The following is a 223,316-nucleotide window of genomic DNA, read 5'->3' on the forward strand; positions in this document are numbered from 1 at the left end:
GGTGTGGGCGCCATAGGCGTCAGCCAGCACCAGCACATGACGACCCCGCTCATGGCGGAAGAAGTAGTAGATGCCTTCCTGCTCCATCAAGCGGCTGACGAAATCGAAGCTGGTCTCGCGATACTGCACGCAGTATTCCCACTCGCGATAGGTTTGGCTCAAGGCGTCTTCGAAATCGGAAAAGCCCAGGTCGCGGAACACCTGCTTGATGATCTGCGGGATGGTCAGGTTCTGGAAAATCCGGCAATCGGAGGTGCGGGTCAACAGCCACAACCATGGGCGCAGGGTGGCGTGGTAGCTGGCGAATTGGCCCTGATCGACGTTCTGGCTGCACCGGGCGACGATGCCGTGGAAGTAGCGTTCGCCACCGCCATCGAGCTGCAGGCTCACGCACATGGGCTTGCCGAGCAGTTGATTCAAGTCGATGGCGTTGTCCAGCGAATGCAACTGCAACTCGTAGTTGAACAGCCGCCCTAGTTCTTCACCGCCGCTCATGTCCTTGAGCAACAACACCTCGGGTCCCAGGGGGCTGGTGATCTTGGCCAGGCGTGAGGCTTGGTTGAATAACATCGGTCATCTCATCGTTGTAATGGCTGCGTCGCTGATTGGAACAACTGTGGGAGCGAGCTTGCTCGCGATGGCGGTATGTCAGTCAACACGGATGTTGAATGTGACTGCGCTATCGCGAGCAAGCTCGCTCCCACAGGGTTTTGCAGTGTTCCTTACCGTCAGGCCGCGTCGCTGAAATCGTACTGCAATTCGTTATCCACGGCGCTGATCCGCACCCCGGCCAGGGCCTTGCCTTCGAGCATGCGGGTCAGGAACTCGCGGCTCATGTCCGGCAGCAGGCTGTTGGTCAGGATGGTGTCGATCATACGTCCACCGCTTTCGGTTTCGGTGCAACGCGAGACGATTAAATCGATCACCGCGTCGTCGTAGTCGAAGGCCACTTTGTGGGTGCTCTCCACGCGCTTCTTGATGCGGTTGAGCTGCAGGCGGGTGATGGCCTTGAGCATCTCGTCGCTGAGCGGGTAGTACGGGATCGTCACCAGGCGGCCGAGCAAGGCCGGCGGGAAAATCTCCAACAGCGGCTGGCGCAGGGCCTTGGCGATCTCTTCCGGCTCGGGCACGTTCTGCGGGTCTTTGCAGACGTCGGCGATCAGCTCGGTGCCGGCGTTGGTGGTCAGCAGGATCAAGGTGTTCTTGAAGTCAATCACCCGTCCTTCGCCGTCCTCCATCACGCCTTTGTCGAACACCTGGAAGAAAATTTCATGCACGTCGGGGTGGGCTTTTTCCACCTCGTCCAGCAGCACCACACTGTACGGTTTGCGCCGCACGGCTTCGGTCAGCACGCCGCCTTCGCCGTAGCCGATGTAGCCCGGTGGCGCGCCCTTGAGGGTGGACACGGTGTGGGCTTCCTGGAACTCGCTCATGTTGATGGTGATGACGTTCTGCTCGCCGCCGTACATGGCTTCGGCCAGGGCCAGGGCGGTTTCGGTCTTGCCCACGCCGGAGGTGCCGGCGAGCATGAACACGCCAATCGGCTTGCTCGGGTTGTCGAGGCCGGCGCGGGAGGTCTGGATGCGCTTGGCGATCATCTGCAAGGCATGGTCCTGGCCGATGATGCGTTTTTTCAGGTGCTGGTCGAGGTTGAGCACGGTTTCCAGTTCGTTGCGGGCCATGCGGCCCACCGGGATACCGGTCCAGTCGGCGACCACCGAGGCCACGGCCTGGTAATCCACGGTCGGCAGGATCAGCGGGGTTTCGCCTTGCAGGGCGGTCAGGCGCTGTTGCAGGTCCACCAGTTTCTCGCGCAGGGCGTGGCTTTCGTTGTCGGCAACTTCGCTGGCGTCTTCGCTGTCCACCACGCCGACGCGCTCGCGCAAGGTGGCGCGGGTGGCGAGCAGCTCGTCCACCAGGGTTTTCTCTTCGGCCCAGCGGCTTTCCAGCTCGGCCAGGCGCTCGCGTTCGGCGCTCAGCAGGCTTTCGCTGTGGCTCTGGCGAGTGCCGATGACCACGCCAATCGCGTGCTCACGGGCAATGATTTGCAGCTCGGTTTCCAGCGCTTCGATGCGCCGACGGCTGTCGTCCACTTCGGCGGGCACGGCGTGCAGACTGATGGCGACGCGGGCGCAGGCGGTGTCCAGCAGGCTCACGGATTTGTCCGGCAACTGGCGCGCGGGAATGTAGCGGTGGGACAGCTTGACCGAGGCTTCCAGGGCTTCGTCGAGGATCTGCACCTGGTGGTGCTGTTCCATGGTCGAGGCCACGCCGCGCATCATCAGCAGGGCCTTGTCTTCCGACGGCTCTGCCACTTGCACCACTTGGAAACGGCGGGTCAGGGCCGGGTCTTTTTCGATGTGTTTCTTGTACTCGGCCCAGGTCGTGGCCGCCACGGTGCGCAAGGTGCCGCGGGCCAGGGCCGGCTTGAGCAGGTTGGCCGCGTCGCCCGTGCCGGCGGCGCCACCGGCACCCACCAGGGTGTGGGCTTCGTCGATGAACAGAATGATCGGCTTGGGCGAGGCCTGGACGTCTTCGATGACCTGGCGCAGGCGCTGTTCGAATTCGCCTTTCATGCTCGCGCCGGCCTGCAACAGACCCACGTCGAGGCTGCGCAGTTCCACGTCCTTGAGGGCCGGCGGCACGTCGCCGGCGACGATGCGCAGGGCGAAGCCTTCGACCACGGCGGTCTTGCCCACGCCGGCTTCACCGGTGAGGATCGGGTTGTTCTGCCGGCGGCGCATGAGGATGTCCACCAGTTGGCGGATCTCTTCGTCACGGCCGACGATGGGGTCGAGCTTGCCGCTGCGGGCCTGCTCGGTGAGGTCGACGGTGAAGCGCTTGAGGGCCTCCTGCTTGCCCATGGCGCTGGGGGCCATGGCGCCGCTGGCTTCGCCCGGCACGGCGCCGGCATTGAAGCCGTCGCTGGCGGTCAGGGCGTTTTCCGGCGAGTCGCCGACGTATTCGTCAAAGCGCTCGCTCAGGGCTTCGACCTTGACCTTGTCGAACTCCGACGACAGCCCCAGCAGGGCGTGGCGCAGGCTCGGCGTCTTGAGGATGCCCAGCACCAGGTAACCGGTGCGCACCTGGCTTTCGCCGAACATCAGGCTGCCGTAGACCCAGCCGCGTTCCACGGCTTCTTCGACGTGGGACGACAGGTCGGTGATTGACGTCGACCCCCGTGGCAGACGGTCGAGGGCTTCGGTGAGATCACGGGCCAGGCGCGCCGGCTCGATGTTGAACTGGCGGATGATGCGATGCAGGTCCGAGTCCTGCAGTTGCAGCAACTGGTGAAACCAGTGGGCCAGTTCCACATAAGGGTTACCGCGCAACTTGCAGAACACGGTGGCGGCTTCGATGGCTTTGTAGGCCACGCTGTTGAGTTTGCCGAACAACGCGGCGCGACTGATTTCACCCATGCTCATGGCTCCTTGAGGTCTGTGAGGTGTTGGCCTGTTCGGCGTAATGCCGGGCCAGTATTAAATCGTTGGCATCTGTTTCGGGGCGACCCAGCCAGGTATTGAACCCCAGGCGGAAACGACCATTGAGTTGCAGTGCCGGGACTTCGGGCTGTTCCAGGACCAGGTTCAGGTCCCAATCCAACTCATGGCCCAGGTATTCGGCGACCCAGGCCACCAGCTCGTTGAACGGTTGGCTGCCGGGCAGCATGCCCATGTAGTCGACGAGCTTGAGTGGCCCCAGGCGAATGCGGAATTTGTGCTGGCGATCCCACACGAAGCGGCCCAGGCAGAAGTCCACGCCCAGTCGGGCGTTGACACCGACGCGGCTGCGTTCGGGCAGTTCCAGCCATTGGCCGACGTATTCTTCGATCTCCACCGGTAGGCCGAAGTACTCGCTGAGAATCGCCTTCAAACCGTCCGGGTAGCGGGTTTGCGCCGACAGGTGGCCGCTGTAGTGCAGCTTCGCCGTGTCGGGGATCAGCCCCTGGTTGAGCAGGCTTGGCATGCCCCGGCCGCTGAGCGCCGCCAGGCGTGCCGACCAATAGTCATCGTCCGGGCGGTCATGGCTGACGGTCGGCCGCGCTTCGGCCCAGGCCCGGTAGAACAGGCTGAGCAGGCGATGGTGAAACACATCGAGGAAGCGCTTGCTGGTGCTGTCGGCGTTGTTGCGCTGGCGTTCGCGCACGTATTCGGTGATGTGCAGCGGCATCGGGCCGTTGGGGCCGCCGAGGCCGAAGAAGAATTGCTCCAGGCGCGCCGGCGTACCGTCGCCGCCCGGCTGCACCGAGGCGAGGGTGGCCGGGGCGAAGGTGCAGTCGGCCTGTTGCCCGAGGCGCAACGGGTCATCGGCCAGGCGCAGGGAATGGCCCAGGCGCGGCAGCTCGGGGGATTCGCACTCGATGCGCCGCAACGCCTGGAAGAAGTCGTATTCCCAGGGCTCCTGGTGCATCGCCTCCAGGGTACTCACAGGGTCGGACGACGTCCGGGCTTGGCTTTCCATCGCATGATCTCGCCGCGTTCGGTGGTACGGATCACCGTCTCGGTAAAACTGTTGATCGACACGTAGCGTGCCAGGAAGCGCTCGAACACCGCACCGAGCAGGAACACCCCGGTGCCGCGAAACGCGTTTTCATCGAATTCCAGGGTGATCTCCAGGCCCCGACCGAACACGATCGGGCCGGGCATCGGCAAGCGCCGGGTGCAGGCCTTGCTGCTGACTTCCCGCAGGCCTTCGATCTGCAATTGCAACGCCGCGTCGTTGCTGTCGCCATACAGGCGCAGCAGTTCCCGCAGGGCGGCGGCGCCTTGGCCTTGTTCGCTCAACGACAAGTAGTTCAGCGACAACTGGCTGATCAGCCGCCAGGCCTTGGCATCGTGGGCATGGCTGGCCCGTGGGCGACTGGGACCTGCCACGCACCGCACGGCGCCAACCGGCGCACTGTCGGCCAGGGTGAAGTCGGTCTTACCGTTGCCCACGCTCATGAACAGCGGCAGGTCGCGGTTGGTGCACAACGCCGTCACGCCCAGCTGGCGCAGGTCGTGGCGGTAGGGCGCTTGCTGGCTGTCCACCAGGCTGACGAAGGTTTCGCTGCCGATGTAGGTCGAGCGCGGGCCGTTGCGTCGCTGGTCGCTGGACAGCACGCGCGGTTCGCGGCGCACGGTGTAGTAGGCCAGGTCGCGGCCATAGCGGGACGGGTCGCGCACGGCGTAGAACGGCAAGAACGGTTGCTCCGGCCCGGTGCCGTGGCCGGTGAGGCCGCTGAGCGAATGCACTTCGAAATCCATCGGCCGGGTGCGGTCGGCGATCACGTGGTGTTCGTTGACCCGCTCCGACAAGTGAATGCGGTCCAGGCGCTTGGGGAACAGGTTGATGGCCGGGGTGCAGAACGGCAGGAATTGCGAAGCGCCGACGCTGCCTTCCAGGCTTGGATCGTGACGGTCGAACAGCACGATCAACTCCAGTTCCTGGCCGTCGCAGCGTTTGACCGCGCGGCTCAACTGGGTGAAGTCGACGAACAGGAAGCGGTGGGGCAGGGCGAAGTATTCCTGCAGCAGGCGATAGCCCTGGAAGGCCCGGGACACCACCGGCAGCGCGGCGTCGGCATCGTCGAAACCGCGCGAGCGCAATGCATCCTGGGGCAGGCGCTCCACCCAGTCGCCGCCGGGCTTGCGGGCGAACACCGCGCAGGCATTGCCCAGCAGTTGTTCGTAGAGGCGGAAGGGCTGTTCGTCGGCGCCGCTCAAGTACAGGGGCAGGTTGTCCAGGGCCAGGCTGTTGAACGGCAGTTCGGCACCGGTGCGCAGGGTGATGCGCAGCCCGGCCTTGGCCTTGGGCTCGCTGGCGGCCAGGCGCCCGAGCACCACGGATGGGTTGCCGAAGTATTCAGCCTGGCTGACCTGCAACGGCCACAACGTCACCGCGTGGGCGGTGCGGTACTCGCAGCAGGTCTGGGTTTCGCGACCCAGGGCGGCGCGCAGGACGGTATCGCGGGGCAGCGGGAAGCCGCTGCTCAGCGAGCCTTCGTCCGGGTCGGCCTGCATCTGCACCACGGTCATCGACGGTGTCGGCGCCAGGTAATGGGGGTAGGCGATTTCCAGCAGGTTGTGGGTGAAGGTCGGGTACTCGGCGTCGAGCTTGAGCTGCACTCGCGCCGTCAGGTAGGCGAAGCCTTCCAGCAGGCGCTCGACATACGGGTCGGCGCAGTCCATGCCGGACAACGTCAGCCGACTGGCGATCTTGGGGTATTCCTTGGCGAACTCCGCCGCGCTTTCGCGCACGTGGTGCAGTTCCTGGTTGTACAGCTCCAGCAGGCGCGGGTTCATGAGCGTCTCCGCTGGTCGGCGTTGACCACGCGCACATGGCCGGTTTCCAGGTCCAGGTCGGTCTGCAGCATCAGGCGCAGGGGCACCGGCTGGGCCCAGAGGTCGCCCTCGATTTCGAAACTCAAGGCGTTGTGGTTCATCTCGGCGGTCGCCCGGGCGCGCACCCGCAGGGTGTGGCGCAGGATGCGCGGTTCGAAGGTGGCGATGGCCTGGTGGATCAAGGTTTCCAGGGCCGAGACATCGACGTTCGACGCGCTGTTGCCGGCCAGCGCCGGCAGGCCGAAATTCACCACCGAGGTGCCCGCGGGGGTGTGCAGCGTGGCATCGGCGTCGAGCAATGAGGTGGTGTTGAGCAGCCACGCCAGGTCACGCAGCACCGAGGCTTTCAATTGGGTCAGGGACAACACGCGTTTGTCGGCGCTTTCCTTGGGGTTGGTCGGATCGTCGTCGGTCAACCGGTCCAATAGGGAGGGCTGGAGGCGATCGCGGGTGGCGATTTCGGTTACCACGTAAAGGGTGCCACGTACATTTTCTGGTCTCCGCCGGCGCCGCAAGCTGCATACAGGCTGACCGTTCCCGCCTCGAAGCCTTCTGGCATCTGACGGATAGCCTGCATTTTGCTCAGACAATCGCGGCTGGGGGCGGGCATGTGTTCGCTGCGCCAGACCGCAAAAATCGGGATGTTGTTGAACATTTCCACGCGCAGTTTCTGCTGTTTGTCCAGGCTGAAGCCGCACGGCCATTCCATGTCCAGCTTCATGCGACTCTGGTCGGGTCTGACCAGCGTGCATTGGCCCTGATCGTCAACCAGGCTGAGTGGCTGGCCCACGAAAACCGCCTGGGTCGTCGGCGTACCCGCATGCTCGGCGCATGCGCTCAGGCTGACCAGGCTAGTCGTCAGGCATAGGGCGAACAGGGCCTTGTTCATTAAGTGAGCTCCCAGAACCAGATCTCCTTGGATCGATAGAAAAGGTCGCTGGTTTGGGTCAGGCCACGGTTCCACAGATCGATATGGTCGCCGCTACGACCTTCGGCAGTCTCGCCTGATTGCTGGAAGCAGTCCTTGAAGAAAATCAGGCCAGTCTTGCCCATCAACGTGCGTCGGTTTTCGGTGCTGTTACTGAGTCTGGTTGGAGCGCCCAGGTGGTGCTTCCACAACCAGTTCGCCAATGATTCGGCGCCCCTGGCGTGTTCATGCTTGCACAAGGGGTCTTTGGTGTAGGTGGATTTGTTGACCTTGATGGTTTTCTCCGCATTGAGCGTCAGGCTCATGCGGATGGCGCATTGGTTTGCCCAGGGACCGTCACAGGGTTTTGCGTCAGGATGGGCAACCAGCAGGTCGGAATAGGCTTTCCACAAATTGATAAACGAAGGCTTGGCCATGACTCAGACACCGAAAGGGAACAGATTGGATTCGAGCAAGCACCAAACACCCCCGGCGCGTGGCACCGGGGGTATTTTCGATTACACCTTGACGTTCTGACGGATGTTCCAGCCGAACTTGACCGGACCGCCTTCCTTGGTGCCGTCGGCTTTCTGTGGCTGGTAGTCCACCAGCACCTTGGCGAAGTTCAGGGTGACGTTTTCAGTCAGGCGATCATCGCCCCCCGAGCCGCCGGTGCTCAGGGACGTGACCAGCACTTCTTCCAGGTTGATGATCATGTACTCGACCTGGCTTTCACCGCCGGCCTTGCGCACGGTCAGCTTGACCTTGTCGATGTGCTTGCCGCTGGCGCAGTGCATCATCAGGTTCGGCGAAGCCTTGTCGACGAACTTGGTCAGCGACAGGTCCTGGACGTTGACCTTGCCCGCACCGCCGCCGCTGCCCACGTGCATGTTGCCGGACTGGGACATGCCCCAGCTCCAGTTCAGGACGTCGATCTCGTCCTTGTGGGCCTTGTCCATGGACTCGCCCTTGATGTCGCCGATCTTGATGAAAATATCAACAGCCATGTTTTCTCCCTGTGTGGTTTCTAACCACATTGTTTGGTTGACGCTGACCTTGCGAAATTACTGCCATTGAACACTACGAAGACGATCCCCAACCCACTGAAGATCCCTGTGGGAGCGAGCAAGCTCGCTCCCACATCGGTCCTGTACCGTCCAGTAAGGCTTTACGCGCCCTTGGCCGACGGCAGTTTCGATACCAGGCGCAGCGACACGGTCAGCCCTTCGAGCTGGTAGTGCGGGCGCAGGTAGAACTTGGAGTTGTAGTACCCCGGGTTGCCTTCGACTTCTTCGACGATCACTTCGGCCGCTGCCAGTGGGTGCTGGGCCTTGGTGGTCTCGGTGGAGTGCGCCGGGTCACCGTCGACGTAGTTGAGGATCCAGTCCTGCAACCAGCGCTGCATCTCGTCCTTCTCTTTGAAGGAACCGATCTTGTCGCGCACGATGCACTTCAGGTAATGGGCGAACCGGCAGGTGGCGAACAGGTACGGCAGGCGCGCGGCCAGGTTGGCGTTGGCGGTGGCGTCCGGGTCGTCGTATTCGGCCGGTTTCTGCAACGACTGGGCGCCGATGAACGCGGCGAAGTCGGTGTTTTTCTTGTGCAGCAGCGGCATGAAACCGTTCTTCGCCAGTTCCGCTTCACGGCGGTCCGAGATGGCGATTTCGGTCGGGCACTTCATGTCCACGCCACCGTCGTCGGTCGGGAACGTGTGGGCTGGCAGGTTTTCCACTTCGCCGCCCGATTCGACGCCACGGATGCGCGAGCACCAGCCGAAGTGTTTGAACGAACGGTTGATGTTCACCGCCATCGCGTAGGCGGCGTTGGCCCAGGTGTACTTGGAGCTGTCGGCGCCGTCGGTGTTTTCTTCGAAGGCGAAGGCTTCCACCGGGTCGGTCTTAGCGCCGTAAGGCAGGCGCGCCAGGAAACGCGGCATGGTCAGGCCGATGTAGCGCGAGTCCTCCGACTCACGCAGCGAGCGCCAGCCGGCGTATTCCGGGGTGGTGAAGATCTTGGTCAGGTCGCGGGGGTTCGACAGTTCCTGCCACGAGCCCATGCCCATCACGGTCGGCGATGCCGCGGCGATGAACGGGGAGTGCATGGCCGCGCAGACTTTCGACAGCTCGCCCAGCAGCTCGACATCCGGTGGCGACTGGTCGAAGTAGTAGTCGCCCACCAGGCAGCCGTAAGGCTCGCCGCCGAACTGGCCGTATTCTTCTTCGTACATCTTCTTGAAGATCGGACTCTGGTCCCACGCGGTGCCCTTGAATTTCTTCAGGGTCTTGTGCAGGTCGGTCTTGGAGATGTTGAGCACACGGATCTTGAGCTGCTCATCGGTCTCGGTGTTGTTGACCAGGTAATGCAGGCCACGCCAGGCGCTTTCCAGTTGCTGGAAATCGGGGTGGTGGATGACCTGGTTGACCTGGGCGGTGAGCTTGGCGTCGATGGCGGCGATGATCGATTCGATCGACTTGATGGCGTCGTTGGACACTAGGTCGGTCTGCGCCAGGGCCTGCTCGGCCAGGGTGCGCACGGCCGTTTCAACGGCTTCGCGGGCACGCTCGGTCTTGGGTTTGAATTCTTGCAGCAGCAGGGACGCGAACTCGCTGGTTTCTTGGGTTGCGCCCAGGTTCTGTGCGCCTTCGCGGGCTGTATTGTCAGTCATGATCATTGGTCCTGTGCTGGCTTCGGCGCGCTCGCCAGGGCCTGCAACAGCGCTGGGTCCTTGATCGCCTTCATGATGATTTCTTCGGCGCCGGTCTTGCCGTCCATGTAGGTCAGCAGGTTGGCCAACTGGGTGCGCGCTTCGAGCAGCTTGTTCAGCGAGTCGACCTTGCGGGCCACGGCCGCCGGGCTGAAGTCGTCCATGCTTTCGAACGTCAGGTCCAGGCTCAGGTTGCCTTCGCCGGTCAGTTCGTTAGGCACATGGAACGCCACGCGCGGCTGCATGGCCTTGAGGCGCGAGTCGAAGTTGTCGACGTCGATCTCGAGGAACTTGCGATCGGCCACCGGGGCCAGAGGCTTGGCGGGCTTGCCGGCGAGGTCGGCCATTACCCCCATGACGAAGGGCAATTGGACCTTCTTCTCGGCGCCGTAGAGCTCGACGTCGTACTCGATCTGCACTCGAGGCGCGCGGTTGCGCGCGATGAATTTCTGAGAACTTTGCTTCGCCACGTTGCTGCTCCTGGTCGCTTGAGCGACGGTGTTGGCGTCATCGGGGGTGCCGGTGACGTGACTGCGTGATCCGCTCGCTTTTTATTCGCTGTCTGGGCCGCGCAGGTTTTCAAATTGACTCATGCCGTCGGGAATCAGGTTGCGCACAATGGCCGCGAAATCGGCGTGCACCAGATGCTTGGCCCGGTTCAACAGCACCGGCAACGGGCTGGAGGGCTCATGACGGGTGTAGTAAGCGAGAATCCGGTCCAGGCTGCGCAGCACGTCGTCGCGGTTGTTGATGTCGCCGCTGACGGTGTTGGTGCTGTTATTGGTGTTGCGCGGTGAGCTTGTGACATTTGCATGCTCACTGGGCGCTGCGCTGTTATCGCTGACGGCATCGGCCTGGACGTCGTCGCCACTCTGCGGGGCGAACTGGCCGAGGATCTGCAGGGCCATCTTCAAAGGTTGCTTCAACGGGCCGAGGTCCACGCCTTGGGCGGAACCGACCTGGTCGCTGACCTGCTGTTCAATGGCTTCGGCGGCGCTACGGGCTTCGAGCAGGGCGGCGCGGGTGATTTCCAGTTGTTCGGGGTCGCTGTCGAGCAGGGCTCCGGCGAGCTGTTCGGCCCCGAGGTTTTCATCCGGGAAACTTTGCAGGCCACTGGCGTTGGCGGCGGCGCGCAGGCTGACGGCACCGAAGGTCCGCGAACGGGTCAGGATGCTTTCACGCAGCAGGCGGATGGTGAGATCGGAGGTGAGACCGGCGAGGGCATTGATGCGCACGGTGGGGTCGTTGTCGTCGTCGGCGTCCAGGCGCGGATGCAGTTCGGCCCAGTATTGCTTGAGCAGTTCGCTGATCAGCGTCAGCACACGGGCCATGCCCGGCAGGCCTTCGAGGGCCAGGGAGCTTTGCATCAGGAAATGGGTGATGCGCAGGTCTTTGCTGCGCTGCAGCAAGTCCAGGCTCTGCTGCTGGATACTGCGCCATTCAGGGGGTTCGGCAGGCAGGATCGAATCGCCCATGCTGCGTTCGGGCTGGCCCCGGGAGTCGCGTTCCAGGCGCAGGAAATCCGCGTCATATTCCAGATCTTCACCACACGGCGAAGTCGCGGAAACGGCGGCGAGCAGCAAAGGCACATCCACTTGGATCGATCTCCCTATCACCCGCTTGATAGAAGTCGGGCAGTTCACACGCAAGTTTCGGATGAAACTTCACATGTTCCTTGACGGTAATGGCCCTTTAGACTCGTGATGATCTTAAAGTGCCATCATGTATATTCAAGAAGTTGTGCATTTTTGGTGTAGTACTTATCGCTTGTCAAGGTAAGCTATTTCGCCTGTGTATGCCCTATGTAACAGTTGTGATGCGCTTAACAGCCTGCCCGACCTGCCGGGCGAAGCGACAACTGACGTGGGGTTTTTGTCACGCAAGGCGGTTATGATCAGCAATCATGCTGGCAAAAAGCCGTTGTTACGGTTGCTGGCAGGTTGCCGGCGGGTCGTCAGGGCCTGAACCCTCTCACCCCCCGCCCGCGCGCGAAGTATTCAGCAAGGAGGCAAGATGCCGCTGTGTTTGACTATCACTAGTTATCACAAAATTACCCCAGGCCAGTGTTCTGAAAAGTCCATGAACCAGGGGGTGATGGCAATTGGCCGTAATTCCGATAATGACTGGGTATTACCGGACCCCGAGCGCCTGGTTTCCGGTAAACATTGCGTTATCCAATACAAAGACGGGCGTTATTATTTGACCGATCACAGCACCAATGGTGTGGAATTGGTCAAGGCCGGCGTTCGCTTGCGCAAGGGCAACAGCGAGCCCCTGCAAGACGGCGAAGTGATCCGCATTGGTGATTATGAAATCCAGGCCCGCGTCGATTTCAACCTGCCGGTCACCGACAGCAATCCGTTCGCCGAATCGCCCAGCAGCTTCGAGGCCTTGATGGGGCAGCAGAGCGCCGCCGCGCGTACGCCGTCGCCGATCCAGGTGGCCTCGCCTGCGCATTTCCAGGGCGTGTCGGCCATGGACACCTTGCCGGACCTGTTCGACTTCTTGACCCCGAGCAGTGTCCCGCCGGCCACCCAGCCTGACCATGTCCCGGCCGAGCAACACAACTTCCGCCCGCCGACGCCAATTGCCCGGCCGAACCCGCCACCGGTGGTCGAGCCGGTTGTACCGCCGTCTGTCTCGGTGATTCCGGATGACTGGGACCCGTTCAGCGACAAGCCTGCACCGGTGGCGGTTGCCCCGCTGCCCGTGACCCCGCCGCCGGTGCCGCTACCGCCGGTGGTTGAGCCGGTCGCGACCCCTGTTCCGCAGCCTCCGCTCGTCGACATCTTTGCTGAAATCAGTGCACCGCCGCCGGCGCCCGTGCATGAAGCGCCGGTGACCCGCGTCGAGGCCCCGGTCGCACCTCCAGTTGCTCCAGTTGCTCCAGTTGCTCCAGTTGCTCCGGTTGCCCCGGCCGCCCCGGTCGAGGCCGCCCAACCCGACTTGCTGCAAGCCTTCCTGCGCGGTGCCGGGCTGGACCAGTTGCGCCTGGACAAGGCCAATGCCGAAGCACAGATGGAAAACATCGGGCGCAGCTATCGCTTGATGGTCGAAGGCCTGATCGATGTCTTGCGCGCCCGCAGCAGCCTCAAGGGTGAGTTCCGCATCCAGCAGACGATGATCCAGCCGGTGGAAAACAACCCGCTGAAGTTCGCCCCCAATGTCGATGAAGCCTTGCTGTTGCTGTTGCGCCACGGCAACCAGGCGTTCATGGCCCCGGACGCGGCGGTGCGTGACAGCTTTGACGATTTGCGCGCCCACCAACTGGCGGTAATGGCCGGTGTGGAAGCGGCCATCAAGCATTTGCTGGGGCGCTTCGAGCCGGCGCAACTGGAAGAACGCATGGCCAAGCCCGGTGGGCTTTCGGGTATTTTCAGCGGTTCGCGGCAGGCCCAGTACTGGCAGCAATTCACCGAGCTCTACAGCAACATTTCCCGGGAAGCCCAGGAGGATTTCCAGGACCTGTTCGGTCGCGAGTTCAGTCGCGCCTACGAAGAACACAGCACACGACAGCGACGCCGTTGAGCGGCGCCGTCCCATAACAATATTGATCAGCCAACAACGGATAGCTCAAACGTCATTGAGGACGCAGGATGATTCCCAGGTTTTTACTCGCAGTCGCCACCGCGCTTCTGCTGACGGCGTGCGCCAAGGATGCGGCCAACCCCCAGCCCGAAGAAGCTGAGGCCGACACCGCCGCCGTCGAGTTGCACTTTCATGCCATCTCCGGGCTCAACCCCGGTGCCACCGGCCAGCCAGCCCCGGTCCGGGTGCGCATTTTCGAACTGAAAAATGCCGCGACCTTTGGCCGTTCCGATTATTTCGCCCTGGCCGAGCGGGCCCAGGCCACGCTGGGCGCCGACCTGATCGACCAGGACGAGGTGCTGATCCAGCCCGGCCAGCAACTGAGCCTGCAGCGCGACCTCGACCCGGCCACGCGGCACATCGGAATACTGGTGGGCTATCGCGAGCTGGACCAGTCGTTGTGGCGCACGGTGATGAATGTCCCGGCGCGCGAATACACCGAATACCAGATCAGCCTCGATGTGCGCGCCGTGCGCAGCGCCGTCGTCGTTCCCCCATCCAGCCCTGCCCAATAAGCAATCGGAGCCCCCATGTCCTGGAACAATCGCGTGGTCTGGTCGGAAGGCATGTTCATTGGAACGCAGCACTTCCAACAGCATGACCGTTACCTGGAAAACCTCATCGACGCACGCAGCCGCCCATTGTCGGCCGGCGCCTGGGGTTTTTCCGAATTGCTGATCGACCAGGGCCTGCTGGCCCAGGGCAAGCTGGCGATCATCTCGGCGCGGGGCCTGTTGCCGGACGGTACGCCCTTTAACATTCCCCAGGATGACCTGGCGCCCACACCGCTGAACGTCGATGACAACCTGCGCGACGGCCTGGTGTACCTGGCCTTGCCGCTCAAGCGCGCCGGCGCCCGTGACACCGTGGACGAAGGCGAGGACCTCGGCGCCGCGCGTTATGTGAGCCAGGTGTGCGAAGTGCGCGACGACAACGCACCGTTTGAAAACCGCGCGCCGGTGGCCCTTGGCTCCCGGGCCCTGCGGTTGTTGACCGAGCAGGATGGCATCGGTGACTACGCCGCCATCGGTGTGGTACGCATCAAGGAAAAACGTGCCGACCGTGCCTTGGTGCTCGACGACACCTACATCCCGCCACTGCTGGATGTCATCGCCTCCAAACCGCTGGCGGCGTTTCGCAGCGAACTGCTGGGCCTGCTGCATCAACGCGGCGAAGCCTTGGCCGGGCGGGTGGTGGCGTCCGGTGCCGGTGGCGCCTCGGAGATTGCCGACTTCATGCTGCTGCAACTGGTCAACCGCGCCCAGCCGCTGATCCAGCACCTGAGCCAATTGAGCCCGCTGCACCCCGAGCGCTTCTACAGCGAACTGGTGAGCCTGGCCGGGGAGTTCTCCACGTTTACCGCGTCCGGGCGACGACCGCAGCAATACCCGCCGTACCAGCACGATGACCTGGCCCTCAGCTACGCGCCGGTGATGCAGGCCCTGCGCGAAGCCCTGTCGATGCTGATCGACAGCAAGGCGACGCCGATTCCGATTGTCGAGAAAGCCTACGGCATCCACGTGGCGATGCTGGCCGACAAGACCCTGCTCGACAGCGCCAGCTTCATCCTGGTGGTGCGTGCCGATGTGCCGGCCGAAACCCTGCGCAGCCGCTTCGGCCAGCAGAGCAAGGTCGGCTCGGTGGAGCACATCCGCGACCTGGTCAACCTGCAACTGCCGGGCATCGGCCTGCTGCCGTTGCCGGTGGCGCCACGGCAACTGCCGTACCACGCCGGCTCCACCTACTACGAACTCGACCGGGGCAGCGACCACTGGCAGCAGTTGAGCAACTCCGGCGGCTTTGCGTTCCACATCGCCGGCCAGTTCCCGGGGCTGAACCTGGCTTTCTGGGCGATCCGAGGATAAACCGCGATGAGCAACGACGATCGTACCCAATTCATGCCGACGCCCGGTGGCCGTGGCGCCGATCCATTCCGCCCGGACCCTGGCCGTCCGGACCCGGGTCGTCCACAGCCGGCGCCGCTGTCGATGCCGGCCGCGCCGGTCCTGACCGGCAAGGCCGAGGGCCTCAACCCGTTGGAAAGCGCCGCCGGCCCGCTGTTGGCCCTGCTGACGCGCCTGCGCAACACCATCGCCCACCCGGCGCCGGCCAGTTTGCGCGCGCAACTGCTGGCCTACCTGCGCCAGTTCGAAGAGCGCGCCGAGGCCGCCGGTGTGGTGCGCAACGATGTGTTGCTGGCCCGCTACGCCTTGTGCACCGCGCTGGACGAGGCGGTGTTGAGCACGCCGTGGGGTGGCACCAGTGACTGGGGCAAGCAAAGCCTGTTGATCACCGTGCACAACGAAGCCTGGGGCGGCGAGAAGGTGTTCCAGCTGCTGGAGCATTGCCTGCAAAGTCCCCGCGAGCGCCTGTACCTGCTGGAGCTGTTGTACCTGTGCATGTGCCTGGGTTTCGAGGGGCGCTACCGGGTGATGAACGACGGTCGCAGCCAACTGGAAGCGTTGCGTGAGCGCACCAGTGCGGTGATCCGCAGCGCCCGGGGCGACTACGAGCGCGAGCTGTCGCCGCACTGGCGCGGTGTCACCGTGGCCCGTGACCGACTGGCGCAGTTCATGCCGCCGTGGATCGCCGTGGCCATCGGCGCGGCCTTGCTGCTGGCGCTGCTGTTCGGCCTGCGCATGAAACTGGCCTCCGATGCCGAGCCGGTGTTCAAGAACATTCACTTTCTGGGCGAAATCCCGGTGCAGACCATCGACCGCCCCGTGGTGCAGCCGAAAGTGGTCGAGCGCCCACGCCTGGCCGGTTTTTTGGCCGATGAAATCCGCGCCAACCGGATTGCCGTGGAAGACGCCGTCGACCGCTCGGTGGTGACCATCCGCGGCGACGAACTGTTCGCCTCGGGCAGCGCCAGCATCAAGGACGATTTCCAGCCGCTGATGCTGCGCATCGCCGATGCGGTGCGCAAGGTCAAGGGCCAGGTCCTGGTCACCGGCCACAGCGACAATCGGCCGATCGCCACCCTCCGGTTCCCGTCCAACTGGGCGTTGTCCGAAGCGCGGGCCCAATCGGTGCTGCAAATCCTTTCGGCCAAGACCGGCCAGCCCGAGCGCTTCAGCGCCGAAGGCCGCAGCGACACCGAGCCGTTGGCGTCCAACGCCACCCCAGAGGGGCGTGCGCGCAATCGTCGGGTTGAAATCACAGTATTGGCGGAGGGGGTCGAGTGAAGGCGTTTTTCAGTTTTATGACCCGCTGGGTCATCCCGTTGCTGGGGCTGATCGCCCTGAGCCTGATCATCTGGTTCGTCGGCCCGCTGCTGGAGTGGCTGGTGCCCGAAGGCCGCCGCTGGGCCTTGATCATCCTGGTGTTCGCGGTGTGGATCGCCTACCGGGTATTTCGCATCATCCAGGCGCGCCGTCAGGCCGCCGAAGTGATGCGCAGCCTGGCCGCGCAAACCCCGCCCGACCCCACCAGCATCGCCACCTTTGAGGAGCTCGAAACCCTGCGCCAGCGCATGGACGAAGCCTTGGCCCTGCTCAAGAAAGCCAAGCTGGGCGGGGACGAGCGCCGCAACCTCTACGAGCTGCCGTGGTACGTGATCATCGGCCCGCCGGGTTCGGGCAAGACCACCGCGCTGGTCAACTCCGGGCTGCATTTCCCCCTGGCCGCGCAACTGGGCGCCGGTGCCGTGCGCGGTGTCGGCGGCACGCGCAATTGCGATTGGTGGTTCACCGACCAGGCGGTCCTGCTCGACACCGCCGGCCGCTACACCACCCAGGACAGCGACGCGACCATCGACAAGGCCGCCTGGCTGGGTTTCCTGGGACTGTTGAAAAAGCAACGGGCCCGACGCCCGATTGACGGTGCGTTCATCGCCATCAGCCTGTCCGACCTGCTGCTGGGCAGCGACGCCGAGCGCGCCGCCCATGCCGCGGCGATTCGCTTGCGGATCCAGGAGCTGTACACCCAGCTGGGCGTGCGCTTCCCGATCTACCTGATGCTGACCAAGCTCGATCTGGTGCCCGGGTTCATGGAGTATTTCGATACCCTGAGCAAGGAAGAGCGCGCCCAGGTCTGGGGCATGACCTTCGCCCTGGACGATGGCAAGAGCAACGACAGCCCGCTGGCGCACCTGCAAAGCGAATTCACCGGCCTTGAGCAACGCCTCAACGACCGTCTGGTGGAGCGCCTGCAACAAGAGCGCGACCCGGCGCGGCGCGACCTGATCTACGGCTTCCCGCAGCAGTTCGGCGCCCTGAAGGATTGCCTGCAAAGCTTCCTCGAAGGCGTGTTCAAACCCAACGCCTTCGAAGAGCGCGTGTTGCTGCGCGGTGTGTATTTCACCAGCGGCACCCAGGAAGGCAGCCCGATCGACCGCCTGATCGGCTCCATGGCCCAGAGCATGAACCTGGACCGCCAGCACCTGGCACGCCAGACCGGCACCGGGCGCAGCTACTTCATCGAAAAACTCTTCACCGCTGTAGCGTTTGCCGAGCGTGGGTTGGTGGGCGTAGACCCCAAGGTCGAGCGTCGACGCAAGTGGATCGCCCGCGGTGTTCTGGCCTCCACGGTGCTGCTGGTGCTGGTGGTCAGCACGTTGTGGTGGGTCAGCTACCGTGCCAACCAGGCCTACATCGCCCAGGTCGATCAGAAGGTCGCGCCATTGGGCCAGGCCGTGCAGAACCTCAGCCCGGCGCAACGGGATGTGCTCGCGGTGTTGCCCTTGCTCAACGCCGTGAAACACCTGGCCGACGACGCCCCGAGCTGGGCCGAAGGCCTGGGCCTGTACCAGGGCGACATGCTCGAAGCCGAGTCCGGCAGCGTCTACCGCAAGCTGCTGATCGCGGTGTTCGCGCCACGCCTGCTGACGCGCATCGAAGAGCAACTGCACAGCGGCGGCAATTCGGATTTCCTCTACGAAGGCTTGAAGGCCTACCTGATGCTCGCCGACACCGAGCATTACGACGCCGACTTCATCAAGGCCTGGATCGCCCTGGATTGGGACCGCAGCCTGCCGCGGGACTTGCCGACCGAGCAGCGCCAGGCCCTGACCGCGCATTTGCAGGCGTTGTTCGAGCGGCGTCCGCCCCTCGCGCGCCTGGACCCGCGCCTGGTCGAAGACCTGCGCCGCCAGTTGCAGCAATTGCCGGTGGCCCAGCGGGTCTATGACCGGATCAAGCGCCAGAAACTGCCCGAAGGCATCCCGGATTTCCGCATCAACGAAGCCGCCGGGCGTGACGCGGCGCTGGTGTTCAGCCGCAAGAGCGGCAAGCCGCTGGGCGAACCACTGAGCGGGTTCTTCACCGTCAAGGGCTACCGCCAGGGCTTCTTGCTCACCAGCATGAGCCAGACCGGCACCCTGGCCGAAGAGCAGTGGGTGCTGGGCTTTGAGCAAGCCGATCAGCAGAACGTCGCCAGCCTGGCCGCCGATGTGCGTCGCTTGTACTTCCAGGACTACCTGCGCCAATGGGACGCCTTGCTGGCCGACATCGACTTCGTGCCGATCACCAGCGTGGCCCAGGCCGCCGATGTGCTGCGGGTGATTTCCGGCCCGACCTCGCCGCTGAAAAAACTGCTGGTGGCGGTGGCGAAGGAAACCGACCTGCAACAGGATGAACGCCTGCTGGCCGCCCAAGGTGCGTCGGTGGAAGGCAGCGTGGACAAGCTCAAGGAACACCTGGGCAGCTTGCTCGGCCAGGAGCAGGCGACGCCAAACGCGCCGGCGGCGAGCGATGACCCGATCACCGCGCACTTCGCCGAGCTCAACAGCATCGTCAGCAAAAGCGAAGGCGAGCCGGCGGCCATCGACGGTCTGTTGGCCGACATGAACGCTCTGTACGTACAGGTCAGCGCCATGGTCGGGGCCAGCGGCGACGCCTTGCTCGGCGAAGCCAAGAACCAGGCCACGGCCGCCGCCACCCGGGTCAGCCTTAATGCCGAACGCCAGCCGCCGCTGGTGCAGGGCCTGGTCAAGTCGGTGGTCAACTCCACCACCAACAGCATGATGGGCGGGGTGCGCAACCAACTGAACGCCGCCTGGACCAGCGAAGTGGTGAACATCTATCGCCAGTCCCTGGCCGGGCGCTATCCGATGTCGCCGGGCAGTGCGCGGGACGCGACCCTGGACGATTTCGGCCAGTTCTTCGGCGTCGGCGGGGTGATGGACAACTACTTCCGCAAGTACCTGCAACCCTACGTCGACACCTCGACGCCGACCTGGCGCTGGCAGCCGGGCGCGGCGCAGAAGCTCGGCATCTCCCCCGGCGCGCTGCAGACCTTCCAGCGTGCGGCGACCATCCGCGATGCGTTCTTCCGTTCCGGCGGCACCCAGCCGATGGTGCGCTTCGAACTCAAGCCGGTGGCGATGGACTCGACCATCACCCAATTCCTGCTCGACCTCGACGGCCAGCAGTTGAGCTACGACCACGGCCCGAGCCGTCCGACCGCCATGCAGTGGCCGAACCCGGGCAGCATCGGCGTGGTGCGGATCTCCATCATGCCGCCGTCGTCCAGCGGGCGTTCCGGCATCACCCTGGATGGGCCGTGGGCCTGGTTCCGCTTGCTGGAGCAATCGGACCTGACCGCCGGCAACTCGCCGGATCGCTTCAACCTGCGGTTGCGGGTCGATGGTGCCAGCGCCTCTTACGAGCTGCGGGCCAACAGCGCCTTCAACCCGTTCAAGAGCCGGGTGCTCAGCGGCTTCAGCCTGCCGGAGCGGCTATGAGTACGCCGGGCTTTTACGGAAAGTTGGCCAGCCGCGGCGACTTCGTCAGCCGTGGCTTGCCCCAGGGGTTTATCGGCCCGTGGGATTCGTGGTTGGCGGCGGGTTTGCTCGCCAGCCAGAGCAGCCTCGGCGAGCGCTGGCTGGATGCTTATCTGGTCAGCCCGTTGTGGCGCTTCATGGTCGCGCCGGGGGTGTGTGGCCCGGACGCCGCTTGTGGGGTGGTGATGCCGAGCATCGACCGGGTCGGCCGTTATTTCCCGCTGACCGTCGCGGTGCTGCTGGAGCCCGACGCGGACCCGGCGTCCGTGGTGGGCGGTGCGGACGAGTGGTTCGAGCGGGTCGAGAACCTGTTGCTGAGCACGTTGAGCGTGGAGGCCAGTTTCGAGGCGTTCAACGAACAGCTGGAAACCCTCGGTAGCCCGATGTACCTGCCGCGCACGTCGAGCAGCCGTTTCGCCAGCCTGCATCGCTTCGATGCCACCGACCCGCAGCGGCGCATGAGCGCCCTGGCCGAGGCGGCCTGCGAAGGCGCGAGCCTGTGGTGGGGCCAGGGATCGGAGCGCATTGCCCCGGGTTTGATGCGCTGCCAGGGATTGCCGGCAGCCGCTGATTTTGCGCAATTTTTGCTCGGCCAAGAAGGTGTTGTGTAGATGCGTCCAAGTGCCGGAAAAGCAATCAAGTCTGCAAGCAAGAGCCATGTCGGGATGGTTCGCCAGGTCAACGAAGACGCCTGCCTGGACCTGCCGGAAAACGGCCTCTGGGTGGTGGCCGACGGCATGGGCGGGCACGCGGCGGGCGATTACGTCAGCAGCCTGATCGTCGACAGCCTGCGCGGCATCGCCGTGGGGCGTTCGCTGGACGAATACGTCGCGGCGCTGCAGAGCGACCTGCTACGGGTCAACGCCGCCGTGCGGGAAGAAACCGCCAACCGTGGCGTGACCATGATGGGCAGCACCGTGGTGGTCCTGGCCGCCCGCGACCTGCGGGGCATGTGCCTGTGGGCCGGTGACAGCCGCCTGTATCGCCTGCGCGACGGCGTGCTCGAAGGCATCTCCCGGGACCACAGCTACGTCCAGGATCTGCAGGACAGCGGCCTGCTCAGCGAAGCCGAGGCGCGGGTGCACCCGCGGGCCAACATCGTCACCCGGGCCATTGGCGTCGAGGCGCAACTGAACCTGGCGCTGACCGAACTGCTGCTGGTGCCTGGCGACAGCTACCTGTTGTGCAGCGACGGGCTGACCAAGACCGTCGAGGACGAGGAGATCCGCGAGGTACTGAGCCACGACGAGCCCGGCGAAATCGCCAGCAGCCTGGTGTCCCTGGGCCTGATGCGCGGCGCGCCGGACAACATCACCGTGGTGGTCGTGAAGGTGCCGTCATGAGCTTGACCCTGAACATTGTCATCCCCGGCTACGACATCGAAGGGCCGATCGGCGAAGGCGCGATGGCCAGCGTGTACCTGGCGACCCAGCGTTCGCTGGAGCGCAAGGTGGCGTTGAAAGTGATGGCGGCAGCCCTGGCCGCCGACCCGACGTTCTGCGAGCGTTTTTTGCGCGAAGGCAAGACCCTGGCGCGCTTGTCGCACCCGCACACCGTCACCATCCATGACATCGGCAACGTCGGTGAACTGTATTACATGGCGATGGAATACCTGCCCAACGGCACGCTCAAGGAACGCATCGCCGCGGGCCTGACGCCGGAGCAGGGCCTGACCTACATCCGCCAGATCGCCTCGGCCCTGGGGTATGCCCATGGCTTGGGCCTGGTCCACCGGGACGTCAAGCCGGCCAACATCCTGTTCCGCGCCGATGGCACGGCGGTGCTCTCGGACTTCGGCATCGCCAAGTCCTTGGACGACCGCACCCAGTTCACCCAGGCCGGCTTTGCCGTCGGTACGCCCAGCTACATGAGCCCGGAACAGGCCCGTGGGCAAGACATCGACGGTCGCGCCGACCTGTACGCCCTGGGCGTGGTGCTCTACGAAATCCTCGTCGGCAAACTGCCGTATATCGGCAACGACGCACTGTCCACGGCCCTGGCGCACCTGACCGAACCGTTGCCGGAGTTGCCGGTGCACCACGGCCGTTACCAGGACGTGTTGCGCAAACTATTGGCGAAGGACCCGGCGGAGCGTTTTCCGGACGCGGCGGCGTTGCTGCGGGCGCTGGATAACCTGCCTGAGGAGTCGGAAGCGACGCTGATCCGGCCGTTATCGTTGCAACTGCCGACCACGCCGCCTGCGGTGGATGACTTGGCGGGCTTGACGCCCATGTCCATCGACATTCCCAGCGGCCCGGCTTATTCACCGCCGCAGCCACAGTCCAAGCCCGTTCCACCGCCGATAAAACCGACGGCTCAATCCTCGGTGTCGGAGCAACGCAAGGGCCCGGTGTTCGCCCTGGCCGCCGTTGCGGTCGCCGTGGCGCTGGCGTTGGGTGGCGCGGGTTATTGGTGGTTGGCCGGTGACGATGGCAAGGAGGTGAAGACGCCAGTGGCCACGACCACCTCGGTCAAGCCACCGGAAGTGAAGCCGCCGAAAGCCCCGGAAGTGCCGGCGGTCAAGCCCCCCGTCGCCCCGCCGGCCCAGCCCCCCGTGGCGACCGAGGCCGACGGCGGCCAGCGGCCGCTGTTGATGGCCGGCAAGAAGACCCTGTTCCAGCGCGTGCTCAGCAAGCCGGGGGCGAAACTCGCCGAGGCGCCGGGTGCCGCACCGGGCAAGGCACTGCCGGCGTTTTCGGTGTTGTACGTGTATCAGCGCAAAGACGTCGATGGCGGCTCGTGGGTGCGGGTCGGCGCGGCCACCGACGGGCGCAGCGACGGCTGGCTACCCGCCGCCCAGGTCAGCGACTGGAAGCAAAGCCTGGTGCTCAAATTCACCGAACGTTCCGGCCGTGCGCCCGTGATGTTCCTGCGTCAGCCTGGCGAAGTGGAAAAGCTCCTGGCTAACCCATCGGCCGCCAAGAACGTATTGCTCAAGGCCCAGCAGAGCCCCCAGGACGACCAGCAAGTGCTGGCCCTTGAACCGGCCGCCAGCGCGGTGCCGCAGAGCCAGTTCTATCTGTTGCCGATCTTCGATTCCCGCGAAAGCCTCGATGAAAACGGCCAGCCGGTGCAGTTGCTGAACGTGGCGTCCATCGACCCGGGCAACACCCCCAAGGCGGCGGGCAACACGCCGATCACCACCGCCAACGCCGACGCGTTCCGCACCGCCGTGGTGCTGGTGGTGGACACCACTGTGTCGATGCAGCCCTACATCGACCAGGTGCGCGACGTGGTCCACGAACTGCAAACCCGCATCGCCGAGCGCGGCGAGTTGGACAGCGTCAGCTTCGGCATGGTGGGTTTCCGCAACAGCACCAAGAAAACCCCAGGCCTGGAATACGTCGCCAAGACCTTGATCACCCTCGAACAGGGCCGCGACCCGCAGCGCTTCATGGAGCTGGCGCGGCAGGTCAAGGCATCGACGGTGTCGAGCCATTCGTTCAACGAAGATGCGTTCGCCGGGGTCATGGAAGCCGTCGAAGGCATGGACTGGTCCGGTTACGGTGGGCGCTTGATCCTGTTGGTCACCGACGCCGGTGCACTGCGCAAGAACGACCCATTTGCCGCCACGCAAATGAACGAGGCCGAAGTGCGCCAGGCGGCGCTGGGCAAGCAGATCAAGATCTATGCCTTGCACCTGCTCAGCGACGCGGGCAAGAAAACCCATGCCGGCGCCCAGAGCCAGTACCGCACCCTGACCGCCGACGCTAACCCGCAGATCGGCGACCTGTACATTCCGGTGCCGGGCGCCGACGTGCGCAAGTTCGGCGAGCGGGTCGACGAGATCGGTTCGGTGTTCGCCGACCTGGTGCACCAGGTACGCAGCAACAAACCGCAAGCCGTGCCGCTGTTGAGCGCCGCGCCGAGCCTGGCCGACAAGTCGGCCGCGGTCGGCTACGCGATGCACATGGATTTCCTGGGGCGCAAATCCGCCAGCCAGGCGCCGCAATTGGTCAGCGCCTGGACCGCCGACCGCGACCTGACCAACCCGGCGCTGCCGGCGTTCCAGGTCTGCGTGATGCTGACCAAGCTGCAACTCAACGACCTGCAGCAGTCGCTGAAACTGATCGTCGACGCGGCCCGCAAGACCCAGAGCTCACCCAAGGATTTCTTCCAGGAAATCGCCAGCGCCAGTGCCTACATGAGCCGCGACCCGTCGGCCCTGCGCAAGGGCGGCAACCTGGCCGACGGCGGGATTCTGGGCGAGTACCTGGAAGGGCTGCCGTACCGCAGCAAGTCGCTGAACATGACCCAGGACTTGTGGCTGTCCTTGAGCGTGGCCGAGCAGGAAGATTTCATCGACGAGCTGGATTCGAAAATCCGCCTCTACGAAACCTTCCACAACGACCTCGCCAACTGGGTGCGCTTCGGCGACGCCGAGCCGGGCGATGCCTTGTACCGCGTTCCGTTGTCGACGCTGCCGTGATGCTGACCCTGAGCGCCGTGCACAAAAGCCGGGGCGCCGGCAGCCAGCGCTACAGCCTGGTGATTCCACGGCTGCAATTGCGCGGCGGTGAACAACTGGCGGTGGTCGGCCCCAGCGGTTGTGGCAAGAGTACGTTGCTGGACCTGTTGGCGCTGGTGTCGGCGCCGGATCAGGCTGGGCAGTTCGACTTCACGCCCGTCGATACGCCGCTGGACATCGCCAAATTGTGGCGTGCGTCGCAACAGGGCACCTTGGCCGAGCTGCGCAGCCGTTACCTGGGTTATGTTCTGCAAACCGGCGGCCTGTTGGGCTTCCTGGATGTGCGCGGCAACATCGCGTTGTCGCGCAAATTGCTGGGCTTGAAGGATGACGCAAGCGTGACGCGCCTGGCTGGGCAGTTGGACATCGCCGATCAACTGGACAAGAAGCCGGCGGACTTATCCGTCGGTCAGCGCCAGCGGGTCAGCTGTGCCCGGGCGTTGGCCCATGGGCCGCGCCTGCTGCTGGCCGATGAGCCGACCGCCGCCCTCGACCCGCTGAACGCCGAGCGCGTCATGCAGTTGCTGGTGGCCCAGGCTCGCGAACACGGCGTGTGCTGTGTGGTCGCCACCCACGACGAGGCGCTGGCCCGCGCCAGCGGTTTGCAGGTGCGCCGCATCAGTTGCCGTCGCGATGCCGACGGCGGTGTCACCGCCACCCTCGGGGAGGCTTGCTGATGCGCGGCGCGCTGGTGGCTTCCCTGGCCTGGCAGGATTACCGCAACGATGCCTGGCTGTCGGCCTGCTCGGTGCTCGCGCTGGTGGCCGTTGTCGCGCCGCTGCTGGTGTTGTTCGGCCTGAAGTTCGGCCTGGTCAGCAGCCTGACCGAGCGCTTGCAGAACGACCCGGCCACCCGGGAAATCATCCCCTTGGGCGGCGGTCGCTTCAGTGCCGAATTCATCGAACAATTGAGCCAGCGCGGCGACGTGGCCTTTGCCTTGCCGCGCACCCGCCAGATCGCCGCCACGGCGGATCTGAGCAGCGAGGCTTCGGCCGTTACGGTCGAGATGATTCCCACTGCGGCCAACGATCCCTTGTTCGAGCATTTGCCGGTGCCTCAAGGCCTGGATCAAGTGGTGCTCAGCCAGACCGCCGCTGAAAAGCTCGGCGCCAAGGCTGGCGATTGGGTGCAGGCCAGTTTCGGCCGGCAGGTGGCCGGTCGCAGCGAGGCGCAGCGCACCCGCGTTCAGGTCTTGCACGTGCTGCCCTTGGAAGCCTTCGCCCGGGACGGTCTGTTTGCACCGCTGGCCTTGCTGGAGGCCGCCGAGGATTACCGCGATGGCCGCGCCGTGCCCGCGTTCGGCTGGCCGGGCGATGCGGTGAGTGTGGCCGGGCAACGGGTCTACCCGGCGTTTCGTTTGTATGCCCGCAGCCTCGGCGACGTCGAGCCGCTGCGTCAGTATTTCGCCGGACAGAACCTGCTGGTCTCGACCCAGGCCCAGACCATCGCACAAGTGCAATCGCTGAGCCGCAATCTGTCGATCGTGTTCTGGATCATCGCCGGGTTGGCCTTGGCCGGCGCCTTCGCGGCGATCTTTGCCGGCGCCCTGGCGGCGGTCGAGCGTAAGCGTCGGGAGCTGTCGGTGTTGCGCCTGCTGGGGGTTTCCACCGCGGCACTGTTGCTGTTCGTGGTGTTGCAGGCGCTCTACAGCGCAACGTTCGCGGCCCTGCTGAGTGCCGGCCTGTATGGCCTGGCGCAGTCGGGCCTGAATTATTTATTTGCACAGATGCCCGGCGAATACGCCAGTCATCTGTTGGTGCGTCACTACACCTTGGCCCTGGTGGCCGTGCTCGGCGTCAGCGCCGTCGCGGCGGCTTGTGGTGGCTGGCGGGTGGCGCGCATCCAGGCGTGTGAAGGAATTCGCGATGTATAAGTTATTGGGCGCCGCCGTGGCGCTGAGCCTGGCCAGCATGGTCTGGGCAGATGAAGGCACGGACAAGCTGGACAACCCCAAGCCGTTGCCCGACGACGTCAGCCTGCCGCTGCCGTGCGAAGGCCAGATGGTGTTCCGCTACGTCTACATCCTCGCCCAGGGCACCCTGGATGACCGCGAGATCAGCCTCGGTTACCCGTTCAGCGAAGGCGAGGCGGGTTATCAACAGTCGTTCATTTCCGGCTACCGGCGCGACTTCATCAACGGCCAGTTCACCCTCAAGGACCTGCCCACGGACTGGAACAAGACCATCACGCCGTTGATGCCCAAGACCGACGCCAAGACGCCGCTCAAGCCGATGCTGTACTTCATCGGCAAGTACGAGGTCACGGCCCGCCAATACGCCCAGGTCATGGCCCAGGCGCAATCGCTGGCCAGTGGCGAAGCGGCGCCGGCCTGCGAAACCCTGCAAGCCGATTTGCCCCAAGGCGTGGCGGGGCGTTTGCCCAAGGTGAAACTGTCGAAGTTCGAGGCCGAGCGCTTCTCGGCGGTGTACAGCGCCTGGTTGATGAAATACCACAAGGACCTGCTGCCGGTGAGCGGTCGCGGCACCTCTGCCGAAGACGGCGGGTTGGGTTTCGTGCGCTTGCCGACGGAAGTCGAATGGGAATTCGCCGCCCGTGGCGGGCAAGCCGTCAGCCGTCAAGACCTGGAAGGGCGCCTGTTTCCCCGGCGCCTGGAAGGCAGTGAGAGCGACGGGCCGCTGGCCGATTGGGCGGTGTTCAACCAGGTCGCCGGTGGCACCGGCCAGGCAGCGCGGCTGATGCCCATCGGCACCAAGCTGCCGAACCCCATCGGTCTGTTCGACGTGGTGGGCAACGCGGCCGAGATGGTCCAGGAATCCTTCCAGTTGGTGCACGCCGGTCGCCGCCAGGGCGCCTATGGCGGCTTCGTGGTCAAGGGCGGCAACTACCTGGAAGGCGAGGGCACGTTGTTCACCGGGATGCGTCGCGAGTACCCGCTGTTCGCCGCCGACGGTACCGAGCAGAGCAACGAAACCACCGGCTTCCGCGTGGCCGTTGGGGCGTTGTCGGCGCCGCGTTCACGCTACAAGGAGTTGTTCGCCCAATGGCAGAAAGAAGGCCGCCTCGCGTCCCTGACCGACGCCATCGATGACGCCGACGACCCGACCAAACGCCTGGACAGCATCATCGCCGCCAGCGCCGACCCGCGCCTGCAAGCCGAACTGGGCCTGGTCAACGAAGAGCTCAAACGCAACGTCTCACTCATCGCCCAGCAACGCGAAGAAGCGGCGGGCAACCTGATCCAGTCGTCGGCCCTGGTGGCCGAGACCGTCAACAACTACAACATCCGCCTGACCAATCTGCAGAACAGCCGGCAGGCCGCGCTGGATGCCAAGGATGAGGCCAGCGCGCAACTGTTCGCCACGGCCATCGACAACGGCCGCAGCGCGCTGGATGGCGCGGTGGCGATCTACATCGACAACCTGGCCACCGGCACCCGCTACACCGATGCCGTGATCCAGGCGCAGTTCCAGCGCATCAAGGAAGAGTTGGAACGCAAGCCGGTACTGGGCAAGAGCCTGGTGGCGCGCGCAACGTTATTCGTTCGTCATGTCGGGGATTATCGTCAGCAAAAACGAGCCGACCCGGCGGCGATATTGAAGGAATTGCTCGCATCGAGCGCTCAGCGGTCTTGAGCGTTCGTTGTCAGCGAGCTTGGAAGGGACTCAGGCGGCGATAGCGCCGCGCTGAGCTTGGTCAACACTTAAACGAGAACACAACTATGCTTTTCTCCCGTAAACCATTTGCTTCGGTTTCCAAGCGTCACTTGCTGATGGTCGCTGTCGGCTTCAGCACCGTACTGACGGGCTGCGCCACGTCGCCGACCTCCAAGGTCGCGTCGAGCACCAAGGTCGAGTACTACCCTAACTGCTACGAGCCGGTGCAGCACCTGCGCTCCACCGAAGGCAACATGACCAAGTCGGTCGTCACCGGTGCCGCTGTCGGTGCCGTCGGTGGTGCGCTGCTGGGCGCCCTGACCGCCGACAAGGAAGACCGTGGCCGCAACGCCGCCATCGGTGCCGCGGGCGGTGCATTGGCCGGTGGTGCCGCCGGTTACTACACCGAGCGCCAGAAGCAGATCGCCGACGACAACCAGCGCATCGCCTCCTACGCTGCCGACGTCAACAAAAGCGTCTCCGACATCGACCGCAGCACCGCTTACGCCAAGACCTCGCAGCAGTGCTACCAGAGCGCGTTCAGCAAACTGGTTGCCGACCGCAAGGCCAAGACCGTCAACGACACCGAAGGCCGCAAGCGCCTGGCGGAAATCGTCGCTGGCCTGAAAGAGTCGAACGACTTGATCGTCGCGGTCAATGGCAAAGCCTCCGAAGACCTGAACAACTACACCCAGGCCTACGAGAAAGACCTGCAGCAAGTGGGTGTGCAGCGTACTGACGTGGTGACTGTGGCCACTGCTGATACCACGCCGGTCGTGTCTCAGACCACCAACAAGAAAAAGAACAAGAACGTACAACCGGCCAAGAAGAAAGACCTGCCGACCGTGCCGAAAGAAGCGGTGACCACCGAGAAAACCCTGCTGACCGCCAAGGCCAAGCAGGATGAAAGCAAGCAGGTTGCCAGCGCCGGTACCACTCAGGTCAACAGCATGTGCAAAAACCCGGACCTGGGCGACTGGGCACCGGTTCCTTGCCCGAATGTTTGATTGAGTGAGGGCTGCTGATCGTTGGTCAGCAGCCAAAACCTGTGGGAGCGAGCTTGCTCGCGATAGCGTCCGTTCAGTTGGCATCCCTGTTGACTGACCCGCCGCCATCGCGAGCAAGCTCGCTCCCACAGTTGTTTTGTGTTGCCGGTGATATCTGCGACACCTCCAATCCCCTGTGGGAGCGGGCTTCTAGCCGGCCTGTCTCTTGCGGTTGTACCCCGATCCAATTGTGGGAGCGGGCTTGCCCGCGAAGGCGGCCTTCTAGCCGGCCTGTCTCTTGCGGTTGTACCCCGATCCAATTGTGGGAGCGAGCTTGCTCGCGAAGGCGGCCTAGCAGCCGGCCAGGAGGTTGTTGACTGAGTACATATCCGTTGCTGCGGTAACGGCGGCTGGCGGTTCCGCTCTTACAGCGGGTCACTTTTGGCAAACGCCCCAAAAGTAACCAAAAGGTCTTTGCCCCACCACTCGGCACCTCGCCTAGGCTCGGTGTGCCCTCACTCCGGCATTGCTCCGTGGGCCGCCGCGAAGGGCCATCCATGGCCCAGCGCGGCTACCTCGGCATCCATGCCGAGGTGCCCACTGCGCAATACCTGCGTTCGGCCAGCGTGGTCAACGGGGCCCCCAGATCAAAAGCCCGCCGAGGCGGCCTTATAGCCGACCTGGCTCTTTGGCCGTCCCCCCGATCCAACTGTGGAAGCAAAGCTTGCTCGCGAGGCGGCCTTATAGCCGACCTGGCTCTTTGGCTGTCCCCGATCCAATTGTGGGAGCGGGCTTGCCCGCGAAGGCGGCCTAATAGCCGGCCTATCTCTTGCGGTTGCACCCGATCCAATGTGGGAGCGAGCTTGCTCGCGATGGCGTCGGCTCAGCCTGCATCAATGCAAGCGCTATCCCTTGGCATCAGGCGCCGCTATCTCCCTGGTTTCCAGATGATCCAACGCCCGCTCCACCAACAATTGCACCCCATCGGCCATGCGGCTGATTGCCAGGGCGATGCAGCGGCGTGAGTCATCCACGTCGTCAGCCAGGTCGGCGGCGATGGTGCTGATGGACAGCAGGTCTTCGGAGGCGTTGGCGAGCAGGGTTTCGGTGTCGATGTGGGGAGCGACGATGAAGAGCTGGCTTTTATCGATTTCGGGTGGGTCAGAGGGTTTGGGGTTGAGGTAGTAATCGAGGGCGCGAGTGGCGGCGTCTTCGAGCTTTTTTTCTTCTTGCGCTTCGACGCGGGATTTGTGACCGCTTTGTGGCGGATTTGGAGTGACCTTGAACATAAATGCATTACCCGATATGTAATTGAATGGAGGCTGACACCTTTCGTTGCACCGAAAGAGGTGGCAGCTACGCGCGGGTGTGCAAGACCGGGCATATCGGACCCCGGCAGACCTCGAGAGTCTCCCGCGCGCAGCCGCCATAAACACACCAATACGAGCATGAGCCGTTTGGCGGTAGCAGTTGCGCGCCGATATGTACCGGACTTGCACGTCCGTGTCACCGTTTTTTGCGATGACGAACAAAGGTTAGCGGTGCCCTAGAACCCTGCCTAGTTCATGAACAGCCCGGCGTGTTGAAGGAAATGTCCGAGGGTTTGGCAGGGGAAAGGGATCAAAAGATCGCAGCCTTCGGCAGCTCCTACAGAAACCGATGTAGGAGCTGCCCAAGGCTGCGATCTTTTGATTTTAGGTTTTGTGACTTGGTAGTCATCTTTCGCGAAAACCAGCTTATCTTCCGACAAAGCGATCCGATGATGGCGTTGCGCCGAAGAATCGCTAAACTGCCAGCCATTCATCTTTCTTCACGAGGCTGTGCCCATGAAATTTCGTTTTCTGCTGTGGATGCTGGGGTTGTTGATGGGCAAGGCCAGCCGGACCAATCCGGCGTTCCAGCAGCAGTTGGGTGACAAGGAGCTGGTGTTCCAGCTGCAAACCCTGGACGGTAAGGTCGCCCGACATTTCACCGTGAAGAACCAGCGCATCACCAGTCAGTCCGGCGTTTATCCAACCCCGGCCTTCGCCATCGCCTTCAAGGACGCCGCCTATGGCTTCGCCACGATGCAAGCCAAGAACAAGCAGTTGGCGTTCATGACAGGGATTCAGGACAAGTCGATCCAGATCAAGGGCAACCCGGCGCTGGTGATCTGGTTCCAGGGGCTGACCAAGTACTTGAAGCCGAAGAAGGCCAAGCCGAAGGCTTGATCGGGCTTGGCCTGAAAGGCCAATGATTTGGCCGCCAGGGATCATGGCGACTGTCAGCTCTGACAGGTGTGCGGATCGATGTTTGGGCGCTCCATTGTGATGAAACCAGCGTGGTTTCATACACCTCGATGGAGTGACAATCATGGCCCAGGCACCAAGCACCATTCAGGCTGGCACGCTCGACCCGACCTTTGCCGAAGAGGGGGTGCTGACACTACCGACCCCCGAATTAATAGGCCCCCGCACGCTAGCCCTCCTGCCACTGGCTGAAAACAAACTACTGATAACCGTGCTCTTGCCGGAAAAGCCCGGCTCTTTCGGACTGGCGAAAGTGAATGAGGATGGATCGATCGATATGGAGTTTGGAGGCGGGACGGGCGTGGTGGAGTTCTCCAAAGCAGACACAAATTTGGAAACGATCTCCCACCTCAGCGGCCTTAGCGATGGTGGGTGGCTGGTGATCGGAGAATATGGATCGCCCAGTGGTTCCGGCTCCTATGTCGTGCGGTTCTTGCAAAGTGGGCAGCCGGATACGCGCTTTGGCGAGGACGGTGTTCGCTTGCTTCCGTTTCGTCCTGAGTCAAGGGGGGGAGAAGATGGGCCAGTGACGTTTAGTCGGCGGGACCGAGAAGCCTCCGCACAAACGCCACTATCTTCGGGCAATAATGGTCCTTCTGCGGTTGTGCAGCCGGATGGAAAGATCGTTCTGCGCAGTGCGGTATTTATCGGCACCGACGTGCGTTGGGTGGTGCTTCGTCTTAACCCGGATGGCTCTACTGACTACACGTTTAACGGGACTGGATCCGTGGACATCGTGTTCCCGGGCATTCCCCGTGTCGCTAGAAGTGCCAAAGGTATTGTCCTTCAAGCAGATGGCAAGGTGTTGGTATTCGGGGAATATAGCCAAACGACTCCGGATTCCAGGGGTATTTATGTGATACGTCTGGATGCGACGGGACATTTCGATACCGATTTCAATGCCGGCACCGGCTTTGTGACCGTTCCGAATCTCAGTAATGCGAATGCGGTGGCGCTGAGAGAAAGCGATGGCGCGATTCTTGTCGCAGGGGATACTTGGCCCAACCCAGACCAAGGCTACGACAGGCACGGCCTGATATTCGTGTTAAGTCGCGATGGATTCTTCGATTTTGCTTTCAATAGCGGGCAGCCACTGTTTTCTAAGTTAGTGGACAAGGGTCATGACTGGCATCGCTGCGCATGGCAGGCCGACGGTTCCATTGTCGTTGCGGGTACTACCGGCAGGGGGCTTGTTGAAAAAGGTGTGTCAGCGCTGACGGCGCGTTTTCGCTCTGATGGTTCGCTGGACTTGACCTTCAATGGCAGTGGTTTTGTGCTGTTTGACGAGGAAGTCTATGACGAGACTGTCGAGGTTATGGCGCTAATGCCAGACGGGCGGATTGTCGTTGGCGGTTTTAGGCAGCTACCCGGCCCAGTTTGGGGTCGCTTCTTTGGAAGCTGGATCGTCCGCTATCTGGTTTGAGTGCTCAGGGACATGGGGAGGGCCAAGCCCGAGGCCTGAAAGGCCAGTGGTTTGGCTCCTGGGAATAGCAGGACTGTTATTTCTCGCAGGTGCGGGGCGGCGGATTAAGGCGCCTTATCAGGTGGTGGATATCCAGCTTGGACTTCATACACTGATGGAGCAAAAATCATGACTCACTCACCAGGCAATCTTAAGGCAGGCGCGCTTGACCCATCCTTCGGGGATGGAGGCAAGGTGCAACTTCCCATACCCGAAGTTTCCGCGGCCGGAGCCTCCGGTATTTTGGCACTCCCTAATGGCAAATTGCTTACGGTCATGCCATTACTGGGAGTGGAGGCTCCCATGGTGGTCTTGCGTTTGAACGAGGATGGGACACTCGATACCACATTTGGTAACTCGGGAACGGGTTATATTGAATTGCCAGAAAAAGGGATCGAACCAATTTTAGTGGGTATTAATTCATTGTCTGACGGCGGATCGATTATAGGTGCTCGATTTGGTAACGCCGAGGGTTTTGGCACAATTATCATAAAGTTGCGGGAGAATGGCGAATTCAATAGCGAGTTTGGAAATAATGGTGTGGTCCGTCTGGCTATTTGGGGGCGGGAGCAACAGCGTGAGCAGGGTTCAGAAGATGAAAGTGATTCAGGCAAAGCGGAGGGAAACTGGAGATATTCGGCGATAGAGGACGCAAACGGTAAAATTGTATTAGTAGATCAAACCCTTCTTGAGCAAGGTATCAGAGCCATTGCTATTCGTTTGAATGTAGATGGCTCGTTGGATGACACATTCGACAGAAGCAGCTCAAGGGTGGAATTGCCTGGCGTCGAGTACACATGGACTACTGCTTCAGGCGTCGCCGTTCAGTCGGATACAAAAGTGCTGGTCTGCGGTCGTTACGGGGATGACCTAGAAGGCGGGATTTATGTTGTGCGTTTCGATAGTGAGGGCCGTGCGGATCCGACGTTCAATAACAACCGTCCCTTTATAATGCCTTTGGTCAACGCAGCGTTTCGTGCGATAGCTATAGGCAACAGTGCTGGCGCTGAGAAAATTCTTGTTGTCGGTGACGCTGAAGAAGGTGATGAAAAAAAAGGGTTGATTGTTGTTCTAAATGAGCAAGGTTCCTACGATTCCGCTTTTAATAATGGAGCTCCCTTGTTTGCCACGTTGTATGCCAAGGATCTTGTTTGGAGAAAATGCGATTGGCGACCTGATGGCCGGATAGTTATTACAGGTACCGCGGGGAATCTCAACACCTCTCATAATGGAGTGCTGGCGGCGCGATACCGCCCTGATGGCTCTTTAGACCCGCAATTCAACGATGGCGTAGGCTATGTTGTTTATGAGGGGATCGATGGGCCAAACATGCTCAGAGATATGGTTGTCATGGCAGATGAACGGATCGTGATCAGTTGTTTTGAAGTCGTCGGTGGCTCCGGATATGAGTGGATACTACGTTACTTGGGTTAAACCGCCTGCGGTATCTGCTAGGTAATGAGGCTAGCGAGCCCCGGACCCACTGAATACCACACAAGCTATCCTGGCCGCTCGCTGGAAACAAACTGCTGATCGCCATGCGTTTATCGAAAGAGTAGTCGAGGGCGCAAGTGGCGTCCTGGTATAAAACGTCGGCGTTTTATCGCCAAAAGATCGTTGCAACTGTCATCGCTGACAGGTGCAAAGCCATTTGCTCAAGCGCTCCATGAAGGTCGGTATCCAAACCGGATTGTGTACGACCTTAATGGAGCAATAACCATGGCTCAGTCAGCAGCGCTCGTAAAAGCAGGCACACTCGACCCGACCTTCGCCGACGGCGGCGTCCAGAGACTGCGCTTTCCTGAAATATCCGGCGACTCCGCATCTGCGGTCCTGGCTTTACCCGATAACAAACTGATGATTGCCATTCTGTTGTCGGGATTCCGCGCCCCTGTCGCAATGGCGCGACTTCACGAGGATGGGACGCTCGACACCGAGTTTGGTGGGGCTGGCGCCGGCTACGTGGAGGTGGCTTTGGACGAGGCTCACGTTGATCAGGTTTTTGGCCTCAGCGGGCTAAGCGACGGTGGATGGCTGCTGTTGGGTCAGTATCAAGCAAACGACTTAACGGACGGAGGGCTGGTTCTAGTACGGCAACACAAGGACGGTCAACTGGATAAGTCTTTCGGCGAAAAAGGGGTGCGTTTGATTTCCTATTTCGACATGGGCTGGCCCGAGGATGTGGGTGTGCGGGCCGAGATCGCCGCAGGGGCTGGGAAAGCGAGCACTATCACAGCCCCGCGAAGCTCCAGCCGTGCCGGTACGTCTGCCGTTCAGCAACTGGACGGCAAGATCGTCCTGACCGCGCATGTCAGCCATTTGGGAGACGACGCCAGGATGAAGGGGATCGTTCTTCGTCTCAATTCGGATGGTTCGACCGACACAATGTTCAACGGAACCGGTTTTGCGATCATTGAACTCGAAGGCTTGACGTATGACTGGAATAGCGTCCAGGGCGTTGCGGTTCAGAACGACGGCAAGGTGCTGGTTTGCGGCATGTATGTACGGCTTGCCACGAACTTCGCGGGTGCTTATGTGACGCGCTTCGATGCCACGGGACGTGTCGATACCCAATTCAATGGCGGGACCGTGACGGTTCGGGACTCGGAGCCGGTTGGTCTGTCGGCAATCCGGGTGAGAGACACGGATGGCAGCATCGTGGCGGTGGGCAAGGCCATTCGCGAGGGCGCTTCCAATGGTCTGATCATTGTTTTAACCGCCGATGGTTTCTTCGATTTCAATTTCAATCGTGGGCAGCCGCTGTTCTCCCAGCTGGTGCCCCAAGGGTTGCTATGGGAGCATTGCCAGTGGCAGGAAGATGGTTCGATTCTCGTCGCCGGCATTACGGGAAAGGGCTTTGTCACTGAAGAACTTACGGTGTTAACTGCGCGCTACCGTTGCGATGGCTCCCTCGATCCGACATTCAACGGCAGTGGCTTCACGGTTTTTAACGAAGACGAAGGCTATGAAGATCTGCGGGATATGACCGTCATGGCCGATGGCCGGATTGTCCTCTGTGGTTTTGTATGGAAGGAGGCTGATCCGTTGCCTTACATCGCCGGCGGCTGGGTGATTCGCTATCTGGCCTGAGGCGGCTGTGGCAAGGAGTGAGCTCCCGGCCACAGAGCCATCAGTGGCCGAACTGCGCAGCCAACTCCCGCAACAACACTTCAGCTTCCAGCACCTTGCTGACCACGTCATTGGCCTTTTCCCGGGTCAGGCCCACGCGTTCGAGCAGGGCATCCGGGATGTCTTCATCCGGGCCCGAGCCGATGCTGCGGGCGCGCAGCAGGCGTACGGCCAGGCACACCAGGTTCGGGTAGGCGGCGAATTCGCCGTCGTAGTTGGGGTCGTGTTGGAAGCGCAGGGCGGTGGCCAGTTCGTCGGGCATATCCCAGTAGCGCATCAGCCATGAGCCGATCTGTTCACGACTGATGCCCAGCAGGTGCTGTTCCACGTAGCTGTGGCACAGGTGCGGGTTGACCTCCAGGTGCCGGCAGATCAGCGAGAAGTGCGGCGGGAACACGTGGGCCAGCAACAGGTAACCGAAGTTGTGCAGCAGGCCGGACAGGTAGGTCAGGCCTCCCTCGGGACGCTGTGCGCGCGGCATGGCGCGGGTCAGGCCTTCGATGACGGCGGCGGTGTAGATCGACTGGTGCCAGTACGGCGTGGTGTGTTGCGGGTGGTCCTTGGGCAGGCTCAAGGTCTTGCCCAGGGCCAGGCCCAGTGCCAGGTTGATCACCAGATCGAAGCCCAGTACCCGCACGATGGCGTCTTCCACCGAACGAATCTTGCCCGGCGACGCGTAGTAGGGCGAGGCGGCCCAGCTCACCACTTGCGCGGCCAGGGCCGGGTCGGTTTCCACCACGCCGGTGATGTCGTCGATGGTGGCGTCGGGGTCGACCCGCAGCTTGATGATTTTTTGCGCGGTTTCAGCCAGCGGCGGGATCTCGATGGTTTCTTCCAGCCGTTGCTGGATACGCCGGGCGGTGAACGCCTGCACAGCCTGGGTGATTTCCGCGCGGTCGTCGTGGGGGCGGTCCAGGTTGGGGGTGATGTTGCTCACGGCTTCGCCGAACGTCGCGGCGCTGGCCTTGGTGAGCATGGTCTTGAACGCTTCGCTGGTCACTTCCAGCAGCAGCCCCGGCTCGCCGGAGTTGATCAGCAGCTTCGGTTCGCGCAGCAGGCTTTCTTCGTACAGGCACGGTGAGCTGGTCAGTGCCGGCAGCCCGGGCAGCAGGCTCAGGCTGTGTTTGCCGAGCATGCGCTCCAGGCGCTCGGTTGGCACCGCCGTAAGCTTGCGGCCGGTGAGTTCGGCCAGGCGGTTGAGGTCCAACAGCTGGCTTTGCGGAAACAGCACCATGAGCGCGCCAACGGCATCGTGCAGCAACACCGCCTGCACTTTGCGGGCGGGGTTCAGGCCCGGTCGTTCGAGTACTTCGTCATAGCCGATGCCCAATTTCTCGAGCAACAGCCGAATAACAGACGGAGCGTGCGGGGCTTCGGGGACGAGGGCAGCTTCTGTCATGGTCTGTATCCGTTTTCCTACAAGTTGGTCAGTATAACCAGCTTGTCCTGCACGCGGGTCTGGAAAACTGAGCGCGTGCTCACACTTGGCCGTATTGCTGCCCATGACGCAGCCAGCGATCCAGCAGCGGGCTGACGTGGTCGGGCCAGCGTTCCAGCAGGGCCTGGGCGGCGTCGCGTACGGCGGGGAGCAGATCGGCGTCGCGCATCAGGTCGGCTACCTTGAATTGAAGCAGACCGGTCTGGCGTGTGCCGAGCATTTCACCGGGGCCGCGCAATTCGAGGTCTTTTTCGGCGATGACGAAACCGTCGTTGGTTTCGCGCATGATCCCCAGCCGTTGGCGGCCGATCTGCGACAGCGGCGGGTGATAGAGCAAGACGCAATGGCTGGCGGCGCTGCCCCGGCCCACCCGGCCGCGCAGCTGGTGCAACTGCGCCAGGCCCAGGCGCTCGGGGTTTTCGATGATCATCAAGCTGGCATTGGGCACGTCGACGCCCACCTCGATCACGGTGGTGGCGACCAGCAATTGCAGGGCGCCGGCCTTGAATTCAGCCATCACCGCGGCTTTCTCGGCGGGCTTCATGCGGCCGTGGATCAACCCGACCTTCAACTCGCCGAGGGCGGCGGTGAGGTCCTCGAAGGTGGTTTCGGCCGCCTGGCAGGTCAGTTCTTCCGACTCTTCGATCAACGTGCACACCCAATAGGCCTGCCGCCCCTCGGCACAGGCGCTGCGCACGCGTTCGATCACTTCCACCCGTCGGGTATCGGTGACCAACACGGTATTGACCGGCGTGCGGCCGGGAGGCAGTTCGTCGAGGATCGAGGTGTCGAGGTCGGCGTAGGCGCTCATCGCCAGGGTCCGCGGGATCGGCGTGGCGGTCATGATCAATTGATGAGGGCACATCCGCCCACCGACGCCTTTCTGCCGCAGGGCCAGGCGCTGTTGCACGCCGAAGCGGTGCTGTTCGTCGATGATCACCAGGGCCAGGTTCTTGAACTGCACTTCGTCCTGGAACAGCGCATGGGTGCCGACCACCATCGGTGCGCCCTCGGCGATCTGCGCCAGGGCGGCGGTGCGGTTCTTGCCTTTGAGCTTGCCGGCCAGCCAGGCGACTTCGATGCCCAGCGGTTCGAGCCAGCGCTGGAAGGTGATGAAGTGTTGTTCGGCGAGGATCTCGGTGGGCGCCATCAGCGCCACCTGATAACCCGCCTCCAACGCCTGCAGCGCGGCGAGGGCGGCGACCACGGTCTTGCCGGCGCCGACATCGCCCTGGATCAGCCGCAGCATTGGCTCGGGCTGGCTCAGGTCGTAGGCGATTTCGTTGCCCACTCGTTGCTGGGCGCCGGTGGGGGTGAAGCCGAGGTTGGCCAGGTAACGGGCCGGCAGGTCCCTGGCCTTGGGCATGGCCGGGGCGCGCAGGGAACGCAGGCTCTCGCGCAGGCGTTGCTGGGACAGTTGATGGGTCAGTAGCTCTTCGAACGCCAGGCGGTGCTGGGCCCAGTGATGGCCGAGGGCAAGTTCGTCCACATCGGCATCGGCCGGCGGATGGTGCAGGTAGCGGATCGCGTCGGCCAGCGGCGCCAAGTGGTAATCCCGGGCCAGTTCCGTGGGCAGCCAGTCGGGCAGGCTGCTGGGGCCGAGCAAGGTCAGGGTTTGCTGGCAGAGTTGGCGCAGGCGTTGCTGGGTCAGGCCTTCGGTGAGCGGATAGACCGGGGTCAGGGTTTCATCCACGGGCGGCGGTTCGTCGCCGGTAATGCTGCGGTATTCCGGGTGGTAGATTTCCAGCCCCGACGCGCCGGGCCGCGCCTCACCGTAGCAGCGCACGCGGGTGCCACGCTTGAGGCCTTCCTTTTGCGCATTGCTGAAGTGATAGAAGCGCAGGCTGAGCCCGCCGGTGCCGTCCTGCAGGCGCACCACCAGGCTGCGGCGGCGGCCCATGACCACGTCGGCGCCGCTGACGGTGCCTTCGATCACCGCGTCCTGGCCGGGCCGCAAATGGCCGATCGGTACCACGCGGGTGCGGTCCTGGTAGCGCAACGGCAGGTGGAACAGCAGGTCCTGGAGGGTTTCCAGGCCGACCTTGGCCAATTTCTCGGCCATGGCTTCACCGACACCCTTGAGTGTCGTGACCGGCACCTTCGACAGCTCAGTCATGACAGCGGCTTACTTGCCAGCGGGCGGCTTGGCCACGGAGCACAGGCGGATCGAGTCGGCGAGGATTTCGATGGCCTTGGGCCGCGGGAAACTGGCGCGCCAGGCGATGGCGACGGTACGGAACGGCACGGGCGGCGTCAGCGGGCGGACTTCGATCACACCGGGGGAGTAATGGTGGCTGTCCACCGCCGACAGCGGCAGGATCGAGATGCCCAGGCCGGATGCGACCATGTGGCGAATGGTTTCCAGGGAGCTGGATTCCACCGTGGTGTGCTTGGCCCCTTCGCTGCCCTTGGTCAGGGTCGGGCAGGCTTCGAGCACCTGGTCGCGGAAGCAATGGCCTTCGCCGAGCAGCAGCAGGCTCTTGTCGTTGAGCAGGGCCGCGTCGATGGTTTTTTTCTGGGTCCAGGGGTGCTCTGCCGGCATCAGGACATAGAAGGGTTCGTCGTAGAGCGGCAGGGTCAGGACATCGGCTTCGTTGAACGGCAAGGCGATGATGATCGCGTCCAGCTCGCCGTTGCGCAGCTTGTCGCGCAGCACGTGGGTGAAGTTTTCTTCGATGTACAACGGCATCTGCGGGGCGACCCGGTGCAGTTGTGGAATCAGGTGCGGGAACAGGTATGGGCCGACGGTATAGATCGCGCCGACTTTCAGCGGGGCGGTCAGTTGGTTCTTGCCGGCCTGAGCCAGTTCGCGAATGCCTTGGGCCTGCTCCAGGACCTTTTGTGCCTGGGCGACGATGCCTTCACCCACCGGGGTCAGGCGCACGGCGCTTTTGCTGCGCTCGAAAATCAGCACACCGAGTTCGTCTTCAAGTTTTTTCACGCCCACCGACAGCGTCGGCTGGCTGACGTGGCAGCGCTCGGCCGCATGGCCGAAATGCTGTTCTTGGGCGAGGGTCACGATGTAGCGTAATTCTGTGAGGGTCATGGCGAGCGTCCGTGAAGTTGCGAGCCAAGCATACCGGCTGCAATCGATAGACGCACGTTATCAGACTGGGGGCGCGGTGTGACACTGTCGAATGTCTGTGTGGCGAGGGGATTTATCCCCGTTGGGCTGCGCAGCAGCCCCAAAAACACGACTGTCGTCGGGAAGTCAGGAAGATGAGGTCATCTATTTTTAGGGGCGCTGCGCGCCCCAGCGGGGATAAATCCCCTCGCCACAGATAAAGCCCCCACCCGGATAAACCCCCACAAAAATAAAAAGCCCCTGTACAGGGGCTTGCACATTTGCGATCAGCGTCGGCGCTTGTCGATGGAGTACACAAACGGTGCCGTCAGTTCGATGGTGCCGTTGGTCAGCAACTCCGCCGGTGGCTTGGGCAGCGGTTGGGCGCGGCGGATCATTTCCAGGGTGGCCCGGTCCAGCAATTCGGTGCCGGAACTGCCCACCAACTCGAATGACAGCACGTTGCCGTCGGCATCCACCACGAAACGCAAGCGGTTGGTGCCTTCCTTGTTCATTTGCTGGGCCCTGGGCGGGTACTTCTTGTACTTGCCCAAGTGCGCCAGCAATGTGCCCTGCCAATTGGCCTTGGCGGCCATTTGCGCCGGTGACGGGCCGGGCGCCGGTTGCGCGGACTTCTCGGTCGGTGCCTGGGTCGGCTGAGTGTCGCTCGGTTTCGGCTCCGACGGCTGTTCCTTCGGCGGCTCCGGCTTTTTCTCGACCACGGGCTTGGGTTTGGGCGGTTGAGGCTTGGGCTTGGGCTTGACCGGCTTGGGCACGGCGATTTCCGGCTTCGGCGCTTCGGCAAGCTTGGGCAGCGGCAGCTCTTCGACCGGCTCGGGCGGTTGCGGCGGCGTGACGACTTTTGGCGGTGCCGGCGGTGGCGGGGCTGGCACTGGCGCCAGTTCGACCATCATCGCCTGGGGAGGCAATTCGATGGGCGCGCGCGAGGTCCAGTTCAGCGCCAGGGCGATGGCGAGCGCATGCACGCCCAATACCACCACCAGGCTACCGCTGTAACGCGTCAGCTTTTGGCGCGTCGTGATCATTTCTTGGGCGCCGTCTCGAGTCCGACCAGGCCGACCTTCAGGTAGCCGGCGCTTCGCAGGGCGTCCATCACGCTCATCAGGTCGCCGTAGTCCACGCCTTTGTCGGCCTGGAAGAAGATCGTCGTGTCTTTCTTGCCCTGGGTCTTGGCGTCGAGGGTCGCGCCGAGGGTGTCGGCCTTGACCTCGTCTTCACCCAGGAACAGGCGCTGGTCGGCCTTGACGCTGAGGAACACCGGTTTTTCCGGCCGCGGTGAAGGCTTGGCCGTCGACGCCGGCAGGTCGACCTTGATGTCCACGGTGGCCAGCGGGGCGGCCACCATGAAGATGATCAACAGCACCAGCATCACGTCGATGAACGGCGTGACGTTGATTTCGTGGTTCTCGGCCAGATCGTCGTCTGCGCCTTCTTTCAAATGCAGGCCCATGGCCGATTACCCCACTTTCACCATGTGCGGTTGCGAGCTGCGCTCGGACGGCAGGTGGTCGAGGTCACGGCTGACCAGCAGCAGGACTTGCGCCGAAGCGTCGGAGACCTGGGCCTTGTAGCCGGCAATGGAGCGGGCGAAAACGTTGTAGATCACCACGGCTGGAATGGCCGCGACCAGGCCCAGTGCCGTTGCCAGCAGGGCTTCGGCGATGCCCGGAGCGACGACGGCGAGGTTGGTGGTCTGGGTCTTGGCGATGCCGATGAAGCTGTTCATGATGCCCCACACGGTGCCGAACAGGCCGACGAAGGGGGCGGTGGAACCGATGGTGGCGAGCACGCCGGTGCCGCTGCTCATGTTGCGACCGCAGGCGGCGACCAGGCGCTCCAGGCGGAAACTCACGCGCTCCTTGATGCCTTCTTTCTCGCGGCTGTTGGCCGACAGGCGCATCTCTTCGAGCGCGTCATGCACCAGCAGGTTGGCGAGGGTGCCTTCCTTCGCGGCGGTGGCGCTGGCTTCCTTGAGGGTGGCGGCTTTTTTCAGGGCGACGATTTCACCGCGCAAGCGACGCTTGGCACCCAATAGCTCGAAGCCTTTGGCAATCCAGATGGTCCAGGTGATGATCGAGGCGATGGCCAGGCCGATCATCACGATTTTCACGATGATGTCGGCGTTCTTGTACATGCCCCAAGGCGACAGGTCGTGGGCCATGCCCAGGGTATTGTCGGCTTCGAGCATTTCAGGTGCCTGGGCCTCGACGGCTTGGGCCGGATCGGTGGCGACCGGCGTCGCAACGGGAGCGGCCGGGTCAGCAGGCGCCTGGGCAGCTGCAGGTGCGGCGGCCGGTGTCGTGGCGGGCGCCTGCGCATCAGCGAGCGCGGCGGCAGGTGCCAGCAGCAGGCTGAACAGCAGGGCGGCTACCGTGCTCCAGGCACGAGGTCGGTTGGTTGGCGAAGCGGGGGATAGAGAGCGTTTCATGCTGGCCGGACCTGAGAAAAAAAAAGAAGGTTGATGTTCTTCCAGGCCTCGTGGGCCGAGAACAAAAGTGGCAGGCATTATTGCAAGTAATTCTTGTTAACAAAAGTAATACAGTTACTTTTTTTGTCCGATGGCTAGCCGCTCGTCCATCTCGGAGGCTAGTCTGCGGCTTTGCCAGAGGAGTTCTTGATGTCCGCGCCTTCTGTTTTGATCGCCGGCTGCGGTGATATCGGCGGCCGCCTGGCCCGCCAGTTATTGGCCGCACAGTGGCAGGTCCATGGCTTGCGGCGTACGGTTTCGAGCCTGCCGGCCGGCGTCATCGGGGTGGCGGGGGATTTGTTCAGCGAGCAATGCCCTGCCGATTGGCCCACCGGGTCGCTGGATTACCTGGTGTACAGCGCTGCGGCCACCGACCATGACGAAGCGGGCTATCGAACGGCTTATGTCGAAGGGTTGCAGCATGTGTTGGGCTGGTTGCAGCAGCACGGGCAACGGCCCAAGCGTCTGCTGTTCGTGTCCAGCAGCAGTGTGTATGGGCAGCAAGCAGGGGAATGGGTCGATGAAACCTCGCCCACCGTGGCCGGTGGTTACTCCGGCCGGCTGATGCTCGAAGCCGAACAAGTGGCCTTGGACAGTGGCATCCCCGCCAGCCGCGTGCGCCTGACCGGCATCTACGGCCCGGGTCGCGAATGGCTGCTGAGCCAGGTGCGCCAGGGCTACAGCGTGGTGGAGGATCCGCCTCTGTATGCCAACCGCATCCACGCCGACGACGCGGCTGGCTTGCTGGCGTTTCTGTTGGAGGCTGATCGCCAGGGCAAGGCGCTGGACGATTGTTACATCGGCGTCGACGATGCTCCCGCGCCTCTGGCAGAGGTGGTGGCCTGGCTGCGCGACTACATGGGCGTCACCCAATGGGCCGAAGACGCCAGGGTGCGTCGCGCCGGCAGTAAGCGTTGCAGCAATGCGCGGGCGAAAGCCTTGGGCTGGGTGCCACGGTATCCGAGTTTTCGTGAGGGTTACGCGGCGATTCTGGAAGGGCGTTGCTGATTTCCCAGGCACCCCAAACCAGCTGTGGGAGCGAGCTTGCTCGCGATGAGGCCATAACATTTAGCATCAATGGTGACTGTTGTACCGTTATCGCGAGCAAGCTCGCTCCCACATTGCCGTAGTGGCAGCATTTGTGCGCAATACCGGAGCCTGTGGTCGGGGCTTGCCCGCGATGGCGGTGGAAATACAGCCTGATTCGCCACCTTCGTGAGCACGCTCGCCCATGAGATCCGTGCAACCGCTGGGCGCATGAGCCGCAGCGCACGGGCAAGCTTGTGTTCTTCACCGCAAGGCTATACTGAGTGCTCGGGTATTATGTGTCAGCCAGTTGTTGGTGAACGCTCTCGGTCCTTCGCCATTGCTGTATCCATTGCGGTTACCCTCCAGTAAGCAATGGAGAACGGTAATGAAAAAGAGTACCCATGTCCCCAAACTCGTCCCTATTACAGAAGCTTCATACGGCCCATACGCTATATTCTCGGCTGCAAATCCCAATAGTTGTCTCTATTTTCTCAACGATTCCTCTCCCGCAATTAAAATTACTCGTTCGGCTCCCGGGTCGACACCAGGATATTGGACATTCCATAATTCGGATGGCCGGGTCACTATTCGATCCTATTTTGTTGAACATCTGTGTTGGACTCGGGAGGGAAATAAGATCTTCGCTAGGCGTTACAGTGGAAATGCTGATCAAGAATGGGAGCTTTATTTAGCAGGAGTCGATCTTTGTTGCATAAGAAGTGCATCAGCTCCTACGGATTCCGATTTTCTATATGTCGGCCGGGATTTCAGTGAAGGCGAAGCAGTCATCTTAGCGAGCTTAACAAATGAGGAAGAATTAAAATTTAGGCTTGTAGCGAGGCCTTAACGGCAGGAGTTGAGCCCGCTCTGCTCCGCAAGGAAAGTAATTGACTTTTCCTAAACGGTAGTGGGGCTTGTCCGCCTCCAAAAAACAGATCAGATGTGTGAATGCTGAGTTTGCTCCCGGTGATAGCGTGGCGCCCGCCGCTGAAGCGGGCGGGCTAGTACAGATAGAGCGGCTTACTGCTTTTCAAGCACCCATTGCCGAGGCCCCGGCGTGAACGACGGCATTTCATCCGCCAGCGCCGCATTCACGGTCTGGAAGATTTCCAGCTTCTTGCCGTCACGGGCAAAGATCCAGGTGTTACCCTGGCCGTTCTGTTGCAGCCAGATGTTGTCGTTGCCGCCGCTCATCGAGGCGCAGTCGCCTGCCAGGCACAGGGCGTAACGGTCGGCGCCCGGCAGACCGCTGACCTGGCCGTCGGGCTGGAATTGCACGGTGGTGCCCTGGCCGGGGCCGCTGGCGATGTTCCAGGTGCCGCCCAGGTAGGCAGCATACAGCGCGCGTTCGAAACTGGCGCCGATGGGAGCGCCTTCCGGTACTTGGACTTGCGCGCGGTCGAACACCTGCTGCGGCTCGTTCTCGGTGGCGGCCTGGCTCAATTGTTTGCCGTCGCGCTTGAGTTCGCTGGCGGAGCTGCCGTAGAAATCGACTTTCCACGTGCCATCTTCTTCGCCCAGCAGCTTGCCTTCGACGTTTTCAAAACCATTGGTGTAGCGCGCCTGGCCGGCCCGGGTATTGATGTCCCATTCCAGGTTCGGGCCATAGCCTTGCAGCGCTTCGCGCAGCGGGCCGCCCTTGGCGGCAGCGTCGATGGCCGCCTGGTTGATCCAGGTGCCGCTGATGTCACGGTCGGCAGGGTCGCTGGCGCAACCGCCCAGAAAAAGGGCAAACAGCGAGAAAGCAAGCGCTTTGCGCATGGTGGAATCCTTTCAAGACGAAAACGGCGCAGCGGGGGAGGCTGCGCCGACCTTATTACTCGATGACCAGGATGGCATCCATCTCAACCTGCGCGCCCTTTGGCAGGGCCGCCACGCCAATGGCGGCGCGGGCAGGGTAAGGCTGGTCGAAGTACTTGCCCATGATTTCGTTGACCTTGGCGAAGTGGCTCAGGTCGGTGAGGAAAATGTTCAGCTTGACGATGTCCTTGAAGGAACCACCGGCGGCCTCGGCCACGGCCTTGAGGTTTTCGAACACCTGCACGGTCTGGGCTTCGAAGCCTTCCACCAGCTCCATGGTCTTCGGGTCCAGCGGGATCTGGCCCGACATGTACACGGTGTTGCCGGCCTTGATCGCCTGGGAGTAGGTGCCGATGGCGGCTGGGGCCTTGTCGCTGGTGATAACGGTCTTGGTCATTGAGGACTCCTTGTAAGAAATAGGGCTATTGAGGCGCTATGCGCGCATGCGGGTGATGCGGATAACGCCGGTCAGGGCGCGCAGCTTCTTGATCACGCGGGCCAGGTGCACACGGTCGTGCACGCTGACCACCAATTGGACGACGCTGATGCGGCCATCGCGCTCGTCCATGCTGATTTTTTCGATATTGCCGTCGGCGGCGTTGACGCTGCTGGCCAGCAGCGCGATCAGGCCGCGCTGGTGCTCCAGCTCGACCCGCAGCTCGACGTTGAATTCGCCGGTGACATCCTTGGCCCAGGAGAGCTGGATGCATTTTTCCGGGTTATGGCGGATTTCGCTGATGTTGCGGCAGTTGTCCAGGTGCACCACCATCCCCTTGCCGGCGGACAGGTGGCCGACAATCGGGTCGCCCGGGATCGGCGTGCAGCACTTGGCATAGCTGAGCACCAGGCCTTCGGTGCCGCGAATCGCCAGCGGACCTTCGGGGCTTGGCAGTTGTTCGCCTTCGCCGAGCAGGCGGCGGGCGACGACATAGGCCATGCGATTGCCCAGGCCGATGTCTTCGAGCAGGTCTTCGATCAATTCGAGGCGGTATTCGTGGAGCATCATCTGCACACGCTCGCCCGGGATCTTGTCCAGGGAGCTGTCGAAACCGTTCAGGACCTTGTTCAGCAGGCGTTCGCCGAGGCTGATGGATTCGGAGCGGCGTTGCAGTTTCAGTGCATGCCGGATGTGCGTACGGGCCTTGCCGGTGACCACGAAATTGAGCCATGCCGGGTTGGGCCGTGCGCCAGGGGCACTGACGATTTCCACCGTGGAGCCGCTTTGCAGAGGCTCGGACAGCGGTGCCAGGCGCCGGTTGATGCGACAGGCGATGCAACTGTTGCCGACGTCGGTGTGCACCGCGTAGGCAAAGTCCACGGCCGTGGAGCCTTTGGGCAGCTCCATGATCCGGCCTTTGGGGGTGAAGACATAGACCTCGTCCGGGAACAGGTCGATCTTCACGCTCTCGATGAATTCCAGGGAATTGCCAGCGCGCTGCTGCATTTCCAGCACACCCTTGACCCACTGCCGGGCGCGGGCATGGGTGCTCTTGGGTTGTTCGTCACCGCTGGATTTGTAGAGCCAATGGGCGGCGATGCCGTTGTTGGCCATCTCTTCCATTTCGCGGGTGCGGATCTGGATTTCGATCGGGACGCCGTGCATGCCGAACAACGTGGTGTGCAGCGACTGGTAGCCGTTGGCCTTGGGGATCGCAATGTAATCCTTGAAGCGCCCCGGCAACGGTTTGTACAAATTATGTACAGCGCCCAGCACGCGATAGCAGGTGTCGACCTTGTCGACGATGATCCGGAACGCGTAGACGTCCATGATCTCGTTGAAGGCCCGCCGCTTGCCGCGCATTTTCTTGTAGATGCCGTAGAGGTGTTTCTGGCGCCCGCTGACTTCGCCTTCGATGCCGTCGATGGCCAGGCAGTGGCTCAGGGACTCTTCGATCTTGTTGACGATTTCCTTGCGGTTGCCCCGGGCGCGCTTGACGGCCTGGTTGATCCGCGCCGAACGCATCGGGTGCATGGCCTTGAAGCCGAGGTCTTCGAACTCGATGCGGATCGCGTGCATGCCCAGGCGATTGGCGATGGGGGCATAGATTTCCAGGGTTTCCTTGGCGATGCGCCGGCGTTTTTCGCCGGACAGCACTTCCAGGGTGCGCATGTTGTGCAGGCGGTCGGCGAGCTTGACCAGGATCACGCGGATATCGCGGGCCATGGCCATGGCCATTTTCTGGAAGTTCTCGGCCTGGGCCTCGGCCTTGGTCTCGAAGTTCATCTGGGTCAGCTTGCTGACCCCGTCGACCAGTTCGGCCACGGTTTCGCCGAACTGCGCTTGCAGCGCTTCCTTGGCAATGCCGGTGTCTTCGATCACGTCATGCAGCATCGCCGCCATCAGGCTCTGATGGTCCATGTGCATGTCGGCAAGAATGTTCGCCACGGCAAGCGGGTGCGTGACGTACGCCTCGCCGCTGCGGCGGCGTTGGCCGTCGTGGGCTTGTTCGGCGTAGAAATAGGCTCGGCGGACCAGGTTGACCTGGTCCGTGCCGAGGTAGGTCGATAAGCGATCGGCGAGGGCGTCTATGCTCGGCATGATGATGACTCCTGCCGTTCGCTGTGACCCCGCGCCGTGCTACGTCGACCAGGCATAGGCTTAGACCGCCTCGTTGGACTCGTCCTCGAACGCTGCGAACAGCGGTTCGTCTTCGACGATTTCAGCGTTGGCGATGAACTCGTAGCTCATCAGGCCTTCGGCGATTTCACGCAGCGCTACCACGGTAGGCTTGTCGTTTTCCCACTGGACCAATGGCTCTTTGCCGCCGGTGGCCAGTTGACGGGCACGCTTGGTAGAGAGCATGACCAGCTCAAAGCGGTTTTCCACGTGTTCTAGGCAGTCTTCAACGGTTACGCGGGCCATGGTATTCCTCGGAGCGAATGCAATATGCGCGCTGCCCGGTTGGGCGAGCGGACTCGACAGTTTAAAAAAACACCAGCGTTTAGGGAAGCGCTGATTTTTTAACCAAACCCCTCGGCGCGCTGCGAGTACCAATGTAAAGCCGTCGCAGCGGTTTTGGGAAGGGCTGTTCAGCCCAGCAGTTCGGCCAATAATTTACCGAAACGTTGCTGCTGGCGTTTCTGCTGCAGCTGGCTGGCGCGGAAAATCGCCTTCAGATCGTCCAGCGCGTGGGCGAAATCGTCGTTGATGATCAGGTAATCGTAGTCGACGTAGTGGCTCATTTCGCTGACCGCTTCACGCATCCGGCCTTCGATGATTTCGTCGCTGTCCTGGCCACGGTTGGTCAGGCGCTGGCGCAACGCCTGCTGGCTCGGCGGCAGGATGAAGATCGAACGGGCCTGGGGCATCAGCTTGCGTACCTGCTCGGCGCCTTGCCAGTCGATTTCCAGGATCAGGTCATGGCCTTCGTCGAGGGTCTGCTGCAGATAGCTTTGCGAGGTGCCGTAGAGGTTGCCGAAGACTTCGGCGCGCTCCAGGAAGTCGCCGTGTTCGGCCATCCTCACGAATTCTTCGCGGTCGACGAAGTGATAGTTCACGCCGTTCACTTCGCCCGGGCGCATGGCACGGGTAGTGTGCGAGACCGAGACGCGGATCTGCGGCTGGGCGTCGATCAGGGCCTTGACCAGGCTGGTCTTGCCGGCGCCCGAGGGCGCGGAAATGATGTAGAGAGTGCCGGTGCTGTGGGTCATGTCGGGTTAGCCTTACTCAATGTTCTGCACTTGTTCGCGCATTTGTTCGATCAACACCTTGAGGTTGACCGCCGCCTGGGTGCTGCGCGGGTCGAAGGCTTTGGAGCCCAGTGTATTGGCTTCGCGGTTGAGCTCCTGCATCAGGAAGTCCAGGCGGCGACCGGCCGCACCGCCGGACTTGAGCACCCGGCGAACTTCGATGATGTGGGTGCTCAGGCGATCCAGTTCTTCGGCCACGTCGCTCTTTTGCGCGAGCATGACCATTTCCTGTTCCAGTCGTTGCGGGTCCAGCTCGGCCTTCATGTCGGCGAAGCGGTCGAGGACTTTCTGGCGCTGGGTGGCGAGCATCTGCGGGACCAGCTCGCGCAGGGTGCCGACGTCTTCTTCAATGGAGGCCAGGCGCTCGTTGATCAGCCGGGCCAGCTCCGCGCCTTCTCGCTCGCGACCGGCCTTGAGTTCTTGCAAGCCTTGGTTGAACAGCGCCAGCGCCTCGGCGTTCAGCGCTTGCGGGTCGCTCGCGTCACCCACCAGCACGCCGGGCCAGGCCAGGACTTCCAGCGGGTTCAGGGCGGCGGGGTTCTTGATCAGGCTGGCGACGGTTTCGGCGGCGGCGACCAATTGCGCGGCGCGCTCGCGGTCCACCTGCAGGGTCTTGCCGGTGTTTTCTTCGGTGAAACGCAGGGTGCATTCCAGCTTGCCCCGGGACAGGCCCTGGCGCAGCGCTTCGCGCACACCGCCTTCCAGGTCGCGGAAGGACTCGGGCAAGCGCAGGTGCGGCTCCAGGTAACGGCTGTTGACCGAGCGCAGTTCCCAGCTCAGCGTGCCTTGGGCCCCGGCTTTTTCGACGCGGGCAAAGGCGGTCATGCTGTGCACCATGGGGGTTCCTCGCAATGCAGGCCACCCGACGGTGGTCGTGGGCCTGGGATCTGTAGATAAAAGCCCGAGGGCAGCAAAGGCGCAGGATTGTAGCGCAGTGGGGCGCAAGCGCCCAAACAGCTCCGGTAACAAAGCGCCGCAGCCCGTCGGCCGGGGCTTCGAGGGCGCTCACCCGCGCCGGCTTTTAGCGCTGTGCGACGTTTTAACTGCCCTCTGACGGTTCACGGCTCTATAATGCCAGGCAGTTTTCCGTCCTCTGTACAGGTGTTCCCTATGAAACGTCCAAGTGGTCGCGCTGCCGATCAGCTTCGCTCGATCCGCATTACCCGCAACTACACCAAACACGCCGAGGGATCTGTACTGGTCGAGTTCGGTGATACCAAGGTCATCTGCACCGTCAGCGTCGAAAACGGTGTGCCACGGTTCCTCAAGGGCCAGGGCCAGGGCTGGCTGACCGCCGAATACGGCATGCTGCCGCGCGCCACCGGTGAGCGGAACCAGCGTGAGGCCAGCCGTGGCAAGCAGGGCGGTCGTACCCTGGAAATCCAACGGCTGATCGGCCGTTCGCTGCGCGCTGCGCTGGACATGTCCAAGCTGGGCGACGTGACGCTGTATGTCGATTGCGACGTGATCCAGGCCGATGGCGGCACCCGTACGGCCTCCATCACCGGGGCCATGGTTGCGCTGGTCGATGCCTTGAAAGTGATCAAGAAGCGCGGCGGCCTCAAGGGCGGCGACCCGCTCAAGCAAATGATCGCCGCTGTGTCCGTGGGCATGTACCAAGGCGAGCCGGTGCTGGACCTGGATTACCTCGAAGATTCCGCCGCCGAGACCGACCTGAACGTGGTCATGACCAGCGCCGGCGGTTTCATCGAAGTCCAGGGTACCGCCGAAGGCGCGCCGTTCCAGCCGGAAGATTTGAACGCTATGCTGGCGTTGGCGAAGAAAGGCATGAACGAGATCTTCGAATTGCAAAAGGCCGCGTTGGCCGACTGATCGATTCCCGCTTCAAGACAACAAGGAGAGCGTCATGAGTGATGAGCAAATCCTGCTGCCCCAGCCGAGCAAAGAGGCGCGTCAATGGGCAATGTTTTGTCACCTGTCCGCTTTGCTGGGGATCTGGATTCCGTTTGGCACGCTGATCGGGCCGTTGGTACTGTGGCAGCTCAAGCGTGAATCCGACCCGTTCATCGATGCCCAGGGCAAGGAAGCGCTGAATTTCCAGATCACCGTGGCGATTGCTTCGGCCATCTGTCTGCTGCTGATGATCGTGGTGATTGGCTTCTTCCTGTTCGGCCTGGTGGCCATCGGTGCGCTGGTGCTGACCATCATTGCTGGCGTAAAGGCCAATGAAGGGCAGCCGTATCGGTATCCGTTCACCTGGCGGTTGGTCAAATAACGATCAATGCTGTGATTCAAAAAAATGCCCCGATCTATCGGGGCATTCTTTTTTAAATAAAGATGTTTCTCTCCCTGTAGGGCATCCAATTGCCTGGCGCGTTATCGTGCGCATACATGTAGCGCTCTTAAATTTTTAGTCACAACTCATGAAGTTTCAAGGTGGTCTATGTCCTTGGCAATAACACGCGTCGATTGATAGAGTTGCCCCACGTTATATTCCTTTAGAAATATTTCGATATATTCAGACCATTGAAGGTCCTTGAATTCAAAGCCGATCAGTGTTGAGGCAATCAACCTGTTCAAGCGGCGAGCCCAGGTAAAAAGTTCGCCCTGAATAGATATATTCAAAGAATAAACACTTATGTTTCAGCTCGACTTCTACGGAACCCTTGTCGCCGCCTCTTTAGTGCTTTTGCTGGGGCGCGGTCTTGTTACACGTGTCGGTTTTCTACGCGCCTACAATATTCCCGAACCCGTGGCGGGAGGGTTGGTAGTTGCCCTGATTCTCCTGGCTTTACGGGGGCTTGAAGTTGAAGTCCGTTTCGATACTTCATTGCAAACACCCTTGATGCTGGCGTTTTTTGCCACGATTGGCCTGAGTGCGGATTTCGCCAGCTTGAAGAAAGGCGGGCGCGTGGTGGGGATTTTCCTGTTGGCGGTCACCGGCCTGCTGGTGGTCCAGAATGCCATGGGCATCGGACTCGCAAAGGCACTGGGGCTCGATCCGTTGATGGGATTGCTGACCGGTTCGATTACCTTGGCGGGCGGTCACGGCACCGGCGCGGCGTGGGGAACGGTGTTCAGCGAGAAGTTCGGTCTGGCTTCCGCCTCCGAGCTTGCGATGGCTTCTGCGACGTTTGGTTTGGTGTTGGGGGGCTTGATCGGTGGGCCGGTTGCGCGCCTGCTCATCAAACGTGTGCAATCGCCCGGCAGCCTCGAGCCAGAAAAGCCCCGCGTACCCAAGGGCTTCGAACAGCCAAACAAGGAACGCTCGATTACGCCATTTTCGTTTATCGAAACGCTCGCCCTGATCGCGGTCAGCCTGTTGGCCGGCACGCTTCTGAATGGACAGCTCCACGACACCGCATTCGAGTTGCCGACGTTCGTTTGTGTCCTTTTCGTGGGCGTGATCCTGCGCAACGGGCTTTCGGCACTCGGCCTGTATCAAGTATTCGAGCGAGAAGTGTCCGTGCTCGGCAACGTCAGCTTGTCACTGTTCCTGGCGATCGCCTTGATGTCACTCAAGTTGTGGGACCTGGCGTCACTGGCCTTGCCGATCTTCATCATTCTGGCGGCCCAGACATTGGTCATGGCCCTGTTTGCGATTTTCGTGACGTTCAGGCTCATGGGCAGTCACTACGATGCCGCGGTATTGGCGGCGGGGCATTGCGGTTTTGGACTGGGCGCCACGCCAACGGCCATCGCCAACATGCAAGCCGTGACGCAGCGTTACGGACCTTCGCAGATAGCGTTTCTGGTGGTGCCAATGGTGGGGGCGTTCTTCATCGACATCATTAACGTCATCGTCATCAAGCTGTACCTGGCCCTACCGTTTTTTGCCGTGGCTTGACGATCGAGGCGCTAGCGCGCCCCATGAAAAATGCCCGTATCTTGCGATACGGGCATTTTTTTGGGTCGGCCGACCTGAAGGCTGTCGCCGATACGCTTAGATGGTCAGCGTCCAGTCGTAATCCACGATCAGCGGCGCATGCTGCGAGAACCGTGGCTGGCGCGGCAGGCGGGCGCTGCGTACGAAGCGGCGCAGCCCGGGCGTCAGCAACTGGTAGTCGAAACGCCAACCGAGGTTGAGCATTTCGGCCTGCTCGTTGTCCGGCCACCAGCTGTACTGGTCGCCTTCGCGGCTGACTTCGCGCAGGGCATCGACATAGCCCATGTTGCCAATGATCTCGTCCATCCAGGCCCGTTCCGGCGCCAGGAAACCCGGGGATTGTTGGCTGTCGCGCCAGTTCTTGATATCCAGCTTCTGTTGCGCCACGTACAGCGAGCCACAATAGATGTACTCGCGACGTTTGCGCCGCTGTTTATCCAGGTAACGGGCGAAGTCGTCCATCAACTTGAATTTCTGATTCAAATCTTCATCGCCGTTCTGCCCCGAAGGGAGCAGTAAGGTCGCGATGCTGACCTTGTCGAAATCGGCTTGCAGGTAGCGCCCGTAGCGGTCCGCCGTCTCGAAACCGAGACCGTTGATGACAGCCTTCGGTTGCAGCCGCGAGTACAAAGCCACGCCACCCTGGGCGGGGACTTCGGCATCGCAGGCATAAAGGAAGTAACCATCCAGTTGGAAGGCTGCATCGTCCAGTTCAAAGGCGGAGGCGCGGGTGTCCTGCAGGCAGATGACGTCGGCATTCTGTGCTTGCAGCCAACTGAGCAAACCTCGCTCCACTGCAGCCTGAATACCATTGACGTTCACACTGATGATCCGCATAAATGGCCCCAAAAATCACGTGCGTGTATGATACACGCCGTGTACCTATTTAGCTAAATCCGCGGTATTTGAGGCTTTTTTCATGCAGGCGTATCAGCGCGATTTCATTCGCTTTGCCATCGATCGCGGGGTTTTGCGCTTCGGTGAATTCACCCTCAAGTCCGGGCGCACCAGCCCGTACTTCTTCAATGCGGGCCTGTTCAACAGCGGAACCGCCCTGGCGCAGTTGGGCCGTTTCTATGCGGCGGCCATCGTCGAGAGCGGCATCCCGTTCGATGTATTGTTCGGCCCGGCCTACAAAGGCATCCCGCTGGCCGCCACCACCGCCGTCGCCCTGGCCGAACACCACGGCCGCGACCTGCCCTGGTGTTTCAACCGCAAGGAAGCCAAGGCCCACGGCGAAGGCGGCAGCCTGGTCGGCGCGCCGCTGACCGGCGATGTGTTGATCATCGACGACGTGATCACCGCTGGCACCGCCATTCGCGAAGTGATGCAGATCATCGCTTCTCAGGAAGGCGCCAAGGCGGCCGGTGTACTGATCGCCCTGAACCGTCAGGAGCGTGGTAACGGTGAGTTGTCGGCGATCCAGGAAGTGGAGCGCGATTTCGGCATTCCGGTGATCAGCATCGTGTCGCTGAACCAGGTGCTGGAGTTTTTGGCCGACGACCCGCAGCTCAAGCAACATTTGCCGGCGGTTGAGGCTTATCGGGCGCAGTTTGGCGTTTGATTGGCTTGCGTTAAACCCCTGTGGGAGCGGGCTTGCTCGCGAATGCGGCGGCACATCCGACATTGTGTTTGTCTGACCCACCGCTTTCGCGAGCAAGCCCGCTCCCACATAAGTCTGCCCCTTCACTGGTAATCAGTGCCAAAAAAAGACCCCGCTCAACCAGGTTGAGCGGGGTCTTTTTTACCGGTATCGCTTAAGGACGCTTGCGATTGCTGATCAACGTACCCACACCCGTATCGGTGAAGATCTCCAGCAGAATCGCATTCGGCACCCGGCCGTCGATGATCAGCGAGCTGCCGACGCCGCCCTGCACCGCTTCCAGCGCGCAACGAATCTTCGGCAGCATGCCGCCGTAGATGGTGCCATCGGCGATCAGGTCATCGACCTGCTGGGTCGACAACCCGGTCAGGACCTTGCCGGTCTTGTCCATCAGGCCGGCGATGTTGGTCAGCAGCATCAGCTTTTCAGCCTTCAGTGCCTCGGCAACCTTGCCCGCCACCAGGTCGGCGTTGATGTTGTACGACTCGCCGTTGGCGCCCACGCCGATGGGCGCGATCACCGGGATGAAGTCGCCCTTGACCAGCAGGTTCAGCAGGTCGGTGTTGATGCCGACCACTTCGCCCACATGACCGATGTCGATGATTTCCGGCTGGGTCATCTCCGGCGTCTGGCGGGTGACGGTGAGTTTCTTCGCCCGGATCAGCTCGGCGTCCTTGCCTGTCAGGCCAATGGCGCTGCCGCCATGGCGGTTGATCAGGTTGACGATGTCCTTGTTGACCTGGCCGCCGAGGACCATTTCCACCACATCCATGGTCTGTGCATCTGTCACGCGCATGCCGTCGATGAAGTGGCTCTCGATCGACAGGCGCTTGAGCAGGTCGCCGATTTGCGGGCCGCCGCCGTGGACCACCACCGGGTTGATGCCCACGGCCTTCATCAGCACGATGTCGCGGGCGAAGCCGGTTTTCAGCTCCTCGCTTTCCATCGCGTTGCCGCCGTATTTGATCACCAGGGTCTTGCCGACGTAGCGTCGGATATAAGGCAACGCTTCGGACAGGACCTTGGCGGTGTTGGCGGCGGCTTCGCGTTCGAGGGTCATTCAGGGCTCCGGTAGTGCTTCAAAAAATCAAAACGGTAGTTGGAGATCAGGTGCAACACGTTTGAGTTGGGTGTGGAACACGTCCTTGATGCGCTGCAGTTCGGCCTCGTTGTCGGCCTCGAAACGCAGCACCAGCACCGGGGTGGTGTTGGACGCGCGAACCAGGCCCCAGCCTTGTGGGTAGTCGACCCGTACACCGTCGATGGTGGTCAGTTCGGCGCCTTCGCCCCACTGGGCGTCGTGCAGTGCATCAATGATGCTGAATTTGCTCTCTTCGGTCACATGGATATTGATTTCCGGCGTAGAAATATCGTTCGGGAAGGTCGCGAACAGTGCTTCGGCCGTGGATTTTTCCTTGCTGAGGATCTCCAGCAGGCGCGCGGCGCTGTAGATACCGTCGTCGAAGCCGAACCAGCGCTCCTTGAAGAAGATGTGGCCGCTCATTTCACCGGCCAGCAGGGCGCCGCTCTGTTTCATTTTCTTCTTGATCAACGAATGACCGGTTTTCCACATCAGCGGGCGACCGCCATATTCCTTGATCAGCGGGACCAGGCGACGGGTGCACTTAACGTCGAAGATGATTTCGGCGTTCGGATTGCGCGCCACCACGTCGCGAGCGAACAGCATCAACAGGCGGTCGGGGAACACCACGCTGCCGGTATTGGTCACCACGCCGACGCGATCGCCGTCGCCGTCGAAGGCCAGGCCCAGGTCGGCGTTGGTTTCCTTGACCTTGGTGATCAGGTCTTGCAGGTTTTCCAGTTTGCCCGGGTCCGGGTGGTGGTTAGGGAAGTTGCCGTCCACGTCGCAGAACAGCGGGATGACTTCGCAGTTCAGGGCTTCGATCAGTTGCGGAGCGATCACGCCGGCCGCACCGTTGCCGCAGTCGACCACCACTTTCAGGCGTCGGGCGAGCTTCACGTCCTTGACGATCTCGTCGTTGTAGCGCTCGAGGATGTTGACCTTGGTCACACTGCCCTGGCCGCTGCTCAGGTCGTTGGTCTTGAGGCGGGTGTGCAGGGCCTGGATCTGCTCGTTGGCGAGGGTGTCGCCGGCGATGACGATCTTGAAGCCGTTGTAGTTCGACGGGTTGTGGCTGCCGGTGAGCATGACCCCGGACTTGCCGGCCAGCACGTTGGCGGCGTAGTACAGCGCTGGCGTCGGCACCAGGCCCACGTCACTGACGTGGCAGCCGCTGTCGGCAACGCCCTTGATCAATTGTTCGACCAGCTCGGGGCCCGACAAGCGGCCGTCGCGGCCGACGCACACGTTCGGTTCACCCTGGGCCAGGCTCTGGGAGCCAATGGCGCGACCGATCCAGTAGGCGGTTTCGGCGGTGAGGGTTTCCGGTACCACACCACGGATGTCGTAGGCGCGGAAGATGCTATCAGGGAAGATCGGGGCGATTGCGGCTGGGGTGTTCATGGGCGGGGCGCTCTATCAGGAAAGTGACTGGACAGGCCGACACTGGGCGTCGGCAGGCTCAAGCTGAAGGGTATGACGGCGTTTTTGACAGAGAGTTCGTGGTGGGAAATTGCCATGAGACAGCGTTACCCCGGTCTTCCTCGCCTAATACATTGATTCCGGATGGGAAACCTAGCAGAAAGCCATTGCGCATTTTTTGTCCTGAAACGGAAGCTTCACAAACGGGCCGGGCAGGACGCCCAGCCCGGCCCGCGCGGTCAATGGCTGCCGGAATGCCCGAAACCACCGGCGCCGCGTTGGCTCTCGTCGAATTCCTCGACCAGTTCGAAGTGGGCCTGGACCACCGGCACCAGCACCAACTGCGCGATGCGCTCGCCCACGGCGATGTTGAAGGCCGTTTGGCCGCGATTCCAGCACGAGACCATCAATTCGCCCTGGTAGTCGGAATCGATCAGGCCCACCAGGTTGCCCAGCACGATGCCGTGCTTATGGCCCAGGCCCGAGCGCGGCAGGATCAGCGCGGCCAGGCCCGGGTCGCCGATGTACACCGACAGGCCGGTAGGGATCAGCAGGGTCTGGCCTGGTTCCAGGATCGTGTCCTGCTTGAGCATCGCCCGCAGGTCGAGGCCGGCGGAGCCCGGTGTGGCGTATTGCGGCAGCGGGAATTCGCTACCGATGCGTGGGTCGAGGATCTTGGCTTGTAGGGCGTGCATGACATTAAACCTGGTTCAGACGTTCGGCGATAAAAGTGATCAGCTGGCGGGCAATCTTGCTCTTGCTGGTCTGGGCGAAAAGTGTGGCGTGCAACTGGCGGTCGATCACGCTGCAGGCGTTTTCTTCGCTGTTGAAGCCGATGCTCGGATTGGCGACGTCGTTGGCGACGATCAAGTCGAGGTTCTTGTCCTTGAGCTTGCGGGCGGCGTAATCGAGCAGGTGTTCGGTCTCGGCGGCGAAGCCGACACTGAACGGACGGTCGGGGCGGGTGGCGATGCTGGCCAGGATGTCCGGGTTGCGCACCATTTGCAGTAGCAGGCCGTCGCCGCTTGCAGGGTCTTTCTTCAATTTTTGAGGGGCAACGACTTCGGGGCGGTAGTCCGCTACCGCAGCCGAGGCGATGAACAGGTCGCAGGGGATGGCCGCTTCACAGGCCGCGAGCATGTCCCGGGCACTGACCACGTCGATGCGCGTGACCCGGTCCGGGGTTGGCAAGTGCACGGGACCGGTGATCAGCGTGACCCGGGCGCCGGCTTCCACGGCGGCTTCGGCCAGGGCGAAGCCCATTTTCCCGGAGCTGTGGTTGGTGATGTAGCGCACCGGGTCGATGTTTTCCTGGGTCGGCCCGGCGGTGATCAGCACGTGCTTGCCGGTCAGGGCCTGACGCTGGAAGCAGTCTGCGGCGCACTGGGCCAGGTCCGTGGCCTCGAGCATGCGGCCCATGCCGACATCGCCGCAGGCCTGGCTGCCGGAGGCCGGGCCAAAGACTTTCAGGGCGCGGCTTTCCAGCAATTGCAGGTTGGCCTGGGTGGCCGGGTCGCGCCACATGGCCTGGTTCATGGCGGGTGCGACGGCGACCACGGCGTCGGTGGCGAGCACCAGGGTGGTCAACAGGTCGTCGGCAATGCCTTGGGCCAGGCGGGCGATCAGGTCAGCCGTGGCCGGGGCGATCAGCACCAGGTCGGCCCACTTGGCCAGTTCGATATGGCCCATGGCGGCTTCGGCCGCCGGGTCGAGCAAGTCCAGGTGGACCGGGTGTCCGGACAGGGCTTGCATGGTCAGCGGGGTAATGAACTCGCTGCCGCCACGGGTCATGACGACCCGTACTTCCGCGCCCTGGTCGATGAGTCGGCGAACCAGCTCGGCGCTCTTGTAGGCGGCAATGCCGCCGCCGACGCCCAGAACGATGCGTTTCCGATACAGCCGCTGCATAGGCCTGCCTTTCGATTTCAGTGGTCAGTGCAAGGCGAACCCCTTGGCAGCAGCTGCCAGGGTGCAAATCGCCTGCAAAAAAGATGGGCTACGATATCACAGCGACCGCTACGGAACAGCGGCGCCCACAATCAGGGAGATGCCATGAGTATTCGCGATTGGCCTGCGGCCGAGCGGCCGCGGGAGAGGTTATTGGCGCTGGGGGCGGGGAGTCTTTCGGACGCCGAGCTGCTGGCGATTTTTTTACGAACCGGCGTGTCCGGCAAAAGCGCGGTGGATCTGGCGCGACAACTGTTGATTCAATTTGGCAGCCTGCGCGCGCTGCTTGAAGCGGATCAGATCACATTCAGTAATCACATGGGGCTCGGGCCGGCGAAGTTTGCCCAACTGCAGGCGGCTCAGGAAATGAGTCGGCGGCATTTGGCTGAACGGGCGCGGGAAAAGACCATGCTGGAAAGCCCGTTCGCGGTTCGTGAATACCTCAAGTCCATGCTGCGTCACGAACCCCACGAGGTGTTCGGTTGCCTGTTTCTCAACGCCAAGCACCAGGTGCTGACCTTCGAGGCGCTGTTCCGCGGTTCTATCGACAGCGCCAGTGTCCATCCCCGGCAGGTGGTCAAGCGCGCGCTGGCCCACAACGCCGCTGCGTTGATCCTGTGCCACAACCACCCCTCCGGCAACACCGAGCCCAGCCAGGCCGACCGGGTGCTCACCGAGCGGCTCCAGGAGGCCCTGGAGCTGATCGACGTGCGGGTGCTCGATCACTTCATTGTTGGCGACGGGGAGCCGCTGTCGATGGCGGAGTATGGGTGGATGTAGGCACGGTCTGACGATACGGGGCCCTTTGTGGGAGCGAGCTTGCTCGCGATAGCGGTCGGTCAGTCGACATCGATGCTATCTGATGCGCCGCCATCGCGAGCAAGCTCGCTCCCACAGGGTTTGCTGTGGGCCGGGTTACTTGAGGCTCACCTTGGAGTAGTCCTGCCGCCCAAACGGGCTCACCGCGTAACCCTGCACATCCTTGCGGGTCAGTGCGAAGGCGGTGGGGTGCGCCAGGGGCAGCCACAGGGCCTGCTGCTGGATCTGGGTCTGGGCCTGCTCGTAGAGCTTGGCGCGCACACCTTGTTCGCCGGTGGTCTTGCCGGCGCTGATCAGTTTGTCCAGGTCCGGGTTGCAGTAGCGGGCGAAGTTGGTGCCGGACTTGAGCGCCGCGCAGGAAAACTGCGGTGTGAGGAAGTTGTCCGGGTCGCCGTTGTCGCCGGCCCAGCCCATGAACAGCAGGTCATGTTCGCCGGCCTTGGCGCGGCGGATCAGTTCGCCCCATTCGATCACGCGGATTTCCGCCTGGATGCCGATCTGCGCCAGGTCGGATTGCAGCAGCTGTGCGCCAACGCTGGGGTTGGGGTTGAGCAGGCTGCCGGAAGGGCGGGTCCAGATGGTGGTCTGGAAGCCTTCCTTCAAGCCGGCCTTGGCCAGCAGGTCACGGGCCTTCGCCGGGTCATGGGCGTAGCCGGGCAGGTTTTTGGCGTAGCTCCAGGTGTTGGGCGGGTAGGGGCCGTTGGCGGCTTCGGCGGTGCCTTCGAAGACGGTCTTGAGGTAGCTGGCCTTGTCGAAGGCCAGGTTGATGGCTTGTCGCACCTCAGGCTTGTCCAGTGGCGGATGCTGGCTGTTGATCGCCACGAACGCGGTCATGAAGGCGTCGGTCTGGGCCACGCTCAGGGTCGGTTCCTGCCGGGCGGCCTGCACGTCCAGCGGCTTGGGCGACAAGGCGATCTGGCATTCGTTGCGGCGCAGTTTCTGCAGGCGCACATTGGCATCCGGCGTGATGGCGAAGACCAGCGGGTCCACTTTGGGCTTGCCGCCGAAATAGGCGTCGTTGGCCTTGTAGCGGATCGAGGCGTCCTTCTGGAACCGGCTGAAGATGAACGGGCCGGTGCCGATCGGCTGGTTGTTGAGTTTTTCCGGCGTGCCGGCCTGCATCAGTTGATCGGCGTATTCGGCCGAATAGATGGAGGCAAAGCCCATGCTCAACGTTGCCAGGAAGGTCGAATCGGCGTGATCGAGGGTGAACCGCACGGTCAGCGGGTCCAGGGCGTCGATTTTCTTGATCAGCGCCGGCAATTGCATGGACTGGGCGTGGGGGAAGCCGCTTTGCGCAACCTTGTGCCACGGGTTCGCCGGGTCGAGCATGCGCTCGAAGCTGAACTTCACGTCCTCGGCGGTCAGGTCGCGGCGCGGCGTGAAGTACTCGGTGTGATGGAACTTGACCTGTGGCCGCAGCTTGAACACGTAGGTCAGGCCATCGGTAGAGACTTCCCAGCGCTCGGCCAGGCTGGGGACCACTTTGCCGCTGGCGGTATCGAAATCCACCAGGCGGTTCATCAGCACGTCGGCGGAGGCGTTGGTGGTGGTCAGGGAGTTGTACTGGACGACATCGAACCCTTCCGGGCTGGCTTCGGTGCAGACGCTCAGGGCGGCGGCCCAGGCCTGCGGGGTGATCAGCAGAGGGGCGAGCAACAACGGTAGGGCAGCGAGGCGCATGGTCGGTTTCCTGTGCAAGTCGAAGGCCCATCTGCGAGTGCAGTCTGGAAAAGGCCTACCCTAGTGGGCTCGCTGCCAAATGACTATCCCCTTTTTGCATTTTCCGGCACGCTGCGGCGACGGTATGGGTGGCCGGAACCTGGCGCACGTGAAAAAAACCTGCGTGCAGCGACGAGCGGTCAGGGGCCGTGCCAGCCTCTGCCCCAGCCGTCCGGGGCGGTGAGTCGATGTTTCTCCAGGAAGACAAATCACATCGACTGTTGTTGCACTGTGGTCTTTCTGGTATAAAGCAGCGCTCTTTTCTAGGGGCCCGGTTCCTTCACTGTAGGTGTAGCCGGTAAGACCCTTAAAGAAACGCGGCGCCTGGCGCCAAATGACTGAGAGATTAAGCGGCCAACCCATGCCGGGTTGGGCATGTGGTTTTAGAGGGCTGAGGCATGTCGAGAGTCTGTCAAGTTACCGGTAAGGGTCCGGTGACTGGGAATAACATTTCCCACGCAAACAACAAAACCCGTCGTCGTTTCCTGCCGAACCTGCAGCATCACCGCTTCTGGGTTGAAGAAGAGAAACGTTTTGTGCGTCTGCGCGTATCTGCCAAGGGCATGCGCATCATCGACAAGCGTGGCATCAGTGTCGTGCTGGCCGAACTTCGTCGCGATGGCAAGGTTTAAGGGAGCTAATCATGCGTGAATTGATTCGTTTGATCTCGAGCGCCGGTACTGGTCACTTCTACACTACCGACAAGAACAAGCGTACTACCCCGGACAAAATCGAGATCAAGAAATATGATCCGGTTGTTCGCAAGCACGTGATCTACAAGGAAGGCAAAATCAAGTAATTGATTTTTCCCTCTTACGAAAAAGGCCCGTATCGCGAGATACGGGCCTTTTTTGTTGTTCAGGTTTCGTGGTCAGCAACGAGAGGGATCAACCGCAGTGGATGCTGACAATGATCCTGTTGGCATCGGTGTGCAGGTTGATGCGTCGCGGACGCAGGTCCCAGCTTGAAGGATACTTCGGCCCCGTGGCGCGTACGGGAGCCCCGTTAGCCAGGGCGCGAACCTCTTCAAGCAGCTCGGGGGTGCATTTTTGGCCGATGGTGTATTGGGCGATGGCCAGGTCGCATTGATCGGGTAAGACGGGCATGTTTGCCTCCTTGCAAATGATAGGTCGGGGCGCTCACTCGTCGGGCTGACCGCACGTCCTGTGCGTAGCCGTCGCGACGATAAAATGTGTGACGCCCGCCAGCAGTCTCATCTGTTTCGCGGGTGATTGACCAGCGCTAGAGTGTCAGCTGCTTTTTCAGTCGGGCTCAGGCCTTCTGCTCGAACACCACGTAGATCTTGCGGCACGGCTCCAGCACTTCCCAGGTGCCCTTGAACCCGGCCGGGATCACGAAGCGGTCGCCGGCCCTCAGGGTCTTGGCGTTGCCATCGTTGTCCCGCAGCACGGAAACGCCTTGGACGATCTCGCAGTATTCATGTTCGGTGTAATTGACCGTCCATTGGCCGACGGCGCCTTCCCATACGCCAGCGTTCATTTGTCCACAGGGGCTGCTGTAGTGGTTGAACACGGTTTGCTCTGGATCGCCCTTGAACACCTTGGCCGGGTCCGGGCGATAACGTTCGGCGGTGGTATTGGCCTGACTGAAGTCGACGATGTCCTGAATGCTCATGCGGTTGATCCCCAATGATCGCTTGGAAGGCTTTGAGTCTATGTTTATTAAAACGAACATCGCAAGGTCGATTGCCGTCGTTGTGTCAAATATATTGAAACATGACCAGCCGCTGGTTTAGGGTGGCGGGTGCCCTATGCCGAAAATAGCGCCGAAAACAGGCTGGCCGGGCAGAATTCTTTTGAGCGCTGCGCATTGCGCGGCGTTCGTACTCAATAAGAGGAGGACACACGCATGACCACCCTGACTCGTACCGATTGGGAACAACGCGCCCGCGACCTGAAGATCGAAGGCCGGGCCTTCATCAACGGTGAGTACACCGATGCGGTGTCCGGCGAAACGTTCGAATGCCTCAGCCCGGTCGATGGCCGCCTGCTGGGCAAGATCGCCAGCTGCGACGTGGCCGACGCCCAGCGTGCCGTCGAAAATGCCCGTGCCACCTTCAACTCCGGCGTCTGGTCGCGCCTGGCGCCAAGCAAACGCAAAACCACCATGATCCGTTTCGCCGGCTTGCTCAAGCAGCATGCCGAGGAGTTGGCGCTGCTGGAAACCCTGGACATGGGCAAGCCGATCAGCGATTCGCTGAACATCGACGTGCCTGGCGCGGCCCAGGCCTTGAGCTGGAGCGGTGAAGCCATCGACAAGCTCTACGACGAAGTGGCAGCCACCCCGCACGATCAACTGGGCCTGGTGACCCGTGAGCCGGTGGGGGTCGTGGGGGCTATCGTGCCCTGGAACTTCCCGTTGATGATGGCCTGCTGGAAGCTCGGCCCGGCGCTGTCCACCGGTAACTCGGTGGTGCTCAAGCCGTCGGAAAAATCCCCGCTGACCGCCATCCGTATCGCTGCGCTGGCGATCGAGGCCGGCATTCCGAAAGGCGTGCTGAACGTGTTGCCAGGCTACGGCCACACCGTCGGCAAGGCCCTGGCCCTGCATATGGACGTCGATACGCTGGTGTTCACCGGTTCCACCAAGATCGCCAAACAACTGATGATCTATTCCGGTGAATCCAACATGAAGCGCATCTGGCTGGAAGCCGGCGGCAAGAGCCCGAATATCGTGTTCGCCGATGCCCCGGACCTGCAAGCCGCCGCCGAATCCGCAGCCAGCGCCATCGCCTTCAACCAGGGCGAAGTCTGCACTGCCGGCTCGCGGCTGTTGGTGGAGCGCTCCATCAAGGACACCTTCCTGCCGCTGGTGATCGAAGCCCTCAAGGGCTGGAAGCCGGGCAACCCCCTGGACCCGGCCACCAACGTCGGCGCCCTGGTCGATACCCAGCAGATGAACACCGTGCTGTCCTACATCGAGGCTGGCCATAGCGACGGCGCCAAACTGGTGGCCGGTGGCAAGCGCATCCTTGAGGAAACCGGCGGCACGTACGTCGAGCCGACGATTTTCGATGGTGTGAGCAACGCCATGAAAATCGCCCAGGAAGAGATTTTCGGCCCGGTATTGTCTGTTATCGCCTTCGACACCGCCGAACAGGCCATCGAGATCGCCAACGACACGCCATATGGCCTGGCCGCGGCGGTATGGACCAAGGACATCTCCAAGGCTCACCTGACCGCCAAGGCCCTGCGTGCCGGCAGCGTATGGGTCAACCAGTACGATGGCGGCGACATGACCGCACCGTTCGGTGGCTTCAAGCAGTCGGGCAACGGTCGCGACAAGTCGCTGCATGCGTTCGACAAATACACCGAGCTGAAGTCGACCTGGATCAAGCTCTGACAGTGACGGCCCCGGACTCTGTCCAGGGCTTTCATACCACACAGGTCATTTGTGGGAGCGGGCTTGCTCGCGAAAGCGGAGTGTCAGTCTACTTAGCTGTTGAGTGTGAAACCGCCTTCGCGAGCAAGCCCGCTCCCACATTGGTCGGGGATGGGCGCAAGATTGGCGGTCAACGCAAATCCCCTGTGGGAGCGAGCTTGCTCGCGATAGCGGTACGACAATCGACGACGTTGTTGAATGTTGCGCCGTCATCGCGAGCAAGCTCGCTCCCACAATGTTTTGGGTGATGGTTGGGATTGATAACTGTCCACAGGAGCGTGGAAATGCGTTGGGCAACCTATTTCGCCGTGCTGGCGTCTGTCCTGAGCGTCGGCTTGGCCCTGGGCGTGAGCATGCCGTTGGTGTCGCTGCGCCTGGAGGGCTGGGGTTATGGCTCGTTCGCTATTGGTGTGATGGCGGCCATGCCGGCCGCGGGGGTGTTGCTCGGGGCCAAGGTGTCGAGCCGACTGGCGGCGCGGTTCGGCACGGCGGCGTTGATGCGCCTGTGCCTGTGGGGCGGTGCGGTGTCCATCGGGTTGCTGGCGCTGCTGCCCAGCTATCCGGTCTGGTTGCTGCTGCGCCTGATGATTGGCGTGGTCCTGACTTTGGTGTTCATTCTGGGTGAGAGCTGGATCAACCAACTGGTCATTGAACGATGGCGTGGGCGGTTGGTGGCGCTGTACGGCAGCAGCTACGCCCTGAGCCAGTTGTCCGGCCCGCTGCTGCTGGGCGCGCTGGGGACCGATCATGACTACGGGTTCTGGGTGGGCGTCGGCCTGCTGTTGGTCGCACCCTTGCTGTTGCTGGGCCGTAGCGGTGCGCCGAGCAGCGAGGCCGGCAACGTCACGTTCGGCGATTTGTGGACGTTTTGCCGTGGCTTGCCGGCGATTGCCTGGGCGGTCTCGTTGTTCGCTGCGTTCGAGGCAATGATCCTCACGTTGTTGCCGGTGTATTGCCTGCGCCAGGGTTTCACGGCCGACATTGCGCTGGCGATGGTCAGCACCGTGGTGGTCGGTGATGCCTTGCTGCAATTGCCCATCGGCGCCCTGGCCGATCGCGTGTCTCGCCGGGCCCTGTTGACGGGGTGCGCGGTGGCGTTGATGTTATCGAGCCTGGCGGTTCCGCTGTTGATCGATACCCTGTTGATCTGGCCGCTGTGGGTGCTGTTCGGTGCCAGCGCGGGCGGCTTGTTCACGCTGTCGCTGATCCTGATCGGCGAGCGTTACCGCGACGATGCGCTGGTGCGGGCCAACGCCCATGTCGCGCAGCTGTGGGGGCTCGGTTGCCTGATTGGCCCATTGGTGGCGGGGGCGGGCAGCCAATGGGTCAGCGGACATGCACTGCCTTTGTTCATGGCGGCCGGGGCGTTCGGGTTGGTGATCCTGCTGTTGCGCCAGGGGGCGTTCGGGGCAACCCAAACGGCCTGAGCCCCCTGTCTGTTTGACTGGGTACATAGATCCCCCCGCCACAGGTTTGTGCAGGCCTACAGCATCCGCTCCAACCCGACAGTCGTGGCGAACCAGGCGTTGAACCGGCGCCACCAACTGCCCGGTTCGCGGTCCAGGTCGTGGATCTTGCCGTTGTCTTCGGTGGTCCATACAAGCGTTCCATCTTCCAGCCTGGCCTGATAACTCAGGGCCGGCGCCATGCCTTGCAAGGCCAGCTCACGCACTTGGCCGGCGAGTTCCGGGCTGTCCACCAGCACGCCGACCTCGGTGTTCCACAGCACGGAGCGCGGGTCGAAATTGAACGAGCCGATGAAGGATTTCTGCTGGTCGAAGATGATCGCCTTGCTGTGCAGGCTGGAATCCGATTCGCCGTAGGATTTGCTGTAGAACAGATGCGGGCTGGCGCCGGTGTCGCCCGGTTGTCGTCGCAGTTCGAACAGGCGCACGCCATGTTGCAGCAGGGCCTTGCGGTACGGTGCATAGCCGCCGTGCACGGCGGGCACGTCGGTGGCTTCCAGGGAGTTGGTCAGCAGGCTCACCGACACGCCGGCGTCGGCGCGACTGGTCAGGTACACCAAGCCTGGCTGGCCGGGGACGAAGTAGGCGGAAATCATGATCAGTTCTTTGCTGACGCCCGTCAGCTCGGGGGCCAGTTGGGTAGTCAGCAATAGCTGAGGGTCCGGTTCGTCCTTGGCCAGCACTTTACTGGGCGCGTCCCATAGCGCCTGGTTCCAGGCCCAGATCAACTGGTCTCGCCAGGTGTCCAGGCGCGGTTGGGTCTTGTAGGCGGTCAGCTGCTGGTAGAGCGCGTGGTTTTCCTTGTGGGTCTGCTCCAGGGACTCTTGCAGGCGCAGGCGGCTGTTGGCCAGATCCTTGGGCGTGGGGCGATGGGACAGGAACTGTTCGATGGGTTTGCTCAGGGCGCTGTTCCAGTACTGGTCGAAGCTGTGGCCCAATTGTTCGGCCACCGGACCGACACTGAGCAGGTCGATGTCGGTGAAGTTCAGGTTGGGTTCGGCGTCGAAGTACTCATCGCCCAGGTTGCGGCCGCCGACGATGGCCATGCTGTTGTCCGCCAGCCACAGCTTGTTGTGCATCCGGCGGTGTTGCAACGACAGGTCGAACAGGCGCCCGAGGCTGCGAGTCACGCCGGTGGCGCGTCCCAGGTGCAGCGGATTGAACAGGCGGATCTGGATTTGCGGATGGGCGGCGAGGGTGGCGATGATCTGATCCTGGCCATCGCTGGTGGTGTCGTCCAGCAGGATCCGCACGCGCACACCCCGGTCGGCGGCCTTGAGCAGTTCATCCACCAGCATGCGTGTGCTGATGCCGTCATGGACGATGTAGTACTGCAAATCCAGGCTGCCTTGGGCATGGCGAATCAGCTCGGCCCGGGCGGTGAAGGCCTCGGTGCTGTCCGACAGCAGTCGAAAGCCCGAGCGCCCTTCATGGGCGGCGGCCTGGGCCTGGACCGAGCGGCCGAACGAGGATTCGGTGGCCGGCAGGGCCTGGGAGGGCTCGCGGGTGATATCAAGACCGGCGCAGCCGCTCAGCAGTGAGGCGACTAACAGTAGCGCAGGCAGGATCGGTCTGGATCTCACGTAGGATCGTTCCGCTTGTTCACATTGATCGGCTGTTGGGTGCTGCTTCTCTGGGTAAAGTTCAGACGACGTCGCGCTGGGTTTCGTTCAACAGCGCGATAGCGGCGGCTCCGACCTTGCGCACGGCCTCTTCGATCTGGGCCGTTGGCTTGGCAGCGTAGTTCATCCGCAGGCAATTGCGGTACTTGCCCGAGGCCGAAAAAATACTGCCGACGGCGACCTGCACGCCTTGGTCCAGCAGCGCCCGATTGAGCTTCAGCGTGTCGAAGCCGTCGGGCAATTCGATCCACAGCATGAAACTGCCCCGTGGGCGACTGGCACGGGTGCCCGTAGGAAAATAGCGGCTGACCCAGTCGATCATCACGTCGCGATTGCGCTGGTATTGCGTACGCATCCGCCGCAAATGGGGTTCGAAATGCCCGCCCTTGAGAAATTCGGCAATGGCGATCTGCGGCTGTGGCGCGGTAGAGCCGGTGCTGATGTATTTCATGTGCAGCACCCGCTCCAGGTAACGGCCTGGCGCGACCCAGCCAATGCGCAGGCCGGGCGCCAGGGTCTTGGAAAACGAACTGCAGAGCAGGACGCGACCGTCTTCATCGAAAGACTTGATGGTGCGTGGGCGGGGGTATGTGTAGGCCAATTCCCCATACACATCATCTTCGATGATCGCCACGTCGAAGCGCTGTGCCAGGTTCAGCAGCGCGCGTTTATTGGCGTCGGGCATGATGTAGCCCAGCGGGTTATTGCAACTGGGGGTCAACTGTATGGCCTTGATGGGCCATTGTTCCAGGGCCAGCTCCAGTGCATCGAGGCTGATGCCGGTGAGCGGGTCGGTGGGGATTTCCAAGGCCTTCATGCCCAGGCCCTTGAGGGTTTGCATGGCCCCGTGAAAGCTGGGTGAGTCCACTGCGACGATATCGCCTTGTTCGCAGGTGGCGCGGATGCTGACCGACAGGGCTTCATGACAGCCGGTGGTGACGATCAGGTCGTTGGGGCCCAGTTGGCAGCCGGAGTCCAACGACAGTCGGGCGATCTGCTCACGCAGCGCGAGGTTGCCGTAGATGTTGTCGTAATACAGGCCGGGCATGTCTTGCCGGCGGCTGATCTGCGCCAGGCTGCGCAGCAGCGGTTTCATGGTCGGCGAGTTGATGTCCGGCATGCCGCGTCCCAGTTGCACCACATCCGGGCGCGGTACGGCGCGTATCAGCTCCAGCACCTGGTCCCACTGGGAAATATCCACGGGGCGCTGGGCCGGACGGCCTACGACCGGCAGGTCCGGCAATTCGCGACCCACGGGTACGAAGTAACCGGACTTGGGTCTCGGCATCGCCAGCCCACTGTCCTCCAGCACGCGATAGGCCTGTTGCACCGTACTCAAGCTGACCCCGTGTTCCGTGCTCAATGCCCGCACAGACGGCAGCCGGTCGCCGGGGCGGTAGAAGCCCTGTTCGATACGGGTGCCAAGCAGTTCGGCGAGGTTCACGTAGAGGGTCATGGTGCACTCCCGATGAGATGGACAACTGCAACCGATACAGTTGGATTGGAAAATGACAATTCAGTGAGGAAAATACCGAATCTGTATGCTTATAAAAGAAATTGGTTGAATCTGTATTGATTTTGGCCGTCCGCGCATCATGAAACCTCTGGCTACCCAAGTAAACAGGAGCGATCAAAATGAACGGCTTGAGCGATGTGCGGCTGACGTTACACAGTCAGGAACTGGCGGCAGGGCAGGAGAAGGAGCTGCGCAGCGCGACATTGCGCAATGCGCCGTCCGGCCTGAGCCGCTGGGCCCTGTTCTGGCATCGTCTGCATACACGCAAGGCCTTGTTGGAACTTACACCCGAACAGTTGCGTGACGTCGGGCTGAGTCGGGAGCAGGCGCGGGAGGAGGGGCTCAAACCGTTCTGGCGGCTTTGAAGCAATAAGAGCCCGGTGGCGAGGGAGCTTGCTCCCGCTGGGCTGCGTAGCAGACCTTCTTTTTGCGGTCCGCTGCGCAACCGAGCGGGAGCAAGCTCCCTCGCCACAGATCCGGGACTAAACCAACTCTTTCAACCGATGCCACAACATCCCCAACGCCAACAGCGGAGAGCGCAAATGCTTGCCCCCCGGGAAGGTCATGTGCGGGACCTGGGCGAACAGGTCGAAACCGCTGCTGTGCTGCCCGCTGATGGCTTCAGCCAACAGTTTGCCGGCCAGGTGCGTGGCATTCACCCCATGGCCGGAATAGGCCTGGGCGTAATACACATTGGGCTGGTCCTTGAGCCGGCCGATTTGCGGCAAACGGTTGGCACCAATGCCAATCATCCCGCCCCATTGATAATCGATTTTCACATCCGCCAATTGCGGGAACACCTTGAGCATTTTCGGACGCATATAGGCGCCAATGTCCTGCGGGTCGCGGCCGGAATAGTGACAGGCCCCACCGAACAGCAAGCGGCGATCCGCCGAAAGCCGGTAGTAATCCAGTGCGACCCGTTGGTCGCAGACGGCCATGTTCTGCGGCAACAGCGCCTGTGCCTGGGCCTGGCTCAAGGGTTCGGTGGCGATGATGTAGCTGCCGGCCGGCAGGACCTTGCCGCCGAGTTGCGGATTGAGTCCATTGAGGTAGGCATTGCAGCCCAGCACCAGCGTCTTGGCCCGGACCGAGCCCTGTTGGGTGTGCACGTTCACTTCAGGGCCATAGTCGATGCGCGTGACCGCCGATTGTTCGAACAGCCGGACCCCCAATTGCTGCGCCGCGGCGGCTTCGCCCAGGGCCAGGTTCAACGGATGCAAATGGCCCGAGCCCATGTCGATCAGTCCGCCGACGTAGCGATCCGAACCCACGACGCTGTGCATTTCGTCGGCTTGCAACAGTCGGGTCGGGTGGCGATAACCCAGGCTGCGCAATTCTTCGGCGTCTTCGGCGAAGCCTTCCAGGTCGCTGGGTTTGTTGGCGAGGTCGCAGTAACCCCAGGTGAGGTCGCACGGGATTTGAAAACGCTCGATGCGCTGTCGAACGATTTCCACGGCCTCAAGCCCCATGAGTTTCATCTGGCGCACGCCGTCGGTGCCGATGATCGGCGCGAACTGGTCGAGGCCATGACCGACGCCACGGATCAATTGGCCGCCGTTGCGCCCGCTGGCCCCCCAGCCGATCCTGTGCGCTTCCAGCAGCACCACGCTCATGCCGCGTTCGGCCAGTTCGATCGCCGTGTTCAACCCGGAGAACCCGCCGCCGACGACGCAGACATCCGCCCGCAACTCACCCTGCAGCAGCGGATGGTCCGGTTGCGGCAGGCTGCTGGCGGCGTAGTAAGAGGCGGCGTGCGCGTGGTTCGGGACAGGTTGCTGAACACGGGCGTTCATGTGCGTAATCCTGATTGTTGTGTTTGAGAAATTTTACGGAGCATAAGCCGGGGATTCCTTCCTGGGCAACATCGGTCGGTTGGCTCTGTCTGGGATGCGGCCTTTAAGGCAGAATCCCGGTTTGTCCCTCTCGGTAACCACCTCGATGAGCTGCAACAGTCAAAAAATCCGCACGCTACGCCAGCAGATTCCCTCGTTCGAGTGCGTACCGGGATGCCATGACTGCTGCGGTCCGGTCACCACCTCGCCCGAGGAAATGGCCCGCTTGCCCCGCAAGACCCGCGCCGAACAGGACGCGGCCATGGAAGCCTTGGACTGCGTGCACCTGGGGTCCGACGGTTGCACCGTCTACGACGAGCGGCCGCTGATCTGCCGGCTGTTCGGCACCACGGCGACCTTGCCGTGTCCCAATGGCCGGCGACCGGTGGAGCTGATTCATCCGCGGGTCGAGAAACAGATTCATGAGTACATGGCCAGCACCCGGCAGGTGTTGGTCTAGCCGCCATGGGGAGCGAGTCGCGGCCTTCGCGAGCAAGCTCGCTCCCACAATGGATCTCGGTTCGTTCGCAAGAACGTGCTCATCCCTTAGCTGGTTGGGAGCGAGCCTGCTCGCGAAAGCAGTCTGGAGCCAGGCTCAATCCGGAATCGGCAGGTTCAAGCTTTCCTTCACTTCTTCCATCACGATGTAGCTCTTGGATTCGCGTACGTGGGGCAGCTTGAGCAGGATGTCCCCCAGCAGCTTGCGGTACGACGCCATCTCGGAAATCCGTGCTTTCACCAGGTAGTCGAAATCCCCTGACACCAGATGACATTCCAGCACGTGAGGCAGTTTCAGCACGGCGCGTCGGAACTCTTCGAAGGTGTCGCCGGATTTGTAGTCGAGGCTGATCTCGACAAACACCAGCAGGCTGCCCTTCAAGTGCTGCGGATTGAGCCGGGCGTTGTAGCCCATGATGATGCCCTCGCGCTCCAGGCGCCGGACCCGCTCGGTACAGGGCGTGGTGGACAGGCCGACCTTTTCCCCCAGCTCGGTGAAGGAGATCCGCCCGTCCGCCTGGAGAATGCGCAGGATGTTGCGGTCGATCTTGTCCAGCTCGCGTTTGGTCTGGGTGTTGGTACGCACAGGTGATGCGCCTCCATGAAAAGGGGTTTTGCCGAGAATTCTCGCCAAATATAGGTGTTTATATAGTGAAAAGCACTGGCTGATCTTTTTTACACTGCGCCCATCTAAGCTGTGTACAACAAACGTCAGCGGTTCATCCGCGATGAGGGCATCAACATGCGCGTTCTGGTCTTGGGTAGCGGCGTCATCGGTACCGTCAGTGCTTATTATCTGGCTCGTGCCGGGTTTGAAGTGGTGGTGGTCGACCGTCAGCCAGCACCTGCCATGGAAACCAGTTTCGCCAACGCCGGCCAAGTGTCGCCGGGTTATGCCTCGCCATGGGCCGCGCCGGGCGTGCCGCTCAAGGCCATCAAGTGGCTGCTGCAACGGCATGCGCCACTGGCGATCAAGGCCACTGCCGACATCGACCAATACCTGTGGATGGCGCAGATGCTGCGCAACTGCACCGCCAGCCGCTATGCCATCAACAAGGAACGCATGGTGCGCCTGTCCGAGTACAGCCGTGACTGCCTCGACGAGCTGCGCGCCGAAACCGGCATTGCCTACGAGGGCCGTAGTCTGGGGACTACACAGTTGTTCCGCACCCAGGCCCAGCTCGATGGCGCGGCAAAAGACATCGCCGTGCTGAAAGAGTCCGGCGTACCCTTCGAAGTGCTCGACCGCGAAGGCATCGCCCGGGTCGAACCGGCACTGGCCAATGTCACTGACATCCTGGCCGGTGCCTTGCGCCTGCCTAACGACCAGACCGGCGACTGTCAGATGTTTACCACGCGCCTGGCGGAAATGGCCGTGAAGCTGGGTGTGCAATTTCGCTTTGGCCAGGATATCCAGCGCCTGGACTTCGCTGGCGACCGCATCAACGGTGTCTGGATCGACGGCAAGCTGGAAACCGCCGACCGCTACGTGCTCGCCCTGGGCAGCTATTCGCCGCAATTGCTCAAGCCTCTCGGGATCCGTGCGCCGGTGTATCCGCTCAAGGGTTACTCCCTGACCGTGCCGATCACCAACCCGGCGATGGCCCCGACCTCGACCATTCTCGACGAAACCTACAAGGTCGCGATCACCCGCTTCGACAATCGCATCCGGGTGGGCGGCATGGCGGAGATCGCCGGTTTTGACCTGTCCCTCAACCCGCGTCGGCGTGAAACCCTGGAGATGATCGTCAACGACCTTTATCCTCAGGGCGGCAATCTGGCCGAGGCGAGTTTCTGGACCGGCTTGCGTCCGACCACCCCGGACGGCACGCCCATCGTCGGTGCCACGCCCTTCAAGAATCTGTTCCTGAACACCGGCCACGGTACCCTCGGATGGACCATGGCCTGTGGTTCCGGTCGCCTGTTGGCCGACCTGATGGCGAAGAAAAAGCCGCAGATCAGCGCCGAAGGCCTCGATATTTCCCGTTATGGCAGCAAACCCCAGGAGTCTGCAAAACATGTCAATCCAGCGCCAGCTCACCAATGACCGCATGAGCCAAGTTGTCGTGCACAACGGCACCGTTTACCTGGCCGGGCAGGTCGGCGACGACATGAACGCCGGTATTGAACAGCAGACCCGCGAGTGCCTGGCCAATATCGAGCGTTTGCTGGAGTTGTCGGGGACCGACAAGACGCGGCTGCTATCGGTGACGATCTACCTGAAGGACATCGAGGCCCATTTCGCAGGCATGAACGCCGTCTGGGATAAGTGGCTGCCCAAAGGCGTCGCCCCGGCCCGGGCCACGGTCGAGGCCAAGCTGTGTGAACCGCAGATCCTGGTGGAGCTGTCCGTCGTGGCTGCGCTGCCTTAATACCGGCCCAAACGATCCCTCTCCCGGCGCTGGGTGGTCTACCCTGCCAGCCCGCGCCGGTTTTTTCTTCATGACCGCCTAGAAGCCTGCCGCCATGCGTCCTGCCCGTGCCCTGATCGACCTCCAAGCCCTGCGTCACAACTACCAATTGGCCCGTGAGGTCACGGGGGCCAAGGCCCTTGCGGTGATCAAGGCCGACGCCTACGGGCACGGCGCGGTGCGGTGCGCCGAGGCGCTGCAGGCCACGGCGGACGGGTTCGCCGTGGCCTGCATCGAAGAAGCCCTGGAGCTGCGGGCCGGTGGGATCCGTGGGCCGATCCTGTTGTTGGAGGGTTTTTTCGAAGCCGATGAGCTGCCCTTGATCGTCGAACACGACTTCTGGTGCGTGGTGCATTCGTTGTGGCAGCTCGAAGCGATTGAAAAAGCCGCACTGAGCCAGCCGATCACGGTCTGGCTCAAGCTCGATTCCGGCATGCACCGGGTCGGCCTGCATCCGGCGGATTACCAGGCGGCCTATCGTCGCCTGCTCGCCAGCGGCAAAGTGGCGAAGATTGTCCTGATGAGCCACTTCGCCCGCGCCGATGAACTGCACGATCCCAGCAGCACCGAGCAACTGGCCGTGTTCGAGGCGGCCCGTCAGGGGCTGGCGGCAGAGGTCAGCCTGCGCAACTCCCCAGCGGTGCTGGGCTGGCCGCAGATGCCGAGCGACTGGGTGCGACCAGGCATCATGCTCTACGGCGCGACCCCCTTCGACGAACCCAACACGGTCGCCTCGCGCCTGCAACCGGTGATGACCCTGGAATCGAAGATCATCTGTGTGCGTGAATTGCCCGCCGGTGAGCCGGTGGGCTACGGTGCTCGCTTCGTGACCACGCAACCGACCCGGGTCGGGGTGGTCGCCATGGGCTATGCCGACGGCTACCCGCGCCAGGCGCCTAACGGCACCCCGGTGCTGGTGGATGGGCAGCGTAGCCAACTGGTCGGGCGGGTGTCGATGGACATGCTGTGTGTCGACTTGACTCATGTTCCCCAGGCCGGACTCGGCTCGACCGTGGAATTGTGGGGCAAGCACATCCTCGCCAGCGACGTCGCCAAGGCTGCAGACACGATTCCTTACCAGATTTTCTGCAACCTGCGGCGGGTGCCACGGCTCTATTCCGGGGGCTGAGACGAAGCGCCACCTACCGAAAGTCGCTTCACCGCACAGGATTCGGGTCAAAGTGTTGTAAATACTGAACGCTGTCGCCATGATAACGCTCACTTTCCTCACAACCTGATTCCCTGGAGGCTCCAGCATTGGACGTCGGTGAACGACTGCAATCCATTCGTAAACTCAAAGGCCTTTCCCAGCGTGAACTCGCCAAGCGCGCGGGCGTCACCAACAGCACTATTTCGATGATCGAGAAGAACAGCGTCAGCCCCTCGATCAGCTCGCTGCGTAAGGTCCTTGGCGGGATTCCCATGTCCATGGTCGAGTTTTTCTCCGAAGAGATCCTTCAGGAGAAACCGACCCAGATCGTCTACAAAGCCAACGAACTGATCGACATCTCCGATGGTGCCGTGACCATGAAGCTGGTGGGCCGGGCACACCCGAGCCGGGCGATTGCCTTCCTCAACGAGATCTATCCGCCGGGTGCCGATACCGGTGAAGAGATGCTCACCCATGAGGGCGAGGAGACCGGGATCCTGGTGGAAGGACGGCTGGAACTGGTGGTAGGCCTCGAAACCTTCGTGCTCGAGGCGGGCGACAGCTACTATTTCGAAAGCACCAAGCCCCACCGTTTCCGCAATCCGTTCGACGTGCCGGCGCGACTGATCAGCGCAGCCACGCCGGCCAATTTCTAGACCGAGAGGCGCCAGGCCCGCGTGGCAAAGGCGCCCACCTGTTGGGCTGTCATGACAAACAAGACCCTTGCGACTTTGGGGTTGTTTCAGAGTGACAGGCTTACCGCTATACTTGCGCCCGCCTGCAAACCGTGGCCGCAGGCGTGACTAGCCACCATTGAGGGTGTACGCGTGAACCTAATTATGAAAATGCTGGCTGCACCAGCAACCGTATTGGCCCTATGGGCTGCGACCGCTCAAGCTGCGCCAAACGACGAAATCGCCAAGCGCCTTGAACCCGTCGGCCAGGTCTGCGTCCAGGGCAAGGAATGCAAGGGTATGGAAGTTGCCACTGCCGCTGGCGGCGCTGGCGGCGCCAAGAAACCGGCTGATGTGATTGCAAAGCATTGCAACGCATGCCACGGCACGGGCCTGCTGGGCGCGCCGAAAATCGGTGACAAGGCCGCCTGGAAAGAGCGCGCCGATCACCAGGGCGGTCTCGACGGCATCCTGGCCAAGGCCATTACCGGCATCAACTCCATGCCGCCTAAAGGCACCTGCGCCGATTGCTCGGATGACGACCTCAAGGGCGCTATCAAAGAGATGTCTGGTCTGTAACTCGCCGGCATCCTTCACAAAAAAGCCGCTTACGAGCGGCTTTTTTGCGTCTCGGATTTTTCGGGACTGTTCATCGCAACCAAGACCCGGCAAGCTCGGTCCAACCCACATTCATGGAATGTCCCGGAGGGTCCGATGGTGCAGTTGTGTTCAATCGAACAAGCGGTGGATGACGTGCTCGAGCGCCTGCCCGCGCATATTCACCTCGGCATGCCCCTGGGGCTGGGCAAGCCCAACCTGTTCGCCAACGCGTTGTACCGGCGCATCGCACAGCTGCCCGAGCGACAGCTGACGATCTACACCGCCCTGAGCCTGGGCCGGCCAAACCTGGGCGATGGTTTGCAGAAGCGCTTCCTCGAACCCTTTGTCGAACGGGTCTTCGGCGACTATCCCGAACTGGATTACCTGGTCGACCTGCACCAGGACAGTCTGCCGGCCAACATCCGCGTCCAGCAGTTCTTCATGCAGCCCGGCAGCCTGTTGCACAGCACATCGGCCCAGCAGAGCTACGTCAGCAGCAACTACAGCCACGCCGCCCGGGACATCAACGCCGCCGGCTTGAACCTGGTGGCGCAACTGGTGGCGAGCGCCCCGGAACACCCGGATCGCCTGAGCCTGAGCTGCAACCCGGACATCACCCTCGACCTGCTGCCGATGATCGCCAAGCGCCGGGCGGCCGGGGAAACCATTCTCCTGGTCGGCCAGGTGCACAACGATTTGCCCTACATGCCGGGCGACGCGGAAGTCGGCATCGACGCTTTCGACCTGTTGATCGACGAGAAGGACAGCCACACGCTGTTTTCCACGCCGAACATGCCGGTGGGTTTCCAGGATCATCTGATTGGTCTACATGCCAGTACCCTGGTGCGCGACGGCGGGACGCTGCAGATCGGCATCGGCGCCATGGGCGACGCGTTGACGGCGGCGCTGCTGGCGCGTCAGGCCGATAACGCCGGTTACCAGGCGTTGCTGGCGGACCTGAACCTTAGCCAGTGGGCGCAACTGATCGAGCGCGAGGGCGGGGTCGAGCCGTTTGCCAAAGGGCTGTACGGTTGCAGTGAAATGTTCGTCAACGGTTTGCTGGTGCTGGCCGAGGCCGGGATCATCCGGCGCAAGGTCTACCCCGACGAGCCGACCCAGGAACGGGCCAACGCCGGGACCCTCGACGAGGCGGCACAACCCGACGGCATCTGCATACACGGCGGCTTTTTCCTCGGCCCGCGCAGTTTTTACGAGCGCCTGCGTGAGTTGCCGCAGAGCCGTCTTCTCGAATTCAACATGACGCGCATCAGTTACATCAACGAGCTGTACGGCCAGGAGCCGCTCAAGCGCCTGCAGCGCCTCGATGCCCGTTTCATCAATACCGTCTTCACCATGACCCTGATGGGGGCCGGGGTGGCCGATCAGTTGGAAGACGGGCGGGTGCTCAGCGGCGTGGGCGGGCAATACAACTTCGTTGCCCAGGGCCATGCGCTGGAGGGCGGACGCTCGATCCTGCTGCTGCGCAGTTGGCGCGAGGCCGGGGGCGAGATCAGCTCGAACATCGTCTGGGAGTACGGCCATTGCACGATCCCCCGGCACCTGCGCGACATCGTGGTGACCGAATACGGCATCGCCGACCTGCGCGGCAAGACCGACGCCGCGGTGATCGAGGCGTTGCTGAACATCAGCGACTCACGCTTCCAGCCCGGGCTGATCGAGCAGGCGCAAAAGGCCGGCAAGTTGCCGAAGGATTTCCGTCTCGATCCACGGTTCGCCGACAACACGTCGGAGCGGTTGCAGGCGATCCAGGCTCGGCATCCGAATCTGTTTCCCGAATACCCGCTGGGCTGTGATTTCGATGGGGTCGAGCGGGACCTGTTGCGGGCGCTGAATTGGCTTAAAAGCAAGTTCAAGCTCACCGAGATCCTGGAGTTGGGCAAAGCCGCGCTGGATGCGCCAGAGCCCTGGGAATTTGCCGGGCATCTGGAGCGGATGCAGCTGACCAGTCCCGAAGGGCTGAAGGAAGAGTTGTTTCAGCGGTTGTTGCTGGCGGGGCTCAAGGCCACGACTATTTAATGATCGACATAGATCGATTGTGGGAGCGGGCTTGCTCGCGAATGCGATGTGTCAGCCGATAGAACTCTGACTGACACATCGCATTCGCGAGCAAGCCCGCTCCCACAGGAAGATTGGCTGTGGCCAGTCAATCGAGGAAGGTCACGACCCCACCCGCCAGCGACTTCACTCGGGCCAGAGATTCAACGCGATAGCCCTGGGCGTCCAGTTCCGCGCGGCCGCCCTGGAATGACTTCTCGATCACGATCCCCAGCCCGGCGACAGTGGCGCCGGCTTGCTTGATGATGGAAATCAGCGCCTGGGAGGCTTTGCCGTTGGCCAGGAAGTCATCGATGATCAGTACCCGATCGCTGCTGGTCAGGTGACGTGGGCTGATGGCGACGGTGCTTTCGGTTTTCTTGGTAAACGAATACACGGTGGCCGACAGCAGGTTCTCCGTCAGGGTCAGGGATTGTTGCTTGCGGGCGAAGATCACCGGTACGCCAAGGTTCAGCCCGGTCATGATCGCCGGGGCGATGCCCGAGGCTTCGATGGTGACGATCTTGGTGATGCCCGAATCCTTGAACAGCGCGGCGAATTCGTCGCCGATCAGCTTCATCAATTGCGGGTCGATCTGGTGGTTCAGGAAAGCGTCGACTTTCAGGACCTGATCGGAAAGCACGATGCCTTGTTCACGAATTTTCTGGTGCAGGGCTTCCATGAAGCCTCCTCTGATGACGCCTTCAGCGCCTGAAGTCGTTGAAAAAAAGTAGTCGATTCTAGCGCTTTAGCATCGCGCGTATATCCGCCAGGGCACTGTTGCCGCGAACGACTTTGACTTCCGTCGGCGTGTCGTCGTTGCCTTCCCAGGCCAGGTCGTCCGGTGGCAGTTCATCGAGAAAGCGGCTGGGGGCGCAGTCGATCACTTCGCCGTACTGCTTGCGCTTGGCGGCGAAGGTGAAGGCCAACGTCTGGCGTGCCCGGGTAATGCCGACATAGGCCAGGCGCCGTTCTTCCTCGATGGTGTCGGCTTCGATGCTGGAGCGGTGCGGCAGGATTTCTTCTTCCATGCCCATGATGAACACGTAGGGGAATTCCAGGCCCTTGGAGGCGTGAAGCGTCATCATCTGCACGCCTTCGGCGCCTTCTTCCTCTTCCTGCTGGCGCTCGAGCATGTCCCGCAGCACGAGTTTGCCGATGGCGTCCTCGACCGTCATGTCGCCGTCTTCGTCCTTTTCCAGGGTGTTCTTCAACGCCTCGATCAGGAACCAGACATTGCCCATGCGGTAATCGGCGGCCTTGTCACTGGAGCTGTTGGTGCGCAGCCAGTTCTCGTAATCGATGTCCATGACCATGCTGCGCAGCGCCGAGATCGGATCTTCCCCGGCGCACTGTTCGCGGACCTTGTCCATGAAGCGCTTGAAGCGCGCCAGGCGATCGGTGAAGCGGCTGTCCAGGTGTTCGCCCAGGCCGATTTCATCGGTGGCGGCGTACATCGAGATCTTGCGTTCGGTGGCGTAGTTGCCGAGTTTTTCCAGGGTGGTCGAACCGATTTCCCGGCGCGGCACGTTGATCACCCGCAGGAAGGCGTTGTCGTCGTCCGGGTTCACGATCAGGCGGAAGTAGGCCATCAGATCCTTTACTTCCTGGCGCCCGAAGAAGCTGTTGCCCCCCGACAGGCGATAGGGGATCTGGTGATGCTGCAATTTCAGCTCGATCAGCTTGGCCTGGTAGTTGCCGCGGTACAGGATCGCAAAGTCGCTGTACGGGCGGTCGGTGCGCAGGTGCAGGCTGAGGATTTCCATGGCCACGCGCTCGGCTTCGGCGTCTTCGTTGCGGCAACGGATCACGCGGATCTCGTCGCCGTGGCCCATCTCGCTCCACAGTTGTTTTTCGAACTCGTGGGGGTTGTTGGAAATCAGCACGTTGGCGCAGCGCAGGATGCGGCTGGTGGAGCGGTAGTTCTGCTCCAGCATCACCACTTTGAGCGACGGATAGTCGTCCTTGAGCAGCATCAGGTTTTCCGGCCGCGCGCCGCGCCAGGCATAGATCGACTGGTCATCGTCGCCCACCACGGTGAACTGGTTGCGTTTGCCGATCAGCAGCTTCACCAGCAAATACTGGCTGGCGTTGGTGTCCTGGTATTCGTCCACCAGCAGGTAGCGGACCTTGTTCTGCCATTTTTCGAGAATGTCGACGTGGTCCTGGAACAGCTTGACCGGCAGCAGGATCAGGTCGTCGAAGTCCACCGCATTGAACGCCTTGAGGGTGCGCTGGTAGTGGGTGTAGACGATGGCGGCAGTCTGTTCCTTGGGGTTGCGGGCGTTCTCCAGGGCTTCGGCGGGCAGGATCAGGTCGTTTTTCCAGGAACCGATCATGTTCTTGATCTCGTCCACGCCGTCGTCGCCCGAATATTCCTTTTGCATGATGTCGGTCATCAGGGCCTTGACGTCGGTCTCGTCGAAAATCGAGAAGCCCGGTTTGTAGCCCAGCCGCGCGTGCTCCTTGCGGATGATGTTCAGGCCCAGGTTGTGAAAGGTACAGACCGTCAGGCCGCGGCCTTCGCCGGCGCGCAACAGGCCGCCGACCCGCTCTTTCATTTCTCGGGCGGCCTTGTTGGTGAACGTCATGGCGACGATGTATTGGGCGCGGATACCGCAATTCTGGATCAGGTGCGCGATCTTGCGGGTGATTACGCTGGTCTTGCCGGAGCCTGCACCGGCGAGCACCAAAAGAGGGCCGCCGACATAGTTCACGGCTTCTTGCTGCCGGGGATTGAGTCGGGACATGACAGAGTCAGGGAGTCGTTTGCGAAATGGGCCGGCATTTTAACAGGCTCTGAGAATTGTGCTGCTCTGTCCGACTTGTGACGCACGCAGGATTGTCATTTGCCGCTTCTGCCACTTTCACGCAGGATGGGGAACCAATTGGGTCCCGCGCAGCATTTCGAGCGGGAAAAACCACCGAAAGCGCGTGTTTGAGAACCGTTGGCATTGGTCATTGCCCATCGGCAGGTCATAATGCCCGGCGCCTACCACCTTGCAGAGTCTAGGGAGTCAGCTTGTCAACGCCTGTCGAACCCTTGCGTTTGCTGTTATTGGCCCAAGAGCCAGAGTGGTCAGCGATACTGCGCGAGTGCCTGGTGCCCTTGGGGTCCTCGGTCGTGTTGATCAGCGCCCCGAGCTGGGAGTCCGTCAGCAGCCTGTTCGAAGACAATCGCAACGCGGTGTTGCTGACCGTTGCGGCATTGCAACCGGCGCCGGGCCGTTGCAGCCTGCCGACCATCCTGCTGCTCGAGCACGAGCCGGCGGTTGCCCCCGACGGCGCCAGCGACTGGTTGGTGCGTGACGTTCTCGACAGCGCGACCCTGCGTCGTTGCCTGCGCCATGTGCGCGAGCGCGGCGTGCTGGAAAACACCCTGCAGCGCCTCGCCGAGCAGGATCCATTGACAGGCATCGCCAATCGCCAGGGTTTCCAGACATTGCTGGCGGCGCGCCTGGCGGAAAACGACGGCCGAGGCTTGGCCCTCGGTCACCTGGACCTGGACAACTTTCGCCACGCCAACGACGCCCTCGGCCACCAGGCCGGCGACCGCTTGATCCTGCAAGTGGTGGCGCGGCTCAAGGGTTCGCTCGAAGCCGGCGATCAATTGGCACGGCTGGGCAGTGATGAATTTGCCCTGCTGATCGACACCCGCCGCGCACCGCAGCGGGCCGAGTGGATGGCTGAGCGTATTACCGAAGCCTTGGCCGAACCCTATTGGGTGGACGGCGAAAGCCTGCTGATCGGTTGCAGCCTGGGCGTCGCCCATGCTCGCGCCCAGGCCGGTGCCGATCCGCTGATGTGGCATGCCCACATCGCCATGCAGCAGGCCAAGGGCACCCAGGGCTGCACCTTTCATATCTTCAACGAACGCATCAATCGCAATGCCCGCAGCCTTGCCGACCTGGAGAGCGAACTGCGCCGGGCACTGCGCCGCGACGAGCTGGAATTGCATTACCAGCCGCGGCTGGACCTCGATGGCGGCCAGATCGTCGGCCTCGAAGCCCTGGTGCGTTGGCGCCATGGCGAACGCGGCTTGCTACCACCCAGTGAGTTCGTGCCGCTGGCCGAACAGAGCGGCCTGATCGTGCCGTTGGGCTACTGGGTGATTTCCCGGGCGTTGCGGGACATGCAGGCCCTGCGCGAACGAGGGCTGGCGCCGTTGCACATGGCGGTCAACCTGTCGTTCCGGCAGTTCCAGGACAGCCAGTTGCTGCCGACCTTGAGCCGGCTGATTGCCGAGCGGGGTGTCGAGGCGCAATGGCTGGAGTTCGAACTCACCGAAACCGCCGTCATGCGCCGCAGCGAACTGGTCAAGCAGACCATGGATGCCCTGGGCCGCCTGGGGGTACGCTTCTCCCTGGACGACTTCGGCACCGGGTTCTCCTCGTTCGTGCACCTCAACAGCCTGCCGATCGCCTTGCTCAAGATCGACAAGAGCTTCGTCGGCGGCATGGAGCAGCGCGAAGAGAACCGCAAACTGGTACACGCCATGATCAACCTGGCCCATAACCTCAACCTGGAGGTGGTGGCCGAAGGTGTGGAAACCCAGGAACAACTGGACCTGCTACGCGGTTTCGGTTGCGACCAGGTGCAGGGCTTCCTGATCAGCAAACCGTTGCCGTTGCCGGAACTGGTTGAGTACTTGATGTTCGAGGGTGATCAGCAGTCCACGCTGGAAATGAGCTGACACAAACCCATGTGGGAGAATCTCACTCGGCTTGGATGCTCTCGAAGCGCCGCAGTCCAGCCTCACTGCGAATCATCCGCTTCATCTTCCATTCAAACGCCAGGGTCAGGCTCACCGCCGCGCAGGCCAGCCCCAGGGCCAGGCCCCACCAGACACCGGTCGGTCCCCAGTTCAGGTGGAACGCCATCCACCACGCCGACGGTGCGCCGATCAGCCAATAGCAACCCAGGCCCACCAAGAAGGTGGTCTTGGCGTCCTTGAGCCCGCGAATGCAGCCCATGGCGATGGTTTGCGTGCCGTCGAACAGCTCGAACCACGCCGCCACCGCCAACAGGCTCACGGCCAGATTGATCACGTCGCGGAACGCCGGGTCATCGTGGTCCAGGAACAAGCCGATCAATTGATGGGGCAACAACCAGAACACCATGGCGAACGCCAGCATCGCGGCCGCTCCAAAACCAATGCCGACCCGACCGGCCAGGCGCGCCCTCCACAGCTGTCCGGCGCCGTAGTGCTGGCCGATGCGCATGGTGATGGCGTAGGACATTCCGGCCGGCACCATGAACGCCACCGAGACGATTTGCAGGGCGATCTGGTGGGCCGCCAACGGCGTGCTGCCCATGGTGCCCATGCACAGCGCGGCGAACGCGAACAGCCCGACTTCCACCGCATAGGTGCCACCGATCGGCAGGCCCAGGCGCCACAGCTCCTTGAGGTATTGGCGATTGGGCCGCGACAGCCCATCCAGCAGCGGATAGGCACGGTAGGCCGGGTGCCGATGGATGTGCCAGGCCAGTGCCAGGGCCATGCAGTTGGCGACAACGGCCGTGACCAGGCCGATGCCCATCAAGCCGAGTTTTGGCAGGCCGAACATGCCGGTGATGAGCGCGTAGTTGAGCAGGAAGTTGGCCACCGTGCCGCCGAGGCTGATCACCATGACCGGCGTGGCCCGGCCGATGGCGCTGGTAAAGCCGCGCAGGGCCATGAAGCTCAGGTAGCCGGGCAGGGCGAACGGCAGCGCCAGCAGGAACTGGCCAGCGGACAACACGTTGGTTTCGGTCTGGCCGAACATCAGCAGTACGGGCTTGAGGTTCCACAGCAGCAACCCGGCCATCAGCGCCATCAACCAGGCCAGCCAAAGCCCGGCCTGGGTCAGCCGGGTGGCGCCTTCGACATCGCCCGCGCCCTGGCGGATCGCGACCAAGGTACCCACCGCAGCGATCACGCCGATGCAGAAGATCGACACGAACGAATAGGTGGCCGCCCCGAGCCCGCCTCCGGCGAGGGCTTCAGGGCTCAGGCGCGCCATCATCACGGTGTCGGTGAGCACCATGAGCATGTGCGCCAACTGCGAGGCAATCAACGGCCCCGCCAGCCGCAGGATGGCCCAGAGTTCGGTACGCACCGGATGCCGCATGATCATCACGCTCCATGTTCAAACAAGGCAGTAAAACGACGATTCTCGGCGCTCTTGGCGGATTGCACAAAAGGATAAAAAAGATCGCTGGCATGATTAAAACTCATGCTGGATGGGTTTCTGGTAGGGTTTGCAGACCACGCCATGGAGCTTTTGCGATGTCCCGTCGTCTTCCTCCTCTTTATGCGTTGCGAGCATTCGAAGCCGCGGCGCGCTATAGCTCGTTCACCCGGGCCGCCGAAGAGCTGTCGATCACCCAGAGCGCGGTCAGCCGGCACATCCGCACGCTGGAAGATCACTTTGCCTGCCGGCTGTTCCAGCGCAGCGGCCGCAACCTGCAGTTGACCGAGGCGGCGCGGTTGCTGCTGCCGGGTGTGCGCGAGGGGTTCATGGCGCTGGAGCGGGCCTGCCACACCTTGCATGGCGAAGACGGCATCCTGCGCATGAAAGCGCCTTCCACGCTGACCATGCGTTGGTTGTTGGCGCGCCTGAGTCGCTTCCGGCATTTGCAGCCCGGCAACGAGGTGCAACTGACCAGTGCCTGGATGGACATCGATTCGGTGGACTTCAACGTCGAGCCCTTCGATTGCGCCGTATTGCTGGGCAACGGGCATTTTCCGGCGGATTGGGAGGCCAGTTTGCTGTTTCCCGAGGAATTGATTCCGGTGGGCGCGCCGAACCTGTTGAACGATCAGCCCTGGGATGTGGCGCGACTGGCCAGTGCTGAACTGCTGCACCCGACGCCGGATCGCCGGGACTGGCGCAACTGGCTGCAACGCATGGGCCTGGCCGACAAGGTCTCGCTCAAGGGCGGACAGGTGTTCGATACCCTGGAGCTGGGCATGATCGCGGCCGCGCGTGGCTATGGGGTCTCCATGGGCGACCTGCTGATGGTGGCCGAGGACGTTGCCCAAGGGCGCCTGAGCCTGCCATGGCCGACGGCTGTTGCCAGCGGCGAACACTATTACCTGGTCTGGCCGAAAACCCGGCCGGGAGGTGAACGTTTGCGCCGGCTCAGCGACTTCCTCCAAGGCGAGGTCAAGGCCATGCAACTGCCCGATGTAGAGCGTCTGAGCTGAAACGTTGAAGTTGGCGTGCTAGCCACGTGGCACTAATCCGTGCAAACCGCTCAAGTATTCGGCTTTGCCGCCGAATCCGTGAACATGGAACCCTCGTTCAGAAAGGGCCTACATACACCTCACCCGAATAAAATGCCGAGCGTGCGACGTGATCAGAATGATCCGGTCTCTCGGCCAGGAGCCGTCATGTCTCAACCCCGCGCCCGGATCGCCTCACAGCTAGGCCTTGCCCTCGCCGTGATACTGGCGATCGTGATCTCCGGCAGTACCGTCTTCGCCTTGCGTTCGCTGGACGCTGCCAACCTTGCCACCCGTGAAGAGCACTTGGCCAGCGAAGCGCGCCTGATGGCCGACCAGCTCAATACGTTCCACAGCACCCTGCGCGAGAGCACCCAGCGCTTGGCCGGTCTGTTCGAAAAGCGCTTCAGCGCGGGCCTGAGCGTGCATCCGGACCAGCCGGTGACGGTGGCGGGCGTACAAACCCCAGGCTTGAGCCTGGGTAGCGAAGTGTTGAACAACAACTTCAAGGAAGTGGATGACTTCAAAGCGATGACCGCCGGGGTCGCCACGATATTCGTGCGCAGCGGCGACGATTTCATCCGCGTCAGTACCTCGGTCAGCAAACAGGACGGTACGCGGGCCATCGGCACCGTGCTCGACCGCGCCGGCCCCGCCTACGGTCCGGTGATCAGCGGGCAGAGCTACATTGGTCGGGCCCTGCTTTTCGGGCGCTTCTACATGTCGCAGTACACGCCTGTGCGCGACAGCAGCGGCAAGATCATTGCCGTGTTGTATGTAGGCTTCGATTACACCGATGCGCAGAACGCACAGTTCGAAAACCTCAAGCGCTTCCGTATCGGCCAGACTGGCTCCCTGGCGCTGTTGGACGAACAAAACAAATGGCTGGTGCCGCCCGCCGGCGTGCAGGCGCTGGACAACGCCACCACGACCATCACCGGCTTGATCAAAAAGCCGGGCAAGGGCGCGTTCTGGGCCGATACCGCCGAAGATTTCTACAGCGTTGCCGTACCGTTCGAGGGCGGGCCGTGGGCGGTGGTGGCGAGCATGCCGAAAACCGAGATCCGCGCCGTGACCTGGAGCGTCGGCATTCAACTGGCCATTGGCAGCCTGCTGGCGATGCTGTTGGCGGTCGGTTCGGCAATGTGGTTGTTGCGTAGCAAACTGGCGCCGCTGGGGGACCTGGTGCGCCAGGCCGAAGCGTTGGGCGCCGGCGACCTGAGCGTGCGCCTGAACGTGTCGAGCCATGATGAAATCGGTCAGTTGGCCCGTGCCTTCAACCAGATGAGCGAGGCCCTGTCGACCATGGTCGAGCACATCCGCAAGGCCTCCCAGGAGGTCAACAGCCGCGCCCAGGCCCTGTCCGGGTTGTCCAGCGGGGCGTACGAAGGCATGGAGCAGCAATCCGGCGAAATCACCAGCATGGCGGGTGCGGTGGAGGAGTTCAGTGCGACCTCCCTGAACATTGCCGACAACATGGGCAACACCGAGCGCCTGGCTCAGGAAAACGCCCAGCAAACCCGCATCGGCCGGACCTCGATGGATGAAGCGTCGTCGTCCCTGGAGCAAATCGCCGGCGCGCTGAACAGCACGGCCACGGTCATCAATACCCTGGGCCAACGTTCCCAGGAAATCGGCGGCATCGTGGGGGTCATCACCTCGATTGCCGAGCAGACCAACCTGCTGGCTTTGAACGCGGCCATCGAAGCTGCCCGCGCCGGCGAGCAGGGCCGTGGTTTCGCCGTGGTGGCCGATGAAGTCCGCAGCCTGGCGTCCCGCACCCGCCAGGCCACTGACGAAATCTCCAGCATGATCAACAGCATCCAGCAGGAAACCGGCAATGCCATCAGCACGATGGAACAGGGCAACCTGTTGATGCAGGAAGGCCTGTCGCGCAACGCCAATGTGGCCGCGGCCCTGGCGCGAATCGACGAGCAGAGCCGTTCGGCTGGCCAGCAATTCGCGGCGATCACCACCGCCACCCAGGAACAAAGCAGCACCGCGACCCTGCTCAGCAGCAACCTGCAAAGCATCGCCATGGCCAACAGTGAACAGCGCCAGGTGGTCTCGAACCTGGCGGTCACCGCCAAGGAACTGGAAAAGCTGGCCCAGGACCTGCGCCAAGAGGTTGATCGGTTCCGCTGAAACCTCCTGTCACAAGCCCGCTTCCAGAGATTTGCGGTGGAAGCGGGCTTGCTCACAATTGGGGCTGCCCAGCCAACATCGTCTCAATCTGACCCACCGCTATCGCGAGCGAGCTCCCACAGTTTGATTCCCAGTGAATACGAAACCCGGGCACCCTCGATCCCCTGTGGGAGCGAGCTTGCTCGCGATTGAGGCTGCCCAGCCAACATCATTGCAATCTGATCCACCGCTATCGCGAGCGAGCTCGCTCCCACAAATCGCTGTCGATCATGTAGCCGCGCTTTTTTAAGGTAATAGCTGTTTTTAAGCTTGCTGAAACGTTTCTTCAAGTCTATAAAAACCGCACAACTCCAATAAAAGGTCGCGTCCATGACTCCGCTCAAACTCCTCGTTACCCTTGGCGCCTTGGGCGCTGCCTCCCAGGCGATGGCTTGGGATTACGTCCTGCTGGATACCGATAAAGCCGCCCAACCCTGGCAAATCACCAGCCAGCAGCTCGGCGTGAAAACCGACAAACCCTTCTCCGTGACGATGCGCACCCTGCACGGTGGCCGGCAAGAAGGCGTCAGCATCGTTGATATCGACAACGGCACCCTGAAGCTTTCAGTCGTCCCGACCCGTGGCATGAATGTGCTGCAGGCGTCGGTCGGAAATGTGCGCATGGGGTGGGATTCGCCGGTCAAGGAAGTGGTCAATCCGGCGTTCATCGAGCTCAACGGTCGCGGTGGGTTGGGTTGGCTCGAAGGTTTCAATGAATTGGTGACCCGCTGTGGCTACGAATGGGTCGGCCATCCCGGCATGGACAATGGCGAGCTGCTGACCCTGCATGGTCGCGCCGCCAATATTCCGGCCAACACAGTCACCTTGCACATCGATGAAAAACCACCCTACGCCATCACCCTGCGGGGCGAGTTGAAGGAGCAGGCGTTCAAGAAGGTCGATTTCTCGGTGCAGACCGAACTGGTCACCGAGCCCGGCAGCGTGACGTTCGCGCTCAGCGACACACTGACCAACAACGGCGATTACCCGAAGGAATACCAAGCGCTCTACCACAGCAATTTCAGCACGCCTTTCCTGGAGCAGGGCGCTCGTTTCGCGGCACCGGTCAAGCAGGTCTCGCCGTTCAACGACAAGGCCAAGGGCGACCTGCCGGATTGGCAAACCTACCGGGGCCCGACCAAGGATTACGACGAAACCGTCTATAACGTCGTGCCCTACGCTGACGCCAAGGGCGATACGCTCACGGTCCTGCACAACAAGGCCGGCAGTCTTGGTGTGTCGGTAGGCTTCAACACCAGCACGCTGCCCGTATTCTCCCTGTGGAAGAACACCGATACCCAAGGCCAGGGCTACGTGACCGGGTTGGAACCAGGCACCAGTTTTTCCTATAACCGCCGGTATCAGCGGCCACTGGGCCTGGTGCCCACGATCGGACCGAAAGAGCACAAGCAATTCCAGATTCACTACAGCCTGTTGGCAGACAAGGGTGCAGTGGATAAGGCGCTCAAGCGCATCGATGCGATCCAGAACGGTCAAAAAACCGAGGTCCGGGAAACACCGTTGGTAGACCTGAGCAAACCATAAAAGCGGTTCAAGCCGTAGCCGGCCGATACTGCAACGCTTCGGCCAGGTGCTCGCGGCGAATGTTCCCCGCTTGCTCCAGGTCCGCCAGTGTCCGGGCGACTTTGAGCAAGCGGTGGGCGGCGCGCAGCGACAGGGTCAGCCGTTCGCAGGCGGTTTCCAGCCAGGTTTCATCGGTTGTGGATAACTTGCAATGCCGGCGCAACCCCGGTAGATCGAGGAAGGCGTTGGCGCAGCCCTGGCGGCGGTGCTGGCGTTCCCGAGCTTCGGCTACGCGCTCGGCGACCGTCGCCGTATCGTCCCCGGCTTCGAGCCTGGGGTTCAATGCCGTGGCTTCCCGGGCGACGGTCAGGTGCAGGTCGATACGGTCCAGCAACGGGCCGGAGAGTTTGTTGCGGTAGCGCTGCACCATCTCCGGTGTACAGGCACAGCGGCCGCTGGGCTCGCCGAGATAGCCACAGGGGCAGGGGTTCATCGCCGCCACCAGCTGGAAACGGGCAGGGAAGCGCACTCGATCCCGGGCGCGAGAAACCACGATGTGGCCGGACTCCAGCGGTTCTCTCAAGACCTCCAGCACCTTGCGGTCGAATTCCGGCAACTCATCCAGAAACAGCACGCCATGATGGGCGAGGGTAATCTCCCCTGGCTGGGGTTTCGACCCGCCACCCACCAGCGCCGGACCGGAAGCCGAGTGATGCGGCTGGCGGAACGGACGTTGCGGCCAGTGGCTCAACGGCACGCAACTGGCCACCGACTGGATGGCCGCGACCTCCAGGGCTTCGCTCTCGGCCAGTGGCGGCAGCAGCCCTGGCAAGCGGCTCGCCAGCAAGGTCTTGCCGGTACCCGGTGGCCCGCTGAACAACAGGTTGTGGGCTCCCGCGGCAGCAATCAGCAAGGCCCGCTTGGCCCCGGCCTGGCCTTGTACTTCATTCAGGTCGGGGTAGGGCTTGCTGGCCGAGAGCAGCCCATTGGACACGAACGGCTCGACCGGCGTGTGGCCGTTGAAGTGCGCCACCGCTTCGAGCAGATGATCCACGGCGATCACCTTCAGCCCCGAGGCCAGGCAGGCTTCCTCGGCATTGGCCCGTGGCACCACCAGCATGCGCCCGGCCTTGCGCGCCGCCAGCGCCGCGGGCAATACGCCACGCACCGGACGCACCGCGCCGGACAAGGCCAGTTCACCAAGGCATTCCACGTCGTCCAGCGTCAGGGTTGGCACCTGCACGCTGGCCGACAGGATTCCCAAGGCGATGGCCAGGTCGAAGCGGCCGCCGTCTTTCGGCAGGTCCGCCGGCGCCAGGTTCAGGGTGATGCGCCGCGCTGGAAAATTCAGCCCCGAGTTGATGATCGCGCTGCGCACCCGATCCTTGCTTTCCTTCACCGCCGCCTCCGGCAGGCCAACCATCGTCAGCGACGGCAAGCCATTGGCCAGGTGGACTTCAACGGTAACGGCAGGAGCCTCGACCCCCACTTGGGCGCGGCTGTGGACAATGGCGAGCGACATGAATCGTTCCTTGAGTGAATGGGGTGCCGCGTCCTGCGACTTTTGAAGGGTAGTCGTGGGGAAGAACTTGGGCGCAGCAATCGAGGGGAGAAAATTTGGCAGGATGTTTCGACTGCCAGTGACAGCCGAGGCGGCAAGCGCGATACGGTTCAGCCGATGCCGTCCTTCACCCGCCCAGGCGAAATGCCCGGGACCGGCCTAGACTCCGATTTGCCCAGTCGGCACTTGGCGGTATCAACGGCACAGGGAGAAAGTGGCCATGAACGATCTGCTGGCTCTGTTAACCGACAAGCGCTTCATGCCCCATGGGCACTGCTACATGTGGCGGCCGGATCTGCTGTGGACCAATGTCATTGCCGATGGTTTGATCACCCTGTCCTACGTCACCATTCCCTTCACGCTCCTGTACTTTATCCACAAGCGCAAGGACGTGCCGTTCGACTGGATGCTGGCGGCCTTTGGCGCCTTTATCCTGGCCTGCGGGACCAGCCACGTGATGGAAATCCTGACCATTTGGCAGCCTTATTACTGGTTGTCGGCGCTGGTCAAGGTGATCACCGCGATTGCTTCGGTGATTACCGCCATCCTGCTGGTCCGCCTGGTGCCGGCGGCTCTGAAGATCCCCAGCCCGCAGCAATTGGCCAAGGTCAACGAAGAGTTGCGCGAGGCGCAGGCCGAACTGGTGACCACTGCGCGCCGGGCCGGCATGGCGGAAATCGCCACCAATGTGCTGCACAACGTGGGCAATGTGCTCAATAGCGTCAATGTCTCAGCCCAGGTTCTGTATGAGAAGGTGAACACCTCCAAGGGGCCCGGGGTGGCCAAGGTCGCCCAGTTGATGAAGGAGCATCCTGACGACCTCGGCGACTTCATCAGCAGCGATCCGAAAGGGCGCGCCCTACCGGACTATCTCGACAAGCTGGCCGATGCGCTGGCCGTCGAGCAGCAAGGCATGATCGCCGAGTTGGCGCAGTTGACCCGCCGAATCGACCACATCAAGGAAATCGTCGCCACCCAGCAATCCTATGCCGGCAATGCCAGCGTCCTGGAGCCGGGCTCGTTGCGAGAGCTGGTCGAGGATGTCGTGCGCATTTGCGATGTGTCCCTGGCCCGCCACCACATCACGCTGCTCAAGGAGTTCAGCGATATCCCGCAGATGCCGCTGGACAAGCACCGCGTGCTGCAGATCCTGGTCAATCTGATCAACAACGCCAAGCAGGCGCTGGACGCGGGTGTGAACCGGCCCCCGCGGATCATCCTGCGCCTGAAGGTCGTTGACGAGGGGCGCGTGCGGGTCGAGGTCGAGGACAATGGTGAGGGGATAGCGCAGGACAATCTTGCGCGGGTGTTCGAGCACGGCTTCACCACGCGTGTCGACGGTCACGGCTTTGGTTTGCACAGCTGCATTCTGGCGGCGCACGAGATGGGTGGCGATCTGACGGCGCAGAGCGCGGGGCCGGGCAAGGGCGCGCTCTTTATCCTGGAACTGCCGCTCGCGCTTGTGCAAGGCGCATCGCAGCGGGCCGCGAGTGGTTGAGGCGCCTATTCCTGGGCCGGAGCCAACCGCGCTTCCAGCTCAGCGACCTTGGCCTCCAGGCTTTCGAGCCGTGCCCGGGTCCGGGCCAGCACGACCATCTGGCTGTCGAATTCTTCCCGACTGACCAGGTCCAGCTTGCTGAAGCCGCTTTGCAGCAGGGCCTTGAACTGGCTTTCGATTTCGCTTTTGGGCAGCGGCGTGTCGCCACTCAAGATACGGGAGGCGTGGCCGCTCAGGGCGTCGAGGAGGTCTTTGGGCGCAAGCATGTGCAGGTGTCCTGGAAACAATGGCGGGCAGTGTACCACGCAGTGTCTATAGTCAATTCGCCAGCCAGGGATGCACGCTTTTCGCGCATGGGGCCGGGCGGCGCTGCACTGTTGTTGTGCGTATCGCTGCGGTTCGTGGTGCGGTGCACGTCGAGCCGGTGGCCAAGGGACTGAAATCAGTGGGTTTGGGTGCAGATGGCAAGGTTTCTGCTTAGAGGCTGATGACCCATGCACTGATGCAGTCGCTGTGACGAATGCAGTGCAGCAGGCGGAACGGGGAGTTTCGTCAGGATCGGTTAACTGGCACCTGTCGGGCAACTTGGGCCGACGACGCGTTACAAAGCCAGGCACTGCGCTTAGACTTGAGTCGGGTTTGTTTTCCTGGGGCAAGTCCACCAATTCGGGAGAAAGTTTCATGAAGCTAGTCACTGCCATCATCAAGCCGTTCAAGTTGGACGACGTGCGCGAGTCGTTGTCCGAGATCGGCGTGCAGGGCATTACCGTTACTGAGGTCAAAGGCTTTGGTCGGCAGAAAGGTCACACCGAGCTGTATCGCGGCGCGGAATACGTGGTCGATTTCCTGCCCAAGGTGAAGATCGATGTCGCTATTGACGACAAGGATCTGGACCGGGTGATCGAGGCAATCACCAAGGCCGCCAACACCGGCAAGATCGGTGACGGGAAGATCTTTGTGGTCAATCTGGAACAGGCTATCCGCATCCGTACCGGCGAAACCGATACCGACGCTATCTAAGCCGCCAAACCCAACGCCCCAGGAGAAAACAATATGACTCTGCGTAAATTCGCAGGGCTAGGAGCCCTGTTGTCCTTCGCAATGCCTGGCCTGGCCATGGCAGAAGAAGCGGCAGCCCCCGTCTTGAACTCCGGCGACACCGCCTGGATGCTCACGGCCACGATTCTTGTACTGTTCATGACCATTCCAGGCCTGGCACTGTTCTACGGTGGCATGGTCCGGTCGAAAAACATTCTTTCCGTGATGATGCAGTGCTTTGCCATTACCGGTCTGATCAGCATCCTGTGGGTCATCTATGGCTACAGCATCGCGTTCGACACCACCGGCATGGAGCAGGGCGTCGTCAACTTCAATTCCTTCATTGGCGGTTTCGGCAAGGCGTTCCTGGCGGGTGTCACGCCAGCCAGCCTGACCGGCCCGGCGGCCCTGTTCCCTGAAGCGGTGTTCATCACCTTCCAGATGACCTTCGCCATCATCACCCCGGCCCTGATCGTCGGTGCATTTGCCGAGCGGATGAAGTTCTCCGCCATGCTGATCTTCATGGGCGTGTGGTTCACCCTGGTGTATGCACCGATTGCGCACATGGTCTGGTCCGGCAACGGCGGCCTGCTGTGGGACTGGGGCGTGCTGGACTTCGCTGGCGGCACCGTGGTGCACATCAACGCCGGTATCGCCGGTCTGGTGGCGTGCCTGGTACTGGGCAAGCGCAAAGGCTTCCCGACCACGCCAATGGCACCGCATAACCTGGGTTACACCCTGGTGGGCGCGGCCATGCTGTGGGTCGGCTGGTTCGGCTTCAACGCCGGTTCCGCTGTCGCTGCCAACGGCACTGCCGGCATGGCGATGCTGGTGACCCAGATCGCTACCGCTGCGGCGGCGCTGGGCTGGATGTTTGCCGAGTGGATCACCCACGGCAAGCCAAGCGCGCTGGGCATTGCCTCGGGCGTGGTGGCCGGCCTGGTTGCAATCACCCCGGCTGCCGGCACCGTGGGCCCGATGGGCGCCCTGGTCATCGGCCTGGCGGCGGGTGTGGTGTGCTTCTTCTGCGCCACCACCCTCAAACGCAAGCTCGGTTATGACGACTCCCTGGATGCCTTCGGCGTGCATGGCATCGGCGGTATTCTCGGCGCGATCCTGACCGGTGTGTTTGCCGCACCGGCCTTGGGTGGCTTCGGCACCGTGACCGATATCGGCGCGCAAGTGTGGATTCAATTCAAGGGCGTGGGTTTCACGGTGGTCTACACCGCGATCGTCACCTTCATCATCCTCAAGGTCCTGGACGCCGTCATGGGTCTGCGTGTCACCGAGGAAGAAGAAGCTGTGGGCCTGGATCTGGCCCAGCACAACGAGCGTGGCTACAACCTGTAAGCACACGCAATAAAAAATGCCCGGTTCGCCGGGCATTTTTTTGTCTGGAATTTGTCATTGCTCACAAGGTGTGGCGGTTTTTCCGACGCCTTTTGTTGTGGATGCGACATGGGTTTTTATACCGCCAAAGGCTTACATCGAAGCAAGAGTATTAGGGCCTTTGTTTTTTCCCAGAGCGCGCTAGAATGCGCGCCGAACGTGCGGAGATCTGTATGTGGCAACAGACGCTGATAACCCTGCGGGCAAGGCCCCGGGGCTTTCATCTGGTGACGGACGAGTTGCTGGCCGGCCTGCCTGAACTCCAGGCGTGTCGTGTCGGTCTGTTGCATCTGTGGCTGCAGCATACCTCGGCCTCGTTGACCATCAACGAGAACGCCGATCCGGCGGTACGTCGAGACTTCGAACGATTTTTCAATCGGCTGATCCCACAAGGAACCGCCGGTTATGAGCACAACGACGAAGGCCTGGACGACCTCCCGGCGCACTTCAAGGCCAGTGTGCTCGGTTGCCAGCTCAGCCTGCCGGTTACGGCGGGACGGCTGGCATTGGGTACCTGGCAAGGTGTTTATCTGGGCGAGCACCGTGATCATGGCGGTGCTCGTAAGGTCCTCGCCACCTTGTACGGTGAAGGGGCATAACCGCTGATTGCCAGCGGATGTTGAATTTTTTCCGGCAGCCTTCGAACAGATGGCGAAGCTGGGCTATAACTAATCTGCTTTTCGCAAGTCATGAGGTAGAACATGAGCGACGATGATCTGGAAAACGACGACCTTGAAGTAGGCGACGAAGACGAGACCGAAGAAGGCCTTGAAGCGGTGGCTGAGGACGTTGCCGACGACGATGGGGCCGATGTTCCGGCACCTACCGCCAAGGGCAAGGCCAAGGCCGCGGTGTCGGTCGACGAGTTGCCGAGCGTAGAGGCCAAGAACAAGGAGCGTGATGCGCTCGCCAAGGCCATGGAGGAGTTCCTGGCCAGGGGCGGTAAGGTGCAGGAAGTGGAAGCCAATGTGGTCGCTGATCCGCCCAAGAAGCCTGACAACAAGTACGGCAGTCGCCCTATCTGAATATCGGCTTCTTGCTTGCTGAAAAAGCCCGCCGTCGCTGCGGGCTTTTTCATGGGCGCGATTCTATGCCGGGCCAGGCCCAGTTCCTGTGGGAGCGAGCTTGCTCGCGATAGCGGTGGGTCTGTTGGCATTGAGTTGGCTGTGCCGCCGTCATCGCGAGCAAGCTCGCTCCCACAGGGGCTTTGGCGGCTGTGAAGCAGGGTTCAGGGTTGGCTATGCCACCCAGCCAGCAGCCCCGGCAGTTCGGTCAGGCTGCGAATTTCCGCGTCCGGTACATGATCGGCATTCCAGGGTTTGCCTGCCGGGTTGAACCACACCGCGCGCAGGCCGGCCTGTTGGGCGCCGGCGATGTCGTCGCCCGGGTGATCGCCAACGTGCACGGCGGTCTGTGCCGTGGCGCCGCCGCGCTGCAGGGCTTCGTGGAACAACCGGGCGTCAGGCTTGGCGATGCCGATGTCTTCGGCGCACAAGGCGAACTTGAAGTAGTCCGCCAGCCCCAGGCGTCGCACGTCGGCGTTGCCATTGGTGACCACGCCGAGGGCGAAATGATTGGCCAGGATTTCCAGGGTGGGCTGCACGTCGGGAAAAATCTCCAGCTGATGACGGGCGTGCAGGAACGTCTCGAAGGCCTGGTCCGCCAGTTCAGAGGCTTGCCACTGGTCGTAGCCGGCTTCCTGCAAGGCACGGAACAGCACCCGCCGGCGCAACGCACTGATGCGATGCTTGAGGTTGGGTTCTTCGCGCAACACTTGCTCGCGAATCGAAAAAAGCTGCTCCACCGGCAGCCCGCCCAGGTTCGGTGCGTTGTCGGTCAGCCATTGGCGGAGTATGGCTTCGGCGCTGGCGATCACCGGGGCGGTGTCCCACAGGGTGTCGTCCAGGTCGAAAGTGATGAGTTCGATGGTCATGATTCGTCGCCCTTGATGCGTTTGGCCCTGGGGTGGGCACTGTCATAGACCGTCGCCAGGTGCTGGAAGTCCAGGTGGGTGTAGATCTGTGTCGTCTTGATGTCCGAGTGGCCCAGCAGCTCTTGAACGGCGCGCAGGTCCTGGGAGGATTCCAGCAGATGGCTGGCGAAGGAGTGCCTGAGCATGTGTGGGTGCAGGTTCTGCCCCAGCTCGCGTTCGCCGGCGGCCTTGACCCGTAACTGAATCGCCCGCGGGCCGAGGCGCCGACCGCGTTGGCTGACGAATACCGCGTCATCGGCGGGGTTGGCCAGGGCCCGCAGGGGCAACCACAGTTCCAAGGCTTCACGGGCCTTGCGGCCGACGGGCAGCAGGCGGGTCTTGCTGCCCTTGCCGAGCACCTGGACCATGCCGTCGGCCAGGTCCAGTTGATCCAGGTTAAGCCCCGTCAGCTCTGAAAGCCGAAGGCCGGACGAATAGAACAGCTCGAGAATCGCCTGGTCGCGGCGGGCCAGGAAGTCATCTTCGACGGCGCCTTCAAGCAATTGCAGGGCGCGGTCGGTGTCGAGGGTCTTCGGCAGCCGGCGTTCGCCCTTGGGCGGTGCCAGGCCGGTGGCCGGATCGTGATCGCACAGGCCTTCGCGATTGAGGTAGTGATACAGGCCACGCACCGCCGACAACAGTCGCGCCAGGCTGCGGGAGGACTGTCCCTGTTGATGCAGGCGGGCGATCAGGCTGCGCAAGCGCTGGATGTCCAGGGCCGACCAACTGCCGATGTTCTGCTTCTGGCACCAGCCCAGCACTTTTTCCAGGTCGCGGCGATAGGCCAATAACGTATGGGGCGACACCTGACGCTCACTGCGCAGGTGTTCGCAGTAGGCGTCCAGTTGCCGCTCCATCATCAGCGTACCGAGCGCAGCGAACCGGCGACTCTTGGCAGCACCCGGCCGGTGACTTCGGCGATGTAGCTCAAGAACAGCGTGCCCACCGAACTCTTGTAGTGCTGCGGATCGCGGCTGGCGATGGCCAGTACGCCGTGCACGCCCTGGTGGGCGATGGCGACGACGGCGGTGGAGCCGATCTGCTTGCGCTGTTCTTCGCCGAACAGGAAGTCCAACTCATGTTCGCGCAGGCTGCCGCTGACGCTTTTGTTTTCCGTGAGCAGGCCGCCGATGGCCGTCTGCGCTTCGGCGTGGGTCACCCAGCGGCCCACCGGCATGGCGTTGTCGCCAAACAGGATCAGGCTGACAAAGGGCACCTGGAAATCCTGGCGCAGGCTGTCTTCGACGCTCATGACCAGGTCTTCGAGGGTGCTGGCGTCCATCAGGGCCAGGATCAGCCGACGGGTCTTGTCGAAGAGCCGGTCGTTGTCCCGGGCCACGTCCATCAAGTGCGAAAGACGATGGCGCATTTCGATGTTGCGCTCGCGCAGGATTTTCATCTGGTGCTCCACCAGCGACACGGTGTCGCCGCGCCGGTGGGGAATGCGCATCGTCGCAAGCAGTTCTTCATGCTCGACGAAGAAGTCCGGATGGGCCTCCAGGTAAGCGGTCACGGCCGCGACGTCTGGAAGGCTGGGCGATTCGTCGGGCTGTGGGGCTGGAACCTGCGGCTGATCGGTCATGGGTTTGGCTCACTCAAAGACGAACTTGTCCTTCGTATACGCGCACTGCCGGGCCGGTCATCATCACCGGTTGGCCAGGGCCTGCCCATTCGATGGACAGGCGCCCGCCGGGCAGGTCGATCAACAATGGCGAATCCATCCACCCCTGGCTGATCGCAGCGACGGCAGCGGCACAGGCGCCGGTACCGCAGGCCTGGGTTTCCCCGGCACCGCGTTCCCAGACGCGCAATTGTGCGCGGTGACGGTCGATGACTTGCAGGAAACCGACATTCACCCGCGCGGGGAAGCGCGGATGGTGTTCGATTTTCGGCCCCAGCTCATGCACCGGGGCACTGTTGATATCGGCCACTCGCAGCACGGCATGGGGGTTGCCCATGGAGACCGCCGCCAATTCCACCGTGTTGCCATCGACTTCCAATGGATAGCTCAGGGCCTGGGCCGGCGCTTCGAATGGAATGTCCGCCGGTACCAGGCGCGGAGCGCCCATGTTGACGCCGATCTGGCCGTCGCTGCGCACATCCAGTTCGATGATGCCGCTCTTGGTCTCGACGCGGATCTGCCGCTTGGCGGTCAGGCGCTTGTCCAGCACGAAGCGGGCGAAGCAGCGCGCGCCGTTGCCGCATTGCTCCACTTCCGAACCGTCGGCGTTGAAGATCCGATAACGGAAATCCACGTCCGGGTTGTTGGGCGCCTCGACGATCAGCAACTGGTCGAAACCGATACCGGTGTGCCGGTCTCCCCATTGCTTGGCATGCTTGGGCAGGATATGCGCGTGCTGGCTGACCAGGTCGAGGACCATGAAGTCATTGCCCAGGCCGTGCATCTTGGTAAAACGCAGCAGCATGGTTTTACTCCGGCAGCAGGCTTTCGCCGGCAAACAACTCGGCTACCGTCTCGCGGCGACGCACTTCGAATGCCTGATCACCGTCCACCAGCACCTCGGCGCAACGGCCGCGGGTGTTGTAGTTGGAACTCATGACAAACCCGTAGGCACCGGCCGAATGCACGGCCAGCAAGTCGCCTTCTTCCAGCGCCAGCTCCCGGCCCTTGGCCAGGAAGTCACCGGTTTCGCAGATCGGCCCGACGATGTCGTAGGGGCGGGCCGCGGTGTCGCGAGGGCGCACGGCGGTGACGTCCATCCACGCCTGGTACAGCGCCGGGCGGATCAGGTCGTTCATCGCCGCATCGACGATGGCGAAATCCTTGTGCTCGGTGTGCTTGAGGTATTCGACCTGGGTCAGCAGCACGCCGGCATTGGCCACGATATAGCGACCGGGCTCGAACATCAGCGCCAGGTCACGGCCTTCGAGGCGCTCGCGCACCGTCTTGATGTAGTCGGCCACCAGGGGGGGCTCTTCATCGCGATAGCGCACGCCGACACCGCCACCCAGGTCGATGTGGCGCAGGTAGATGCCGCAGTCGCCGAGGCGGTCGACCAGCGCCAGCAGGCGGTCGAGGGCATCGATGAACGGTTCGAGGGTGGTCAGTTGCGAGCCGATGTGGCAATCGACACCCAGCACTTCCAGGTTTGGCAGTTGGGCGGCGCGTACGTACACGTCCTCGGCGTCGGCAATGGCGATGCCGAACTTGTTTTCCTTGAGGCCGGTGGAAATGTACGGGTGGGTGCCCGCGTCGACGTCCGGGTTCACGCGCAGGGAAACCGGCGCGCGAACGCCCAGCTCGGCGGCGACGACCTGCAGGCGCTCCAGCTCATCGGTGGATTCGATGTTGAAGCAGTGCACGCCGACTTCCAGGGCACGGCGCATGTCTTCGCGGGTCTTGCCGACGCCGGAGAACACGATCTTGTCGGCGCTGCCACCGGCGGCCAGCACACGCTCGAGCTCGCCACCGGAGACGATGTCGAAACCGGCACCCAGGCGCGCCAGGACATTGAGCACGCCCAGGTTGGAGTTGGCCTTGACGGCGAAACACACCAGGTGCGGCATGCCGTCGAGCGCATCGGCGAACGTCCGGTACTGGGCTTCGATGTGGGCCCGGGAATAGACATAGGTCGGCGTGCCGAAACGTTCGGCGATCGCGGACAGGGCGATCCCTTCCGCGAACAGCTCCCCGCCACGGTAGTTAAAAGCGTCCATGGCGTTCCCTTAGTAGGTGGTATGGGTGTCGTGCGAGTGTGTCTTGGATTGCGACGACTTGGCCTGTTCTTCAGGGGACTTGCTGTCATCAGGCAGGTACAGCGGACCTTTTTGACCACAGGCAGTCACGAGGCAGGCAACCGCGACGAGCGCAGCAAGGGAAGAGATCAGGCGCTTCATGGCGAAATCCTTGAAAATGCATTAATTGCGCCGGAGTATACCGGCCACCCGTCAGCTTGCCTATGCAACGGGGCGCCCGTCCGGCGGCACTGTTGTCGTTGATCGGTATATCCTTTGCAATCGCCGGGCGGCGTCCGTATCTTGCGGCGCTTGAGCATGAGCAGACATTTTCGAGGTTGCCGCAAATGAGTTTGAGTGAAGCCCGTTTCCACGATCTGGTCGATGCGACCCAGCAAACGCTGGAAGATGTGTTCGATGACAGTGACCTGGACATCGATCTGGAAATCTCCGCCGGTGTACTCACCGTCAAGTTCGAAAACGGCAGCCAACTGATCTTCAGTCGCCAGGAGCCGTTGCGGCAGTTGTGGCTGGCGGCGGTCTCCGGTGGCTTTCATTTCGACTACGACGAGGAAAGCGAGCGCTGGATGTGTGACAAGAGCGAAGAGCAACTGGGTGAGATGCTCGAGCGCATCGTCAAGCAGCAGGCGGGCGTGGAACTCGAGTTCGAAGGCCTGTGACGGCGTGAGCCAGACCGCCCCGCCACGGCCCCCCAAGCCGCTCTACAGCAACGTCAGCCCCGCCGTGCCGTCGCCGTGCACCAGCGTGTGCAAGCTGGATGAACAGAAGGTCTGCCTCGGCTGTTTCCGCCATGTGGAAGATATCCGCGAATGGCGCTCGGCCAATGATGAGCGCCGGCGGGTCATCTGTGCCGAGGCGCTCAAGCGCAAATCTCTGAGGTAACCATTGGCCTTGGAAGCTTTTGTGGCGAGGGCGCTCACATTCGTTTGTTCGTGAGCGCCCCATTGGTACGGCTAGACCCCGCCCGTCTTGTTTATTTATTGAGCTGTGATAGTGTCCGGTTACGCCTCAATTCGTCGAGGCCCGTGAAAACCCCGCCTTTTTGTGGCGGGGTTTTGCTTTTTTTGTGCAGAAGAAAGGAGTCTGCCTGGATCATGACCGCACCTTCCATCACCCTTACCCGCCTGGACGTACAGCGTCTGGAACGCCTGATCGACAGTCTTGATGAAACGCTGCCAGGCGTGATTGCGTTGCAAACCGAACTGGATCGCGCCGAGAACGTGGTGGGCCACGAAGAAGTGCCTGCCGATGTCGTGACCATGAACTCGCGTGTGCACTGCCGCGAAGAAAGCAGCGGCAAGGACTATCACCTGACGTTGGTTTATCCACAGGACGCCAATGCCGACGAAGGCCGGATCTCGATCCTGGCACCGGTGGGCAGTGCCTTGCTGGGCCTGAAGGTCGGCCAGCACATCGACTGGCCGGCCCCGGGCGGCAAGACGTTGAAGCTGACCTTGCTGGACGTCGAATACCAGCCCGAAGCAGGCGGCGATTTCCACCTCTGAGTGCCCGGGGGCTTCAGACCAGGGCCAGCGCCTCGTTCAGGGCGCGTTCCAGGTCGGCCTTGTAGCGCAGGTACAAATTGGTTGAGCAGGCCCCGTCGCCCACCAGCCCCGAGAGATCCAGGTCGGTGATGTAGCAGCGATAGCGCTGGGCTTCGCGGCGCTGTTCGACGATCTCCCTGGCGACCACGCGGAACAGTTGGTCGCCATGTTCCAGTTCGGAAAACTCCTGCTGATCGCAGTACAGGGTGACGTGCACCTGCCCGTGCGCCGCTTTGCCGATGATCGCCTGCACGTCATAGAACGGCTTGTCGACCGGTGTCTGTGGGGCTTGCCGTGCTTCGATCCGGCGCGCCCGGCCACCTGAAGGCAGCAGCTGGTAGTACAGGGTTTCCAGGGTCAGCGGCTGGGCGGCGTCCAGCGGCAGCAGGGCGTCGCGACGGTACAGCACCGATTGCAGAAAGCGCTGCAGCGGCACCAGCAGGCTTTGCTCGTCGTGATAGGGCACGTGTTGTTGCCACAGCGCGTTGAATTCATCGAGCACGTACAGATCGGCTTCGTCCTCGCTGGTCCGGTAGAACACCTGGATGCACTCGGGCTGGCCCATGGGCAGGATCAGCGCCAGGTCGTGGTCTTCCAGGGCCATCGGGTCCAGGTGCAAGGGGCTGTAGGCCGTCAGTTCCTCGCCCAGGTAATCCATCAGCGCCGACAAGCTGCCCAGGGCCACGTGATTGACCTGGCCGGGCACCAGTTCCAGCACGTGGTAATGCTGCTGGACCTGAAGCAGGTAGCGGTGATTGAGCCTGCTCAACAGCAGGGTCTGCGCCGTTTCGATGACTTCCTCGACACGCCGCGCAATGAATTGGGCGCGGTTGTGACAGAAGCAGCGCACCTGCAAGCGCGGTTGGCGCTGGGTGACGGGCAGGTCGTTGAGGTAGTCGCGCAGGCAGTCGAGCAGGGCGTGTTCGCCATCGAAACGGTTGACCAGCACTTCATTCCAACTGTTGAGCGTGATCTGGTCGAGGGTCAGTACCAGGTTTTCCCGGACCCCGGCATAGCTCAGGGAGTCGGTACGCTCGGTGGTCATCAGGATATTCAGGTCGCGATGGTGCTTGAGCGGGTCGACGCCGACGTTCACCAGGATCAGCACTTCGCTGGGCACGCTGGCGCGCAGCAACTGCGCTTCGTCCACCGTGACCAGGGGCAGGGCGATGGACTGTTGCAGGCTGCCCAGCAGGTTGAACAGTTCGAATTCGCTCAGGTCACTGTCACCTGGGTGCAGCGCCAGGCGCGTGCTGCTGTCGATCACGCCGTTGCGATGACACCAGGTCAACAGCTCCAGCAACTCGCGGCAACGCTTGATCGGCGCGAAGTTCTCCCACTCCAGGGCGTTGAGGCTGCCGTTGTACAGGCCCCACTGGTTCTGCCCCGGTTCCTTCTTGTTGGGTGACTGGACCAGCGTCAGGGTGTCTTCGGCCAGGTCCGGCGCGATACCGGGGTTGATGAACTCGACCTTGTCGGCCTTGCGCTCGAAGGCGGCATACAAGCGCCGGCCAAGCACGTTGAGATCGCGCTTGTTGATCAGGCTGACGGTTTTCTCGGTGCGGGCGAACTGGGTCAGGAAGCGGTAGCTGTGGGTGAGTTCGTTGACCAGTGCGCGCCGCTCGTGGCTGACCTGGCGGACTTTCCACTGGCTGCGGCTGTCCAGCAATGCCAGTTGACGCTGGTCCCAGCCCCATTCCCGGGCCAGTCGCTCGAGCAGTACTCGTTGCCAGCCACTGCTGCGCGCCTGGCCGGTGAGTTTGCGATTGACCTTCAGGTACAGCGCGCGGCGGATCAACTCCAGGCGTTCGGGTTCGCCACGGGCATTGAGGTATTCCTCGATGCGGCGGTAAACCAGCATGTACGGGTCCAGCTCTTCCAGGTCCAGGCGATTGGCGAATACGGCCTGTTTGAAGCGCAGGCTCAGGCAGCGCACGTTCGGGTGTTCGCTGGCATAGACCTCGGTCAGCAGCAGCTTGAGCACGGACTTGTAGGGCGATTCGATACCCTTGAACAGCTGCCAGAGCCCGGCGCCGACGAATTCGCCCGGCGGAATGTAGGCCAGGTGTCCCAGGTCCAGGGTTTCATCCGCGCGAATGAAGCGCTTGGACATCAGCGTATGGGTGTACTGCTCGTAGTTCTCTTCTTCATAGACCGGCACCAGCCACCAGATCGGCGTGCGCCCGGCCAGCCAGATCGCGGTGCGGTAAAACTCGTCCAGCAGCAGGTAATGCTGGGTGGTACCGCAATCGTCGGAACTGAGCTGGTTGTCCCGCTCGCCCCGCACGAAACGCTCCGGGTCGATCAGGAAAAAGTGGGCTTCGGCGCCCTGGGTCGCGGCCCAGGTCTCCAGCAGCTGGCATTTCTTGCGCAGCTCGGCCAGTTCATCGTCGCTCAGGTCCGGTCCGTGGCACACCCACACGTCCATGTCGCTCTGGTCGGCCTGGGCCAGGGTGCCGAGGCTGCCCATCAGGAACAGGCCAAGGATCGGCCGCGGCGGGTTGCTGCCGTGCCGGGGCTTGTAGGAAAACGAACGGGTCAGCCGTTGGGCTTCGGCAAGGACGTTGGCGTCAGGCTCGTAGTTCGACAGCCCGGCGGGCGTGCTGCCGGAGACGTAGCCGGGCAGCAGCGGATGGTTGACGTGGAAAAACAGTGGCAGCAGCGTCAGTACGCCTTGCTGGCGGGGCGACAGGCCTTCGACGGCGCGCTCCAGCCGCACGGTGTTGAGCTTGAGAAAACGTGCGCGCAACTGGCTCAGGACCTTGCGGTCGATTCCCTCGTCCAGATCGGGGCGGATTTCATGGTTGCGGGTCATGTCTGCTCAAACCGGCTCGCGGCGTCGAACGTGGGGTGATGGCAGGTTAGCGCCCGATCTCGGGAATACTTAAGCTGAAAACAGGATTTTTAATGCCGGTTCTTTATGCCGGGCGACAGTGCGCCTGCGGAAATCCCGTAGAGGAGATTTCCGTGGGCGGCAGGAGGATCAGGCGGCTTCTTGTTGAACGCTGAGTATCGTCAGGACGGTTTGGACATTTTGGGCGGCATCCCGTCCCAGGCTGGTCAGGTAACCACCGTCGGGCTGGGTGATCAGGTCTTTCTCGTACAAGCGTTGGGCAGCGGCAATCGCTTTAGGGGCAGCGGTCTGATGAATTTTCAGGCCTTCCTGGGAACTGTCCAGGTTGAAGAGTGCAAGGATTTCCAGTTCGGCAACCAACTCAGGGGTAAGCGACATAAGGACTCCAGACTTTCTAGGAATTTGGACGACAGCGTCACTAAGGTGAGCGCACTCGGCCGGGCTGTCCAGTATCAGAGTAGTGGTTTTTTCGTTTTAGGGGACGGAGCACCGCTGTACTACCAGGCGGAGCCCCCTGTGGCGAGGGGATAAATCCCCTCGCCACAGGGGCAACTTTGCCTCACGGTTCATTTCTTTTCCGGCGGCAACTCGGGGAGGGCGCGCAGCGCCGCTTCGTACCATTGGGTGTCGAACGGACGGTCTTCTTCGAGAATGGCGTCGATCTCATACGCCAGTACATGAGCCATGAGGTTGAGGATTTCTTCGCGCTCGTAACCGACCAGGGTCAGCTTGTTGAACGTGGCCTTGGCCGCTGGCGGGTTGTCGCTTTCGATCTGGTTTTCGATGGCTTCGATCAGCGTGTCCTCGACGAATTCTTCTTCGTCGCTGTCGATATCGGTTGGCTCGCTCATGGCAGGCTCCTGTAGGAAAGGCCGCCAGTTTACCTGCATTCAGCGGCGTGATGCGCCTGGCAAGAACCCCCTCGACGGTCTATAACGCAAGGCTGCCAACCCCGCACGGCCTGGAGGCTTTGTAATGCTCAAGCTTTATGGTTTCTCTGTCAGTAATTATTACAACATGGTCAAGCTGGCATTGTTGGAGAAGGGCGTGCCCTTCGAAGAGGTTCCGTTCTTTGGCAACCAGACCCCGGAAGCGCTGGCCATCAGCCCGCGCGGCAAGGTGCCGGTGCTGAAGACCGAGCAGGGTTTTATCAACGAGACCAGCGTCATCCTCGAATACATCGAACAAACCCAACCGGGTAAAACCCTGCTGCCGACCGAACCGTTCGAGCGCGCCCAGGTGTTGGCCTTGTGCCGGGAAATCGAGCTGTACATCGAGCTGCCGGGGCGGGCCTGCTATAGCGAGGCGTTTTTCGGCATGACGGTGGCCGATGCCATCAAGGAAAAGTCCAAGTCCGAATTGTTGCTGGGGTTCGCCTCGCTCGGCCGGCACGGCAAATTCTCGCCCTATGTGGCGGGCGATAGCCTGAGCATTGCCGACCTGTATTTCTACTACAGCCTTGCGCTGACCTTGCAAGTAGGCAGGAAGGTCTTCGATATCGATTGGCTGGCGAACATGCCGGCGGCCAAGGCATTGATGGAGCGCTTGGAGCAGAACCCGAACGTGCAACGGATCGCTGCGGACAGGGAGGCGGAGATGCCGACGTTTTTGGCGATGGTTGCTGCCAAGAAGTGAGTTTTTCGATGATTTAAAGTCAGCTATCGCGAGCAAGCTCGCTCCCACATTTGAATCTCTGAATGTTCACAAGAGTTGTGTGCACGGGAGATCTATTGTGGGAGCGGGCTTGCTCGCGAGGCTTTTAGCGGCTGGCGAGTAACGCCTGGCCGCGCACAACCGCTGCCTTGACTTGCGCCGGCGCGGTGCCGCCGATGTGGTCACGGGCATTGACCGAGCCTTCGAGGGTCAACACGGCAAACACGTCCTGCTCGATCTGGTCGCTGAACTGGCGCAGTTCGTCCAGGCTCATTTCCGCCAGGTCCTTGCCGGTGTCCACGCCGTATTTCACGGCATGGCCGACAATCTCATGGCAATCACGGAATGGCAGGCCACGGCGCACCAGGTAGTCGGCCAGGTCGGTGGCGGTGGAGAAGCCGCGCAGGGCCGCTTCGCGCATCACCGCGTGCTTGGGCTTGATGGCCGGGATCATGTCGGCGAAGGCCCGCAGCGAGTCGCGCAAGGTGTCGGCGGCGTCGAACAGCGGCTCCTTGTCTTCCTGGTTATCCTTGTTGTAGGCCAGCGGCTGGCCTTTCATCAGGGTCAACAGGCCCATCAGTGCGCCGAACACCCGGCCGCTCTTGCCGCGCACCAGTTCCGGCACGTCGGGGTTTTTCTTTTGCGGCATGATCGAGCTGCCGGTGCAGAAACGGTCGGGCAAATCGATGAATTGGAACTGCGCGCTGGTCCACAGCACCAGCTCTTCGGAGAAGCGCGACAGGTGCATCATCGCGATGCTCGCGGCGGCGCAGAATTCGATGGCGAAATCGCGGTCCGAGACGTTATCCAGCGAGTTGCCGCCCACGGCGTCGAAGCCCAGCAACTGCGCGGTGTATTCACGATCGATCGGGTACGTGGTGCCGGCCAGCGCAGCGCTGCCCAGGGGCATGCGGTTGGTGCGCTTGCGGCAGTCCACCAGGCGTTCGTAGTCGCGGCTGAGCATTTCGAACCAGGCCAGCATGTGATGCCCAAACGTTACAGGTTGAGCGGTTTGCAGGTGCGTGAAGCCCGGCATGATGCTCTCGGCCTCGCGCTCGGCCTGTTCCAGCAGGCCTTTTTGCAGGCGCGTGATTTCGCCCAGGATCAGGTCGATTTCATCCCGCAGCCACAGGCGGATGTCGGTGGCGACCTGGTCGTTGCGGCTGCGGCCGGTGTGCAGCTTCTTGCCGGTCACGCCAATGCGGTCGGTCAGGCGTGCTTCGATGTTCATGTGCACGTCTTCAAGGTCGACGCGCCAGTCGAACTGACCGGCCTCGATTTCCGTCTCGATGGTCTTCAGGCCATCGATGATGCTGTCGCGCTCGGCATCGGTCAGCACGCCGACCTTGGCCAGCATGGTGGCGTGGGCGATCGAACCCATGATGTCGTGGCGATACAGGCGCTGGTCAAAGTTGACGGAGGCGGTGAAGCGGGCGACGAAGGCGTCGACGGGTTCACTGAAGCGGCCGCCCCAGGACTGATTGGTCTTGTCAGTGCTCATGAATTCGCTCGTGATCGGCTGTGGAGAAAGTAGCGGTTAAAGGCTGCGGCGGATGATAGCAGGGTTGCCCGGACTGGCGCTGGCACTGGTCGGCAGGTTTTTTCGATCGAGACCCGGGATCCAACCGGGTTTCGCACAACGATATTTTTCAATTGAGCAATATCGTCGTGGCAACCGTCTACAGTGGACGGTAGGACTTTTGCTTTTTCCATCCATGGCGCACCGGACACATAGAAAAAGGGGGAGCTCATATTGGTCAGATCGACAGTTAATAATCCCTACGGCAACGCCGTGCGACAACGGGCCTCAGGCATCGGTCGGCAAGCGCTGGTAAAGATAGGCACCCGCCTCGCGGCACTTTTTGGCCCTCGAACGAGTCTTAGCGTGGATCGCGGTGACGGATGTCACTTCCCCTGTCTACGCTATCCTTGTGCGAGACTCACGCAGGAATCCAGCGCAATATGAATGTCCTGATCGTTGATGACGAACCACTGGCCCGCGAGCGCCTGAGCCGAATGGTTGGCGAGCTCGAGGGTTACAGTGTCCTGGAGCCGAGCGCCACCAATGGCGACGAGGCATTGGCCCTTATTGACAGCCACAAGCCGGATATCGTGCTGCTCGACATTCGCATGCCGGGCCTGGACGGCCTGCAGGTGGCGGCGAAGTTGTGCGAACGAGAGTCGCCGCCCGCCGTGGTGTTCTGTACCACCCGGGACGACTTTCCACCCGAGGTGTTGCAGGCCGGTGCCGTGGGCTACCTGGTCAAACCGGTGACGTCCGAGGCGTTGCTCGAAGCCTTGCGCAAGGCCGAGCGACCCAACCGCGTGCAACTGGCGGCGCTGACCCGTCCGGCCGCCGAAAGCGGCAGTGGCCCACGCAGCCACATCAGTGCCCGCACCCGCAAAGGCATCGAGCTGATCCCCTTGAACCAGGTGGTCTATTTCATTGCCGACCATAAATACGTGACCTTGCGCCATGAGAGTGGCGAGGTGTTGCTGGACGAACCCCTCAAGGCCCTTGAAGACGAGTTCGGCGAACGCTTCGTACGCATCCACCGCAACGCCCTTGTGGCCCGCGAGCGCATCGAGCGTTTGCAACGCACCCCCCTTGGGCATTTCCAGCTGTTCCTCAAAGGCCTCAATGGCGACGCGCTGATTGTCAGCCGGCGGCACGTGGCCGGCGTGCGCAAGATGATGCAGCAGCTTTAAACCAGGCGGTCCAAGGCGTTCAATGCGTTTCATTTCCAGGATCTGGCGGCCAGGGAGGCCTTGGGGTCGTGATTCAAATCAAAGCGGTTTTGACTGAGCTGTTATTATCTGCCGTATCTTTTAAGTACGGATTGATTCATGTCCCCTCGCGAGATCCGCATCGCCACCCGTAAAAGTGCCTTGGCCCTCTGGCAGGCCGAATACGTCAAAGCCCGCCTGGAAGCGGCCCATCCCGGCCTGATCGTGACCCTGGTGCCCATGGTCAGTCGCGGTGACAAGCTGCTGGACTCGCCGCTGTCGAAAATCGGCGGCAAGGGCCTGTTCGTCAAAGAGCTGGAAACCGCGCTGCTGGACAACGAAGCCGACATCGCCGTGCATTCGATGAAAGACGTGCCCATGGACTTTCCCGAAGGCCTGGGCCTGTTTTGCATCTGCGAGCGGGAAGACCCGCGCGACGCGTTCGTCTCCAACACCTTTGCCAGCCTTGAGGCCTTACCTGCCGGGAGCGTGGTCGGCACGTCCAGCCTGCGTCGTCAGGCCCAATTGCTGACGCGTCGTCCGGACCTGCAAATCCGTTTCCTGCGCGGCAATGTCAACACGCGCCTGGCCAAGCTCGATGCCGGTGAGTACGACGCCATCATCCTTGCCGCCGCCGGCCTGATCCGCCTGGGCTTCGAAGACCGCATCACCTCGGCCATCAGCGTCGACGACAGCCTGCCGGCCGGTGGGCAAGGGGCGGTGGGTATCGAGTGCCGTAGCGCCGACAGCGACATCCACGCCCTGTTGGCGCCGCTGCACCATGCAGACACCGCCACGCGAGTATTCGCCGAACGCGCGCTGAACAAACACCTCAATGGCGGCTGCCAAGTACCGATTGCCTGTTACGCCGTGCTGGAAGGCGAACAGGTCTGGTTGCGCGGCCTGGTGGGGGAACCCAACGGGGGCCGCCTGCTCAGCGCCGAAGCCCGGGCACCGCGCCAGGATGCCGAGGCGTTGGGCGTGCGGGTGGCTGAAGACTTGTTGAGCCAGGGCGCCGCCGACATTCTCAAGGCGGTCTACGGCGAGGCCGGCCACGCGTGACGGGTTGGCGGCTGTTGCTCACCCGGCCGGCGGACGAGTCGTCGGCGCTGGCGGCTGTCCTGGCCGAAGCGGGGGTCTACAGCAGCAGCTTGCCGTTACTGGATATCGAGCCGGTCCCGCTGTCCGATGCCGGGCGGGCGATATTCCAGGCACTGGATCAATACGCTGCCGTGATCGTGGTCAGCAAGCCGGCCGCACGCCTGTGCGTCGAGCTGCTGCGCCAATACTGGCCCCAGCCTCCAGACCAACCCTGGTTCAGCGTGGGTGCGGCCACCGGACAGATCCTTGCCGATGCCGGTCTCACGGTGTTTTATCCCGATAACGGCGACGACAGCGAAGCCTTGCTGGAGCACTTGGTCTTGCGCCAGGCTGTTTCGCGGCCCGACCCCAAGGTCTTGATCGTGCGGGGTGAAGGCGGGCGCGGCTTGCTGGCAGAGCGTTTGCGCGAGCAAGGTGCTAGTGTCGATTATCTGGAATTGTACCGCCGCCACTTGCCCAGTTACGGTGAAGGGGCGTTGCCAGCGATAGTCGAAGCGGAACGCTTGAACGCACTGGTGGTCAGCAGTGGGCAGGGCCTGGAGCATCTGCAGCGGCTGGCCGGCGATGCGTGGCCGGCCCTGGCGCGGTTACCGTTGTTTGTTCCAAGCCCAAGGGTTGCCGAGATGGCGCGTGCCGCCGGGGCCCGAACAGTTGTGGATTGTCGTGGCGCCAATGCCGCGGCTTTGCTGGCGGCGTTACGGGAACACTCCGTGCCGTTTTCTAATGCAAAGGATGGATACGTGAGCGAAACAGCCTTGCCAAAAGAAGATCTAGACCAGCCAGCGATCGATGCGCCGGTTGAACCCCCGCCCCCTGTCGCGCCGCGCCGCGGCAACGGGCTGGCCATCGTTGCCTTGCTGCTCGGTGCCGCCGGTGTCGCCGTGGGCGGTTGGGGCGTGTGGCAGGTGCGTCACCTGCAAGCCAATAACCAGCAGCAGTCCGCCCAGGTCCAGGCGCTGAACGACCAGGCCCAGACCCTCAAGCTCAACGAGCAACGCCTGAGCGAGCGCCTGGCGCAATTGCCCCCGGCCGAAGAGCTGGAGGAGCGGCGCCGCCAGGTGGCCCAGCTGCAAGGCGATCAGCAGCACCTGAACCAGCGCCTGGAAACCGTGCTGGGTGCCAGCCGCAAGGATTGGCGCCTGGCGGAGGCCGAGCATCTGTTGCGCCTGGCCAGCCTGCGTCTTTCCGCCCTGCAAGACATCGACAGTGCCCAGGCGCTGGTCCAGGGCGCTGACGAAATCCTGCGCGAACAGAACGACCCCGGTTCGTTCGCCGCCCGCGAGCAACTGGCCAAGACCCTCGCTGCGCTGCGCAGCACCGAACAACCGGATCGTACCGGGCTGTTCCTGCAACTGGGCGCCTTGCGTGACCAGGTGTTGCAACTGACCGAACTGGCACCCGAGTACAAGGATCGTGGAGAGTCGCTGCTGGGCCTGACCGCCGATGGCGATGGGGCCAGCCGGTGGGCGCAGTGGTGGGACCAGATCTCGCGCTATATCCGCATCGACTTCAACGCCGACGAGAACGTCCGTCCGCTGCTGGCCGGACAAAGCCTGGTGCAAGTGCGCCTGGCCTTGAGCCTGGCGCTGGAGCAGGCGCAATGGGCCGCCCTCAATGGTCAGGCGCCGGTATACACCCAGGCGCTGACCGAGGCCCGGGATGTGTTGAAGAACAACTTCAACCAGGACAATCCGCAAAGCAAAATCATGCTCGAACGCGTGGGTGAGTTGTCCAGGCAACCGGTGACGGTGGTTACCCCGGACCTCACGGGCACACTGAGCAGCGTTCAGGCCTACCTTGAGCGTCGCAACCTCAATGCCCAGGAGTCGGTCAAGCCGCTGCCCGCGCCAGGCGCGCAGGAGGCCACGCCATGAAGCGTCTCTACGTGATTCTGTTCGTGGTCATCGCTGCCGCAGCCTTGCTGGGCGTAGCGATTGCCGAGCATTCGGGTTACGTGCTGGTGGCGTACAAGAACTTCCGTTATGAAGCTGGCCTGTGGGTCACCCTGGCCCTGGTGGCGGTGCTCTGGCTGGTGTGGCGAGGCCTGAGGGCGCTGATCGGGTTGGTGACCACGTCCAGCGGCGTGGTCAACCCGTGGTCGCGGCGCAACCGCAGCCGTCGGGTGCAGGTGGCGATCGAACACGGTCAGTTGGACCTGGCCGAAGGTCGCTGGGCCAGTGCCCAGCGCCATCTGCATCGTGCCGCCGAAGCCGAGCGCCAGCCGCTGCTGTATTACCTGGGGGCCGCTCGCGCGGCCAACGAACAAGGGCTTTACGAGCAAAGCGACAGTTTGCTCGAGCGCGCCCTGGAGCGTCAGCCCCAGGCGGAACTGGCCATTGCCCTGACGCACGCGCAATTGCAAATGGATCGAGGTGACACGGATGGCGCATTGAGCACACTGCAGGCCATGCATGAGCGTCACCCCCATAACGCCCAGGTCCTGCGCCAATTGCAACGGCTGCATCAGCAGCGCGGCGATTGGTCGGCGGTGATCCGGCTGTTGCCGGAGCTGCGCAAGGATAAAGTCCTGCCACCGGCCGAGCTGGCTGAACTGGAGCGACGTGCCTGGGGCGAGAACCTGACCCTGGCGGCCCACCGCGAGGAGGACGGCAGCGTCGGTTTGCAATCGCTCAATCGCGCCTGGCAACAACTGACCTCCGCACAGCGCCAGGAGCCGGCGCTGGTGCTGGCCTATGCCGAGCAATTGCGCCAGCTGGGCGCCCAGGTCGAAGCCGAAGAGGTCCTGCGCGGCGCGCTCAAGCGTCACTATGACAGCCATCTGGCGCGCCTGTACGGGCTGGTTCGCGGCAATGATCCGAGCCGCCAGTTGCAAGCGGCCGAAGGCTGGCTCAAGGACCACCCGGCCGATCCGAGCCTGTTGCTGACCCTGGGGCGGCTATGCCTGCAGAACAGCTTGTGGGGCAAAGCGCGGGATTATCTGGAAAGCAGTTTGCGCGCCCAGCGCAATCCCGAAGCCTGCGCCGAACTGGCGCGACTGCTGGCGCAACTGGGGGATGCCGAGCGCAGCAACCAGTTGTTCCAGGAGGGGCTGGGGCTGTTGGATGAGCGTCTGCTGGCCGCGCCGCTGCCGGTTCCGGCTCAGGTTTTGTCGACTTGAGATGAGTCATTGCGGCGCTCCCGCGTGGGTGGGAGCGAAGCTTGCTCGCGAAACAGGCACCTCGGTTTCTGAAAGACCGCGTCGTCTTTAATCGCGGGCAAGCCTTGCTCCCACCGGTGACACCCGTTTGTTTTTGGGGCTTTGGTCATACCTTCAGCAAAGTCCTACAGCTGACCGCGCCGAATCCTCTTCTACCTGTCGGGAATTCCTTACACCCCTGGTGAAGTGTCTGCGCGGGGCTGCCTTGAAAGGCCCGAGGGCTTTCCTCTACCGTAACTGCTTGTCTCTTCTGTTACGGAATCGCCATGTCTTTGGCCAGCTCACGCTTCTCGTTTCTCATGGCTTCCATCGCCGCCGCCCTGGCTTTGGGCATCAGCACTTATCTGGAGTATTCGGCCGGCCTGACGCCTTGCAGTCTGTGTGTCTTGCAGCGGTTGTGCCTGATGCTGTTCCTGGCGAACAGCCTCGTAGCGTGCGTACACGGTCCAGGCCAACGAGGCAGTCTCTTCTATGGCGCCGCAGGGTTGGTTTTTGCGACCGGGGGCATGACCCTGGCGTGGCGTCAGGTCCTGATGCAAGGCCGCTCGTTCGAGCCGTTATCCGATTGCGCCATACAGCTCAACCCGACAAGGTCGTGGTGGTGTGCGTTGCATCGTGTCCTCGACGGCGCTGTCGATTGCGCGAATATCACGTGGACGTTGTTCGACCTGAGCATCCCCGAGTGGAGCCTGTTGTTTTTTCTTGCCGTGTCCAGCGCCATGACCTACCTGCTGCTGCGCCTTGCCTGGAGTGCTCTGGTACGACCGCTCAGCGGCGAGACGTCGCAGTTGGTCCGGGCCCTGGATTAAACACTTGTATGAACTTTATCTCCTGCGTACCTTGAAGCCGCTGTCGTGCGGGCATAATCTGGCCCGCACGTGTTATTGGAATTGTGCCGCTCGATCATGTTGTGTCTGGCTTGTCCCTGGTCATCAGGCGTGCACAGGCTGCGAGGGGGCATGACTCACAAGGGAAGAAATCACCATGCTCGAAAGTTGTCAGAATGCTCAGGAACGCTGGGGTGGAGTGCATCTGCTGATCGATCGCTGGCTGCAGGAGCGTCATGAACTGGTTCGGGCCTACGATGATCTTGGCGCCAAGCCTGAAGCCCTGAGCGAAAGCCGCAAACCCTTGCAGGATTTCTGCGGTGTGCTGGTCGACTATGTGTCTGCCGGTCATTTCGAGATATACGAACAACTGACGGGCGAGGCCAAGGCCTTCAACGACAAGCGCGGCCTTGAACTGGCCGAGACGATCTACCCGCGCATCGATGTCATCACCGAGAAGCTGCTGGCGTTCAACGACCTGTGCGATGAAGGCAAGTGCGTAGCGGAAAAATTCAAGGAGCTGGGCGGCTTGCTGCACGAGCGTTTCGAATTGGAAGACTGCCTGATCGAAGTGCTGCACAACGCTCACAAGGAAGACGCCGCGGTCCAGGCCTGAGGGTTCGCGGTCATGAAGAAACGGTGCGCATTGCGCACCGTTTTTCGTTGGGCCGGCTTCAGGTCGTCGCGCCCAGCAACTCGATTTCAAACACCAATGGTGTGTAGGGCGGGATCACATCCCCGGCCCCTTCCGCGCCATAGGCCAGGGACGACGGAATCACCAGGCGCCATTTCGCGCCGACCGGCATTTGCGGCAATGCACTGCGCCAACCGTCGATCACACTGTCAAGATTGAACCACTGTGCCTGGCGGTTTGAATCGAATACGGTGCCGTCTGGCAATCGACCGGTATACATCACCTGGACCTTGCCGTGAGGGCCGGCTTTCGCGCCGTGGCCCGGCTTGATTTCGGTCAGCAGGATGCCGTCAGCCAGTTGCTGGACCCCGGGCCGGTTTTTTTCTTCGGTAAGAAATTTCTGCTCGGTTTTCAATGCGGCTTCGGCCTGCGGCGTTGCCGATGGCGCGTTCAGTTGCGCCTGGTGCTCGGCCAGGATCTGTTCGATGCGTTCATCTTTCAGGGCCAGCGGTTTGCCCAGGTAGGCCTGTTGCAAACCTTCGACCAAGGCTTTGATCTGCAAGTCCGGCACGTCCTGGCGCAGGCGTTCGCCGAGGCTGGCGCCCAGGCTGTAAGCCAGATCGTGGGCATCGTTTGCGCTGGTTTTTTCAACGGCCTGGACCGTGGCGCAAGCCATGCACAGGAATAAAAACAGGTGACGCGACATGTGTGCTCTCCGGCCTCGAATCGAGGAATTATGCCAGTGCCGATATCTGTAGAGGTGGATTGCCAAGGCACTGGCGCAGAAGATTTTTCGTCCCTTGCAACGCAACGTCTTGTGTACTGTCAACATGCCCTAGCGGCGGTTGCAGCAGAGGTCTAGTATGAGCCGCACTCACGTCAGTCAGGAGGTAAACCATGTCGGCCACCAAGAAGCCTGTAAACACTCCGTTGCACTTGCTCCAACAACTCTCGGGCAGCTTGCTCGAACATCTGGAAAATGCCTGCTCCCAAGCCCTGGCTGATGCTGAAAAACTGCTCGCCAAACTGGAAAAACAACGCGGCAAAGCGCAAGAAAAACTGCACAAGTCGCGCACCAAATTGCAAGACGCGGCCACCGCTGGCAAGGCCAAGGCGCAAGCCAAGGCCAAGGACGTTGTGAAAGAGCTCGAAGACTTGCTCGATGCCTTGAAGGATCGTCAGTCCGAAACCCGCGCCTACATTTTGCAACTCAAGCGTGATGCCCAGGAAAGCCTGAAACTGGCCCAGGGTGTCGGTCGTGTGCAAGAAGCGGCGGGCAAGGCGCTGTCGCTTCGTGCTGCCAAGCCTGCCGCTGTATCGGCCAAGAAGCCGGCGACTAAACCCGCCGTGGCAAAAGCACCGGCCAAAGTCGCTGCCAAGCCCGCCGCTAAAGCACCGGCCAAGGCGGCCAGCAAACCGGCTGTCAAACCCGTCGCTGCCAGCGCTGCAAAACCTGCGGCAAAAAAACCAGCCGTCAAGGCTGCTGCCAAGCCAGCCGCAAAAACCGCGGCCGCTAAACCTGCCGCTGCCAAGCCCGCTGTAAAAGCCGCTGCTAAACCTGCCGCTAAACCTGCGACAAAAGTTGTAGCCAAGCCAGCCGCAAAAACCGCCGCCGCAAAACCTGCCGCGACGAAAACCGCTGCCGCTAAACCGGCTGCCAAAGCAGCGGTAAAATCCACTGCCAAACCTGCGGCCGCCAAACCAGCTGCCAAGCCTGCGGCAACCAAAACGGCTGCGGCCAAGCCTGTTGCGAAAACGGCTGCCAAGCCCGTCGCTGCCAAAGCGGCGGCTAAACCCGCTGCCAAACCAGCTGCCGCGAAGCCAACGGCTGCCAAACCAGCTACCGCGAAGCCAGCGGCTGCCAAGCCCGCTACGGCCAAGCCCGCTGCCGCCAAGCCCGCCGCTAAACCGGCCGTGAAGAAGCCAGCCGCTGCAAAACCTGCGACTGCGCCAGCCGCCAAGCCAGCGACACCGGCTCCGGCTCCGACCGCGACGCCTGCGCCTACCGCCAGCACTCCGGCCTCGGTGACCAGCCCAGCCGCCGTTGCGCCGACCACCAGCAGCACCCCAACCAGCGCTTCCTAAGTGCCGGACACCGCGACGCGCAGCTGATGCAGCGCGTCGCGGCTCGCTGGTTCGGCATTCGCCGCCAGCCCTTGCAGCCATAACGCTGAATCGCTCCGTTGTTCCTCAGGCCAATCCTCGGCCACTGCCTGCAATCGCTCCAGCAATCGTCGCTCGGCTTCCAATTCCAGTCGCTTGACCTGTTCGCGCAGGCTATCGAGTGCCGTGTCTTGGTGGGCGCCGGTTTTCCATTGGCTGCGAAGCGTGCGCAAGGGCCTTACCACCTCAGCCTCCCAAGGCTCGGTCAATTGTCGAAGCTGTTGCAGCCGTTGTTCATTGCAGGCCACGCCGCGTCGTTCCAGCCACAGTCCGCAAAGCAGCAGGCAGACATTGACGCCGGCGCTCTGTAGCGTGAGGCACGCAGGCTCTACGCCAGGCTTGGCATAGAGGTCGAGGGAAAAACTCCACAGGTCAGGGGACATCGTGCTACTCGCGCCAGTTGCGAGCGAAGCTGGTAGACTCCGCCGCCATTATGATCCGACTTCAGAACCTGACTTTACAGCGTGGCCCGCAACGTCTGCTAGAAGACGCCGAGCTGACCCTGCACGCCGGCCACAAAGCCGGCCTCATCGGTGCCAACGGCGCCGGCAAATCGAGCCTGTTCGCCTTGCTGCGAGGCGAGCTGCACCCGGACTCGGGCGATTGCCTGCTGCCGGCCGACTGGCGTATCGCTCACATGCGCCAGGAGGTCGACACCCTCGATCGCCTGGCGGTGGACTACGTGCTCGATGGCGACCTGCGCCTGCGCCAGGTGCAACGCGACCTGGCGGCGGCCGAAGCGGCCCACGACGGTGCCGCACAGGCCCGCCTGCACGCGGAACTCGACAGTGCCGACGGCTATACCGCCGATGCCCGCGCGCGCAAATTGCTCGCCGGCCTGGGCTTTACCAATGAACAGATGGACCGCCAGGTCGGGGACTTCTCCGGTGGCTGGCGGATGCGCCTGAACCTGGCGCAGGCCCTGATGTGCCCTTCGGATCTGCTGCTGCTCGATGAACCGACCAACCACTTGGACCTCGACGCCATCATCTGGCTCGAAGACTGGCTCAAGGGTTACCCGGGCACGCTGCTGCTGATTTCCCACGACCGCGATTTCCTCGATGCGGTGGTGGATCACGTGGCCCACGTCGACCAGCGCAAGCTCACCTTGTACCGCGGTGGCTACAGCGCCTTCGAGCGCGCTCGTGCCGAACGCCTGGCCCAGCAACAGCAGGCCTACGAGAAGCAACAGGCGCAACGTGCGCACATGGAAAGCTACATCGCCCGCTTCAAGGCCCAGGCCACCAAGGCCCGCCAGGCCCAGAGCCGGATCAAGGCGCTGGAGCGGATGGAAGAGCTGTCGGCGGCCCACGTCGATTCACCGTTCGATTTTGTCTTCCGCGAATCGACCAAGATTTCCAGCCCGTTGATCGACCTGTCCGACGCGCGCCTGGGTTATGGCGACAAGACCGTGCTGGAGAAGGTCAAGCTGCAACTGACCCCGGGTGCGCGGATCGGTCTGCTGGGCCCCAATGGTGCCGGTAAGTCGACCCTGATCAAGAACCTCTCGGGCGAACTCCAGCCATTGGCTGGACGCTTGACCCGAGGCGAAAACACCGTTGTTGGCTATTTCGCTCAGCACCAGCTCGACTCCCTGGATTCCAAGGCCAGCCCGCTGCTGCACCTGCAACGCTTGGCGCCAACCGAGCGCGAGCAGACCCTGCGCGATTTCCTCGGTGGTTTCGATTTTCGCGGGGCACGCATCGACGAGCCGGTGTTGAATTTCTCCGGTGGCGAAAAGGCGCGCCTGGCGTTGGCGTTGATCGCCTGGGACCGGCCGAACCTGTTGCTGCTCGACGAACCGACCAACCACCTGGACCTGGAAATGCGCCTGGCCCTGACCATGGCCTTGCAGGAATTCAGTGGCGCGGTGCTGGTGGTGTCTCACGATCGGCATTTGCTCAAGAGCACCACGGATAATTTCTTCCTGGTCGCCGACGGCAAGGTCGAGGAGTTTGACGGCGATCTGGAAGACTACGCGCGCTGGCTGGTGGAGTACCGTCAACGCAATGCGCCGGTCAGCACCACGCCCGTCAACCCGGACAAGACCGATAAGAAAGCCCAGCGCCAGGCCGCAGCGGCCCTGCGTCAGCAGTTGGCACCCCACAAGCGCGAAGCCGACAAGCTCGAAGCCGAACTGGGCAAGCTCCATGAAAAGCTGCAGAAAATCGAAACCAGCCTGGGCGACAGTGGTCTCTACGAGGCGGCGCGCAAGGATGAGTTGCGTGACCTGCTGGCCGAACAGGCCAGGCTGAAAGTTCGGGAAGCGGAGCTCGAGGAGGCGTGGATGCAAGCCTTGGAGCTGCTGGAAAACTTGCAAGCGGAGCTGGAGGCGTTGTCCTGATGGAAGCGTTGGCGTTGCCTGTCCCTGTCATGTGGATCGAGCCGATCTGGCTCGGTGTGCAAATCCTGCTGATCCTGCTGGTGGGATATATCGCCCAGCGGTTCGTTGCGCGTGCGCTCACGGGCCTCGGCGAGCGCTATCCGCTGCCGACGCAGTTGGTGATCATCCTGCGCGGTGTGCTGCGCTGGCTGATCATGGGCAGCGCCGTACTGGTGGCGCTGGAGCGCCTGGGTGTGTCGGCCACGGTACTCTGGACGGCGATCTCGGGTTTCGTGGCGGTGGCAGCGGTGGCGTTCTTCGCCATCTGGAGCGTGCTGTCTAACCTGTTCTGCGCCGTGTTGATCTACACCGTCGGACCGTTTCGTCTGGGGGATGTGGTCGAGCTGGTGGACACCACCGACAAGCCTGGCATCAAGGGTCGCGTGGTGGCGATCAATCTGCTGTACACCACATTGATCGAACCTGAGGAGCTCGGCACCGGCAGCACCATGGTGCAAGTGCCCAACAGCCTGTTTTTCCAGCGTTCGGTTCGGCGCTGGCGTGGCAGCGAGGCGTTTCCGGTGGGTGGGTTCGTCGAATAGACTGCCTTGATGTAGCTGTACTCTTTCGTCAGTGTCTGAAACAAAATCTCCAGCTGAGCCGGTTCTAGGTGCCGCTACTGTTCAGATAGGGACTGATGGATTTTTCTCGTCGAACACCGTATCGGGAGACTCAGATGGTTAAGAAAGTTTACGATTCGGATCAGCTCTCGAGGCTGACCCTCAAGGGTTACAAATCCATCGCCGAATGCGATATTGAATTAGGCAAGCTAAATGTGCTTATCGGTGCGAATGGCGCAGGAAAATCCAATTTCATTGGTTTCTTTCGCTTGATAAGTCGCATCCTGGATGAGCAGTTGCAGCTCTCGGTGGGAGCCGCCGGAGGTCCTGACGCCTTGCTTCATTTCGGCCGAAAAACGACCGAAGAGCTTTGTGCGGAACTTTACTTTGGCAATAACGGTTATAAATTCACGCTCAAGCCTACTCAAGATAACCGCATGATGTTTGCCCATGAGGCGCTCTGGTGGAATGTCAGTGGCGACTGGCGCGCCAGGTCCGGCCATTTCGAGTCATACGCCGCTGAGCAAAAATCCAAGACGCAGATCTACAGGCACGTTGTTCCGGCTATCAGAAGTTGGCGCATCTATCATTTTCATGACACGGGCTCCAGTGCCCTTGTAAAGCAAATCCATGGCATCAACGATAATGAGTATCTGCGCGATGATGCGCGAAACCTTGCTGCGTTTTTATATCGCTTGAAAAGCCACAATGAAACTCACTACAGGCGCATCGTGAAGGCCATTCAGATGGTGGCTCCGTTCTTCGGTGATTTTCATTTACGCCCAACGATTGATAACAAGGAAAAAATTCAGCTTGAGTGGACTGAAGTAGGCCAGGACATCCCTTTCACCGCAGCCGCTTTGTCGGATGGCACTTTACGCTTTGTCTGCCTGGCAACCGTATTGCTGCAGCCTGAAGAGTTCATGCCCTCGGCCATTCTGATTGATGAGCCGGAGCTGGGCCTGCATCCATTTGCGATCGTTGCGCTGGGTGGTCTGATGAAATCGGTTTCGCAGAAACACCAACTCATTATTTCGACACAGTCAGTAGAACTCGTTGATCAATTCGATGCTGAAGATTTGATCGTGGTAGACAAGGTCGGTGGTGCCTCCACTTTCAAACGGTTGGACACTGTTGCTCTGAGCGCATGGCTGGAAGAGTTCAGTCTTGGTGAGCTCTGGAAGAAGAACATACTGGGCGGGAGACCGAGTCGATGAGCCGAATCGTTCTTCTTGTAGAAGGGCAAACGGAAGAGGCCTTCGTCAATGAGCTATTGGCCCCTCACTATTGGACACTTGGTGTTTTCCTTACGCCGATTATCATCAGTACCAGCCCCGGCAATAAGGGGGGCGTCGTCCGCTATGGAAAAGTCAAACACCAAGTGACTCGCTTGTGCCGGGAGCATCATGCGGCACAGGTCACCACAATGTTTGATTTCTACGCATTGCCCGGTGATTTTCCCGGTTTGGCATCAGCCGATTTTCCGATTGCGGGTACAGGGCATCAAAAGGCTTGTTTTCTGGAGGTTCAGTTGGCGATCGATATTGGGGAAAAGAACTTCATCCCCAACTTGATGGTGCATGAGTTCGAAGCACTTCTCTTTGCGGGCCCTGATAAGTTTGCAGAGTGGACGGATGACTCAAAGGTTGTGCCTGCCCTCAAAACGATCGCTAGTGCCTTTCAGACACCGGAAGATATCAACAATAGCCCACAGACTGCTCCCTCCAAGCGTATCTCCAAGGCGATGCCTGAATACCAGAAAACCTTTCATGGCCCTTTGATAGCTTGTGAGATTGGGCTGGATGCCATGCGTCTGAACTGCCCACATTTCCATGAGTGGCTACTCAAACTGGACGCTTTGGCGCCGGTATAGAAAACCTTGGCGTTTATCCGATGATCGCATTAGCTTAGTCGTTTTCGACGAATCCGAGCCGAGGTGTGCAATGGTGTTGGAAACATGGTTGGCTTTTTTCGCCGCCTGTTGGGTGATCAGTCTTTCCCCGGGCGCCGGCGCCATTGCATCGATGTCCAGTGGCTTGCGCTACGGGTTTTGGCGCGGCTACTGGAATGCCCTGGGCCTGCAATTGGGCCTGGCGCTGCAAATCGTGATCGTCGCCGCCGGTGTTGGCGCGATCCTCACGGCGTCGGCCACGGCGTTCTATGCGATCAAGTGGTTCGGCGTGGCCTACCTGGTCTACCTGGGTGTCAAACAGTGGCGAGCCATTCCCGGCGATATGAATGACGATTCCGTCGTGCGGCCTATCGGCAACCCGTTGGCTCTGGTGTTCCGCGGTTTCCTGGTCAACATCAGCAACCCCAAGGCGCTGGTGTTCATGCTGGCTGTGCTGCCGCAGTTCATCAATCCCCATGCACCGTTGATCCAGCAATACCTGATCCTGGGCGTCACAATGATCGTCGTCGATCTCATCGTCATGGCCGGGTACACCGGGTTGGCATCGAAAGTCCTGCGCCTGTTGCGCACACCGAAGCAGCAACGGCGGATGAACCGCACGTTTGCTGGCCTGTTCATCGGCGCGGCGGGCTTGCTCGCGACGATTCGCAAGGCAGCGGTGTAGCCGGCTTATACACAACACCTGTGGCGAGGGAGCTTGCTCCCGCTGGGCTGCGAAGCAGCCCTGGCTTTTGGCGGTTGCTGCGCAACCGAGCGGGAGCAAGCTCCCTCGCCACAAAAGCATCTACCTACCCCGCGGCGTGGCTCAGCGCAGGATCACCGGCGCGGTACCCCGGGGCAGATTATTGCGCTGCATATAGTCGGCACCCTTGAAGTTCCCGGCCTTGATGCGCTTGATGACGTCATAGACGTCGCCATTGGACGCCGCCGTGAGGGGCGTGCCCTGGGTCAGTCGCATCATGGCTGGCTGATCCGGCGCTATCGCGAGCAAGCTCGCTCCCACAGTTTTTTGCGTCTTTAAGAGGTATTGGTTTCCAAACGGAAATCCGGGGCGTCGAGGCTGGCCACCGGGTAACCCTGGAGGTCCCCGTATTCGGTCTTGCCCCCTGGTTTCTCGGCTTCCTCCTCGCGCTTGAGGTATTCCTTGTCCCGCAGGTCGGCGATCACCGCTTCGCGTTCGTGGGTCTTCTTGATCTGGGTCCGCGCGCCGTCGACGTTGCCGGACGCCAACTGCTGGCTGGTCTGGGCCAATTCGTTGTCATAGTTGCGAAAGGCCAAAGCATTAAAATCCGATGAAAATCGGCCTCCAAGCCACATCCGCCCTTGAGCCGAAGCCATTGGAAGTGAACAATGTGTTACTTCTTATTACCAACTGAGAGTCATTCATGACTGCGCCGTTCCGTTTCCTGGCCTGGCTTGTACTGCCATTGCTAGCTTTGTGCAGCACTGCGCTGCAAGCCGACACCCTCGAAAGTGCCCCCCAGGCGCTGCATTTGCTGGATTACATCGGAGCGGATTACCCGGCGACGGTCGAGGCGGGCAAGGTCATCGACGAGGCTGAGTACCGCGAGCAGTTGGAATTGACCCGGGCGCTGGAGGGGTTGGTCGCCGGGTTGCCGGCCAAGCCGGAAAAGACTGGGCTGGTCCAAGACATTGGCACGCTGCGCACGGCGATCACCCAGCGCCAGGACGGCGGCGATGTCGCCCGTCTGGCGCGGCAACTGGGGGCCAGGCTGGCGGTAGCGTATGAAGTCAGCCAGGCACCGGTCATCACGCCCGACCCCACCCGCGGCGCGCCACTGTATGCGCAGAATTGCTCGGTGTGCCACGGCGCCAACGGTGCCGGCGACGGTCCTGCCGGTGTTGGCCTGGAACCGCCGCCCTCCAACTTGCGCGACGCCCAGCGCCTGGATCGCCTGAGTCTCTACGCGATCTACAACACCCTCGGCATGGGCATCGAAGGCACCGACATGCCGGCCTTCGCCGATCAGCTCGACGACCGTCAGCGCTGGGACCTGGCAACCTACATCGCCAGCTTCAGCGCCGACCCGGCCGCGACCAAAAGCGAACAGGTCTTCAATCTCGCTGACCTGGCGCGCCAGACCCCGGCCGAAGTGCTCGCCGCGCAAGGCCCCGCAGCGGCGGCGACATTCCGTGCCCAGCGCGCCCAGCCGCCGCAGGTGCAACGTGGCCCGGCGCAGTTGCTCGACTACACGGCCGCCACCCTGGATAAAAGCATCGCGGCGTATCGCGCCGGTGACCACGACCAGGCCTATGACCTGTCGGTAGCGGCTTACCTGGAAGGTTTCGAGCTGGTGGAAAGCTCGCTGGACAACGTCGATGCCAACGTGCGCAAGGACACCGAAAAGGCCCTGATGGCCTACCGTCAGTCGTTGCAGGACGGTTTGCCGGTGGAGCAGGCCGTACAGCGCCTGGACGCGGCCAAGGCCAAGTTGAAGGAGTCCGCCGGCCTGCTGGGTGGCGATGGCTTGAGCTGGTCGCTGAGCTACATCTCCGGGTTGCTGATCCTGCTGCGTGAAGGGTTGGAAGCGATCCTGGTGCTGGCGGCGATCCTGGCGTTCCTGCGCAACACCGGTCAGCAGTCGGCGGTGCGCAGCGTCAACGTCGGTTGGGGCCTGGCGCTGCTGGCCGGCCTGGCGACCTGGGGGCTGGCGGCGTATGTGATCGACGTCAGCGGCGCCCAGCGCGAGCTGCTCGAGGGCGCGACGGCGTTGTTCGCCAGTGTGATGGTGCTGTGGCTGGGTGTCTGGATGCACGACCGTCGTCACGCGGCGGCCTGGCAGGATTACATCAAGAGCAGCCTGGTGGGCGGCGGTGGTCGGTTTGGTTTTGCGATCCTGGCGTTCTTCTCGGTCTACCGCGAACTGTTCGAAGTGATCCTGTTCTACGAAACCCTGTGGTTGCAAGCCGGTCCTGCCGGGCATAACGCCGTGCTGGCCGGCGGCGCGACGGCGCTGGTGCTGCTGGTGGGGCTGGCCTGGGTGATCCTGCGCGGCTCGGCGAAACTGCCGCTGGCGCTGTTCTTCAGCATCAACGCCGCGTTGCTGTGTGCACTGTCGGTGGTGTTTGCCGGTCATGGCGTGAAGGCGTTGCAGGAAGCCGGGATCTTCGGCACCCACCCGGTGGCGTTCTTCGACTTCGACTGGCTGGGCATTCATGCCGATGCCTATTCGTTGGCCGCTCAAGTGGTGGCGATCCTGGCGATCGTAGTGCTGTATGGGCGCAGTTGGGTGGCGGAGAAGCGTCGGGTCCAGGTTTCCTGACAGCATTCGCTGCGCTCGTAATCGCGAGCAAGCTCGCTCCCACAGGATGTAGGCTGTCCTTGTGGGAGCGAGCTTGCTCGCGATGCATTTAAAAAGAGGAACAACCCCAATGCGCGTATGGATCGACGCCGATGCCTGCCCCAAGGCGGCGAAGGAGCTGGTGGTCAAGTTCGCCCTGAAGCGCCGGTTCGAGGTGGTGCTGGTGGCCGGTCAACCGCAGATCAAACCGGCCTTGGCCTGCGTGAAATTGATCGTGGTGCCCAGCGGCCCCGACGCGGCGGACGACTACCTGGTGGAACACGCCGTGCCGGGTGAGTTGGTGATCTGCAGCGACGTGCCCCTGGCCGACCGGTTGGTGAAGAAGGGCGTCGCGGCCCTGGACCCGCGAGGCAAGGAGTTTGATGCGCAAAACATGGGCGAGCGGCTGGCGGTGCGAAACCTGTTCACCGATCTGCGCGAACAGGGCCACATGGGCGGCGGCCCGGCGGCGTACAGCGAGCGGGACAAGCAAGGGTTCGCCAATGCTTTGGACCGAATACTGACGCGCTTGGCCCGATTGCCTTGAGTCCTGGGTAACCCTTGTGGGAGCGAGCTTGCTCGCGATAGCGTCGGATCAACTGGCATCTTTATCGGCTGACACACCGCCTTCGCGAGCAAGCTCGCTCCCACAGAGGCTCGGCGTGTTGCTAGGCGTCGTTCTCGTGCGTCAGCTCCAACACCCGGTCCACCAGCTTGTTGATACCTGAGGCCGCTTCGCTGATGTTCTGCGCCAGCATGTAGGCCGGGGTGCTGACCAATTTGCGCGCGCGGTCTTCGACGATGTCGGTGACCGCGCAGTCTTCGTGAGTCCCCCCCATTTTGCCCACGGCTGCCGCCGTGTCCGGGTCGTTGCCGATGGTGCACGTCACCCCCGGGCCATAGATTTTGGCCGCCAGGGCCGGGGAGATGCAGATCAGCCCGACCGGTTTACCCGCCTCGGCAAAGGCCTCGGTCAAGGCCAGGACCTCTGGCTGGACGCTGCAGCCGGCGCCTTCGACGGCAAAGTTGGAGAGGTTTTTCGCCGAGCCAAAACCACCGGGTACGATCAAGGCGTCGAAATCCTCGGCCCTGGCTTCACGCAAATCCTTGACGTTGCCCCGGGCGATCCGCGCCGACTCCACCAATACGTTGCGGCTCTCGGGCATTTCCTCGCCGGTCAGGTGATTGATCACATGCAGTTGGGCAATGTTGGGGGCGAAGCACTGGACCTGCGCCCCGCGCTGGTCGAGACGCAGCAAGGTGATCACGCTTTCGTGGATCTCTGCGCCGTCATAGACGCCACAGCCGGAAAGGATCACTGCAATTTTTTTGCTCATGGGCTTTTCTCCAGATTCATGGCGTTAAATGTCTACTAATTTGTCACTCGTTGCCATAGGGAGATCGGGCAGCTACACCTAATCTGCCGACTATCTCCCTGCCTCCCATGCCCGGGTTGCGTCATGAACTTCATCCTGTATGCCGTGCCGTTCTTCTTCGTGCTGATCGCCGTCGAGTTGCTGGCCGATCGCTGGCGGGGTGTGAGCCACTACCGCGTGGCGGACGCGATCAACAGCTTGAGCACCGGCGTGCTGTCGACCACCACGGGCCTGTTGACCAAGGGCGTGGGGCTGGTGACCTATGCCTTTGCGCTGAAACACCTGGCCGTCATCGAACTGCCTGCCGACCGGGCCTGGACCTGGGTGTTCGCCTTCGTGCTCTACGACCTCTGTTACTACTGGCTGCATCGCATGGGCCATGAGCGCAACATCCTCTGGGCCGCCCATTCGGTTCACCACCAAAGCGAGGACTACAACCTGTCCACCGCGTTGCGCCAGACCAGCACCGGGTTCCTGTTGAGCTGGATCTTCTACGTCCCGCTCGCCGTACTGGGCGTGCCGCTGGTGGTCTTCGTCAGCGTCGCGGCGTTGAATCTGCTGTACCAGTTCTGGGTCCACACCCAGCACATTCCCAAGCTCGGCTGGCTGGAGTGGTGCTTCGTGACGCCGTCCAATCATCGTGCCCACCATGCACAGAACCCTCTCTACATGGATCGCAACTACGGCGGGGTGTTCATTATTTGGGACCGTCTATTTGGCACCTTCCAGGAAGAAGACGATAACGAGCCGGTGATTTTTGGCGTGACCACGCCGCTGGCGAGTTGGAATCCGTTGTGGGCCAACCTGCAGTTCTATGCACAGCTGTGGGCCGATGCGCGGCGGGCCGGGCGCTGGCGGGACAAGCTGCGGATCTGGTTCATGCCCACCGGTTGGCGTCCGGCGGACGTTGCGGCCCAGTACCCGCTGAACAAGCCGGACCTGAGCCAGTTCCGCAAATTCACCGTGCCGCTGGACCCGCGCCAGCAGTGGTACGTGGGGCTGCAGTTCTGCGTCTACATTGCCTTGGGCAGTTATTTGATGAACCTTGAAAGCAGCCTGCCGGTCGCCGCCCTGGTACTGGGGTGGGGCGCGGTGGCGTTCGGTCTGTTCGTGTTGGGCGTGGCCCTGGAGAATCGCCCGTGGGCGCTGAAACTGGAGCTGTTGCGGCTGGCCTCGAACCTGCCGCTGGTGTGGCTGGCGCCCTTGGCCGGGTTGTGGCCGGCCAGCGCTGTGACCTGGGTCGGGCTGCTCAGCTACAGCCTGCTCAGTGGCATCGGGCTGTATTGCTGCCGCAGCCGGTTTACTCGGTTGGCGTCGTAGGGGCGTCGGACTTGGCTTGCTCCAGGCGTTCGGCTTCGAGGACTTTCCTGGCCAGCCGCGCATTCTTGATCCGTCGGCGCAACCACAGGACCAGGCCCAGCACCAGCAGCGCGCCGAGGACCCACAACTCGTATTTCTTGATGCTGCCCAACATGCCTTCCAGCACGGCGCCGAAGTGATACGCGGCAGCGGCCAGGGCCGTGGCCCAGACCGCCGCACCGATGCCGTTGAGTAACAGGTAGCGGCCCGGCGGGTAGCCTGACAGGCCGATCGCCACCGGCATCACCGTGCGCAGGCCATAGACGAAGCGGAAGCTCAGCACCCAGATGTCCGGATGCCGGCGAATGTGTTCCAGCGCGCGATCGCCCATCAACTGCCAACGCGGCTTGCGCGCCAGGAGCTTGCGGCCGTGCTTGCGTCCCAGGAAATACCACAGCTGATCGCCCGCGTAGCTGCCGCAGAAGGCCACGACCACTACCAGGTTGATGTCCATATAGCCACGGAACGCCAGGAAACCTGCGAGCACGAGGATGGTTTCGCCTTCGAAGAACGTGCCGATAAACAAGGCCAAGTAGCCGAAGTCATGCAGAAATTGTTGGAGCATTGTCTGGGTGCTGGCGAAATGAACGCGCAGCCTAACCCTTCAGGCACATTCAGGAAAGTATCGAAATGTGTCTCGACGTGAACAATTCCTACAGAAGACAATGACTGCGACTACCGGCCGCGCCTTAGCACAACTGTCACACGTTCGTCATAATGTCCGCTTATAACTGTCACGCTCGCCCGTCTGCGGGCTCAGGAGTCTGCCGTGAGCTTTACCCCCGCCAATCGTCTGTTCCCTGCTACCCGCCTGCGTCGCAACCGCCGTGATGAGTTCTCTCGTCGGCTGGTGCGTGAAAACGTGCTGACCACCGATGACCTGATCCTGCCGGTATTCGTGCTGGACGGTGAGAACCGTCGCGAAGCGGTGGCGTCGATGCCCGGGGTGGAACGCCTGACCATCGACCTGCTGCTCGAAGAAGCCGCCCACTGGGTCGAGTTGGGCATTCCGGCGCTGGCCCTGTTCCCGGTCACGCCACCGGCGCTCAAGTCCCTGGACGCCGCCGAAGCCTGGAACCCGGAGGGCATCGCCCAACGTGCGACGCGCGCCCTGCGTGCGCGTTTCCCGGAGCTGGGGGTGATCACCGACGTGGCGCTGGACCCGTTCACCACCCACGGGCAGGACGGTATCCTCGATGAAGAGGGCTACGTGCAGAACGACATTACCGTCGATGCACTGGTCAGGCAGGCGCTGTCCCATGCCGAGGCCGGTGCCCAGGTGGTGGCCCCCTCGGACATGATGGACGGGCGCATCCAGGCGATCCGCGAAGCCCTCGAGGTGGCCGGTCACGTCAACGTGCGGATCATGGCCTATTCGGCCAAGTACGCCAGCGCCTATTACGGCCCGTTCCGCGATGCGGTCGGCTCGGCCCTGAACCTGGGCAAGGCCAACAAGGCCTCCTATCAGATGGACCCGGCCAACAGTCAGGAAGCCTTGCACGAAGTGGCGGCTGACTTGTCAGAGGGGGCAGACATGGTCATGGTCAAGCCTGGCATGCCCTACCTCGACATTCTTTGCCGGGTCAAAGACGAATTCAAAGTGCCGACCTTTGTTTATCAGGTCAGCGGCGAGTACGCCATGCACATGGCCGCGATCCAGAACGGTTGGTTGGGCGAAGGGGTGATCCTGGAGTCCTTGACCGCTTTCAAACGCGCAGGTGCCGATGGCATCCTGACTTACTTTGCCGTGCGCGCCGCCCAATTGTTACGAGAGCAGAAATAGCCTCCCAGGAACTTGCGATGAATACCGAAGGACTCTCCGAAGTTGCCGTAAAAGACGCTCAACCCGTGGTCGAGCAAGTTGCCGAAACACCGCCGGAGCTGGAGCCCGCTCCCCCGGCCGTCATCGAGCCCGCCCCGGCCCCGGCGATTGCCATTCCGAACCTGGATGACAGCAGCCTGTACATCCATCGCGAGCTGTCGCAACTGCAGTTCAACATCCGCGTGCTGGAGCAGGCGCTGGACGAGTCCTATCCGTTGTTGGAGCGGCTGAAATTCCTGCTGATCTTTTCCAGCAACCTGGATGAGTTTTTCGAAATCCGCGTCGCCGGCCTGAAGAAGCAGATCACCTTCGCCCGTGAACAGGCAGGGGCCGACGGCTTGCAACCGCACCAGGCCCTGGCCCGCATCAGCGAGCTGGTCCACGGCCATGTGGACCGGCAATACGCGATCCTCAACGACATCCTGTTGCCGGAGCTGGAAAAGCATCAGGTGCGCTTCATCCGCCGGCGCTACTGGAATACCAAGATCAAGACCTGGGTGCGCCGCTATTTCCGCGACGAGATCGCGCCGATCATCACGCCGATCGGTCTCGATCCGACGCACCCGTTCCCGCTGCTGGTCAACAAGAGCCTGAACTTCATCGTCGAACTGGAAGGGATCGACGCCTTCGGTCGCGATTCAGGCCTGGCGATCATTCCGGCGCCGCGCCTGTTGCCGCGCATCATCCGTGTGCCGGAAGATGTCGGCGGCCCCGGCGACAATTATGTGTTCCTGTCGTCGATGATCCACGCCCACGCCGATGACCTGTTCCAGGGCATGAAGGTGAAGGGTTGCTACCAGTTCCGCCTGACGCGTAACGCCGACCTGTCAGTGGATACCGAGGACGTCGAAGACCTGGCCCGGGCCCTGCGCGGCGAGTTGTTCTCCCGTCGCTACGGCGATGCGGTGCGCCTGGAGGTGGCCGACACCTGCCCGAAACACCTGTCCGACTACCTGCTCAAGCAGTTCAACCTGCACGAGACCGAGCTGTATCAGGTCAACGGCCCGGTCAACCTGACCCGACTGTTCAGCATCACCAGCCTGGACAGCCACCCGGAACTGCAATACCTGCCGTTCACGCCGCAGATCCCGAAACTGCTGCAAAACAGCGAGAACATTTTCAGCGTGATCAGCAAGCAGGACATCCTGCTGTTGCACCCGTTCGAATCGTTCACGCCGGTGGTCGACCTGCTGCGCCAGGCCGCCAAGGACCCTCACGTCCTGGCGGTGCGCCAGACCCTGTACCGCAGCGGCGCCAACTCGGAAATCGTCGATGCCCTGGTGGACGCGGCGCGAAACGGCAAGGAGGTCACGGCGGTGATCGAATTGCGCGCCCGCTTCGACGAAGAATCCAACCTGCAGCTGGCCAGCCGCCTGCAAGCGGCCGGCGCGGTGGTGATTTATGGCGTGGTCGGCTTCAAGACGCACGCCAAGATGATGCTCATCCTGCGCCGCGAGGCCGGTGAGATCGTGCGTTACGCCCACTTGGGGACCGGCAACTACCACGCCGCCAACGCCCGCCTGTACACCGACTACAGCCTGCTGACCTCCGACGATGCCTTGTGCGAAGACGTCGGCAAGCTATTCAGCCAATTGATCGGCATGGGCAAGACCCTGCGCATGAAGAAACTGCTGCACGCGCCGTTCACCTTGAAGAAGGGCATGCTCGACATGATCGCCCGGGAGACGCAGTTCGCCCTGGACGGCAAGCCGGCCCATATCATTGCCAAGTTCAACTCGCTGACCGATCCGAAGATCATCCGCGCGTTGTACAAGGCCAGCCAGTCGGGCGTGCGCATCGACCTGGTGGTGCGGGGCATGTGCTGCCTGCGGCCTGGCATCCCGGGGGTGTCCCACAACATCCATGTACGCTCGATCATCGGGCGGTTCCTGGAGCATACCCGGGTGTTCTACTTCCTCAACGGCGGGGAGGAGCAGATGTTCCTGTCCAGCGCCGACTGGATGGAGCGCAACCTCGACAAGCGGGTCGAGACCTGCTTCCCGGTGGAAGGCAAGAAGCTGATCCTGCGGGTCAAGAAGGAATTGGAAAGCTACCTCACCGACAACACCCACAGCTGGAGCCTGCAGTCGGATGGCCGTTACATCCGCAACACACCGACTGGCAACCAGAACCCGCGCAGCGCCCAGGCGACATTGCTGGAGCGCTTGAGCAGCCCGGTGTTGGCGGTTCGTTAAAAAACGGGGGAGGGGAGGCAGGCCTGGCTTGTGTGGCGAGGGAGCTTGCTCCCGCTGGGCTGCGAAGCGGCCCCAAGTCTTGGGAGGGCTTCGCCCTCCAGCGGGAGCAAGCTCCCTCGCCACAGAGGTTGTGTTTAGCTCAGTGAATGTTCAACACAATCCCGACCCGGGTCAGCCACTCGGCTTCCTGGGCGAAGTCGGCCTGGGTCAGCTGGTTTTCTTCCAGCCACCCGTCGGGGAACATCACGTCCAGTTGATCGCCGTCGGCATGCAGGGCGACCTGGGGCATTTCCTGGGTGCCACGGATGTGGTGGAACAGGATCGCAAAACGCAGCAGTACGCACAGGCGAATCAGCTTGATGCCGTCATCGCCGAACTCGGCAAATTTATCCTTGGGAATGTTGCGCCGGTGGCCGCGCACCAATAGCGCGAGCATCTGCTGGTCTTCCCGGGAGAAGCCCGCCAGGTCCGAGTGCTCGATCAGGTAGGCGCCATGCTTGTGGTAGTGATAGTGGGCAATGTCCAGGCCCACTTCATGGACCTTGGCGGCCCAGCCCAGCAATTCGCGCCAGACTCCGTCGTTCAAGTCCCAGTCATCGGCCACCTGGTCGAAGGCATGCAGTGCCTTGCGTTCGACCCGTGCGGCTTGCTCCAGGTCGACGTGATAACGCTCCATGAGCGAGCCCAGGGTGCGTTCACGCACGTCTTCGTGATGATGACGCCCCAGCAGGTCGTAGAGCACGCCTTCACGCAGAGCGCCCTCGCAGTGGTCCATGCGTTGAAGTTCGAGGGCGTCGAAAATCGCTTCGAGGATCGCCAGGCCCGCCGGGAAAATCGCCCGGCGGTCGGGCTTGATGCCTTCGAAATCGATCTTGTCCGCTTCGCCGAGCTTGAACACCCTGCGCTTGAGCCAGGCCAGGCCATCGGCGTTGACCTCGCCAGCACCGTGGCCGCCAGCCTTGAGCGCCAGGCCGATGGCGCGAATGGTCCCGGAGGAGCCGATGGCTTCGTCCCAGGTCAGGCGGTGCAGGGCGTGTTCGATACTCATGATTTCCAGGCGCGCCGCCGTGTAGGCCTGGGCGTAGCGGGCCGGGGTGATCTTGCCGTCGCGGAAATAACGCTGGGTGTAGCTGACGCAGCCCATCTGCAGGCTTTCGCGCAACAGCGGTTCGAAGCGCTGGCCGATGATGAATTCGGTACTGCCACCACCGATGTCCGCCACCAGGCGCTTGCCCGGGGTGTCGGCCAGGGTATGGGAGACGCCAAGGTAGATCAGGCGGGCTTCTTCACGGCCGGAGATGACTTCCACCGGATGGCCGAGGATCTCTTCGGCGCGACGGATGAATTCGCCACGGTTGCGCGCCTCGCGCAGGGCATTGGTGCCGACAATCCGCACCGCGCCCAGGGGCATACCGTTGATCAGTTGGGCAAACCGTTTGAGGCAATCGAGCCCGCGCTGGATGGATTCTTCGCTCAGCTGGCGTTCTTCGTCGATGCCGGCGGCCAGTTGGACCTTCTCGCCGAGCCGTTCAAGAATGCGGATTTCCCCGTTCTGGGCCTTGGCGACGACCATGTGGAAGCTGTTGGAGCCCAGGTCGATGGCAGCGATCAGGGACAGATTCTTGGCTTGGGATTGCGGCATGGTCAAAAAGTCTCGGTCGATAACCTCGCCATCCTGCCACGATCGACCGCTTACGCCAACGCAAAGGCGACCGCTTCGCGGTCAATCGCGAGCAAGCTCGCTCCCACACGTGTTTTGTCTCGCCTGCGCAATAGCCGGCAACCGAGAACCTGTGGGAGCGAGCTTGCTCGCGATGAGGTCAGAGCCGGCACCACAAACCTCAGGCCACAGGCTCGACCGTCCCGATGAAGTTCGCCAGTTCCGCGGTTTGCGGATCGGCGAACAGCACCTTGGGATCGCCCACCTCATGCACCTTGCCCTGGTGCATGAACACCAGTTTGTCGCCCACTTCCCGGGCGAAACGCATTTCGTGGGTGACCATGATCAGGGTCATGCCCTCCTTGGCCAGTTGCCGCACCACGCTGAGCACTTCATTGACCAGTTCCGGGTCCAGGGCCGAGGTGATTTCGTCGCACAGCAGCACTTTCGGCGACATCGCCAGGGCGCGGGCAATCGCCACCCGTTGCTGCTGGCCGCCGGACAACCGGTCGGGGAAGGCATCGAATTTCTCGCCAAGCCCGACCCGCTCCAGCATCTGCCGCGCCAGCACGGCCGCCTTGGCCTTGGGCACTTTTTGAACAACTTGCGGCGCGAGCATCACGTTCTCGCCCACCGTCAGGTGCGGGAACAGGTTGAATTGCTGGAACACCATTCCGACCTTCTGTCGCAGGCTGCGCAGGTCGGCGCGGGCGGCATCGAGGTATTCGCCGTCGACTTCGATCACGCCGTCGTTGATCGACTCCAGGCCATTGAGGGTGCGCAGCAAGGTGGATTTGCCCGAGCCGCTGCGGCCGATGATCGCCACCACCTGGCCTTCCTCGACGGTCAGGTCGATGCCTTTGAGCACGTGATGATCGCCGTAGTATTTATGCAGGGCGGTAATTCTAAGCAGAGGCATGCAGTCTCCTTTCCAGGTAGCGCGCACTGAGGGACAAGGGGTAGCAGAGCAGGAAATAACCGAGGGCGACCAGGCCATAGACCATGAACGGCTCGAAGGTGGCGTTGGCGAGCATGCCGCCGGTCTTGGTCAGTTCGGTAAAGCCAATGATCGAAGTCACGGCTGTGCCTTTGACCACCTGCACGGAAAAGCCCACGGTCGGCGCCACGGCGATGCGCAGGGCCTGGGGCAGGATCACGTAGCGCAACTGCTCCAGCGGGTTGAGGGCCAGGCTCGCCGAGGCTTCCCACTGGCCGTTGGAAATCGAGTCGACACAACCGCGCCAGATCTCCGCCAGGTAGGCACTGGTGAACAGCGTCAGGGCAATGGCCGCCGCCATCCACGGCGAAATCTCCACCCCGGCCAGCGCCACGCCAAAGAACACCAGGAACAGTTGCATCAACAGCGGTGTGCCCTGGAACAACTCGATGTAGATGCGGGCGATGTTGCGGGGCAGGGCGTTTTTGGAGATGCGCAGCACCATCACCAGCAAGCCGATCACACCGCCGCCGATAAACGCCACCAGCGACAGCGCCAGGGTCCATTGCAGGCCGGTGAGCAGGTTGCGCACCACGTCCCAGAAAGTGAAATCGCTCATTGGCCGCTCCTGGCAATGTAGCGGCGCCCCACCCAGTTCAGGAACTGGCGGATCAGCAGCGCCATGCACAAATAGATCAGCGTGGTCAGTGCGTAGGTTTCAAAGGCGCGGAAGTTGCGCGACTGGATGAAGTTGGCGGCGAAGCTCAACTCTTCGGTGGCGATCTGCGAACAGACCGCCGAGCCGAGCATCACGATGATGATCTGGCTGCTCAGGGCTGGCCAGACCTTGCCCAATGCCGGTAGCAGCACCACGTGGCGGAAGGCCTCGAAGCGGCTCATCGCCAGGGCCGCGGCCGCTTCCAATTGCCCCCGCGGGATGGCCTGGATACCGGCGCGGATGATCTCGGTGGAGTAGGCGCCGAGGTTGATCACCATCGCCAGCACCGCCGCCTGCCATTCGGAAATCTGCAGGCCCAGGGACGGCAAGCCGAAGAAGATGAAAAACAACTGCACCAGGAACGGTGTGTTGCGGATCAATTCCACGTAGACGCCGAAGATCGCCGCGAACGGGCGAATGTTCCACGCCCGCACCACGCCGCCGACGATGCCCAGGCCGACCCCGAGCAACGTGCCGATGGCCGTCAGTTCCAGGGTGAACAGCGCGCCGCGCAGCAGCAGCTCGGTGTTTTGCACCACCGGCAGAAAATCGAACTGATAAGCCATGCTCAGCCTCTCAAGCGACGGTCAGAGATCGGCCGGCAGCGGCTGCTTGAGCCAGGTCTGGGAATTCTTCTCCAGGCTGCCATCGGTCTTGGCGGTGGCCAGGATCTGATTGACCTTGTCCAGCAGCGCCGGCTCGTTCTTGTTTACGCCCACGTACACCGGCGAGTCCTTGAGTTTCACCTTCAGCGCCGGAACGCGCTTGGGATTGCGTTCGCTGATGGCGACCATCACCACGTTGCCGCTGGCGATCAGGTCCACCTGGCCGGCCAGGTAGGCGGCGATGGTCGAGTTGTTGTCTTCGAAGCGCTTGATGGTGGTGCCTTCGGGGGCGACCTTGGTCAACTCGATGTCTTCGATGGCGCCACGGGTGACGCTGATGGTCTTGCCCTTGAGGTCGTCCAGGCCGTTGATCGCGGCGTCGGGTGGACCAAAGACGGCCAGGTAGAACGGCGCATAGGCACTGGAGAAGTCGATGACTTTTTCCCGCTCCGGGTTCTTGCCCAGGCTGGAAATCACCAGGTCGACCTTGCCAGTGGTCAGGAAGGGGATGCGGTTGGTGCTGTTGACCGGCGTCAGTTCAAGCTTGACCTTGAGCTGGTCGGCCAGCAGTTGCGCGGTGTCGATGTCCAGGCCGCGGGGTTTCATGTCCGGGCCGACCGAACCGAATGGCGGGAAGTCCTGGGGCACGGCGACCTTGAGGGTGCCACGCTTGACCACGTCTTCCAGGCCATCGGCGTGGGCGGGCAACTGACAAAGCATCAGGCTGGCAAACAGGGCTGTGAGCAGGACGCTGCAACGCTGAATCATGGCGAATCTCCGCAATCGGTGATGTGATTTCTGCGTTCGGACAGAGCACAGGCCATGCCAAGGCCACTTTTAATCGGCCAAAGCCTCGGTTTTGCTGGTGGGCAGCGGTCTTACTGGTCTGAACAGTTGCGTCGTGTTTCGCACCGTTATCGGGCGTCGGTATTTGTCGCCGAACCCTGCTGGGGCACGACTTGCCGGGCGCGGCGAATAGCTTTACAACTAGCCGCTCACTGGCCCGGTTCGTCTGAAAAAATCATGAATTCCATCGCTCGTGCCGTTCCTGAAGTGGCCCTGCAAGCCATCCGCAAACTGATCGTCGATGAAGGCTTCGGCCCAGGCGATGCGTTGCCGTCGCAACGGGACCTGGCGCTGCAACTGGGCGTGAGCCGGGCGTCGTTGCGCGAAGCGCTGTCCTCCCTGAGTGCCTTGGGCATGATCAGCGTGCAGCCGGGCAAGGGGGTGTTCGTGCAGGCGCCGGTGGAGGCCCCGCGCAACGAGTCGGCGCCGGGTTGGCCGTTCGCGGCCCAGGCTTCGCCGGTGGACATCTTCCAGTTGCGCTACGCCCTGGAGGGCTTCGCGGCGGGGTTGGCGGCGGTGACGCTCAGCGCCGATGAACTCGACCGGTTGCAAGACAATGTCGAAGCCATGCGCCGGGAGTTGAAGGTCGGGGATTTCGACGCCGCCGCGCGGCTGGATTTCGAATTCCATCGGCGCATCCTGCTGGCCAGCGGCAACCAGGCGATGTTGAGCATCCTTACCGCCAGCGCCGACATCTTCCTGGAAAGCCAGAAACTACCGTTCATCCGGGCGGAGCGGGCGATGGAAACCTGGCAAGAGCACCGCAAGATCCTTCGCGCCCTGGCCCGTCGGGCTTCTGCCGCCGCGCAAAAAGCCATGCAGGAACATGTACGTAACGCTGCGCTGCGTACCGGGATTTCGTTCGTCGCCCCTACGGCTTCATGAGCCGGGCCATATCCAAATACATCTTGCGCCATAGCGAGACTCAATCAACTGCGGCTTCCTGAACCCGGGAAGGGCCGCTATGATGGGCCACGTTTTTTTGCTGACAACCCCGGAGATTTCCATGAGCAGCGATCTGATCAAACACGTTAGCGACGCTAGCTTCGAGGCTGACGTAATCAATGCCGAAGGCGCGGTACTGGTCGACTATTGGGCTGAGTGGTGCGGTCCCTGCAAAATGATCGCCCCAGTCCTGGACGAGATTGCCGAGACCTACAAGGGCAAGCTGACCGTTGCCAAGCTGAACATCGACGAGAACCAGGAGACTCCGGCCAAGCACGGCGTGCGTGGTATCCCGACCCTGATGCTGTTCAAGAACGGCAACGTCGAAGCCACCAAGGTCGGTGCGTTGTCGAAGTCGCAACTGGCTGCTTTCCTCGACGCCAACATCTAAGCGTCGAATGCCACTGAAAAAGCCCCGCAAATCGCGGGGCTTTTTCGTTATCCGGGGCTAGACGCTTGCAAACCCAGGTGTTACATTCGGCCCCGCACTGGTTTCTCCATTGCCCCCTGCAAGCCGTCGCCGACGCTCTCCTTTCGAATAAGTACGCGATCCTGTCGCCTTCTCTGCGGCGCGGCCTCATTAAGCCAAAAGCTTAATTTCCCCCCTCCATAAATGATTACGTCATTCCTATATGAATCTGACTGAACTCAAGCAAAAGCCGATTACCGAACTGCTCGAATTGGCCGAACAGATGGGCATAGAAAATATGGCCCGTTCGCGCAAGCAGGACGTGATTTTCTCCCTGCTCAAGAAGCACGCGAAAAGCGGCGAGGAAATCTCCGGTGATGGCGTGCTGGAGATTCTCCAGGACGGCTTCGGCTTCCTTCGCTCCGCAGACGCTTCCTATCTCGCCGGTCCAGACGATATCTACGTCTCGCCGAGCCAGATCCGTCGCTTCAACTTGCGCACCGGTGACACCATCGTTGGCAAGATCCGTCCTCCGAAGGAAGGCGAACGTTATTTCGCCCTGCTCAAGGTCGACACGATCAACTTCGACCGTCCGGAAAACGCGAAGAACAAGATTCTCTTCGAGAACCTGACCCCGCTGTTCCCGACCGTGCGCATGAAGATGGAAGCCGGCAACGGTTCCACCGAAGACCTCACCGGTCGTGTCATCGACCTGTGCGCACCCATCGGCAAGGGCCAGCGTGGCCTGATCGTGGCGCCGCCGAAAGCGGGCAAGACGATCATGCTGCAGAACATCGCGGCCAACATCGCCCGTAACAACCCTGAAGTTCACCTGATCGTGTTGCTGATCGACGAACGTCCGGAAGAAGTGACCGAGATGCAGCGCACCGTGCGCGGCGAAGTGGTCGCCTCGACGTTCGACGAGCCGCCAACCCGCCACGTGCAGGTTGCCGAAATGGTGATCGAGAAGGCCAAGCGCCTGGTCGAACACAAGAAAGACGTGGTGATCCTGCTGGACTCCATCACCCGTCTGGCTCGTGCCTACAACACCGTGATCCCGAGCTCCGGCAAGGTGCTGACCGGTGGTGTCGATGCCCATGCGCTGGAAAAACCGAAGCGTTTCTTCGGCGCCGCGCGGAACATCGAGGAAGGCGGCTCGCTGACCATCATCGCCACCGCACTGGTTGAAACCGGTTCGAAGATGGACGAAGTGATCTACGAGGAATTCAAGGGCACCGGCAACATGGAGCTGCCTCTGGATCGTCGTATCGCCGAGAAGCGTGTCTTCCCGGCCATCAACATCAACCGTTCCGGCACGCGCCGCGAAGAGTTGCTGACCGCCGACGACGAGTTGCAGCGCATGTGGATCCTGCGCAAGCTGCTGCATCCGATGGATGAAGTCGCCGCCATCGAGTTCCTGGTCGACAAGCTGAAGACGACCAAGACCAACGATGAGTTCTTCCTGTCGATGAAACGCAAGTAAATCGCCAAGACAGGCCAGCAAGAGCCGGGGAAACCCGGCTTTTTGCTATCTGTGCATTCACTATTCTGGACGGGCGGCGTTAAACTCGGGCCCCCGAACGCCACGGCCACCATGAGGCTTTTGCATGCAGTATCGCGACTTGCGCGACTTTATCAGCGGGCTGGAACAGCGCGGCGAACTCAAGCGCATCCAGGTGCCGGTGTCTCCTGTCCTGGAAATGACCGAGGTCTGCGACCGCACCCTGCGCGCAAAAGGCCCGGCGCTGTTGTTCGAAAACCCGACGGGTTATGACATTCCGGTGCTGGGGAACCTGTTCGGCACGCCGGAGCGCGTGGCCTTGGGCATGGGCGCCGAAGCTGTCAGCGAACTGCGCGAAATCGGCAAGCTGCTGGCGTTCCTCAAGGAGCCCGAGCCGCCGAAAGGCCTGAAGGACGCTTGGTCCAAGCTGCCGATTTTCCGCAAGATCATTGCCATGGCGCCGAAAGTCGTCAAGGACGCGATCTGCCAGGAAGTGGTCATCGAGGGCGACGACGTCGACCTGGCCACGCTCCCGGTGCAGACCTGCTGGCCGGGCGACGTGGGGCCGCTGATCACCTGGGGCCTGACCGTCACCAAAGGCCCGAACAAGGACCGCCAGAACCTAGGCATCTACCGTCAGCAGGTGATTGGCCGCAACAAGGTCATCATGCGCTGGCTGAGTCATCGCGGCGGTGCATTGGATTACCGTGAGTGGTGTGAAAAACACCCCGGCCAGCCCTTCCCGGTGTCGGTGGCCCTGGGCGCGGACCCGGCGACCATCCTCGGCGCCGTCACGCCCGTGCCCGACAGCCTTTCCGAATACGCGTTCGCCGGCCTGTTGCGGGGCAACCGTACCGAGCTGGTGAAATGCCGTGGCAATGACCTGCAAGTGCCGGCCACCGCCGAGATCATTCTTGAAGGTGTGATCCATCCCGGCGAAATGGCCGACGAAGGTCCGTACGGCGACCACACCGGTTACTACAACGAAGTGGACAGCTTCCCCGTGTTCACCGTCGAGCGCATTACCCATCGGATCAAGCCGATCTACCACAGCACTTACACCGGCCGTCCACCCGATGAGCCGGCCATTCTCGGCGTGGCGCTGAACGAAGTGTTCGTGCCGATCCTGCAGAAGCAGTTTCCGGAAATCACTGACTTCTATTTGCCACCGGAAGGTTGTTCGTATCGCATGGCCGTGGTGACCATGAAGAAGTCGTATCCGGGGCATGCCAAGCGGGTGATGCTCGGGGTCTGGTCGTTTTTGCGACAGTTCATGTACACCAAGTTCGTTATCGTCACTGACGACGATATCAACGCACGGGACTGGAACGACGTGATCTGGGCCATCACCACGCGCATGGACCCCAAGCGCGACACGGTGATGATCGAGAATACGCCGATCGACTACCTCGACTTCGCCTCGCCGGTGTCTGGCCTGGGGTCGAAGATGGGACTCGATGCCACGCACAAATGGCCCGGTGAAACCACTCGCGAGTGGGGTCGGGTTATCGTCAAGGATGAAGCCGTTACCCAACGGATCGATGCCATCTGGAATCAGTTAGGAATAGATTGATGCGTGTAACCTTGCAGCCTTCCGGGGCGGTGCTGGAGATACGGCCCGCCGAGCGGATTCTCGATGGCGCGCGACGCCTGGGCTATGAATGCCCGCAAAGCTGCCGCAACGGCAACTGCCACGTCTGTGGTGCGTTGCTGGTGGAAGGCCGCGTGGAACAGGCGGGCGAGGTGCGCGACCACGGTGAGATTTTCACGTGTATCGCCGAGCCGTTGGAGGATTGCGTGGTGTTGTGGGATGGCGTGCTGTCGCCGGGCGAGCTACCGGTACGCAACCTGGCGTGCCAGGTAATCGAGTGCGCCGAGGTGGGCGGCGATGTCTGGCGAGTGCGCCTGCGGGCGCCAGCGGGCAAGCCACCGCGCTATCATGCCGGGCAATACCTGATGATCGAACGGGAAAACGGCGAGAAATCGGCGTTTTCCCTGGCCTCGGCGCCGCATTCCGGGCGCGAGCTGCAGTTGCATGTATTGGTGCGCGAAAGCAGTGCACAGGCGCTGCTGGAGCAACTGCAACGCAACCCCAGCGTGCGCGTCGAAATGCCTTTTGGCGACACGCATTTGTCCGAACTGCCGGACGGACCGTTGGTGCTGATCGCCGCCGGAACCGGCATGGCGCAGATGCACAGCCTGATCGAGCATTGCCGTGCCGCGGGCTTCAAGCACCCGGTGCATCTGTACTGGGGCGTGCGGCGTCCCGACGATTTCTATGAAATCGAGCATTGGGACGAATGGAAAAAACTGCCGAACCTGTTCCTGCACAAAGTCGTCAGCGATTTGTGCGGTTGGGAAGGGCGCTGCGGAATGCTCCATGAAGCGGTGTGCGAGGACCTCAGCGATCTTTCCGGCGTGCACGTCTACGCCAGCGGCTCGCCGGCCATGATCTACGCCACGCTCGATGCGTTGGTGGACGCCGGCATGGACGCCCATCAAATGCGCGCCGATGTATTTGCCTATGCGCCTCGGGCTTAGCGGCTGACCTGAAATCCGGATTCATACGCTTTTGTGATCTGGAGCGTGCACTTTTGTGGCGAGGGAGCTTGCTCCCGCTCGGTTGCGCAGCAACCGCCTCTTTGGGGATGGCTATGCAGTCCAGCAGGAGCAAGCTCCCTCGCCACATAACAGCCCATGCTCACCCATCGATATAACTGCATATATTTCGTTTCGATATTTAGTCTCAAGGCTAGATACCGATAACGTATATAGGGGGTGGATGGCATTTAACTTGCCTTGATCCCCGTGAACGTCAACCCCATGACGGGCCCCATTCACTTTCCGACCCGCGAGGAGCCAACCGCTAACGGCCATGACCGCCATCGAATCCGCCATTACCTGTGCCTTGTACCCGCCACGGCTCGAGCTGGGGCCGCAGCTGACCCGTGAGCAATTGCTCGCCTCGATGCAATTGACCATGAGCCTCCACCAGGGCGGTCCGGTCTGGCTGTTCGCGTACGGTTCATTGATCTGGCGGCCGGAATGCACGGCGGTGGAGCGCATGCGCGGTCGGGTCCATGGTTATCATCGCGGTTTGTACCTGTGGTCCCATGAGCACCGTGGCACCCCGGAGTTGCCGGGGCTGGTGTTCGGGCTGGATCGCGGCGGTTCGTGCAGCGGGTTCGCCTACCGATTGCCGGAGGAGAATCTCGAGGACTCGTTGTTTGCCCTGTGGCAGCGCGAGATGCCGGTCCCGTCCTATCGTCCGCACTGGCTCAGTTGCCGTCTCGAGGATGGCAGCCGGGTGCAAGCCTTGGGTTTTGTGCTGGAGCGGCACCTGCCCAGCTATGCCGGCAACGTGCCGGACCATGTGCTGAGCCAGGTGTTCGAAAGCGCCTGTGGGCGTTACGGCACCACTCGCGATTACGTCGAGCAGACCGTCCACGCCCTGCGCAGCCACGCCATGCCAGACCGGAATCTGGAGGCGCGGCTCAAGCGCTGCCAATCAGCGCTGGATCAGGCGACCGCTTCGCGGCTCTGACTGGCTATTTGCTTGTGCCACAGCGTGGGCGCGAGGAACGCCATTGCCAGCAGGCAGGCGCCGATCAGCAGCACAAAGCCACCGTCCCAGCCGAAATGGTCCACGGTGTAGCCCATGGCGGCGCTGGCCGCGACCGAGCCACCCAGGTAACCAAACAGACCAGTGAAGCCGGCAGCTGTACCGGCGGCTTTCTTCGGTGCCAGTTCCAATGCCTGCAAACCGATCAACATCACCGGGCCGTAGATCAGGAAGCCGATGGAAACCAGGGCGATCATGTCGACGGTCGGGTTGCCGGCCGGGTTCAGCCAGTACACCAGCGTGGCCACGGTCACCAGGGCCATGAACACCATGCCGGTCAGGCCACGGTTGCCCCGGAAGATCTTGTCCGACATCCAGCCACACAGCAGCGTGCCGGGAATGCCCGCCCACTCGTAGAAGAAATAGGCCCAGGAACTCTTGTCCACCGTGAAGCCCTTGGCTTCCTTGAGGTAGGTCGGCGCCCAGTCCAGCACGCCGTAGCGCAGCAGGTAGACGAAGACGTTGGCCATGGCGATGTACCAGAGCATTTTGTTGCGCAGCACGTATTTGACGAAAATTTCCTTGGCGCTGAATTCGTTCTCGTGGCTCGCGTCGTAGCCTTCGGGGTAGTCGTTCTTGTATTTCTCGATGGGCGGCAGGCCCACGGATTGCGGCGTGTCGCGCATGGTCACGAAGGCAAACACCGCAACGGCGAGCGCTACGGCAGCGGGCACATAGAATGCCGCGTGCCAGTCGTTGAACCAGCCCATCCCCAGCAGAAACAGCGGGCCGATCAGGCCGCCGCCGACGTTGTGCGCCACGTTCCACACCGAGACCACGCCGCCACGTTCCTTCTGCGACCACCAGTGCACCATGGTCCGTCCGCTTGGCGGCCAACCCATGCCTTGGGCCCAGCCGTTGATGAACAGCAGGATGAACATCATGGTCACGCTGGAGGTTGCCCAGGGTGCGAAACCGAACACGAACATCACCCCTGCCGATACCAACAAGCCGAAGGGCAGGAAGTAGCGCGGATTGGAACGGTCGGACACCAGGCCCATCAGGAACTTCGACAGCCCGTAGGCGATGGCGATGGCCGACATGGCCAGGCCCAACTGACCACGGGTGTAACCTTCGTCGATCAGGTACGGCATGGCCAGGGAGAAGTTCTTGCGCAACAGGTAATAGCCGGCGTAGCCAATGAAGATCCCGGCGAAGATCTGCCAGCGAAGGCGTCGATAGGTACTGTCTATTTTTTCTTCAGGCAATGGAGCCTGATGGGCGGCGGGGCGAAAGAAAGCAAACATTCAAGAGCTCCAGATTTCTTGTTTTGACTGCGGATGCGAATGTTACAGTTTCATTACCGAAAATAGCATCGGTTCGCATCAACAAAAAAGCCGGAATGTTGCCGATATCGTGTTCTTTTATGAACATGTCGCTCAGGTATAAATGAAGGGCGGTATGGGAATGGCGAAACCGGGTCGCAGCGTGACGACCCGGTATAAACAGTTTGGGTAAGCAATCAGCGAACCTGAACCACCACTTTTCCGACCGCCTTGCGGTGGCCAAGATCATTGATGGCTTGTGCCGCGTTGCTCAGCGGGTACACCTGCGACACCAGCGGCTTGAGCTTGCCCTCTGCGAACCAGCCGAACAATTGCTGGAAGTTGGCGGCGTTGTCCTGGGGTTGGCGTTGGGCGAAGGAGCCCCAGAATACGCCCACCACGGCGGCGCCCTTGAGCAGCGCCAGGTTCACCGGCAGTTCGGGGATGCGTCCGCTGGCGAAGCCCACCACCAGCAGCCGGCCGTTCCAGGCAATGGCGCGGATGGCCTGGTCGAACAGGTCGCCACCCACCGGGTCGTAGATCACATCGGCGCCCTGGCCGTCGGTGAGGCGCTTGATTTCCTCCTTCAGGCTGGTTTCGCTGTAGTTGATCAGTTCGTCGGCGCCGGCTGCCTTGGCCACGGCAAGTTTTTCCGCGCTGCTGGCGGCGGCGATGACCCGGGCGCCCATGGCCTTGCCGATTTCCACGGCCGCCAGGCCAACGCCACCGGAGGCGCCGAGCACCAGCAAGGTTTCGCCGGGTTGCAGGTTGGCCCGTTGCTTGAGGGCGTGCATCGAGGTGCCATAGGTCATGCTGAAGGCGGCGGCAGTGTTGAAGTCCATGGACGCGGGAATCGGCAACACGTTGTAGCCCGGCACCGTCACTTGTTCGGCAAAGCTGCCCCAGCCGGTCAGCGCCATCACCCGGTCGCCGACCTTCAAGTGGCTGACTTTCTCACCCACCTCGCTGACCACGCCCGCCGCTTCGCCGCCGGGGGAAAACGGGAAGGGGGGCTTGAATTGATATTTGCCCTCGATGATCAGCGTGTCAGGGAAATTCACCCCGGCGGCGTGCACGTCCAGCAGCACTTCGTTCTTCTTGGCGACGGGGCTGGCGACGTCTTCCAGCACCAGCGATTCGGCGGGGCCGAATTCTTTGCACAGTACGGCTTTCATCAGGGCTATTCCTTTGGGAGTGATGGCCGATAAGTGTAGGTGTGAGAGACAACGGGTCAACGAGCATGCCCCGCCCTGATAGCCGGCCATAAGCTTGTGCTTGAACGGCGGGTCGGTATGCTGGGCCGCAAACCGGATGAGGAGTCAATTGTGAAAGCGTGGATCATGTTGATGCTGGCCCTGTCGTTGCCTGTGGCGGCAATGGCCGAAGAGGCCAAGGAAGCGAAAGAGGGCGAGGCACCGAAAGTCAGTTACATCACCCTCAGCCCGCCATTCGTGGGCAACTATGGCTTGGACGGCACGGCGAAGCTGAAGGTCTACAAGGCCGACGTGGCCCTGCGCGTGACCGGTGACGCCGCGGCTGCGGCGGTCAAGGCCAACGAGCCATTGATCCGCAACCAACTGGTGGCGTTATTCGCCCAGCAGACCACCGAGGCGATGAACAACCTCGAAGCCAAGGAAAAGCTGCGTCAGGAAGCCTTGAAGCAGACCCAGCAGGTGATGAACGACGAGACCGGCAAGCCGATGGTGGATGATCTGTTGTTCAACAACCTGATCATTCAATAAGTCGGCGTTGTTGGGGCGACCCTATCGCGAGCAAGCTCGCTCCCACAGAGATTTGCGTCGATCACAAAATTCCTGTGGGAGCGAGCTTGCTCGCGATAGCGACCTATCGGACCGCGAATCGCTCAAGGTTTCAAAGCAATCACCGCCGCCCATTGCTCGGCCGTCACTGGCATCACCGAAAGCCGCGAGCCTTTCTGCACCAGCGGCATTTCCGCCAGGGCGGCCTGTTGCTTGAGGTAATCGAGTTTCAGCACGTGGCGGAACGTCTCGACGTGGGCCACGTCGATCGCGGTCCAGGGGTTTTTGTCCGGGCTGGCCTTGGGGTCGAAATAATGGCTGTCCGGGTCCAGGGCCGTAGGGTCGGGATAGGCCGCCTGGATGATTTCGCCAATCCCGGCAATGCCTGGCTCCGGGCAACTGGAGTGGTAGAAAAAGAACGTGTCACCCACCGCCATGGCCCGCAGGAAATTGCGCGCCTGGTAGTTGCGAACGCCGTCCCAGCGGGCCTGGCCGAGCTTTTCCAGGCCCTGGATGGACAATTCGTCGGGCTCGGACTTCATCAGCCAATAGGCCATGATTTTTTCTCCTGGGCGGTGGGTATCAAAATAGTTCGGCGATTTTATGACAAACCGACGGTCGGTTGACGCCAGCATTTGCGTGTCGGGGCCGGTTGCCGCAAAATGCCGGCCTTCCAAGCTTGACGCTGCTGCACGGCCAATAAGAAAACCGCTGCTGTCATCGTGTGTGATATGCCTTGAGGGGGGCAATCGATGAAACGCAAACCGGATTTGTTGTGGATCCTGGTCATTCTGTTCGGTCTGGGTGTCGTGACCACGGGTTACGCCCAAAGCCTGTGGACCAACAAGACCGAGGCGCCGATGGACATCACCCAACCCGCGCCATCGCTCAAACGCTGAACCTGCTTTCCAGGCGCCGCTGATTACCGCGGCGTCGACCCCGCGATATACCATTGCCTGTCGCTGACCGTTCCCTGCAGCGGCACGTCCCAGCTTGCCTGCGCCAATCGTTCGACCTTCTGGCATTCATGGGCCAGCCCCAACAGCGTTGGCTTGCGCCACTGCTTGCGTCGCGCCAGGTACGCCAGGCTGCGGTCGTAAAAGCCGCCGCCCATGCCCAGTCGACCTCCCGCATCGTCAAACCCCACCAATGGCAACAACACCAGGTCCAACGTCCAGACCTTGCGTTGCCGGGCGATGTTCTTGCGTGGCTCGGGGATGCGAAACCGGTTGGGTTGCATCTTTTCGCCGGGGTGGATGCGCTGGAACACCATCTTGGTCTGTGGCCACGGGCTGAGCACCGGCAGGTAAGTGGCCTTGCCCCGGCGCTGGGCCGCACGCAGCAGCAGGCGCGGGTCGATCTCGCCATCGTTGGGCAGGTACAGGGCGATGTGCTTCGCACGGCGGAACAACGGGTGCTGGGCCAGTTGTTTGTACAGCCCGCGGGCGGCTTGCCGTTGCTGGGCGGGCGTCAGGGCGCGACGGGCCTGACGTAGCAGGCGTCGAAGTTGCGGGCGGGGCAGCAGCGCAGGTTCAGTCATGTCGAGGCTTCACGCAGTGGCGATGCCGCACAGCGTAACCGCAAAACAGGACGCCCAGAAATGCCTGCGCCCGGAAACGACAATGCCAGTCCACGTGGACTGGCATTGTCTGGAGTCAGGCTCCCCGGATGAACCGCTGTCGGCTTAGCCCTTGAACCCGAAAGTTCAAGGTGGAAGTTGCAGGGGGCGTTAAGGCTTTCCGTCAAGCGGACATGCACACCGGCCCCAACGTGCAACCCCCGTGGTTGTGCGTATCGGCTCAGGGACATCACCAACTGGCAAGCACCCCAGGGAGTGAGGCGAGTATACCCCAGGCAGCCTCGCGAATCAGCCCTTGCTGACGTCTGGATCGGTGGCGAGCACCAGATCCACCCGATCGAGCAGGTCGCGCACCTGCTCACGGGTCGAGCCACTGACCTGTACGTCCGGCGTATCCTGGCGATGCAGCAGGTCGTGGGTGATGTTCAAGGCGGCCATCACGGCGATGCGGTCGGCCCCGATGACTTTGCCGCTGCTGCGGATCTCGCGCATCTTGCCGTCCAGGTAACGGGCGGCGCTCACCAGGTTGCTACGCTCTTCCTGGGGGCAGATGATCGAATATTCTTTGTCGAGGATCTGCACGGTAACGCTATTGCTTGAACTCATGAGTCTTGCTCCAGGGCCTTGAGGCGCGAAATCATCGATTCGACCTTACGCCGGGCGATTTCGTTTTTTTCAATGAGGTGCGCGCGTTCCTCGCGCCAGGTCTTTTCCTGAGCTAATAGGAGTCCGTTTTGGCTCTTAAGTTGCTCGACCCGGTCAATTAGCAGTTCGAGTCTGGCCATCAGCGCTTGCAGGTCGGTGTCTTCCATTGTGTCCACTGAAGAATGTGTCTGATGGAGGGATGTAGGTCGCACAGCCTCTGATAGTCTTGGCGAGTCTGTCGATGTAGGATACAAGGCCTCCATTCTAGACATAGCGCCGTCTGGCGCCTAGCTGCCCATGCCCATTCAGAATTCCCCGTATCAAGCATTCGCCACCCTGCTGAGCACCAGCGGTCACCCTGTCTCGCCTGCCGAACTGCATGGCCTGTTGCTCGGCCGCAGTTGCGCCGGCGCCGGTTTCGATGCCGACGGCTGGTTGGCCGACGCCGCCGAGCTGCTGGAAGGCGAGCCGGCGGACAACGTCCGTAACGCGCTGATCGGCCTGCAGGAAATGGTCAAGGGCGAGTTGACCAGCGATGACATGACCGTCGTCCTGCTGTTGCCCACTGACGACACCCCCCTGGCCGAACGCGCCGCGGCGCTGGGCCAGTGGTGCCAGGGCTTCCTCGCCGGCTTCGGCCTGACCCGCCGCGAATACGCGCTGAGCGAAGAGGCCAAGGAAGTGCTGCAGGACCTGGCCGCGATCTCCCAGGTCCAGGATGCCCTGGAAGAGTCCGATGACGGCGAAAGCGACTACATGGAAGTGATGGAGTACCTGCGGGTCGCACCATTGCTACTGTTCACCGAGACCAAGAAAACCGATGCGGCGGCCCCCAAGCCGTCCTTGCATTGAATTTCAGAGGGAACCCCGTCTGCCCATGATTCATATCCCGAAATCGGAATACAGCCGTCGCCGCAAGGCCCTGATGGCGCAGATGGAACCCAACAGCATCGCAATCCTGCCCGCCGCCGCCGTTGCGATCCGCAACCGCGACGTCGAGCATGTCTACCGCCAGGACAGTGACTTCCAGTACCTCAGCGGCTTCCCCGAGCCGCAAGCGGTGCTGGTGCTGATGCCCGGCCGCGCCCACGGCGAATACATCCTCTTTTGTCGCGAGCGCAACGCTGAACGTGAGTTGTGGGACGGCCTGCGCGCCGGCCAGGAAGGGGCGATCCGTGACTACGGTGCCGACGACGCGTTTCCCATCACCGACATCGACGACATCCTGCCGGGCCTGATCGAAGGCCGCGACCGGGTGTATTCGGCCATGGGCAGCAACCCTGAATTCGACCGGCACCTGATGGAGTGGATCAACGTGATTCGCTCCAAGGCCCACCTCGGCGCCCAGCCGCCGAACGAATTCGTTGCCCTGGATCACTTGCTGCACGATATGCGCCTGTATAAATCGGCGGCGGAACTGAAGGTCATGCGCGAAGCGGCGCGGATCTCCGCCCAGGCGCACATCCGGGCGATGCAGGCGGCGCGCCCGGGGTTGCATGAGTTCAGCCTGGAGGCCGAGCTCGATTATGAATTCCGCAAGGGTGGGGCGAAGATGCCGGCCTATGGCTCGATCGTCGCGGCGGGGCGCAACAGCTGCATCCTGCACTACCAGCAGAACGATGCGCTGCTCAAGGACGGCGACCTGGTGTTGATCGATGCCGGCTGTGAAATCGACTGCTACGCCAGCGATATCACCCGTACCTGGCCGGTCAGCGGCAAGTTTTCGCCCGAGCAGAAGGCGGTCTACGAAGTGGTGCTGGCCGCCCAGGAAGCCGCGTTTGCCCAGATCGCGCCGGACAAACACTGGAACCAGGCTCACGAAGCGACGGTCCGGGTCATTACCGAAGGGTTGGTGCGCCTGGGACTGCTGGAGGGCGAGGTGGACGAGTTGATTGCCAGCGAGGCCTACCGGGCGTTCTATATGCACCGCGCCGGCCATTGGCTGGGCATGGACGTGCATGATGTGGGCGAGTACCGGGTTGGTGGCGAGTGGCGGGTCCTGGAAGTCGGCATGACGCTGACGGTGGAGCCGGGCATCTATATCGGCCCGGACAACCGCAGCGTCGCGAAAAAATGGCGCGGCATTGGCGTGCGCATCGAGGATGACGTGGTGGTGACCAAAACCGGTTGTGAGATCCTGAGCCGAGGCGTGCCGAAAACGGTCGCCGACATCGAGGCCCTGATGGCCGCCGCCCGGACGCAAGCGGCATGAGCCGGGTCAATCTGGCGATCATTGGCGGTGGCCTGGTCGGCGCGAGCCTGGCGCTGGCCCTGCAGGCCGGTGCCAAGGCCCGGGGCTGGAGGATTATCCTGATCGAGCCCTTCGCCCCCGGCGACGCCTGGCAGCCAAGCTACGATGCCCGGTCTTCGGCGTTGTCCTACGGTGCCCGGCAGATTTATCAACGCTTGGGTGTCTGGCAGGAGATTTCCCGTCGCGCCGAACCGATCAAGCAGATCCATGTGTCCGATCGCGGGCGGTTTTCCACGGCGCGGTTGTCGGCCATGGAAGAGGGCGTGCCGGCCCTGGGCTACGTGGTGGAAAACGCCTGGCTCGGCCAGTGCCTGTGGCATGGCCTGGACCCGGAAGTGGTCAGTTGGCGCTGCCCGGCGCAGGTTACGCGCATGGAGCCACTGGTCGGCGGTTATCGCCTGACCCTCGACGACGAAACCACCCTGGAGTGCGACCTTGCCGTCCTGGCCGACGGTGGTCGCTCCAGCCTGCGCGAGCAGTTGGGCGTCGGGGTGCGCAGCCGTCCCTATGACCAGAGCGCCTTGATCGCCAACATCACCCCCAGCGAAGCCCACAATGGCATGGCCTTCGAACGCTTCACCGATGACGGCCCGATGGCCTTGTTGCCGCTGCCGGAGAATCGTTGCGCGCTGGTCTGGACCCGCCAGGGCATGGACGCGCAACGGCTGGCGGCCCTCGACGAGCGCAGCTTCCTCGCCGAATTGCAGGGTGTGTTCGGTTATCGCCTGGGTACGCTGAAGCAGGTGGGTGTACGGCACCTGTACCCGTTGGCGCTGGTGGAAGCCGAAGAGCAGGTCCGTCCGCACCTGGCGATCCTGGGCAATGCCGCCCACAGCCTGCATCCGATTGCCGGGCAGGGGTTCAACCTGTCCCTGCGCGATGCCCAGGCCCTGGCCGATGCCTTGCTCGACAGCGATCGCGAGCCAGGGGATTTTGCCGTATTGCAGGCCTACCGCGAGCGCCAGCGCATGGACCAGGCCCTGACCGTGGGCTTCTCCGACCAGGTCACGCGGCTGTTCGGCAGCAGCCTGCCGCTGGTGTCCCTGGGCCGGAACCTCGGCTTGCTGGGCCTCGACCTGCTGCCTCCGGCCAAGCGCTGGTTCGCCCGCCAGGCCATGGGGTTGGGGACGCGTCCCGATGCGTGAGGCTGGGGTGGTCATTTCTTTTCATGGGCGGCTGATGTCGCCCGCAAAACAGGCTTAGAGCATGGAATTGCGTGCAGATCTGCTGATTGTCGGCGCCGGTATGGTCGGCAGCGCCCTGGCGCTGGCGTTGCAGGGCAGTGGCCTGCAAGTGTTGTTGCTCGACGGCAGCCCGATGAGCGTCAAGCCCTTCGACCCCCAGGCCACGTTCGAGCCTCGGGTCAGTGCCTTGTCGACGGCCAGCCAGCGGATCCTCGAGCGCCTGGGCGTCTGGGAAGGCATCACCGCCCGGCGTGCCAGTCCTTACACCGACATGCACGTCTGGGATGGCAGTGGCACCGGGCAGATCCATTTTTCGGCAGCCAGCCTGCATGCCGAGACGCTTGGGCACATCGTTGAAAATCGCGTGGTGCAGGATGCCCTGCTGGACCGACTGCATGACTGCGACCTGGGTTTGTTGGCCAACGCCCGGCTGGAGCAGATGCGGCGTTCCGGCGACGACTGGCTGCTGACCCTGGCCGATGGCCGCACGTTGCGGGCCCCCCTGGTCATTGCCGCCGATGGCGCGAATTCCGCTGTGCGCCGCCTGACGGGCGTGGCGACGCGCGAATGGGATTACCTGCACCACGCCATCGTCACCAGCGTGCGCAGCACCCGGCCGCATCGGATGACGGCATGGCAGCGCTTCACCGACAACGGCCCGCTGGCGTTCCTGCCCCTTGAGCGTGACGGCCAGCACGACTGGTGCTCGATTGTCTGGTCCACCACCCCCGAAGAAGCGCAGCGCTTGATGGCACTCGATGACACTCAATTCTGCAGCGAACTGGAACGCGCCTTCGAAGGCCAGCTTGGCCCGGTGCTGAGCGCCGACCCGCGCCTGTGCGTGCCGCTGCGCCAGCGACATGCCAAGCGCTACGTGGCCGAAGGGCTGGCGTTGATCGGCGACGCGGCCCATACCATCCATCCGCTGGCCGGGCAGGGGGTGAACCTGGGCTTCCTCGACGCTGCCGTGCTGGCCGAAGTGCTGTTGCACGCGGCCGGCCGTGGCGAACGGTTGGCGGACGTGAAGGTGTTGAGCCGCTACGAGCGCCGACGCATGCCCCACAATCTGGCGCTGATGGCGGCGATGGAGGGCTTCGAGCGGTTGTTCCAGGCCGATCCGCTGCCGGTGCGCTGGTTGCGCAACACCGGGCTGAAACTGGTGGACCGCCTGCCTGAGGCCAAGGCCCTGTTCGTGCGCGAGGCGCTGGGGTTGAGTGGGGATTTGCCGGATCTGGCCAAGGCCTGAGAGGTCTGTTGGGCTCATGGCCTCATCGCGAGCAAGCTCGCACAGATTTCACCGGATCAAATGTGGGAGCGAGCTTGCTCGCGATGAGGCCGGCACAGCCACCTCACTCCATCTGCGCAACATTTGGAAATGTGTCCGCCCACTGTTCGATTGAGATGCCAAATGTGAGTCCTTATCATTTGCGCCTCTTTCGCTCTCCAGAGACCGCTACCATGTTGGCAACCAAGCGCCTGCTGTCCGCCCTCGCCTTGACCCTGATCGGCACCACTGCCGCCCAGGCCGCCGACGAGGTGGTGGTCTACTCTTCGCGTATCGATGAACTGATCAAGCCGGTTTTCGATGCCTACACCGAGAAAACCGGCGTCTCGGTGAAGTTCATCACCGACAAGGAAGCGCCATTGATGCAGCGGATCAAGGCCGAGGGCGAGAACGCCACCGCCGACCTGCTGCTCACCGTTGATGCCGGTAACCTCTGGCAGGCTGAGCAGATGGGTATTCTCCAGCCGTTCACCTCCCCGGTGATCGACGCCAACATCCCGCCCCAATACCGCGCTTCGTCCCACGCCTGGACCGGTTTGAGCCTGCGGGCGCGGACCATTGCCTATTCCACCGACCGGGTAAAACCGGACGAGTTGACCACCTATGAAGCGCTGGCCGGCCAAGAGTGGGAAGGCCGTCTGTGCCTGAGGACCTCGAAAAAGGTCTATAACCAGTCCCTGACCGCCACGCTGATCGAAACCCACGGCGCGGAAAAAACCGAAGAAATCCTCAAGGGCTGGGTCAGGAACCTGTCCACCGACGTGTTTTCCGATGACACCGCATTGCTTGAAGCGATCAATGCTGGCCAGTGCGATGTCGGTATCGTCAACACCTACTACTATGGCCGCCTGCACCAGCAGAAGCCGGACCTGAAGGTGAAGCTGTTCTGGCCGAACCAGGCCGATCGCGGTGTGCACATCAACCTCTCGGGCATCGGCTTGACCAAGCATGCGCCGCATCCGGACGCCGCCAAGAAACTGGTGGAGTGGATGACCACGCCGCAAGCGCAAAGCATCTTCGCCGACGTGAACCAGGAATTCCCGGCCAACCCGAAGGTCGAGCCGTCCAAGGAAGTGGCGGCCTGGGGTGCGTTCAAGGCCGATACCTTGCCGGTGGAAGTCGCGGGTAAACGCCAGGCCGAAGCCATTCGCATGATGGATCGCGCTGGCTGGAATTAACCCCAAGTCAGACACGATTCCCTGTGGCGGTTATAAAATAGGTGCCCGCGCCAATGCGCGGGCATCATCATTTAAACGAGAGCTCCCTTTGGCCCACCCCGCCCAACGCCGCTGGTACCCCCTGGTCTTCGCCATCGCTGCGCTGGTCCTGTTGCCCTTGAGTGTCTTGCTGCTGTCCTGGCAGAGCATCGACCAGCAAATCTGGTCCCACTTGTGGGATACGCAGATGCCGCGCTTGTTGGGCAATACCCTCACGTTGATCCTTGGCGTGGGTGTCGGCGTGACCTTGCTGGGTGTCAGCCTCGCCTGGCTCACCAGCCTGTGTGAATTCCCGGGACGTCGCTGGCTCGATTGGGCGTTGATGCTGCCGTTCGCGATTCCGGCCTATGTGTTGGCGTTCGTTTTCGTTGGCCTGCTGGATTTCGCCGGTCCCGTGCAGACGCTGTTGCGTGAATGGTTCGGCAGCGGCCTGCGCCTGCCCCGGGTTCGTTCCACCGGCGGGGTGATCCTGGTGCTGGTGCTGGTCTTTTACCCTTACGTCTACCTGCTGGCGCGCAGTGCCTTCCTGGCCCAGGGCAAGGGCTTGATGGAGGCTGCCCGGGTGCTGGGCCAGTCGCCGTGGCAGGCGTTCTGGCGCGTGGCGCTGCCAATGGCCCGGCCAGCCATCGGTGCGGGCGTGGCGCTGGCGCTGATGGAAACCCTGGCGGATTTTGGCGCGGTGTCGGTGTTCAACTTCGACACCTTCACCACCGCCATCTACAAGACCTGGTACGGCTTCTTCAGCCTCTCCAGCGCTGCTCAACTGGCCAGCCTGCTGTTGCTGGCGGTGATGCTGGTGCTCTATGGCGAACGCCGGGCCCGCGGCGCTCACCGGGCCAGTAACGAGCGGCCCCGGGTCAAGGCGCTGTACACGTTGCGCGGCTTCAAGGCCATGGCGGCCAGTGGCTGGTGCTTCCTGGTATTTGCCTGCGCGTTTGTCATCCCGGTGCTGCAGTTGGTGGTGTGGTTCTGGCAACGCGGTCGTTTCGACCTGGATGAGCGTTATGCCGGGCTGATCGTCCACACCCTCTACCTGGGCGGCCTGGCGGCGCTGGTCACCGTCTGTGTGGCCTTGCTGCTGGCGTTCGCCCGGCGGTTGGCGCCGACCCGTCCGATTCGTGCAGGCGTCGGCCTGGCGAACCTGGGGTATGCCTTGCCCGGTTCGGTGCTGGCGGTGTCGATCATGCTTGCGTTCAGCTACCTGGACCGTGAGCTGGTCATCCCGCTGTCGACCTGGCTCGGCGGTGCAGGCAAGCCGTTGTTGCTGGGCAGCCTGTCGGCGCTGTTGCTGGCGTATCTGGTGCGTTTCCTGGCCGTGGCCTACGGCCCGTTGGAGAGCAGCCTGGCGCGCATTCGTCCGTCCTTGCCCGAAGCGGCACGCAGCCTTGGGGTCAGTGGGCCGCGACTGTTTTTCAAAGTGTATCTGCCATTGTTGTTGCCCGGCACCTTGAGCGCGGCGTTGCTGGTGTTCGTCGATGTGCTCAAGGAAATGCCCGCGACGTTGCTGATGCGCCCGTTCGGCTGGGACACGCTGGCGGTGCGGATCTTCGAGATGACCAGCGAAGGGGAGTGGGCCCGGGCCGCGCTACCGGCGCTGACGTTGGTATTGGTGGGGCTGTTGCCGGTCATCGGATTGATACGACGTTCGGCCCATCGAAACAGCTAGGTGCCAGTCCTACCTCATGCGGCTACAATGCGCGGCATTCGGTGCGGTCCGTCTGTCGGACCGGGCAACTGAGAGCGTCAGAAAACTCCTTTTTTCAGACGTTCGCGCTACGCAGTGCCCGTCCGCACCTTCGCCAAGCCCGGAAGGAGAAACCCATGGGACAGCGTACGCCTCTGTATGACCTTCATCTCGCCCTTGGCGCGAAGATGGTCGATTTTGGCGGTTGGGATATGCCTTTGCATTACGGCTCGCAGGTCGAAGAACACCATCAGGTGCGTCGCGACTGCGGTGTGTTCGATGTATCCCACATGACCGTGATCGACGTCGCCGGCCCCCAGGCCAAGGTCTGGCTGCAGCGCTTGCTGGCCAATGACGTCGATCGCTTGCAAGACACAGGCAGTGCCTTGTACAGCGCGATGCTCAATGAGCGCGGTGGTATCGTCGACGACATGATCATCTACCGTGTCGAGGGCGGGTATCGCCTGGTCTTCAACGCCTCGACCCGCGATCAGGACCTGGCCTGGATGCAGGCACAGCTCGGTGACTACGACGCACAACTGCTTGAGCGCCCCGAGCTGGCGATGCTGGCGATCCAGGGCCCCCACGCCCGGCAGAAGATTGCCGAGCTGGTCACACAATCCCGTGGGCAAATCATCCAGCAACTCAAACCTTTCGAAGGGCGCGCCGACGGCGAATGGTTCATCGCCCGGACCGGCTACACCGGCGAAGATGGCCTGGAAATCGTCTTGCCTGCCCAGGAGGCCCCGAGTTTCTTCAACGACCTGGTCGGCGCTGGCATTTCGCCCATCGGCCTCGGCGCCCGCGACACCTTGCGCCTGGAGGCCGGCATGAACCTCTACGGCCAGGATATCCACCAGGATGTTTCACCGCTGGCCTCGAACATGGCCTGGAGTATCGCCTGGGAGCCGGCGAGCCGTCAGTTCATCGGGCGCAGTGCGCTGGAAGCCGAGCTTGCCAGCGGTGTGCAGCACAAACTGGTCGGGCTGGTGCTGGAAGAGCGGGGTGTTTTGCGCGCCCATCAGGTGGTTCGCATCGCCAATGTTGGCGAAGGGGAGATCACCAGTGGTAGTTTTTCTCCTACGCTTAGCAAGTCGATCGCCCTGGCACGTGTTCCGATGGCAACCGCTGACCGTGCCGAGGTAGAAATTCGTGGTAAGTGGTACCCGGTACGGGTGGTCAAACCGACCTTCGTCCGCCATGGCAAAACCCTGATCTAACCTTTTGCGGCGGGCCGCTGGCCGCTGACACTTTCTATTGAGGACACAGAATATGAGTGATATCCCTGCCGAACTGCGTTTTGCCGAAAGCCATGAGTGGGCGCGTCTGGAGTCCGACGGCTCCGTTACCGTGGGCATCAGTGATCATGCGCAGGAGGCCTTGGGCGATGTGGTCTTTGTCGAGCTGACTGAAGTCGGTAAGGCTTTTGCCGCAGGTGACCAGGCCGGTGTGGTTGAGTCGGTCAAAGCCGCTTCCGATATCTATTCTCCGATTGCAGGTGAAGTGATTGCGGTTAATGAAGAGTTGGGTGGTTCGCCTGAACTGCTGAACTCCGATCCGTACGGCGCCTGGATCTTCAAGCTCAAGCCGAGCAACACAGCTGATTTGGACAAGTTGCTTGATGCGGCAGGCTACAAGGCTGCTATCGGCGAATAAGAACGACCGCACCTGTGGGAGCGAGCTTGCTCGCGATAGCGGTGGATCAGCGGCATTGATATGAGCTGACACTCCGTTATCGCGAGCGAGCTCGCTCCCACAGGGGGGTGGGATAGCCTTGGGGTTTTCACCGGGCAAAAAAATGCCGCTCATCGAGCGGCATTTTTCATGGCCCGGAATCAGTCCTGGGCGACGGCGTTTTTCGCCAGGATCGCGTTGGCCAGTTCCATGTCGGTGGCTTGCAGGCCTGGGTTGTCGGCACGCACTTTCTGCATCGCCGCTTCCAGGTAAGGGCCACGGATACCGCCATCACTGGCGACGAAGCTGCCGGCATCGTCCTGGGCGGCGACGATCAGTTTGTGATCCTTGAAGGTCAGGTAGGTGGAACCGGTGGTCGCACCGGACGAGATGACGTTACGCCAAAACGTGTCGGCCATTGCCGAGCCAACAGGAAGAGACAGCAAGGCTACGGTAGCGACAGCAAGTTTGAGACGCATGATGGGTGACTCCACTGGGGTTAACTATGACGTTGGATTACCGGCGTCTCGATTCAGTTCCATGACTTGTCAGTCAGCCCGTTCCACCTGCAGCACCGCGCCCTCCTGCGCCACCACCCTGACCCGCATGCCAACGGACGACTCGGGCCCCTTGGCCAGCCAGACACTGTCGGCCACCTTGATTTTGCCGCGACCATCGACAATCGCTTCATGCACCAGGAAGACCTTGCCGATCAGTTCCTGTCCGCGCAGGTTCAGGTGCGGCTGATCGCTTTGGCGCACAGCGCTACGCTGGCGTCGCCACCAGTACAGTGCCGTGGCGATGGCGAACAGGCCGAACAACAGGAACTGCAGTTCCCACGGCATCTGCGGCAGGACGAACGTGAGCACGCCGACTGCCGCGGCGGCCATGCCAATCCACAGCAGGTAACCACCGGCGCCGAACACTTCAAGGATCAGCAGGATGACACCCAGCGCCAGCCAGTCCCAGTACGACATGTGTTGCAGGAACCCCCACATACGCGCGCCTCAGGCTTTCTTGCTGTCGAAGGTGGCCCTGACGATCTCGCCGATGCCACCGACCGCACCGATGACCTGGCTGGCTTCCAGCGGCATCAGGATCACCTTGCTGTTGTTGGCTGACGCCAGTTTGCCCAGTGCATCGATGTATTTCTGCGCGACGAAGTAGTTCACGGCCTGGACATTACCGTCGGCAATGGCCTGGGACACCACTTGGGTGGCCAACGCTTCGGCTTGCGCCTGGCGCTCGCGGGCCTCGGACTCCAGGAATGCCGCCTGGCGGCTGCCCTCGGCCTCGAGGATCTGCGCCTGCTTCTTGCCTTCGGCGGTGAGAATCGCTGACGCTCGCAGGCCCTCGGCTTCGAGGATCTGGGCACGCTTGATACGTTCGGCTTTCATTTGCCCCGACATGGCGGCCATCAGGTCCGCAGGGGGGCTGATGTCCTTGATCTCGATCCGGGTGATCTTGATGCCCCACGGCGCCGTCGCTTCATCGACGGTGCGCAGCAATTTTTCGTTGATGCCGTCGCGCTGGCTCAGCATCGCGTCCAGCTCCATGGACCCCAGCACGGTGCGGATATTGGTTTGCAGCAGGTTGCGGATGGCGTGTTCGAGGTTGTTGACCTCGTAGGCCGCCTGGGCCGTATTGACCACCTGGAAGAAGCACACGGCGTCGATCTGTACCGTGGCGTTGTCGGCGGTGATGACTTCCTGGGGCGGGATGTCCAGCACGCTTTCCATGACATTGATCTTGCGCCCGATGCGATCCATCACCGGGATGATGATGTTCAGGCCGGGCTTGAGGGTGTTGGTGTAGCGGCCGAACCGCTCGACAGTCCATTGGTAGCCCTGGGGCACGACCTTGAAGCCCATGAAGAGAATGGCGACCACCAGGCCGATGAAAAGTAAAAGTACGCTACCGATCTGCATGACGGTTCCCTGTGCGAAGTGAGATGGACCTGCGAGTCCTGAGTGTAGGGCAAGCGGCCATTATCCTCACTCTGTGGGAGCAAAGCTTGCTCGCGATGCAGGCGCCTTGCCTCCCCGGGAGACCGCGTCATTTTCATCGCGGGCAAGCCTTGCCCCCTACAGTCTCTCGCCACCGCTACTTCTGCTCACTCTGTGGCGTAACCCGCAACACTTCCTCGACGGTGGTCAAGCCCGCCGCGACCTTTTGCGCCCCCGACAGCCTCAGGCTGCGCATCCCTTCCTTGAAGGCCTGGCGGCGCACCGCCAGCAGGTCGGTGTCGGGGTGGATCAAGGCCTTGACGCTGTCGGTCAGTTGCATGATTTCGTAGACGCCGGCGCGGCCGCGATAACCGGTGTCGCGGCATTCCAGGCAGCCGACGGCCTGTTGGGCATTGCTCGGCAACGGTGCCTGCCAGGGCCGCGTCAGGGTCTGCCAGTCGTCTTCGTCCAGGGCCAGCGGGGCCTTGCATTGCGGGCACAGGGTGCGCACCAGCCGTTGGGCCATGACCCCGAGCACGGTGGCCTTGATCAGGTAATGGGGCACACCCAGCTCCAGCAGGCGGCTGATGGCGCTCGGCGCGTCGTTGGTGTGCAGCGTCGACAGCACCAGGTGACCGGTCAGCGCCGCCTGGATCGCCATTTCAGCGGTTTCCAGGTCGCGGATCTCACCGATCATGATGATGTCCGGGTCTTGCCGCATCAATGCCCGTACCCCGGCGGCGAAGGTCAGGTCGATGTTGTGCTGGACCTGCATCTGGTTGAAGGAGGCCTCGACCATTTCAATCGGGTCCTCGATGGTGCAGAGGTTCACTTCCGGCGTCGCCAGTTTCTTGAGGGTGGTGTAGAGGGTGGTGGTCTTGCCGGAACCGGTAGGCCCGGTCACCAGGATGATGCCATTGGGCTGGCGGGTCATGTCCTGCCAGCGGCGCAGGTCGTCGGCGGAGAAACCGAGCTGGTCGAAATCCTTGAGCAGCACTTCCGGGTCGAAGATCCGCATGACCATTTTTTCGCCGAACGCCGTGGGCAAGGTCGACAGGCGCAATTCCACTTCGCCGCCATCCGGGGTCTTGGTCTTGACCCGGCCGTCCTGGGGTTTGCGTTTTTCCGCGACGTTCATCCGCCCCAGGCTCTTGAGGCGGCTGACGATCGCCATCGTGACCTGCGGCGGGAACTGATAGACGGTGTGCAGCACCCCGTCGATGCGAAACCGTACCGTGCCCTGCTCGCGGCGCGGTTCGATGTGGATATCGCTGGCCCGCTGTTGGAAGGCGTACTGGAACAGCCAGTCGACGATATTGACGATGTGAGCGTCGTTGGCGTCCGGTTCCTGGTCACTGGCCCCCAGGTTGAGCAACTGTTCGAAATTGCTCAGGTTGCTCGGTTGCTGATCGACCGTGGTGGCGCCGCTGACCGATTTGGCCAGGCGATAGAACTCCACGCTCAGGCGCTGGATATCCACCGGGTTGGCGACCACCCGCTTGATCGGCAGCTTGAGCACGTGGGTGAGGTCGGCTTCCCAGCTGCTGACGTAGGGCTGTGCGCTGGCGACGGTGACGGCGTCACGATCGACCGCTACCGCGAGGATCTTGTGGCGCTGGGCAAAGGCATAGGACATCAAGGGCGTCACGGCCGCTACGTTGATTTTCAGCGGGTCGATGCGCATGTAGGGTTGGCCGGCCTGCTGGGACAACCACAGGGTCAGGTTCTCCAGGTCCAGGCGCTTGCCGGGTCGACTGAGATCGTCCAGGTGCTGGTTGGCAATGAACTCCAGCGGATGCAGCTGGCTATTGGCGCTGTGGCGTCGGCGGGCGTTGAGCGCGGTTTCGGCCGAATCCTGGCTGATGAAGCCCTGGGTGACCAGTTGGCGCAGCAGATCATTGAGGTCCAGCCAGCGGTCCTGAGTGGCGTGTTTGGTGGACATGCGGGTTCCTATTGGACAATTGCAGCAAAGCCGCGATACAGACGCTTCGGCGTCCTCGCTCGGTCTGCAAAAGAATAGTCCCGACCCTGTGGTCCGTTGGGCCACTACCCGACCAATGCGTTACCAGGTCTTGCCCATCGGCCGCTCAACCGGCCGCCTGGATCGGCTCAACCCTCGTAAATTCAACGCTTTGCAGGTCCACCGAGCACATGCCGATCAGGTTACGTAATTTTTCAGCGATCACCTGGGCTCGATGCCAACTCAGCCCGTCCAGGCCGATGTCCAGGGACAGCAGATCGTCGAGGCGCTCGACGCGCACATGCCGTGGCGTCAGGCCCTGCAAGGCAAACAGGTTCAGCGCCCGGCACAGCAGGTCCGGCTCGGCCTCGGCCAGCATCTGGTACTGCACCCGGCAATGGGCATTGGCGGTGTGCCAGACGTCAGCGCGGGTCGTGGCGGTGGCAACGGCTTCGAGTGGGGGCATGGCTGGTCTCCTGGAGGGCGGGAGAAATATTTACATGTGTCGCGGGGGATTTCTTATCTAATATGGGAGGTTATAGCGATTTTTCGAATAGCTTGATTCTCCAAATCATCATTCATGGGTTTATTTATGCAAAGCGAGCTGGATGGTTACGACCGCCGGATACTGGCGCTGCTGCAAGAGGATGCCTCGCTGTCCAGTGCGCAAATCGCCGAGCAGGTCGGCTTGTCTCAATCGCCGTGCTGGCGGCGGATCCAGCGGATGAAGGAGGAGGGCATCATCCGCGGTCAGGTGACGTTGCTGGATCGCAAGAAAATCGGCCTCAACACGCAGATCTTCGCCGAAGTGAAACTCAACGCCCATGGTCGTTCGAACTTCACCGAGTTCACCGAGGCGATTCGCGGCTTCCCCGAAGTGCTGGAGTGTTATGTGTTGATGGGCGCTGTGGATTTTCTGTTGCGCATCGTCACGGCGGACATCGAGGCCTATGAGCGATTCTTTTTCGAAAAGCTGTCGATGGTGCCGGGGATCCAGGAAGTGAATTCGATCGTGGCGCTGTCGGAGATCAAGTCGACGACGAGTTTGCCGGTGGTGCGCTAAGTTCTGTGGAGGATGTGCTGGCCCCATCGCGAGCAAGCTCGCTCCCACAGTTGATCTTCAGCGGCCACTGGATGTGGTTACAACGCTGAACCCCTGTGGGAGCGAGCTTGCTCGCGATGGCGGCATCACAGGCGAAGCAAAGTCTTCCACGCCCGATTCTGGTACACCGCAATCGCCTGCTGCTTGCGCGCATCCAGGGTTTCGTCGGTGATGGGCTGGTTGGCCAGTTGCGCCAGCTTGTTCAGCTCACCGTAAAGGCGATCCATTTCCGGGATTTCCAGCACATGACGGGCGTGGTGCAGCCAGGCCTGGATGCGTTCGATGCGCGGCAGCTGCTCGGCGAGGTCTTCCGGCTGCTGCTGATAGCGTTGCAATTGCAGGGACGAGGATTCTTCGCCCAGCAGACGCGGCAGCCAGCTGCCCAGTTGCGCCGCGCCCTGGCGATTGCCGCGGGTGTTGCGCTCGGCGGCCCAACTGCGGGCCAGCAGCCAGCGTGAAGTATTGAGGGAAAACAGGCCCCAGCGCGGGTCTTGCAACTCTTCAAGGAACTGTTCCGGCGCGGCCTTGCGCACGTCTTCGTCGTCCAGGCCAGCCTGGACCAGCGGACGCCAGTCTTCCAGCAACGCGTCCAGGGCCAGGCGCAGGTCGTGGGTCGACTGGCGTGGCGCGGCCTGGCCGAGGCTGCTGAGCAGGGCACGCAGTTCGGCGAGGTTTTCCACCCAGTCCTGCAGCAGGCGCCAGTGGCCGTTGAAACGGTATTGTTCGGCCAGGCGTTGGCTGCTGCCGAGCAAATGCCAGCTCAGCGCGGCGAAGGCGTCATCCAGCGGTGTTTCGGTGGTCAACTGCGGGGCCGGCAGGCTCAAGGCATAGCTACCCGCGTCATGCAGGCGATAGCCACGCTCGGCCTTGCTGATGTCGCAGGGCATCAAGGGCAGGGTCGCGGCCAGCTCGGCGGCCAGTTCCAGCAGGGCGGCGGGCTCGCCTTCGCGCAATTCCAGCTCCAGTTCGCAGATTTCTTCCTTCTGCTTGCCCGCCACGACGTGGCCCAGGTCCAGGGCGGCTTCGATGACCACCTTGCCTTTGCCACGGCCCCAGGCGATTTCAGCGCGTTCGCGGACGAAATCGGTGGTGAAGATGGCCTTGAGAGTTTTCTTGTCCAGTTCGGCCAGGGCCTCGGGCCAGCACTCACCGTCGAGCTTCTTCAGGTCAAGCTTGGCCTTGGGCAGGTGCCAGTCGTATTCGTTGCGTTCGGACAGGCCGGCGACGCTCTGGCCGCGGGTCTTGAGGGTCTGGATCACCTCTTCACCGTCGCGACGCAGGCGCAGGGCGACCTTGGCCCGGGCCAGGTCGCGCTCTGGCGTGTCGAAATACTGGTTCATCAATTCGTGGCGTTCCCAGCCACTCTTGTTGCGTTTTTTCAGCAGTGGATGCTCGCGCAAGGCTGCCAGGGTCTCGCGGCTGACGCGGAGTTTGATTTCGGTTTCTTTCTGCATGGCCGGAAAATCCAGGGATCGGGTGCGCAGCCGGGGGAAGGTGTGGCTGCCAAGGCCGTGCAGTGTACAGGACTCGCTCATCCTACGCGCCGCGACGGTTTATTCCTTGCGCCGGATGGTTCTATGATGGACGTCAATTTGTAAGCCCGGAGTCAGCGATGCCTTTGCCGTCCATGAAAGATCAATTCGCTGCCCTGATCGCCACGCCTTCGGTCAGCTGTACCCAACCTGGGCTCGACCAGTCCAACAGTGCCGTGATCGAACGGCTGGCGGGTTGGCTCGGCGACCTTGGGTTCTCCTGCGACATCCAGCAGGTCAGCCCCGGCAAGTTCAATTTGCTGGCCAGTTTCGGCAGTGGTCCTGGCGGCCTGGTGTTGGCTGGCCACAGCGACACGGTGCCGTTCGACGGTGCGTTATGGCAGACCGATCCATTGAAGCTCACCGAGGTCGATGGCCGTTGGGTGGGCCTGGGCAGTTGCGACATGAAGGGTTTTTTCGCCCTGGCCATCGAAGCGGTCAAGCCGCTGCTGGACCAACCGTTCAAGCAACCGCTGCTGATCCTCGCGACCTGTGACGAAGAAAGCTCCATGTCCGGCGCCCGGGCCCTGGCCGATGCCGGCCGACCGTTGGGGCGCGCGGCTGTGATCGGCGAGCCGACCGGCCTGCGCCCGATTCGCCTGCACAAGGGCGTAATGATGGAGCGCATCGACATTCTCGGGCGCAGCGGCCATTCGTCCGATCCGCGCCTGGGCCACAGCGCCCTGGAAGCCATGCACGATGCCATGGGCGAACTGCGTGGCCTGCGCCTGCAATGGCAGCGTGAATTCCGTAATCCGCAGTTCAGCGTGCCACAACCGACCCTGAACTTCGGTTGCATCCACGGTGGTGATAACCCCAACCGGATCTGCGGCCAGTGCTCCATGGAATTCGATCTGCGCCCGTTACCGGGCATGGACCCGCAAGCGCTGCGGGCGGCGATCCGGCAGAAGCTCGAGCCGATTGCCGAGCGACACCAGGTCAAGATCGACTATGCGCCGCTGTTCCCCGAAGTGCCCCCGTTCGAGCAGGCCGAGGACGCCGAGTTGGTCCGCGTGGCCGAACGACTGACCGGCCATCGCGCCGAAGCAGTGGCGTTCGGCACCGAAGCGCCTTATCTTCAGCGCCTTGGCTGCGAAACCCTGGTGCTCGGTCCTGGCGATATCGCCTGTGCCCACCAACCGGGCGAGTACCTTGAAATGTCACGTTTGCAACCTACCGTACAGTTGCTGCGGCAGTTGATTGGCCATTACTGCCTGACGCCGGCCACGGCCGGTTAAATTGTGCCCTTGCGGGCCCGTATTCATCACATGAGGAGAGCGCGCGTGTCGCCAAGCCTGTTCCGACGATAACCATCAGCCCGTTGTGCGTTCTGTTTCGTCTTTTTTTGGCTGTTATTTATTACAGGTCCAGGTTCATGCCCGAATACGTCAATTGGCTTCGTCACGCTTCGCCCTACATCAACGCCCACCGCGATTGCACCTTCATCGTCATGCTGCCCGGCGATGGGGTGGAACACCCCAATTTCGGCAACATCGTCCATGACCTGGTGCTGTTGCACAGCCTCGGCGTGCGCCTGGTGCTGGTCCACGGTTCGCGCCCGCAGATCGAGACCCGCCTCGCGGCACGGGGCCTGACGCCCCATTACCACCACGGCATGCGCATCACCGATGCGGCGACCCTGGAGTGCGTGATCGACGCCGTCGGCCAGTTGCGCATCGCCATCGAGGCACGCTTGTCCATGGACATGGCCTCCTCGCCCATGCAGGGCTCGCGGCTGCGGGTCGCCAGCGGCAACCTGGTCACCGCGCGTCCCATCGGCGTGCTCGAAGGCGTGGATTATCACCACACCGGTGAAGTGCGCCGGGTCGATCGCAAGGGCATCAACCGCCTGCTGGACGAGCGCTCCATCGTGTTGCTGTCGCCGTTGGGTTATTCGCCCACCGGAGAGATCTTCAACCTGGCCTGTGAAGACGTTGCCACCCGGGCGGCCATCGACCTGGCGGCCGACAAACTGTTGCTGTTCGGCGCCGAGCAAGGGCTTATCGGCGAGGACGGACGACTGGTTCGGGAATTGCGCCCGCAACAGGTCCCGGGCCATATGCAACGCCTGGGCAGCGACTATCAGGCCGAACTGCTGGATGCGGCGGCCCAGGCCTGTCGTGGCGGGGTCGCACGCAGCCATATCGTCAGCTATGCCGAGGATGGCGCGCTGCTGGCTGAACTGTTCACCCGCGACGGCAGCGGTACGCTGGTGGCCCAGGAGCAATTCGAGGTGGTGCGCGAAGCGGCCATCGAAGACGTCGGCGGCCTGCTGGACCTGATCAGCCCGCTGGAAGAGCAGGGGATTCTGGTGCGTCGCTCCCGCGAAGTGCTGGAACGCGAGATCGAACAGTTCAGCGTGGTCGAGCGCGAAGGCATGATCATCGCCTGCGCGGCGCTGTATCAGATCGCCGATTCGGATGCCGGGGAACTGGCCTGCCTGGCGGTGAATCCGGAGTACCGCCACGGTGGCCGGGGCGATGAACTGTTGGAGCGAATCGAAACCCGGGCCCGTGCCCAAGGTCTCAAGACGCTGTTCGTACTGACGACCCGGACTGCCCACTGGTTCCGCGAACGCGGTTTCGAGCCCAGCAGCGTCGACCGTCTGCCGGCAGCGCGGGCGTCGCTCTACAACTATCAGCGTAATTCGAAGATATTCGAAAAGGCCCTGTAGAGCCGTTCCAAACCCTTGCGCGACCGCGATCTTGATTTCAGACAATCAGCAGCTAGTCTGGAATGCTCAAGATCGCACCGCGCGCGCCGTCGTTGTGATCAGGATCGAAGCCATTGGAGGCGCCGGAGCCTTATTTAGCCGCAGGATGAGCGGACCTCGCAAAACCCGATAAAACACCATTCAGTAATCCTCGATATCGCCGATAAGCCTTGTCACGGCTTGATGACGCTTTAGTGGCACCCATATGTTGAATCGAGCTGAAAACTAATGAAACAATTCTTTTTGGATTTATAGAGAATCCATTATCCTGCGGGCCGATGCAGCAGGGTTAGACCTTGGTCGTAGTCACAAATGGTTACGATTGACTTGTCAGTCACGGTCTGGCGCTAATCGCGCATCTGCGGATTCCGGACGATCGATCCAGGACCAAAGAACACAAGAATTAGAAAACGAGAGGAGCGAAGCATGAACAAGTCTACCTTGGCCCTGGCTGTGGCCTTTGGGGTTTTTGCGCAGCAGGCAGGCGCAGCGGGTTTTATCGAGGACAGCAAGGCGTCCGTCAGTTCTCGTACCATGTATTTTGAGAGCGACAACCATGAAGGCGGTAGCGACCAGCGTGAGGCCGCCACTGGCCTGAAGTTCGACTACAAATCCGGCTTCACTCAAGGCGTGGTGGGTTTTGGTATCGATGCCCAGGCGTTGGCCGGTCTTCACCTCGACGGTGGCAAGGGTCAACACCCAGACAACAACTCCTTCTCCCCAAGCGACTCCGACGGTTCTGCCGAACACAGCTGGAGCCGCGCATCGGGCAACGTGAAGGCGCTTTTCTCCAAGACCGAGGCTCACCTGGGTGGCGCACTGCAGCCTAACCTGCCGATCCTGGTCGCCAACGATGGCCGCCTGCTGCCGCAAACCTTTGAAGGTGGCACGATCACCTCCAAGGACCTGGACAACGTCACGTTCAACGCCGGCCAACTGGAGCACGCGCAGGGCCGTGCCGGGACCAACAGCACTGGCCTGGCCGTGAACGGCGGTACTGAGGACAGCAACCAGTTCCGTTACGCCGGCGCTGACTGGAAGGTCACCAAAGACCTGACCCTGCAGTACTACTACGCCAACCTGCAGGATTACTACAAACAGCACTTCCTGGGTGCGGTACACGTTTTCCCGATCAGCGAAGGCCAGTCGTTCAAGACTGACCTGCGTTACTTCGACAGCAGCTCCGATGGCCGCAACGGCGACCCGGGCTATCGCTTCAACAACAACGGTGGCTACGCCAAGAACCCGGGCGAGGTCGATAACAAGACCTGGAGCGCCATGTTCACCTACACCCTGGGCGGCAGCGCGTTCCTGTTGGGCCATCAACAAGTTGGCGATGATGGTGGCTTTGTCTACCTGAACCAGGGCAGCCTGCTCAATGATGCCGGTCGTAACGAAGGCGCGGGTGGTTCGAGCTTCTACCTGTTCACCGACAGCATGATCCAGCAGTTCATCCGTGCAGGTGAGAACACCACCTTCGGTCAATACTCGTACGACTTTACCGGCCTGGGCGTTCCAGGCCTGAAGGCAGCGATTGCCTACCTGCATGGCGATGACATCAAGTCCGCTACTGGCGGAAGCGATACTTCCGAGTGGGAACGTGACATGCGTCTGGACTACGTTGTCCAGCAGGGTCCGCTCAAGGGCTTCGGCACGACCCTGCGTTACGGTTCTTACCGTGGCAGCGGCACGGGTATTGCCGACCAGGATCAGACCCGCCTGATCTTCAACTACACTTACAACTTCCTGTAAGACGTAGAAAAGTAAAAAAAGCCCCGCCCGGCATCACGCCGGGCGGGGTTTTACGTTTTTTCGAGTCGGACCCACCCCTGTAGCCCTCCCCGAAACTTCTCCTCTTTCAGCAACTCGAGGCCTTCTCGAACCTCGATGTCGATCTTGGGCCGGTAGACGGAATGGCGCCAGTGAACAGTTTTTTATATTCACTAATGATCTAGATAAATGGATATTTATTCTTTTTAAATCAATCGAAACCGGTGCAAAGTTGGGCTCACGACAACCTCATCCAGGAGCCGCACCATGAGCCTCAGACTCGGCGACATCGCCCCCGACTTCGAACAGGATTCCAGCGCCGGCAAGATTCGCTTCCACGAATGGCTCGGCGACAGCTGGGGTGTGCTGTTTTCCCACCCGGCGGACTTCACACCGGTATGCACCACCGAGTTGGGCCTCACCGCCAAGCTCAAGGACGAGTTCGCCCAGCGCGGGGTCAAGGCCATTGCCCTCTCGGTGGACCCGGTGGACTCGCACCACAAGTGGATCGAGGACATCAACGAGACCCAGAACGCCGTGGTCAATTTTCCGATCCTGGCCGATGCCGACCGCAAGGTCTCGGACCTGTACGACCTGATCCACCCCAACGCCAGCGACACCTTGACCGTGCGCTCACTGTTCGTGATCGACCCGAACAAGAAGATTCGCCTGACCATTACCTACCCGGCCAGTACCGGGCGCAATTTCAACGAGATCCTGCGGGTGATCGATTCCCTGCAATTGACCGACAACTACAAAGTCGCCACCCCGGCCAACTGGCAGGACGGTGATGAAGTGGTGATCGTGCCGTCGCTCAAGGATGAAGAGGAACTCAAGCAGCGCTTCCCCAAGGGTTATCGCGCCGTGAAACCTTACCTGCGCCTCACCCCGCAACCCAATCGCTGACGCACCACCTGAACCTGTGGGAGCGAGCTTGCTCGCGATAGCGTCGGATCTGCCAGCATCGATATCGACGGGTACACCGCTATCGCGAGCAAGCTCGCTCCCACAGGTTGGGCTTTCTGTGCACCAAGGGTTTTGGCCGTTTCGACGGCCTTTTTTATTGCGCCAAAGAAAAGGATATCGCATATCTCAAAATTGCATAACCAAATGAATAAATATGATTTAAAGATATATGAATCCCCTGTTATGGTTTGACCCATGCAGCGAGATCGCCCACCGCGAATCGCACGTGACAGTTAAGGAAGGGTAGGCATGTTGGTCGTCTCACTCGGTGGCAGTCCCAGCCAACGCTCCCGCTCAGGGGTGCTGCTGGAACGTTCGCAACGCTGGTTGCAGCAGCAAGGTGTGGAAGTGGTGAGCTATCAGGTGCGCGACTTCCCGGCCGAAGATCTGCTCCATGCCCGTTTCGACAGCCCGAAGGTGGTCGACCTGCTCCAGCAGATCGAAAACGCCGATGGCCTGTTGATCGCCACGCCGGTGTACAAGGCGTCTTTTTCCGGCGCGCTGAAGACGGTGCTGGACCTGCTGCCTGAGCGCGCCCTGGCCCATAAAGTGGTGTTGCCGATGGCAACCGGTGGCAGCATCGCCCACATGCTGGCGGTGGACTACGCCCTCAAGCCAGTGTTGTCGGCGCTCAAGGCTCAGGAAATGCTCCACGGGATCTTTGCCGAAGACAGCCAGATCGCTTACGGCGAGGGCAGCGCCCAGGCGCAATTGGCGCCGGCCCTGCAGCAGCGCCTGGACGAGGCGCTGGAACAGTTTTTCAGCGCCATGGCCCGCCGGCCCAGGCCGCTGGACCCCAATGTATTGAACGAACGTTTGCTGAGTGCTCGCTGGAGCATTTGAACCCCGAACACTCTGATTCAACTCACCTTACTCAGCCGCCAACGGCCCAGCAGGTGCAGCCAAAACCCCACAGCAAAAAGGAGAGGCGCCATGCGCACTGTCATTTTGCGTCGCGGGCTGGTCGCTCTGTTTGCTGCGGCTGTGTCCCTCGGCGTCATCGCTCAAGCTCAAGCCGAGACCTTGCGGATCGGTTATCAGAAATACGGCACCCTGGTGCTGCTCAAGGCCAAGGGCTCGTTGGAGAAACGCCTCGCCGCCCAAGGCGTGGACGTGCAATGGACCGAGTTCCCCGGCGGCCCGCAGCTGCTGGAAGGCTTGAACGTCGGCTCCATCGACTTTGGCGTGACCGGTGAAACCCCACCGGTGTTTGCCCAGGCCGCGGGCGCCGATCTGCTTTATGTCGCTTACGAACCACCGGCGCCCACCAGTGAAGCCATCCTCGTGCCCAAGGGGTCGGCCATCCAGTCGGTGCAAGACCTGAAGGGCAAGAAAGTCGCGCTGAACAAAGGCTCCAACGTCCACTACCTGCTGGTGCGGGTGCTGGAAGACGCCGGCCTCAAGTATTCCGATATCCAGACCGTGTTCCTGCCGCCAGCCGACGCCCGCGCCGCGTTCGAACGGGGTAGCGTGGACGCCTGGGTGATCTGGGACCCGTATCAGGCTGCCGCCGAACAACAGTTGCAGGCACGCACCCTGCGTGACGGCAAAGGCATCGTCGATAACCACCAGTTCTACCTCGCCACCAAACCCTATGCGCAAAAGAATCCCCAGGTCATCAAGACCCTGGTGGAGGAAGTGCGCGCGGTGGGCGAGTGGTCCAAGGCCAACCCTGAAGACGTGACCGAACAGGTCTCGCCGCTGCTGGGCCTGCCGGCGGACATCACCCTGACGTCGGTGAAACGTCAAGGCTACGGGGCGCTGTTCCTCACGCCGGACGTGGTGGCGGCACAACAGAAAATCGCCGACAGCTTCTACCAGCTTAAATTGATTCCCAAACCCTTGAGTATCAAGGACGTGATCTGGACGCCGCCGGCGGCCGTTGCGAACGCGCAGTAATTCGATTCCTTTAGGAGACCACTCCATGAGCCTCAATATCTTCTGGTTCCTGCCTACCCACGGCGACGGCCATTACCTTGGCACTGCCGAAGGCGCCCGCGCCGTCGATCACGGTTACCTGCAACAGGTCGCCCAAGCGGCGGATCGACTGGGTTTTGGCGGCGTGCTGATCCCCACCGGGCGTTCCTGCGAGGACTCCTGGCTGGTCGCCGCTTCGTTGATTCCCGTGACCCAGCGCCTGAAATTCCTCGTGGCCCTGCGCCCTGGGATCATTTCCCCGACGGTGGCGGCGCGTCAGGCCGCGACCCTCGACCGGTTGTCCGGCGGGCGGGCGTTGTTCAACCTGGTGACCGGCGGTGACCCGGACGAACTGGCCGGCGATGGCCTGTTCCTCGACCACGAGCAACGCTACCAGGCATCAGTGGAGTTCACCCGCATCTGGCGTCGGGTGCTGGAAGGCGAGACCGTGGATTACGAGGGCGAGCACATCAGTGTGAAGGGCGCCAAGCTGCTCTATCCGCCGATCCAGCAACCGCGTCCGCCGCTGTATTTCGGCGGCTCGTCGGAAGCCGCCCAGGACCTCGCCGCCGAGCAGGTGGAAATGGTACTGACCTGGGGCGAGCCGCCTGCGGCCGTGGCGGAAAAAATCGCCCAGGTACGGGCCAAGGCAGCGAAACTGGGCCGTACCGTGCGCTTCGGTATTCGCCTGCATGTGATCGTGCGGGAAACCAACGCCGAAGCCTGGCAGGCGGCCGACCGGCTGATCTCCCACCTGGACGATGACACCATCGCCCGTGCCCAGGCCTCCCTGGCGCGCTTCGATTCGGTGGGCCAGCAACGCATGGCCGCCCTGCACGGTGGCCGTCGCGACAAGTTGGAAGTCAGCCCCAACCTCTGGGCCGGTGTCGGCCTGGTTCGCGGCGGTGCCGGTACGGCGCTGGTGGGCGATGGCCCGACCGTGGCGGCGCGGGTCAAGGAGTACGCCGACCTGGGCATCGACACCTTTATCTTCTCCGGTTATCCACACCTGGAAGAGTCCTATCGCGTGGCGGAACTGTTGTTCCCGCACCTGGACGTGGAGCGCCCTGAGCTGCCGAAAAGCCAAGGGTATGTGAGCCCGTTCGGTGAAATGGTCGCCAACGACATCCTGCCCAAAGCCGCGTCCCAGAGCTGAGGCGGCCATGAAGAAAATCATCCACAACCTCGCGCCCTGGGCGGTGCCGCTGCTGTTGCTGTCGGTCTGGCAACTGTCGGTATCGGCCGGCTGGTTGTCCACGCGGATCCTCCCGGCACCGGTGGCGGTGATCGAAGCCGGGGTCAACCTGGTGCGCAGCGGCGAGATCTGGACCCACCTGGCGATCAGCGGTTGGCGCGCAGCGGTCGGTTTCCTGATTGGCGGCGGCATCGGCCTGGCCCTGGGCTTCATCACCGGTTTGTCGAAATGGGGCGAACGCCTGCTGGACAGCTCCGTGCAAATGGTCAGGAACGTCCCGCACCTGGCGCTGATTCCGCTGGTGATCCTGTGGTTCGGCATCGACGAGTCGGCGAAGATTTTCCTGGTGGCCCTGGGCACGTTGTTTCCCATCTACCTCAACACCTACCACGGGATTCGCAACGTCGACCCGGCGCTGGTGGAGATGTCCCGCAGCTACGGCTTGTCCGGCTTCAGCCTGTTTCGCCAGGTGATCCTGCCGGGTGCCTTGCCTTCGATCCTGGTGGGCGTGCGCTTTGCCCTGGGTTTCATGTGGCTGACGCTGATCGTGGCGGAAACCATCTCGGCCAGCTCCGGCATCGGTTACCTGGCGATGAATGCCCGGGAATTCCTGCAAACCGATGTGGTGGTGCTGGCGATTCTCCTGTACGCCGTGCTGGGCAAATTGGCCGACCTGGCCGCTCGCGGGCTTGAGCGGGTCTGGCTGCGCTGGCACCCGGCGTACCAAGTGAACAAGGGAGGTGTGGCATGACCGCCCAGCAACCTCCACATCTGCTGCGTGGCATCCCGCTGGCGGTGCGCAAGCTGCAAAAAACCTTTGGCACGCGCCAGGTATTGCGCGATATCGACCTGCATATTCCGGCCGGTCAGTTCGTGGCCGTGGTCGGTCGCAGTGGCTGTGGCAAAAGTACCTTGCTGCGTTTATTGGCTGGCCTCGATCAGCCCACCGGTGGACAGCTGTTGGCCGGTTCGGCGTCGTTGAGCGATGCACGGGAAGACACGCGGCTGATGTTCCAGGAGGCACGTTTGCTGCCCTGGAAAAAAATCATCGATAACGTCGGCCTCGGCCTCAAGGGCAATTGGCGCCCGCAAGCGTTGCAGGCACTGGAAGCGGTGGGCCTGGCCGACCGCGCCCATGAGTGGCCGGCGGCGCTGTCCGGTGGCCAGAAGCAACGGGTGGCCCTGGCCCGCGCATTGATTCATAAGCCCCGGCTGTTGTTGCTCGACGAACCCTTGGGGGCGCTGGACGCCCTGACCCGTATCGAGATGCAGCAACTGATCGAAAACCTCTGGCGGCAGCACGGCTTCACGGTGTTGCTGGTGACCCACGACGTCAGCGAAGCGGTGGCGATTGCCGATCGGGTGATCCTGATCGAGGACGGCCAGATCGGCCTCGACCTGGCCATCGACCTGCCGCGTCCACGGGCTCGCGGCTCTCATCGCCTGGCGAGCCTGGAAACCGAAGTCCTCAACCGTGTGCTGTCCTTGCCCGGCCAACCGCCGGACCCCGAACCCGTTTCACCCTTGCCCACGCAGTTGCGTTGGGCGCAATAACTTCATCCAGACAGGAATCGACACCATGACTATCAAAGCCATCAACGTACGCAACCAGTTCAAAGGCACCATCAAGGAAATCGTCGAAGGCGACGTATTGTCGGAAATCGACGTGCAGACCGCTTCCGGCATCGTCACGTCGGTCATCACCACCCGCTCGGTCAAGGAGCTGGAACTGGCGATCGGCAGCGAAGTGATCGCCTTCGTCAAATCCACCGAGGTGTCTATCGCCAAGTTGTGAGCGATGCATCACCCACAGCCCCGGACGGCGTGAGCCCTTCGGGGCTTTTTGTTTTTGAGGCCCTGGCTGCATTCCCACGCGGAGCGTGGGAACGATCAATGAGAACGCTTGGGTAGATACGGCGGCAGGTACAGCCCCAGGTACGCATCGAACACCCGCATGCCTTCTTCGGCCATGCGCGGGGTGATCTGCCCGTGCTGCTGTATCGAGCGGGCGTAGACGCGGTCGCCCAGCTCCATCGCCAAGGCGAACACATCGACGTCGCCGGGCAGGGGCGGCAGGGCGAAATGGTGGTCGAACACCTTGTGCATCAGGTCACTCAGCTCAAGGTCGTGTTGGCGGTCGGCCTGGGTGACTTCGGTCAGCCCGTGCTGGGCCAGGATCAGCTGGCGAGCGGCGGCGTCCTGGTTGTAGATGGCGAGCATGCGCTGTTCCACCAGCCGTGACAGGTCGTGCCAATGGTTCAGCGCGGCATGATCGATCGGTGCTTGCAGGCCCGCGCGAAAAGCGGCGTGGACGTCGGCGGTCAGGGCTTCGAGCAGGGCCGGGACGCTGGCGAAGAAGTGATACACGGAAGAGGGCGGGATCCCGGCGCGCTCGGCGACGCTGTAGATCGACAGGCTGGCCACGCCTTCGGCGGCAAGCAGCGTACGGGCGGCATCGAGAATGGTGTCGATCCGGGCCTGGCTGCGTGCGCGGGGTTTGCGGGGTGTGGCGATGCGTGTCATGAAGCTCTCCTGCGGGGCTGCCGGGCATTGTACGAGCCGGGTCCGGTGTTGTCTTCCCGGCTGCCTTGCTCTCACAGGGGGATGGCGGTGGGACAGGCACTGATGAGTGTTGACTGAAAGGGCCCCATCGCGAGCAAGCTCGCTCCCACAGGCGATGGCGGTGGCCGGGATGTTGAAGGCATCACCGAACACAGTGTGGGAGCGAGCTTGCTCGCGATCCGCCGAAGGCGGCCATCCACCCAAGTGCAAAAAAACGCCGCAGCCCCGAAGGCCTGCGGCGTTTCTTTTTTACCGCAACCGCTTACACGGTATGCAGGTACCAGTTGTACTCGAGGTCGGAGATGGAGTGTTCGAACTCCTCCAGCTCACTCTCCTTGCAGGCCACGAAGATATCGATGTATTTCGGATCGATGTACTTGGCCATGACTTCACTGTCGTCGAGCTCGCGCAGGGCATCGCGCAAGTTGTTCGGCAGGCTTTGCTCGTTTTGCTCGTAGCTGTTGCCTTCCACCGGCGCACCGGGCTCGATCTTGTTGACCAGGCCATGGTGCACGCCCGCCAATACAGCCGCCATCAGCAGGTAGGGGTTGGCATCGGCACCGGCGACGCGGTGTTCCAGGCGCACGGCATCGGCCGAGCCGGTGGGCACGCGCAAGGCCACAGTGCGGTTGTCCAGGCCCCAGGTCGGCGAGTTCGGCACGTAGAACTGTGCGCCGAAACGACGGTAGGAGTTGACGTTCGGGCAGAGGAAAGCCATCTGCGCGGGCAGGGTCTCGAGCACACCGCCGATCGCGTGACGCAGTGCGGCGTTCTGCTCGGGATCCTCGCTGGCAAAGATATTCTTGCCGTCTTTATCCAGAATCGAAATGTGGACGTGCAACCCATTGCCCGCCTGGCCCGGATACGGCTTGGCCATGAAGGTGGTGTCCATCTCATGGTCGTAGGCGATGTTCTTGATCAGGCGCTTGAGCAGGACCGCATAGTCGCAAGCCTTGATCGGATCGGCCACGTGGTGCAGGTTCACTTCGAACTGCGCCGGGGCACTTTCCTTGACAATGGCGTCGGCGGGAATGCCTTGCTCCTTGGCCCCTTCCAGAATGTCCTGGAGGCAATCGACGTATTCGTCGAGGTCATCGATCAGGTAGACCTGTGTCGAATGCGGGCGTTTGCCGGAAATCGGCGAGCGAGGCGGTTGTGGGCGTCCATTCACGTTCTCCTGGTCGATCAGGTAGAACTCCAGCTCGAATGCGGCGCAGATGGTCAGGCCCAGTTCATCGAACTTGGTCACGACCTGGCGCAGGACTTCACGCGGGTCGGCGAAGAAAGGTTCGCCTTCGAGTTCGTGCATGGTCATCAACAGTTGCGCAGTCGGGCGCTTCTGCCAAGGCTCGTTGCACAGGGTGTCAGGAATTGGATAACAGATCCGGTCAGCATCACCGATGTCCAGGCCCAGGCCGGTGCTTTCCACCGTAGAGCCATTGATATCCAGAGCAAATAAAGAGGCCGGCAGGTTGATGCCTTTCTCGTAAACCTTGTGGAGGCTGGTGCGTTCTATGCGCTTGCCGCGCACCACACCATTCATATCCGCAATCAGAAGGTCAACGTACAGAACCTCAGGATGTTCCTTAAGGAACGCGTTCGCTTCGTTAAGCTGAACGGCACGCGGGGGTACCGACATGATGCAACACCTTTGTTGTTAAAAATATCAATCATTGATCTCTTCGAAAGCCAGTCAACCCGAACGGCATGCCGAAGTCAAGCAGGGCCTTTTTTGCCCTAAAAAAGCACCTGCAGGGCTTTTTTGAGGCAATTTAGGGCGTTTTTTTCCCTTTAGGGGCCTTGGCGCCCGCAGGCTTGAGCGGGCCGTGTTGTATTTTTTACGGGGGTGTTGTGTAAAAAAATGAACAAGGCTAAGCTCGATTCAAACCCATAACAGCAATAATACCGGGGTGCTTCATGTCTCGCCTGCCGTTAATCGGCGTCACCACCTGCTCCAGGCAGATCGGTCTGCATGCTTATCACACCAGCGGCGATAAATATGCCCGGGCTGTCGCGACAGCCGCCAAGGGCTTGCCAGTGCTGGTCCCGTCCCTGGCGGATCTGTTCCCGCCGTCCGATATTCTGGACGCCCTGGACGGCATTCTTCTGACCGGCTCACCTTCCAATGTAGAACCTTTTCATTATCAGGGCCCAGCCAGCGCGCCGGGCACTGCCCATGACCCTGCACGGGACGCCACCACCCTGCCGCTGATCCGCGCCGCTGTCGAGGCGGGCGTCCCGGTGCTGGGCATTTGTCGTGGTTTCCAGGAGATGAACGTAGCCTTTGGCGGCAGCCTGCATCAGAAAGTTCATGAAGTCGGAACGTTCATCGATCATCGTGAAGACGAGACGCAAGCGGTGGAGGTCCAATACGGTCCTGCCCACGCCGTGCACATCCAGCCTGGCGGCATACTGGCAGGCCTGGGGCTGCCCCAGTCGATTGAGGTCAACTCGATCCACAGCCAGGGCATCGAGCGCCTGGCGCCTGGGCTGCGGGCCGAAGCGGTGGCGCCCGATGGCCTGATCGAGGCTGTTTCAGTGCCAGAAGGCAAGGCTTTTGCTTTAGGTGTGCAATGGCACCCTGAATGGGAGGTAAGCTCTAACCCGCACTACCTTGCGATTTTCCAGGCATTTGGCGATGCCTGCCGAGCAAGGGCAACACAACGCGACGCGGATGCGTCAAACAACGCCTGACGACTAATAGCCGTCAGGAAACTCACGCCTAGAGGCATTTATGAGTAACAACCTCGACCAGCTCACCGATTGGTTGAAAGACCACAAGATCACAGAAGTCGAATGCATGATTGGCGACCTGACCGGTATCACCCGGGGCAAGATTTCGCCGACCAACAAGTTCATCGCCGAGAAAGGCATGCGCCTGCCCGAGAGCGTTCTGCTCCAGACCGTTACGGGCGACTATGTCGAAGACGACATCTATTACGAACTGCTCGACCCGGCTGACATCGACATGATCTGCCGCCCGGACGAGAACGCCGTGTTCCTTGTGCCCTGGGCCATCGAGCCCACCGCCCAGGTCATCCACGACGCCTACGACAAGCAGGGCAACCCCATCGAGCTGTCGCCGCGCAACGTGCTCAAGAAAGTGCTCAAGCTCTATGCCGACAAAGGTTGGCAGCCCATCGTCGCGCCGGAAATGGAGTTCTACCTGACCAAGCGCAGCGACGACCCGGACTTTCCGCTGCAACCGCCCATTGGCCGTTCCGGCCGCCCGGAAACCGGTCGCCAGTCTTTCTCGATCGAAGCGGCCAACGAATTCGATCCGCTGTTCGAAGACGTCTACGACTGGTGCGAACTGCAGGAGCTGGACCTCGATACCCTGATCCACGAGGACGGCACGGCGCAGATGGAAATCAATTTCCGTCATGGCGATGCCCTGTCCCTGGCCGACCAGATCCTGGTGTTCAAGCGCACCATGCGCGAGGCGGCGCTCAAGCACGACGTGGCCGCCACCTTCATGGCCAAGCCCATGACCGGCGAGCCGGGCAGTGCGATGCACCTGCACCAGAGCATCATCGACAAGGAAACCGGCAAGAACGTCTTCTCCAATGAAGACGGGACCATGAGCGATCTGTTCCTGCACCACATCGGTGGCTTGCAGAAGTTCATCCCCGAGCTGTTGCCGCTGTTCGCTCCCAACGTCAACTCGTTCCGCCGCTTCCTGCCGGACACCTCGGCACCGGTGAACGTGGAGTGGGGCGAAGAGAACCGCACCGTGGGCCTGCGCGTGCCGGACGCCGGGCCGCAGAACCGTCGGGTGGAAAACCGCTTGCCGGGCGCCGACGCCAACCCGTACCTGGCGATTGCCGCCAGCCTGCTGTGTGGCTTCATCGGCATGGTCGAAGGCATCGACCCGAGCGCGCCGGTGGTGGGCCGTGGCTACGAGCGCCGCAACCTGCGTTTGCCGCTGACCATCGAAGACGCCCTGGAACGCATGGAAAACAGCACCACCATCGAGAAATACCTGGGCAAGAAATTCATCACAGGCTACGTCGCGGTCAAGCGGGCCGAGCATGAAAACTTCAAGCGCGTCATCAGTTCGTGGGAGCGGGAATTCCTGCTCTTTGCCGTCTGAAGCGCCGGGCGGGGCTGCCTCGGGCAGCTTCGCCCCCACCGACAACAGGAGAATTCGCATGACCCGCAACAACCCGCAAACCCGTGAATGGCAGGCCCTGAGCAACGATCATCACTTGGCGCCGTTCAGCGATTTCAAGCAGCTCAAAGAGAAAGGCCCGCGCATCATCACCCACGCCAAGGGCGTCTACCTCTGGGACAGTGAAGGCAACAAGATCCTCGACGGCATGGCCGGCCTCTGGTGCGTGGCCGTCGGTTATGGCCGCGAGGAACTGGCCGACGCCGCCAGCCAGCAGATGCGCGAACTGCCGTACTACAACCTGTTCTTCCAGACGGCCCACCCGCCGGTGCTGGAATTGTCCAAAGCCATCGCCGACATCGCCCCTGAAGGCATGAACCACGTGTTCTTCACCGGCTCCGGCTCCGAGGGCAACGACACCATGTTGCGCATGGTCCGCCACTATTGGGCGATCAAGGGCCAGCCGAACAAGAAAGTCATCATCAGCCGCAAGAACGGTTATCACGGTTCGACCGTCGCCGGCGCGAGCCTGGGCGGCATGACCTACATGCACGAACAGGGCGACCTGCCGATCCCGGGCATTGTCCACATCGCCCAGCCTTACTGGTTCGGCGAAGGCGGCGACATGAGCCCAGAGGAGTTCGGCGTGTGGGCGGCCAACCAGTTGGAAGAGAAGATCCTGGAGATCGGCGTGGACAACGTCGGGGCCTTCATCGCCGAGCCGATCCAAGGCGCCGGCGGCGTGATCGTGCCGCCGGACAGCTACTGGCCGCGCATGAAGGAAATCCTCGCCAAGTACGACATTCTGTTCGTGGCTGACGAAGTGATCTGTGGCTTCGGCCGTACCGGTGAGTGGTTCGGTACCGACCATTACGGGTTGAAACCGCACATGATGACCATCGCCAAGGGCCTGACCTCCGGCTATATCCCCATGGGCGGGCTGATCGTGCGCGACGACGTGGTCGCGGTGCTCAACGAAGGCGGTGACTTCAACCACGGGTTTACCTACTCCGGTCACCCGGTGGCCGCGGCGGTGGCCCTGGAAAACATCCGCATCCTGCGCGACGAGAAGATCATCGAGCGTGTCCACAGCGAAACGGCACCCTATTTGCAGAAGCGTTTGCGGGAACTGAACGATCATCCGCTGGTGGGTGAAGTACGCGGGGTCGGTTTGCTGGGGGCGATCGAACTGGTCCAGGACAAGGCCACGCGCAAACGCTACGAAGGCAAGGGCGTGGGCATGATCTGCCGGCAGTTCTGCTTCGATAACGGGCTGATCATGCGCGCGGTGGGCGACACCATGATCATTGCGCCGCCGCTGGTGATCAGCAAGGCCGAGATCGATGAATTGGTGGCCAAGGCGCGGCAGTGCCTGGACCTGACGCTCAATGCGTTGCAGGGCTAAGTGCTAGGCTCTGAGCGAGGTGCCTGCAAGGGCCTCGCCCAGCGTGAACAAAAGGCTGGGCTTGTGTTGAAAGCCTGCCCTGTAACTTGCCAGACTACCGACTGTTCAAGTTGCCCGCGAGCCGGCTACTGAACGTGGTTAAAAAGAATAACCGGAGCATCAATCCATGAAGGCATTAGGTATGAAGATAGCTGGCAAGACCCTCCTCGCCATGTCCCTGATGGGCGTGATGGCGGGCGCCGTCCAGGCGGACGACAAAGTGCTGCATGTCTACAACTGGTCCGACTACATTGCACCGGACACCGTCGCCAAGTTCGAGAAAGAAACGGGGATCAAAGTCGTCTACGACGTGTTCGACAGCAACGAAACCCTGGAAGCCAAGTTGCTGGCCGGCAAGTCCGGTTATGACATCGTGGTGCCGTCGAACAACTTCCTGGCCAAGCAGATCAAGGCCGGCGTCTACCAGGAGCTGGACAAGTCCAAGCTGCCGAACTGGAAGAACCTGGACACCGACCTGCTCAAGGCTGTCGGCGATGCCAGCGACCAGGGCAACAAACACGCCTTCCCTTACATGTGGGGCACCATCGGCATCGGTTACAACCCCGAGAAGGTCAAGGCCGCATTGGGCATCGACAAGATCGATTCCTGGGACACCCTGCTCAAGCCCGAGAACATCGCCAAGCTCAAGAGCTGCGGCGTGAGCTTCCTCGATTCGCCAACCGAAATGATTCCGGTGGCCCTGCATTACCTTGGCTACCCGACCGACAGCCAGGACAAGAAGCAACTGGCCGAGGCCGAAGCGCTGTTCCTCAAGTTGCGTCCATCGATCGGTTACTTCCACTCTTCCAAATACATTTCCGACCTGGCCAACGGCAACATCTGCGTCGCCGTGGGCTACTCGGGTGATATCGAGCAATCCAAGAGCCGTGCGGCCGAGGCTGGCGGCAAAGTGAAAGTGGCCTACACCATTCCCAAGGAAGGTGCCGGTTCGTTCTACGACATGGTTGCCATTCCCAAGGATGCCGAAAATGTCGAGGCCGCTTATAAATGGATGAACTTCATCATGCGGCCGGAAATCATGGCGGAGATCACCGACAACGTGCGTTTCCCTAACGGCAACAAGGCCGCCACCGCGTTGGTGGACAAGGAAATCTCCGGTGACCCGAGCATTTACCCATCGGACGAAGTGAAGGCCAAGCTGTACGCCATCAGCGATCTGCCGTCCGCGACCCAGCGGATCCTGACCCGCAGCTGGACCAAGATCAAATCCGGTAAATAAGCCGGTCTGAAGCATCCTCCTGTTGTCGCTGGCATCGCGGCGGCGGCAACAGGAGCCACTCAATAACTAAAAGTTTTGCTGGATCGGTTTATCGAGGGTAAGTTGCGCGCCGGTTTTGTTGCAGGGTCCATCGTGGCCAAGTAACAGGGGCAACTTGGGCCCAACTATATAAGAGGACCTCCACGTGCCAGTCTTTTCTTTGTTACGCAACGCCTTGCTGGTCGGCGCCGGCCTGACGCTCGCCGTCAGTGTCCAGGCCGCCTCCACCGTGCATATTTATAATTGGTCGGACTATATCGGCGAGACCACCCTGGCGGATTTCGAAAAAGCCACTGGCATCAAGCCGGTGTATGACGTGTTCGACTCCAACGAAACCCTGGAAGGCAAGTTGCTGGCCGGGCGTACCGGCTACGACGTGGTCGTGCCGTCCAACCACTTCCTGGGCAAGCAGATCAAGGCCGGGGCGTTCCAGAAGCTCGACAAGGCGCAGTTGCCCAACTATGCCAACCTCGACCCTGCGCTGCTCAAGCGCCTGGAAAAGAACGACCCGGGCAATCAGTACGCCGTGCCTTATCTCTGGGGCACCAACGGCATCGGTTATAACGTCGAGAAGATCAAGGCGGTCCTGGGCGTCGAGAAGATCGATTCGTGGGCCATGCTGTTCGAACCGGAGAACATCAAGAAGCTCTCCAGCTGCGGTGTTTCGTTCCTCGACTCGGGCGACGAAATGATCCCGGCGATGCTCAATTACCTGGGCCTGAACCCCAACAGCGAAGACCCCGAAGATTACAAGAAGGCCGAGGCGCAGCTGCTCAAGATCCGGCCTTACGTGACCTATTTCAATTCCTCCAAGTACATCTCCGACCTCGCCAATGGCGAGATCTGCGTGGCGGCCGGTTTCTCCGGCGACATCTTCCAGGCCCGCGCTCGTGCCAGCGAGGCCGGCAAGGGCGTCAACATCGCCTATGTGATTCCCAAGGAAGGCGGCAATCTCTGGTTCGACATGCTGGCGATCCCGCGTGACGCCACCAACGTCAAGCAAGCACATGCCTTCATCAACTATGTGCTCAAGCCTGAGGTCATCGCCCAGGTCAGCGACGTTGTCGGTTATGCCAACCCGAACCCGAAGGCTGGCGAACTGATGGACCAGAAAGTACGCACCGATGAAGCGGTTTACCCACCGCAAGCGGTCGTCGACAAGCTCTACGTCAACTCCGAGTTGCCGCCCAAGATCCAACGCCTCATGACCCGCAGCTGGACCAAGGTCAAGTCGGGTAAATAATCTCAACACTCTGTTCGCCCGCGTGGGGCGAACTGCAAATTCTGTGGGAGTTTTGTAAATGGCAGTTGCCTCCGGCGCCTATAAGAAAGCCCTCGAGGGCGACCAGACACCCAAGCAGGTGCTGGTCAAAATCGACCGGGTCACGAAGAAGTTCGACGAGACGATTGCCGTGGACGATGTGTCCCTGGAAATCAAGAAAGGCGAGATTTTCGCCTTGCTCGGCGGTTCGGGATCGGGCAAATCCACCTTGCTGCGCATGCTGGCCGGTTTCGAGCGGCCCACCGAGGGGCGGATTTTCCTCGACGGTGTGGACATCACCGACATGCCGCCCTATGAGCGGCCGATCAACATGATGTTCCAGTCCTACGCCCTGTTCCCGCACATGACCGTGGCGCAGAACATCGCCTTCGGCCTGCAACAGGACAAGATCCCGAAGGCCGAGATCGATGCCCGCGTGGCGGAGATGCTCAAGCTGGTGCAGATGAGCCAGTACGCCAAGCGCAAGCCACATCAGCTCTCCGGCGGCCAGCGCCAGCGCGTGGCCCTGGCCCGTTCCCTGGCCAAGCGCCCGAAGCTGTTGCTGCTCGACGAACCAATGGGCGCGCTGGATAAAAAACTGCGCTCGCAGATGCAACTGGAGCTGGTGGAGATCATCGAGCGGGTTGGCGTGACCTGCGTCATGGTGACCCACGACCAGGAAGAGGCCATGACCATGGCCGAACGTATCGCGATCATGCACCTGGGCTGGATCGCCCAGATCGGCAGCCCGATCGACATCTACGAGACCCCGACCAGCCGGCTGGTTTGCGAGTTCATCGGCAACGTCAACATCTTCGAGACCGAAGTGGTGGAGGACGCCGAAGGCCACGCGGTGCTGACCTGCAAGGACCTGGACCGCAACATCTATGTCGGCCACGGCATCAGCACCTCGGTGCAGGACAAGTCCGTGACCTACGCCATTCGCCCGGAAAAACTGCTGGTCACTTCCGAGCCGCCGACTTGCGAGCACAACTGGTCCAGCGGCAAGGTCCATGACATCGCTTACCTGGGCGGCCACTCGGTGTTCTACGTCGAGCTGCCGAGCGGCAAGCTGGTGCAGTCCTTCGTCGCCAACGCCGAACGCCGTGGCCAGCGCCCGACCTGGGGCGACCAGGTGTTCGTCTGGTGGGAAGACGACAGCGGCGTGGTGCTTCGCTCATGAACATGCGCAAACTCAAACGCCGACTCGATCGAATAACGCCCGGTGGCCGCCAACTGGTCATCGGGGTGCCCTTCATCTGGCTGTTCCTGTTCTTCATGCTGCCGTTCTTCATCGTCCTGAAGATCAGCTTTGCCGAAGCCGACGTGGCCATCCCGCCGTACACCGAGATCTACAGCTACGTCGACCAGAAGCTGCAGGTGCTGCTCAACCTCGCCAACTACGCGATGCTGAGCGAGGACGAGCTGTACATCGCCGCCTACCTCGGCTCGCTGAAAATGGCCCTGATCAGCACGGTCTTGTGCCTGCTGATCGGCTACCCGATGGCCTATGGCATCGCCAATGCCCGCAAAGAGATGCAGACGGTGCTGGTGCTGCTGATCATGATGCCGACCTGGACCGCGATCCTGATCCGCGTCTACGCCTGGATGGGCATCCTCAGCAACAACGGCTTGCTCAATGGCTTTTTGCTGAGCATGGGTTGGATCAGTGAACCGCTGCAGATCCTCAACACCAACCTGGCGGTGTATATCGGGGTCGTCTACTCCTATCTGCCGTTCATGATCCTGCCGTTGTACGCCAACCTGGTGAAACATGACGCCAGCCTGTTGGAAGCCGCGTCGGACCTGGGCTCAAGCACCTTCAACAGCTTCTGGAAGATCACCGTGCCGCTGTCCAAGAACGGCATCGTCGCCGGCTGCATGCTGGTGTTCATCCCGGTGGTGGGTGAGTTCGTGATCCCGGAACTGCTGGGCGGCCCGGAAACCCTGATGATCGGCAAAGTGCTGTGGCAGGAATTCTTCAATAATCGAGACTGGCCGGTGGCATCCGCCCTGGCGGTGGTGATGCTGGCGATCCTGATAGTGCCTATCATCCTGTTCAACCGCAGTCAGGCCAAAGAAATGGAGGGCAAGGAATGAAGCGCTTCAGTTTTTCAAGCCTGATGCTGGTGCTGGGTTTGCTGTTCATCTACGCACCGATGCTGATCCTGGTGATCTATTCGTTCAACGCCTCGAAACTGGTGACGGTGTGGGGTGGTTGGTCGGTCAAGTGGTACGTCGGCCTGCTGGACAACAGTCAGCTGATGGGCTCGGTGGTGCGCTCGCTGGAAATCGCCTGCTACACGGCGATTGCCGCGGTGGCCCTGGGGACGCTGGCGGCCTTCGTGTTGACCCGCATCACCCACTTCAAGGGCCGCACGCTGTTCGGCGGCCTGGTCACCGCGCCGCTGGTGATGCCGGAAGTCATCACCGGCCTGTCGCTGTTGCTGCTGTTCGTCGCCATGGCGCAGATGATCGGATGGCCCCAGGAGCGTGGCATCGTCACGATCTGGATCGCCCACACCACGTTCTGTGCGGCCTATGTGGCGGTGGTGGTCTCGGCACGCTTGCGTGAGCTGGACCTGTCCATCGAAGAGGCGGCCATGGACCTCGGTGCCCGGCCGTGGAAGGTGTTCTTTTTGATCACCATCCCGATGATCGCACCGTCGCTGGCGGCGGGGGGCATGATGTCCTTCGCGTTGTCCCTGGATGACCTGGTGCTGGCGAGCTTCGTCTCCGGCCCCGGCTCGACGACCTTGCCGATGGAAGTCTTCTCGGCCGTGCGCCTGGGCGTGAAGCCGGAGATCAACGCCGTGGCGAGCCTGATCCTCCTGGCGGTGTCGCTGGTGACCTTCCTGGTCTGGTACTTCAGCCGCCGCGCCGAAGAGAGTCGCAAGCGCGCGATCCAGCAAGCCATCGAAGAAAGCGCTGCCGACTCCTGGAAACAACCGGAAGTCCGCCGGGCCGAGACCGCACCGGTCTAACCCGACACAGCTCTACCTGTGGGAGCGAGCTTGCTCGCGAAAGCGGTGTGACAGTCAATGAAGAGATTGACTGTCAGGTCGCCATCGCGAGCAAGCTCGCTCCCACAGGTTTTTGGGTCGCCTACAAATCCGCAGCCGAACGCAGACCCCATTGTGGGAGCGGGCTTGCTCGCGATAGCGGTGAGACAGTCGACGAAAAGGTTGAATGTCAGGCCGCCATCGCGAGCAAACTCGCTCCCACAGTTTTTTGGGTCGCCTACAAATCCGCAGCCGAACGCAGACCCTATTGTGGGAGCGAGCTTGCTCGCGAAAGCGGTGAGACAGTCGACGAAAAGGTTGAATGTCAGTCCGCCTTCGCGAGCAAGCTCGCTCCCACAGTTTTTGGGTCGCCTACAAATCCGCAGCCGAACGCAGACCCCATTGTGGGAGCGAGCTTGCTCGCGATAGCGGTGAGACAGTCGACGAAAAGGTTGAATGTCAGGCCGCCATCGCGAGCAAGCTCGCTCCCACAGTTTTTTGGGTCGCCTACAAATCCGCAGTCGAACGCAGACCCCATTGTGGGAGCGAGCTTGCTCGCGATAGCGGTGAGACAGTCGAGGAAAAGGTTGAATGTCAGTCCGCCTTCGCGAGCAAGCTCGCTCCCACAGGTTTTGGGTTACTCACAAAACTGTGAACAGCCGCAAATCCAATGTGGGAGCGGGCTTGCCCGCGAAAGCGGTGTGGCAGTCAATGCAGAAATGGACGGGTTACGAATTCCAAGGCGATGTACGGATGACTTCGACAAAGTTCATCGGCTTGAACCCTGGTTCCTGATCCACCAGCACGTCGGTCTTCACGTTGCCAAAGGTGGTCTGCGGACGATGCCGCAAACCGTCGGCGAAGGCGCAGATGATGCATTCCTTGAACCCTTCCCCGCGCGGATGAGCATGCACCACGGCGTCCCGCTGCGCAGCCGGAAACGCGGCGTAGTCCATGCCCAGCACGTCCATCTCCACCCCAGCGGTCACCAGGGCGACGGTGGGGCGCAGGTGTTTGGGCACGCCTGGCGTGGTGTGCAGGGCAATGGAGAGCCATACCTGTTCGATATCGTCATCACTCAACCCGTAGGGCTTGAGAAACGCCGCGGCCGCGTTCGCACCGTCCACTTCGAAACGCTCATCGTCGCTGCGATGACCTGCCACCAGGCCCAGGTCGTGGAACATCGCCCCGACATACAGCAACTCCGGGTTGTAGGCCAATTGCCGACGCTGGCCACTCAAGGCGCCGAACAGAAATACCCGGCGAGAGTGGTGGTACAGCAAGTCGGACTCGATATCGCGGATGTATTCGGTGGTGGCGCGGGCGAGGGTACTGTCGGGGATCTTGATGCCGGCGATGCTGTTCATGCTGTTCTCCTCTTGACGATGGGCCAGTGCGGCGCCGAGGGTTTCAGTCTGTTCGCCGGGAGGTAGTCGAACAATGTTCCCATGGCTGCGATCCTTGCCAATAAGCCTGGGTTTCGTGCCAGGGTGGCTTGCGAGGCGCGAATTGGCTAGGGTGCTGGAGTCGTTCCACTCGAAGGCAAGCGAGCACCATGCAGAAAGTCGTCGCCGTCGTGGTATTCCCAGGCGTCCAGGCGCTGGACGTTACCGGGCCCATGGACGTGTTCAGCGAAGCCAATCGGTTCCTGGTCGCCGAGGATCATTATCGGCTTGAAGTGATCGGCGTCGAACAGGGCGCGATGTCTTGTTCCAATGGCTTGTCCCTCAATCCCCATCGGCACTTCAGCGCCGCCTCGCAGGCGTATGACCTGCTATTGGTGGCGGGCGGACCGCGGTTGCCGTTGATGCACTTTGGCGCGGTATTCGATACCTGGCTGCGGGATGCATGCGCACGAGCGCGGCGCTTTGGCTCGATCTGCAATGGCGCTTTCATGCTGGCCCGGGCCGGATTGCTGGAGGGGCGGACTGTCACTACCCATTGGGGTGACGCCACGGCGCTGGCGCAGCTGTGTCCCTCGACCCGGGTCGAAGCGGATCGTTTGTACGTGCAGGATCGCCAGCTCTACACCTCGGCCGGGGTGAGCGCGGGGATCGACCTTTCCTTGTTCCTGCTGGCCCAGGACCATGGCCCGGACGTTGCCTTGAGTGTTGCCAAGCGGCTGGTGGTGTTTACCCAGCGCTCGGGCGGGCAGTCGCAATTCAGCCCTTTTCTCGCACCCCACGCTGAGCCGACGTCCACCGTGGCCCAGGTCCAGGCGTATGTCCTGGCGCACCTGAACGGTGGCCTGACCATCGCCGACCTGGCCAATGCCGCGAACATGAGCCCGCGTAACTTCTCTCGGGTTTTCACCCGGGAAGCGAAGATCACGCCAGCGGAGTTCGTCGAGCAGGCCCGGGTGGACGCGGCGCGGGTGATGCTGGAAAGCACCCGCGCCCCGCTCAAGACCGTGGCTTGGCAATGTGGCTTTCGCGACGCCCAGCACATGCGCAGCGTATTCAATCGCAGGCTGGGCGTGACGCCGCAGCAATTCAGGCTGAATTTCGCTGCGCTGGCATAGGTGTCAGCCGCTCACTTCTTCAACGCGTCATGGGCCTCCAGGGCTCGCAGGGAATAGATGTACGCCGCGCCGGCATTCAATGACACGGCGGTGGCCAGGGTGGCGGCGATTTCTTCGCGGGTGGCGCCGGCCTTGATGGCGGCGTCGGTGTGTACGCCAATGCAGCCGTCGCAGCGTGTGGTGATGGCCACGGCGATGGAGATCAGCTCGCGGGTCTTGGCATCGAGCACGTTGTTTTCAGCCGCGGCTTCGTCCAAGGCCATGTAGGCCTTGACCATCTTCGGATTGCTCTTGCCCAGGGCGCCAAAGGCGCTCTTGATGGTAGGCAGCAGTTCGGACCAGTTATTGAACATAGCGTTGACTCCTGTGAAAGAGGCGGGGAAGTGAGCCCCTGTAGTCTTGACCATCCGTGACGATCAAGCCCGGTTCAGTGATGAAAAAGATCGGCACGCCCGGTTCAGGGGGCCCGGGCCGGCAGTAGCTTGAGGGTTGCGCGGGTATTGGCGACCACTTCTTCCTCGGCCAGGTGCGCCTGGTAATAGACCCCTTCGATGTACGCCTCGGCCTGATCCTCGTAATGCTTGTCGAACGGCACGCCGCTCTGGCCGACGGGGTTGATGGTGACGCTATGGCTTGGGTCGGCGAAGTCGATGATGCGCCGGGTCGAAGGCCCGTAAGTTACCGGCCACGGCGCCGGGCCGATCCTGGCGGAGAGGTTGTTGGGCACTTCATGGGTACCAGGGGCGGCAAACGGCCCCACGTTGAAGACACGGTCCAGCGGCTTTTGCTGGCCCAGCGGATGACCATGGGTCAGGGTGTGAGCCTTGCCCCATTGCCATTGCGTGGCATCGTCGCCCAGGGTGGCCCGCAGGTGCGCCAGGCTTTTCTTCCAGGCGACGCTCACCGTGTCGGCACGGGTTTCGGTGCCCAGGGTCGTGCGGTCATCCCACCACGGAGAATCCTTCGATGCCGCCAGGCGTGGCAGGGCCGCGTCGATCACCCGGGTCGACAGCGCGGTCTCGAAGAACCCATCGCCCAGTTCATCATGCAGGGCGGCGTCGGCCAGGTTGAACAGGAACTGGTTGAACAGCGTGGCGCTGATGGAGTCCAGCGGGTAATCGCCCGGCCATTGGGCCAGTTGTTCCACCCATTTGCGTTCCTGCGGGTCGCTGACCCCTTCACGCAGCACCGGCAACAACGGCGCGAGCACGCGAGGGCCGTAGGCGGTGGTGGTTCCCAGTTGCAGCTTCTGGGTGCTTTGGATGTCCCATTTCGCCTGCTTGTCGCTGAGCTGTTGGTTGAGTTGCTGGCCTCGGTCGGCGAGGTTGTAGTAACCGGGGATCTCGATGCCGCTGGCCGGCACGGGCTGGAAGTTGGCCGAGACAATGTAGCCCCGCGCCGGGTTCTCTTCCTGGGGGTTGCTGCTGAACGGGTAGAAGCCTTCCTTTTCCGACTCCGCGCTGCTGCCATCGAGGATGAACCCGGGCTTCACGCCAGCGGGGCGCTTGGGCAGTTGCGCGGCGGCCCACCAACCGATATCGCCCTTGGCGTTGGCCCACACCACGTTCAGCCCAGGGGCATGGATCTGGGCCGAGGCGCCACGGGCCTTGGCCAGGGTATCGGCGCGGTTGAGCTGGTAAAAGGCGTCGAGGATCGGGTTGCGACTTTCCAGGAACCCCCACCACATGGCGACCGGAGTCTTGCCGGCGTTCGCACCGAGGGCATCGTTGACGATCGGACCGTGGGGCGACTGGCGCAGCACCAGCGTCACCGGCGCCTGGCCCTTGACCGCGATCTGCTGTTCGCTGCGGGTCATGTCCACCCATTGGTCGCGGTACCAGACCTGCTCGGGGTTGTCCGGGTTGACCTTCTCGGCGATCAGGTCCAGGTCGTCGTTCTGGAACATGGTGATGCTCCAGCCGAAATCCTTGTTCATGCCCAGCGTCGCAAAGGGCATCAAGGCCTGATAGTGCCCGTAGAGTTCGAAACCCGGCGCGGACAGGTGCGCCTCGTACCACACCGACGGCGTGGAAAAACGGATATGCGGGTCGCCCGCCAGCAACGGCTTGCCGCTTTGGGTACGGCTGCCGGAGAGCGCCCAGGCGTTACTGCCCTCGAATTGCGGCAGGCCGTTTTCCGCCAGGGCTTGTTCGCTCAGGCGGGCCAGGGCATTGAGGTCTTTCCAGTCGGCGGCGGCCAGGGGCAGGCCGCGCTTGGGACCGTCGGCCAGCACGCCCTGGGGCTGCCAGTCGAGGTCGAAGATGTTCAGGTACTCGGCGCCCAGTTGATCGCGCACGTAGGTCAGCAGCGGTTCGGTACGGAACGCCGCCGCGAAGCTGTAGGCCATGTAGCCGGTAATGCTCACGGTGTCTTCAGCCGTAAAGGGGCGCTTGGGAATGCCCAGCACATCGAACTCCACGGGCCGGGTGTGGCTGTCCTGGTAGGCATTGATGCCGTCCAGGTAGGCCTGCATGGCGGCCCAGGCCGGGGATTGCCGGTCTTGTTCGGTCACATAGGCCGCGGCGCGCTCGCGAATGCGCAGGCTGCGCATCAGTTTGTCGGTGTCGAGCAGCTTTGGCCCCAGCACCTCGGCCAACTCGCCCCGGGCGAGGCGACGCATGATCTCCATCTGGAACAGCCGGTCCTGGGCATGGATATAGCCGAGGGCGCGGTAGAGGTCGGTTTCGTTCTCGGCGCGGATGTGCGGCACCCCACGCTCGTCGTAGCGCACCGTCACCGAGCCCTGCAGTCCCGGCACCTGCACCGTGCCCTGGCGGGTGGGCTGCTTGCTGTAGAGGTAGCCGCCCGCGACGATGATGGCGGTGACGACCAGTGACAGGAAGGCGATGAGGGTGCGTTTCATGGTGATTCCTTGTGGAGTGACAGCATGCCTGCTGCTTCTTTAACACGATGCCGTGTCCACGCGCACCGTTGCGCCCAGGCGATTTCCCTGGCGTCGCACCTTTTGGCGGATGTGTCGCTGATTGGGCAGGACGCCCACGGTGGCGCTTTCACGGGCCGCAGTATAGGCGGTCAACGCCGTAGGGAGGGCGGTCGCAGGAGCATCGTTCCTGCGACCGGTCTTGGAGGGGAGTTGGAATCGATGAGCGTCGAACCATCCCCAGGGAATGGCCCGACGGTTTCATCAGGCGGGTTTCGTGCTGGATTGTCCTTCCCCAGGCGGATTGCCCTGGGGTTGCGTCTGGCCGCGCTCCGCCAGTTCGACGTTGTCGCCCGCAGGCAGGTTCTTGGGTCTTGTGGCCAATTGCTGGATCTTGTCGGCGCCTTTGTTGAGTTGCGCGACAGTGGTCTGGGGGATGATCTGGGTAAAGCCGCGGCCCACGCGGTAGGCGTTCTCCAGGTTGCGCCTCCAGCCATCCGGCTGGGTGTGGGCGTGGATTTCGCTATTTGGATGCAGGGTGTTCAGCAGCGCCACGTTTGCACGCAGGGCGAGGTCGTCCTTGTCGTCATTCAACGCTTTGTTTTCCAGCGGGGCTGTCACGGCGTTGGGAAAGAACGGGAACAGGGTCACGCCGGAGTTGACGAACGTCGCAACCAGCTGCACGACTTTTTCCTCCACTGTGGCGTCTTCGCCCGCCTCGGACGCGTCACGCACCAGGTTTCGCAGGGCGATCCCTTCGCTAGCACCGAGGATCCGGTTGGCGTAGTCGCTGAGGTTGGTGATGCTCAGAGGGTTGAGTTTATCCTTGGCTTCGGAAAGTGCCTTGGGCAGCAGCTCGCCCCAGTCCCGATTTTCCGTGGTGACCCGGTAGGTCGGGATCTGCTCTTCGCCATGGACCTGCGCATATTTCGCCACGGCCTGGACGCCCGCCATTCCGAAGCCGCCTACACCGGAAGCCGTGCTGCGGGCGATGTGGCCCGAGGCGCTTATCGAGCTGAACAGGTCCAGCACGTCGCGCACCGTTTGGGCGGTGCCGAAGGCGAGGTAACCGGTGAAGTCACCGCTCGGGGTGCCAAAGTTGTTGGCATTCTGTGCCAGTTTGAACTCATTGCGTTTTTGCGCCTGGGAAACGTCGAGCTCCGAGAGTTGAGGGTTGACGACCCGGCGCCCGTTCACGGTGATTTCCGGCAAAGGCTTGGGGTACACCGCCAGTGGGTCGACTTTGGCCAGGCCCTTGCCGATGGTCTTGTCGACCACCAGTTGGACAAACGGACGAATGCCGTCGCTGATCACCTTGTGAGCGGTTCCAAGGACGACCGAGGTCGTAGCGACCTGTGCTCCATAGGACGCATTCTCCATCAACTCGTCGGCTGCCGAGGTGGCGGCGCCGAAGTGACCGGCGGACGCGATGCCCTGGGGGATCCCCGCATCGAGGAAGACCGCCAGGCCGGTGACGAAGCCGGTCTGGGTCTTGAGCTGGGCGACGTGGTCCTGGCGGGCGACGTTCTTCAGCGCGGTGTCCAGCCCTTCGTTTTCCTTTGTAACCTTCTCCAGCTTGCTTGGGGTGGTTGGCTTGGCCTCATCCTTCTCCAGCAACTCACCGAACTCTGTGCGCACTTCTTGCAACTGGATCAGTTGATCTCGTGCCCTGTCCTGTTCGGCCTTGGGCAGGGCAGCGTTGCTCGCGGCCTGTTGCGCGTGGGCGATGCGGCTGTTCAGGAACGTGCTCAGGCGCGCGGGCATCTCCTCGCCCATGGCTTTCACGACACCCTTGGCATAGTCCCGGAAGGCAGCGTGGCTGCTGACCAGGTGCGGCAGGTCCTCATGCCCCTGGGAGTTGTCGATGACTTCCTGGCACAACGAATGATAGGCCCCGAGGGTCTCGCCCACGCGTGTGCAATGGGCATGCCAGACGGATTTGAAGCCGCCGCTGGCGGCCCGTGCCTCTTCGCTCTTGCTCAGGTAATCGTTGAGGTCGGCGATGAAGGCTTCGGTTTCCTCGCGGCCCGACAGCATCGGGTGGTTCGTGCCGCCCAGCTCGGCCAGGTGCTGGTGCATCTCCTGATAACTCGTTCCAGACGCATAGCTCAATGCCTTGCCTTCCAGGGTCATGTACGCCCGGGCGAAGCCTATGGGATCAGCTTCAGGGTCTTTTTTGCCCAGCCTGCCGATCAGTCCCTCCAGGCGGGGCTTTTTGCTGGCGAAGGCCTGCTGCGTCGATTCGCTAGCGCTACCGGTGAAATGGAAGGGCACCAAAGGCGTCGTGGAGGGACGGACCTGCTCGGCGAGGCTGCCTCCCACCGGTCTGATTTCATCGTTCTGTTGTTGGCTCAAGGCTGCCGGGCCTTGGTTCAGGCTTACGTATAAAACTGCCATGGTATTTCTCCTAGAGCGACAGAGCGTTGTTGAGTCCTGAATGACGCTTGATGGGGTTTGGCGCCTGGGCAGGCTTGGCGTCGCGCCCCGTGACGGGGCCGTCGAAGAAGTAGCCGTCGCGCCAGATCAGCGCCATGTCGGCGACACCGCCCATCAGCCCGAGCAGGCGCTCGGCCGTGAGGTTGTCCACGGGCACGTGCCCGATCAGGATGACCAGCTCGCTGTCGCGGTTGTAGGACAGCGACGGGCAGAACGCCCCGCTCAGCAGATAAAGGTTGGTTTCCAACAGCCTTTGCAGGACGGCTTCCCGATTCGCCACAGGCAACGGCCCGAAGCTGCAGTAGATGAACACGTCGCCCTCGCCGACGCCTGGGGTGTGTTTCAAGGAAAAGTCGACATCCTTGACCGACAGGTTCGCCTGTTCGTAGAACGCTGACGGAGTAGGGATCATCGTGAGTTCGCAAAGCTGATCGATCAGTTTGCAATAGATGGGTGACGCCATGATTGACCTCGCATTGTCGTGCCGGCGCCGACGAGCGCCCGCTAGCCCAAGGTGAGTGACACCTGCGCCATTTCAGTTCCCCTCCACTGCAGGCGGGTGGAACCGCTGCCCGGTGATCTGCCACCCAATGGCGCCACCTCATTCAAGGTTGATCGCACATGTCCCGTTCACTCGCACGTTCGCCGGCCCTGCGCTTCGTCCCCAAAGGTTTGTCCATGCTCGCCATGGGCACCTTGCTGTATGGCTGCCAGCACCTCGAGCCGCAGTTGACCATCGGCGATCCGGCTGCCCGCGAGCCATACCGTTCGCAGTTGCGCTGGCTCGAACCGGCGCCCACGGACACGCTGGTCCAGATCGACGAATTGCCCGCGCAAGGCGATGGTGGCCTGTGGGCACGCATGCGCCAGGGGTTTTCCTTGCAGACAAAGACCCGAGGCGTGGCGCGCATCGACGAGCAGCGCCGATGGTTGATGGAGCGCCCCGCGTTTCTCACCCAGACGGGGCGCGCCGGCAGCCGGTACCTGCACTTCATCGTCGGCGAATTGAGCAAGCGCAACATGCCGCTGGAGCTGGCTTTATTGCCGGCCATCGAGAGCGGCTTCAATCCGAACGCCCAATCCCCCGCCCAGGCCATGGGCCTCTGGCAGTTCGTCCCGGCCACGGGGCGTCGCTATCAGTTGCAGCAGGCTGGCGACTATGACGAGCGCCGGGACATCCCGTCGTCCACCCGCGCGGCCCTGGACTACCTGTCGTACCTGCACGATTACTTCGACGGTGACTGGCTGTTGGCGCTGGCCGCCTACAACGCCGGGGAAGGTCGCGTGCGCGATGCCATCACCCGCAATCGGGCCCGTGGCTTGGCGACCAACTACTGGAACCTCTCGCTGCCCGGTGAAACCCAGAACTATGTGCCGCGGCTGCTGGCGTTGTCCCAGTTGGTCAATACACCGGCTGAATATGGCGTGAACCTGGTGCCCATCGCCGACCAGCCGTATTTCCAGATGGTCGCTCTGCAGCAGCCGGTGGACCTGGCGCACCTGGCGGTGCTGTCCGGTGTGCACGAACGAGAGCTGCGCATGCTCAACCCCGCCGGGCGCGGTCGGGCCCGTGGGCAATTGCTGATGCCCATGGAAGCGTCGCGTCGGCTGCTGGCACAACCGGACATGATCGCCAGGGCGGCACACCCCCACGGGGTCATCGGCGAAGACTCGCGCAGCACTCCGGTCAATACCGGTACGGCCGCCACGCAAGTGGCGGACGCGGCGGTCCCGCCAGGGGCGTGAACGACGCTCGCCCTGTCCCTGGGCGAGCCCTCATCCGACGAACTACAGGCAATCTGTCGCGACGTTGGCCAGGCGTCGTGCCCTCGGGTCCATCAGCACGTAAGAGCCAATGGTATTGCAGGCGAAGCCGAACGCTACCCCGCGCTCAGGATCGGCGAAACCGACGGTACCGCCAGCGCCCATATGACCGAAGGCCGAGGCGCCCATGCCATAACTGCCGTTCGCCACATGCGGCTGTTCGAGCATCACGCCCAGGCCGAAACGCGCTGGGGTCTGTAGCGTCGGGTCGTACTCGGCGCTGTGTTCGCGCAGCATTTCATTGAGCAGCGGCGACTCCAAAAGACGTCCGTCGAGCAGGCCCGCATAGAACGTCGCCAGGCTGCGGGCGTTTCCATGCCCGTTGGCCGCTGGCTGGGTCATGCGCTTCCAGCCGGTTTCGTTACTGCGCCCCAGCACCATCGGCGGGTTGGCGAAGGCCAGCGCGCTCATGGCGGTCGGTTCGTTGAGCACGAACTGGAGCACCCGGCCGAAGGCTTCATCGTCGATCTCGTCCTTGGTTCGAGCCATGTAGGCGCAGCGCCCGATGGTCGCCTCGTCGAGGCCAAGGTGAAAATCCAACCCGAGCGGTGCCGCCACCCGCTGGCAGATGCTCTGCGCCGGCGGCAGGCCATCTACCCGCCGCAGCAGCTCGCCGAGGATCCAGCCGAACAGCAAGGGGGAATACGTCTGCCGCTCCCCGGCCGCCGCCCAGGGACGTTCCTCGGCGATCAGGTCCGTCATGGTGTCCCATTCGTACAGGGTTTCCGGTGTCAGCAAGGTGCGCAATGCCGGCAGCCCGGCGCGGTGGCACAGCACGTGGCGCAGGGTAATCGAGGCTTTGCCGGCGTTGGCGAAGGCCGGCCAGTAGTGGCAAAGCGGGGTGTCCAGCTCCAGGCGTCCTTCGCCCACCAACTGCATGACTGCCACGGCCGTGAAAGGCTTGGTGCACGAAAAGAGATTGAGCAGCGTGTCGCGCTGCCAAGGCGTGTCCGGTTCCGGCCCGCAAATACCGGCCCACAAGTCGACGACGGTTTCGCCGTCAACCTGTATGCACAGGGCCGCGCCGCGTTCGAACGGGCTCTGCATCAGTTGGATAAAGGCCTCTCTGACCGGTTCGAAGCAAGGGGCGCATTGCCCATGGATTGTCAGTGTGCGCGTCATGTCGGCTCCGCGGGGGTGGGGTGGTTTCCCGTAAGTGACTGCGACGGTGCAAACGGTTCAGGGGGCGATTGGACAGCCGGCGATGGAGTCTTTTTCGCCAGCCGTGCCACTCAGGGGCAACGGCCCATGTCTTTGGAGAGTGTTGATGGCTTACGAGCGCACCCTTGATTTCAACAGCGACGCGTTTCGCGACGAGGCGTATCGGCATTACGCGGCACTGCGCCAGGAGGCCGCGGTGTTTCTCAGCCAGCCCGAAGGGCAGTTGCCGATCTGGTACGTCACCGGTGCCAAGGAGGTCGAGACGGTGCTGCTCGACCCTGAGTGTTTTGCCCGTGACCCGTCCCGGCTTGGCGCGCCGCTCATGGCGTTGTCCGACGGCGAGCAAGCCATCGCGTTTCTCAATGACCACATGCTCAACCGCGACGCGGAGGCTCATCGTCGCTTGCGTCGCCTGGTGAACAAAGCCTTCACGCTGAAGGCTGTCACCGCCATGCGCCCACGGATCGAACAGATCGCCGAGACGTTGCTGGATGCCGTGGCGCCGGACGGGCAAATGGACGTGGTGAGCCAGTATGCATTCCCGCTGTCGATCACGGTCATCGCCGAGCTGCTCGGCGTCCCTGCGCAAGACCGCGATGACTTCCGCCGTTGGTCCCAGGTGATCGTCCAGCAGGTGGGGCTGGACGTGAGCGAGTTGCAGCGCTGTTACCGCGAGTTCGCCGCCTACATGCTCGCCTTGATCGACCAGCGGCGGGCACGACCGGTCGATGATCTGATTTCCGCACTGGTGCAGGTCGAGGAAGAGGGCAGCATGCTCAGCCGTAGCGAGCTGTGCAGCATGATCGCGTTGCTCATCATCGCCGGGCATGAAACGTCGGCGTCGATGATCGGCAATGCCGTCCACGCACTGCTGCAGCATCCCGAGGCGTTGGCTCGATTGCGTGACGAGCCGGCCTTGATGCCCCATGCGGTGGAGGAGCTGTTGCGCTTCGACTCGTCGGTGGAGCGGGCCATGATCCGCTTCGTCACCCGGGACACAGAGCTGGCCGGGCAGCGCTTGCAACGCGGCCAGATGGTCATGGCGGTGTTGGGTTCGGCCAATCGTGACGAAGGGCTGTGCGCCGATCCGGAAAAGCTCGATATCAATCGACCGGTCTGCCCGCACATGGCGTTCGGCAAAGGCACCCACCACTGCCTGGGCGCCTCGTTGGCCAGGCAGGAACTGGTCGTTGCCTTGAACACCTTGCTTCGGCGCTGCCCCGGGTTGCGATTGGCTGTCGATCCTGGCGCCTTGCGCTGGCGTTATGTGCCCAATTTCAGAGGGCCGCAGGCGTTGCCGGTGTGTTGGCTGGCGGACTGAAGCGTCGTCGGTAAATGCGTGAGCGGTGGCTGTGCAGAAAGTGGCACTGGCTCATGCGTACAGAAAAAACGGCTCGCCCGACAACCTGCCGGGTGAGCCGTGGACTCAAGCCAGGCTGGCCTCGGTGCTCCGCCTGTGGGTGAATGGGAGGGTTGGCGCCGTGTCGGCGGGTGCCAGGTGCAACCCATAGAGCACGACATCCGCGCGGCTGTCCGCGAACCGGGCGATGCCCGGGAAGCGGCCCCACTGCGTCGCCCCCAACCCTTGCACACCGCGCTTGCTGGCTTCGTTGTGCTCGATGATCCAGGCCACCAGCGTCTCGAAACCATACTGCCTGGCCAATATCACCGCAGCTTGGCCGAGGCGAATGCCCACGCCGCTGCCAATGTGGTCGTGACGAACATAGATCGACACTTCGCCGGTCAATCGGCAGGCCTGGGCACCCCAACTGAAGCGGTTGACGATCAACCAGGCGACGACTTCGCCGGCTCGTTCAAGCACATAGATCGGATCGCCTTCCTTGACGAAGCACTCGATGAAGAATGTCATTTCCTTCAGGGAAAACGCTCTGAGCACGGGAGAACTGGTGCCCCCCAGAGCGCTTTCGTTGAAGATATCGGTCATTGTCGGCAGATCGTCTTGGGTGTATCGGCGAACGCCACGTGGCAGGTCGGGCCGGCTGTTCAAACGGTTGCTGGTCATGGCTGGGCTTCTCCGTAGACGCTTCGCTTGAGTTGTTCACGCGCTCGAAACAGTCTCGAGCGCACGGTCCCGATGGGTACGCCCAGCCGTTCGGCGGCATCGCGGTAGCTGCTCTCGGTGTCCACGGCGGTCCACAGGGTTTCGCGCATGTCCTTGGGCAGCGCATCCATGGCCGAGAGCGTGCGGTCCAGCAGCCGATGGTTCTCGCACAGCTCACTCAGGTCGATGTCGTTACCGGGTTCGTTGAACTCGCTTTCGTCGAAAACGCTCAGCGGCGGCTGTGCATAGAAACGACGGAAATGGTTGCGGATAAGGTTGAGGGCGATACCGCACAGCCAGGTGTCCGGCTTTGCCATCCCTTTGAATTTTTCCTGATTGCGCCAGGCCTCCAGGTAAGTGAGCTGGACGATGTCGTCGGCGTCATCCTGGTTGAGCACGCGCTTGTGCACGAACAGGCGCAGCTTGCGTTCCTCGCCGAAGGTGAAGCCTGGCGGGGACGTATGCGGGGGGGGCATGAATTTCAGACTGCTCATCAATGTATCCCTCTGATTAGGTTCCGTAGCGTCGAGCGGATGCCGACGTGACCCCTTGAGCAGGACCTGTGCCAATGCCTTTTGACAATTTATCTCTCTGATAAATAAGGTTTTTTGTTGAGGGTGTCAGCGCTTTTTGTGCAAGTGCGTGCACAGCGGGTACGGGCTCCACTGCATGAATTTGCACCGCTCGGGCGATTGAAAAAGGGCGGGCCGCCACCTTCCGGAAGTCGTCGGCGCAGGTCTTGGCCGACGATGGAACTCAATGCTGGATCGCCGCCACCCACTGAGCGTCCGAAACCACGCTCATGGTCATCATGAAAGTAGAATCACCGACAAATATGCGCATTGCCGTCAACCTGGCCGAGGCGGCCTCGGCTGTCGTCGGTCTGGGCAAGCCTGAGCCAATGTCCCAGGTCGTGCAGTCCAATTCGATGGAAGAGGTCGGCATGACCTTCAGCCATCATGTGGAGCGCAACACCAAGGCGTTGAACCAGCGTCGCATCCGTAATGCCCGCAGCGAGGTGGGGCAGGCGCGGGTCGAGACTCGCGCGCAGTTGGAGGAGTGGTACGACCAACTCGGTCACCCGGGCAAGCAGAGCCTGGCTGCCATGGCCGCCCAGGCCGGTGTGTTGCTCTACGGCGAGCCGGTGCTCGAAGAAGTGTTGCAATCCACGGGTGGTGATCCGGCTCGTACCGACCTGATCCTGCGCGAAGCGTTGCGCGACGCCGAGGTGCAGGGCCGTCTCGTCGAGGCCAAGCGTGCCCGCGACTACCTGCAACGGCTGCGTGAACGGTACGGGGCAGAGATCCAGGCGGGCATGAACATCGCCGAGGCCCTGCGTGCTTCGGGAGGCGACCCCGAGTTGCGTCAGGCGGTACGGCGGCTCTATTACGACACCGTGGTGCTCAAGCAGTCGCTGCCGACCATGATGCAAGCGTTGCTCGGCCTGTTCGGTGAAACGGCGTTCGTGTCGGGGCTGGACATGATGCGCCGGGCCTTGGCGGATGACATCGCCGCGCAGACCCCATCGAGGCCGACCGCCAAGCTGCGTACGTTGCTGATTGGCCTGTCCACTTCGACTCAGTTGAGCAGTGTCCTGCAAAGTTGCCGACAGCTCCTGGAGCAACTGGCCGGCCGTTGCCCGTCCGGCCAGCTCACCGCCGTACTGCTGCTGCAGCGCATGCTGGGCATCGCCACCGGCGGCTTGTCGTCGGCGGAAGTGCGCCGCCTCGGGCGTGAGCTGGGCGGCGACCAGGAGCGGGACCAACTGGTTTCGCTGAACGGGTTGTACGCAATGCTCAAGCGTTTGCCACTGGTGCTCTGGCGCGATGGCAAGAGCCGGCAGACCGCGCTGAAGAATTTGCTGGTGCTGCTCGATGAGCGTTCACGCGGCGAGACTCGCGGGCAGACCGCCCCCGCGCTGCCGGGAGCACGCTCATGATCGCGTTGTTGAACAAAATCGCCAGCGGGGCGGTGCAGCGCATCGAGGTGGCCGGGGCGTTCGTGGTGCTGGGCATTGTCTTCATGCTGATCCTGCCGCTGCCCACCGCGGTAGTCGATGCGCTGATCGCGTTGAACATCTGCATTTCCTGCCTGCTGATCGTACTGTCGCTGTACCTGCCCCGGCCGTTGGCGTTTTCCTCGTTCCCGGCCGTGTTGCTGCTGACCACCCTGTTCAGGCTGGCCTTGTCGGTGGCGACCACCCGCCTGATCCTGCTCCAGGGCGACGCCGGTCACATCGTCGAGGCATTTGGCAATTTCGTGGTCGGTGGCAACCTTGCGGTCGGGCTGGTCATCTTCCTGATTCTGACGGTCGTCAACTTCCTGGTGATCACCAAGGGTTCCGAGCGTGTCGCCGAAGTGGCGGCGCGCTTCACCCTGGATGCGTTGCCCGGCAAGCAGATGTCCATTGACAGTGACCTGCGCGCCAACCTGATCGATGTCAACGAAGCCCGTCGCCGCCGAGAGGAACTGAACAAGGAAAGCCAGCTGTTCGGTGCGATGGATGGGGCGATGAAATTCGTCAAGGGCGATGCCATCGCCGGCCTGGTGATTGTCGTGATCAACCTCATCGGTGGTTTCTCGGTGGGCATGATGCAGCACGACATGGGCGCCTCCGAATCGATGCACCTGTATTCCGTGCTGACCATCGGCGACGGCTTGATCGCGCAAATTCCTGCACTGCTGATTTCCCTCACCGCCGGCATGATCATTACCCGGGTATCGCCAGAGGGGCAGTCGGCGGGGAGCAGTGTCGGCAAGGAAATCGCCAGGCAATTGACCGCCGAGCCCAAGGCCTGGGTGATCGCGTCCGTCGGGATGCTCGGCTTTGCCGCGTTGCCCGGCATGCCAACGACGGTGTTCATCGTCATTGCCCTGATCACCGGGACCGCCGGCATCGTTCAGTTGCAGGCGCGGGCACGCCAGGCTCGCCAGGGCGACGCGTCGGCCAAGGTTGTTTCCCCCGAGCAGAACGGTGCTGAAGACGTGCGCAGCTTCGACCCGACCCGTGCCTACCTTTTGCAGTTTTCCAAGGCGCTGGAGGGCAACCCCGCGGTCGAAGAGGTCGTCCAGGCGATCCGCAGGAAGCGTAACGGGCTGGTGGCGGGCTTTGGCCTGACCCTGCCGCCCTTCGAGATCGAATACAGCGCGGTGCTGGAGGACGACGAGTTTCGTTTCTGCGTGCACGAAGTGCCGATGTTGCGGGCCACGTTCGGAGAGCGTGTCGCCGTGGCCCGCGGACCGCTGCCCTTCGAACCCCAGGATGCACAGATCGGCAGCGAAGTGCGCGACGAGTACCAGTGGCTGTGGCTGCTACCCGACGATCCGCTGTTGGCGGACGAACGTGTAGAGGCCGTGTCTGCGGCTGAACTGCTGGTGGAACGGATGAGCCGCGCCATGTTCGCCACCGGCCCGCAGTTCCTCGGATTGCAGGAAAGCAAATCGATCCTCAGTTGGCTCGAGGCGGGCCAGCCGGAGTTGGTGCAGGAGCTGCAGAGAACCATGCCGTTGGCGCGATTCGCCGCGGTGCTGCAGCGCCTGGCCGGTGAAGGCGTGCCGCTGCGGGCGGTTCGCCTGATCGCCGAATCCTTGATCGAACATGGGCAACACGAGCGTGACGTCGGTGCGTTGACCGACTATGCGCGCATCGCCCTGAAGGCGCAGATCTATCACCAGTACCGCGACGAAGAAGGCTTGCACGTCTGGCTGCTGACGCCGGAGACCGAGGGCCTGTTGCGCGACGCGCTGCGCCAGACCCAGACAGAAACTTTCTTTGCCTTGGAGAGCGTGCACACCCGGGCGTTGGTGCTGCAGTTGCGCGAAGGTTTCCCGTTGCGCGCCAAGCGTGTCGCCGTGCTGTTGGTGGCCCAAGACCTGAGGGCACCGCTGCGCGACCTGTTGCGCGACGAATTCAATCACGTGCCAGTGCTTGCCTACAGCGAGCTGCACAGCAATGCCCAAGTGAACGTGCTGGGACGTTTCGATCTGGAGCAGGAGCACTTGCAGGTGGAGAACGCCGCCTGACGCAGCGGTGTGCTCACTTGAAGAATGCCAGGTGCATTCACGGGCCTGGTCGTGACAGAAGGCGGGTGCCTCGGTGGCCCCGCATTAACGGGTTGAGGGCGCACACCTGTCGCCCCTTGAGGAATCGGCCATGTTCGAGCTGCGTGTATTGAGTGGTCTGCACCGAGGTGCGGCATTGCCGCTGGTGGGTGAGGAGTGGGTCGTCGGGGCGGCGGAGGAAGCCGATCTGGCGCTTTACGATCCGGGCATCTGCGCGCGTCACGTACGTCTGAGCCAGTTGCACGGGCAATGGACGCTGGATCCGCTGGAAGGCGCAGTGTGCGACGGCCAAGGCCAACCCTGGGCGGCGCTTGAGCCGTTACTGGCCAACATGCCTTTCGCCGTGGCCGGTATCTGGTTGTGCCTGGCGCCCGCCGAACAACCCTGGCCGCCGGAGACGGCGCAGGACGACGAGGTGGCTGCGGGCCGGGGCAGCGCCAGGTCTGCGGCGCGGCCGTCCTGGCCCAGGCGCCTGGCGATCGCGGCGGCGGTGATCACTGTCGCCTCCAGCGCCTGGGCCTTTACCAGCCAACCGACCGAGACCCTGCGCAGCCCGGCCCAGCCGCCGGCAGGCAGCAAGGTGGCCCTGGACGATGTCGAGGCGGTGCGCCTGGAGCTTGCGCGCATGTTGCAGGAGCGTGACCTGGCCGCCAGCGTGCAGGTGGAGCTGCGCAACGATCGGCTGGTGCTGGTGGGCGAACTGCCGCGCCAGCGCCTGGCGATGGTCGAGCGCCTGATCGAGCGCTTCAACGCTCGCTACGAGGCGCCGGTCGTGATCACGGCCGAGGTCAAGGAGCGCCTGACCCAGCTGCCGTTCCAGATCGCCCAGATCGTGGGCGGCAAGCGCGGTCACGTCGTCACCTCCAATGGACGTCGGTTGTTTCTCGGTGACCAGATCGACGGCCTGCGCCTGACCGCCATCGATAACAATAAGGTCACTTTCGAAGGCGACCAGCGCTACGAGGTCACCTGGTGATGACGCAGGCGGCCATCGCGCGACTGGAGGCCTGGGAAGCCGGGCAACGGGCCCGCCTGCGCCGGTTCGCGCCGGTCACGGTACGCGGGCGGGTACAGCGGGTCAGCGGCATTCTGTTGCAATGCCGGCTGCCCGCGGCGCAGATCGGCGACCTGTGCCGGGTCGAGCGCGATGGGCGCGAGCCGTTGCTCGCCGAGATCGTCGGTTTCGACCAGCACGATGCCTTGCTCAGCGCGCTGGGCGGCCTGGAAGGTGTCCGGGTCGGGGCCGCGGTGGAACCGTTGGGCATGCCCCATCGAGTGTGCGTGGGTCCGCAATTGCTCGGCCAGGTGCTGGACGGCTTCGGTCGGCCGCTGATCGACGGCGGTGCCGGGGCGTTCGCCGGTTCCCAGGTGCCGGACGCGTCGGTGGTGATTGGCGAGGCCCCCGCGCCGACCGAGCGGCCGCGCATCCAGCGCCTCCTGACGACGGGCGTGCGAGCCCTCGACGGCCCGCTGGCGCTCGGTGAAGGCCAGCGCGTGGGGTTGTTCGCCGGTGCCGGTTGCGGCAAGACCACGCTGCTGGCGGAGATTGCCCGGAACGTCGATTGCGATGTCATCGTGTTCGGCCTGATCGGCGAGCGCGGACGTGAGTTGCGCGAATTCCTCGACCATGAACTCGACGATGAGCTGCGTGCCCGTGCAGTCCTGGTGTGCGCCACCTCCGACCGCTCCAGCATGGAACGCGCCCGTGCGGCATTCACGGCGACGGCCCTGGCGGAGGGTTTTCGCGGCCAGGGGCAACGCGTCCTGCTGCTGATCGATTCGCTGACCCGCTTTGCCCGGGCCCAGCGTGAAATCGGCCTGGCCGCCGGCGAGCCATTGGGGCGCGGCGGCCTGCCCCCGTCGGTCTACAGCCTGTTGCCGCGCCTGGTCGAGCGCGCCGGGTTGACCCACGACGGCGCCATCACAGCGCTGTATACGGTGCTGATCGAGCAGGACTCCATGAACGATCCGGTGGCGGACGAAGTGCGTTCGTTGCTCGACGGCCACATCGTACTGTCGCGAAAACTGGCGGAGCGCGGTCACTACCCGGCCATCGATGTCCTGGCCAGCCTGTCGCGGACCCTGGCCAATGTGGCCGACGTCGAACACCTGCGGGCGGGTATCAATTTGCGGCGGTTGTTGTCGGCCTATGACCAGATCGAGCTGATGCTGCGCCTGGGGGAATACCAGGCCGGTGCCGATCCCTTGACCGACCTGGCGGTGGAGTCCCGCGGTGCCTTGGACGCTTTCCTGCGCCAGGACCTGCGCGCGCCGGAGCCGTTGCCGTCCACGCTCGCCCATTTGCAACAGTTGACCGCTTATGTCCCGGGCTGACCTGGACGCCCTGGCGCCCGTACGCCGGCATCGTGAGACGCAGGCCGAACGGCAGTGGCGCCAGCAACGCGACCTGCTGCGCGAGCGGGAAGCGGCGGTGGTCGCCGCGCGGGCGCAATGGCAGGCGGCCCGCGAGCAGCAAGCGCAGCAGCGTGAGGGGTTGTGCCAGGAGCACCGCGGTCGTGCGATCAGCGTAGGCGAATTGAATGCCTGGAGTGTGCAGGAGCGACGCCTGATCGGCGAGCTGGCCGAGCAAGCGCGGGCGGTGCAGGTGCTGCATGACGAACAGCTGCAGCAGGAGCAGGAAACAGCGGCTGCCGAGCAGCGCTTACGGGGTCGTCGTCGCGACCTGGAGAAACTCAAGGCGCTGATGGAGCGCCTGGACCAGGAGCTCGGCGATGAATGAGCGCACCGTACGCCATGAGTCGCCGCCGCGTTACGAACCCTCGACGCCGCTCCCTCGGCACCCGCTGCGTTCTCACGAGCCAGCGCCGGTTCAGGCAAGCCGGGCAGTGCGGCCTGCGCCGTGGGAACCAGCGCGCCGAACCGAGCGCGACCCTGACGTGATGGCCGGGGGCGGCGATGGCTACTGGTTTCGCCAGTGGGTCGATGGGCCACACGACAGCACCCAGGACGACACCGCCGGCACCGGTTCGCTGTCATGCCTGGCGAGCCTGGGAGGCAGCGATGAGGAAGCGTTCGTCGACCAGCTCACGCCGCGCTTGCAGGCCACCCTCGACCAGCAATTGGACCTGCTGCTGCACCTTCCACACCTGGGACGTATCCGGGTCTGTGCACAGCGGTCGAGGGGCGCCTGCGGTTGGGACATCGGCCTGAGTAGCGAGGACGCCAGGACGCAGGCGCGCTTGTCCAGCCGTACCGGTCGCCTCGAAGACGCATTGACCCAGGGCTTGGGCCAGCCGGTAACCGTGCGCGTGACGCGCGAAAAGGAGGACACCTGACATGACCGTACTTGCTTTGTCGTTGCCCCACGTCAGCGCCGCGGACGCCGCTGCCCGGCGGATGCTGGGGGCGGGCGTCGGCTTGCCCTTCGAGGTGGCGGGCGAGGTGGGACGGCTGCAGTTGACCCTGGGCAACGGTCCTGCCGACGGCACCCCTTGTGCGCTGGAATGCGCCCATGGGGTTTTCAGCCTGAGCGAAGCCGGCCCGGTGCTCAGCCTGTTGGGTGAGTGCCCGGTGGTGTTGCCAGCCGAGCCCGGCGCGGACGATGAGTGGTTCTGGGCGCTGTTCCACCAGGCGTTGAGCGAGCCCGTGCGTGCCGCGTTTGGTTTTCTCAAGCCAAGCCTGGCACCGGGTGGCCGGGGCATTGCCTGTCGGCTCGACGTGCAGTTGGGGGCGGCGTGTGTCGTCAGCCACCTGGAAATGGCCGGGGCAACCTTGCTGGGGCTCTTGCGTGCCGCGCCCTGGCAACGGCGAACGGCCTCCTGGGACGAGGACTTGGCGCTTCGTATCCCGCTGCCGGTGGGGCATCTGGCCCTTGGAGCCGGGCAGTTGGCGGCACTGCGCCCCGGCGACGTCTTGGTGCCGGAAACCCCATTGTTCGATTCCGTCGGCCATGGGCGCATTGCCCTGGGCCGGCATTGTTTACAGGTGCGAGTGCACAGCCATGCCGCGCCGTTGCGCCTGACCGTACTCACCCTTGAGGAGACTGTTATGAGCACCACCACCGACACCGATCTGCTGACACCCGAGTGGGACGATACCGCCCGTTACGAGCCTGACATCCAGGAGCAGCAGCCCGAGGCGGCCAGCCAGGCGATTTTCGAGCCGGTCGAGGCTGAACCCGAGGCGGGGCCGTTGGCGATGCAGGCCGCCGGGCGCTTCGAGGACCTGCCGTTGGCGCTCACGGTCCGCTGCGGTCACTTGAGCCTGACATTGGGCGAGCTGCGCAACCTGGCCCCCGGTGCCGTGTTGGACGTGCAAGGTGTGGCCCCGGGCGCGGGCACGCTGTTCCATGGCGAGCGTCCCTTGGCCCATGGCGAGCTGGTCGAGGTCGATGGTCGCCTGGGCCTGCAGATCGCCCGCGTGGATGTGGCTGGATGAGCTTCCAGGGGGTCGACCCCTTTCTGCTGGCGCTGTTCATCGGGGGGATCTCGCTGGTGCCGCTGCTGCTGATCATCTGCAGCGCCTTCCTCAAGATAGCCATCGTGCTGACGATCACCCGCAATGCCATCGGTGTGCAGCAAGTGCCGCCGAACATGGCGCTGTACGCCATTGCCTTGGCCGCGACGCTGTTCATCATGGCGCCGGTCGGCCATAACGTCGCCGAAGCACTGCACGAACGGCCGCTGGATTTCAGCAGTACCGAAGCGTTGCAAGACTCCGCCCTGAACGCGATAAAGCCGCTGCAGGCCTTCATGTCGCGCAACACCAACCCGGACATCCTTACGCACCTGCTCGAGAACACCCAGCGGATGTGGCCCAAGGAGCGCGCCGAGCAGGCCAGTCGCGATGACCTGATGTTGCTCATCCCGGCGTTCATGTTGTCGGAGCTCGAAGCCGGCTTCCAGATGGGATTTCTGATCTACATCCCGTTCATCGTCATCGACCTGATCGTGTCCAACCTGCTGCTGGCGCTCGGCATGCAGATGGTTGCGCCCATGACCATTTCATTGCCGCTCAAGCTGCTGGTTTTCGTCCTCGCGCAGGGCTGGACGCAGTTGCTCGACAGCCTCTTCTACTCCTACCTCTGAGGGCCCGCGATGGACGCGATGACGTTGTTCAAGGAGGGCATGGTGCTCGTGGTCCTGCTTTCCGCGCCGCCATTGATCGTGGCGGTGATCGTCGGCGTGTTGACCTCGCTGGTGCAGGCACTGATGCAGATCCAGGACCAGACCCTGCCTTTCGGCATCAAGCTGGTGGCGGTCGGGCTGACCTTGCTGGTCACCGGGCGTTGGGTCGGCGCAGAGTTGCTGGGGTTGCTGCGCCGGGCATTCGAAATGATGGCCAACACCTGATGACGGCCTCGGCGTTCGTGCCCTATTACGACCTGCTGCTGTCGGTAGCGCTTGGCATGGCGCGGATCTATCCGGTTGCCTACCTGGTCCCGGTGTTCTGCTTCCAGCATCTGCGTGGCCTGCCGCGCCATGCCATTGTGTTCGCCTTGAGCCTGCTGCCGGCGCCCGGGATACGCCAGGCGCTGATCGACGCCAGGGTCGACTGGCTCATGTTGGGCGGGTTGATGTTCAAGGAGCTGGTGCTGGGCTTTTTGCTCGGGGTGTTGCTGGCGATGCCGTTCTGGTTGTACGAGTCGGTAGGCGCCTTGCTGGACAACCAGCGCGGTGCGCTTATCGGCGGCCAGTTGAACCCGGCGCTCGGCACCGACACCACGCCCCTGGGGCACCTGTTCAAGGAGATGCTCATCTTGCTGCTGGTCGCCACCCTGGGCATCGGCACCTTGACCCAGGTGATCTGGGACAGCTACCTGGTGTGGTCGCCCACGGTCTGGTTTCCCCTGCCCGGAGCGGATGGCTTCGGCGTGTTCCTCGGGCTGCTCGCCGAGATGTTCATGCACACGATCCTGTACGCGGCGCCGTTCATTGGCTTGCTGTTGCTGGTGGAGTTCAGCCTGGCGCTGCTCAGCCTGTACAGCCCGCAGTTGCAGGTGTTTGTCCTGGCGATGCCGGCCAAGAGCCTGGTCGGCCTGGGCTTCCTGCTGTTCTACCTGCCCACCTTGTGGGATGCCATGACCGGTCGTCTCGGTCGCTATTCGGAAATCCGGCACCTGCTCCATGTGCTGTTCCAGGCGCCCTGAAGGAGACGTCGCCCATGAGTGAAGACAGTGGCGAAAAGACCAAAAGCGCGACGCCGAAGAAGCTTCGCGACGCGCGCAAAAAAGGCCAGGTCGGCCAGAGCCAGGACCTGAGCAGCCTGCTGGTGCTCGCTGCGATCACCGAAGTGGCCTTGGTGCTGGCTGACGACAGCATGCAGGCGTTGCAAACGATGGTGGCGTTCCCGCTGCACCGGCTGCGCGTTGGCTTTGTCCGGGCGTTCGAGGAAACCCTGGCCCATGCCGGTGGCGTGCTGCTCAGTTTCACCTTGATGACTGTGGGGCTGGCGATCGCCACGCGGCTGGTGGCCGGCTGGATACAGTTCGGCTTTCTGTTTTCCCCCGAGGCCCTCCAGCCTGACCCGCACCGCCTGAACCCGATGAACCAGGCCAAGCAAATGTTCTCCGGCCAGACGTTGATCAACCTGTTCATGGGGCTGGTGAAAGCGTTGTTCATCGCGATGGTGCTTTACCTGGTGACCATGCCCGCGCTCGGGACGCTGATCAGCCTGGTCAACAGCGACCTGCAGACCTACTGGCGGGGGCTGGCCAGCCTGTTCCGGCACATCATGCATGTTTGCCTGGGGGTGTTGCTGGTGCTGGCGATCATCGACTTCGGCTTGCAGAAGTATTTCTTCGCCAAGCGCCTGCGCATGAGCGAGGAGGAGGTGCGTAAAGAGTTCAAGGAAATGGAAGGCGACCCCGACGTCAAGTCGCATCGCCGTAGCCTGGCCCGGCAATTGGTCAACCAGTCCGCCGACAAGGAAGCCAAGCCGGTGGAGGACGCTGACATGCTGGTGGTCAATCCAACCCACTTTGCCGTCGCGTTGCTGTATCGGCCCGAGGAAACCCCGCTGCCGAGGCTCATCGTCAAGGGGGTCGATGCCGAAGCCCGTGCGTTGATCGAGCGCGCCAAGGCTGCCCGGGTGCCGGTGATCCAGTGCATCTGGCTGGCGCGCACGATCTACCGGGAAGACGTCGGTGGTTATATCCCTCGCGAGACCCTCCAGGCGGTGGCGCACATCTATCGGGTCTTGCGCGAACTGGACGACGAGGCCAAGGCCGAGGTGATCGAGATTCCGGAATTGAACCTGCGCTGAGACGTTCGATGGAACCGATGCGGGTGACGTGCCACTCAGGGAGTGAGCCTGATTCGTCCGGGCCTCCCTCGGCTTGCCGAGAGAGCCCATGACGCGCAAGCCGAATCGCGGTGAACCCATTGGAGGATCTTCCCATGCCGAATGACCCCAGTCCGGTCAGGGCCACAGGCGCCCTGCACGGCATCGACAGCTTTCAGCCCAACTCACCTTCGCTGAGCCAGCAGCCCCATGAGGCGCAACAGCGTCGCGGAGCCCAGAGCCTGTATGGACGAGGACGCTCGTCCTCGGTGTCCCCCAGCTTGCATCAGCAGCGTGGCCGCACCCGGACCCGGGAGGCAGACCGCACGATGCCGACGCCAGACACGTTGCCGACGGGCGAGACGAACACCAACCCGTCTTCAGGGCCGGCTTCTACGCCTTCGTTCATGTCCGACATGGAGGCGCGTCAACGCCAGCTGATGGAAAGCCAGTACCAGATGCAGATGGGCATGGAGGAGCGCCAGGCGACCATGCTGCAGATCAAGAGCGCAGCCGATATGACCAAGCTGATGAGCGACACGGTGACGGAGATCACCAAGGGCTTCATGGACAGCGCCAGGAAAGTCATGCAGGAAGGTGGCGAAGCGATGAAGCTTCGCTGATACCCCAGGATGTGTTCATGGGCTCCGTCAGGCTTGTCTGGCGGGCCCATGGCCTGTTCAACCCAGCCGCGAGCGGTTCATGTTGAGGGAGGCCGGACGTGGGCCGCCGGGTGTGGCCAGGTCCAGGACCCGTGTACGCACATCGCTGGCCTGGGCGACGAAGCCCACGACCCAGTGACAGAACCCTTTCTCGTCGAGCATCGCCAGTGAGCAATGGGCACACAGGCGAACACAGGCCTTATCGTCCAGGGCCAGCCAACTGCCGCCGAGCAGGTCCAGGCGAAAGTTGAGCTCCAGCAGGCGCTTGTGCAGGCTCGGTGCGTGGGCGGGCACTTCGATCGCGCAATGGAGAATGGCAATGTCGCTGTGATCGGGCAGCTCGATGACTACCGCTTCGCGGTTGTGCCTGTCATACAGCGCGCAGACGCCGTCCTCCAGGTGCAAGTCCGCATGTAGATGGTCCGCGAGGGCTGAGATCAAGCGCTGGGCGAGCGGTGCGGCGGTCATGGGAAACCTCGTTCAATACGTGGGTGGGCGGTCGTCGAGGTCTTCCAGGCCCAGCAACGACAACTGCCGGGACTGGATTTCATCGAGCAGCTGAGGGGTGATTGGCGCCTCCGGCAATGCATGCCACACCACGAGTGCGCGCTGTGGATCAAGAAACACGAACAGTTGCGCGTAGTCGATGGGGTGGGCGAAGCGCCGTTCGAGCGCGCGCTGGATCTGGTTCGCGCCCAGCGCCTGGCTGTGTATTTGCAACGCAATCCCTACGCTGTGGGGCTCGCGCCGTAAGCCGAACTCGATGCCGGGGGCGATCTCCCAATACGTCGCGACGCCAGCGATGATGTTCCTTTGGAAGTCCTGGCGAGTGTTTGCGCTGTGCACCGTGAAAGACATGCCGTTTCAGTTCTCCAGTGGAACGACCGTGTGGTCGAGTGGGTGTTCGGGCGTGCCGAGGCCGCCACGCATGTCGGGCGACCACCAGATCACCAGGCGGGCGTTGTCGGGCTCAATGCGGTCACAGGCTTCGCCCTGGCAGCCTGAACGGCTCGCACAGCCGGCGAAGACCGGCAGGCCGAGCAATAAAACCAGCAGCAATGGCGTGCGACTCATGGCGCGATCCTCGCTTGGGTTTGCAGGAGAGAGGGCCGTCCGCCGCCAGGCGTGCGGGTGGGCTGATTCATGACCACGAACACTTCCGTTTCTTCGCCGGGTTCCAGCCAGACCTTGGGCCAGGCGGACGCCGCCAGGGTCCAGCGACTGCCGCAGCTTGCCTCGTCGAAGCGCAGGCGCCGCGAACCCTCGTTGCGTACCACGCCCACGGCGATTCCGTAGTCGGGGCCGGCGAACCATTGGGCCCGTGTCGCGTCCAGCGCCAGGCCGGGTTGCAGTGCGCAGAGGGTTTCAGGCGAGTAGGGAATCGACCCGGCCTGCTTGAATGTGGCTGGAATATGGCCATCGGCGAGCTGGGCGAGCACATCGCTGACCTCGATGCGACCGACGGGACGCTTGCCGTTGCGGCGTTCTTCCACGCGAGCCATGGCGCTGTCGACCTGGGCGCGGTCCAGGGCGGAGATGTAGCGTGCCGGGTCGACCTGGTCCCCGATCAGCCGTGGCGTGAGGATGAATACCCGCTCCCGGCGATTGGTCTCGCGGGTGGTCGAAGAGAACAGCAGCGGGCCGATCAGCGGGATGCGGCCCAACCAAGGCACCCGCTCGACGTTGTCGCCGGTTTCTTCCGTGTGGAACCCGCCGACGACCAGCGACCGGCTTTCGCCCATCACGGCCTGGGTACTGACCACCCCCCGGCGCACGCTGGGTGTCTGCTGGCCGACTTCGGAGGGTTCGATGCGTCCGTCTTCGATGTCCAGGGACATCTGGATCTGACTGTGGCCCCCGGTCTCGATGGCGTGAGGCACCACCTGCAGGCTGGTCCCGGCGGTGATCGGCTCGATGTTGGCCACCCGTTCACCGATGGCAGAGAGGTATTCGGTGCGGCTGAAGTCAATCACCGCGGGTTGGTTTTCCAGGGTCAGTACCGAGGGGTTCGCCACCACCGTGGCCAGGCCTCGTCCCTCCAGGGCCCGTAGCTGCGCGGAAAAATCGCCATAGTCCTGGATGAACACGGTCGAGCTGGCACCGGGCCGAAGCATCGAGGCACCACCAATGAGGTCGCCGCTCTCGACGTTCCAGTTGGCGGCCAGTTCGGCCAGTTGGGTACGGTCGATGTCGAGAATGATTGCGTCGATCTCCACCAGCTTGCGCGGCACGTCCACATCGCGAATCAGTGGTGCGTAGATTTCCCGCCGCTTGGGCGCGTCGTAGATGAGCACCGCATTGTTGCGCACGTCCGCCTCGACACGGATCTTGCCGCGACCACCGCCGCCGCTGTCGCCGGGCTTGATGCGGGTCGTGTTCGGGCGGCCCATGCCGTTGAAGGTCAATTGTTCGAGATTGCCCATGGCCATGGCTTGGTTGGTCTGCATGTTCTGGAACGACGCTTGAGGAATGGCTGTCTGCGTGCCTCCCGAGGTGGAGCTGCGGGTTTCCAGCAGGCCGCGCAGGATACTGGCGACCCCGGGGATGACCAGCGTTTCACCCCGGTACTTGATATTCCGGTCGGCGGCGGTGGCGTAGCGCAGTGGGAAGTTGATGACTTCCTGTTTCTCCTCGGGCGTCTTGCGTGCCCTGGCGAACTGCGTCACCAGGCGTACGTAGCGTTCCGGTCCGGAGATCAGGACCACGCCCTCGTCGGGCAATTCACCCCAGCCGAAACGCGGGTCCAGCAGGCCGATGTCGGTCAGTGCCTGTTTCATGTCCGGTGCGGCGTCGGCGGAGACTTCCAGGCGCCTGGAGCTCTGGTTCTGCAACGGGCTGACGTAGAGGGTGTTGCCATACACGAACCATTGGAAACGATTTTCCAACCCGAGCCTGTCGAGAAACGCCTGGGGACTTTCGGCACGCATGCGGCCCTCGACATTGCCTTGCACGGTGCCGTCGATCACCAGTTGCACGCCGAAGGTGTTGGCGAAGTCTCCGAGCACTTTGGCCAGCGGCGTAGCCTGGGCGTCATAGGCATACGGGGTGTTCTTCCAATCGGTGGGCACGGCCGCCCCGGCCGGCATGCCCAGGCCGAGCGTGCCGGCGAGCGCCAGCGCGATCAGCGAAGGTTTCACCCAGCGGATTGCGATCAACGGCTGGAGACATGACGTGTCTCCGGTCAGCAAGCGGTACGGCATGAGCCACTTGTTAGGCATGTCGAATTCCTGTTCCGAGGAAGTGAAGAGGCGAAGGCCGTCGCATCACCGGCGCCGGAGCGGTACGTCGGTTTCCGTGGAGGATGGATTGCCAGGTGTCGCGCTGGTTGAGCAGTGCTTCGAGCGTTTCGATCAGGTCGTCGATGTGACAGTCCGCTGCCAGCTGTGCCAGCAGCCATAGGCGGCTGTCCTGGGGCGAACGGCCCAACGCCCCCGGGAAGCGGGAGAGGCTTGGGTGCGCCAGCCGCAGAATGTCTTGCAGGGATGCCTCACTGGTTGCCGAGGCAGGCAGTTCGACCGAGACCAGCAGACTGTCTTCGAGCTTGCCGAAGGCGACTTCGCCGTCGTCGATGAGCAGGACGAAGTGTTCCGGCTCGTCGACGTTGGCGCGCCAGCGCATGAGCTGTGTCCGCAGCTCATGGCATTGCATCGATGATTGCCTTGGCGAGGTTGTGGTGGGCAGTGGTTTGTTGAGTGGCCGCGTTCACCGCCACCGACATGCCGTTCATGCTGGTGAGGAAGGTGTGCATGTCGTCGAGCGACTGGCTTTCGGCCGCGTTCATCGCTGCGTTGTTGACGTTGTCGGAGGCACGTTGGAAATAGGTGTCGAGGCGGCGTTGGATGGCATCGATGGAAGACATGGACGGTTCCTCTGGGCTGGGGCGTATTCACTGGGTGAGTGGTGGTTACGCCGGCAGCGGTTCCGCGAAGAAACGTGAAAAAGTGAGCTCGGTCACGGCCGCGGTTCGACCACCCGCAGTGCTTCGATCGCGCTGGTCCAGTCGAGCAGGAAGGTGCCGCCAGGTGTTTCCAGCTGCAACTGCTGGCGCGCCATGCTGGCGTCTGCCACCGGCGTCCACGGGCAACCGTCACGGTCGCCGAGGCTGTGGACAAGGTGCGCCAAGTCGTCGGGATGACAGCGAAGGGGAGCGCTGACCGGGTCGTGCTGGCGACGGGCAAGCTGGCGGACGAGTGCCTCGATACGTGCCGGCTCCGGGACCTCGTCCAGCAGTACGCCCAGGGCTTCGTTGACCAGTTGCGCGGCACTCGTCTCGATCCGTTCCCACATGGCCTGGCGCTGGGCTTCCCACGCGGCGAGTACGGCTTCGGCGCTGTTCAGGAATTGAGCCTGAGCGTTGCGCACCACCGCGTCGGCGTCTTCACCGGCGCGTTCGAGCAACTGCGTGGCCTGTGCCTGGGCTTGTTCGAGGACGACTTGCGCCCGGGCGCAGTCGATCAGGGTTTCGCGGGCAATGTAAGGCTGCAGCAAGCCTTGGCCGTCGGGGCGCAGTTCAAGCGAACGCCGAGCGAGCATCGTGTATCTCCGGGTCGGTGGGGGGAGGGGCGGCCAGGCTTTGCTCGGCTTTCCAGCATGCGGATTGCCACAGCGTGTCGAGCTTGGCGGCCGGCGGTTGTGGCACGGGCAGGCCTTCGAGGGCGATGATCCGGTCGCGGGGAAACGCCAGGCGCGCTCGTTGCCAGGCCAACGTTCCCAGCCAGGTGCGCAGTAACACGAGCGGGTCGTGGCCCTGTTCGAGCCAGTGCCCGGGGCGCAATGCTTTGGCGGTGCGTTCGCACCAGGCGCGATCCTGGGGCGACAAGGCCTGGGTAGCCGTCAATGGCGAACAGGTGATCGCCACCAATTCACAGGCCAGCGCCAAGGTCTGCGGTGCGCCGCTAAGCAGCGATTGCAGCACCGGATTAGGCCGGGGTGGTGGGCAAGGGGTGATGCCGAAACTCAGTGCAAGCGCCGCGTGATGGCCCCGGGCGAGGGCATCGAGGCGTGATGCTGGCAGTCGGTCGAGTCCTGGCGGATACCACTCACGGTCTGCTGCGCGCCAGGCATGATTCCACCAGCGGACCCATTCGAGCGCCTCGCTCATGCGACGGTTCCACGGTTATCTGGCCTGGCTGCGGGTTTCTTCACCGCGAACAATGGAGGCGCTGTGCCGCCTGGCTGCGGGCCGGGTGCTTCGCTCGGCTTGGCGAGTTTCTGGGCCAGGAAACCTGGCAGCGACAACGCGCCTTTGTGCCATAGCCTGTAAAGGCCATACAAGGCGCCGAGCACAATGCCCAGCAAGCTGATGCCCGCCACCACGGTCACCGTTCGCCAATAGCTGACTTCGTCGGCCTGTATGAGGAACGGTCCGAAATGGGCCATCTTGCGCCGTTCCTGATACGGCGCGGTAGGCACGAACACCACCGATAACTTGCTGGGGTTCTGGGCCGCGTCGGCCATGCCGGGAATTCCGCTGGCGATCAGGTTGCGCACCCGCGGCGTGATGCTGTCGGGATCCAGCGCGCCGGTGTGCTTGATGAATACCGAGGCCGAGGCGGGTTGAACCGGCTCGCCGGGCGCGACCCGTTCCGGCAGGACCACATGGACACGGGCGAGCACCACCCCGTCGATCTGGGAAAGCGTCGACTCCAGCTCCTGGGACAGCGCATAGATATAACGGGCACGCTCTTCCAGCGGCGTGGAAATCACCCCTTCCTTGCGGAAAATATCCCCCAGGCTGGAGCGGGAGCGACGCGGCAGGCCTGCGGCTTCGAGCACATGGACGGCGCTGTTCATGTCGGCAGCGCCGACCAGTACGGTCAGCCCATCCTTGTCGAACTGCTTACTCGCCTCGATGTTCTTGTCCGCCAGCTCAGCGATGACCTCGTTGGCGTCCTGCTCGGAAAGGCGGCTATGCAGGGCCGCTCGTTCATCACAGCCGGTGAGCAGCAGGCACAGCAGCAACGTGGGGAGTGCGCGGATGGACATGGCCGACCTGCCTTTTACTGGAGATTAGTGAGCTTCTCGATCGCCTGGGAGCCTTTGCTGACCATTTTCGCGGTCATCAGGCTTTCCAGGTGGAAGGACGACAAGGAGCGGTTCGACTGCAACATGTCCTGCGGGTCGGCGGTACGGATGGCCTTGAGCATGTCGCGGTTGGCGCGCTCATCCAGGCGCTGCAATTCGCCGGAGCGGCTCGACAGCGAGTCGATGATGCGCGCGGCGACGTTGTTTTCGCTGTCGGGGGCGGCGGGTTTTTCGCGCATTTGCGCATTGAACCAGCTGACATCGCTGGTCTCGGCATGTGCCTGTGGTTTCGTCGGACCTTTCCCGGAAGAGGAGGCGAGGCTGGCGGCGTCGACGGCTTTGATTTCCATGGGTTCTCTCCAGTTTTCAAAGACCCTTTCAAAGGGCGGTTGCCTTCAGGCACACATCAGCCTCAAGACATTGCGAGCGCTATCGGTGACGCTCAGGTGAAATTCGATGTCTTCCCGGCTGCGTTTTGCCCGGTGCCGCATCGATGTGCGTTGGCCCGCGAGGCGGGCCAGGGCGAAGTCCAACTGCTCCAGGGCCAGTTGGAACAGCCGTGTTTCGCGGGCGTCCAGCGGTGTGCCGCGGGCGATGCGCCCGGTCCATGTCCAAGGCTCTCCGGCGAACGTGGCAGGTGGGGGATATCGCACGGGGTGCTGGTCCATGAAGCCGGCGATTTCGAGCAGCAGGTCCTGATCGTCCTGCGCATAACGTGCCTGGTCTTCATCGTCGTCGATATCCAGCAGCGTCAACAGTTTCCTGCGACCCAGCACCGCCAGGAGCTTGAGTAACAGCAACAGGCGCGCGTCACGCCGCCCCTGCAGCCCGGCGCCTTCCGTCTCCCAGGCACCGAACAGGGCGCCGCAGAAGGGATTGTTCGCGTTGCCGAAATCGCTCTGGCTGTCGATATCGTTATCGCCGATGGGCTGCCGGCGATGGGCGAACATCTGCGCCAGGTCGCGAAACAGGTCCTCATCGCTATACGCGTCGTCGCTGTCCATTTCGAGATTCGAGCCGGTACCGCCGTTGATTTCTTCCAGGATGTCTGTGAGCACCAGGTTCAAGGGGCTCTCCACCTCTGCCGCCAAGCCTCCCTGGGGACTTTGCCAACCGAATCGGGACTGCCCGCCCGCCGAGCCGTGCTCATTGCCCCATTGGGCGAGCGCCTCGCGTAACCGGCTGTTGGCCGGATGAAGCGCCAGGTGCTCGACGACCGCGTCTGCCAGGCCTTGCGTGGCCGGGGCAGGGCGCGGCGGTGATTCGTCGCGGGACAGTTCCCTGGAGGAACGAAGGGGGTTGAGCAAGTCGATGTGCATGGGGCTTATCTCATCGCGCTTGAGGTGACCCCGCCGCAGCGGGGCTTGAAGCAAGTGGTCAGTAATGGATGTTCTTCGACGCCTCCCCCATGGCGGTGATAGCTTTGGTTGCGCTGTCCATCGATCCTGCGGCGATCGCATTCATGGTGTCGGCGACCAGTTTCTGTTGGTCGAATTGGGATTTCAGGGTTGTCATCGCGGCCGCGGTCTGGTCCATCTGCTGCATGGCAGCCATGGACGCCGCTAGAGAAGCTCCACCAAAAGCCATAATCGTATCTCCTGATTGTGGAAGGGCGAGACGATTTCGAGCGCCTCAATGATTAGGTGGCGGCGCAGGCCTGAACGGTTCCACGCCGGCTTCCTAGTTCATCGATATTTGCAGGCACTTCATCCGGTAGTAGAGCGTGCGCCGGGCGATGCCCAATTCGGCGATGACCTTGTCGACGCGATGGTGGTGACGGCGCATGCAGTCTTCGATGAGGACTTTCTCGAACTGCTGCAGATGGTCCTTGAGGGTGAGTGTCGAGCTGCTGTGCTCCGATTGTTCGGCGCGGGGCAGCGGTGGCAGGCCTAGCACGTAGCGCTTGGCGGCCGATTGCAGCTCGCGGATGTTCCCGGGCCAGGCGTAGCCAAGCAGGCGGCACAGCAGTTCGGGGGAGGGTGGAATGTAGGGACGGTCGAGCGCCTTGGCTTCCCGGTGCACCAGTGACTGGAACAGCGGCACGATGCGCTCCCTCCTGCTGCGCAGGGGCGGCAGCTTGAGGCTGACGATGTTCAGTCGGAAGTAGAGGTCCCGGCGAAATTCGCCACGCTCGACCATTTCCGCCAGCGGGCATTGGGCCGAGGCGATCACTCGCATGTTCACCGGGATGTTCTGGGTCGAGCCCAGCCGCTGGACCGTCCTGGACTCCAGGACACGCAACAGTTTGGCTTGCAGCGACAGCGGCATGCTGTCGATCTCGTCCAGGTACAGCGTCCCGTTATGGGCGGCCTCGACGAAGCCCGCTCGACTTTGGCTGACGCCGGTGAACGCACCGGTGTTGGCGCCGAAGAGCTGGCTCTCGGCCAGGCTCTCGGGAATGGCGGCGCAATTGATGGCAACGAACCTGCCGGAGCGGCCGGACATCCGGTGGATTTTCTCTGCCAGCGTGTCCTTGCCGGTACCGGTTTCGCCGCGCAACAGCACATCGACCATCAGCGGGGCGACACTCTGGGCAAACGCCTCCAGGTTCAGAGCATCCTCTTTGGTGGAGTTGGAAAGTGCAGCGCAAAGCATCTTTTGCATCACTGACGATTCCATCTTGTTGGATTAGGAGGTCGACAAGTTGAAAGATGAAAAGGTATGAAAAACTTCCGCGCGCCGACGCGCCTGGATCGGAAATCAACGTTCTGCTGTCACGAGGGTTTAGAGAGAAAATTAAAAAAAAGTTCATGTTGCCGGGGCGTTTGTTAATCGATTCAGCCAGACAGTCGGCAAGCGCTCATCGGCCTGCGTAGCCCGTCTGGTACGGGGGTGCGGGGCAAAACGCGTCAGCACGAGGAAGGTATGGGGGAATTGGATCCGACAAACGGTTCAGCCCCTGTCCATTCTTCGAGCAAGGACTCTGGAGGCGAGCATATGCTCTCACTTTCGGGCGATCCCCAAGAGGCACTAAACAATACGAAACGTAGTGAGTCTTATCAGTTTGAAGTTGACCACGGACAATAACAGCCGACTGCCAATGTGTGGGTTGCGGTGACTTCACGACCGACACTCAAGGCCTCGAGAATCGGTTCGATGAAGCTGTTGCTCGAATTACAGCTCAGTCCTTCGCTATAAGGACCGAAGTACGCCAGTTTGCCGCTGCGGTCCCAGATCCCCACGGCCGGGCTGGCGGGAATCTGCTCCGAGCCGGGGAGTGCCGCGAGGGGTTTGAGGCGGTTCAGCGTGGCGGGCAGTTGGCCCTGGCTGGCGATTTTTTGTACCGCATAGAACTCGACGCCTTGCGGTACATATTTTTCGACCAGTTCGGCCAGGTGTTGCTGATTGCCGACGTTGCAGGGGCACGCCGGGTCCCAGAAATGCACCAGGCGGATCGCGCCAGGGCCGGCCAGCTCGGCGGGCAGATGCAGAGGATCGCCGGAAAACACCGCCGTGTGTTGACTGAAGGTCCGCAGGAAACGGCCCTGGAACCAGTCGTAGGCCACCCACAAGACGACGGCGCATCCGAGGGCAAGCAGGCTGGCAAGCAAGGTCGTGCGGTGGGACGGGCGCATGGAGTCGATCCTCTGAGGCCGCGTAGCTTGCCATGCTTGCCGCGACAGATGAATATCGCAGGCCTGTAAAGTCTGTTTCGCGCGATGCGCCCATGCCTGGAAACCTTGATGCCTGCCACTTTCGATGCCGATCTCCTGCGTGCCGGCCTGCAACCGCTGGCCCAGTGGCAAGCCCTGTCCGAGCAAGCCCAGGCTTACCAGCGGTTCTACGGGCTGGATTTTCCCCAGCGCAATATGCGCAAAGGGTTGGGGCGTTTCGAGGTGGGCGGGTATGAGCTGGTCAGCCAGGTCTGGTGGCCGGACAAAGCCGTGGCGACGATGTTTGTGTTCCACGGTTACTACGATCACATGGGGTTGTACCGGTACTTGATCGAGTGGGCCCTGGAGCAGAAGTTCGCGGTGATCGCCTGCGACCTGCCGGGCCATGGCCTGTCCAGCGGCGAACGCGCCAGCATCGAGGATTTCGCCGAGTACCAGGCCACCTTGCAGGGGCTGTTGGCCGAGGCCGCGACGCTGGACCTGCCGCACCCCTGGCACCTGTGCGGGCAAAGCACTGGCGGGGCGATCGTGGTCGATCATGTGCTCAACCACGGCGCACAGAGTCCGGCCCAGGGCCAGGTCATCCTGCTGTCACCCCTGGTGCGGCCACGGGCCTGGGGTTGGTCGCGCCTGAGTTATTACTTGCTCAAGCCGTTCGTGACCGGTATCGCCCGGCGTTTCAGCGAGAACTCCACCGACCCGCAGTTCCTGCCATTCCTGCAAGCCGACCCGCTGCAACCGCTGCGCCTGCCCACCGCGTGGGTGGGCGCGCTGGCGCAGTGGATCAAGCGTATCGAAGCCGCCCCCAGCAGCCCGCGCCAGCCGTTGATCGTGCAGGGGCAGGCGGACATGACGGTGGACTGGGTGCACAACCTGCAAGTGCTGCGTGGGAAGTTCGACCGGCCGCAGGTGTTGATGTTGCCTGAAGGGCGGCATCATCTGGCCAATGAGGCCTTGGCGTTGCGGCAGGAGATGTTCGGGTTTCTGACCAAGCGGATGAGCCGGGGTCGGCGGTGATCGGGCTATTGCTATCGCGAGCAAGCTCGCTCCCACATTGGACCTTTGGTGCTCGCGAAACTTGAGTTCACTCAAGCCCCTTGTGGGAGCGAGCTCGCGATAGCGGTCTGAACTATTGCCCGAGCGTCTGCCCCACCGCCAACCCCGCCCGAATCGCCGCCAAAGCCGCTTGGTAATAAGCTTGGCCCTCGGCCGATTCGGCGAAGGTGGCGAACTCTTCCAGCTCGGTATCCGT

At 62.3% G+C, this 223,316-nt stretch carries 211 protein-coding genes, 1 other RNA gene and 6 pseudogenes (1 of these 218 running past the window's edge); 118 read left to right on the forward strand and 100 right to left on the reverse strand.

Translation table 11 applies throughout. The features are described from left to right. The 11 genes from tssI to tssA all read right to left on the reverse strand — a co-directional run. A partial coding sequence (gene tssI / locus BLO80_RS07360; RefSeq protein WP_139196927.1) for a type VI secretion system tip protein TssI/VgrG occupies positions 1-570 on the reverse strand: 570 nt, incomplete at its 3' end. Positions 571-728: 158 nt separating this feature from the next. Continuing rightward, positions 729-3,419 (reverse strand): type VI secretion system ATPase TssH, encoded by a 2,691-nt coding sequence (gene tssH / locus BLO80_RS07365; protein ID WP_092334095.1) that lies wholly within the window; start codon positions 3,417-3,419, stop codon positions 729-731. Then, positions 3,412-4,461 (reverse strand): type VI secretion system baseplate subunit TssG, encoded by a 1,050-nt coding sequence (gene tssG / locus BLO80_RS07370; protein WP_092168362.1) that lies wholly within the window; start codon positions 4,459-4,461, stop codon positions 3,412-3,414. The genes tssH and tssG overlap by 8 nt, the downstream gene beginning before the upstream one ends. Continuing rightward, positions 4,425-6,284 (reverse strand): type VI secretion system baseplate subunit TssF, encoded by a 1,860-nt coding sequence (gene tssF, locus BLO80_RS07375; protein WP_092334093.1) that lies wholly within the window; start codon positions 6,282-6,284, stop codon positions 4,425-4,427. Before tssF ends, tssG begins: the two co-directional genes overlap by 37 nt. Then, positions 6,281-6,793 carry a type VI secretion system baseplate subunit TssE gene (gene tssE / locus BLO80_RS07380; RefSeq protein ID WP_058542707.1) on the reverse strand — a complete coding sequence of 171 codons (513 nt, stop codon included), beginning with the start codon at positions 6,791-6,793 and terminating at the stop codon, positions 6,281-6,283. Before tssE ends, tssF begins: the two co-directional genes overlap by 4 nt. Continuing rightward, complete coding sequence (locus BLO80_RS07385; RefSeq protein ID WP_092200506.1) at positions 6,787-7,212, reverse strand: hypothetical protein; 426 nt, start codon at positions 7,210-7,212, stop codon at positions 6,787-6,789. Before BLO80_RS07385 ends, tssE begins: the two co-directional genes overlap by 7 nt. Next, positions 7,212-7,667, reverse strand: a complete 456-nt coding sequence (locus BLO80_RS07390) for a type VI secretion system amidase effector protein Tae4 (protein ID WP_092200509.1) — start codon at positions 7,665-7,667, stop codon at positions 7,212-7,214. The genes BLO80_RS07385 and BLO80_RS07390 overlap by 1 nt, the downstream gene beginning before the upstream one ends. Before the next feature lie 81 nt (positions 7,668-7,748). Beyond that, positions 7,749-8,237 carry an Hcp family type VI secretion system effector gene (locus tag BLO80_RS07395; protein ID WP_025216165.1) on the reverse strand — a complete coding sequence of 163 codons (489 nt, stop codon included), beginning with the start codon at positions 8,235-8,237 and terminating at the stop codon, positions 7,749-7,751. 161 nt (positions 8,238-8,398) lie between these two features. Continuing rightward, positions 8,399-9,895 carry a type VI secretion system contractile sheath large subunit gene (tssC, locus tag BLO80_RS07400; RefSeq protein ID WP_072407496.1) on the reverse strand — a complete coding sequence of 499 codons (1,497 nt, stop codon included), beginning with the start codon at positions 9,893-9,895 and terminating at the stop codon, positions 8,399-8,401. 2 nt (positions 9,896-9,897) lie between these two features. Next, positions 9,898-10,404: a type VI secretion system contractile sheath small subunit gene (gene tssB / locus BLO80_RS07405; protein WP_092334091.1), complete on the reverse strand. Its 507-nt coding sequence runs from the start codon at positions 10,402-10,404 to the stop codon at positions 9,898-9,900. A gap of 81 nt (positions 10,405-10,485) precedes the next feature. After that, positions 10,486-11,529: a type VI secretion system protein TssA gene (gene tssA, locus BLO80_RS07410; protein WP_092334089.1), complete on the reverse strand. Its 1,044-nt coding sequence runs from the start codon at positions 11,527-11,529 to the stop codon at positions 10,486-10,488. Positions 11,530-11,947: 418 nt separating this feature from the next. Here tssA and tagH point away from each other — a divergent pair, with 418 nt between their 5' ends. The 13 genes and pseudogenes from tagH to BLO80_RS30570 all read left to right on the forward strand — a co-directional run. Next, positions 11,948-13,462: a type VI secretion system-associated FHA domain protein TagH gene (gene tagH / locus BLO80_RS07415; RefSeq protein ID WP_092334087.1), complete on the forward strand. Its 1,515-nt coding sequence runs from the start codon at positions 11,948-11,950 to the stop codon at positions 13,460-13,462. Positions 13,463-13,530: 68 nt separating this feature from the next. Further along, positions 13,531-14,037, forward strand: a complete 507-nt coding sequence (tssJ, locus tag BLO80_RS07420) for a type VI secretion system lipoprotein TssJ (protein ID WP_092334085.1) — start codon at positions 13,531-13,533, stop codon at positions 14,035-14,037. A gap of 15 nt (positions 14,038-14,052) precedes the next feature. Further along, positions 14,053-15,387, forward strand: a complete 1,335-nt coding sequence (gene tssK, locus BLO80_RS07425; RefSeq protein WP_072407490.1) for a type VI secretion system baseplate subunit TssK — start codon at positions 14,053-14,055, stop codon at positions 15,385-15,387. 6 nt (positions 15,388-15,393) lie between these two features. Continuing rightward, positions 15,394-16,707, forward strand: coding sequence for a DotU family type VI secretion system protein (locus BLO80_RS07430; RefSeq protein ID WP_072407488.1), 1,314 nt, complete (start codon positions 15,394-15,396; stop codon positions 16,705-16,707). Beyond that, positions 16,704-20,204, forward strand: a complete 3,501-nt coding sequence (gene tssM / locus BLO80_RS07435) for a type VI secretion system membrane subunit TssM (RefSeq protein WP_092334083.1) — start codon at positions 16,704-16,706, stop codon at positions 20,202-20,204. Before BLO80_RS07430 ends, tssM begins: the two co-directional genes overlap by 4 nt. Further along, on the forward strand, positions 20,201-20,854 hold the full coding sequence (gene tagF, locus BLO80_RS07440) for a type VI secretion system-associated protein TagF (RefSeq protein WP_092334081.1): 654 nt from the start codon (positions 20,201-20,203) through the stop codon (positions 20,852-20,854). Before tssM ends, tagF begins: the two co-directional genes overlap by 4 nt. After that, positions 20,855-21,586: a PP2C family protein-serine/threonine phosphatase gene (locus BLO80_RS07445; protein WP_092334079.1), complete on the forward strand. Its 732-nt coding sequence runs from the start codon at positions 20,855-20,857 to the stop codon at positions 21,584-21,586. Beyond that, on the forward strand, positions 21,583-24,672 hold the full coding sequence (locus BLO80_RS07450; protein ID WP_092334077.1) for a serine/threonine-protein kinase: 3,090 nt from the start codon (positions 21,583-21,585) through the stop codon (positions 24,670-24,672). Before BLO80_RS07445 ends, BLO80_RS07450 begins: the two co-directional genes overlap by 4 nt. Continuing rightward, the gene (locus tag BLO80_RS07455) at positions 24,672-25,388 is read left to right on the forward strand and encodes an ABC transporter ATP-binding protein (protein WP_092334075.1); all 717 of its coding nucleotides are present in this window, start codon (positions 24,672-24,674) and stop codon (positions 25,386-25,388) included. Before BLO80_RS07450 ends, BLO80_RS07455 begins: the two co-directional genes overlap by 1 nt. Further along, on the forward strand, positions 25,388-26,584 hold the full coding sequence (locus BLO80_RS07460; protein ID WP_092334073.1) for an ABC transporter permease: 1,197 nt from the start codon (positions 25,388-25,390) through the stop codon (positions 26,582-26,584). The genes BLO80_RS07455 and BLO80_RS07460 overlap by 1 nt, the downstream gene beginning before the upstream one ends. Continuing rightward, positions 26,577-28,304, forward strand: coding sequence for a formylglycine-generating enzyme family protein (locus BLO80_RS07465; RefSeq protein ID WP_092334071.1), 1,728 nt, complete (start codon positions 26,577-26,579; stop codon positions 28,302-28,304). Before BLO80_RS07460 ends, BLO80_RS07465 begins: the two co-directional genes overlap by 8 nt. Positions 28,305-28,390: 86 nt before the next feature. Beyond that, positions 28,391-29,332: a type VI secretion system-associated lipoprotein TagQ gene (gene tagQ / locus BLO80_RS07470; RefSeq protein WP_092334069.1), complete on the forward strand. Its 942-nt coding sequence runs from the start codon at positions 28,391-28,393 to the stop codon at positions 29,330-29,332. Between the two features lie 536 nt (positions 29,333-29,868). Next, positions 29,869-29,955 (forward strand): annotated as a pseudogene (locus BLO80_RS30570) (nucleoid-structuring protein H-NS); the annotation flags it as partial. A 261-nt stretch (positions 29,956-30,216) separates the two neighbouring features. Here BLO80_RS30570 and BLO80_RS07480 read toward each other — a convergent pair. Beyond that, on the reverse strand, positions 30,217-30,600 hold the full coding sequence (locus BLO80_RS07480) for a DUF6124 family protein (RefSeq protein ID WP_092332880.1): 384 nt from the start codon (positions 30,598-30,600) through the stop codon (positions 30,217-30,219). 537 nt (positions 30,601-31,137) lie between these two features. Here BLO80_RS07480 and BLO80_RS07485 point away from each other — a divergent pair. From BLO80_RS07485 to BLO80_RS07500, 4 genes are all read left to right on the forward strand, one after another. Then, positions 31,138-31,521, forward strand: a complete 384-nt coding sequence (locus BLO80_RS07485; RefSeq protein WP_092332878.1) for a helicase — start codon at positions 31,138-31,140, stop codon at positions 31,519-31,521. 142 nt (positions 31,522-31,663) lie between these two features. Further along, positions 31,664-33,022, forward strand: coding sequence for a delta-60 repeat domain-containing protein (locus BLO80_RS07490; protein WP_092332876.1), 1,359 nt, complete (start codon positions 31,664-31,666; stop codon positions 33,020-33,022). Positions 33,023-33,190: 168 nt separating this feature from the next. Beyond that, entirely contained in the window at positions 33,191-34,495 is a 1,305-nt protein-coding gene (locus tag BLO80_RS07495; RefSeq protein ID WP_092332874.1) for a hypothetical protein, read from the forward strand. A 285-nt stretch (positions 34,496-34,780) separates the two neighbouring features. After that, complete coding sequence (locus BLO80_RS07500; protein ID WP_092332872.1) at positions 34,781-36,151, forward strand: NHL repeat-containing protein; 1,371 nt, start codon at positions 34,781-34,783, stop codon at positions 36,149-36,151. Between the two features lie 40 nt (positions 36,152-36,191). On the opposite strand, the gene BLO80_RS07505 is transcribed toward BLO80_RS07500, so the two are convergent. The 6 genes from BLO80_RS07505 to exbB all read right to left on the reverse strand — a co-directional run bounded on the left by BLO80_RS07505 (position 36,192) and on the right by exbB (position 43,141). Then, positions 36,192-37,589, reverse strand: coding sequence for an aminoacyl-tRNA deacylase and HDOD domain-containing protein (locus BLO80_RS07505; protein ID WP_092332870.1), 1,398 nt, complete (start codon positions 37,587-37,589; stop codon positions 36,192-36,194). A 79-nt stretch (positions 37,590-37,668) separates the two neighbouring features. Further along, positions 37,669-39,744, reverse strand: coding sequence for an ATP-dependent DNA helicase RecG (gene recG / locus BLO80_RS07510; protein ID WP_072406097.1), 2,076 nt, complete (start codon positions 39,742-39,744; stop codon positions 37,669-37,671). A 9-nt stretch (positions 39,745-39,753) separates the two neighbouring features. After that, positions 39,754-40,674 carry a hydrogen peroxide-inducible genes activator gene (locus BLO80_RS07515; RefSeq protein ID WP_053126577.1) on the reverse strand — a complete coding sequence of 307 codons (921 nt, stop codon included), beginning with the start codon at positions 40,672-40,674 and terminating at the stop codon, positions 39,754-39,756. Between the two features lie 305 nt (positions 40,675-40,979). After that, positions 40,980-41,738, reverse strand: coding sequence for an energy transducer TonB (locus BLO80_RS07520; protein WP_092332868.1), 759 nt, complete (start codon positions 41,736-41,738; stop codon positions 40,980-40,982). Further along, positions 41,735-42,163, reverse strand: a complete 429-nt coding sequence (gene exbD / locus BLO80_RS07525) for a TonB system transport protein ExbD (RefSeq protein ID WP_060740040.1) — start codon at positions 42,161-42,163, stop codon at positions 41,735-41,737. Before exbD ends, BLO80_RS07520 begins: the two co-directional genes overlap by 4 nt. Positions 42,164-42,169: 6 nt before the next feature. Continuing rightward, positions 42,170-43,141: a tonB-system energizer ExbB gene (gene exbB, locus BLO80_RS07530; protein WP_092332866.1), complete on the reverse strand. Its 972-nt coding sequence runs from the start codon at positions 43,139-43,141 to the stop codon at positions 42,170-42,172. Positions 43,142-43,330: 189 nt separating this feature from the next. Here exbB and BLO80_RS07535 point away from each other — a divergent pair, with 189 nt between their 5' ends. After that, on the forward strand, positions 43,331-44,188 hold the full coding sequence (locus BLO80_RS07535; RefSeq protein ID WP_092332864.1) for an SDR family oxidoreductase: 858 nt from the start codon (positions 43,331-43,333) through the stop codon (positions 44,186-44,188). 1,041 nt (positions 44,189-45,229) lie between these two features. On the opposite strand, the gene BLO80_RS07540 is transcribed toward BLO80_RS07535, so the two are convergent. From BLO80_RS07540 to BLO80_RS07565, 6 genes are all read right to left on the reverse strand, one after another. After that, the gene (locus BLO80_RS07540; protein WP_092332862.1) at positions 45,230-45,970 is read right to left on the reverse strand and encodes a hypothetical protein; all 741 of its coding nucleotides are present in this window, start codon (positions 45,968-45,970) and stop codon (positions 45,230-45,232) included. A gap of 55 nt (positions 45,971-46,025) precedes the next feature. After that, entirely contained in the window at positions 46,026-46,406 is a 381-nt protein-coding gene (locus tag BLO80_RS07545) for a RidA family protein (protein WP_014340863.1), read from the reverse strand. 36 nt (positions 46,407-46,442) lie between these two features. Then, positions 46,443-48,548, reverse strand: coding sequence for a bifunctional GTP diphosphokinase/guanosine-3',5'-bis pyrophosphate 3'-pyrophosphohydrolase (gene spoT / locus BLO80_RS07550; RefSeq protein ID WP_092332860.1), 2,106 nt, complete (start codon positions 48,546-48,548; stop codon positions 46,443-46,445). A 60-nt stretch (positions 48,549-48,608) separates the two neighbouring features. Next, a complete protein-coding gene (rpoZ, locus tag BLO80_RS07555) occupies positions 48,609-48,872 on the reverse strand; it encodes a DNA-directed RNA polymerase subunit omega (RefSeq protein ID WP_003177259.1) in 264 nt (87 codons plus the stop codon). Positions 48,873-49,039: 167 nt separating this feature from the next. After that, positions 49,040-49,660 carry a guanylate kinase gene (gene gmk / locus BLO80_RS07560; RefSeq protein ID WP_092332858.1) on the reverse strand — a complete coding sequence of 207 codons (621 nt, stop codon included), beginning with the start codon at positions 49,658-49,660 and terminating at the stop codon, positions 49,040-49,042. A 12-nt stretch (positions 49,661-49,672) separates the two neighbouring features. After that, positions 49,673-50,536: a YicC/YloC family endoribonuclease gene (locus tag BLO80_RS07565; RefSeq protein WP_092332856.1), complete on the reverse strand. Its 864-nt coding sequence runs from the start codon at positions 50,534-50,536 to the stop codon at positions 49,673-49,675. 273 nt (positions 50,537-50,809) lie between these two features. Between BLO80_RS07565 and rph the strand changes: the two genes are divergently transcribed. The 3 genes from rph to gltS all read left to right on the forward strand — a co-directional run bounded on the left by rph (position 50,810) and on the right by gltS (position 53,507). Further along, the gene (gene rph, locus BLO80_RS07570; protein WP_092332854.1) at positions 50,810-51,532 is read left to right on the forward strand and encodes a ribonuclease PH; all 723 of its coding nucleotides are present in this window, start codon (positions 50,810-50,812) and stop codon (positions 51,530-51,532) included. Between the two features lie 34 nt (positions 51,533-51,566). Then, positions 51,567-51,935 carry a DUF4870 domain-containing protein gene (locus BLO80_RS07575; RefSeq protein WP_092332852.1) on the forward strand — a complete coding sequence of 123 codons (369 nt, stop codon included), beginning with the start codon at positions 51,567-51,569 and terminating at the stop codon, positions 51,933-51,935. A 363-nt stretch (positions 51,936-52,298) separates the two neighbouring features. Then, complete coding sequence (gene gltS / locus BLO80_RS07580; RefSeq protein ID WP_092332850.1) at positions 52,299-53,507, forward strand: sodium/glutamate symporter; 1,209 nt, start codon at positions 52,299-52,301, stop codon at positions 53,505-53,507. A 96-nt stretch (positions 53,508-53,603) separates the two neighbouring features. On the opposite strand, the gene BLO80_RS07585 is transcribed toward gltS, so the two are convergent. Then, entirely contained in the window at positions 53,604-54,383 is a 780-nt protein-coding gene (locus BLO80_RS07585; protein ID WP_013694557.1) for an exodeoxyribonuclease III, read from the reverse strand. Between the two features lie 82 nt (positions 54,384-54,465). Between BLO80_RS07585 and pyrE the strand changes: the two genes are divergently transcribed. Further along, entirely contained in the window at positions 54,466-55,110 is a 645-nt protein-coding gene (pyrE, locus tag BLO80_RS07590; RefSeq protein WP_060740059.1) for an orotate phosphoribosyltransferase, read from the forward strand. A 193-nt stretch (positions 55,111-55,303) separates the two neighbouring features. Here the strand turns inward: pyrE and argB are convergent, their stop codons facing one another. The 4 genes and pseudogenes from argB to coaBC all read right to left on the reverse strand — a co-directional run bounded on the left by argB (position 55,304) and on the right by coaBC (position 59,560). Next, positions 55,304-56,209 carry an acetylglutamate kinase gene (argB, locus tag BLO80_RS07595; RefSeq protein ID WP_025216133.1) on the reverse strand — a complete coding sequence of 302 codons (906 nt, stop codon included), beginning with the start codon at positions 56,207-56,209 and terminating at the stop codon, positions 55,304-55,306. A 27-nt stretch (positions 56,210-56,236) separates the two neighbouring features. Beyond that, positions 56,237-57,640: pseudogene (locus tag BLO80_RS07600) on the reverse strand (phosphomannomutase/phosphoglucomutase); the annotation flags it as partial. Positions 57,641-57,891: 251 nt separating this feature from the next. Beyond that, positions 57,892-58,347, reverse strand: a complete 456-nt coding sequence (dut, locus tag BLO80_RS07605; protein WP_053126549.1) for a dUTP diphosphatase — start codon at positions 58,345-58,347, stop codon at positions 57,892-57,894. Between the two features lie 4 nt (positions 58,348-58,351). Continuing rightward, positions 58,352-59,560 (reverse strand): bifunctional phosphopantothenoylcysteine decarboxylase/phosphopantothenate--cysteine ligase CoaBC, encoded by a 1,209-nt coding sequence (gene coaBC, locus BLO80_RS07610; RefSeq protein WP_046064467.1) that lies wholly within the window; start codon positions 59,558-59,560, stop codon positions 58,352-58,354. Positions 59,561-59,704: 144 nt separating this feature from the next. Here coaBC and radC point away from each other — a divergent pair, with 144 nt between their 5' ends. Then, positions 59,705-60,379: a RadC family protein gene (radC, locus tag BLO80_RS07615; RefSeq protein ID WP_092332846.1), complete on the forward strand. Its 675-nt coding sequence runs from the start codon at positions 59,705-59,707 to the stop codon at positions 60,377-60,379. 135 nt (positions 60,380-60,514) lie between these two features. Here the strand turns inward: radC and BLO80_RS07620 are convergent, their stop codons facing one another. Continuing rightward, positions 60,515-62,101: an ABC transporter substrate-binding protein gene (locus BLO80_RS07620; RefSeq protein ID WP_092332844.1), complete on the reverse strand. Its 1,587-nt coding sequence runs from the start codon at positions 62,099-62,101 to the stop codon at positions 60,515-60,517. A gap of 437 nt (positions 62,102-62,538) precedes the next feature. Between BLO80_RS07620 and rpmB the strand changes: the two genes are divergently transcribed. Together rpmB and rpmG are read left to right on the forward strand one after the other, a co-directional pair. After that, positions 62,539-62,772, forward strand: a complete 234-nt coding sequence (gene rpmB, locus BLO80_RS07625) for a 50S ribosomal protein L28 (protein ID WP_003177273.1) — start codon at positions 62,539-62,541, stop codon at positions 62,770-62,772. Positions 62,773-62,783: 11 nt separating this feature from the next. After that, entirely contained in the window at positions 62,784-62,939 is a 156-nt protein-coding gene (gene rpmG / locus BLO80_RS07630; RefSeq protein ID WP_003177274.1) for a 50S ribosomal protein L33, read from the forward strand. Between the two features lie 88 nt (positions 62,940-63,027). Here the strand turns inward: rpmG and BLO80_RS07635 are convergent, their stop codons facing one another. Next, positions 63,028-63,246, reverse strand: coding sequence for a peptidase inhibitor (locus tag BLO80_RS07635; RefSeq protein ID WP_092332842.1), 219 nt, complete (start codon positions 63,244-63,246; stop codon positions 63,028-63,030). Between the two features lie 166 nt (positions 63,247-63,412). Then, a complete protein-coding gene (locus tag BLO80_RS07640; protein ID WP_046064464.1) occupies positions 63,413-63,775 on the reverse strand; it encodes a cupin domain-containing protein in 363 nt (120 codons plus the stop codon). 234 nt (positions 63,776-64,009) lie between these two features. Between BLO80_RS07640 and BLO80_RS07645 the strand changes: the two genes are divergently transcribed. Further along, complete coding sequence (locus BLO80_RS07645) at positions 64,010-65,503, forward strand: aldehyde dehydrogenase (RefSeq protein WP_072406074.1); 1,494 nt, start codon at positions 64,010-64,012, stop codon at positions 65,501-65,503. A gap of 323 nt (positions 65,504-65,826) precedes the next feature. Further along, on the forward strand, positions 65,827-66,969 hold the full coding sequence (locus BLO80_RS07650; RefSeq protein ID WP_092332840.1) for an MFS transporter: 1,143 nt from the start codon (positions 65,827-65,829) through the stop codon (positions 66,967-66,969). A gap of 56 nt (positions 66,970-67,025) precedes the next feature. On the opposite strand, the gene BLO80_RS07655 is transcribed toward BLO80_RS07650, so the two are convergent. Next, complete coding sequence (locus BLO80_RS07655; protein WP_092332838.1) at positions 67,026-68,591, reverse strand: phospholipase D family protein; 1,566 nt, start codon at positions 68,589-68,591, stop codon at positions 67,026-67,028. 61 nt (positions 68,592-68,652) lie between these two features. Continuing rightward, positions 68,653-70,086 carry an aminotransferase-like domain-containing protein gene (locus tag BLO80_RS07660; RefSeq protein WP_072406068.1) on the reverse strand — a complete coding sequence of 478 codons (1,434 nt, stop codon included), beginning with the start codon at positions 70,084-70,086 and terminating at the stop codon, positions 68,653-68,655. A 179-nt stretch (positions 70,087-70,265) separates the two neighbouring features. Between BLO80_RS07660 and BLO80_RS07665 the strand changes: the two genes are divergently transcribed. Further along, the gene (locus BLO80_RS07665; protein ID WP_092332836.1) at positions 70,266-70,511 is read left to right on the forward strand and encodes a DUF1127 domain-containing protein; all 246 of its coding nucleotides are present in this window, start codon (positions 70,266-70,268) and stop codon (positions 70,509-70,511) included. A gap of 117 nt (positions 70,512-70,628) precedes the next feature. Here BLO80_RS07665 and BLO80_RS07670 read toward each other — a convergent pair whose 3' ends face one another. Beyond that, positions 70,629-71,942 (reverse strand): NAD(P)/FAD-dependent oxidoreductase, encoded by a 1,314-nt coding sequence (locus tag BLO80_RS07670; RefSeq protein ID WP_092332834.1) that lies wholly within the window; start codon positions 71,940-71,942, stop codon positions 70,629-70,631. 145 nt (positions 71,943-72,087) lie between these two features. Between BLO80_RS07670 and BLO80_RS07675 the strand changes: the two genes are divergently transcribed. Next, positions 72,088-72,441, forward strand: a complete 354-nt coding sequence (locus tag BLO80_RS07675) for a YkgJ family cysteine cluster protein (protein ID WP_092332832.1) — start codon at positions 72,088-72,090, stop codon at positions 72,439-72,441. Positions 72,442-72,576: 135 nt separating this feature from the next. On the opposite strand, the gene BLO80_RS07680 is transcribed toward BLO80_RS07675, so the two are convergent. Beyond that, the gene (locus BLO80_RS07680) at positions 72,577-73,065 is read right to left on the reverse strand and encodes an Lrp/AsnC ligand binding domain-containing protein (RefSeq protein ID WP_003206849.1); all 489 of its coding nucleotides are present in this window, start codon (positions 73,063-73,065) and stop codon (positions 72,577-72,579) included. Between the two features lie 156 nt (positions 73,066-73,221). Here BLO80_RS07680 and dadA point away from each other — a divergent pair, with 156 nt between their 5' ends. The 6 genes from dadA to BLO80_RS07710 all read left to right on the forward strand — a co-directional run bounded on the left by dadA (position 73,222) and on the right by BLO80_RS07710 (position 79,351). Continuing rightward, positions 73,222-74,526 carry a D-amino acid dehydrogenase gene (gene dadA / locus BLO80_RS07685; RefSeq protein ID WP_092332884.1) on the forward strand — a complete coding sequence of 435 codons (1,305 nt, stop codon included), beginning with the start codon at positions 73,222-73,224 and terminating at the stop codon, positions 74,524-74,526. Then, the gene (locus tag BLO80_RS07690; protein WP_060740072.1) at positions 74,498-74,851 is read left to right on the forward strand and encodes a RidA family protein; all 354 of its coding nucleotides are present in this window, start codon (positions 74,498-74,500) and stop codon (positions 74,849-74,851) included. The genes dadA and BLO80_RS07690 overlap by 29 nt, the downstream gene beginning before the upstream one ends. A 94-nt stretch (positions 74,852-74,945) precedes the next feature. Continuing rightward, the gene (gene alr, locus BLO80_RS07695) at positions 74,946-76,019 is read left to right on the forward strand and encodes an alanine racemase (protein WP_092332830.1); all 1,074 of its coding nucleotides are present in this window, start codon (positions 74,946-74,948) and stop codon (positions 76,017-76,019) included. Positions 76,020-76,147: 128 nt separating this feature from the next. Continuing rightward, positions 76,148-76,696, forward strand: coding sequence for a cupin domain-containing protein (locus BLO80_RS07700; protein WP_017135864.1), 549 nt, complete (start codon positions 76,148-76,150; stop codon positions 76,694-76,696). 183 nt (positions 76,697-76,879) lie between these two features. After that, positions 76,880-77,293, forward strand: coding sequence for a c-type cytochrome (locus BLO80_RS07705; protein WP_092204756.1), 414 nt, complete (start codon positions 76,880-76,882; stop codon positions 77,291-77,293). Positions 77,294-77,428: 135 nt separating this feature from the next. Further along, a complete protein-coding gene (locus BLO80_RS07710; protein WP_092332828.1) occupies positions 77,429-79,351 on the forward strand; it encodes an acetyl-CoA hydrolase/transferase C-terminal domain-containing protein in 1,923 nt (640 codons plus the stop codon). Positions 79,352-79,478: 127 nt separating this feature from the next. Here BLO80_RS07710 and BLO80_RS07715 read toward each other — a convergent pair whose 3' ends face one another. Both BLO80_RS07715 and rep read right to left on the reverse strand, forming a co-directional pair. After that, complete coding sequence (locus tag BLO80_RS07715; protein WP_092332826.1) at positions 79,479-80,051, reverse strand: xanthine phosphoribosyltransferase; 573 nt, start codon at positions 80,049-80,051, stop codon at positions 79,479-79,481. Positions 80,052-80,109: 58 nt separating this feature from the next. Beyond that, complete coding sequence (gene rep / locus BLO80_RS07720) at positions 80,110-82,119, reverse strand: DNA helicase Rep (protein ID WP_092332824.1); 2,010 nt, start codon at positions 82,117-82,119, stop codon at positions 80,110-80,112. 272 nt (positions 82,120-82,391) lie between these two features. On the opposite strand from rep, the gene BLO80_RS07725 reads away from it, so the two are divergent. After that, positions 82,392-84,062, forward strand: coding sequence for a putative bifunctional diguanylate cyclase/phosphodiesterase (locus BLO80_RS07725; RefSeq protein ID WP_092332822.1), 1,671 nt, complete (start codon positions 82,392-82,394; stop codon positions 84,060-84,062). 22 nt (positions 84,063-84,084) lie between these two features. On the opposite strand, the gene BLO80_RS07730 is transcribed toward BLO80_RS07725, so the two are convergent. Continuing rightward, a complete protein-coding gene (locus BLO80_RS07730) occupies positions 84,085-85,479 on the reverse strand; it encodes a NorM family multidrug efflux MATE transporter (protein WP_092332882.1) in 1,395 nt (464 codons plus the stop codon). Between the two features lie 158 nt (positions 85,480-85,637). On the opposite strand from BLO80_RS07730, the gene BLO80_RS07735 reads away from it, so the two are divergent. The 4 genes and pseudogenes from BLO80_RS07735 to BLO80_RS07750 all read left to right on the forward strand — a co-directional run bounded on the left by BLO80_RS07735 (position 85,638) and on the right by BLO80_RS07750 (position 90,305). Then, entirely contained in the window at positions 85,638-86,558 is a 921-nt protein-coding gene (locus BLO80_RS07735; protein ID WP_092332820.1) for a LysR substrate-binding domain-containing protein, read from the forward strand. A gap of 345 nt (positions 86,559-86,903) precedes the next feature. Beyond that, positions 86,904-87,818, forward strand: a pseudogene (locus BLO80_RS30575) (Cache 3/Cache 2 fusion domain-containing protein); the annotation flags it as partial. Between the two features lie 180 nt (positions 87,819-87,998). Continuing rightward, positions 87,999-88,721: a methyl-accepting chemotaxis protein gene (locus BLO80_RS30580; RefSeq protein WP_371856627.1), complete on the forward strand. Its 723-nt coding sequence runs from the start codon at positions 87,999-88,001 to the stop codon at positions 88,719-88,721. A 369-nt stretch (positions 88,722-89,090) separates the two neighbouring features. Then, complete coding sequence (locus BLO80_RS07750) at positions 89,091-90,305, forward strand: aldose 1-epimerase family protein (RefSeq protein ID WP_092332816.1); 1,215 nt, start codon at positions 89,091-89,093, stop codon at positions 90,303-90,305. A gap of 7 nt (positions 90,306-90,312) precedes the next feature. Here the strand turns inward: BLO80_RS07750 and BLO80_RS07755 are convergent, their stop codons facing one another. Continuing rightward, positions 90,313-91,806: a YifB family Mg chelatase-like AAA ATPase gene (locus BLO80_RS07755; RefSeq protein WP_072406038.1), complete on the reverse strand. Its 1,494-nt coding sequence runs from the start codon at positions 91,804-91,806 to the stop codon at positions 90,313-90,315. A 259-nt stretch (positions 91,807-92,065) separates the two neighbouring features. Here BLO80_RS07755 and BLO80_RS07760 point away from each other — a divergent pair, with 259 nt between their 5' ends. After that, the gene (locus BLO80_RS07760) at positions 92,066-93,343 is read left to right on the forward strand and encodes a sensor histidine kinase (protein ID WP_092332814.1); all 1,278 of its coding nucleotides are present in this window, start codon (positions 92,066-92,068) and stop codon (positions 93,341-93,343) included. Positions 93,344-93,348: 5 nt separating this feature from the next. On the opposite strand, the gene BLO80_RS07765 is transcribed toward BLO80_RS07760, so the two are convergent. Then, the gene (locus BLO80_RS07765; RefSeq protein ID WP_060740084.1) at positions 93,349-93,609 is read right to left on the reverse strand and encodes an accessory factor UbiK family protein; all 261 of its coding nucleotides are present in this window, start codon (positions 93,607-93,609) and stop codon (positions 93,349-93,351) included. A 415-nt stretch (positions 93,610-94,024) separates the two neighbouring features. Here BLO80_RS07765 and glnK point away from each other — a divergent pair, with 415 nt between their 5' ends. From glnK to sutA, 4 genes are all read left to right on the forward strand, one after another. After that, complete coding sequence (gene glnK / locus BLO80_RS07770; protein ID WP_002555808.1) at positions 94,025-94,363, forward strand: P-II family nitrogen regulator; 339 nt, start codon at positions 94,025-94,027, stop codon at positions 94,361-94,363. A 33-nt stretch (positions 94,364-94,396) separates the two neighbouring features. After that, entirely contained in the window at positions 94,397-95,731 is a 1,335-nt protein-coding gene (locus tag BLO80_RS07775; RefSeq protein ID WP_092204738.1) for an ammonium transporter, read from the forward strand. Between the two features lie 212 nt (positions 95,732-95,943). Then, the gene (locus BLO80_RS07780) at positions 95,944-96,369 is read left to right on the forward strand and encodes a secondary thiamine-phosphate synthase enzyme YjbQ (protein WP_003177301.1); all 426 of its coding nucleotides are present in this window, start codon (positions 95,944-95,946) and stop codon (positions 96,367-96,369) included. A gap of 102 nt (positions 96,370-96,471) precedes the next feature. Next, positions 96,472-96,795 carry a transcriptional regulator SutA gene (gene sutA, locus BLO80_RS07785; protein WP_092204737.1) on the forward strand — a complete coding sequence of 108 codons (324 nt, stop codon included), beginning with the start codon at positions 96,472-96,474 and terminating at the stop codon, positions 96,793-96,795. A gap of 203 nt (positions 96,796-96,998) precedes the next feature. Here sutA and BLO80_RS07790 read toward each other — a convergent pair whose 3' ends face one another. From BLO80_RS07790 to BLO80_RS07815, 6 genes are read right to left on the reverse strand one after another with little or no spacing between them, the layout of a single operon-like run. Beyond that, a complete protein-coding gene (locus tag BLO80_RS07790; protein ID WP_092332812.1) occupies positions 96,999-97,703 on the reverse strand; it encodes an HAD family hydrolase in 705 nt (234 codons plus the stop codon). Further along, positions 97,700-98,599 (reverse strand): tyrosine recombinase XerC, encoded by a 900-nt coding sequence (xerC, locus tag BLO80_RS07795; protein WP_060740088.1) that lies wholly within the window; start codon positions 98,597-98,599, stop codon positions 97,700-97,702. Before xerC ends, BLO80_RS07790 begins: the two co-directional genes overlap by 4 nt. Positions 98,600-98,601: 2 nt before the next feature. Next, entirely contained in the window at positions 98,602-99,324 is a 723-nt protein-coding gene (locus tag BLO80_RS07800; protein ID WP_092332810.1) for a DUF484 family protein, read from the reverse strand. A 13-nt stretch (positions 99,325-99,337) separates the two neighbouring features. Then, on the reverse strand, positions 99,338-100,168 hold the full coding sequence (dapF, locus tag BLO80_RS07805; protein ID WP_060740090.1) for a diaminopimelate epimerase: 831 nt from the start codon (positions 100,166-100,168) through the stop codon (positions 99,338-99,340). A 4-nt stretch (positions 100,169-100,172) separates the two neighbouring features. Further along, complete coding sequence (lysA, locus tag BLO80_RS07810; RefSeq protein WP_092332808.1) at positions 100,173-101,420, reverse strand: diaminopimelate decarboxylase; 1,248 nt, start codon at positions 101,418-101,420, stop codon at positions 100,173-100,175. Between the two features lie 9 nt (positions 101,421-101,429). Then, positions 101,430-101,600 (reverse strand): LPS translocon maturation chaperone LptM, encoded by a 171-nt coding sequence (locus BLO80_RS07815; RefSeq protein WP_072406122.1) that lies wholly within the window; start codon positions 101,598-101,600, stop codon positions 101,430-101,432. Between the two features lie 185 nt (positions 101,601-101,785). Here BLO80_RS07815 and cyaY point away from each other — a divergent pair, with 185 nt between their 5' ends. The 3 genes from cyaY to rnk all read left to right on the forward strand — a co-directional run bounded on the left by cyaY (position 101,786) and on the right by rnk (position 102,964). Beyond that, complete coding sequence (cyaY, locus tag BLO80_RS07820; RefSeq protein WP_092332806.1) at positions 101,786-102,118, forward strand: iron donor protein CyaY; 333 nt, start codon at positions 101,786-101,788, stop codon at positions 102,116-102,118. 4 nt (positions 102,119-102,122) lie between these two features. After that, positions 102,123-102,341, forward strand: coding sequence for a DUF1289 domain-containing protein (locus BLO80_RS07825; protein WP_092332804.1), 219 nt, complete (start codon positions 102,123-102,125; stop codon positions 102,339-102,341). Between the two features lie 212 nt (positions 102,342-102,553). Further along, positions 102,554-102,964, forward strand: coding sequence for a nucleoside diphosphate kinase regulator (rnk, locus tag BLO80_RS07830; protein ID WP_060740094.1), 411 nt, complete (start codon positions 102,554-102,556; stop codon positions 102,962-102,964). A 13-nt stretch (positions 102,965-102,977) separates the two neighbouring features. On the opposite strand, the gene BLO80_RS07835 is transcribed toward rnk, so the two are convergent. The 3 genes from BLO80_RS07835 to BLO80_RS07845 form a co-directional block, all read right to left on the reverse strand. Next, a complete protein-coding gene (locus BLO80_RS07835) occupies positions 102,978-105,818 on the reverse strand; it encodes a class I adenylate cyclase (protein ID WP_092332802.1) in 2,841 nt (946 codons plus the stop codon). 168 nt (positions 105,819-105,986) lie between these two features. Continuing rightward, on the reverse strand, positions 105,987-106,235 hold the full coding sequence (locus BLO80_RS07840) for a TIGR02647 family protein (RefSeq protein WP_060740096.1): 249 nt from the start codon (positions 106,233-106,235) through the stop codon (positions 105,987-105,989). 188 nt (positions 106,236-106,423) lie between these two features. Next, the gene (locus BLO80_RS07845; RefSeq protein WP_092340882.1) at positions 106,424-106,708 is read right to left on the reverse strand and encodes a hypothetical protein; all 285 of its coding nucleotides are present in this window, start codon (positions 106,706-106,708) and stop codon (positions 106,424-106,426) included. A gap of 124 nt (positions 106,709-106,832) precedes the next feature. Here BLO80_RS07845 and BLO80_RS07850 point away from each other — a divergent pair, with 124 nt between their 5' ends. After that, the gene (locus tag BLO80_RS07850) at positions 106,833-107,492 is read left to right on the forward strand and encodes a glutathione S-transferase family protein (protein ID WP_092334329.1); all 660 of its coding nucleotides are present in this window, start codon (positions 106,833-106,835) and stop codon (positions 107,490-107,492) included. Between the two features lie 124 nt (positions 107,493-107,616). On the opposite strand, the gene argH is transcribed toward BLO80_RS07850, so the two are convergent. Next, a complete protein-coding gene (gene argH, locus BLO80_RS07855; protein WP_060740099.1) occupies positions 107,617-109,011 on the reverse strand; it encodes an argininosuccinate lyase in 1,395 nt (464 codons plus the stop codon). A gap of 461 nt (positions 109,012-109,472) precedes the next feature. Here argH and BLO80_RS07860 point away from each other — a divergent pair, with 461 nt between their 5' ends. From BLO80_RS07860 to rsd, 7 genes and pseudogenes are all read left to right on the forward strand, one after another. Further along, on the forward strand, positions 109,473-110,219 hold the full coding sequence (locus tag BLO80_RS07860) for a LytR/AlgR family response regulator transcription factor (RefSeq protein WP_092174826.1): 747 nt from the start codon (positions 109,473-109,475) through the stop codon (positions 110,217-110,219). A 138-nt stretch (positions 110,220-110,357) separates the two neighbouring features. Then, positions 110,358-111,299 (forward strand): hydroxymethylbilane synthase, encoded by a 942-nt coding sequence (gene hemC, locus BLO80_RS07865; protein ID WP_092334331.1) that lies wholly within the window; start codon positions 110,358-110,360, stop codon positions 111,297-111,299. Continuing rightward, positions 111,296-112,042 (forward strand): annotated as a pseudogene (locus tag BLO80_RS30200) (uroporphyrinogen-III synthase); the annotation flags it as partial. The gene hemC and the pseudogene BLO80_RS30200, both read left to right, overlap by 4 nt. A gap of 36 nt (positions 112,043-112,078) precedes the next feature. Further along, positions 112,079-113,212 (forward strand): uroporphyrinogen-III C-methyltransferase, encoded by a 1,134-nt coding sequence (locus BLO80_RS30205; RefSeq protein WP_256326577.1) that lies wholly within the window; start codon positions 112,079-112,081, stop codon positions 113,210-113,212. Further along, positions 113,209-114,456: a heme biosynthesis protein HemY gene (locus tag BLO80_RS07875; protein ID WP_092334335.1), complete on the forward strand. Its 1,248-nt coding sequence runs from the start codon at positions 113,209-113,211 to the stop codon at positions 114,454-114,456. Before BLO80_RS30205 ends, BLO80_RS07875 begins: the two co-directional genes overlap by 4 nt. A 305-nt stretch (positions 114,457-114,761) precedes the next feature. Further along, positions 114,762-115,304 carry a disulfide bond formation protein B gene (locus tag BLO80_RS07880; RefSeq protein ID WP_092334337.1) on the forward strand — a complete coding sequence of 181 codons (543 nt, stop codon included), beginning with the start codon at positions 114,762-114,764 and terminating at the stop codon, positions 115,302-115,304. A 175-nt stretch (positions 115,305-115,479) separates the two neighbouring features. After that, complete coding sequence (rsd, locus tag BLO80_RS07885) at positions 115,480-115,938, forward strand: sigma D regulator (RefSeq protein ID WP_092334339.1); 459 nt, start codon at positions 115,480-115,482, stop codon at positions 115,936-115,938. A 58-nt stretch (positions 115,939-115,996) separates the two neighbouring features. Here the strand turns inward: rsd and BLO80_RS07890 are convergent, their stop codons facing one another. Continuing rightward, positions 115,997-116,662, reverse strand: coding sequence for an FKBP-type peptidyl-prolyl cis-trans isomerase (locus BLO80_RS07890; protein ID WP_092334341.1), 666 nt, complete (start codon positions 116,660-116,662; stop codon positions 115,997-115,999). A gap of 191 nt (positions 116,663-116,853) precedes the next feature. On the opposite strand from BLO80_RS07890, the gene BLO80_RS07900 reads away from it, so the two are divergent. Continuing rightward, positions 116,854-118,041, forward strand: coding sequence for an AlgP family protein (locus BLO80_RS07900; protein ID WP_092334343.1), 1,188 nt, complete (start codon positions 116,854-116,856; stop codon positions 118,039-118,041). On the opposite strand, the gene BLO80_RS07905 is transcribed toward BLO80_RS07900, so the two are convergent. Beyond that, the gene (locus tag BLO80_RS07905) at positions 118,038-118,502 is read right to left on the reverse strand and encodes a TIGR02444 family protein (RefSeq protein ID WP_092334345.1); all 465 of its coding nucleotides are present in this window, start codon (positions 118,500-118,502) and stop codon (positions 118,038-118,040) included. The genes BLO80_RS07900 and BLO80_RS07905 overlap by 4 nt on opposite strands. 50 nt (positions 118,503-118,552) lie before the next feature. Here BLO80_RS07905 and BLO80_RS07910 point away from each other — a divergent pair, with 50 nt between their 5' ends. The 5 genes from BLO80_RS07910 to rhtB all read left to right on the forward strand — a co-directional run bounded on the left by BLO80_RS07910 (position 118,553) and on the right by rhtB (position 123,638). Then, on the forward strand, positions 118,553-120,463 hold the full coding sequence (locus BLO80_RS07910) for an ATP-binding cassette domain-containing protein (RefSeq protein WP_092334347.1): 1,911 nt from the start codon (positions 118,553-118,555) through the stop codon (positions 120,461-120,463). After that, complete coding sequence (locus BLO80_RS07915) at positions 120,463-121,044, forward strand: mechanosensitive ion channel family protein (protein WP_092334349.1); 582 nt, start codon at positions 120,463-120,465, stop codon at positions 121,042-121,044. Before BLO80_RS07910 ends, BLO80_RS07915 begins: the two co-directional genes overlap by 1 nt. A 134-nt stretch (positions 121,045-121,178) precedes the next feature. Further along, the gene (locus tag BLO80_RS07920) at positions 121,179-122,279 is read left to right on the forward strand and encodes an AAA family ATPase (RefSeq protein WP_092340884.1); all 1,101 of its coding nucleotides are present in this window, start codon (positions 121,179-121,181) and stop codon (positions 122,277-122,279) included. Continuing rightward, entirely contained in the window at positions 122,276-122,935 is a 660-nt protein-coding gene (locus tag BLO80_RS07925) for a DUF4276 family protein (protein WP_092332994.1), read from the forward strand. The genes BLO80_RS07920 and BLO80_RS07925 overlap by 4 nt, the downstream gene beginning before the upstream one ends. A gap of 70 nt (positions 122,936-123,005) precedes the next feature. Beyond that, positions 123,006-123,638, forward strand: a complete 633-nt coding sequence (gene rhtB / locus BLO80_RS07930) for a homoserine/homoserine lactone efflux protein (RefSeq protein WP_092332996.1) — start codon at positions 123,006-123,008, stop codon at positions 123,636-123,638. A 189-nt stretch (positions 123,639-123,827) separates the two neighbouring features. Here rhtB and BLO80_RS28950 read toward each other — a convergent pair. After that, positions 123,828-123,935: pseudogene (locus BLO80_RS28950) on the reverse strand (penicillin-binding protein activator LpoB); the annotation flags it as partial. A gap of 56 nt (positions 123,936-123,991) precedes the next feature. After that, positions 123,992-124,252: a hypothetical protein gene (locus BLO80_RS07935; protein WP_092332998.1), complete on the reverse strand. Its 261-nt coding sequence runs from the start codon at positions 124,250-124,252 to the stop codon at positions 123,992-123,994. A 107-nt stretch (positions 124,253-124,359) separates the two neighbouring features. Between BLO80_RS07935 and BLO80_RS07940 the strand changes: the two genes are divergently transcribed. Beyond that, on the forward strand, positions 124,360-126,258 hold the full coding sequence (locus tag BLO80_RS07940) for a cytochrome c/FTR1 family iron permease (RefSeq protein WP_092333001.1): 1,899 nt from the start codon (positions 124,360-124,362) through the stop codon (positions 126,256-126,258). A gap of 109 nt (positions 126,259-126,367) precedes the next feature. After that, positions 126,368-126,823 (forward strand): YaiI/YqxD family protein, encoded by a 456-nt coding sequence (locus BLO80_RS07945; protein ID WP_092254454.1) that lies wholly within the window; start codon positions 126,368-126,370, stop codon positions 126,821-126,823. Positions 126,824-126,944: 121 nt separating this feature from the next. Here the strand turns inward: BLO80_RS07945 and elbB are convergent, their stop codons facing one another. Beyond that, the gene (gene elbB, locus BLO80_RS07950; protein WP_092333003.1) at positions 126,945-127,613 is read right to left on the reverse strand and encodes an isoprenoid biosynthesis glyoxalase ElbB; all 669 of its coding nucleotides are present in this window, start codon (positions 127,611-127,613) and stop codon (positions 126,945-126,947) included. Between the two features lie 123 nt (positions 127,614-127,736). Between elbB and BLO80_RS07955 the strand changes: the two genes are divergently transcribed. Next, positions 127,737-128,972 carry a sterol desaturase family protein gene (locus BLO80_RS07955; RefSeq protein ID WP_092333005.1) on the forward strand — a complete coding sequence of 412 codons (1,236 nt, stop codon included), beginning with the start codon at positions 127,737-127,739 and terminating at the stop codon, positions 128,970-128,972. Here the strand turns inward: BLO80_RS07955 and BLO80_RS07960 are convergent. Further along, a complete protein-coding gene (locus BLO80_RS07960) occupies positions 128,953-129,576 on the reverse strand; it encodes a DedA family protein (RefSeq protein WP_092203232.1) in 624 nt (207 codons plus the stop codon). The two genes, BLO80_RS07955 and BLO80_RS07960, sit on opposite strands and share 20 nt — an antisense overlap. A 204-nt stretch (positions 129,577-129,780) precedes the next feature. On the opposite strand from BLO80_RS07960, the gene hemB reads away from it, so the two are divergent. Both hemB and ppk1 read left to right on the forward strand, forming a co-directional pair. Further along, positions 129,781-130,794 (forward strand): porphobilinogen synthase, encoded by a 1,014-nt coding sequence (hemB, locus tag BLO80_RS07965; RefSeq protein ID WP_072405986.1) that lies wholly within the window; start codon positions 129,781-129,783, stop codon positions 130,792-130,794. A 17-nt stretch (positions 130,795-130,811) separates the two neighbouring features. Continuing rightward, complete coding sequence (gene ppk1, locus BLO80_RS07970) at positions 130,812-133,028, forward strand: polyphosphate kinase 1 (RefSeq protein WP_092333007.1); 2,217 nt, start codon at positions 130,812-130,814, stop codon at positions 133,026-133,028. 139 nt (positions 133,029-133,167) lie between these two features. Here ppk1 and ppx read toward each other — a convergent pair whose 3' ends face one another. The 5 genes from ppx to BLO80_RS07995 form a co-directional block, all read right to left on the reverse strand. Further along, positions 133,168-134,670 carry an exopolyphosphatase gene (gene ppx, locus BLO80_RS07975; protein WP_092333009.1) on the reverse strand — a complete coding sequence of 501 codons (1,503 nt, stop codon included), beginning with the start codon at positions 134,668-134,670 and terminating at the stop codon, positions 133,168-133,170. A 199-nt stretch (positions 134,671-134,869) separates the two neighbouring features. After that, positions 134,870-135,607: an amino acid ABC transporter ATP-binding protein gene (locus BLO80_RS07980; RefSeq protein WP_092203226.1), complete on the reverse strand. Its 738-nt coding sequence runs from the start codon at positions 135,605-135,607 to the stop codon at positions 134,870-134,872. After that, positions 135,594-136,244, reverse strand: coding sequence for an amino acid ABC transporter permease (locus BLO80_RS07985; RefSeq protein WP_092333011.1), 651 nt, complete (start codon positions 136,242-136,244; stop codon positions 135,594-135,596). The genes BLO80_RS07980 and BLO80_RS07985 overlap by 14 nt, the downstream gene beginning before the upstream one ends. Next, positions 136,241-136,909: an amino acid ABC transporter permease gene (locus tag BLO80_RS07990; protein ID WP_072405981.1), complete on the reverse strand. Its 669-nt coding sequence runs from the start codon at positions 136,907-136,909 to the stop codon at positions 136,241-136,243. Before BLO80_RS07990 ends, BLO80_RS07985 begins: the two co-directional genes overlap by 4 nt. A 21-nt stretch (positions 136,910-136,930) precedes the next feature. Next, the gene (locus BLO80_RS07995) at positions 136,931-137,716 is read right to left on the reverse strand and encodes a transporter substrate-binding domain-containing protein (RefSeq protein WP_092333013.1); all 786 of its coding nucleotides are present in this window, start codon (positions 137,714-137,716) and stop codon (positions 136,931-136,933) included. A 255-nt stretch (positions 137,717-137,971) separates the two neighbouring features. Between BLO80_RS07995 and BLO80_RS08000 the strand changes: the two genes are divergently transcribed. The 6 genes from BLO80_RS08000 to BLO80_RS08025 all read left to right on the forward strand — a co-directional run bounded on the left by BLO80_RS08000 (position 137,972) and on the right by BLO80_RS08025 (position 144,193). Continuing rightward, positions 137,972-138,679 carry a FadR/GntR family transcriptional regulator gene (locus tag BLO80_RS08000; protein WP_092203218.1) on the forward strand — a complete coding sequence of 236 codons (708 nt, stop codon included), beginning with the start codon at positions 137,972-137,974 and terminating at the stop codon, positions 138,677-138,679. A 121-nt stretch (positions 138,680-138,800) separates the two neighbouring features. Then, the gene (gene trxA / locus BLO80_RS08005) at positions 138,801-139,130 is read left to right on the forward strand and encodes a thioredoxin TrxA (RefSeq protein WP_092333062.1); all 330 of its coding nucleotides are present in this window, start codon (positions 138,801-138,803) and stop codon (positions 139,128-139,130) included. A 241-nt stretch (positions 139,131-139,371) separates the two neighbouring features. Next, positions 139,372-140,631, forward strand: coding sequence for a transcription termination factor Rho (gene rho, locus BLO80_RS08010; protein WP_003206716.1), 1,260 nt, complete (start codon positions 139,372-139,374; stop codon positions 140,629-140,631). Positions 140,632-140,755: 124 nt separating this feature from the next. Next, entirely contained in the window at positions 140,756-142,222 is a 1,467-nt protein-coding gene (gene ubiD / locus BLO80_RS08015; protein WP_060740124.1) for a 4-hydroxy-3-polyprenylbenzoate decarboxylase, read from the forward strand. Next, a complete protein-coding gene (locus BLO80_RS08020) occupies positions 142,222-143,190 on the forward strand; it encodes a CDP-6-deoxy-delta-3,4-glucoseen reductase (RefSeq protein ID WP_092333015.1) in 969 nt (322 codons plus the stop codon). Before ubiD ends, BLO80_RS08020 begins: the two co-directional genes overlap by 1 nt. 334 nt (positions 143,191-143,524) lie before the next feature. Continuing rightward, positions 143,525-144,193, forward strand: coding sequence for a gamma-glutamylcyclotransferase (locus BLO80_RS08025; RefSeq protein WP_092203214.1), 669 nt, complete (start codon positions 143,525-143,527; stop codon positions 144,191-144,193). Here BLO80_RS08025 and glpT read toward each other — a convergent pair. Further along, positions 144,169-145,518, reverse strand: coding sequence for a glycerol-3-phosphate transporter (glpT, locus tag BLO80_RS08030; RefSeq protein WP_060740127.1), 1,350 nt, complete (start codon positions 145,516-145,518; stop codon positions 144,169-144,171). The genes BLO80_RS08025 and glpT overlap by 25 nt on opposite strands. Positions 145,519-145,733: 215 nt before the next feature. Next, on the reverse strand, positions 145,734-146,711 hold the full coding sequence (locus tag BLO80_RS08035) for an NADPH:quinone oxidoreductase family protein (protein ID WP_092333017.1): 978 nt from the start codon (positions 146,709-146,711) through the stop codon (positions 145,734-145,736). Between the two features lie 150 nt (positions 146,712-146,861). Between BLO80_RS08035 and BLO80_RS08040 the strand changes: the two genes are divergently transcribed. Continuing rightward, entirely contained in the window at positions 146,862-147,278 is a 417-nt protein-coding gene (locus BLO80_RS08040; RefSeq protein WP_092333064.1) for a flagellar basal body-associated protein FliL, read from the forward strand. A 122-nt stretch (positions 147,279-147,400) separates the two neighbouring features. Here BLO80_RS08040 and BLO80_RS08045 read toward each other — a convergent pair whose 3' ends face one another. Further along, complete coding sequence (locus BLO80_RS08045) at positions 147,401-147,853, reverse strand: EVE domain-containing protein (RefSeq protein ID WP_092333019.1); 453 nt, start codon at positions 147,851-147,853, stop codon at positions 147,401-147,403. Positions 147,854-148,048: 195 nt separating this feature from the next. Between BLO80_RS08045 and BLO80_RS29870 the strand changes: the two genes are divergently transcribed. Beyond that, positions 148,049-148,195: a hypothetical protein gene (locus tag BLO80_RS29870; protein WP_092203200.1), complete on the forward strand. Its 147-nt coding sequence runs from the start codon at positions 148,049-148,051 to the stop codon at positions 148,193-148,195. Between the two features lie 23 nt (positions 148,196-148,218). Here the strand turns inward: BLO80_RS29870 and BLO80_RS08055 are convergent, their stop codons facing one another. The 4 genes from BLO80_RS08055 to BLO80_RS08070 all read right to left on the reverse strand — a co-directional run bounded on the left by BLO80_RS08055 (position 148,219) and on the right by BLO80_RS08070 (position 149,687). Further along, positions 148,219-148,836, reverse strand: coding sequence for a 5-formyltetrahydrofolate cyclo-ligase (locus BLO80_RS08055; RefSeq protein WP_072405974.1), 618 nt, complete (start codon positions 148,834-148,836; stop codon positions 148,219-148,221). Positions 148,837-148,953: 117 nt separating this feature from the next. After that, positions 148,954-149,133, reverse strand: a non-coding RNA gene (ssrS, locus tag BLO80_RS08060) — 6S RNA. A gap of 30 nt (positions 149,134-149,163) precedes the next feature. Next, positions 149,164-149,481, reverse strand: coding sequence for a cell division protein ZapA (locus BLO80_RS08065; RefSeq protein WP_039590276.1), 318 nt, complete (start codon positions 149,479-149,481; stop codon positions 149,164-149,166). Next, positions 149,478-149,687 (reverse strand): TIGR02449 family protein, encoded by a 210-nt coding sequence (locus BLO80_RS08070; protein WP_003177365.1) that lies wholly within the window; start codon positions 149,685-149,687, stop codon positions 149,478-149,480. Before BLO80_RS08070 ends, BLO80_RS08065 begins: the two co-directional genes overlap by 4 nt. Positions 149,688-149,817: 130 nt before the next feature. Between BLO80_RS08070 and BLO80_RS08075 the strand changes: the two genes are divergently transcribed. The 8 genes from BLO80_RS08075 to gcvH all read left to right on the forward strand — a co-directional run bounded on the left by BLO80_RS08075 (position 149,818) and on the right by gcvH (position 158,797). Continuing rightward, positions 149,818-150,372 (forward strand): YecA/YgfB family protein, encoded by a 555-nt coding sequence (locus BLO80_RS08075; protein WP_092333021.1) that lies wholly within the window; start codon positions 149,818-149,820, stop codon positions 150,370-150,372. 25 nt (positions 150,373-150,397) lie between these two features. Next, a complete protein-coding gene (pepP, locus tag BLO80_RS08080) occupies positions 150,398-151,732 on the forward strand; it encodes a Xaa-Pro aminopeptidase (protein ID WP_092333023.1) in 1,335 nt (444 codons plus the stop codon). Continuing rightward, a complete protein-coding gene (ubiH, locus tag BLO80_RS08085; RefSeq protein ID WP_092333025.1) occupies positions 151,729-152,916 on the forward strand; it encodes a 2-octaprenyl-6-methoxyphenyl hydroxylase in 1,188 nt (395 codons plus the stop codon). The genes pepP and ubiH overlap by 4 nt, the downstream gene beginning before the upstream one ends. A gap of 67 nt (positions 152,917-152,983) precedes the next feature. Beyond that, positions 152,984-154,201: a 2-octaprenyl-3-methyl-6-methoxy-1,4-benzoquinol hydroxylase gene (locus BLO80_RS08090; RefSeq protein ID WP_175459467.1), complete on the forward strand. Its 1,218-nt coding sequence runs from the start codon at positions 152,984-152,986 to the stop codon at positions 154,199-154,201. Between the two features lie 212 nt (positions 154,202-154,413). After that, positions 154,414-155,418 (forward strand): extracellular solute-binding protein, encoded by a 1,005-nt coding sequence (locus tag BLO80_RS08095; RefSeq protein WP_092333028.1) that lies wholly within the window; start codon positions 154,414-154,416, stop codon positions 155,416-155,418. A gap of 88 nt (positions 155,419-155,506) precedes the next feature. Next, positions 155,507-157,123, forward strand: coding sequence for an ABC transporter permease (locus BLO80_RS08100; RefSeq protein ID WP_092333030.1), 1,617 nt, complete (start codon positions 155,507-155,509; stop codon positions 157,121-157,123). 155 nt (positions 157,124-157,278) lie between these two features. Further along, positions 157,279-158,361 carry a glycine cleavage system aminomethyltransferase GcvT gene (gene gcvT / locus BLO80_RS08105; protein WP_092333032.1) on the forward strand — a complete coding sequence of 361 codons (1,083 nt, stop codon included), beginning with the start codon at positions 157,279-157,281 and terminating at the stop codon, positions 158,359-158,361. Positions 158,362-158,413: 52 nt separating this feature from the next. Next, a complete protein-coding gene (gene gcvH / locus BLO80_RS08110; RefSeq protein WP_092333034.1) occupies positions 158,414-158,797 on the forward strand; it encodes a glycine cleavage system protein GcvH in 384 nt (127 codons plus the stop codon). 179 nt (positions 158,798-158,976) lie between these two features. Here the strand turns inward: gcvH and BLO80_RS08115 are convergent, their stop codons facing one another. The 5 genes from BLO80_RS08115 to BLO80_RS08135 form a co-directional block, all read right to left on the reverse strand. Continuing rightward, positions 158,977-159,294: a DUF2388 domain-containing protein gene (locus BLO80_RS08115; protein WP_072405965.1), complete on the reverse strand. Its 318-nt coding sequence runs from the start codon at positions 159,292-159,294 to the stop codon at positions 158,977-158,979. 69 nt (positions 159,295-159,363) lie between these two features. Then, a complete protein-coding gene (locus tag BLO80_RS08120; RefSeq protein ID WP_092333036.1) occupies positions 159,364-159,813 on the reverse strand; it encodes an NfeD family protein in 450 nt (149 codons plus the stop codon). 9 nt (positions 159,814-159,822) lie between these two features. Continuing rightward, positions 159,823-160,743, reverse strand: coding sequence for an SPFH domain-containing protein (locus BLO80_RS08125; RefSeq protein ID WP_014340768.1), 921 nt, complete (start codon positions 160,741-160,743; stop codon positions 159,823-159,825). A gap of 175 nt (positions 160,744-160,918) precedes the next feature. Beyond that, positions 160,919-162,703 carry a type IV pilus assembly ATPase TfpB gene (locus tag BLO80_RS08130; RefSeq protein WP_072405963.1) on the reverse strand — a complete coding sequence of 595 codons (1,785 nt, stop codon included), beginning with the start codon at positions 162,701-162,703 and terminating at the stop codon, positions 160,919-160,921. Positions 162,704-162,848: 145 nt separating this feature from the next. After that, positions 162,849-163,187, reverse strand: a complete 339-nt coding sequence (locus tag BLO80_RS08135) for a hypothetical protein (protein ID WP_092333038.1) — start codon at positions 163,185-163,187, stop codon at positions 162,849-162,851. A gap of 126 nt (positions 163,188-163,313) precedes the next feature. Between BLO80_RS08135 and BLO80_RS08140 the strand changes: the two genes are divergently transcribed. Next, positions 163,314-163,784 carry an Lrp/AsnC family transcriptional regulator gene (locus BLO80_RS08140; protein ID WP_092333040.1) on the forward strand — a complete coding sequence of 157 codons (471 nt, stop codon included), beginning with the start codon at positions 163,314-163,316 and terminating at the stop codon, positions 163,782-163,784. Positions 163,785-163,909: 125 nt separating this feature from the next. Here the strand turns inward: BLO80_RS08140 and BLO80_RS08145 are convergent, their stop codons facing one another. Further along, entirely contained in the window at positions 163,910-165,277 is a 1,368-nt protein-coding gene (locus tag BLO80_RS08145; RefSeq protein ID WP_092333066.1) for a CYTH domain-containing protein, read from the reverse strand. A gap of 158 nt (positions 165,278-165,435) precedes the next feature. Here BLO80_RS08145 and argE point away from each other — a divergent pair, with 158 nt between their 5' ends. The 10 genes from argE to BLO80_RS08195 all read left to right on the forward strand — a co-directional run bounded on the left by argE (position 165,436) and on the right by BLO80_RS08195 (position 175,711). Continuing rightward, positions 165,436-166,593, forward strand: a complete 1,158-nt coding sequence (gene argE, locus BLO80_RS08150) for an acetylornithine deacetylase (protein ID WP_092333042.1) — start codon at positions 165,436-165,438, stop codon at positions 166,591-166,593. Positions 166,594-166,730: 137 nt separating this feature from the next. After that, positions 166,731-168,029, forward strand: coding sequence for an amino-acid N-acetyltransferase (gene argA, locus BLO80_RS08155; protein WP_053126389.1), 1,299 nt, complete (start codon positions 166,731-166,733; stop codon positions 168,027-168,029). Positions 168,030-168,494: 465 nt separating this feature from the next. Beyond that, positions 168,495-169,820 (forward strand): OprD family outer membrane porin, encoded by a 1,326-nt coding sequence (locus tag BLO80_RS08160; RefSeq protein ID WP_092333044.1) that lies wholly within the window; start codon positions 168,495-168,497, stop codon positions 169,818-169,820. Positions 169,821-170,105: 285 nt separating this feature from the next. After that, a complete protein-coding gene (locus BLO80_RS08165; protein ID WP_024617266.1) occupies positions 170,106-170,744 on the forward strand; it encodes a peroxiredoxin in 639 nt (212 codons plus the stop codon). Between the two features lie 309 nt (positions 170,745-171,053). Further along, on the forward strand, positions 171,054-171,647 hold the full coding sequence (ssuE, locus tag BLO80_RS08170) for an NADPH-dependent FMN reductase (protein WP_092333046.1): 594 nt from the start codon (positions 171,054-171,056) through the stop codon (positions 171,645-171,647). A gap of 90 nt (positions 171,648-171,737) precedes the next feature. Beyond that, on the forward strand, positions 171,738-172,703 hold the full coding sequence (locus BLO80_RS08175; RefSeq protein WP_092333048.1) for a sulfonate ABC transporter substrate-binding protein: 966 nt from the start codon (positions 171,738-171,740) through the stop codon (positions 172,701-172,703). 25 nt (positions 172,704-172,728) lie between these two features. After that, positions 172,729-173,877: an FMNH2-dependent alkanesulfonate monooxygenase gene (gene ssuD, locus BLO80_RS08180; RefSeq protein WP_092333050.1), complete on the forward strand. Its 1,149-nt coding sequence runs from the start codon at positions 172,729-172,731 to the stop codon at positions 173,875-173,877. Between the two features lie 7 nt (positions 173,878-173,884). Continuing rightward, positions 173,885-174,667, forward strand: a complete 783-nt coding sequence (ssuC, locus tag BLO80_RS08185; protein ID WP_092333052.1) for an aliphatic sulfonate ABC transporter permease SsuC — start codon at positions 173,885-173,887, stop codon at positions 174,665-174,667. After that, positions 174,664-175,470, forward strand: a complete 807-nt coding sequence (gene ssuB, locus BLO80_RS08190; protein ID WP_060740152.1) for an aliphatic sulfonates ABC transporter ATP-binding protein — start codon at positions 174,664-174,666, stop codon at positions 175,468-175,470. Before ssuC ends, ssuB begins: the two co-directional genes overlap by 4 nt. Before the next feature lie 25 nt (positions 175,471-175,495). Continuing rightward, positions 175,496-175,711, forward strand: a complete 216-nt coding sequence (locus tag BLO80_RS08195; protein WP_003177394.1) for a TOBE domain-containing protein — start codon at positions 175,496-175,498, stop codon at positions 175,709-175,711. A 95-nt stretch (positions 175,712-175,806) separates the two neighbouring features. On the opposite strand, the gene BLO80_RS08200 is transcribed toward BLO80_RS08195, so the two are convergent. Then, entirely contained in the window at positions 175,807-176,439 is a 633-nt protein-coding gene (locus BLO80_RS08200; RefSeq protein ID WP_092333054.1) for a TetR/AcrR family transcriptional regulator, read from the reverse strand. 301 nt (positions 176,440-176,740) lie between these two features. Further along, positions 176,741-178,117: a glutamine synthetase family protein gene (locus tag BLO80_RS08205; RefSeq protein WP_025216023.1), complete on the reverse strand. Its 1,377-nt coding sequence runs from the start codon at positions 178,115-178,117 to the stop codon at positions 176,741-176,743. Positions 178,118-178,395: 278 nt separating this feature from the next. Between BLO80_RS08205 and BLO80_RS08210 the strand changes: the two genes are divergently transcribed. From BLO80_RS08210 to BLO80_RS08245, 8 genes are all read left to right on the forward strand, one after another. Then, positions 178,396-179,172 carry a gamma-glutamyl-gamma-aminobutyrate hydrolase family protein gene (locus tag BLO80_RS08210; RefSeq protein ID WP_092333056.1) on the forward strand — a complete coding sequence of 259 codons (777 nt, stop codon included), beginning with the start codon at positions 178,396-178,398 and terminating at the stop codon, positions 179,170-179,172. A 40-nt stretch (positions 179,173-179,212) separates the two neighbouring features. Continuing rightward, on the forward strand, positions 179,213-180,571 hold the full coding sequence (locus BLO80_RS08215; protein ID WP_060740155.1) for a glutamine synthetase family protein: 1,359 nt from the start codon (positions 179,213-179,215) through the stop codon (positions 180,569-180,571). A gap of 58 nt (positions 180,572-180,629) precedes the next feature. Then, positions 180,630-181,994 carry an aspartate aminotransferase family protein gene (locus BLO80_RS08220; RefSeq protein WP_092333058.1) on the forward strand — a complete coding sequence of 455 codons (1,365 nt, stop codon included), beginning with the start codon at positions 180,630-180,632 and terminating at the stop codon, positions 181,992-181,994. Positions 181,995-182,175: 181 nt separating this feature from the next. Next, positions 182,176-183,273 carry a polyamine ABC transporter substrate-binding protein gene (locus tag BLO80_RS08225; protein ID WP_092333060.1) on the forward strand — a complete coding sequence of 366 codons (1,098 nt, stop codon included), beginning with the start codon at positions 182,176-182,178 and terminating at the stop codon, positions 183,271-183,273. A 184-nt stretch (positions 183,274-183,457) separates the two neighbouring features. Beyond that, complete coding sequence (locus BLO80_RS08230) at positions 183,458-184,555, forward strand: polyamine ABC transporter substrate-binding protein (protein ID WP_072405949.1); 1,098 nt, start codon at positions 183,458-183,460, stop codon at positions 184,553-184,555. Between the two features lie 58 nt (positions 184,556-184,613). Beyond that, on the forward strand, positions 184,614-185,756 hold the full coding sequence (locus tag BLO80_RS08235) for an ABC transporter ATP-binding protein (RefSeq protein ID WP_092203145.1): 1,143 nt from the start codon (positions 184,614-184,616) through the stop codon (positions 185,754-185,756). After that, entirely contained in the window at positions 185,753-186,673 is a 921-nt protein-coding gene (locus BLO80_RS08240; RefSeq protein ID WP_057449505.1) for an ABC transporter permease subunit, read from the forward strand. Before BLO80_RS08235 ends, BLO80_RS08240 begins: the two co-directional genes overlap by 4 nt. Beyond that, the gene (locus tag BLO80_RS08245) at positions 186,670-187,557 is read left to right on the forward strand and encodes an ABC transporter permease subunit (RefSeq protein ID WP_092203143.1); all 888 of its coding nucleotides are present in this window, start codon (positions 186,670-186,672) and stop codon (positions 187,555-187,557) included. Before BLO80_RS08240 ends, BLO80_RS08245 begins: the two co-directional genes overlap by 4 nt. A gap of 746 nt (positions 187,558-188,303) precedes the next feature. On the opposite strand, the gene BLO80_RS08250 is transcribed toward BLO80_RS08245, so the two are convergent. Continuing rightward, positions 188,304-188,942 carry an HD domain-containing protein gene (locus tag BLO80_RS08250; RefSeq protein ID WP_092329534.1) on the reverse strand — a complete coding sequence of 213 codons (639 nt, stop codon included), beginning with the start codon at positions 188,940-188,942 and terminating at the stop codon, positions 188,304-188,306. A gap of 188 nt (positions 188,943-189,130) precedes the next feature. Here BLO80_RS08250 and BLO80_RS08255 point away from each other — a divergent pair, with 188 nt between their 5' ends. After that, positions 189,131-190,096: a GlxA family transcriptional regulator gene (locus BLO80_RS08255; protein WP_092329537.1), complete on the forward strand. Its 966-nt coding sequence runs from the start codon at positions 189,131-189,133 to the stop codon at positions 190,094-190,096. 11 nt (positions 190,097-190,107) lie between these two features. Here the strand turns inward: BLO80_RS08255 and BLO80_RS08260 are convergent, their stop codons facing one another. The 4 genes from BLO80_RS08260 to BLO80_RS08275 form a co-directional block, all read right to left on the reverse strand. Then, entirely contained in the window at positions 190,108-190,449 is a 342-nt protein-coding gene (locus tag BLO80_RS08260; protein ID WP_014340738.1) for a carboxymuconolactone decarboxylase family protein, read from the reverse strand. Between the two features lie 104 nt (positions 190,450-190,553). Continuing rightward, the gene (locus BLO80_RS08265; RefSeq protein ID WP_092329539.1) at positions 190,554-192,959 is read right to left on the reverse strand and encodes a penicillin acylase family protein; all 2,406 of its coding nucleotides are present in this window, start codon (positions 192,957-192,959) and stop codon (positions 190,554-190,556) included. Between the two features lie 282 nt (positions 192,960-193,241). After that, the gene (locus tag BLO80_RS08270; RefSeq protein ID WP_092329542.1) at positions 193,242-195,374 is read right to left on the reverse strand and encodes a type III effector; all 2,133 of its coding nucleotides are present in this window, start codon (positions 195,372-195,374) and stop codon (positions 193,242-193,244) included. A 10-nt stretch (positions 195,375-195,384) separates the two neighbouring features. Further along, on the reverse strand, positions 195,385-195,876 hold the full coding sequence (locus BLO80_RS08275) for a type III secretion system chaperone family protein (RefSeq protein ID WP_092329544.1): 492 nt from the start codon (positions 195,874-195,876) through the stop codon (positions 195,385-195,387). Positions 195,877-196,034: 158 nt separating this feature from the next. Between BLO80_RS08275 and BLO80_RS08280 the strand changes: the two genes are divergently transcribed. Further along, positions 196,035-197,159 (forward strand): transglycosylase SLT domain-containing protein, encoded by a 1,125-nt coding sequence (locus BLO80_RS08280; protein WP_092329547.1) that lies wholly within the window; start codon positions 196,035-196,037, stop codon positions 197,157-197,159. 42 nt (positions 197,160-197,201) lie between these two features. On the opposite strand, the gene BLO80_RS08285 is transcribed toward BLO80_RS08280, so the two are convergent. Further along, on the reverse strand, positions 197,202-198,347 hold the full coding sequence (locus BLO80_RS08285) for a serine hydrolase domain-containing protein (protein WP_371914568.1): 1,146 nt from the start codon (positions 198,345-198,347) through the stop codon (positions 197,202-197,204). 157 nt (positions 198,348-198,504) lie between these two features. Here BLO80_RS08285 and BLO80_RS08290 point away from each other — a divergent pair, with 157 nt between their 5' ends. Then, positions 198,505-199,719, forward strand: a complete 1,215-nt coding sequence (locus tag BLO80_RS08290) for a cytochrome P450 family protein (RefSeq protein ID WP_092329554.1) — start codon at positions 198,505-198,507, stop codon at positions 199,717-199,719. 105 nt (positions 199,720-199,824) lie between these two features. Here BLO80_RS08290 and BLO80_RS08295 read toward each other — a convergent pair whose 3' ends face one another. Together BLO80_RS08295 and BLO80_RS08300 are read right to left on the reverse strand one after the other, a co-directional pair. Further along, complete coding sequence (locus BLO80_RS08295) at positions 199,825-200,421, reverse strand: GNAT family N-acetyltransferase (RefSeq protein WP_092329556.1); 597 nt, start codon at positions 200,419-200,421, stop codon at positions 199,825-199,827. Next, positions 200,418-200,954 (reverse strand): RNA polymerase sigma factor, encoded by a 537-nt coding sequence (locus BLO80_RS08300; protein ID WP_092329559.1) that lies wholly within the window; start codon positions 200,952-200,954, stop codon positions 200,418-200,420. The genes BLO80_RS08295 and BLO80_RS08300 overlap by 4 nt, the downstream gene beginning before the upstream one ends. A gap of 317 nt (positions 200,955-201,271) precedes the next feature. On the opposite strand from BLO80_RS08300, the gene sctW reads away from it, so the two are divergent. From sctW to BLO80_RS29875, 12 genes are all read left to right on the forward strand, one after another. Next, positions 201,272-202,399, forward strand: a complete 1,128-nt coding sequence (sctW, locus tag BLO80_RS08305; RefSeq protein ID WP_092329808.1) for a type III secretion system gatekeeper subunit SctW — start codon at positions 201,272-201,274, stop codon at positions 202,397-202,399. Next, positions 202,396-204,483, forward strand: a complete 2,088-nt coding sequence (sctV, locus tag BLO80_RS08310; protein WP_092329561.1) for a type III secretion system export apparatus subunit SctV — start codon at positions 202,396-202,398, stop codon at positions 204,481-204,483. Before sctW ends, sctV begins: the two co-directional genes overlap by 4 nt. Positions 204,484-204,613: 130 nt before the next feature. After that, positions 204,614-205,498, forward strand: a complete 885-nt coding sequence (locus BLO80_RS08315; RefSeq protein ID WP_092329564.1) for an FHA domain-containing protein — start codon at positions 204,614-204,616, stop codon at positions 205,496-205,498. Further along, entirely contained in the window at positions 205,498-206,856 is a 1,359-nt protein-coding gene (locus tag BLO80_RS08320) for a FliI/YscN family ATPase (protein WP_092329566.1), read from the forward strand. Before BLO80_RS08315 ends, BLO80_RS08320 begins: the two co-directional genes overlap by 1 nt. Further along, positions 206,843-207,262 carry a type III secretion protein gene (locus BLO80_RS08325; RefSeq protein ID WP_092329569.1) on the forward strand — a complete coding sequence of 140 codons (420 nt, stop codon included), beginning with the start codon at positions 206,843-206,845 and terminating at the stop codon, positions 207,260-207,262. Before BLO80_RS08320 ends, BLO80_RS08325 begins: the two co-directional genes overlap by 14 nt. After that, positions 207,255-207,818 (forward strand): type III secretion protein, encoded by a 564-nt coding sequence (locus BLO80_RS08330; RefSeq protein WP_256574157.1) that lies wholly within the window; start codon positions 207,255-207,257, stop codon positions 207,816-207,818. The genes BLO80_RS08325 and BLO80_RS08330 overlap by 8 nt, the downstream gene beginning before the upstream one ends. Position 207,819: 1 nt before the next feature. Further along, the gene (gene sctQ / locus BLO80_RS08335; RefSeq protein ID WP_092329571.1) at positions 207,820-208,920 is read left to right on the forward strand and encodes a type III secretion system cytoplasmic ring protein SctQ; all 1,101 of its coding nucleotides are present in this window, start codon (positions 207,820-207,822) and stop codon (positions 208,918-208,920) included. Continuing rightward, entirely contained in the window at positions 208,917-209,570 is a 654-nt protein-coding gene (gene sctR / locus BLO80_RS08340; RefSeq protein WP_092329574.1) for a type III secretion system export apparatus subunit SctR, read from the forward strand. Before sctQ ends, sctR begins: the two co-directional genes overlap by 4 nt. Positions 209,571-209,579: 9 nt before the next feature. Further along, positions 209,580-209,834, forward strand: coding sequence for a type III secretion system export apparatus subunit SctS (gene sctS, locus BLO80_RS08345; RefSeq protein ID WP_092329577.1), 255 nt, complete (start codon positions 209,580-209,582; stop codon positions 209,832-209,834). Further along, a complete protein-coding gene (gene sctT, locus BLO80_RS08350; protein ID WP_092329579.1) occupies positions 209,834-210,631 on the forward strand; it encodes a type III secretion system export apparatus subunit SctT in 798 nt (265 codons plus the stop codon). The genes sctS and sctT overlap by 1 nt, the downstream gene beginning before the upstream one ends. A 14-nt stretch (positions 210,632-210,645) precedes the next feature. Then, positions 210,646-211,746, forward strand: a complete 1,101-nt coding sequence (sctU, locus tag BLO80_RS08355) for a type III secretion system export apparatus subunit SctU (protein ID WP_092329582.1) — start codon at positions 210,646-210,648, stop codon at positions 211,744-211,746. Between the two features lie 134 nt (positions 211,747-211,880). Continuing rightward, positions 211,881-212,387 carry a type III effector gene (locus BLO80_RS29875; RefSeq protein ID WP_175459464.1) on the forward strand — a complete coding sequence of 169 codons (507 nt, stop codon included), beginning with the start codon at positions 211,881-211,883 and terminating at the stop codon, positions 212,385-212,387. Between the two features lie 57 nt (positions 212,388-212,444). Here the strand turns inward: BLO80_RS29875 and BLO80_RS08365 are convergent, their stop codons facing one another. The 14 genes and pseudogenes from BLO80_RS08365 to BLO80_RS08430 all read right to left on the reverse strand — a co-directional run bounded on the left by BLO80_RS08365 (position 212,445) and on the right by BLO80_RS08430 (position 222,025). After that, positions 212,445-212,894 carry a type III secretion system chaperone gene (locus tag BLO80_RS08365; RefSeq protein ID WP_092329585.1) on the reverse strand — a complete coding sequence of 150 codons (450 nt, stop codon included), beginning with the start codon at positions 212,892-212,894 and terminating at the stop codon, positions 212,445-212,447. Positions 212,895-212,906: 12 nt separating this feature from the next. Beyond that, positions 212,907-213,284 carry a transcriptional regulator gene (locus BLO80_RS08370; RefSeq protein ID WP_092329587.1) on the reverse strand — a complete coding sequence of 126 codons (378 nt, stop codon included), beginning with the start codon at positions 213,282-213,284 and terminating at the stop codon, positions 212,907-212,909. A gap of 6 nt (positions 213,285-213,290) precedes the next feature. After that, the gene (gene hrpT / locus BLO80_RS08375) at positions 213,291-213,500 is read right to left on the reverse strand and encodes an HrpT family type III secretion system protein (protein ID WP_092329590.1); all 210 of its coding nucleotides are present in this window, start codon (positions 213,498-213,500) and stop codon (positions 213,291-213,293) included. Continuing rightward, entirely contained in the window at positions 213,497-215,644 is a 2,148-nt protein-coding gene (sctC, locus tag BLO80_RS08380; protein ID WP_092329592.1) for a type III secretion system outer membrane ring subunit SctC, read from the reverse strand. The genes hrpT and sctC overlap by 4 nt, the downstream gene beginning before the upstream one ends. After that, positions 215,637-216,044 carry a type III secretion system chaperone family protein gene (locus tag BLO80_RS08385; RefSeq protein ID WP_175459465.1) on the reverse strand — a complete coding sequence of 136 codons (408 nt, stop codon included), beginning with the start codon at positions 216,042-216,044 and terminating at the stop codon, positions 215,637-215,639. Before BLO80_RS08385 ends, sctC begins: the two co-directional genes overlap by 8 nt. Positions 216,045-216,060: 16 nt before the next feature. Continuing rightward, positions 216,061-216,285, reverse strand: coding sequence for a type III secretion protein (locus BLO80_RS08390; protein WP_092329597.1), 225 nt, complete (start codon positions 216,283-216,285; stop codon positions 216,061-216,063). A 92-nt stretch (positions 216,286-216,377) separates the two neighbouring features. Next, complete coding sequence (gene sctL / locus BLO80_RS08395; RefSeq protein ID WP_092329600.1) at positions 216,378-216,959, reverse strand: type III secretion system stator protein SctL; 582 nt, start codon at positions 216,957-216,959, stop codon at positions 216,378-216,380. Continuing rightward, positions 216,937-217,527, reverse strand: coding sequence for a type III secretion protein (locus tag BLO80_RS08400; RefSeq protein WP_092329603.1), 591 nt, complete (start codon positions 217,525-217,527; stop codon positions 216,937-216,939). The genes sctL and BLO80_RS08400 overlap by 23 nt, the downstream gene beginning before the upstream one ends. Further along, positions 217,524-218,411, reverse strand: coding sequence for a type III secretion system inner membrane ring lipoprotein SctJ (gene sctJ / locus BLO80_RS08405; RefSeq protein WP_092329606.1), 888 nt, complete (start codon positions 218,409-218,411; stop codon positions 217,524-217,526). Before sctJ ends, BLO80_RS08400 begins: the two co-directional genes overlap by 4 nt. Positions 218,412-218,425: 14 nt before the next feature. Then, positions 218,426-218,800 carry a type III secretion system inner rod subunit SctI gene (sctI, locus tag BLO80_RS08410; protein ID WP_092329609.1) on the reverse strand — a complete coding sequence of 125 codons (375 nt, stop codon included), beginning with the start codon at positions 218,798-218,800 and terminating at the stop codon, positions 218,426-218,428. A 45-nt stretch (positions 218,801-218,845) separates the two neighbouring features. Then, on the reverse strand, positions 218,846-219,769 hold the full coding sequence (locus BLO80_RS08415; RefSeq protein ID WP_139196935.1) for a type III secretion protein: 924 nt from the start codon (positions 219,767-219,769) through the stop codon (positions 218,846-218,848). Between the two features lie 58 nt (positions 219,770-219,827). Then, positions 219,828-220,043: pseudogene (locus tag BLO80_RS08420) on the reverse strand (hypothetical protein); the annotation flags it as partial. An 87-nt stretch (positions 220,044-220,130) separates the two neighbouring features. Continuing rightward, complete coding sequence (locus tag BLO80_RS08425) at positions 220,131-221,054, reverse strand: sigma 54-interacting transcriptional regulator (RefSeq protein ID WP_092329615.1); 924 nt, start codon at positions 221,052-221,054, stop codon at positions 220,131-220,133. Positions 221,055-221,449: 395 nt separating this feature from the next. Further along, entirely contained in the window at positions 221,450-222,025 is a 576-nt protein-coding gene (locus tag BLO80_RS08430; protein WP_092329618.1) for a DUF6436 domain-containing protein, read from the reverse strand. 108 nt (positions 222,026-222,133) lie between these two features. Here BLO80_RS08430 and BLO80_RS08435 point away from each other — a divergent pair, with 108 nt between their 5' ends. Next, complete coding sequence (locus BLO80_RS08435; RefSeq protein WP_092329621.1) at positions 222,134-223,081, forward strand: phospholipase BipL; 948 nt, start codon at positions 222,134-222,136, stop codon at positions 223,079-223,081. Positions 223,082-223,193: 112 nt separating this feature from the next. On the opposite strand, the gene BLO80_RS08440 is transcribed toward BLO80_RS08435, so the two are convergent. Next, positions 223,194-223,316: the final stretch of a DUF2059 domain-containing protein gene (locus BLO80_RS08440; RefSeq protein ID WP_092329624.1), read on the reverse strand. 621 nt of this gene lie beyond the right edge of the window; the window shows 123 of its 744 coding nt (coding positions 622-744); its start codon lies off the right edge, out of view; the stop codon is at positions 223,194-223,196.

The sequence above is a fragment of the Pseudomonas sp. NFACC56-3 genome (assembly GCF_900100025.1).
Classification (GTDB): Bacteria; Pseudomonadota; Gammaproteobacteria; order Pseudomonadales; family Pseudomonadaceae; genus Aquipseudomonas; species Aquipseudomonas fluorescens_AA.

Bases quoted from the DNA above. Each gene is read 5' to 3' on its own strand.
- BLO80_RS07840 (WP_060740096.1), bottom strand. From the start codon at position 106,235: ATGTCGCTTACCCCTGAGTTGGTTGCCGAACTGGAAATCCTTGCACTC.
- pepP (WP_092333023.1), top strand. From the start codon at position 150,398: ATGATTCATATCCCGAAATCGGAATACAGCCGTCGCCGCAAGGCCCTG.
- BLO80_RS07390 (WP_092200509.1), bottom strand. From the start codon at position 7,667: ATGGCCAAGCCTTCGTTTATCAATTTGTGGAAAGCCTATTCCGACCTG.
- BLO80_RS07645 (WP_072406074.1), top strand. From the start codon at position 64,010: ATGACCACCCTGACTCGTACCGATTGGGAACAACGCGCCCGCGACCTG.
- BLO80_RS07905 (WP_092334345.1), bottom strand. From the start codon at position 118,502: ATGTCCCCTGACCTGTGGAGTTTTTCCCTCGACCTCTATGCCAAGCCT.
- BLO80_RS08265 (WP_092329539.1), bottom strand. From the start codon at position 192,959: ATGAAACGCACCCTCATCGCCTTCCTGTCACTGGTCGTCACCGCCATC.
- BLO80_RS08370 (WP_092329587.1), bottom strand. From the start codon at position 213,284: ATGTCTTTCACGGTGCACAGCGCAAACACTCGCCAGGACTTCCAAAGG.
- BLO80_RS08120 (WP_092333036.1), bottom strand. From the start codon at position 159,813: ATGTGGGGGTTCCTGCAACACATGTCGTACTGGGACTGGCTGGCGCTG.
- BLO80_RS08220 (WP_092333058.1), top strand. From the start codon at position 180,630: ATGACCCGCAACAACCCGCAAACCCGTGAATGGCAGGCCCTGAGCAAC.
- sctC (WP_092329592.1), bottom strand. From the start codon at position 215,644: ATGCCTAACAAGTGGCTCATGCCGTACCGCTTGCTGACCGGAGACACG.
- BLO80_RS07730 (WP_092332882.1), bottom strand. From the start codon at position 85,479: ATGCGGCATCCGGTGCGTACCGAACTCTGGGCCATCCTGCGGCTGGCG.
- BLO80_RS07790 (WP_092332812.1), bottom strand. From the start codon at position 97,703: ATGACCATCGAACTCATCACTTTCGACCTGGACGACACCCTGTGGGAC.
- ssuE (WP_092333046.1), top strand. From the start codon at position 171,054: ATGTTGGTCGTCTCACTCGGTGGCAGTCCCAGCCAACGCTCCCGCTCA.
- exbB (WP_092332866.1), bottom strand. From the start codon at position 43,141: ATGAAACGCTCTCTATCCCCCGCTTCGCCAACCAACCGACCTCGTGCC.
- BLO80_RS07705 (WP_092204756.1), top strand. From the start codon at position 76,880: ATGAAAATGCTGGCTGCACCAGCAACCGTATTGGCCCTATGGGCTGCG.
- BLO80_RS08290 (WP_092329554.1), top strand. From the start codon at position 198,505: ATGGCTTACGAGCGCACCCTTGATTTCAACAGCGACGCGTTTCGCGAC.
- sctS (WP_092329577.1), top strand. From the start codon at position 209,580: ATGGACGCGATGACGTTGTTCAAGGAGGGCATGGTGCTCGTGGTCCTG.
- BLO80_RS07940 (WP_092333001.1), top strand. From the start codon at position 124,360: ATGACTGCGCCGTTCCGTTTCCTGGCCTGGCTTGTACTGCCATTGCTA.
- BLO80_RS08125 (WP_014340768.1), bottom strand. From the start codon at position 160,743: ATGCAGATCGGTAGCGTACTTTTACTTTTCATCGGCCTGGTGGTCGCC.
- rep (WP_092332824.1), bottom strand. From the start codon at position 82,119: ATGTCCCGACTCAATCCCCGGCAGCAAGAAGCCGTGAACTATGTCGGC.
- BLO80_RS08000 (WP_092203218.1), top strand. From the start codon at position 137,972: ATGAATTCCATCGCTCGTGCCGTTCCTGAAGTGGCCCTGCAAGCCATC.
- BLO80_RS08430 (WP_092329618.1), bottom strand. From the start codon at position 222,025: ATGCGCCCGTCCCACCGCACGACCTTGCTTGCCAGCCTGCTTGCCCTC.
- BLO80_RS07860 (WP_092174826.1), top strand. From the start codon at position 109,473: ATGAATGTCCTGATCGTTGATGACGAACCACTGGCCCGCGAGCGCCTG.
- BLO80_RS08035 (WP_092333017.1), bottom strand. From the start codon at position 146,711: ATGAAAGCCGTACTGTGCAAAGAATTCGGCCCCGCCGAATCGCTGGTG.
- sctL (WP_092329600.1), bottom strand. From the start codon at position 216,959: ATGCTCGCTCGGCGTTCGCTTGAACTGCGCCCCGACGGCCAAGGCTTG.
- BLO80_RS07875 (WP_092334335.1), top strand. From the start codon at position 113,209: ATGAAGCGTCTCTACGTGATTCTGTTCGTGGTCATCGCTGCCGCAGCC.
- ubiH (WP_092333025.1), top strand. From the start codon at position 151,729: ATGAGCCGGGTCAATCTGGCGATCATTGGCGGTGGCCTGGTCGGCGCG.
- sutA (WP_092204737.1), top strand. From the start codon at position 96,472: ATGAGCGACGATGATCTGGAAAACGACGACCTTGAAGTAGGCGACGAA.
- hemC (WP_092334331.1), top strand. From the start codon at position 110,358: ATGTCCCCTCGCGAGATCCGCATCGCCACCCGTAAAAGTGCCTTGGCC.
- radC (WP_092332846.1), top strand. From the start codon at position 59,705: ATGAGTATTCGCGATTGGCCTGCGGCCGAGCGGCCGCGGGAGAGGTTA.
- tagH (WP_092334087.1), top strand. From the start codon at position 11,948: ATGCCGCTGTGTTTGACTATCACTAGTTATCACAAAATTACCCCAGGC.
- BLO80_RS08325 (WP_092329569.1), top strand. From the start codon at position 206,843: ATGTCCCGGGCTGACCTGGACGCCCTGGCGCCCGTACGCCGGCATCGT.
- BLO80_RS29870 (WP_092203200.1), top strand. From the start codon at position 148,049: ATGAAACGCAAACCGGATTTGTTGTGGATCCTGGTCATTCTGTTCGGT.
- BLO80_RS07490 (WP_092332876.1), top strand. From the start codon at position 31,664: ATGGCCCAGGCACCAAGCACCATTCAGGCTGGCACGCTCGACCCGACC.
- BLO80_RS08065 (WP_039590276.1), bottom strand. From the start codon at position 149,481: ATGAGTTCAAGCAATAGCGTTACCGTGCAGATCCTCGACAAAGAATAT.
- BLO80_RS07505 (WP_092332870.1), bottom strand. From the start codon at position 37,589: ATGACAGAAGCTGCCCTCGTCCCCGAAGCCCCGCACGCTCCGTCTGTT.
- rph (WP_092332854.1), top strand. From the start codon at position 50,810: ATGAAACGTCCAAGTGGTCGCGCTGCCGATCAGCTTCGCTCGATCCGC.
- BLO80_RS08425 (WP_092329615.1), bottom strand. From the start codon at position 221,054: ATGCAAAAGATGCTTTGCGCTGCACTTTCCAACTCCACCAAAGAGGAT.
- BLO80_RS07775 (WP_092204738.1), top strand. From the start codon at position 94,397: ATGACTCTGCGTAAATTCGCAGGGCTAGGAGCCCTGTTGTCCTTCGCA.
- BLO80_RS07990 (WP_072405981.1), bottom strand. From the start codon at position 136,909: ATGGCTTATCAGTTCGATTTTCTGCCGGTGGTGCAAAACACCGAGCTG.
- BLO80_RS07445 (WP_092334079.1), top strand. From the start codon at position 20,855: ATGCGTCCAAGTGCCGGAAAAGCAATCAAGTCTGCAAGCAAGAGCCAT.
- BLO80_RS07690 (WP_060740072.1), top strand. From the start codon at position 74,498: ATGTCAATCCAGCGCCAGCTCACCAATGACCGCATGAGCCAAGTTGTC.
- xerC (WP_060740088.1), bottom strand. From the start codon at position 98,599: ATGGAGCGGCAACTGGACGCCTACTGCGAACACCTGCGCAGTGAGCGT.
- ubiD (WP_060740124.1), top strand. From the start codon at position 140,756: ATGCAGTATCGCGACTTGCGCGACTTTATCAGCGGGCTGGAACAGCGC.
- tssJ (WP_092334085.1), top strand. From the start codon at position 13,531: ATGATTCCCAGGTTTTTACTCGCAGTCGCCACCGCGCTTCTGCTGACG.
- BLO80_RS07565 (WP_092332856.1), bottom strand. From the start codon at position 50,536: ATGGTGCACAGCATGACCGCCTTTGCCCGCGTCGAAAAAGCCGGGGCC.
- BLO80_RS07900 (WP_092334343.1), top strand. From the start codon at position 116,854: ATGTCGGCCACCAAGAAGCCTGTAAACACTCCGTTGCACTTGCTCCAA.
- BLO80_RS07385 (WP_092200506.1), bottom strand. From the start codon at position 7,212: ATGAACAAGGCCCTGTTCGCCCTATGCCTGACGACTAGCCTGGTCAGC.
- BLO80_RS08130 (WP_072405963.1), bottom strand. From the start codon at position 162,703: ATGTCCACCAAACACGCCACTCAGGACCGCTGGCTGGACCTCAATGAT.
- glpT (WP_060740127.1), bottom strand. From the start codon at position 145,518: ATGTTTGCTTTCTTTCGCCCCGCCGCCCATCAGGCTCCATTGCCTGAA.
- BLO80_RS07750 (WP_092332816.1), top strand. From the start codon at position 89,091: ATGACTCCGCTCAAACTCCTCGTTACCCTTGGCGCCTTGGGCGCTGCC.
- BLO80_RS07920 (WP_092340884.1), top strand. From the start codon at position 121,179: ATGGTTAAGAAAGTTTACGATTCGGATCAGCTCTCGAGGCTGACCCTC.
- BLO80_RS08165 (WP_024617266.1), top strand. From the start codon at position 170,106: ATGAGCCTCAGACTCGGCGACATCGCCCCCGACTTCGAACAGGATTCC.
- lysA (WP_092332808.1), bottom strand. From the start codon at position 101,420: ATGGACGCTTTTAACTACCGTGGCGGGGAGCTGTTCGCGGAAGGGATC.
- BLO80_RS07395 (WP_025216165.1), bottom strand. From the start codon at position 8,237: ATGGCTGTTGATATTTTCATCAAGATCGGCGACATCAAGGGCGAGTCC.
- gmk (WP_092332858.1), bottom strand. From the start codon at position 49,660: ATGACCCACAGCACCGGCACTCTCTACATCATTTCCGCGCCCTCGGGC.
- BLO80_RS07835 (WP_092332802.1), bottom strand. From the start codon at position 105,818: ATGACCCGCAACCATGAAATCCGCCCCGATCTGGACGAGGGAATCGAC.
- ssuD (WP_092333050.1), top strand. From the start codon at position 172,729: ATGAGCCTCAATATCTTCTGGTTCCTGCCTACCCACGGCGACGGCCAT.
- BLO80_RS08245 (WP_092203143.1), top strand. From the start codon at position 186,670: ATGAAGCGCTTCAGTTTTTCAAGCCTGATGCTGGTGCTGGGTTTGCTG.
- BLO80_RS07575 (WP_092332852.1), top strand. From the start codon at position 51,567: ATGAGTGATGAGCAAATCCTGCTGCCCCAGCCGAGCAAAGAGGCGCGT.
- BLO80_RS07500 (WP_092332872.1), top strand. From the start codon at position 34,781: ATGGCTCAGTCAGCAGCGCTCGTAAAAGCAGGCACACTCGACCCGACC.
- BLO80_RS07985 (WP_092333011.1), bottom strand. From the start codon at position 136,244: ATGAGCGATTTCACTTTCTGGGACGTGGTGCGCAACCTGCTCACCGGC.
- BLO80_RS08075 (WP_092333021.1), top strand. From the start codon at position 149,818: ATGCCCATTCAGAATTCCCCGTATCAAGCATTCGCCACCCTGCTGAGC.
- BLO80_RS08270 (WP_092329542.1), bottom strand. From the start codon at position 195,374: ATGGCAGTTTTATACGTAAGCCTGAACCAAGGCCCGGCAGCCTTGAGC.
- BLO80_RS08260 (WP_014340738.1), bottom strand. From the start codon at position 190,449: ATGTTCAATAACTGGTCCGAACTGCTGCCTACCATCAAGAGCGCCTTT.
- BLO80_RS08250 (WP_092329534.1), bottom strand. From the start codon at position 188,942: ATGAACAGCATCGCCGGCATCAAGATCCCCGACAGTACCCTCGCCCGC.
- BLO80_RS07800 (WP_092332810.1), bottom strand. From the start codon at position 99,324: ATGACCGATCAGCCGCAGGTTCCAGCCCCACAGCCCGACGAATCGCCC.
- BLO80_RS08145 (WP_092333066.1), bottom strand. From the start codon at position 165,277: ATGCAGAAAGAAACCGAAATCAAACTCCGCGTCAGCCGCGAGACCCTG.
- ppx (WP_092333009.1), bottom strand. From the start codon at position 134,670: ATGCCGCAATCCCAAGCCAAGAATCTGTCCCTGATCGCTGCCATCGAC.
- tssH (WP_092334095.1), bottom strand. From the start codon at position 3,419: ATGGGTGAAATCAGTCGCGCCGCGTTGTTCGGCAAACTCAACAGCGTG.
- BLO80_RS07455 (WP_092334075.1), top strand. From the start codon at position 24,672: ATGCTGACCCTGAGCGCCGTGCACAAAAGCCGGGGCGCCGGCAGCCAG.
- trxA (WP_092333062.1), top strand. From the start codon at position 138,801: ATGAGCAGCGATCTGATCAAACACGTTAGCGACGCTAGCTTCGAGGCT.
- rpmB (WP_003177273.1), top strand. From the start codon at position 62,539: ATGTCGAGAGTCTGTCAAGTTACCGGTAAGGGTCCGGTGACTGGGAAT.
- rpoZ (WP_003177259.1), bottom strand. From the start codon at position 48,872: ATGGCCCGCGTAACCGTTGAAGACTGCCTAGAACACGTGGAAAACCGC.
- BLO80_RS08315 (WP_092329564.1), top strand. From the start codon at position 204,614: ATGTTCGAGCTGCGTGTATTGAGTGGTCTGCACCGAGGTGCGGCATTG.
- BLO80_RS08300 (WP_092329559.1), bottom strand. From the start codon at position 200,954: ATGAGCAGTCTGAAATTCATGCCCCCCCCGCATACGTCCCCGCCAGGC.
- BLO80_RS07960 (WP_092203232.1), bottom strand. From the start codon at position 129,576: ATGCTCCAACAATTTCTGCATGACTTCGGCTACTTGGCCTTGTTTATC.
- BLO80_RS08055 (WP_072405974.1), bottom strand. From the start codon at position 148,836: ATGACTGAACCTGCGCTGCTGCCCCGCCCGCAACTTCGACGCCTGCTA.
- BLO80_RS07735 (WP_092332820.1), top strand. From the start codon at position 85,638: ATGTCCCGTCGTCTTCCTCCTCTTTATGCGTTGCGAGCATTCGAAGCC.
- BLO80_RS08255 (WP_092329537.1), top strand. From the start codon at position 189,131: ATGCAGAAAGTCGTCGCCGTCGTGGTATTCCCAGGCGTCCAGGCGCTG.
- tssK (WP_072407490.1), top strand. From the start codon at position 14,053: ATGTCCTGGAACAATCGCGTGGTCTGGTCGGAAGGCATGTTCATTGGA.
- argH (WP_060740099.1), bottom strand. From the start codon at position 109,011: ATGAGCACTGACAAGACCAATCAGTCCTGGGGCGGCCGCTTCAGTGAA.
- BLO80_RS07845 (WP_092340882.1), bottom strand. From the start codon at position 106,708: ATGAGCGAGCCAACCGATATCGACAGCGACGAAGAAGAATTCGTCGAG.
- BLO80_RS08200 (WP_092333054.1), bottom strand. From the start codon at position 176,439: ATGACACGCATCGCCACACCCCGCAAACCCCGCGCACGCAGCCAGGCC.
- argB (WP_025216133.1), bottom strand. From the start codon at position 56,209: ATGACCCTCGAACGCGAAGCCGCCGCCAACACCGCCAAGGTCCTGTCC.
- BLO80_RS08140 (WP_092333040.1), top strand. From the start codon at position 163,314: ATGCAAAGCGAGCTGGATGGTTACGACCGCCGGATACTGGCGCTGCTG.
- gltS (WP_092332850.1), top strand. From the start codon at position 52,299: ATGTTTCAGCTCGACTTCTACGGAACCCTTGTCGCCGCCTCTTTAGTG.
- BLO80_RS07780 (WP_003177301.1), top strand. From the start codon at position 95,944: ATGTGGCAACAGACGCTGATAACCCTGCGGGCAAGGCCCCGGGGCTTT.
- dadA (WP_092332884.1), top strand. From the start codon at position 73,222: ATGCGCGTTCTGGTCTTGGGTAGCGGCGTCATCGGTACCGTCAGTGCT.
- rhtB (WP_092332996.1), top strand. From the start codon at position 123,006: ATGGTGTTGGAAACATGGTTGGCTTTTTTCGCCGCCTGTTGGGTGATC.
- BLO80_RS08070 (WP_003177365.1), bottom strand. From the start codon at position 149,687: ATGGAAGACACCGACCTGCAAGCGCTGATGGCCAGACTCGAACTGCTA.
- BLO80_RS07460 (WP_092334073.1), top strand. From the start codon at position 25,388: ATGCGCGGCGCGCTGGTGGCTTCCCTGGCCTGGCAGGATTACCGCAAC.
- BLO80_RS07710 (WP_092332828.1), top strand. From the start codon at position 77,429: ATGGTGCAGTTGTGTTCAATCGAACAAGCGGTGGATGACGTGCTCGAG.
- tagF (WP_092334081.1), top strand. From the start codon at position 20,201: ATGAGTACGCCGGGCTTTTACGGAAAGTTGGCCAGCCGCGGCGACTTC.
- BLO80_RS07880 (WP_092334337.1), top strand. From the start codon at position 114,762: ATGTCTTTGGCCAGCTCACGCTTCTCGTTTCTCATGGCTTCCATCGCC.
- BLO80_RS07955 (WP_092333005.1), top strand. From the start codon at position 127,737: ATGAACTTCATCCTGTATGCCGTGCCGTTCTTCTTCGTGCTGATCGCC.
- BLO80_RS08235 (WP_092203145.1), top strand. From the start codon at position 184,614: ATGGCAGTTGCCTCCGGCGCCTATAAGAAAGCCCTCGAGGGCGACCAG.
- BLO80_RS07535 (WP_092332864.1), top strand. From the start codon at position 43,331: ATGTCCGCGCCTTCTGTTTTGATCGCCGGCTGCGGTGATATCGGCGGC.
- BLO80_RS08280 (WP_092329547.1), top strand. From the start codon at position 196,035: ATGTCCCGTTCACTCGCACGTTCGCCGGCCCTGCGCTTCGTCCCCAAA.
- BLO80_RS08385 (WP_175459465.1), bottom strand. From the start codon at position 216,044: ATGCGCTGGCGCGCCAACGTCGACGAGCCGGAACACTTCGTCCTGCTC.
- BLO80_RS07890 (WP_092334341.1), bottom strand. From the start codon at position 116,662: ATGTCGCGTCACCTGTTTTTATTCCTGTGCATGGCTTGCGCCACGGTC.
- BLO80_RS08045 (WP_092333019.1), bottom strand. From the start codon at position 147,853: ATGGCCTATTGGCTGATGAAGTCCGAGCCCGACGAATTGTCCATCCAG.
- ssuC (WP_092333052.1), top strand. From the start codon at position 173,885: ATGAAGAAAATCATCCACAACCTCGCGCCCTGGGCGGTGCCGCTGCTG.
- BLO80_RS08210 (WP_092333056.1), top strand. From the start codon at position 178,396: ATGTCTCGCCTGCCGTTAATCGGCGTCACCACCTGCTCCAGGCAGATC.
- dapF (WP_060740090.1), bottom strand. From the start codon at position 100,168: ATGCTGCTGCGTTTTACCAAGATGCACGGCCTGGGCAATGACTTCATG.
- BLO80_RS08295 (WP_092329556.1), bottom strand. From the start codon at position 200,421: ATGACCAGCAACCGTTTGAACAGCCGGCCCGACCTGCCACGTGGCGTT.
- BLO80_RS07850 (WP_092334329.1), top strand. From the start codon at position 106,833: ATGCTCAAGCTTTATGGTTTCTCTGTCAGTAATTATTACAACATGGTC.
- BLO80_RS07760 (WP_092332814.1), top strand. From the start codon at position 92,066: ATGAACGATCTGCTGGCTCTGTTAACCGACAAGCGCTTCATGCCCCAT.
- BLO80_RS07665 (WP_092332836.1), top strand. From the start codon at position 70,266: ATGAACGGCTTGAGCGATGTGCGGCTGACGTTACACAGTCAGGAACTG.
- tagQ (WP_092334069.1), top strand. From the start codon at position 28,391: ATGCTTTTCTCCCGTAAACCATTTGCTTCGGTTTCCAAGCGTCACTTG.
- BLO80_RS07715 (WP_092332826.1), bottom strand. From the start codon at position 80,051: ATGGAAGCCCTGCACCAGAAAATTCGTGAACAAGGCATCGTGCTTTCC.
- dut (WP_053126549.1), bottom strand. From the start codon at position 58,347: ATGCACGCCCTACAAGCCAAGATCCTCGACCCACGCATCGGTAGCGAA.
- BLO80_RS07540 (WP_092332862.1), bottom strand. From the start codon at position 45,970: ATGCGCAAAGCGCTTGCTTTCTCGCTGTTTGCCCTTTTTCTGGGCGGT.
- glnK (WP_002555808.1), top strand. From the start codon at position 94,025: ATGAAGCTAGTCACTGCCATCATCAAGCCGTTCAAGTTGGACGACGTG.
- BLO80_RS07465 (WP_092334071.1), top strand. From the start codon at position 26,577: ATGTATAAGTTATTGGGCGCCGCCGTGGCGCTGAGCCTGGCCAGCATG.
- BLO80_RS08390 (WP_092329597.1), bottom strand. From the start codon at position 216,285: ATGTCTTCCATCGATGCCATCCAACGCCGCCTCGACACCTATTTCCAA.
- ppk1 (WP_092333007.1), top strand. From the start codon at position 130,812: ATGAATACCGAAGGACTCTCCGAAGTTGCCGTAAAAGACGCTCAACCC.
- sctQ (WP_092329571.1), top strand. From the start codon at position 207,820: ATGACCGTACTTGCTTTGTCGTTGCCCCACGTCAGCGCCGCGGACGCC.
- BLO80_RS08365 (WP_092329585.1), bottom strand. From the start codon at position 212,894: ATGACCGCCGCACCGCTCGCCCAGCGCTTGATCTCAGCCCTCGCGGAC.
- rnk (WP_060740094.1), top strand. From the start codon at position 102,554: ATGACCGCACCTTCCATCACCCTTACCCGCCTGGACGTACAGCGTCTG.
- BLO80_RS08240 (WP_057449505.1), top strand. From the start codon at position 185,753: ATGAACATGCGCAAACTCAAACGCCGACTCGATCGAATAACGCCCGGT.
- BLO80_RS08025 (WP_092203214.1), top strand. From the start codon at position 143,525: ATGACCGCCATCGAATCCGCCATTACCTGTGCCTTGTACCCGCCACGG.
- BLO80_RS07995 (WP_092333013.1), bottom strand. From the start codon at position 137,716: ATGATTCAGCGTTGCAGCGTCCTGCTCACAGCCCTGTTTGCCAGCCTG.
- BLO80_RS08225 (WP_092333060.1), top strand. From the start codon at position 182,176: ATGAAGATAGCTGGCAAGACCCTCCTCGCCATGTCCCTGATGGGCGTG.
- BLO80_RS07640 (WP_046064464.1), bottom strand. From the start codon at position 63,775: ATGAGCATTCAGGACATCGTCGACTTCAGTCAGGCCAATACCACCGCC.
- BLO80_RS07765 (WP_060740084.1), bottom strand. From the start codon at position 93,609: ATGCTTGCGCCCAAAGACCTCCTCGACGCCCTGAGCGGCCACGCCTCC.
- tssC (WP_072407496.1), bottom strand. From the start codon at position 9,895: ATGACTGACAATACAGCCCGCGAAGGCGCACAGAACCTGGGCGCAACC.
- tssF (WP_092334093.1), bottom strand. From the start codon at position 6,284: ATGAACCCGCGCCTGCTGGAGCTGTACAACCAGGAACTGCACCACGTG.
- BLO80_RS08115 (WP_072405965.1), bottom strand. From the start codon at position 159,294: ATGCGTCTCAAACTTGCTGTCGCTACCGTAGCCTTGCTGTCTCTTCCT.
- rho (WP_003206716.1), top strand. From the start codon at position 139,372: ATGAATCTGACTGAACTCAAGCAAAAGCCGATTACCGAACTGCTCGAA.
- recG (WP_072406097.1), bottom strand. From the start codon at position 39,744: ATGACTGAGCTGTCGAAGGTGCCGGTCACGACACTCAAGGGTGTCGGT.
- BLO80_RS07980 (WP_092203226.1), bottom strand. From the start codon at position 135,607: ATGCCTCTGCTTAGAATTACCGCCCTGCATAAATACTACGGCGATCAT.
- sctW (WP_092329808.1), top strand. From the start codon at position 201,272: ATGAAAGTAGAATCACCGACAAATATGCGCATTGCCGTCAACCTGGCC.
- rpmG (WP_003177274.1), top strand. From the start codon at position 62,784: ATGCGTGAATTGATTCGTTTGATCTCGAGCGCCGGTACTGGTCACTTC.
- BLO80_RS07910 (WP_092334347.1), top strand. From the start codon at position 118,553: ATGATCCGACTTCAGAACCTGACTTTACAGCGTGGCCCGCAACGTCTG.
- BLO80_RS07485 (WP_092332878.1), top strand. From the start codon at position 31,138: ATGAAATTTCGTTTTCTGCTGTGGATGCTGGGGTTGTTGATGGGCAAG.
- BLO80_RS08275 (WP_092329544.1), bottom strand. From the start codon at position 195,876: ATGGCGTCACCCATCTATTGCAAACTGATCGATCAGCTTTGCGAACTC.
- BLO80_RS30580 (WP_371856627.1), top strand. From the start codon at position 87,999: ATGGCGGGTGCGGTGGAGGAGTTCAGTGCGACCTCCCTGAACATTGCC.
- BLO80_RS07620 (WP_092332844.1), bottom strand. From the start codon at position 62,101: ATGCGCCTCGCTGCCCTACCGTTGTTGCTCGCCCCTCTGCTGATCACC.
- BLO80_RS07660 (WP_072406068.1), bottom strand. From the start codon at position 70,086: ATGACCCTCTACGTGAACCTCGCCGAACTGCTTGGCACCCGTATCGAA.
- BLO80_RS08400 (WP_092329603.1), bottom strand. From the start codon at position 217,527: ATGAGCGAGGCGCTCGAATGGGTCCGCTGGTGGAATCATGCCTGGCGC.
- BLO80_RS07515 (WP_053126577.1), bottom strand. From the start codon at position 40,674: ATGACCCTCACAGAATTACGCTACATCGTGACCCTCGCCCAAGAACAG.
- sctU (WP_092329582.1), top strand. From the start codon at position 210,646: ATGAGTGAAGACAGTGGCGAAAAGACCAAAAGCGCGACGCCGAAGAAG.
- sctT (WP_092329579.1), top strand. From the start codon at position 209,834: ATGACGGCCTCGGCGTTCGTGCCCTATTACGACCTGCTGCTGTCGGTA.
- cyaY (WP_092332806.1), top strand. From the start codon at position 101,786: ATGAGTTTGAGTGAAGCCCGTTTCCACGATCTGGTCGATGCGACCCAG.
- BLO80_RS07480 (WP_092332880.1), bottom strand. From the start codon at position 30,600: ATGTTCAAGGTCACTCCAAATCCGCCACAAAGCGGTCACAAATCCCGC.
- argA (WP_053126389.1), top strand. From the start codon at position 166,731: ATGCCCGAATACGTCAATTGGCTTCGTCACGCTTCGCCCTACATCAAC.
- BLO80_RS08095 (WP_092333028.1), top strand. From the start codon at position 154,414: ATGTTGGCAACCAAGCGCCTGCTGTCCGCCCTCGCCTTGACCCTGATC.
- spoT (WP_092332860.1), bottom strand. From the start codon at position 48,548: ATGCCGAGCATAGACGCCCTCGCCGATCGCTTATCGACCTACCTCGGC.
- BLO80_RS08415 (WP_139196935.1), bottom strand. From the start codon at position 219,769: ATGCACATCGACTTGCTCAACCCCCTTCGTTCCTCCAGGGAACTGTCC.
- BLO80_RS07520 (WP_092332868.1), bottom strand. From the start codon at position 41,738: ATGATCACGACGCGCCAAAAGCTGACGCGTTACAGCGGTAGCCTGGTG.
- elbB (WP_092333003.1), bottom strand. From the start codon at position 127,613: ATGAGCAAAAAAATTGCAGTGATCCTTTCCGGCTGTGGCGTCTATGAC.
- BLO80_RS07755 (WP_072406038.1), bottom strand. From the start codon at position 91,806: ATGTCGCTCGCCATTGTCCACAGCCGCGCCCAAGTGGGGGTCGAGGCT.
- BLO80_RS07450 (WP_092334077.1), top strand. From the start codon at position 21,583: ATGAGCTTGACCCTGAACATTGTCATCCCCGGCTACGACATCGAAGGG.
- BLO80_RS07635 (WP_092332842.1), bottom strand. From the start codon at position 63,246: ATGCCCGTCTTACCCGATCAATGCGACCTGGCCATCGCCCAATACACC.
- BLO80_RS08020 (WP_092333015.1), top strand. From the start codon at position 142,222: ATGCGTGTAACCTTGCAGCCTTCCGGGGCGGTGCTGGAGATACGGCCC.
- ssuB (WP_060740152.1), top strand. From the start codon at position 174,664: ATGACCGCCCAGCAACCTCCACATCTGCTGCGTGGCATCCCGCTGGCG.
- BLO80_RS07925 (WP_092332994.1), top strand. From the start codon at position 122,276: ATGAGCCGAATCGTTCTTCTTGTAGAAGGGCAAACGGAAGAGGCCTTC.
- BLO80_RS07495 (WP_092332874.1), top strand. From the start codon at position 33,191: ATGACTCACTCACCAGGCAATCTTAAGGCAGGCGCGCTTGACCCATCC.
- BLO80_RS07545 (WP_014340863.1), bottom strand. From the start codon at position 46,406: ATGACCAAGACCGTTATCACCAGCGACAAGGCCCCAGCCGCCATCGGC.
- BLO80_RS07650 (WP_092332840.1), top strand. From the start codon at position 65,827: ATGCGTTGGGCAACCTATTTCGCCGTGCTGGCGTCTGTCCTGAGCGTC.
- gcvH (WP_092333034.1), top strand. From the start codon at position 158,414: ATGAGTGATATCCCTGCCGAACTGCGTTTTGCCGAAAGCCATGAGTGG.
- sctI (WP_092329609.1), bottom strand. From the start codon at position 218,800: ATGGAAATCAAAGCCGTCGACGCCGCCAGCCTCGCCTCCTCTTCCGGG.
- coaBC (WP_046064467.1), bottom strand. From the start codon at position 59,560: ATGCAGCGGCTGTATCGGAAACGCATCGTTCTGGGCGTCGGCGGCGGC.
- pyrE (WP_060740059.1), top strand. From the start codon at position 54,466: ATGCAGGCGTATCAGCGCGATTTCATTCGCTTTGCCATCGATCGCGGG.
- BLO80_RS07915 (WP_092334349.1), top strand. From the start codon at position 120,463: ATGGAAGCGTTGGCGTTGCCTGTCCCTGTCATGTGGATCGAGCCGATC.
- BLO80_RS08205 (WP_025216023.1), bottom strand. From the start codon at position 178,117: ATGTCGGTACCCCCGCGTGCCGTTCAGCTTAACGAAGCGAACGCGTTC.
- sctR (WP_092329574.1), top strand. From the start codon at position 208,917: ATGAGCTTCCAGGGGGTCGACCCCTTTCTGCTGGCGCTGTTCATCGGG.
- argE (WP_092333042.1), top strand. From the start codon at position 165,436: ATGCCTTTGCCGTCCATGAAAGATCAATTCGCTGCCCTGATCGCCACG.
- BLO80_RS07675 (WP_092332832.1), top strand. From the start codon at position 72,088: ATGAGCTGCAACAGTCAAAAAATCCGCACGCTACGCCAGCAGATTCCC.
- BLO80_RS07585 (WP_013694557.1), bottom strand. From the start codon at position 54,383: ATGCGGATCATCAGTGTGAACGTCAATGGTATTCAGGCTGCAGTGGAG.
- BLO80_RS29875 (WP_175459464.1), top strand. From the start codon at position 211,881: ATGCCGAATGACCCCAGTCCGGTCAGGGCCACAGGCGCCCTGCACGGC.
- rsd (WP_092334339.1), top strand. From the start codon at position 115,480: ATGCTCGAAAGTTGTCAGAATGCTCAGGAACGCTGGGGTGGAGTGCAT.
- BLO80_RS07670 (WP_092332834.1), bottom strand. From the start codon at position 71,942: ATGAACGCCCGTGTTCAGCAACCTGTCCCGAACCACGCGCACGCCGCC.
- BLO80_RS08175 (WP_092333048.1), top strand. From the start codon at position 171,738: ATGCGCACTGTCATTTTGCGTCGCGGGCTGGTCGCTCTGTTTGCTGCG.
- BLO80_RS07815 (WP_072406122.1), bottom strand. From the start codon at position 101,600: ATGAAGCGCCTGATCTCTTCCCTTGCTGCGCTCGTCGCGGTTGCCTGC.
- BLO80_RS08135 (WP_092333038.1), bottom strand. From the start codon at position 163,187: ATGCCCCCACTCGAAGCCGTTGCCACCGCCACGACCCGCGCTGACGTC.
- alr (WP_092332830.1), top strand. From the start codon at position 74,946: ATGCGTCCTGCCCGTGCCCTGATCGACCTCCAAGCCCTGCGTCACAAC.
- tssG (WP_092168362.1), bottom strand. From the start codon at position 4,461: ATGGAAAGCCAAGCCCGGACGTCGTCCGACCCTGTGAGTACCCTGGAG.
- sctV (WP_092329561.1), top strand. From the start codon at position 202,396: ATGATCGCGTTGTTGAACAAAATCGCCAGCGGGGCGGTGCAGCGCATC.
- BLO80_RS08215 (WP_060740155.1), top strand. From the start codon at position 179,213: ATGAGTAACAACCTCGACCAGCTCACCGATTGGTTGAAAGACCACAAG.
- BLO80_RS07430 (WP_072407488.1), top strand. From the start codon at position 15,394: ATGAGCAACGACGATCGTACCCAATTCATGCCGACGCCCGGTGGCCGT.
- BLO80_RS08195 (WP_003177394.1), top strand. From the start codon at position 175,496: ATGACTATCAAAGCCATCAACGTACGCAACCAGTTCAAAGGCACCATC.
- BLO80_RS08160 (WP_092333044.1), top strand. From the start codon at position 168,495: ATGAACAAGTCTACCTTGGCCCTGGCTGTGGCCTTTGGGGTTTTTGCG.
- exbD (WP_060740040.1), bottom strand. From the start codon at position 42,163: ATGGGCCTGCATTTGAAAGAAGGCGCAGACGACGATCTGGCCGAGAAC.
- sctJ (WP_092329606.1), bottom strand. From the start codon at position 218,411: ATGTCCATCCGCGCACTCCCCACGTTGCTGCTGTGCCTGCTGCTCACC.
- BLO80_RS08320 (WP_092329566.1), top strand. From the start codon at position 205,498: ATGACGCAGGCGGCCATCGCGCGACTGGAGGCCTGGGAAGCCGGGCAA.
- BLO80_RS07945 (WP_092254454.1), top strand. From the start codon at position 126,368: ATGCGCGTATGGATCGACGCCGATGCCTGCCCCAAGGCGGCGAAGGAG.
- BLO80_RS08435 (WP_092329621.1), top strand. From the start codon at position 222,134: ATGCCTGCCACTTTCGATGCCGATCTCCTGCGTGCCGGCCTGCAACCG.
- gcvT (WP_092333032.1), top strand. From the start codon at position 157,279: ATGGGACAGCGTACGCCTCTGTATGACCTTCATCTCGCCCTTGGCGCG.
- BLO80_RS08330 (WP_256574157.1), top strand. From the start codon at position 207,255: ATGAATGAGCGCACCGTACGCCATGAGTCGCCGCCGCGTTACGAACCC.
- hrpT (WP_092329590.1), bottom strand. From the start codon at position 213,500: ATGAGTCGCACGCCATTGCTGCTGGTTTTATTGCTCGGCCTGCCGGTC.